The 230686-nt window shown below is 64.4% G+C and carries 221 protein-coding genes, 6 tRNA genes and 1 pseudogene (2 of these 228 cut by a window edge); 83 read left to right on the forward strand and 145 right to left on the reverse strand.

Translation table 11 applies throughout. The features are described from left to right. The 14 genes from murD to C3E77_RS06525 form a co-directional block, all read left to right on the forward strand. On the forward strand, positions 1-235 hold the 3' end of the coding sequence (murD, locus tag C3E77_RS06460) for a UDP-N-acetylmuramoyl-L-alanine--D-glutamate ligase (RefSeq protein ID WP_108390875.1). The gene continues 1283 nt to the left of window position 1, outside the view; the window shows 235 of its 1518 coding nt (coding positions 1284-1518); its start codon lies off the left edge, out of view; it ends in the stop codon at positions 233-235. Continuing rightward, a complete protein-coding gene (gene ftsW / locus C3E77_RS06465; protein WP_108390876.1) occupies positions 204-1418 on the forward strand; it encodes a putative lipid II flippase FtsW in 1215 nt (404 codons plus the stop codon). Before murD ends, ftsW begins: the two co-directional genes overlap by 32 nt. Continuing rightward, the gene (locus tag C3E77_RS06470; protein ID WP_108390877.1) at positions 1415-2491 is read left to right on the forward strand and encodes a UDP-N-acetylglucosamine--N-acetylmuramyl-(pentapeptide) pyrophosphoryl-undecaprenol N-acetylglucosamine transferase; all 1077 of its coding nucleotides are present in this window, start codon (positions 1415-1417) and stop codon (positions 2489-2491) included. The genes ftsW and C3E77_RS06470 overlap by 4 nt, the downstream gene beginning before the upstream one ends. A gap of 69 nt (positions 2492-2560) precedes the next feature. After that, positions 2561-3958: a UDP-N-acetylmuramate--L-alanine ligase gene (murC, locus tag C3E77_RS06475; protein WP_108390878.1), complete on the forward strand. Its 1398-nt coding sequence runs from the start codon at positions 2561-2563 to the stop codon at positions 3956-3958. A gap of 4 nt (positions 3959-3962) precedes the next feature. Beyond that, positions 3963-4970: a cell division protein FtsQ/DivIB gene (locus C3E77_RS06480; protein WP_108390879.1), complete on the forward strand. Its 1008-nt coding sequence runs from the start codon at positions 3963-3965 to the stop codon at positions 4968-4970. Positions 4971-5125: 155 nt separating this feature from the next. Further along, positions 5126-6325 (forward strand): cell division protein FtsZ, encoded by a 1200-nt coding sequence (gene ftsZ, locus C3E77_RS06485; RefSeq protein ID WP_108390880.1) that lies wholly within the window; start codon positions 5126-5128, stop codon positions 6323-6325. A 3-nt stretch (positions 6326-6328) separates the two neighbouring features. After that, positions 6329-7042: a YggS family pyridoxal phosphate-dependent enzyme gene (locus C3E77_RS06490; RefSeq protein ID WP_108390881.1), complete on the forward strand. Its 714-nt coding sequence runs from the start codon at positions 6329-6331 to the stop codon at positions 7040-7042. Positions 7043-7079: 37 nt separating this feature from the next. After that, complete coding sequence (locus C3E77_RS06495) at positions 7080-7586, forward strand: cell division protein SepF (RefSeq protein ID WP_108390882.1); 507 nt, start codon at positions 7080-7082, stop codon at positions 7584-7586. A gap of 7 nt (positions 7587-7593) precedes the next feature. After that, a complete protein-coding gene (locus C3E77_RS06500) occupies positions 7594-7896 on the forward strand; it encodes a YggT family protein (RefSeq protein ID WP_232528763.1) in 303 nt (100 codons plus the stop codon). A gap of 235 nt (positions 7897-8131) precedes the next feature. Then, complete coding sequence (locus C3E77_RS06505; protein ID WP_108390883.1) at positions 8132-8740, forward strand: DivIVA domain-containing protein; 609 nt, start codon at positions 8132-8134, stop codon at positions 8738-8740. A gap of 4 nt (positions 8741-8744) precedes the next feature. Continuing rightward, positions 8745-9371 (forward strand): signal peptidase II, encoded by a 627-nt coding sequence (gene lspA, locus C3E77_RS06510; protein WP_108390884.1) that lies wholly within the window; start codon positions 8745-8747, stop codon positions 9369-9371. Further along, positions 9371-10291: an RluA family pseudouridine synthase gene (locus tag C3E77_RS06515; protein WP_108390885.1), complete on the forward strand. Its 921-nt coding sequence runs from the start codon at positions 9371-9373 to the stop codon at positions 10289-10291. The genes lspA and C3E77_RS06515 overlap by 1 nt, the downstream gene beginning before the upstream one ends. A 36-nt stretch (positions 10292-10327) precedes the next feature. Beyond that, positions 10328-13846, forward strand: coding sequence for a DNA polymerase III subunit alpha (gene dnaE / locus C3E77_RS06520; protein WP_257791025.1), 3519 nt, complete (start codon positions 10328-10330; stop codon positions 13844-13846). Positions 13847-13925: 79 nt separating this feature from the next. Next, positions 13926-16103 (forward strand): hypothetical protein, encoded by a 2178-nt coding sequence (locus C3E77_RS06525; protein WP_108390886.1) that lies wholly within the window; start codon positions 13926-13928, stop codon positions 16101-16103. Here C3E77_RS06525 and C3E77_RS06530 read toward each other — a convergent pair. Next, positions 16100-16585: a flavin reductase family protein gene (locus C3E77_RS06530; RefSeq protein WP_232528764.1), complete on the reverse strand. Its 486-nt coding sequence runs from the start codon at positions 16583-16585 to the stop codon at positions 16100-16102. The two genes, C3E77_RS06525 and C3E77_RS06530, sit on opposite strands and share 4 nt — an antisense overlap. 77 nt (positions 16586-16662) lie before the next feature. Between C3E77_RS06530 and hisD the strand changes: the two genes are divergently transcribed. From hisD to C3E77_RS06545, 3 genes are read left to right on the forward strand one after another with little or no spacing between them, the layout of a single operon-like run. Continuing rightward, positions 16663-17979, forward strand: coding sequence for a histidinol dehydrogenase (gene hisD, locus C3E77_RS06535; RefSeq protein WP_108390888.1), 1317 nt, complete (start codon positions 16663-16665; stop codon positions 17977-17979). A 43-nt stretch (positions 17980-18022) separates the two neighbouring features. Next, on the forward strand, positions 18023-18511 hold the full coding sequence (nrdR, locus tag C3E77_RS06540; RefSeq protein WP_108390889.1) for a transcriptional regulator NrdR: 489 nt from the start codon (positions 18023-18025) through the stop codon (positions 18509-18511). A gap of 11 nt (positions 18512-18522) precedes the next feature. Then, complete coding sequence (locus C3E77_RS06545) at positions 18523-19551, forward strand: quinone-dependent dihydroorotate dehydrogenase (RefSeq protein WP_108393146.1); 1029 nt, start codon at positions 18523-18525, stop codon at positions 19549-19551. Between the two features lie 43 nt (positions 19552-19594). On the opposite strand, the gene C3E77_RS06550 is transcribed toward C3E77_RS06545, so the two are convergent. Then, entirely contained in the window at positions 19595-20188 is a 594-nt protein-coding gene (locus C3E77_RS06550; protein ID WP_108390890.1) for a DUF3043 domain-containing protein, read from the reverse strand. A 39-nt stretch (positions 20189-20227) separates the two neighbouring features. On the opposite strand from C3E77_RS06550, the gene C3E77_RS06555 reads away from it, so the two are divergent. From C3E77_RS06555 to C3E77_RS06575, 5 genes are all read left to right on the forward strand, one after another. Further along, positions 20228-21658, forward strand: a complete 1431-nt coding sequence (locus tag C3E77_RS06555) for a dipeptidase (RefSeq protein ID WP_472428188.1) — start codon at positions 20228-20230, stop codon at positions 21656-21658. A 130-nt stretch (positions 21659-21788) separates the two neighbouring features. Continuing rightward, complete coding sequence (locus C3E77_RS06560; protein WP_108390891.1) at positions 21789-22157, forward strand: HesB/IscA family protein; 369 nt, start codon at positions 21789-21791, stop codon at positions 22155-22157. Positions 22158-22330: 173 nt separating this feature from the next. Next, positions 22331-23233, forward strand: a complete 903-nt coding sequence (ctaC, locus tag C3E77_RS06565) for an aa3-type cytochrome oxidase subunit II (RefSeq protein ID WP_108390892.1) — start codon at positions 22331-22333, stop codon at positions 23231-23233. A gap of 2 nt (positions 23234-23235) precedes the next feature. Next, positions 23236-24966, forward strand: coding sequence for an aa3-type cytochrome oxidase subunit I (gene ctaD, locus C3E77_RS06570; RefSeq protein WP_108390893.1), 1731 nt, complete (start codon positions 23236-23238; stop codon positions 24964-24966). Then, the gene (locus C3E77_RS06575; RefSeq protein ID WP_108390894.1) at positions 24966-25388 is read left to right on the forward strand and encodes a cytochrome c oxidase subunit 4; all 423 of its coding nucleotides are present in this window, start codon (positions 24966-24968) and stop codon (positions 25386-25388) included. Before ctaD ends, C3E77_RS06575 begins: the two co-directional genes overlap by 1 nt. A gap of 196 nt (positions 25389-25584) precedes the next feature. On the opposite strand, the gene C3E77_RS06580 is transcribed toward C3E77_RS06575, so the two are convergent. The 5 genes from C3E77_RS06580 to ctaE are packed head-to-tail and all read right to left on the reverse strand — an operon-like array spanning position 25585 to position 30847. Then, positions 25585-26571: a putative RNA methyltransferase gene (locus tag C3E77_RS06580; protein ID WP_335583240.1), complete on the reverse strand. Its 987-nt coding sequence runs from the start codon at positions 26569-26571 to the stop codon at positions 25585-25587. A 24-nt stretch (positions 26572-26595) separates the two neighbouring features. Then, entirely contained in the window at positions 26596-28221 is a 1626-nt protein-coding gene (gene qcrB / locus C3E77_RS06585; protein ID WP_108390896.1) for a cytochrome bc1 complex cytochrome b subunit, read from the reverse strand. Next, a complete protein-coding gene (qcrA, locus tag C3E77_RS06590) occupies positions 28218-29300 on the reverse strand; it encodes a cytochrome bc1 complex Rieske iron-sulfur subunit (RefSeq protein WP_108390897.1) in 1083 nt (360 codons plus the stop codon). The genes qcrB and qcrA overlap by 4 nt, the downstream gene beginning before the upstream one ends. Before the next feature lie 42 nt (positions 29301-29342). Then, complete coding sequence (gene qcrC / locus C3E77_RS06595) at positions 29343-30158, reverse strand: cytochrome bc1 complex diheme cytochrome c subunit (RefSeq protein WP_108390898.1); 816 nt, start codon at positions 30156-30158, stop codon at positions 29343-29345. Positions 30159-30178: 20 nt separating this feature from the next. Next, the gene (gene ctaE, locus C3E77_RS06600; protein ID WP_108390899.1) at positions 30179-30847 is read right to left on the reverse strand and encodes an aa3-type cytochrome oxidase subunit III; all 669 of its coding nucleotides are present in this window, start codon (positions 30845-30847) and stop codon (positions 30179-30181) included. A 103-nt stretch (positions 30848-30950) separates the two neighbouring features. Between ctaE and trpD the strand changes: the two genes are divergently transcribed. The 5 genes from trpD to C3E77_RS06625 all read left to right on the forward strand — a co-directional run bounded on the left by trpD (position 30951) and on the right by C3E77_RS06625 (position 34928). Continuing rightward, entirely contained in the window at positions 30951-32018 is a 1068-nt protein-coding gene (gene trpD, locus C3E77_RS06605) for an anthranilate phosphoribosyltransferase (protein ID WP_108390900.1), read from the forward strand. Positions 32019-32133: 115 nt separating this feature from the next. Continuing rightward, positions 32134-33135, forward strand: a complete 1002-nt coding sequence (gene dhaK, locus C3E77_RS06610; RefSeq protein ID WP_108390901.1) for a dihydroxyacetone kinase subunit DhaK — start codon at positions 32134-32136, stop codon at positions 33133-33135. 58 nt (positions 33136-33193) lie between these two features. Continuing rightward, complete coding sequence (dhaL, locus tag C3E77_RS06615) at positions 33194-33847, forward strand: dihydroxyacetone kinase subunit DhaL (protein ID WP_108390902.1); 654 nt, start codon at positions 33194-33196, stop codon at positions 33845-33847. Beyond that, on the forward strand, positions 33844-34572 hold the full coding sequence (gene dhaM / locus C3E77_RS06620) for a dihydroxyacetone kinase phosphoryl donor subunit DhaM (protein WP_108390903.1): 729 nt from the start codon (positions 33844-33846) through the stop codon (positions 34570-34572). The genes dhaL and dhaM overlap by 4 nt, the downstream gene beginning before the upstream one ends. A gap of 65 nt (positions 34573-34637) precedes the next feature. Next, positions 34638-34928, forward strand: a complete 291-nt coding sequence (locus C3E77_RS06625) for a hypothetical protein (protein WP_162924931.1) — start codon at positions 34638-34640, stop codon at positions 34926-34928. Between the two features lie 62 nt (positions 34929-34990). On the opposite strand, the gene C3E77_RS06630 is transcribed toward C3E77_RS06625, so the two are convergent. The 3 genes from C3E77_RS06630 to C3E77_RS06640 form a co-directional block, all read right to left on the reverse strand. Then, positions 34991-36592, reverse strand: coding sequence for a thioester domain-containing protein (locus C3E77_RS06630; RefSeq protein ID WP_162924932.1), 1602 nt, complete (start codon positions 36590-36592; stop codon positions 34991-34993). Positions 36593-36814: 222 nt separating this feature from the next. After that, entirely contained in the window at positions 36815-36964 is a 150-nt protein-coding gene (locus C3E77_RS15390) for a hypothetical protein (RefSeq protein ID WP_158270231.1), read from the reverse strand. A gap of 174 nt (positions 36965-37138) precedes the next feature. Beyond that, positions 37139-37588 (reverse strand): Hsp20/alpha crystallin family protein, encoded by a 450-nt coding sequence (locus tag C3E77_RS06640; RefSeq protein ID WP_146188044.1) that lies wholly within the window; start codon positions 37586-37588, stop codon positions 37139-37141. Positions 37589-38140: 552 nt separating this feature from the next. Here C3E77_RS06640 and C3E77_RS06645 point away from each other — a divergent pair. Further along, a complete protein-coding gene (locus C3E77_RS06645) occupies positions 38141-39862 on the forward strand; it encodes a GAF domain-containing sensor histidine kinase (RefSeq protein ID WP_162924933.1) in 1722 nt (573 codons plus the stop codon). 11 nt (positions 39863-39873) lie between these two features. After that, entirely contained in the window at positions 39874-40512 is a 639-nt protein-coding gene (locus tag C3E77_RS06650) for a response regulator (protein ID WP_335583241.1), read from the forward strand. A gap of 32 nt (positions 40513-40544) precedes the next feature. Here the strand turns inward: C3E77_RS06650 and C3E77_RS06655 are convergent, their stop codons facing one another. The 5 genes from C3E77_RS06655 to C3E77_RS06675 form a co-directional block, all read right to left on the reverse strand. Then, positions 40545-41366 carry an ABC transporter ATP-binding protein gene (locus tag C3E77_RS06655; RefSeq protein ID WP_108390910.1) on the reverse strand — a complete coding sequence of 274 codons (822 nt, stop codon included), beginning with the start codon at positions 41364-41366 and terminating at the stop codon, positions 40545-40547. Continuing rightward, positions 41363-42364, reverse strand: coding sequence for an ABC transporter substrate-binding protein (locus C3E77_RS06660; RefSeq protein WP_108390911.1), 1002 nt, complete (start codon positions 42362-42364; stop codon positions 41363-41365). The genes C3E77_RS06655 and C3E77_RS06660 overlap by 4 nt, the downstream gene beginning before the upstream one ends. Before the next feature lie 24 nt (positions 42365-42388). Then, positions 42389-43477, reverse strand: coding sequence for a FecCD family ABC transporter permease (locus C3E77_RS06665; protein ID WP_108390912.1), 1089 nt, complete (start codon positions 43475-43477; stop codon positions 42389-42391). Between the two features lie 71 nt (positions 43478-43548). Further along, on the reverse strand, positions 43549-44028 hold the full coding sequence (locus C3E77_RS06670) for a Fur family transcriptional regulator (protein ID WP_108390913.1): 480 nt from the start codon (positions 44026-44028) through the stop codon (positions 43549-43551). Between the two features lie 68 nt (positions 44029-44096). Then, on the reverse strand, positions 44097-45140 hold the full coding sequence (locus tag C3E77_RS06675) for a LacI family DNA-binding transcriptional regulator (protein ID WP_198412202.1): 1044 nt from the start codon (positions 45138-45140) through the stop codon (positions 44097-44099). Between the two features lie 178 nt (positions 45141-45318). Here C3E77_RS06675 and C3E77_RS06680 point away from each other — a divergent pair, with 178 nt between their 5' ends. From C3E77_RS06680 to C3E77_RS06695, 4 genes are all read left to right on the forward strand, one after another. Further along, the gene (locus C3E77_RS06680; RefSeq protein WP_108390915.1) at positions 45319-46959 is read left to right on the forward strand and encodes a GH39 family glycosyl hydrolase; all 1641 of its coding nucleotides are present in this window, start codon (positions 45319-45321) and stop codon (positions 46957-46959) included. Positions 46960-46996: 37 nt separating this feature from the next. Beyond that, positions 46997-48316 carry an ABC transporter substrate-binding protein gene (locus tag C3E77_RS15630; RefSeq protein ID WP_108390916.1) on the forward strand — a complete coding sequence of 440 codons (1320 nt, stop codon included), beginning with the start codon at positions 46997-46999 and terminating at the stop codon, positions 48314-48316. Between the two features lie 88 nt (positions 48317-48404). Continuing rightward, complete coding sequence (locus C3E77_RS06690) at positions 48405-49484, forward strand: carbohydrate ABC transporter permease (RefSeq protein ID WP_232528766.1); 1080 nt, start codon at positions 48405-48407, stop codon at positions 49482-49484. After that, positions 49481-50410: a carbohydrate ABC transporter permease gene (locus tag C3E77_RS06695; protein ID WP_108390918.1), complete on the forward strand. Its 930-nt coding sequence runs from the start codon at positions 49481-49483 to the stop codon at positions 50408-50410. Before C3E77_RS06690 ends, C3E77_RS06695 begins: the two co-directional genes overlap by 4 nt. Positions 50411-50422: 12 nt before the next feature. On the opposite strand, the gene C3E77_RS06700 is transcribed toward C3E77_RS06695, so the two are convergent. Next, positions 50423-50773, reverse strand: a complete 351-nt coding sequence (locus C3E77_RS06700; RefSeq protein WP_108390919.1) for a MerR family transcriptional regulator — start codon at positions 50771-50773, stop codon at positions 50423-50425. A gap of 57 nt (positions 50774-50830) precedes the next feature. Between C3E77_RS06700 and C3E77_RS06705 the strand changes: the two genes are divergently transcribed. From C3E77_RS06705 to C3E77_RS06715, 3 genes are all read left to right on the forward strand, one after another. Further along, positions 50831-51589, forward strand: a complete 759-nt coding sequence (locus tag C3E77_RS06705; protein WP_108390920.1) for an SDR family oxidoreductase — start codon at positions 50831-50833, stop codon at positions 51587-51589. Between the two features lie 216 nt (positions 51590-51805). Next, entirely contained in the window at positions 51806-52372 is a 567-nt protein-coding gene (locus tag C3E77_RS06710) for an HdeD family acid-resistance protein (protein ID WP_162924934.1), read from the forward strand. Between the two features lie 65 nt (positions 52373-52437). Continuing rightward, the gene (locus tag C3E77_RS06715) at positions 52438-53586 is read left to right on the forward strand and encodes an epoxide hydrolase family protein (RefSeq protein WP_108390922.1); all 1149 of its coding nucleotides are present in this window, start codon (positions 52438-52440) and stop codon (positions 53584-53586) included. 32 nt (positions 53587-53618) lie between these two features. Here the strand turns inward: C3E77_RS06715 and C3E77_RS06720 are convergent, their stop codons facing one another. Then, on the reverse strand, positions 53619-54386 hold the full coding sequence (locus C3E77_RS06720) for an SDR family oxidoreductase (protein ID WP_108390923.1): 768 nt from the start codon (positions 54384-54386) through the stop codon (positions 53619-53621). Between the two features lie 128 nt (positions 54387-54514). On the opposite strand from C3E77_RS06720, the gene C3E77_RS06725 reads away from it, so the two are divergent. From C3E77_RS06725 to C3E77_RS06740, 4 genes are all read left to right on the forward strand, one after another. Then, positions 54515-55027 (forward strand): NfeD family protein, encoded by a 513-nt coding sequence (locus tag C3E77_RS06725; protein WP_234031324.1) that lies wholly within the window; start codon positions 54515-54517, stop codon positions 55025-55027. Then, complete coding sequence (locus C3E77_RS06730; protein WP_108390925.1) at positions 55024-56055, forward strand: SPFH domain-containing protein; 1032 nt, start codon at positions 55024-55026, stop codon at positions 56053-56055. The genes C3E77_RS06725 and C3E77_RS06730 overlap by 4 nt, the downstream gene beginning before the upstream one ends. A gap of 4 nt (positions 56056-56059) precedes the next feature. Next, complete coding sequence (locus C3E77_RS06735; RefSeq protein WP_232528771.1) at positions 56060-56857, forward strand: glycerophosphodiester phosphodiesterase family protein; 798 nt, start codon at positions 56060-56062, stop codon at positions 56855-56857. An 81-nt stretch (positions 56858-56938) separates the two neighbouring features. Next, the gene (locus tag C3E77_RS06740) at positions 56939-57307 is read left to right on the forward strand and encodes an RNA polymerase-binding protein RbpA (RefSeq protein ID WP_108390926.1); all 369 of its coding nucleotides are present in this window, start codon (positions 56939-56941) and stop codon (positions 57305-57307) included. A gap of 101 nt (positions 57308-57408) precedes the next feature. Here C3E77_RS06740 and lnt read toward each other — a convergent pair whose 3' ends face one another. From lnt to C3E77_RS06785, 9 genes are all read right to left on the reverse strand, one after another. Further along, on the reverse strand, positions 57409-58986 hold the full coding sequence (lnt, locus tag C3E77_RS06745) for an apolipoprotein N-acyltransferase (RefSeq protein ID WP_108390927.1): 1578 nt from the start codon (positions 58984-58986) through the stop codon (positions 57409-57411). Between the two features lie 34 nt (positions 58987-59020). Beyond that, positions 59021-61447 carry a DEAD/DEAH box helicase gene (locus C3E77_RS06750; RefSeq protein WP_108390928.1) on the reverse strand — a complete coding sequence of 809 codons (2427 nt, stop codon included), beginning with the start codon at positions 61445-61447 and terminating at the stop codon, positions 59021-59023. Further along, positions 61444-62193, reverse strand: coding sequence for a twin-arginine translocase subunit TatC (gene tatC, locus C3E77_RS06755; RefSeq protein WP_108390929.1), 750 nt, complete (start codon positions 62191-62193; stop codon positions 61444-61446). Before tatC ends, C3E77_RS06750 begins: the two co-directional genes overlap by 4 nt. Positions 62194-62264: 71 nt before the next feature. Further along, complete coding sequence (tatA, locus tag C3E77_RS06760; RefSeq protein WP_108390930.1) at positions 62265-62564, reverse strand: twin-arginine translocase TatA/TatE family subunit; 300 nt, start codon at positions 62562-62564, stop codon at positions 62265-62267. A gap of 51 nt (positions 62565-62615) precedes the next feature. After that, positions 62616-63623: a helix-turn-helix transcriptional regulator gene (locus C3E77_RS06765; RefSeq protein ID WP_108390931.1), complete on the reverse strand. Its 1008-nt coding sequence runs from the start codon at positions 63621-63623 to the stop codon at positions 62616-62618. Then, the gene (locus C3E77_RS06770; protein ID WP_108390932.1) at positions 63616-64647 is read right to left on the reverse strand and encodes a helix-turn-helix transcriptional regulator; all 1032 of its coding nucleotides are present in this window, start codon (positions 64645-64647) and stop codon (positions 63616-63618) included. Before C3E77_RS06770 ends, C3E77_RS06765 begins: the two co-directional genes overlap by 8 nt. An 80-nt stretch (positions 64648-64727) precedes the next feature. Beyond that, a complete protein-coding gene (locus C3E77_RS06775; protein ID WP_108390933.1) occupies positions 64728-65756 on the reverse strand; it encodes an FKBP-type peptidyl-prolyl cis-trans isomerase in 1029 nt (342 codons plus the stop codon). A 1-nt stretch (position 65757) separates the two neighbouring features. Beyond that, a complete protein-coding gene (locus tag C3E77_RS06780; RefSeq protein ID WP_108390934.1) occupies positions 65758-66927 on the reverse strand; it encodes a tRNA (adenine-N1)-methyltransferase in 1170 nt (389 codons plus the stop codon). After that, the gene (locus tag C3E77_RS06785) at positions 66924-67607 is read right to left on the reverse strand and encodes an HAD family hydrolase (protein ID WP_232528772.1); all 684 of its coding nucleotides are present in this window, start codon (positions 67605-67607) and stop codon (positions 66924-66926) included. The genes C3E77_RS06780 and C3E77_RS06785 overlap by 4 nt, the downstream gene beginning before the upstream one ends. A gap of 102 nt (positions 67608-67709) precedes the next feature. On the opposite strand from C3E77_RS06785, the gene C3E77_RS06790 reads away from it, so the two are divergent. Continuing rightward, positions 67710-68627, forward strand: coding sequence for a proteasome assembly chaperone family protein (locus C3E77_RS06790; RefSeq protein ID WP_234031325.1), 918 nt, complete (start codon positions 67710-67712; stop codon positions 68625-68627). A gap of 64 nt (positions 68628-68691) precedes the next feature. On the opposite strand, the gene mshC is transcribed toward C3E77_RS06790, so the two are convergent. Genes mshC through C3E77_RS06805 form a run of 3 tightly spaced genes read right to left on the reverse strand, consistent with a single transcriptional unit; the run spans position 68692 to position 72192 of the window. After that, positions 68692-69957 carry a cysteine--1-D-myo-inosityl 2-amino-2-deoxy-alpha-D-glucopyranoside ligase gene (mshC, locus tag C3E77_RS06795; protein ID WP_108390936.1) on the reverse strand — a complete coding sequence of 422 codons (1266 nt, stop codon included), beginning with the start codon at positions 69955-69957 and terminating at the stop codon, positions 68692-68694. A gap of 22 nt (positions 69958-69979) precedes the next feature. Beyond that, positions 69980-70834 (reverse strand): undecaprenyl-diphosphate phosphatase, encoded by an 855-nt coding sequence (locus C3E77_RS06800; protein WP_108390937.1) that lies wholly within the window; start codon positions 70832-70834, stop codon positions 69980-69982. A 17-nt stretch (positions 70835-70851) separates the two neighbouring features. Continuing rightward, positions 70852-72192 carry a M20/M25/M40 family metallo-hydrolase gene (locus C3E77_RS06805; RefSeq protein WP_108390938.1) on the reverse strand — a complete coding sequence of 447 codons (1341 nt, stop codon included), beginning with the start codon at positions 72190-72192 and terminating at the stop codon, positions 70852-70854. Positions 72193-72311: 119 nt separating this feature from the next. Between C3E77_RS06805 and C3E77_RS06810 the strand changes: the two genes are divergently transcribed. The 4 genes and pseudogenes from C3E77_RS06810 (at position 72312) to C3E77_RS06825 (ending at position 73558) form a co-directional block, all read left to right on the forward strand. Beyond that, positions 72312-72395, forward strand: a tRNA-Leu gene (locus C3E77_RS06810). Between the two features lie 135 nt (positions 72396-72530). Further along, positions 72531-72683 (forward strand): annotated as a pseudogene (locus tag C3E77_RS15635) (RidA family protein); the annotation flags it as partial. Between the two features lie 48 nt (positions 72684-72731). After that, positions 72732-73235, forward strand: coding sequence for a hypothetical protein (locus C3E77_RS06820; protein ID WP_162924936.1), 504 nt, complete (start codon positions 72732-72734; stop codon positions 73233-73235). Beyond that, positions 73232-73558 carry a transcriptional regulator gene (locus C3E77_RS06825; protein WP_108390940.1) on the forward strand — a complete coding sequence of 109 codons (327 nt, stop codon included), beginning with the start codon at positions 73232-73234 and terminating at the stop codon, positions 73556-73558. The genes C3E77_RS06820 and C3E77_RS06825 overlap by 4 nt, the downstream gene beginning before the upstream one ends. A gap of 105 nt (positions 73559-73663) precedes the next feature. On the opposite strand, the gene C3E77_RS06830 is transcribed toward C3E77_RS06825, so the two are convergent. After that, entirely contained in the window at positions 73664-75511 is a 1848-nt protein-coding gene (locus C3E77_RS06830; RefSeq protein WP_418288066.1) for a DEAD/DEAH box helicase, read from the reverse strand. Between the two features lie 75 nt (positions 75512-75586). On the opposite strand from C3E77_RS06830, the gene C3E77_RS06835 reads away from it, so the two are divergent. Continuing rightward, positions 75587-76423: an SGNH/GDSL hydrolase family protein gene (locus tag C3E77_RS06835; RefSeq protein WP_108390941.1), complete on the forward strand. Its 837-nt coding sequence runs from the start codon at positions 75587-75589 to the stop codon at positions 76421-76423. 52 nt (positions 76424-76475) lie between these two features. Here the strand turns inward: C3E77_RS06835 and C3E77_RS06840 are convergent, their stop codons facing one another. Further along, the gene (locus C3E77_RS06840; RefSeq protein WP_162924937.1) at positions 76476-77711 is read right to left on the reverse strand and encodes a D-alanyl-D-alanine carboxypeptidase family protein; all 1236 of its coding nucleotides are present in this window, start codon (positions 77709-77711) and stop codon (positions 76476-76478) included. A gap of 11 nt (positions 77712-77722) precedes the next feature. After that, positions 77723-78562: a TrmH family RNA methyltransferase gene (locus C3E77_RS06845; RefSeq protein ID WP_234031326.1), complete on the reverse strand. Its 840-nt coding sequence runs from the start codon at positions 78560-78562 to the stop codon at positions 77723-77725. 122 nt (positions 78563-78684) lie between these two features. Between C3E77_RS06845 and C3E77_RS06850 the strand changes: the two genes are divergently transcribed. Beyond that, a complete protein-coding gene (locus tag C3E77_RS06850; RefSeq protein WP_108390944.1) occupies positions 78685-79533 on the forward strand; it encodes a Sir2 family NAD-dependent protein deacetylase in 849 nt (282 codons plus the stop codon). A 28-nt stretch (positions 79534-79561) separates the two neighbouring features. Here C3E77_RS06850 and C3E77_RS06855 read toward each other — a convergent pair whose 3' ends face one another. Beyond that, positions 79562-80560: an NAD-dependent epimerase/dehydratase family protein gene (locus tag C3E77_RS06855; protein ID WP_108390945.1), complete on the reverse strand. Its 999-nt coding sequence runs from the start codon at positions 80558-80560 to the stop codon at positions 79562-79564. A 287-nt stretch (positions 80561-80847) separates the two neighbouring features. Here C3E77_RS06855 and C3E77_RS06860 point away from each other — a divergent pair, with 287 nt between their 5' ends. Continuing rightward, the gene (locus C3E77_RS06860) at positions 80848-81288 is read left to right on the forward strand and encodes a DUF2247 family protein (RefSeq protein ID WP_472428189.1); all 441 of its coding nucleotides are present in this window, start codon (positions 80848-80850) and stop codon (positions 81286-81288) included. A gap of 113 nt (positions 81289-81401) precedes the next feature. Continuing rightward, the gene (locus tag C3E77_RS06865; protein ID WP_108390947.1) at positions 81402-82247 is read left to right on the forward strand and encodes an alpha/beta fold hydrolase; all 846 of its coding nucleotides are present in this window, start codon (positions 81402-81404) and stop codon (positions 82245-82247) included. Positions 82248-82306: 59 nt separating this feature from the next. Here the strand turns inward: C3E77_RS06865 and C3E77_RS06870 are convergent, their stop codons facing one another. The 3 genes from C3E77_RS06870 to C3E77_RS06880 form a co-directional block, all read right to left on the reverse strand. Further along, positions 82307-82513: a hypothetical protein gene (locus tag C3E77_RS06870; RefSeq protein WP_108390948.1), complete on the reverse strand. Its 207-nt coding sequence runs from the start codon at positions 82511-82513 to the stop codon at positions 82307-82309. 68 nt (positions 82514-82581) lie between these two features. Then, the gene (locus tag C3E77_RS06875) at positions 82582-83172 is read right to left on the reverse strand and encodes a hypothetical protein (protein ID WP_108390949.1); all 591 of its coding nucleotides are present in this window, start codon (positions 83170-83172) and stop codon (positions 82582-82584) included. Continuing rightward, positions 83169-84104, reverse strand: a complete 936-nt coding sequence (locus C3E77_RS06880) for an alpha/beta fold hydrolase (RefSeq protein WP_108390950.1) — start codon at positions 84102-84104, stop codon at positions 83169-83171. The genes C3E77_RS06875 and C3E77_RS06880 overlap by 4 nt, the downstream gene beginning before the upstream one ends. A 104-nt stretch (positions 84105-84208) precedes the next feature. Between C3E77_RS06880 and treS the strand changes: the two genes are divergently transcribed. Both treS and C3E77_RS06890 read left to right on the forward strand, forming a co-directional pair. Beyond that, positions 84209-85945: a maltose alpha-D-glucosyltransferase gene (gene treS / locus C3E77_RS06885; RefSeq protein WP_108390951.1), complete on the forward strand. Its 1737-nt coding sequence runs from the start codon at positions 84209-84211 to the stop codon at positions 85943-85945. A 36-nt stretch (positions 85946-85981) separates the two neighbouring features. After that, positions 85982-86683, forward strand: coding sequence for an exonuclease domain-containing protein (locus C3E77_RS06890; RefSeq protein WP_108390952.1), 702 nt, complete (start codon positions 85982-85984; stop codon positions 86681-86683). 55 nt (positions 86684-86738) lie between these two features. On the opposite strand, the gene C3E77_RS06895 is transcribed toward C3E77_RS06890, so the two are convergent. The 4 genes from C3E77_RS06895 to glgA form a co-directional block, all read right to left on the reverse strand. Further along, a complete protein-coding gene (locus C3E77_RS06895) occupies positions 86739-88595 on the reverse strand; it encodes an alpha/beta hydrolase family protein (protein WP_234031328.1) in 1857 nt (618 codons plus the stop codon). Between the two features lie 169 nt (positions 88596-88764). Beyond that, positions 88765-89016, reverse strand: a complete 252-nt coding sequence (locus C3E77_RS06900; RefSeq protein WP_108390953.1) for a type B 50S ribosomal protein L31 — start codon at positions 89014-89016, stop codon at positions 88765-88767. 125 nt (positions 89017-89141) lie between these two features. Further along, on the reverse strand, positions 89142-89924 hold the full coding sequence (locus C3E77_RS06905) for an ABC transporter ATP-binding protein (protein WP_108390954.1): 783 nt from the start codon (positions 89922-89924) through the stop codon (positions 89142-89144). A 92-nt stretch (positions 89925-90016) separates the two neighbouring features. After that, on the reverse strand, positions 90017-91207 hold the full coding sequence (glgA, locus tag C3E77_RS06910; protein WP_108390955.1) for a glycogen synthase: 1191 nt from the start codon (positions 91205-91207) through the stop codon (positions 90017-90019). 43 nt (positions 91208-91250) lie between these two features. Between glgA and C3E77_RS06915 the strand changes: the two genes are divergently transcribed. Both C3E77_RS06915 and serB read left to right on the forward strand, forming a co-directional pair. Further along, a complete protein-coding gene (locus tag C3E77_RS06915) occupies positions 91251-92495 on the forward strand; it encodes a glucose-1-phosphate adenylyltransferase (protein ID WP_108390956.1) in 1245 nt (414 codons plus the stop codon). Further along, on the forward strand, positions 92492-93163 hold the full coding sequence (gene serB / locus C3E77_RS06920) for a phosphoserine phosphatase SerB (RefSeq protein ID WP_234031329.1): 672 nt from the start codon (positions 92492-92494) through the stop codon (positions 93161-93163). Before C3E77_RS06915 ends, serB begins: the two co-directional genes overlap by 4 nt. Here serB and C3E77_RS06925 read toward each other — a convergent pair. Further along, on the reverse strand, positions 93126-93914 hold the full coding sequence (locus tag C3E77_RS06925; RefSeq protein ID WP_108390958.1) for an alpha/beta fold hydrolase: 789 nt from the start codon (positions 93912-93914) through the stop codon (positions 93126-93128). The two genes, serB and C3E77_RS06925, sit on opposite strands and share 38 nt — an antisense overlap. Before the next feature lie 73 nt (positions 93915-93987). Here C3E77_RS06925 and C3E77_RS06930 point away from each other — a divergent pair, with 73 nt between their 5' ends. Next, positions 93988-94686 carry a helix-turn-helix transcriptional regulator gene (locus C3E77_RS06930; RefSeq protein WP_108390959.1) on the forward strand — a complete coding sequence of 233 codons (699 nt, stop codon included), beginning with the start codon at positions 93988-93990 and terminating at the stop codon, positions 94684-94686. A gap of 31 nt (positions 94687-94717) precedes the next feature. Here the strand turns inward: C3E77_RS06930 and C3E77_RS06935 are convergent, their stop codons facing one another. Continuing rightward, complete coding sequence (locus C3E77_RS06935; protein WP_108390960.1) at positions 94718-95440, reverse strand: beta-ketoacyl-ACP reductase; 723 nt, start codon at positions 95438-95440, stop codon at positions 94718-94720. A gap of 123 nt (positions 95441-95563) precedes the next feature. On the opposite strand from C3E77_RS06935, the gene C3E77_RS06940 reads away from it, so the two are divergent. The 3 genes from C3E77_RS06940 to C3E77_RS06950 are packed head-to-tail and all read left to right on the forward strand — an operon-like array spanning position 95564 to position 97046. Then, positions 95564-95965, forward strand: a complete 402-nt coding sequence (locus C3E77_RS06940; protein ID WP_108390961.1) for a DUF3099 domain-containing protein — start codon at positions 95564-95566, stop codon at positions 95963-95965. Further along, on the forward strand, positions 95962-96186 hold the full coding sequence (locus tag C3E77_RS06945; protein ID WP_108393158.1) for a hypothetical protein: 225 nt from the start codon (positions 95962-95964) through the stop codon (positions 96184-96186). The genes C3E77_RS06940 and C3E77_RS06945 overlap by 4 nt, the downstream gene beginning before the upstream one ends. Continuing rightward, positions 96183-97046: an SURF1 family cytochrome oxidase biogenesis protein gene (locus tag C3E77_RS06950; RefSeq protein ID WP_108390962.1), complete on the forward strand. Its 864-nt coding sequence runs from the start codon at positions 96183-96185 to the stop codon at positions 97044-97046. The genes C3E77_RS06945 and C3E77_RS06950 overlap by 4 nt, the downstream gene beginning before the upstream one ends. 47 nt (positions 97047-97093) lie before the next feature. Here C3E77_RS06950 and C3E77_RS06955 read toward each other — a convergent pair whose 3' ends face one another. From C3E77_RS06955 to sufB, 7 genes are all read right to left on the reverse strand, one after another. After that, positions 97094-98692: an ABC-F family ATP-binding cassette domain-containing protein gene (locus C3E77_RS06955; RefSeq protein ID WP_108390963.1), complete on the reverse strand. Its 1599-nt coding sequence runs from the start codon at positions 98690-98692 to the stop codon at positions 97094-97096. A 141-nt stretch (positions 98693-98833) separates the two neighbouring features. Then, positions 98834-100018: a MalY/PatB family protein gene (locus C3E77_RS06960; RefSeq protein ID WP_108390964.1), complete on the reverse strand. Its 1185-nt coding sequence runs from the start codon at positions 100016-100018 to the stop codon at positions 98834-98836. Between the two features lie 86 nt (positions 100019-100104). Next, complete coding sequence (locus C3E77_RS06965; RefSeq protein ID WP_108390965.1) at positions 100105-100434, reverse strand: metal-sulfur cluster assembly factor; 330 nt, start codon at positions 100432-100434, stop codon at positions 100105-100107. Between the two features lie 9 nt (positions 100435-100443). After that, entirely contained in the window at positions 100444-101208 is a 765-nt protein-coding gene (gene sufC / locus C3E77_RS06970; protein WP_108390966.1) for a Fe-S cluster assembly ATPase SufC, read from the reverse strand. A gap of 2 nt (positions 101209-101210) precedes the next feature. Then, positions 101211-101537 (reverse strand): non-heme iron oxygenase ferredoxin subunit, encoded by a 327-nt coding sequence (locus tag C3E77_RS06975; RefSeq protein ID WP_108390967.1) that lies wholly within the window; start codon positions 101535-101537, stop codon positions 101211-101213. Between the two features lie 2 nt (positions 101538-101539). Then, positions 101540-102733, reverse strand: a complete 1194-nt coding sequence (sufD, locus tag C3E77_RS06980) for a Fe-S cluster assembly protein SufD (RefSeq protein WP_108393160.1) — start codon at positions 102731-102733, stop codon at positions 101540-101542. 24 nt (positions 102734-102757) lie between these two features. Next, on the reverse strand, positions 102758-104176 hold the full coding sequence (sufB, locus tag C3E77_RS06985) for a Fe-S cluster assembly protein SufB (RefSeq protein WP_108390968.1): 1419 nt from the start codon (positions 104174-104176) through the stop codon (positions 102758-102760). Between the two features lie 355 nt (positions 104177-104531). Between sufB and C3E77_RS06990 the strand changes: the two genes are divergently transcribed. Continuing rightward, positions 104532-105491 (forward strand): COX15/CtaA family protein, encoded by a 960-nt coding sequence (locus C3E77_RS06990; protein WP_234031331.1) that lies wholly within the window; start codon positions 104532-104534, stop codon positions 105489-105491. A 313-nt stretch (positions 105492-105804) separates the two neighbouring features. On the opposite strand, the gene C3E77_RS06995 is transcribed toward C3E77_RS06990, so the two are convergent. After that, positions 105805-106725 carry a heme o synthase gene (locus tag C3E77_RS06995; RefSeq protein WP_108390970.1) on the reverse strand — a complete coding sequence of 307 codons (921 nt, stop codon included), beginning with the start codon at positions 106723-106725 and terminating at the stop codon, positions 105805-105807. 253 nt (positions 106726-106978) lie between these two features. On the opposite strand from C3E77_RS06995, the gene tkt reads away from it, so the two are divergent. Genes tkt through pgl form a run of 6 tightly spaced genes read left to right on the forward strand, consistent with a single transcriptional unit; the run spans position 106979 to position 115144 of the window. Continuing rightward, positions 106979-109069, forward strand: a complete 2091-nt coding sequence (gene tkt, locus C3E77_RS07000; protein ID WP_108390971.1) for a transketolase — start codon at positions 106979-106981, stop codon at positions 109067-109069. A gap of 24 nt (positions 109070-109093) precedes the next feature. Further along, complete coding sequence (gene tal, locus C3E77_RS07005; RefSeq protein WP_108390972.1) at positions 109094-110206, forward strand: transaldolase; 1113 nt, start codon at positions 109094-109096, stop codon at positions 110204-110206. Continuing rightward, positions 110203-111813: a phosphoglucose isomerase-related protein gene (locus C3E77_RS07010; protein ID WP_108390973.1), complete on the forward strand. Its 1611-nt coding sequence runs from the start codon at positions 110203-110205 to the stop codon at positions 111811-111813. The genes tal and C3E77_RS07010 overlap by 4 nt, the downstream gene beginning before the upstream one ends. 50 nt (positions 111814-111863) lie before the next feature. After that, entirely contained in the window at positions 111864-113408 is a 1545-nt protein-coding gene (gene zwf / locus C3E77_RS07015) for a glucose-6-phosphate dehydrogenase (protein WP_108390974.1), read from the forward strand. Beyond that, entirely contained in the window at positions 113405-114373 is a 969-nt protein-coding gene (locus C3E77_RS07020; RefSeq protein WP_108390975.1) for a glucose-6-phosphate dehydrogenase assembly protein OpcA, read from the forward strand. The genes zwf and C3E77_RS07020 overlap by 4 nt, the downstream gene beginning before the upstream one ends. Continuing rightward, positions 114374-115144 (forward strand): 6-phosphogluconolactonase, encoded by a 771-nt coding sequence (gene pgl / locus C3E77_RS07025; RefSeq protein ID WP_108390976.1) that lies wholly within the window; start codon positions 114374-114376, stop codon positions 115142-115144. Between the two features lie 66 nt (positions 115145-115210). Here the strand turns inward: pgl and C3E77_RS07030 are convergent, their stop codons facing one another. The 10 genes from C3E77_RS07030 to uvrA all read right to left on the reverse strand — a co-directional run bounded on the left by C3E77_RS07030 (position 115211) and on the right by uvrA (position 126551). Continuing rightward, a complete protein-coding gene (locus tag C3E77_RS07030) occupies positions 115211-115573 on the reverse strand; it encodes an RNA polymerase-binding protein RbpA (protein WP_108390977.1) in 363 nt (120 codons plus the stop codon). An 8-nt stretch (positions 115574-115581) separates the two neighbouring features. Then, the gene (gene secG / locus C3E77_RS07035) at positions 115582-115833 is read right to left on the reverse strand and encodes a preprotein translocase subunit SecG (RefSeq protein ID WP_108390978.1); all 252 of its coding nucleotides are present in this window, start codon (positions 115831-115833) and stop codon (positions 115582-115584) included. Between the two features lie 69 nt (positions 115834-115902). Then, entirely contained in the window at positions 115903-116691 is a 789-nt protein-coding gene (tpiA, locus tag C3E77_RS07040; protein WP_108390979.1) for a triose-phosphate isomerase, read from the reverse strand. Next, positions 116682-117896: a phosphoglycerate kinase gene (locus C3E77_RS07045; protein WP_108390980.1), complete on the reverse strand. Its 1215-nt coding sequence runs from the start codon at positions 117894-117896 to the stop codon at positions 116682-116684. Before C3E77_RS07045 ends, tpiA begins: the two co-directional genes overlap by 10 nt. Positions 117897-117911: 15 nt before the next feature. Then, on the reverse strand, positions 117912-118916 hold the full coding sequence (gap, locus tag C3E77_RS07050) for a type I glyceraldehyde-3-phosphate dehydrogenase (RefSeq protein WP_108390981.1): 1005 nt from the start codon (positions 118914-118916) through the stop codon (positions 117912-117914). Between the two features lie 108 nt (positions 118917-119024). Next, complete coding sequence (locus tag C3E77_RS07055) at positions 119025-119651, reverse strand: superoxide dismutase (protein WP_108390982.1); 627 nt, start codon at positions 119649-119651, stop codon at positions 119025-119027. Positions 119652-119766: 115 nt separating this feature from the next. Next, positions 119767-120747 (reverse strand): DNA-binding protein WhiA, encoded by a 981-nt coding sequence (whiA, locus tag C3E77_RS07060; RefSeq protein ID WP_108390983.1) that lies wholly within the window; start codon positions 120745-120747, stop codon positions 119767-119769. A 65-nt stretch (positions 120748-120812) separates the two neighbouring features. Further along, complete coding sequence (rapZ, locus tag C3E77_RS07065) at positions 120813-121691, reverse strand: RNase adapter RapZ (RefSeq protein ID WP_257791026.1); 879 nt, start codon at positions 121689-121691, stop codon at positions 120813-120815. 54 nt (positions 121692-121745) lie between these two features. Next, positions 121746-123659 (reverse strand): excinuclease ABC subunit UvrC, encoded by a 1914-nt coding sequence (gene uvrC / locus C3E77_RS07070; RefSeq protein ID WP_108390984.1) that lies wholly within the window; start codon positions 123657-123659, stop codon positions 121746-121748. Continuing rightward, on the reverse strand, positions 123660-126551 hold the full coding sequence (gene uvrA, locus C3E77_RS07075) for an excinuclease ABC subunit UvrA (RefSeq protein WP_108390985.1): 2892 nt from the start codon (positions 126549-126551) through the stop codon (positions 123660-123662). Between the two features lie 58 nt (positions 126552-126609). Between uvrA and C3E77_RS07080 the strand changes: the two genes are divergently transcribed. Continuing rightward, the gene (locus C3E77_RS07080; RefSeq protein WP_108390986.1) at positions 126610-127278 is read left to right on the forward strand and encodes a protein-L-isoaspartate(D-aspartate) O-methyltransferase; all 669 of its coding nucleotides are present in this window, start codon (positions 126610-126612) and stop codon (positions 127276-127278) included. A gap of 44 nt (positions 127279-127322) precedes the next feature. Here C3E77_RS07080 and uvrB read toward each other — a convergent pair whose 3' ends face one another. The 8 genes from uvrB to polA form a co-directional block, all read right to left on the reverse strand. Next, entirely contained in the window at positions 127323-129389 is a 2067-nt protein-coding gene (gene uvrB, locus C3E77_RS07085) for an excinuclease ABC subunit UvrB (RefSeq protein WP_108390987.1), read from the reverse strand. A gap of 9 nt (positions 129390-129398) precedes the next feature. Continuing rightward, positions 129399-130040, reverse strand: coding sequence for a dephospho-CoA kinase (gene coaE, locus C3E77_RS07090; protein ID WP_108390988.1), 642 nt, complete (start codon positions 130038-130040; stop codon positions 129399-129401). 24 nt (positions 130041-130064) lie between these two features. Next, a complete protein-coding gene (locus tag C3E77_RS07095) occupies positions 130065-130724 on the reverse strand; it encodes a TetR/AcrR family transcriptional regulator (protein WP_158270235.1) in 660 nt (219 codons plus the stop codon). Positions 130725-130928: 204 nt separating this feature from the next. After that, a complete protein-coding gene (rpsA, locus tag C3E77_RS07100) occupies positions 130929-132374 on the reverse strand; it encodes a 30S ribosomal protein S1 (protein ID WP_108390990.1) in 1446 nt (481 codons plus the stop codon). A gap of 160 nt (positions 132375-132534) precedes the next feature. Continuing rightward, on the reverse strand, positions 132535-133506 hold the full coding sequence (locus tag C3E77_RS07105; RefSeq protein WP_108390991.1) for an epimerase: 972 nt from the start codon (positions 133504-133506) through the stop codon (positions 132535-132537). Beyond that, a complete protein-coding gene (locus C3E77_RS07110; RefSeq protein ID WP_108390992.1) occupies positions 133499-134161 on the reverse strand; it encodes a DUF4166 domain-containing protein in 663 nt (220 codons plus the stop codon). The genes C3E77_RS07105 and C3E77_RS07110 overlap by 8 nt, the downstream gene beginning before the upstream one ends. 3 nt (positions 134162-134164) lie before the next feature. Further along, complete coding sequence (locus C3E77_RS07115; RefSeq protein ID WP_108390993.1) at positions 134165-135841, reverse strand: DUF885 domain-containing protein; 1677 nt, start codon at positions 135839-135841, stop codon at positions 134165-134167. Between the two features lie 90 nt (positions 135842-135931). Then, on the reverse strand, positions 135932-138595 hold the full coding sequence (gene polA / locus C3E77_RS07120) for a DNA polymerase I (RefSeq protein ID WP_108390994.1): 2664 nt from the start codon (positions 138593-138595) through the stop codon (positions 135932-135934). A 69-nt stretch (positions 138596-138664) separates the two neighbouring features. Between polA and C3E77_RS07125 the strand changes: the two genes are divergently transcribed. Further along, positions 138665-139087, forward strand: a complete 423-nt coding sequence (locus C3E77_RS07125) for a hotdog fold thioesterase (RefSeq protein ID WP_108390995.1) — start codon at positions 138665-138667, stop codon at positions 139085-139087. A gap of 90 nt (positions 139088-139177) precedes the next feature. Here C3E77_RS07125 and C3E77_RS07130 read toward each other — a convergent pair whose 3' ends face one another. Beyond that, positions 139178-139783: an ANTAR domain-containing response regulator gene (locus C3E77_RS07130; protein ID WP_108390996.1), complete on the reverse strand. Its 606-nt coding sequence runs from the start codon at positions 139781-139783 to the stop codon at positions 139178-139180. Positions 139784-139821: 38 nt separating this feature from the next. Here C3E77_RS07130 and C3E77_RS07135 point away from each other — a divergent pair. The 3 genes from C3E77_RS07135 (at position 139822) to C3E77_RS07145 (ending at position 141956) form a co-directional block, all read left to right on the forward strand. Beyond that, positions 139822-139904, forward strand: a tRNA-Leu gene (locus C3E77_RS07135). Between the two features lie 184 nt (positions 139905-140088). Continuing rightward, positions 140089-141501, forward strand: a complete 1413-nt coding sequence (locus C3E77_RS07140; protein ID WP_158270236.1) for a DHA2 family efflux MFS transporter permease subunit — start codon at positions 140089-140091, stop codon at positions 141499-141501. 110 nt (positions 141502-141611) lie between these two features. Continuing rightward, positions 141612-141956 (forward strand): hypothetical protein, encoded by a 345-nt coding sequence (locus C3E77_RS07145; RefSeq protein WP_108390998.1) that lies wholly within the window; start codon positions 141612-141614, stop codon positions 141954-141956. Between the two features lie 3 nt (positions 141957-141959). On the opposite strand, the gene C3E77_RS07150 is transcribed toward C3E77_RS07145, so the two are convergent. Then, complete coding sequence (locus C3E77_RS07150; protein WP_108390999.1) at positions 141960-142850, reverse strand: hypothetical protein; 891 nt, start codon at positions 142848-142850, stop codon at positions 141960-141962. Positions 142851-143052: 202 nt separating this feature from the next. Here C3E77_RS07150 and C3E77_RS07155 point away from each other — a divergent pair, with 202 nt between their 5' ends. After that, entirely contained in the window at positions 143053-143523 is a 471-nt protein-coding gene (locus tag C3E77_RS07155) for a ribosomal maturation YjgA family protein (RefSeq protein WP_162924939.1), read from the forward strand. Here C3E77_RS07155 and C3E77_RS07160 read toward each other — a convergent pair. Genes C3E77_RS07160 through C3E77_RS07190 form a run of 7 tightly spaced genes read right to left on the reverse strand, consistent with a single transcriptional unit; the run spans position 143465 to position 148874 of the window. Continuing rightward, a complete protein-coding gene (locus C3E77_RS07160) occupies positions 143465-143641 on the reverse strand; it encodes a multidrug transporter (protein WP_108391001.1) in 177 nt (58 codons plus the stop codon). The genes C3E77_RS07155 and C3E77_RS07160 overlap by 59 nt on opposite strands. Positions 143642-143692: 51 nt before the next feature. Then, complete coding sequence (locus C3E77_RS07165; RefSeq protein WP_108391002.1) at positions 143693-144556, reverse strand: prenyltransferase; 864 nt, start codon at positions 144554-144556, stop codon at positions 143693-143695. Continuing rightward, positions 144553-144879, reverse strand: a complete 327-nt coding sequence (locus C3E77_RS07170; protein ID WP_108391003.1) for a lycopene cyclase domain-containing protein — start codon at positions 144877-144879, stop codon at positions 144553-144555. Before C3E77_RS07170 ends, C3E77_RS07165 begins: the two co-directional genes overlap by 4 nt. Continuing rightward, positions 144876-145211: a lycopene cyclase domain-containing protein gene (locus C3E77_RS07175; RefSeq protein WP_108391004.1), complete on the reverse strand. Its 336-nt coding sequence runs from the start codon at positions 145209-145211 to the stop codon at positions 144876-144878. The genes C3E77_RS07170 and C3E77_RS07175 overlap by 4 nt, the downstream gene beginning before the upstream one ends. Beyond that, positions 145211-146818 (reverse strand): phytoene desaturase family protein, encoded by a 1608-nt coding sequence (gene crtI, locus C3E77_RS07180; RefSeq protein WP_108391005.1) that lies wholly within the window; start codon positions 146816-146818, stop codon positions 145211-145213. The genes C3E77_RS07175 and crtI overlap by 1 nt, the downstream gene beginning before the upstream one ends. Then, the gene (locus C3E77_RS07185) at positions 146815-147714 is read right to left on the reverse strand and encodes a phytoene/squalene synthase family protein (protein ID WP_234031332.1); all 900 of its coding nucleotides are present in this window, start codon (positions 147712-147714) and stop codon (positions 146815-146817) included. The genes crtI and C3E77_RS07185 overlap by 4 nt, the downstream gene beginning before the upstream one ends. After that, positions 147711-148874, reverse strand: coding sequence for a polyprenyl synthetase family protein (locus C3E77_RS07190; RefSeq protein WP_232528779.1), 1164 nt, complete (start codon positions 148872-148874; stop codon positions 147711-147713). The genes C3E77_RS07185 and C3E77_RS07190 overlap by 4 nt, the downstream gene beginning before the upstream one ends. An 18-nt stretch (positions 148875-148892) precedes the next feature. Here C3E77_RS07190 and idi point away from each other — a divergent pair, with 18 nt between their 5' ends. Further along, on the forward strand, positions 148893-149465 hold the full coding sequence (idi, locus tag C3E77_RS07195; RefSeq protein WP_108391006.1) for an isopentenyl-diphosphate Delta-isomerase: 573 nt from the start codon (positions 148893-148895) through the stop codon (positions 149463-149465). A 31-nt stretch (positions 149466-149496) separates the two neighbouring features. On the opposite strand, the gene C3E77_RS07200 is transcribed toward idi, so the two are convergent. Together C3E77_RS07200 and C3E77_RS07205 are read right to left on the reverse strand one after the other, a co-directional pair. Further along, positions 149497-150474 carry a DNA topoisomerase IB gene (locus C3E77_RS07200; protein ID WP_108391007.1) on the reverse strand — a complete coding sequence of 326 codons (978 nt, stop codon included), beginning with the start codon at positions 150472-150474 and terminating at the stop codon, positions 149497-149499. Next, positions 150471-151358 (reverse strand): SDR family oxidoreductase, encoded by an 888-nt coding sequence (locus tag C3E77_RS07205; protein WP_108391008.1) that lies wholly within the window; start codon positions 151356-151358, stop codon positions 150471-150473. The genes C3E77_RS07200 and C3E77_RS07205 overlap by 4 nt, the downstream gene beginning before the upstream one ends. 227 nt (positions 151359-151585) lie before the next feature. Here C3E77_RS07205 and C3E77_RS07210 point away from each other — a divergent pair, with 227 nt between their 5' ends. Then, entirely contained in the window at positions 151586-153085 is a 1500-nt protein-coding gene (locus C3E77_RS07210) for an FAD-dependent oxidoreductase (protein ID WP_108391009.1), read from the forward strand. A 24-nt stretch (positions 153086-153109) separates the two neighbouring features. On the opposite strand, the gene ku is transcribed toward C3E77_RS07210, so the two are convergent. Next, positions 153110-153946: a non-homologous end joining protein Ku gene (ku, locus tag C3E77_RS07215; RefSeq protein ID WP_108391010.1), complete on the reverse strand. Its 837-nt coding sequence runs from the start codon at positions 153944-153946 to the stop codon at positions 153110-153112. 81 nt (positions 153947-154027) lie between these two features. Beyond that, positions 154028-154555 carry a DUF6328 family protein gene (locus C3E77_RS07220; RefSeq protein WP_108391011.1) on the reverse strand — a complete coding sequence of 176 codons (528 nt, stop codon included), beginning with the start codon at positions 154553-154555 and terminating at the stop codon, positions 154028-154030. A gap of 103 nt (positions 154556-154658) precedes the next feature. On the opposite strand from C3E77_RS07220, the gene C3E77_RS15395 reads away from it, so the two are divergent. After that, the gene (locus C3E77_RS15395) at positions 154659-154835 is read left to right on the forward strand and encodes a hypothetical protein (RefSeq protein ID WP_162924940.1); all 177 of its coding nucleotides are present in this window, start codon (positions 154659-154661) and stop codon (positions 154833-154835) included. 107 nt (positions 154836-154942) lie between these two features. Here the strand turns inward: C3E77_RS15395 and pyk are convergent, their stop codons facing one another. From pyk to C3E77_RS07435, 43 genes are all read right to left on the reverse strand, one after another. After that, positions 154943-156382 (reverse strand): pyruvate kinase, encoded by a 1440-nt coding sequence (pyk, locus tag C3E77_RS07225; protein WP_108391012.1) that lies wholly within the window; start codon positions 156380-156382, stop codon positions 154943-154945. Between the two features lie 90 nt (positions 156383-156472). Then, on the reverse strand, positions 156473-157930 hold the full coding sequence (locus C3E77_RS07230; protein ID WP_108391013.1) for a glutamate synthase subunit beta: 1458 nt from the start codon (positions 157928-157930) through the stop codon (positions 156473-156475). Beyond that, the gene (gltB, locus tag C3E77_RS07235) at positions 157923-162500 is read right to left on the reverse strand and encodes a glutamate synthase large subunit (RefSeq protein ID WP_108391014.1); all 4578 of its coding nucleotides are present in this window, start codon (positions 162498-162500) and stop codon (positions 157923-157925) included. Before gltB ends, C3E77_RS07230 begins: the two co-directional genes overlap by 8 nt. 142 nt (positions 162501-162642) lie before the next feature. Continuing rightward, on the reverse strand, positions 162643-163614 hold the full coding sequence (lgt, locus tag C3E77_RS07240) for a prolipoprotein diacylglyceryl transferase (RefSeq protein WP_232528782.1): 972 nt from the start codon (positions 163612-163614) through the stop codon (positions 162643-162645). 50 nt (positions 163615-163664) lie between these two features. Further along, positions 163665-164444, reverse strand: a complete 780-nt coding sequence (gene trpA / locus C3E77_RS07245; protein ID WP_418288067.1) for a tryptophan synthase subunit alpha — start codon at positions 164442-164444, stop codon at positions 163665-163667. A 5-nt stretch (positions 164445-164449) separates the two neighbouring features. Beyond that, positions 164450-165661, reverse strand: a complete 1212-nt coding sequence (gene trpB / locus C3E77_RS07250) for a tryptophan synthase subunit beta (protein WP_108391017.1) — start codon at positions 165659-165661, stop codon at positions 164450-164452. A gap of 2 nt (positions 165662-165663) precedes the next feature. Next, positions 165664-166434 (reverse strand): indole-3-glycerol phosphate synthase TrpC, encoded by a 771-nt coding sequence (gene trpC, locus C3E77_RS07255; RefSeq protein WP_108391018.1) that lies wholly within the window; start codon positions 166432-166434, stop codon positions 165664-165666. Between the two features lie 4 nt (positions 166435-166438). Then, the gene (locus tag C3E77_RS07260; protein ID WP_108391019.1) at positions 166439-166669 is read right to left on the reverse strand and encodes a DUF6704 family protein; all 231 of its coding nucleotides are present in this window, start codon (positions 166667-166669) and stop codon (positions 166439-166441) included. A 117-nt stretch (positions 166670-166786) separates the two neighbouring features. Next, the gene (locus C3E77_RS07265) at positions 166787-167401 is read right to left on the reverse strand and encodes a Trp biosynthesis-associated membrane protein (RefSeq protein ID WP_234031333.1); all 615 of its coding nucleotides are present in this window, start codon (positions 167399-167401) and stop codon (positions 166787-166789) included. Continuing rightward, entirely contained in the window at positions 167398-168936 is a 1539-nt protein-coding gene (locus tag C3E77_RS07270; RefSeq protein WP_234031334.1) for an anthranilate synthase component I, read from the reverse strand. The genes C3E77_RS07265 and C3E77_RS07270 overlap by 4 nt, the downstream gene beginning before the upstream one ends. After that, positions 168929-169318: a phosphoribosyl-AMP cyclohydrolase gene (gene hisI / locus C3E77_RS07275; protein WP_108391021.1), complete on the reverse strand. Its 390-nt coding sequence runs from the start codon at positions 169316-169318 to the stop codon at positions 168929-168931. Before hisI ends, C3E77_RS07270 begins: the two co-directional genes overlap by 8 nt. Further along, positions 169315-170079 carry an imidazole glycerol phosphate synthase subunit HisF gene (gene hisF / locus C3E77_RS07280; RefSeq protein WP_108391022.1) on the reverse strand — a complete coding sequence of 255 codons (765 nt, stop codon included), beginning with the start codon at positions 170077-170079 and terminating at the stop codon, positions 169315-169317. Before hisF ends, hisI begins: the two co-directional genes overlap by 4 nt. Before the next feature lie 12 nt (positions 170080-170091). Beyond that, positions 170092-170931 (reverse strand): ATP phosphoribosyltransferase, encoded by an 840-nt coding sequence (hisG, locus tag C3E77_RS07285; RefSeq protein ID WP_108391023.1) that lies wholly within the window; start codon positions 170929-170931, stop codon positions 170092-170094. A 60-nt stretch (positions 170932-170991) separates the two neighbouring features. Continuing rightward, the gene (locus tag C3E77_RS07290; protein ID WP_108391024.1) at positions 170992-171255 is read right to left on the reverse strand and encodes a phosphoribosyl-ATP diphosphatase; all 264 of its coding nucleotides are present in this window, start codon (positions 171253-171255) and stop codon (positions 170992-170994) included. A gap of 13 nt (positions 171256-171268) precedes the next feature. Next, entirely contained in the window at positions 171269-171949 is a 681-nt protein-coding gene (rpe, locus tag C3E77_RS07295) for a ribulose-phosphate 3-epimerase (protein WP_108391025.1), read from the reverse strand. 22 nt (positions 171950-171971) lie between these two features. Further along, complete coding sequence (locus tag C3E77_RS07300; RefSeq protein ID WP_108391026.1) at positions 171972-173369, reverse strand: RsmB/NOP family class I SAM-dependent RNA methyltransferase; 1398 nt, start codon at positions 173367-173369, stop codon at positions 171972-171974. 9 nt (positions 173370-173378) lie between these two features. After that, on the reverse strand, positions 173379-174296 hold the full coding sequence (fmt, locus tag C3E77_RS07305) for a methionyl-tRNA formyltransferase (RefSeq protein WP_108391027.1): 918 nt from the start codon (positions 174294-174296) through the stop codon (positions 173379-173381). A gap of 37 nt (positions 174297-174333) precedes the next feature. After that, positions 174334-176502 (reverse strand): primosomal protein N' family DNA-binding protein, encoded by a 2169-nt coding sequence (locus tag C3E77_RS07310; protein ID WP_108391028.1) that lies wholly within the window; start codon positions 176500-176502, stop codon positions 174334-174336. A gap of 2 nt (positions 176503-176504) precedes the next feature. After that, positions 176505-177698 (reverse strand): methionine adenosyltransferase, encoded by a 1194-nt coding sequence (gene metK / locus C3E77_RS07315; RefSeq protein WP_108391029.1) that lies wholly within the window; start codon positions 177696-177698, stop codon positions 176505-176507. Between the two features lie 33 nt (positions 177699-177731). Next, on the reverse strand, positions 177732-178913 hold the full coding sequence (coaBC, locus tag C3E77_RS07320) for a bifunctional phosphopantothenoylcysteine decarboxylase/phosphopantothenate--cysteine ligase CoaBC (RefSeq protein ID WP_108393170.1): 1182 nt from the start codon (positions 178911-178913) through the stop codon (positions 177732-177734). A 27-nt stretch (positions 178914-178940) separates the two neighbouring features. Continuing rightward, complete coding sequence (gene rpoZ / locus C3E77_RS07325; RefSeq protein WP_108391030.1) at positions 178941-179198, reverse strand: DNA-directed RNA polymerase subunit omega; 258 nt, start codon at positions 179196-179198, stop codon at positions 178941-178943. Positions 179199-179318: 120 nt separating this feature from the next. Continuing rightward, the gene (gene gmk / locus C3E77_RS07330) at positions 179319-180248 is read right to left on the reverse strand and encodes a guanylate kinase (RefSeq protein ID WP_108391031.1); all 930 of its coding nucleotides are present in this window, start codon (positions 180246-180248) and stop codon (positions 179319-179321) included. Next, a complete protein-coding gene (gene pyrF / locus C3E77_RS07335; RefSeq protein ID WP_108391032.1) occupies positions 180241-181083 on the reverse strand; it encodes an orotidine-5'-phosphate decarboxylase in 843 nt (280 codons plus the stop codon). The genes gmk and pyrF overlap by 8 nt, the downstream gene beginning before the upstream one ends. Then, positions 181080-184373 (reverse strand): carbamoyl-phosphate synthase large subunit, encoded by a 3294-nt coding sequence (gene carB, locus C3E77_RS07340; protein WP_108391033.1) that lies wholly within the window; start codon positions 184371-184373, stop codon positions 181080-181082. Before carB ends, pyrF begins: the two co-directional genes overlap by 4 nt. Beyond that, complete coding sequence (gene carA / locus C3E77_RS07345; RefSeq protein WP_108391034.1) at positions 184373-185542, reverse strand: glutamine-hydrolyzing carbamoyl-phosphate synthase small subunit; 1170 nt, start codon at positions 185540-185542, stop codon at positions 184373-184375. Before carA ends, carB begins: the two co-directional genes overlap by 1 nt. Continuing rightward, the gene (locus C3E77_RS07350) at positions 185539-186078 is read right to left on the reverse strand and encodes a PH-like domain-containing protein (RefSeq protein WP_162924941.1); all 540 of its coding nucleotides are present in this window, start codon (positions 186076-186078) and stop codon (positions 185539-185541) included. The genes carA and C3E77_RS07350 overlap by 4 nt, the downstream gene beginning before the upstream one ends. Then, positions 186071-187417 carry a dihydroorotase gene (locus tag C3E77_RS07355; protein ID WP_108391036.1) on the reverse strand — a complete coding sequence of 449 codons (1347 nt, stop codon included), beginning with the start codon at positions 187415-187417 and terminating at the stop codon, positions 186071-186073. Before C3E77_RS07355 ends, C3E77_RS07350 begins: the two co-directional genes overlap by 8 nt. Before the next feature lie 2 nt (positions 187418-187419). Further along, complete coding sequence (locus tag C3E77_RS07360; RefSeq protein ID WP_108391037.1) at positions 187420-188370, reverse strand: aspartate carbamoyltransferase catalytic subunit; 951 nt, start codon at positions 188368-188370, stop codon at positions 187420-187422. Further along, positions 188370-188909 (reverse strand): bifunctional pyr operon transcriptional regulator/uracil phosphoribosyltransferase PyrR, encoded by a 540-nt coding sequence (gene pyrR, locus C3E77_RS07365; RefSeq protein ID WP_108391038.1) that lies wholly within the window; start codon positions 188907-188909, stop codon positions 188370-188372. The genes C3E77_RS07360 and pyrR overlap by 1 nt, the downstream gene beginning before the upstream one ends. 319 nt (positions 188910-189228) lie before the next feature. Continuing rightward, on the reverse strand, positions 189229-190791 hold the full coding sequence (locus C3E77_RS07370) for an HNH endonuclease signature motif containing protein (RefSeq protein ID WP_162924942.1): 1563 nt from the start codon (positions 190789-190791) through the stop codon (positions 189229-189231). 579 nt (positions 190792-191370) lie between these two features. Beyond that, the gene (gene nusB / locus C3E77_RS07375; RefSeq protein WP_108391040.1) at positions 191371-191784 is read right to left on the reverse strand and encodes a transcription antitermination factor NusB; all 414 of its coding nucleotides are present in this window, start codon (positions 191782-191784) and stop codon (positions 191371-191373) included. Next, positions 191784-192347 carry an elongation factor P gene (efp, locus tag C3E77_RS07380; RefSeq protein WP_108391041.1) on the reverse strand — a complete coding sequence of 188 codons (564 nt, stop codon included), beginning with the start codon at positions 192345-192347 and terminating at the stop codon, positions 191784-191786. Before efp ends, nusB begins: the two co-directional genes overlap by 1 nt. Positions 192348-192424: 77 nt before the next feature. After that, positions 192425-192877 (reverse strand): type II 3-dehydroquinate dehydratase, encoded by a 453-nt coding sequence (locus C3E77_RS07385; protein WP_108391042.1) that lies wholly within the window; start codon positions 192875-192877, stop codon positions 192425-192427. A gap of 2 nt (positions 192878-192879) precedes the next feature. Then, positions 192880-194004: a 3-dehydroquinate synthase gene (gene aroB / locus C3E77_RS07390; protein ID WP_108391043.1), complete on the reverse strand. Its 1125-nt coding sequence runs from the start codon at positions 194002-194004 to the stop codon at positions 192880-192882. Beyond that, positions 194001-194516, reverse strand: a complete 516-nt coding sequence (locus C3E77_RS07395; protein ID WP_234031336.1) for a shikimate kinase — start codon at positions 194514-194516, stop codon at positions 194001-194003. The genes aroB and C3E77_RS07395 overlap by 4 nt, the downstream gene beginning before the upstream one ends. After that, positions 194513-195727 (reverse strand): chorismate synthase, encoded by a 1215-nt coding sequence (aroC, locus tag C3E77_RS07400; RefSeq protein ID WP_108391044.1) that lies wholly within the window; start codon positions 195725-195727, stop codon positions 194513-194515. The genes C3E77_RS07395 and aroC overlap by 4 nt, the downstream gene beginning before the upstream one ends. A gap of 94 nt (positions 195728-195821) precedes the next feature. After that, the gene (locus C3E77_RS07405) at positions 195822-196688 is read right to left on the reverse strand and encodes a shikimate dehydrogenase family protein (protein WP_108391045.1); all 867 of its coding nucleotides are present in this window, start codon (positions 196686-196688) and stop codon (positions 195822-195824) included. Further along, on the reverse strand, positions 196688-197953 hold the full coding sequence (gene mltG, locus C3E77_RS07410) for an endolytic transglycosylase MltG (protein ID WP_234031337.1): 1266 nt from the start codon (positions 197951-197953) through the stop codon (positions 196688-196690). Before mltG ends, C3E77_RS07405 begins: the two co-directional genes overlap by 1 nt. Positions 197954-197956: 3 nt before the next feature. Then, positions 197957-198427, reverse strand: a complete 471-nt coding sequence (gene ruvX, locus C3E77_RS07415) for a Holliday junction resolvase RuvX (RefSeq protein ID WP_108391046.1) — start codon at positions 198425-198427, stop codon at positions 197957-197959. Between the two features lie 15 nt (positions 198428-198442). Continuing rightward, entirely contained in the window at positions 198443-201100 is a 2658-nt protein-coding gene (gene alaS / locus C3E77_RS07420; RefSeq protein WP_108391047.1) for an alanine--tRNA ligase, read from the reverse strand. Positions 201101-201142: 42 nt separating this feature from the next. Continuing rightward, a complete protein-coding gene (locus C3E77_RS07425) occupies positions 201143-201388 on the reverse strand; it encodes a hypothetical protein (protein ID WP_108391048.1) in 246 nt (81 codons plus the stop codon). A 142-nt stretch (positions 201389-201530) separates the two neighbouring features. Further along, positions 201531-202160 (reverse strand): 30S ribosomal protein S4, encoded by a 630-nt coding sequence (rpsD, locus tag C3E77_RS07430; protein ID WP_108391049.1) that lies wholly within the window; start codon positions 202158-202160, stop codon positions 201531-201533. 176 nt (positions 202161-202336) lie between these two features. Then, on the reverse strand, positions 202337-203842 hold the full coding sequence (locus C3E77_RS07435) for a replication-associated recombination protein A (protein WP_108391050.1): 1506 nt from the start codon (positions 203840-203842) through the stop codon (positions 202337-202339). 219 nt (positions 203843-204061) lie between these two features. Between C3E77_RS07435 and C3E77_RS07440 the strand changes: the two genes are divergently transcribed. The 3 genes from C3E77_RS07440 to C3E77_RS07450 all read left to right on the forward strand — a co-directional run bounded on the left by C3E77_RS07440 (position 204062) and on the right by C3E77_RS07450 (position 206783). Further along, positions 204062-204865, forward strand: a complete 804-nt coding sequence (locus tag C3E77_RS07440) for a peptidylprolyl isomerase (protein ID WP_108391051.1) — start codon at positions 204062-204064, stop codon at positions 204863-204865. 101 nt (positions 204866-204966) lie between these two features. Continuing rightward, positions 204967-206199 carry a DUF349 domain-containing protein gene (locus tag C3E77_RS07445; RefSeq protein WP_108391052.1) on the forward strand — a complete coding sequence of 411 codons (1233 nt, stop codon included), beginning with the start codon at positions 204967-204969 and terminating at the stop codon, positions 206197-206199. 89 nt (positions 206200-206288) lie between these two features. Further along, positions 206289-206783, forward strand: coding sequence for a hypothetical protein (locus C3E77_RS07450; protein ID WP_108391053.1), 495 nt, complete (start codon positions 206289-206291; stop codon positions 206781-206783). Here the strand turns inward: C3E77_RS07450 and C3E77_RS07455 are convergent. The 12 genes from C3E77_RS07455 to thrS all read right to left on the reverse strand — a co-directional run bounded on the left by C3E77_RS07455 (position 206762) and on the right by thrS (position 219547). After that, positions 206762-209008: a RelA/SpoT family protein gene (locus C3E77_RS07455; protein WP_108391054.1), complete on the reverse strand. Its 2247-nt coding sequence runs from the start codon at positions 209006-209008 to the stop codon at positions 206762-206764. The two genes, C3E77_RS07450 and C3E77_RS07455, sit on opposite strands and share 22 nt — an antisense overlap. A gap of 41 nt (positions 209009-209049) precedes the next feature. Further along, positions 209050-210060: a protein translocase subunit SecF gene (gene secF / locus C3E77_RS07460; RefSeq protein WP_108391055.1), complete on the reverse strand. Its 1011-nt coding sequence runs from the start codon at positions 210058-210060 to the stop codon at positions 209050-209052. Continuing rightward, positions 210060-211781 (reverse strand): protein translocase subunit SecD, encoded by a 1722-nt coding sequence (gene secD / locus C3E77_RS07465; RefSeq protein WP_108391056.1) that lies wholly within the window; start codon positions 211779-211781, stop codon positions 210060-210062. Before secD ends, secF begins: the two co-directional genes overlap by 1 nt. Positions 211782-211878: 97 nt before the next feature. Then, positions 211879-212283: a preprotein translocase subunit YajC gene (gene yajC / locus C3E77_RS07470; protein ID WP_108391057.1), complete on the reverse strand. Its 405-nt coding sequence runs from the start codon at positions 212281-212283 to the stop codon at positions 211879-211881. Between the two features lie 68 nt (positions 212284-212351). Then, complete coding sequence (gene ruvB, locus C3E77_RS07475) at positions 212352-213377, reverse strand: Holliday junction branch migration DNA helicase RuvB (protein ID WP_108391058.1); 1026 nt, start codon at positions 213375-213377, stop codon at positions 212352-212354. Continuing rightward, positions 213374-213997, reverse strand: a complete 624-nt coding sequence (gene ruvA, locus C3E77_RS07480) for a Holliday junction branch migration protein RuvA (protein ID WP_108391059.1) — start codon at positions 213995-213997, stop codon at positions 213374-213376. The genes ruvB and ruvA overlap by 4 nt, the downstream gene beginning before the upstream one ends. A 58-nt stretch (positions 213998-214055) precedes the next feature. Next, on the reverse strand, positions 214056-214637 hold the full coding sequence (ruvC, locus tag C3E77_RS07485; protein WP_108391060.1) for a crossover junction endodeoxyribonuclease RuvC: 582 nt from the start codon (positions 214635-214637) through the stop codon (positions 214056-214058). Positions 214638-214643: 6 nt separating this feature from the next. Further along, positions 214644-215405, reverse strand: coding sequence for a YebC/PmpR family DNA-binding transcriptional regulator (locus C3E77_RS07490; protein ID WP_108391061.1), 762 nt, complete (start codon positions 215403-215405; stop codon positions 214644-214646). 67 nt (positions 215406-215472) lie between these two features. Continuing rightward, a complete protein-coding gene (pdxT, locus tag C3E77_RS07495) occupies positions 215473-216072 on the reverse strand; it encodes a pyridoxal 5'-phosphate synthase glutaminase subunit PdxT (protein ID WP_108391062.1) in 600 nt (199 codons plus the stop codon). After that, the gene (gene pdxS / locus C3E77_RS07500) at positions 216062-216964 is read right to left on the reverse strand and encodes a pyridoxal 5'-phosphate synthase lyase subunit PdxS (RefSeq protein WP_108391063.1); all 903 of its coding nucleotides are present in this window, start codon (positions 216962-216964) and stop codon (positions 216062-216064) included. The genes pdxT and pdxS overlap by 11 nt, the downstream gene beginning before the upstream one ends. Before the next feature lie 58 nt (positions 216965-217022). Beyond that, on the reverse strand, positions 217023-217637 hold the full coding sequence (locus C3E77_RS07505; RefSeq protein WP_108391064.1) for an HIT family protein: 615 nt from the start codon (positions 217635-217637) through the stop codon (positions 217023-217025). Beyond that, positions 217625-219547, reverse strand: coding sequence for a threonine--tRNA ligase (thrS, locus tag C3E77_RS07510; protein ID WP_418288074.1), 1923 nt, complete (start codon positions 219545-219547; stop codon positions 217625-217627). The genes C3E77_RS07505 and thrS overlap by 13 nt, the downstream gene beginning before the upstream one ends. A 172-nt stretch (positions 219548-219719) precedes the next feature. Here thrS and C3E77_RS07515 point away from each other — a divergent pair, with 172 nt between their 5' ends. Both C3E77_RS07515 and C3E77_RS07520 read left to right on the forward strand, forming a co-directional pair. After that, positions 219720-220418: a lysoplasmalogenase gene (locus C3E77_RS07515; RefSeq protein ID WP_162924943.1), complete on the forward strand. Its 699-nt coding sequence runs from the start codon at positions 219720-219722 to the stop codon at positions 220416-220418. After that, on the forward strand, positions 220415-221242 hold the full coding sequence (locus C3E77_RS07520; protein ID WP_108391067.1) for an alpha/beta fold hydrolase: 828 nt from the start codon (positions 220415-220417) through the stop codon (positions 221240-221242). Before C3E77_RS07515 ends, C3E77_RS07520 begins: the two co-directional genes overlap by 4 nt. Here C3E77_RS07520 and C3E77_RS07525 read toward each other — a convergent pair. Beyond that, on the reverse strand, positions 221178-222317 hold the full coding sequence (locus C3E77_RS07525; RefSeq protein WP_108391068.1) for an AI-2E family transporter: 1140 nt from the start codon (positions 222315-222317) through the stop codon (positions 221178-221180). The genes C3E77_RS07520 and C3E77_RS07525 overlap by 65 nt on opposite strands. Before the next feature lie 101 nt (positions 222318-222418). On the opposite strand from C3E77_RS07525, the gene C3E77_RS07530 reads away from it, so the two are divergent. Next, on the forward strand, positions 222419-223594 hold the full coding sequence (locus C3E77_RS07530; protein WP_108391069.1) for a zinc-dependent alcohol dehydrogenase: 1176 nt from the start codon (positions 222419-222421) through the stop codon (positions 223592-223594). 131 nt (positions 223595-223725) lie between these two features. Here C3E77_RS07530 and C3E77_RS07535 read toward each other — a convergent pair. The 3 genes from C3E77_RS07535 to C3E77_RS07545 all read right to left on the reverse strand — a co-directional run bounded on the left by C3E77_RS07535 (position 223726) and on the right by C3E77_RS07545 (position 224029). Further along, positions 223726-223797: transfer RNA gene (locus C3E77_RS07535), tRNA-Val, on the reverse strand. Between the two features lie 33 nt (positions 223798-223830). After that, a tRNA-Cys gene (locus C3E77_RS07540) sits at positions 223831-223901 on the reverse strand. A gap of 56 nt (positions 223902-223957) precedes the next feature. Beyond that, a tRNA-Gly gene (locus tag C3E77_RS07545) sits at positions 223958-224029 on the reverse strand. Positions 224030-224234: 205 nt separating this feature from the next. Between C3E77_RS07545 and C3E77_RS07550 the strand changes: the two genes are divergently transcribed. From C3E77_RS07550 to C3E77_RS07560, 3 genes are all read left to right on the forward strand, one after another. Beyond that, a tRNA-Val gene (locus tag C3E77_RS07550) sits at positions 224235-224307 on the forward strand. 168 nt (positions 224308-224475) lie between these two features. After that, a complete protein-coding gene (locus C3E77_RS07555) occupies positions 224476-224775 on the forward strand; it encodes a hypothetical protein (RefSeq protein ID WP_108391070.1) in 300 nt (99 codons plus the stop codon). A gap of 69 nt (positions 224776-224844) precedes the next feature. Next, positions 224845-225723 (forward strand): aminoglycoside phosphotransferase family protein, encoded by an 879-nt coding sequence (locus tag C3E77_RS07560; protein ID WP_108391071.1) that lies wholly within the window; start codon positions 224845-224847, stop codon positions 225721-225723. On the opposite strand, the gene C3E77_RS07565 is transcribed toward C3E77_RS07560, so the two are convergent. The 5 genes from C3E77_RS07565 to zapE form a co-directional block, all read right to left on the reverse strand. Further along, positions 225720-226133 (reverse strand): PPOX class F420-dependent oxidoreductase, encoded by a 414-nt coding sequence (locus C3E77_RS07565; protein ID WP_108391072.1) that lies wholly within the window; start codon positions 226131-226133, stop codon positions 225720-225722. The genes C3E77_RS07560 and C3E77_RS07565 overlap by 4 nt on opposite strands. Next, complete coding sequence (locus C3E77_RS07570) at positions 226130-226831, reverse strand: endonuclease/exonuclease/phosphatase family protein (RefSeq protein ID WP_108391073.1); 702 nt, start codon at positions 226829-226831, stop codon at positions 226130-226132. Before C3E77_RS07570 ends, C3E77_RS07565 begins: the two co-directional genes overlap by 4 nt. Before the next feature lie 62 nt (positions 226832-226893). Further along, entirely contained in the window at positions 226894-227436 is a 543-nt protein-coding gene (locus C3E77_RS07575) for a type II toxin-antitoxin system PemK/MazF family toxin (protein WP_108391074.1), read from the reverse strand. A gap of 169 nt (positions 227437-227605) precedes the next feature. Then, positions 227606-228838, reverse strand: coding sequence for an ammonium transporter (locus tag C3E77_RS07580; RefSeq protein WP_108391075.1), 1233 nt, complete (start codon positions 228836-228838; stop codon positions 227606-227608). A gap of 166 nt (positions 228839-229004) precedes the next feature. Next, positions 229005-230045: a cell division protein ZapE gene (gene zapE / locus C3E77_RS07585; protein ID WP_108391076.1), complete on the reverse strand. Its 1041-nt coding sequence runs from the start codon at positions 230043-230045 to the stop codon at positions 229005-229007. Between the two features lie 150 nt (positions 230046-230195). Here zapE and C3E77_RS07590 point away from each other — a divergent pair, with 150 nt between their 5' ends. After that, positions 230196-230686: the 5' portion of a sulfurtransferase gene (locus tag C3E77_RS07590; protein WP_108391077.1), read on the forward strand. It continues 406 nt past the right edge of the window; the window shows 491 of its 897 coding nt (coding positions 1-491); the start codon lies at positions 230196-230198; its stop codon lies beyond the right edge, outside the window.

Consider the following 230686-nt stretch of genomic DNA (forward strand, 5'->3'; position numbering starts at 1 on the left):
GCACGTCCCCCTCCTCGAGGTCGACGCAGACAACACTGAAGATGTCATGCCCCGCGCCGTCGAACTGGCGTCAGAACTTGCCGTCGCGGGCGACGTGGTGCTCCTGGCACCAGCCGCGGCGTCGATGGACCAGTTCACCGATTACGCGGAACGTGGCCGACTGTTTGCGGATGCTGTACGCCAGCGATGGGAAGGTGAGGCTGATGACCGCCCCACCAACCGACCGTCCGCGTAGCGAAGAGACCGGCGCCAGGAGTACTCGGGTTCGGCTGGGCGCGCAAATACGCCCGGAGTCCAGTTCGTACCTCCTGGTCCTGTGCACCACGGTCTTCCTCGTCGGAGTCGGGCTCGTCATGGTCCTCTCCAGTTCGTCCGTCGACTCGTTCCTCGATAACAAGGGCTTCTTCGGGGGATTCTGGAAGCAGGCGACCTACGCGCTCATCGGCATCCCGCTCATGCTCGTCATTTCGCGGATCCCCGTTCGGTTCTGGAAGAAGTGGGCCTGGCTGGCGCTCTTCGGCGCGCTGATCCTTCAGCTCCTGGTCTTCACACCGCTCGGTATCTCCGAGGGTGGAAACCGCAACTGGATCGCCATCGGTCCGATCAACGGCCAGCCATCGGAGTTGCTCAAGCTCGCCCTCGCGGTCTGGCTCGGCTTCATCCTGGGCAAGAAGATCAACCTGCTCTCCGACTGGAAGCACGCGCTCATCCCCGTCGTCCCCGTCTCAGCAATCGCCCTCGGGCTCGTGCTCGGGGGTAAGGACCTCGGAACCGTGGTCATCATGGCCGGCATTGTGATCGGTGCGATGTTCTTCGCCAATCTCAAGCTCCGGTTCGTCCTGGTTCCCGTTCTCGCCGGCATTGCATTGTTCACCGTGATGGCGCTCATCAGCCCCAACCGGATGGCGCGCATCCTCACCTTCCTCGACGAGGAATGCGCCGATTACGAGAACCTGTGCTGGCAGCCGCTTCACGGCACATGGGCGCTGGCGAATGGGGGAGTGTTCGGACTCGGTCTCGGCAACTCCCGAGAGAAGTACTCCTGGCTTCCCGCGGCATCCAACGACTACATCTTCGCGATCATCGGTGAGGAACTCGGTCTCATCGGAGCGACGGTCGTTCTCCTGATGTTCGTGCTGCTCGCTGTGTCGTTCGTGCGCGTGATCCGTGCCAGCACCGACCCGTTCGTCCGCATCACCACCGGCGCGATCCTGGTCTGGATCATCGGCCAGGCATTCGTCAACATCGGGGTCGTTCTCAGGCTGCTGCCCGTCCTCGGTGTCCCTCTTCCATTCATCTCAGCGGGAGGGACGGCACTCCTGACGTCTCTCTGCGCCGTCGGGATCGTGCTGTCATTTGCACGTGAACAGGCGGCGAAACCTCGATTCACCCAGGCAGGGGAGTTCTACACACGATGACTAATTACCTACTCGCGGGCGGAGGAACGGCCGGGCACGTCAATCCGCTCCTCGCCATCGCGGATGCCATTACCGAGCGCGAACCCGACGCAAAGATCCTCGTGCTCGGAACCAAGGAGGGCCTCGAGGCGAGGCTCGTCCCCGAGCGCGGTTATGAACTGCTCACCATCGAGAAGGTTCCGTTCCCCCGCCGCGTGAACAAGGCGGCTACCCGGTTCCCCAAGCGTTTCTCCCACGCCGTATCGAGCGTCGTCGACATGCTCTCGACGCATGAGATCGACGTGGTCGTTGGTTTTGGCGGTTACGCATCGGCTCCGGCGTATATCGCCGCAAAGCGAGCGAGCATCCCCCTCGTCATTCACGAGGCGAACGCGAAGCCCGGCCTCGCCAACCGTCTCGGCGCCAGGTACACCAGGTTCGTCGGTGTCGCCTTCCACGGCACCAGGTTGAGGAACTCCCGATTCGTGGGAATGCCGCTTCGCCGCGAAATCGAACGGCTCGACCGGGATGCTGCCAGAAAGGAGGGCAGGGAGGTCTTCGACCTCGCCGACGACCGCCCCACACTCCTGGCCACCGGCGGTTCGCTCGGTGCGCGCAAGGTGAACCAGACCATCTACGATTCCCGCGACGCCATCATCGCCGCCGGGTACCAGATCCTGCACATCGTCGGTGACAAGTCCGAACTCACCGACCCCGGCACCCGCCATTACCGCATGGCCCAGTACTGCGACCGAATGGACCTCGCCCTCGCGGTTGCAGATTTCGCCGTCTCGCGGGCGGGCGCCGCCACTGTTTCTGAGTTGAGCGCCCTCGGAATTCCTGCCGCGTACGTCCCGTACCCGGTCGGAAACGGAGAGCAGCGCTACAACGCTGCCGATGCGGTCAACGCCGGCGGCGCGGTCATCGTACTCGACTCGAAGTTCACACCGGAGTGGGTGTCCTCCTCGCTCATTCCGCTCATGACCGACCGGATGCGTGTCCAGGACATGGCCGTCCAGTCACGCCTGATGGGAACCCTCGAGGGATCGACCCGGATGCTCGCCCTCATCCGTGAGGCCATCAGCTCCTCCTGACTCCCAGCCCACAGGCTTACACTCGACCTGCCGATACGGGCAGGAACACCACACCAGGAAGCACACACAGTGATCAAACCCGACTTCACCATCGAGATCCCCGAAGAGCTCGGAACCGTCCATTTCGTCGGCATTGGCGGATCCGGAATGAGCGGCATCGCCCGGCTCTTTCTCGCGGCGGGGCACACTGTCACCGGGTCAGACGTGCGTGACTCTGCGAACATCGAGGCGCTTCGCGAACTCGGGGCGACAATCGCGATCGGGCACGATGCTCGGAATGTCGGCGACGCGGACACCCTCGTGGTGACAAGCGCGCTCTGGCCGACCAACCCCGAGTACCTCCTCGCCAAAGAACGAGGGATCCCGGTGCTGCACAGGTCACAGGCACTCGCCTGGATCATCAACGGGAAGCGACTCGTTGCCGTTGCCGGTGCGCATGGCAAGACCACATCCACCGGCATGATCGTCACGGGGCTCCTCGGTCTTTCCGAGAGCCCGAGTTTCGTGAACGGCGGTGTCATCGAATCGCTCGGCGTCTCGAGCGCAGCGGGCAGCGGCGACCTCTTCGTCGTCGAAGCGGATGAATCCGACGGCTCGTTCCTGCTCTACGACACTGCTGTCGCGCTCATCACCAACGTCGATGCCGACCACCTCGACCACTACGGCTCGTATGAAGCGTTTGACGACGCCTTCGTGACGTTTGCGCAGAACGCGTCGGAGTTCGTCGTCATCTCGTCTGACGACCCCGGAGCGGTTCGGGTGACGAAAAAGCTCACAGACAAGCGGATCATCACCTTCGGTGAGAGTCCGGATGCCGACGTCCGCGTTTCTTCGATCAGTACCGAGGGCCCCGTCTCGTTCATCGTGAGCTACGAGGGCCAGGACAACGGCGCAACGCTCCGCGTTCCTGGCAAGCACAACGCCATCAACGCCGCCGGCGCATTCGCCGTTCTTGTCGGTCTCGGCTTCGGTGCATCAGAATCCCTCGCTGCGATCGCTGAATTCGGCGGCACCGAACGTCGCTTTGAGCTGCATGGCGCCGTCGACGGCGTCAGCGTCTATGACGACTACGCCCACCACCCCACCGAGGTCGCAGCGGCACTGTCGGCGGCGAGAACAGTCGTCGGTGACGGGCGGATCATCGCGGTCCACCAGCCGCACCTCTACAGCCGAACCCGGCTCATGGCCGGCGAATTCGCCGAAACCCTCGAGTCACACGCTGACCAGACCGTCGTGCTCGACGTGTACGGCGCACGGGAAGACCCCGAGCCCGGAGTAACCGGTGCCCTGGTGTCGGAGAAGTTCCAGGACCCGGCGAAGGTCAGGTTCATCTCTGACTGGCAGGACGCCGCAGACTACGTCGCGTCGATAGCGCGACCGGGGGACTTTGTCATCACCCTCGGTTGTGGTGACGTCTACCGCATCGTTCCGCAGCTCCTCGGCTCACTGACCGCGTCACGGAGCTAGCTTCATGAAACGCCCATCGGGGTTTACGCCCCAGCGACCGGCGAACCCGCCCGCTGATCCCAGGGCAGACCGAAGTGCTGATGCTGTCGGCCGGGATGGGGCCACCGGGCACTCCGACCGTGCCAGGAACGCGAATCGCCCCGGGAATGGCGGTCGTGTCGAGGACCCTCAGCGCTCCGCCGCTGACCCCATCCCGCTGTTCACCGTCGACGAGGAGAAGGAATCCAGGGCCGGGTCGGCGAGTACGCCGACGGATGCCGGTTCCACCACGCTCCGTCAAGCGCGGAAGCTGCGGAAGCGACTTGAACGCGCAGAGGTCAAGCGCTTCACGGCCGGCTCCCGCCGGTTACGACGCAACTGGCTGATCGGTATCGGCAGCATCGTCGGTCTCGCTCTTGCCGCTGTGCTCGCGGCATACACGCCCCTGCTCTCCGTGCGTGAGATTCAGGTCGAGGGCGCGTTCCTTGTTAATTCCGATGCCGTTGTCGACGACCTGTCGAGCCAGCTGGGTTCGCCGTTTCCCCTTGTCGACGACACGGCCATCAAGGCAGCCCTGGTCACGTACCCGCTCATCGAGTCGTATTCGGTCCAGGCGCGACCACCGTCCACGCTCGTGGTGCGGCTCGTGGAGCGTACACCGGTCGGTGTCCTGCCGAACGCCGACGGTTTCTCCGTTGTCGATGCCGCTGGCGTCGTGATCGCCGACTCGGCGACCAGGCCGCCCAATTACCCGCTGATTGCCGTCGGTGGCGGTTCGGACACCGATGCGTTCACCGCAGCCGCTGCCACCCTGCGGAGTCTCCCCGCGGAGTTCCTCGCGACGGTGGATGAAGTCACTGCGACAACAAAGGACGACGTCACGTTGACCCTCCGCGACAGCGAGTCGACGGTTGTCTGGGGGAGCGCAGACGAGTCGAAACTTAAGGCATACACGCTCACGAAGCTCATGGCGTCGCAGCCCGGATTCGACGTCTATGACGTGAGTTCGCCGTCCGTCGCCGTCGTGCGCTGACGACCAGCGCAGCAAATTTTCCAGCAGGTTCCCCGACACGCGGGGCATGTCCCTGTCAGGGCCGAATCTGGCCCTAACGTCAATCACAAGAAATGCATACTGAGCATAACTTTAAACCTTAACCTGAGGTTGAGGGTTCTCACCGGAGGCCGGACGTGACTACAAACCAGAACTACCTTGCCGTAATCAAGGTCGTCGGCATCGGCGGCGGCGGCGTCAATGCTGTCAATCGAATGATTGAACTCGGCCTTCGCGGCGTCGAGTTCATCGCCATCAACACCGACGCACAGGCGCTGCTCATGAGCGACGCAGACGTGAAGCTCGACGTCGGACGCGAGATCACCCGCGGACTCGGTGCGGGGGCGGACCCGGAAGTCGGACGCCGCGCCGCCGAGGACCACGCTGAGGAGATCGAAGAGGCACTCGCGGGTGCTGACATGGTCTTCGTGACCGCTGGAGAAGGCGGCGGTACCGGTACCGGTGGCGCGCCCGTCGTTGCGAGGATTGCGAAGTCCATCGGTGCGCTGACGATCGGTGTCGTCACGAAGCCATTCGGCTTCGAAGGCCGTCGCCGCCAGGCGCAGGCGGAGCTCGGCGTTGCCAAGCTCAAGGAAGAAGTCGACACACTCATCGTTGTGCCGAATGACCGTTTGCTCGAGATCAGCGACCGCGGCATCAGCATGCTCGAGGCATTCTCCACGGCAGACCAGGTCCTCCTTGCCGGTGTCCAGGGCATCACAGACCTCATCACCACACCCGGCCTGATCAACCTCGACTTCGCCGACGTGAAGAGCGTCATGCAGGGTGCCGGATCCGCCCTCATGGGTATCGGCTCGTCGCGAGGCGCCGACCGCGCCATCAAGGCAGCGGAACTCGCCGTCGCCTCGCCGCTGCTCGAGGCATCGATCGAGGGCGCACACGGTGTACTGCTCTCCATCCAGGGTGGCTCGAACCTCGGAATCTTCGAGATCAACGACGCGGCCCGCCTGGTGCAGGAAGCTGTGCACCCCGAGGCGAACATCATCTTCGGCGCCGTCATCGACGACACCCTCGGTGATGAGGTACGGGTCACGGTCATCGCTGCCGGCTTCGATGGCGGCGAACCGCCGTCGCGTGCAGGCGAGTCCGTTCGTGACGCCGTCATCACGACCGGTGGCGTCATGACAAGTGCACCAGCGGTGGCCGCGGCCGCCTCGACAGGCACCGCTGCAGAGAAGCCTGCTGGTGGCGCTGTGCTCACCGAGACTCCTCAGACCTGGCGCGTCACCGAAGAGTCACTGTCGACCCCGCCAGCGGCCGCTGACCCGGCTTTTGCCGACGAGGACGAACTCGATATCCCCGACTTCCTCAAGTAGGACATGACATCCGAGAACGAACAAACGCTCGGCCAGCTCTCGCTGGCCGAGCGTTTGGCGTCTGTCCAGAGCGGAATCAGCGACGCGCTCGTCAAAAGCGGCCGCACCGGCGCTGACATCACGACCATTGTCGTCACCAAGTTCCACCCGGCGGCGCTTGTCGAGGAGCTTTACGACCTCGGGGTCCGGGATGTCGGTGAGAACCGGCACCAGGAGGCATCGGCGAAGGCTGCTGAGCTCGCACGGCTCACGGACCTCAACTGGCACTTCGTCGGGCAGTTGCAGTCGAAGAAAGCAAGGCAGGTCAGGCAGTACGCGAGCGTGGTGCACTCCGTCGACCGCCCGGCGCTCGTTACCGCACTCGATGCGGCGGGTGAGGGTGTGCCGCCCCTGCCCTGCTTCGTCCAGGTCAACCTCACGGAGGATGCCGCGCGCGGGGGAGTGGAGCCAGCGGCACTTGAACCGCTCGTCGAGCAGGTGCTTGAAGCGCGGAGTCTCGAGCTGCTGGGCGTGATGGCTGTCGCTCCGCTCGGCGAGGACCCTCGCGAGGCGTTCGCGCGCCTCCGCAGTTACTCCGAGCGGGTGGTCGCCCTTCAACCCGCTGCCTCCCGCATCTCGGCGGGTATGTCACACGACTACCGTGAAGCCCTGCTCGAAGGCGCGACACACCTTCGCATTGGCACGGCAATCACGGGTATCAGACCAACTCACGGTTAATGTTCATAGAGAAGTAACCGCACAAACGGAGGTAGCGATGTCCAACCCCCTGAAGAAGACCATGGTCTACCTTGGCCTCGCAGACGACGATCTTGAGTACGAGGCCCGCGATACCGCTGCGCCTCAGGCTGCACCAGCCGCGCAGAGCTCCGGCTCCAGCGCAGCGAGCACGCCGGCAGCGACGCCGACTCCCGTGGCCACTCGTGCGCCCGTGACCCCGCTGCGCCGCCCGACGGCAACGACGCAGGCTGCACCCACTGAGCTCAACGAGATCCTCACTGTGCACCCCAAGCAGTACCGCGACGCCCAGGTCATCGCCGAGACATTCCGTGATGGTATCCCCGTCATCATCAACCTCTCGCAGATGAGCGAGGGTGATGCCAAGCGCCTGATCGACTTCGCGAGTGGGCTTTCCCAGGGCCTCTACGGCAAGATCGAGCGTGTGACCAGCAAGGTGTTCCTGCTCTCGCCGCAGCACGTTGCAGTGCTCGGAGACGCCGGTGGAGCCGCTGCGGCGGAATCTTCCTTCTTCGCTCAGCAATAATTGACGGGTGGACTCCGTTCTTTCTCTGATTCGAAACATCCTGTACTTCGCGCTGCTGCTTTACTTCTTCGTGATGTGGGCGCGATTCGCACTCGACCTCGTGCGCACTTTCAAGCCCCGCTGGCGGCCGGAGAAGTTCGCTCTCGTCGTCGCAGAGGTCGTGTATTCGCTGACTGACCCTCCCATTCGGTTCTTCCGGCGAATCCTCCCGCCGATCCGGATGGGGGCGCTCGCGCTCGATTTCGGCTGGAGCATCACCATGCTCTGCGTGATCATCGCGATGACTCTGGTCAACGTCATACTTCGCTAAGACGCAACGCTGCCGACGGTGCAGGCGGCCAACGCTGCCCATTGCTCGCTCATACCGTGTAAGCGCGAGCGCGCGCCAGCCCGGCGATGGTCCTGCGCCGGAAGCGGTCATAGCGGTATCCTGAAACGCACGTGTCCTTCATCGCTTCGATCCCAGCTGAACCGCCGGGGACTTTGCTAGCGTAGGCACGTCCATTCGAGCCAAACCGAGCCAAACAAGTAAGAGGTGGGAAGCCATGGCGCTAACTCCGGAAGATGTTGTCAACAAGCAGTTCCAGCAGACCAAGTTCCGCGAGGGCTACGACCAGGATGAGGTCGATGACTTCCTCGATGATGTCGTCGTCGAATTGCGACGTCTGATTCAGGAGAACCAGGAACTCCAGGCCAAGCTCGACGCCGCTGGTTCCGATTCTGGCGAACGCCCTGCCCAGGTCGCTGCAGCGGCTCCGGTTCCTGCAGCCGCGCCCGTCGCGCAGGCCGCACCGGCACAGGATGACTCAGAGTCCTCCTCGAGCCTGCTCCAGCTCGCACGTCGTCTTCACGACGAGCACGTCCGTGAGGGTGCTGAGAAGCGCGACGCTCTCATCGCCGAAGGACACGCGACAGCCGCTCGCGTCGTCGCAGAGGCCGAAGCCAAGCAGCGTGCGCAGATGAACATCCTCAACGAGGAGCGCGCAACGCTCGAGAAGAAGATCGACGGGCTCCGCGAGTTCGAGCGCGAGTACCGTCAGAAGCTCCGCGGTTACATCGAGAGCCAGCTCAAGGAACTCGACACCGACGGTGGGCCGAGCGCACAGGGAACCGGTTCCGGTTTCGCGTCAAGCGCCGAGAAGTCCAACGCCTAAGGTTTTGCCGAAAACACAAGCTGGTTCTCCCAGTGTTCGAGCGCTCGTCGTTCTCGCGGTCATCGCGGGAACGGCGCTCGCGCTCGATCAGTTCACCAAATACCTCGTCGTTTCGAACCTGCCGCTCGGTGAGCGGGTCAGCGTTCTCGGCGAGTTTCTGTACTTTCAGTTCGTCAAGAATCCCGGTGCCGCGTTTTCGCTCGCAGCTGGCAGCACCTGGATCTTCTCTATCCTCGCCACAGCGGTCACCATCGCGATCCTGGTCTTCGCGAGGAAGATTCGCTCGATCGGCTGGGCCGTAGTTTTCGGGTTGCTCCTTGGCGGGGTCCTCGGCAACCTCAGTGACCGGTTCTTCCGTGAGCCGTCTTTTGGCCTCGGCCACGTCATTGACTTCATCTCAACGCCGTGGATGATGCCCGCGATCTATAACGTCGCCGATATCTGCATCGTCTCGAGCATGGGACTCTTCGTCATCCTCACCCTCCGGGGCGTCAACCTCGATGGAACCCGCACTGTCGCCGTCAAGGACGACGCGGGTGCCGTACCGACGGACGAGAAGAACGGTTCGTCCGACGAAACCACGCGCGCCGCCCAGACCCCGGTTTCCGGGCCGAACCATACGGCAGCCTGATGGAGAGCCGCAGCCTTCCCATCCCTGATGGCCTTGACGGTTCCCGTGTCGACGCCGGCCTTGCCAAAGTTCTCGGTTTCTCGCGAAGCTTTGCCGCCGAGGTCGCCGAAGCCGGTGGCGTGATGATCGACGGGCGCACCGTCGACAAGTCGGACCGCCTCCGCGCCGGAAGCTGGCTTGAGGTGTCATGGGCTCCCCGGCAGGAGCCTGTCGTCGTCCCACAGATCGTGTCCGATCTGAGCGTCGTGTACGACGATGACGACATCATCGTGGTCGACAAGCCGACCGGCGTTGCCGCCCACCCCTCGGTGGGCTGGACCGGTCCGACGGTTCTCGGCGCCCTCGCCGGCGCTGGGTATTCCGTGTCGACCTCCGGTGCAACCGAGCGCGCAGGCATCGTCCACCGACTGGATGTCGGTACGACGGGACTCATGGTCGTTGCGAAGAGTGAGCGCGCGTACACGGCGCTCAAGCGTGCCTTCCACGACCGTGAGGTCGAGAAGGTCTACCACGCTGTCGTACAGGGGCACCCAGACCCGCTCGCCGGCACCATTGACGCACCCATCGGGCGGCACCCCAGGCACGACTGGAAGTTCGCGATCACCGCAGAGGGCAAGCCGTCTGTGACGCACTACGAGACTCTCGAAGCTTTTCCGAGCGCTTCGCTGCTCGAGGTGCACCTGGAATCCGGCCGCACACACCAGATTCGGGTGCACATGGCCGCCCAGCGGCATCCGTGCGTCGGGGATCCTCTCTACGGCGCAGATCCCACCATTTCCGCGCGACTCGGGCTCACACGACAGTGGCTGCACGCCCGCCAGCTGTCGTTCACACATCCGGGGTCGGGGGAGTGGGTCACCTTTACTTCCGACTACCCGGCGGACCTCCAGCACGCACTCGATGTCCTCCGCGAGGATTAGGCTTGTAGTCCAGCCCACCAGCTTCACGGAGAAGTCTTGACCTCATCAGACGACTCGTTCGTTCACCTGCATGTCCACAGCGAGTACTCGATGCTCGACGGCGCCGCGCGCGTCAAACCACTGATCGACGCCGCCATCGCCGAAAAGATGCCGGCCGTCGCCGTCACCGACCACGGCAACATGTTCGGTTCGTTCGACTTCTGGCGTACCGCAACGGCGGCCGGAATCAAACCCATCATCGGCACCGAGGCGTATGTCACGCCCGGTACCCACCGCAGTGACAAGACCCGCGTGCGCTGGGGCTCGAGCACCCAGGGCCGCGACGACGTCTCCGGTAGTGGTGCGTACACGCACATGACCCTCCTCAGCGAGACCACAGAGGGCATGCACAACCTGTTCCGGATGTCGTCGCTCGCGTCGATCGAGGGCTACTACTTCAAACCGCGCATGGACCGCGAACTGCTCTCCACCTATGCGAAGGGCGTCATCGGAACGACCGGCTGCGCCGGTGGCGAGATCCAGACGCGGCTCCGTCTCGGGCAGTACGACGAGGCGAAGAAAGCCGCAGCGGAGTTCCAGGACATTTTTGGCAAAGACAACTTCTTCTGCGAGGTGATGGACCACGGCATCGACGTCGAGCGACGCACGATGAGTGACCTGTTCAAGCTCGCCAAGGAACTCGACCTGCCGCTGCTCGCCACCAACGACCTGCACTACACCCACGCGCACGACGCCAAGGCACACGCGGCGCTGCTCTGTGTCCAGTCCGGATCCACCCTCGACGACCCCAACCGGTTCAAGTTCGACGCGGACGAGTTCTATCTCAAGTCGGCGGAGCAGATGCGCCAGCTGTTCAGGGATCACCCGGAGGCCTGCGACAACACGCTCGCCATCGCCGAGCGCTGCAACGTCGAGTTCAACACCAGCGCGAGCTACATGCCCCGGTTCCCGGTGCCCGCCGGCGAGACCGAGGAGACCTGGTTCCTCAAGGAGGTCGAGCGCGGCCTCCACGTTCGCTACCCGAACGGCATCCCCGACGACGTTCGCGCCCGCGCCAACTACGAAGCCGGCGTCATCGTGCAGATGGGCTTCCCCGGCTACTTCCTGGTGGTCTCCGACTTCATCAAGTGGTCAAAGGAAAACGGCATCCGCGTCGGACCAGGACGAGGTTCAGGCGCCGGTTCGATGGTGGCGTACGCGATGAAGATCACCGACCTCGACCCGCTCGTGCACGGACTCATTTTCGAGCGGTTCCTCAACCCCGACCGCGTCTCCATGCCCGACTTCGACGTCGACTTCGACGACCGGCGCCGCGGCGAGGTCATCCACTATGTCACCGAGAAGTACGGCGACGAGCGCGTGGCACAGATCGTCACCTACGGAACGATCAAGGCCAAGCAGGCGCTCAAGGACTCCTCGCGCGTCCTCGGCTTCCCGTTCGGCATGGGCGACAAGCTCACCAAGGCGATGCCACCACCCGTCATGGGCAAGGACGTACCGCTCACCGGGATCTTCGACAAGACCCACCCGCGGTACAAGGAAACGGTCGACCTCCGCACCATCGTCGAGACGGATGCCGAGGCGAGGACCGTCTTCGACACAGCGCTCGGGATCGAGAACCTCAAGCGCCAGTGGGGCGTCCACGCTGCAGGCGTGATCATGTCGAGCGACCCGCTCATCGACATCATCCCGATCATGAAGCGCGAGCAGGACGGCCAGATCGTCACGCAGTTCGACTACCCGGCCTGTGAGTCGCTCGGACTGATCAAGATGGACTTCCTCGGGTTGCGCAACCTCACCATCGTGAGTGACGCGCTCGACAACATCGAGTCCAACCGCGGGCACCGGATTGAACTCGAGGAGCTCGCGCTCGACGATCCCGGCGCCTATGAGTTGCTTGCCCGTGGCGACACCCTCGGCGTTTTCCAGCTTGACGGTGGGCCGATGCGGAGCCTCCTCCGGTCGATGAAGCCCGACAACTTCGAAGACATCTCGGCGGTCATCGCGCTCTACCGACCGGGCCCCATGGGTGCGGACTCGCACACCAATTACGCACTGCGTAAAAATGGCCTGCAGGCGATTACGCCCATCCACCCGGAGCTCGAGGAGCCGCTCCAGGAGATCCTCGGTGGAACCTACGGCCTCATCATCTACCAGGAGCAGGTGATGAGTGTCGCGCAGAAGCTCGCGGGCTTCTCGCTCGGCCAGGCAGATATTCTTCGACGCGCCATGGGCAAGAAGAAGAAATCCGAGCTCGACAAGCAGTTCGAGGGATTCTCCGGCGGTATGCACGAGCGCGGATACTCGGATGCCGCGATCAAGGCCGTGTGGGACATCCTGCTCCCGTTCTCCGACTACGCGTTCAACAAGGCGCACTCCGCCGCATACGGCGTCGTGTCCTACTGGACGGCGTACCTCAAGGCGCACTACCCGGCCGAGTACATGGCCGCACTGCTCACGAGCGTCGGCGATGCCCGTGACAAACTCGCCATCTACCTCAACGAGTGCAGGCGGATGGGTATCCAGGTGCTCCCGCCGGACGTCAACCAGTCGATCGGCTTCTTCGCAGCCGTTGGTGAAGACATCCGCTTCGGCCTCGGCGCCGTGCGCAACGTCGGTTTCAATGTGGTCGAGGCGATTCGGGCGACCCGTGAGCGTGAGGGCGAGTTCACCTCCTTCCACGACTTCCTGCGCAAGGTTCCACTCCAGGTCGCCAACAAGCGCACCATGGAGTCGTTGATCAAGGCCGGCGCGTTCGACTCTCTCGGCGCTACGAGGCGCGGGCTCATCGAAATCCACGAGGATGCCGTCGAGAGTGCCGTGAGCCTCAAGCGCAACGAGGCAAACGGGCAGGTCGATCTCTTCGGCGGGATCTTCGAACTTGATGCGACCGCTGAGGCGGTTCCGGACCGACCGGAATGGTCGAAGAAAGACAAGCTCGCCTTCGAGCGCGACATGCTCGGCCTGTACGTTTCGGATCACCCGCTCGCCGGTCTTGAGCTCGAACTGGCCAAGCACGCGACCACCACGATCACCGACCTGCTGACGTCGGATCACACGGAGGATGGCGACACGGTCACCATCGCCGGGCTCACCACAAGCGTGCAGCACCGGGTGGCGAAGACCTCCGGCAACCAGTACGGCATGATCCAGGTCGAGGACTTCGGCGGCGAAATCACCGTGATGTTCATGGGGAAGGCCTATCAGGAGTTCGCTCCCACCCTGGTGAACGACTCGGTCGTCGTGGTCAGGGGACGCGTCAGCATGCGTGATGACGGCATGAACCTGCACGCATACAGCATTTTCTCGCCGGAGATCGGGCAGGGTGGCTCTTCCGGGCCGCTCACGCTGACGATGCCCGATTCGCGGGCGACGACCGAACTCGTCACCCAGCTCGGCGGCATCCTGACCCGGCACTCGGGTGACGCGGAGGTGCGGCTGAAGCTGGTCCGCGGCGACATCGCCCGACTCTTTGAAATCCCGTACCCAGTCAAAGTGACGCCGGATCTCTTCGGCGAGCTGAAGTCGTTGCTCGGCCCGAATTGCCTCGGCTAGTATCGGCTGAACCCGTTCGGGGCACAGTGGTGCTTCGCCGTGACCACCGTGCTCAGCGCGGGATCGAAGGAAAAACGCTATGAATAACCCTGACAACCGGCCAGTTGACCCTGCGCGGGACGAGCCGGTCCTCCCGGCGCAGCCCACAGACGCCTGGCCCGCTGATCCGGAACGGGATCCGCTCGGCGGCCCGGTTCCGGAGCCGCATCCAGCTGCAGACGCCGCTGAGCACAACCCGCAGCACCAGGCTGAGCCGTACCAGGAGTACCAGCAGCCCCGGCACGACGGCGGGGAGTATCAGGAGCAGCCGTATCCGACCGGTGGATACCAGCCAGAGCAGTACCCCGCTGGCCAGTATGGCCAGTACCAGCAGGAGCAGTACCAGCAGGAGCAGTACCAGCAGGAGCAGTACCAGCCGGAGCAGTACCAGCAGGAGCAGTACCAGCAGGAGCAGTACCAGCAGGAGCAGTACCAGCCGGAGCAGTTCCAGCAGGACCAGACCGGGCAGTACCCGGCGGCGCCGCACACCGCTCAGCAGTACGCCGGCTATCCGGAGCAGCAATACCCGGGTCAGCAGTATCCGGAGCAGCAGTTCCAGAGCCAGTCGTTCGAGGGACAGCCCGCATCCGGTCAGACTCCCGCCGGCCAGACCGGCGGACCCGGACCCCGGCCGGAAGCGCTGACCGGTCCCGGAGCCGAGCCTCGGCAGCGGAAGCCTCGCCGCCCGCGTACCGACGAGAATGGTGTCGCATACGGTGTCGGCCCGTTCAGCCTGCGCGAGGCCGTCTTCGTGATTCTCTCTGCCCTCGTTGTCGTCGCCTCATTCTTCCCCCTCATCGGAGGGCTGTACGCCGAATTCTTCGGATACTCGAGCGTGTGGGCGCCTGCTCCGTGGCTCGCCATCCCCGGCGCGCTGCTCCTCGCTGCAGCAGCGGCTCTCATCGTCATCCGTCGGGTGCAGCCGCAACGGCGGCTCAGGGTCGGTTCACTCTCTGTCGACCAGTTCGCCTCGGCAGCCGCGGTTACCACCGCCGGTTTCTATCTCGGGGCGCTACTGACGATGCTTGGCTTCACCGCGTGGTTCCGGCCCGGTGCCTTCGGCGGCAATCCTGGCGGCGACAACTTCGATGGGCTCACCCCGGGAGCCGGTCTTATTCTCGGCTTGATCTTCTCGCTGGCGAGCATTGTCCCCACCGCGTGCGCGAGGTTCGTGCCCGTCTTCGCCGAAGATTTCAGCCGCCGCGCAGAGAGTCCGGCGCACCCCGCCGCCCGTGAGGCCGCTGTTGTCCCCGTTCGGCCCCGCCCCGTGCGTCACACCGCTGAGCCCCAGCCCGAGGTGCACCACTATGGTCTGGAGCACTCGGGGTCTGTGCAGCTCACCCCCGCTGATACCCGCCCCGAAGACTTTGCCGCGTACCGCCGGAGCGGATGGTCGCCGGATTCCGCGTCAGACTCCGATCCTTCGTACGCAGAGTTCCAGGAGGCGCGGGAGAGTAACGCCGGTCTCGGCGATGACGCTCCGGATTCGAACATTCCTCCCGCCACGCAGGCCACAACCGGCATGACGAGCGCGACGATGGACGACTCCCTTCTGGGTGATGAGGTCGATGAATTCCATACGGGCGAAGAGCCTGCGCCGGTGTCTGCAATCCGCCATGTTGCGGAACAGGAGTCCCTGGCTGACGCGTCCGGCCGTGAAAACCCCGAGCCGGAACCGCTTCACCCGTCAGCGCAGGAGCATGGGTCCCGCGCCGAAGTTCTGCCGGAAGTTCTGCCCGACGCTCCACGCCAGACCGAGGCCGAGAGGACGTCGCAGGACGCCGACGAGCTCGCCCCGGAGCTGACGTCAGAGGCAGCAGCAGAACTCGCGCCCGAGCTCGCACCCGAGAAGGATGACGAGCTCGCACCGGAGACCCTACCCGAGACCGGGGAAGAGCCGGAGACCTCGTCAGAGACCGTCTCGGGCTCGCACGGCACGCGTGCCCCTGACGCCGGCCACACGGCATCAGCCTCGCAAGCTGCGGCAAAACAGGGCCCCGGCCAGACGCCGCCGGCGGTTATCTCGACGCAGCCGTTCTGGGTGTACTCACCGGTTCTGATCGCCGTTGTGGATGAGGAGACCGGCGCACCGGTCTTCGAGATCGGGCCGGATGCATGGGCACTGGCTATCGTCGATCGTGGCACCGAACTCGTGATTCGTCACGATGACGGCAGGGTCGGTGTTCTGCGGGAGATCACCGGAATTATGCGCGGTTAGGCGACCTCACCCGGGCGCAAATACTGGCGTTCGTGGTAGAGCAGGGGAGCGTCATCCGCGCCGACCTCGCCGCTCTCGATCTGTACGACGACAATCGCGCTGTTGTGGACCGTGAACCGTTCGATAACCCGGCCGATCATCCACGTCGTGACGTTGTCGAGAATGGGAAGCCCGTGCTCTCCCTCGTGCCAGTGCTCACCGACGAATCTCGACGCGTTGTCTCCGGCCATGATTTGGGCGAGCGACCTGTTGCGTGCGCCGAGCATGTGAATCACGACCCTGTCGGTGTCGGCGATCGCCGGCCAGCTGCTCGCACTGCGTGCCAGGTTGAATGTCGCGAGCGGGGGCACGGCGCTCAACGATGCGAGTGAGGTCGCGGTGAAGCCCACAGGTTTCCCCAGAGCGTCCCTTGCCGTGATCGCTGCGACGCCGGCAGCGTGCCGACGGAACGCCGATTTGAAGGCTTCGAGATCCTGCTGCATGGGGTTCATCCTGTGTGGAATTCCTTTCACTGGGCCGAGTGCCGGGCCAGGGGAGCGGGCGATAGACTGGGACTGCCATGATCAAGACGAAAATTCAGACCATCGACCTGCGCGGTATTCAGCCTACCCGCGCCGAACTGCTGCAGCGGATCCCGCGTCCGATCGTCAACATTGCCGTCGCGAGCGAAGCTGCTGAGCGGTTGATCAGTGAGGTTCGCCTCGAAGGCGAAAGCGCGCTGAAGCGCCACGCTGAAGCATTTGATGGCGTTCGCGACGCCTCAATCGCCGTCGATGCTTCCGAAATCACCGCGGCGATGAACGGACTTGATCCCGCTGTTCGCGCAGCACTCGACGCATCGATCGAGCGCGTGCGAGCGGCAAGCACTGCACAGCTCCCGGTGCCCACGACAACGAGTTTCGGGCCGGGAGCGCAGGTTCACCAGCGCTGGCAGCCGGTTGAGCGCGTCGGGCTGTACGTACCAGGCGGCAAGGCGCCCCTGGCCTCGAGCGTCGTCATGAACGTGGTTCCCGCCCAGGTGGCCGGCGTCCCCTCCATCGCACTCGCCTCTCCAGCCCAGAAGGAATTTGGTGGGCGCGTACACCCGACAATCCTCGCCGCTGCCGGTCTTCTCGGCATTGACGAGGTGTACGCGATGGGCGGCGCGAGCGCTATCGGCGCGCTTGCCCACGGCGTCCCATCGCTCGGCTTGCTCCCCGTCGATGTCGTCACCGGCCCTGGAAACATTTACGTCGCGGCAGCGAAGCGCCTGGTGCGCGGGGTCGTCGGTATCGACTCCGAAGCGGGGACAACAGAGATCCTGATAATCGCGGATGGGGCTGCGAACCCGCGATTCGTCGCGGCCGACCTGATCAGCCAGGCCGAGCACGACGAGGCCGCTGCGTCGGTCCTCGTCACCGACTCTGCCGAGTTTGCGGAGCTGGTTGCGCGCGAACTGGATGAGCTCGCCGCTGTCACAGCGAACTCTGCCCGCGTGACCGAGGCGCTCGGCGGCCAGCAGTCGGCGATCGTCCTCGTCGACGATATGCACGCCGCAGCACGGTTCAGCAACGCGTACGGGCCAGAGCACCTCGAAATCCAAACTGCGGACAACGAGGCTGTGCTCTCACTCATCTCCACGGCTGGCGCGATCTTCCTCGGTCCGTTCTCTCCCGTCAGCCTCGGCGACTATCTCGCCGGGTCAAACCACGTCCTTCCGACCGGGGGACAGGCCCGTTTCTCGTCCGGACTCGGCGCGTACACCTTCCTTCGCCCCCAGCAGGTGGTCGAGTACGGAGAGGCGGCGCTCGGCGACGTGGCTGAGAATGTGGTCGCGCTCAGCGGAGCTGAGGAGCTCCCCGCTCACGGCGAAGCAGTCACCGTTCGATTCTCATAGCGTCGACTCGCGTCGAAGCACCCGTCAAGCCGGAGTAGTCATCATGTTCTGTCCTTTCTGCCGTCACCCTGACTCCCGCGTCATCGACTCCCGCACGAGCGATGATGGCCTCTCCATCCGGCGGAGACGGCAGTGCCCGGAATGCGGCCGTCGTTTCAGCACAACCGAAACAGCGAGCCTTAACGTCATCAAACGCAGCGGGGTCGTTGAGCCCTTCTCGCGCGACAAGGTGGTCTCGGGAGTGCGCAAGGCGTGCCAGGGACGGCCGGTGACCGACTCTGACCTCGCCGTTCTGGCGCAAAAGGTGGAAGAGTCGATTCGGCAGACCGGAACAAGCCAGATCGATGCCAACGAAATCGGCCTCGCCATTCTCACGCCGCTCCGGGAACTCGACGAGGTCGCCTACCTCCGCTTCGCCAGTGTGTACCAGGGGTTCGACTCGCTCGAGGATTTCGATGCGGCGATCGCGTTGCTCCGCGTTGAGCACGCATCCGACACTGCCGACGACGCTCGCGACGCCGTCGAGCGGTGACGGCGCCGGCGATGTATCAGTTCTTCTTCCGTACCGTCCTCTCGAAGCTTGACCCTGAGGTCGCCCACCATCTGGCATTCGACGCGATCCGGTTTCTCGGCAACCGGCGGGTGGCTGCTGCGCTTGGGCGCACGACGGCGCCGAGCGCCGATCTCAGCGTGTCCACGCTCGGACTGACGTTTCCCACACCGTTCGGCGTTGCTGCCGGGTTTGACAAGGACGGTGAGGCAGTCCTCGGGCTCGGTGCACTCGGATTTGGGCACGTCGAGGTCGGGACTCTCACGGCACACTCGCAGCCAGGGAACCCGAAACCGCGCCTGTTCCGACTCGTGCCGGACCGTGCGGTGATCAACCGGATGGGGTTCAACAACGGCGGCGCGGCTGAGGCGGCAGAGCGGCTCGCGCACGTGCGTCGCGCCAGGAACCGCCCGGTCCTCGGGGTGAACATCGGAAAAAGCCGCGTTGTGTCTGTCGACAACGCCGTCGACGACTACCTGACGAGCACCAGGCTTCTTGCTCCGGTCGCGGATTACCTCGTCGTCAACGTCAGCTCTCCGAATACGCCGGGTCTTCGCGGACTTCAGGAGCTCGACAGGCTGGCGCCTCTGCTTGCCGCCGTCAAGACCGCCGCCGGAGACACACCCCTTCTCGTCAAGATCGCTCCAGACCTCAGCGACGACGAGGTGGCCCGGATCGCGGAACTCGTGGTCTCGACCGGCCTCGACGGCATCATTGCGACGAACACCACAATCTCCAGGGAGGGCCTCACGACGGACAGTGCCGTGGTCGAAGCCGCCGGGGCTGGCGGGCTTTCCGGAGCGCCCCTCGCGAAACGTTCGCTCGAGGTGCTCCGTCTGATCAGGCGCGTCGTCCCGGACTCGATGTGCGTGATCTCGGTCGGAGGGGTCTTCACCGCGCGCGACGTCCAGGAGCGCATCGACGCCGGCGCAACCCTCGTCCAGGGCTACACGGCGTTCCTGTACCTCGGACCGTTGTGGGCTCGCCAGATCAACCGGGCTCTTTCCGCGCTTCGGGCCTGACAAAAAACCGCCCCACCGAGAGGGTGAGGCGGTTTCAGGAAGATCAGGCGGGGTAGTCACCGCGTTTGACCTGCGGCTTGGGAAGGCGAAGGACGCGCAGCTGCAGTGCGCGCATCCCGGCGTACCAGCGCACGCCGCGTTCGACGTTGTCCGTACCGAACTTGGCGCGGAGCTTCTTGCGGATGACGGTCCCCATCCAGAAGCAGTCGATGAGCGCGATGAGGAAGAACGCCCAGAGCGCCAGCATTCCGTACACCTGAACCACGGGGGACGGGATGAAGGTGAGGATGATCACGACGAACATCACGGGAATGAGGAATTCACCGATGTTGAAGCGGGCGTCGACATAGTCTCGAACCCATCGCTTCTGCACGCCCCGGTCCCGCTGCGGGAGGTACCGCTCGTCTCCTGCAGCCAGGCCGATTCTGGCCTTCTCGCGGGACTCCGCGAGTTTGGCGCGGGCGGCCAGCTTCGCTTCCTTGCGATCGCCTGGCACGAGGGGACGCTTGTTGAGGGCTTCCCGCTCCTTGCGCGTCGGGGTGGGCCTGCCCTTGCCAGCGGCGGCGATACGTTCCGCGGTCTGGTCGGGGGTTTCGATGATGGGCTCGGCTGTCGAGCGTGGGGTGTGTTTGGTCACTGTGGGTCCTAGCGCTGGATACCTCTTAAGATTACCTGCATGACCTCCGACTCCGAAAACATGTCTACCTCGCTCACAGCAATCGATTCCGATATTCACACAGCCGTCTCCGGGGGGATGCCGTCTGCGATCGCGGACCTTTCCGACCTCGTACGCATTCCGAGTGTGTCCTGGGCGGCATTCGACCCGGCTCATGTGCGGGCGAGCGCTGAGGCGGTCGCTGCGCTGGCGGAGGGGACGGGACTGTTTGACGTTGTCGAGGTCAAGCAGGCGCCGATCGATGAGTCGTCAGAACTTGGCCAGCCGGCGGTGCTCGCCACCAGGAAGGCGCGAAACGGTGCTCCCACCGTCCTGCTCTACGCTCACCACGATGTTCAGCCTCCCGGCAAGGATGACGACTGGGACTCGAAGCCGTTCGAGCCGACGGTGAAGGGCGACAGGATTTATGGTCGCGGTGCCGCCGACGACAAGGCGGGCGTAATGGCACACATCGCATCGCTTCGCGCGCTCAAGGCGGTGCTCGGCTCGGACTTCGACCTCGGCCTCGCACTGTTCATCGAGGGGGAGGAGGAGTTCGGCTCCCGCTCCTTCGCCAATTTCCTCACCCACAATCGTGAGGCGCTCACCGCAGACGCCATCGTCGTCGCCGACTCCAACAACTGGGACGAGGTGACCCCCGCCATCACGGTCGGCCTGCGCGGTAACGTCACGTTCCGTCTGACCGTGCGCACTCTCGAGCACGCCTCTCACTCCGGCATGTACGGGGGAGCGGTGCCCGACGCGATGCTCGCGACCATCAAGCTCCTCGCTTCGTTCTGGGACGAGGCCGGATCGGTCGCCGTCGAGGGCCTCACGAGCTATTCCGGCGAGACCCCGGACTACTCCGAGACGCAATTGCGCGAGGAGACCGGCCTGCTGCCCGGCGTATCGCCCCTCGGAACCGGAACGATTCTCTCGCGCATCTGGAACCAGCCATCGGTGACCGTGACGGGAATCGATGCTCCAAGCGTCGCGAACGCGTCGAACACCCTCTCGCCCGTCGTCTCGGTCAAGGTGAGCGCGAGAATCGCGCCAGGGCAGAATGCGACAGACGCGGAGCGGGCAATTCGCGCCCACATTGCAGCACACACACCGTTCGGCGCTGAGATCGAGATCGACGATCTCGATCTCGGTGACCCATTCCTCGTCGACGGTTCGGGCTCGATATTCGGCGAAGCCAAGCGGGCGATGAAGGATGCGTGGGGCACAGACGCCGTTGAACTCGGTGTCGGCGGCTCGATTCCATTCATCGCGGACCTCGTGCGGGTGTTCCCGGCGGCCGAGATCCTGGTCACCGGTGTCGAAGATCCGCACTCGCGGGCACACAGCCCCAACGAGTCTCTCCACCTTGGTGTCTTCTCGCGGTCCGTGCTCGCGGAGGCTCTCCTGCTTGCCCGCCTGAATGCGGGCTCACACACCGCAGGGCGCTGAGCGTCGCGACCAGGGTTGGCCGGGTCACCCGGAGAACCCGGATGGCCCCTGTCACAGCGATTGCGCGGTTGCGGGGATTACACTGGGGCCAGATGTGTAACGACAGGTCAGTCCACTACCGAGGAGAGTCATGAGCGACACAACGCTGACATCCACCATGCCGCAGCCCGCCACCCACGGGGTAGGCCTCAGCGATACCGCTGCCGCCAAGGTGAGGAGCCTCCTCGAGCAGGAGGGCAGGGACGACCTGCGGTTGAGGGTCGCCGTTCAGCCCGGCGGCTGTTCCGGGCTCATTTACCAGCTTTACTTCGATGAGCGCGTGCTCGACGGCGACGCGACAGCCGATTTCGGTGGCGTCGAAGTTATCGTCGACAAGATGAGCGTTCCCTACCTTGACGGTGCCTCGATCGACTTCGAAGACACCATCCAGAAGCAGGGATTCACCATCGATAACCCGAACGCCGGCGGAAGCTGCGCGTGTGGAGACAGCTTCCACTAAGCGAATATTCAGCAAATCGTGCAGGGGACACGCCACGTGTGGCGGGTCCCCTGCTTCTTTTAACCGGGGTCCACCGGCGGAATTCGCGGTGCCACGGCCCAATTGGTCGAGAGCGGTGGCGTCAATCGGGCTAGACTGAAAGCTGAAATAACACTGTCATCGAAAGGTCCCAGGTGCGCTCGAATCGTCGACTCCGATGGGCTGCTATACCGGTTGCCATCACGCTTGCCGTGGTTCTGGCCGGCTGTACCCAGGCCGAACTTCACGGTTATCTTCCAGGATTCCTGGAGGGTGAACCGCCCGTAACAAACAACACAGAGCGTGTTGCCGGTCTGTGGGTGACCTCATGGATAGTCCTTCTCGGCGTCGGTCTTCTCACCTGGGGACTCACGCTCTGGGCAATCATCGTTTACCGCCGGCGCAAGGGCCAGACCGGCCTGCCCGTCCAGATGCGCTACAACATGCCGATCGAGATCTTCTACACGATCGTGCCGCTGATCCTCGTCCTCGGTTTCTTCGCGTTCACCGCGCGTGACCAGGAGATCATCGAGACTCAGTTCGAAAACCCGGACGTCGAAATCCAGGTCTTCGCGAAGCAGTGGGCGTGGGACTTCATCTACACGGATGCCGTTGACGGCGAAGACGTGTGGTCCGTTGGCATCCAGGCTCAGGAAGAAGAAGGCGCCCCAGCGGGCACCATCGACCAGGAGCAGCTGCCGACCCTGTATCTCCCCGTTGGTGCTGACGTCAAGATCGCGCTCGAGTCGCGCGACGTCATTCACTCGTTCTGGGTCATCGACTTCCTCTACAAGAAGGACATGTTCCCCGGTGCAACCAACTACATGTCGATCACGCCTCAGCGTGAGGGAACCTACGCGGGCAAGTGCGCCGAGCTCTGTGGTGAATACCACTCGCTCATGCTCTTCAACGTCGAGGTCGTTGACCAGGAAACCTACGATGAGTACGTTCGCGGGCTCGCTGAAGAAGGCAACGTCGGCGACTACGGCTCCGAGTACGACAGAAACAGCAATCTGCCAGGCGTAGACGCGCCCGTCCGAGAAGGAGAGGGCGAATAATCATGGCTACTACTATTGAGCTTCCCGCCGGACAGGCTCGGGTTGTCAACAGCACCCGCGTCGAGAAAAAGGGAAACGTCCTGGTCAACTGGATCACATCCACTGACCACAAGACGATCGGGTACATGTACCTGATTGCGTCCTTCGTGTTCTTCTGCATCGGCGGCGTGATGGCACTGATCATCCGCGCACAGCTCTTCGAACCGGGCCTCAACCTGCTCGAGACGAAGGAACAGTACAACCAGCTGTTCACGATGCACGGAACGATCATGCTGCTCATGTTCGCGACGCCGCTCTTCGCAGGCTTTGCCAACGTGTTGATGCCCCTGCAGATCGGTGCACCGGATGTCGCGTTCCCGCGACTGAACGCCTTCGCGTTCTGGCTTTTCCTCTTCGGCAGCCTCCTCGCAATCGGTGGCTTCCTCACCCCTCAGGGTGCGGCATCCTTCGGCTGGTTTGCGTACGCGCCGCTGTCGAGCACGACCTTCTCTCCCGGCGTCGGTGGAAACCTCTGGGTTCTCGGCCTCGCGCTCTCGGGCTTCGGAACGATCCTCGGTGGTGTGAACTTCATCACGACGATCATCACGATGCGTGCCCCCGGCATGACGATGTTCCGGATGCCGATCTTCACGTGGAACACGCTCGTCACCTCACTCCTGGTGCTGATGGCGTTCCCCGTGCTCGCCGCTGCGCTGTTCGGCCTCGGTGCTGACCGCGTCTTCGACGCCCACGTGTACGACCCGGAAAACGGGGGAGTGATCCTCTGGCAGCACCTCTTCTGGTTCTTCGGCCACCCAGAGGTGTACATCATCGCGCTGCCGTTCTTCGGAATCGTCAGCGAGGTCTTCCCGGTCTTCAGCCGCAAGCCGATCTTCGGGTACAAGACCCTTGTCTACGCGACGATCTCGATCGCAGCACTGTCGGTCACGGTGTGGGCTCACCACATGTACGTCACCGGCTCCGTCCTGTTGCCGTTCTTCTCGCTGATGACAATGCTCATCGCTGTTCCCACCGGTGTGAAGATCTTCAACTGGATCGGCACCATGTGGCGCGGATCGGTGACATTCGAGACGCCCATGCTCTGGGCTATCGGCTTCCTCGTGACGTTCACCTTCGGTGGACTCACCGGTGTGATCCTCGCGTCGCCTCCGCTGGACTTCCACGTCTCTGACACCTACTTCGTCGTCGCCCACTTCCACTACGTCGTCTTCGGCACCGTGGTGTTCGCGATGTTCAGTGGGTTCTACTTCTGGTGGCCCAAGTGGACCGGCAAGATGCTCAACGAGAAGCTCGGTTACTGGCACTTCTGGTTGCTGTTCATCGGGTTCCACACCACGTTCCTGATCCAGCACTGGCTCGGAGTGATGGGTATGCCGCGTCGCTACGCGACCTACTCGCCGGAAGACGGCTTCACCTGGATGAACCAGCTGTCGACCGTTGGTGCCATGATTCTGGCGCTCTCGATGCTGCCGTTCTTCCTCAACGTGTACATCACGGCCCGCAAGGCGCCGAAGGTCACGGTCAACGACCCGTGGGGCTACGGCGGATCGCTCGAGTGGGCGACCTCCTGCCCGCCGCCCCGTCACAACTTCACGTCGATCCCGCGGATCCGCTCCGAGCGGCCCGCCTTCGACCTGAACCACCCCGAAGCGGGTATCCCGGTCGGTGTCGGTCCTGCCAAGGACGCACCAGATGCTCCGACCTATGACCGTTCCGAAGGTGAAGTGAAGTAATGAAGGCTAACGTCAACCTCTTCTGGATCCTCGCGGTTTTCTTCGCGTTCATCACGGGCGTCTACGTTTTCTGGAGTCTGACCGATCCGGGATACGGCACCATCGAATGGGCAGGAACCACTGCGCTTGCGCTGTCGGCCATCCTGGCGACGTTCGTCGGCTTCTACCTGAGCCGGGTGCACCGCCACCAGGGTGGAGAACTGCCGGAAGACACCCTGACCGCGAACATCGATGACGGTGACCCTGAACTCGGTCACTTCGCGCCCTGGAGCTGGTGGCCGATCATCATGGCCGCCGGTGGCGCGCTGATGATGCTCGGTCTCTCGATCGGGTTCTGGATCTCGTTCATCGCTGCACCGCTTCTGCTCATCGCGATCGTCGGGTGGACCTACGAGTTCTACCGCGGCTTCCACGCCAGGTAGATACGTCCGCACTGCACTACGCAGAAGGGCCACACACAGAAATGTGTGTGGCCCTTTTGCGTACCCGAGAACGGATGATGCACCGGCACGTGGGCGATGGAGACTCACCGGCCGGCTCCAGCACAAGATCACGCGGCGCGGCACAACGCGGCCGGCACTCAGGGCGCCTCTACGGCACTCAGGAGCGCCGACCAGGTTAGGCGGTATCGGACGCCTCGACGGCCGGCCGTCGACGATACGTGAGCACGGTGACGGATGCCGTCACGCGGCGGGACTCCGCCTGGGCCGCGTCGGGCGTCTCAGAGTCGTGCCGCGCGACGCCTGGCTGTTCCGCTGTGCTGGTCGGGGACTCCGTATGGTGCGCCGAGGGGCCCATCCCGATCAGTGCGTCGAGCTCGACTGACGTGAGCTGCATCTCGAACTCGACGAGGGCCCGGTTCTCCTCGCTGAACCAGGGCGACGCGGCATCCGTCAGCGCCTCTGGCTTGCCGTCGGGGATGCCGATGGCCCGGCCCTCGGCCCTGATCTCCTGCAGGTGCCGCGTTGTCGGCACGACCGCGACCAGGAAACCGCCGGCGTCGAGCACGCGCGCGAACTCCGGCAGGTTGCGCGGCGCGAACACGCTGAGGATACCTGCTACCGATTCGCTGAGAAATGGGAGTGGCTGCCACACGTCGAGCACGACGCCACCGGCCGACCCAACGGCGCGCACGGCCATCCGGACCGCGAAGGGCGAGAGGTCAGCGGCGACGGGAAGGATATCGTTCGATCCGGCGCCCGTAAGGCCGGCTACGGCTCGGGACAGGTAGAAACCCGTGCCACAGCCCAACTCGGCGATCCGGGGCAGCCAGGGGGCGTCAGCGCCCGCAGCAGCTGGGGCTGTGGGATCGGTGGTGCGGGACGCCCACGCGTCGACAGTGGCCGAGGCGACGGCATCCGCGATCGGATCAAACGCACCCGTCTCGAAGAAGCGTGCCCTGGCATCGAGCATCTGCTGGCTGTCGCCGGTGACGCGGGTCGATGCAGGCAGCAAGGAGACGTAGCCCCGCTTGTTGACGTCGAACCGATGCCCGGCGTCACACCCGATCACGAGATGATCGACGGGGGACAGGCGGCGTTCCTCTGCCCGCTGGGAAAAGCAGAACGGGCAACGAAGCCCCTCCGCCAAATGTCGGAGAGTCAACGTTGCCCGTTCGTGAGTAGTGATTTAGTGCTGGTCGCCGTGCGATGACTCGATTTCAGTCCTCGACACTGGCGCGATGCGGTCTTCGAAGAACCAGCGGGAGAACCCGGCGCGGAGCTTCTGTGCTGCCGTGATCTTGCCGCGAGCGTTCGGGCGGATCATGAGCGGCTTGTAGTCGTCGTAGCTCACGAGCTTCCAGCGCTCGTAATCGGACACGGGCTCGTGAACCTCGATGTACTCGCCACCGGGGAGGCGGACGATGCGACCGGACTCAAAGCCGTGCAGCGCGATCTCGCGGTCCTTCTTCTGGAGGCCGAGGCAGATTCGCTTGGCAACGAAGTACGCGATGACCGGACCAAGGAAGAGGAGCACCTGGAGCGTGCGGATGACGCCCTCCATCGTGACGTGGAAGTGCGTCGCGATGATGTCCGAGCTCGCCGCGGCCCAGAGGACCGCGTAGAACGTCACACCCGCTGCACCGATGGCGGTGCGGGTAGCGGCGTTGCGCGGACGGTCGAGGATGTGGTGTTCGCGCTTGTCGCCGGTGATCCACGCTTCGAGGAACGGGTAGAGCATGACGGCGACGATGAAGATGCCGATGACCGCGAGGGGCAGCAGGATCCCGAACGAGAAGGTGTGGTCGAACAACACCAGGTCCATGTTCGACGGGGCGAGGCGCAAGCCACCGTCGGCAAAGCCGATGTACCAGTCAGGCTGGGTACCAGCGGAGACCGGTGACGGGTCATACGGGCCGTAGTTCCAGATCGGGTTGATCGTGAAGAGCGACGCGATGAGCATGACGACACCGAAGACGATGAAGAAGAATCCGCCGGCCTTCGCCGCGTAAACGGGGAGGACGGGGAATCCAACAACGTTCTGCTCGGTGCGACCCGGGCCCGAGTACTGGGTGTGCTTGTGCACAACAACGAACAGCAGGTGGAGGGCGATGAACGCCAGCACCATCGCGGGAAGCAGCAGGATGTGCAGGGAGTACAGACGGCCCACGATGTCGGTTCCGGGGAACTCTCCACCGAAGAGCAGGTATGAGGTCCAGGTTCCGATCAGCGGGATGCCCTTGACCATGCCGTCGATGATCCTGAGACCGTTACCGGACAGCAGGTCATCGGGAAGCGAGTACCCGGTGAATCCTTCGGCCATCGCGAGGATGAAGAGTACGAAGCCGATCACCCAGTTGAGTTCACGCGGCTTGCGGAACGCACCGGTGAAGAAGATGCGCAGCATGTGCAGGCCGATGGACGCCACGAACAGCAGGGCGGCCCAGTGATGTACCTGGCGCATCAGGAGGCCACCGCGGATGTCGAAGGAGAGGTCGAGAGTCGACGCCATTGCGGCGCTCATCTCGACACCCTTCAGCGGGACGTACGAGCCCTCGTAGTGGACCTCGGCCATCGACGCCTGGAAGAAGAAGGTGAGGAAGGTACCGGACAGCAGGATGATGACAAAGCTGTACAGCGCGACTTCACCGAGCAGGAACGACCAGTGGTCCGGGAAGATCTTGCGACCGAGCTCCTTGACCGCTGTCGAGATGCTCGTGCGCTCGTCGAGGTAGTTGGAAGCCGCGGCGGTGAAACCGCCGGACTTCCTGGCTGGTGCCTTTTCAGTGTCGGCCGGGGCCGTGACGGTGTTCAATGACGCTCCCAGAAACTTGGGCCAACAGGTTCGTGGAAGTCGCTCTGTGCGACGAGGTAGCCCTCGTCGTCAACAGCGATCGGAAGCTGCGGAAGGGGACGGGCGGCCGGACCGAAGATCACGGCGCAGTGGTTGGTGACGTCGAACTGCGACTGGTGGCAGGGGCAGAGCAGGTTGTGCGTCTGCTGCTCGTACAGTGCGACGGGGCATCCAACGTGGGTGCAGACCTTCGAGTATGCGACGATGCCGTCGTACGACCAGTCTTTTTTATCGGGAGCCTCGTTGAGGTCCTCAGGCTTGAGGCGCATCAGGAGAACAATGGCTTTCGCCTTCTCCTCGAGGTAGCCCTCGCTGTGTCCGACGCTGGCGAGCGACTCAGGGATGACGTGGAAGACCGAGCCGACGGTGACATCGGATGCCTTGATCGGCAGACCCGACGGGTCACTGGCGAGGCGGTCGCCCTCTTTCCACATCGTGTGCTCGAGGAGGGTGACGGGGTTCTGACCTTCGGGAGCAAGCCCGCGGAACAGAACAACGGCGGGGAGCGGGAACGCGACGAGTGCACCGATGAGGCTGTTCCGGATGAGCGAGCGCCGGCCGAAGCCTGATTCTTCGTTCGCTTCCTGGAAGATCTCGACGGCACGTGCCCGCGTTTCGTCCGAACCGCGTACAGGGTGACGCATATCGACACCCTCGTGGTCGGCCATCAGCGCCTTGCCCCAGTGAACCGCTCCGATACCGAGCGCGAGCAGTGCCAGCGCGAGTCCGAGACCGATGAAGAGGTTGTTCAGTCGAACCGATTCGAGGTTTTCGGGTTCGATGGGGAACATCATGTAGGCGGCAATCGCCCAGATGCTTCCCGCTACCGACAGGTAGAAGAGGGTGTAGACGGTTCGTTCCGCCTGCTTTTCCTTCTTGGGGTCAAGATCCGTTACTCGCGGCCGGTGCGGGGGAAACCCCGGGTTGGCGATCGCGTCCGTGGCCACAACCGCCGTACCGACGGCAGTTTCAGTGCCGTGGCCGTGGTCTGACGAGTCGGCAGCGGCGAGTTCCGTGCCGCTGTTACCGTCCTGTGCCATTGTGCTCCTTCGTAGTTCTGCGCAAAGTCATTGCTGTGTTGCTTAGTTTGAACGCGCCGTGATCCATACGGTCAACGCGACGATTGTCCCGAGACCGAAGATCCAGATGAAGAGTCCTTCAGCAACAGGGCCGAGGCTTCCCAGGGCGTTTCCGCCGACGGTGGAATTCTCCTCGGTGAATTTGAGCGCAGTGATGATGTCGCGCTTGTCCTCCGGGGTGAGGTTCGCGTCATTGAATACCGGCATGTTCTGCGGGCCGGTCACCATGGCTTCGTAAATGTAAACGGGGTCAACACCGGTCAGGGGAGGGGCGTACTTACCCTCGGTCAGCGCTCCACCCGCGCCTGCAACGTTGTGGCACATTGCGCAGTTGATCCGGAAGAGCTCGGCACCATTGGCGGCGTCGCCATCGCCGTGCAGGAGATCTTCGTCGGGAATGCCGGGGCCGGGGCCCGTCGTCGCAACGTACTTCGCGAGGGCGAGGGTCTGCTCTTCGGTGAACTGCGGTGGCTTCTGCGGGGCCTGCGGGCCCTGCTGCTGCAGCGGCATCCGACCGGTTCCGACCTGGAAGTCGACCGATGCTGCGCCGACGCCGATGAGGCTCGGAGCGGCGTCGGTGCCCTCGAGGGCGAGACCGTGGCAGCTGGCGCAGTTGGCGTCGAAGAGTTTCTTTCCTTCTTCGACCGTTGCCGCTGTCGCAGCGTGCGAGGTTTCAGCGCTTGCCGTTGTCGTCGAGAACGCGGCGTACGCGCCCCCGGTGAACAGGAGGCCTGCGGCGATGAGCGCTGTGGTCGCCAGTGGAGAGCGGCGCCCTGTGTTCCGGCCCTTGCGGGGGGAGCTGGTGTGAGTCCTAAACATTCGCGTGAGGTCTTCCGGTTCTATTGCAGTACGTAAATGACGAAGAAGAGGCCGATCCAGACCACGTCGACGAAGTGCCAGTAGTACGAGACCACGATGGCGCTTGTGGCTTCCTTGTGACCGAACGTCTTGACGGCGAATGCGCGACCGATGACGAGCAGGAACGCGATGAGTCCGCCTGTGACGTGCAGACCGTGGAATCCGGTCGTGAGGTAGAACGCCGAGCCATACGCGTTCGACGAGAGCGAGACGCCCTCGCTGACGAGCGTGGCGTACTCGAAGATCTGGCCGGCGACGAAGATCGCACCGAGTGCATAGGTGAGGAAGAACCACTCGACCATGCCCCACTGGGACGGCTTCGGACCGACCGATCGCGGCCGCATCCGCTCAGCGGCGAACACTCCGAACTGGCACGTGAACGATGACGCGACGAGGATGATCGTGTTTGTCGTCGAGAACGGAATATTCAGGAGCGCTGTTTCGCTCTCCCACAGCTCTGGGGAAACAGAACGAAGGGTGAAGTAAATGGCAAACAGGCCGGCGAAGAACATTACTTCGCTGCCGAGCCACACAATGGTGCCAACGGCTACAGGGTTCGGCCTGTTGATCTTTTGGGCTTTCGCCGCGTAGTTCAATGAGGTGCTCGTCACTGTTCCATTATGGCCGATATCCGGGCGGCTGTTTCGCATTCGGAGCCTCTCAGGGGGAAGTGTTTAGTTAGGGAACCCTTACTTTTGGCCGGGAAAGTGCCGTGAATTCGCGTCGCTCGGGGTGCTCGGTAGGCTGGGAGTCATGTCTGATTCCGTCACGTGGCCGCAACTCCTCTCGACATTGCTGAACGGCGATGACCTCAGCGTGGCCGAGGCGACGTGGGCGATGGATGGCGTCATCAGGGGGACAGCGAGCCCCGCGCAAATCGCCGGGTTCCTCGTTGCGCTTCGCGCCAAGGGAGAGTCGGTCAATGAGATCGTCGGATTCCGGGATGCCATCCTCGAGCAGGCGGTTCCGCTCCCGGTCAATTCCATGGCGCTCGACATCGTCGGGACCGGCGGTGACCGCTTCGGTACGGTGAACATCTCAACGATGGCGTGTGTCGTTGTCGCCTCATCGGGAGTGCCGGTCATTAAGCACGGCAACCGCGCGGTCAGCAGCGTGTCCGGTGCGAGCGATGTGCTCTCGGCACTCGGGATCGACCTCACGCGCACCGCCGCCCAGGTGGCGTCTTCACTGCAGGACACGGGGATCACCTTCGCGTTCGCGTCCGCGTTCCACCCGGGTTTCCGTCACGCGGCGCCGGTCAGGGCGGCCCTCGGTATCCCGACGGTGTTCAACATCCTCGGACCGCTGTGCAATCCTGCCCGCCCCGAGGCATCCGCCGTCGGCGTCGCCCAGCTGGATCGGGTGCCCCTGTTTGTCGGCGTATTCCAGACCAGGGGAGCGACAGCGCTCGTCTTCCGCGGCGACGACGGGCTCGATGAGCTCACGACCACCGGTCACTCGCACATCTGGGAAGTCAGTCGTGGACTCGTGACGGAACACGACCTCGACCCGCGTGATCTCGGTATCCCGCTCGTGAAGATGTCGGAACTGGTCGGTGGCGACCCCGAACACAATGCAGGTGTTGTCCGCCGGGTGCTTTCCGGCGAGAAGGGCGCCGTCCGCGACATCGTGCTGCTCAACGCCGCTGCCGGCCTCGTTGCTTACCGTCTCGCCGAGGATCCTTCGCAGATGCAGGTCTCCATTCTCGACAGGTTTGCGGAACAGATGGAGGTGGCGCGGGATGCGCTCGACTCGGGGCGCGCTGCGGCAAAACTCGACGAGTGGGTTGCTGCGACGTCGGCCGACCCTCTCGGGTCCTGATGGCCCCTTACCTCGCTGGCTCTTCGGGGCTAGGTTGAGGTTCGGGCCGGTCTGACCCGCCGTCCGGCCGCGGAAGTAGCTCTTTCCGTCCTATTTGTCACCTGGAGAGATTTCAATGAAGAAGCTCATCAACGACCCGAAGAATGTCGTGACCGAAGCGGTCGCCGGTTTCGCTTCCGCCCACCCGGACATCGTGCGCGCGTCGGAAGACCCCCTATTCGTCGTTCGTGCTGACGCGCCTGTCGCGGGCAAGGTCGGCCTTGTTTCAGGCGGAGGAAGCGGTCATGAGCCGCTCCACGCCGGGTTCGTCGGCTTTGGAATGCTCGACGCCGCTGTCCCTGGTCCCGTGTTTACGTCGCCGACCCCCGATCCCATCGTGGCTGCAACGCACGCGGTGGACGGCGGTGCCGGAGTGCTTCACATCGTGAAGAACTACACGGGCGACGTTCTCAATTTCGAAACTGCCGCTGATCTCGCCGCGGCCGACGGGGTCGAGGTGCGGAGCGTCATCGTCAACGACGACGTTGCTGTACAGGACTCGCTCTATACCGCCGGTCGTCGCGGTGTGGCCGGGACCGTCCTGATCGAGAAGATCGCGGGAGCAGCTGCCCAGCGCGGCGACGCGCTCGATGACGTCGCTGCTGTCGCCGAACGGGTCAACGCCAATGTGAGGTCGATGGGCGTCGCGTTGACGCCGTGCGTGGTGCCACACGCCGGAGAGCCGAGCTTCGAACTGGCCGAAGACGAAATCGAGATCGGGATTGGCATCCACGGCGAGCCCGGCCGGGAGAGGATCACACTCGAACCGGCCGACCGCATTGTGGACCGTTTACTCGGGCCGATTATCGACGACGGTGGTTTCGCCACCGGGGACAGAGTGCTTCTGCTCGTCAACGGAATGGGCGGGACCCCGCTGGTTGAGCTGTATATCGTGTACCGGCACGCCGCTGAGGTGCTCGCGGGCAGGGGGATCGAGATCACGAGGTCGCTCGTCGGCAACTACACGACGTCGTTGGAGATGCAGGGCTGCTCGCTGACGGTGCTCAGGCTCGACGATGAACTCACCGAGCTGTGGGATGCTCCTGTCCAGACCGCTGCGCTCCGCTGGGGACGCTGACCCGCATCACCCGTGTCGCCGCAGCTGCGCCGGCCGGCAACCGACTGAAAGGAACGACATGGCTCTGGGAACCCCGTGGGCGCTTGACTGGATTCGAGCAAGCGCGGCAGTCATCGCCGAGCACCGCGCCGAGCTGATCACGCTGGATCGCGACATCGGCGACGGTGACCACGGCGAGAACATGGACAGGGGCTTCGCCGCCGTCCTCACGAAACTCGACGACCTTCCCGACGAAGCAACCCCGGGAGATGTACTGAAGCTCGTCGCGACGACGCTCATCTCCACGGTGGGCGGAGCCTCAGGGCCGCTGTTCGGAACCGCGTACCTCAAGGCGTCCGGCGCTGTCGGGTCGGCTCGAGAGCTCGATTCCGCTGCCGTCGTCTCGCTCCTGGGCGCTGCGCGTGACGGTATCGTCCTCCGTGGCAAAGCGGAAGTCGGCGACAAGACGATGATCGATGCCTGGACGCCAGCGGTTGATGCCGCAGCGGCCGCGGCGGCCGAGGGACAGGATGAAGCTGGAGTTCTCGCCGCCGCAGCAGAAGCGGCTGAACGCGGAGCAGAAGCGACGGAGCCGCTCGTCGCCCGAAAGGGCAGGGCAAGCTACCTGGGCGAGCGCGCGATCGGCCACCGCGACCCCGGTGCTCAGTCGACCGCCCTCCTGCTTCGGGCAGCCGCAACAACCGCTGCAGCGTCGACGGAGACGCCGTCGTGAGCGTTGGGCTCGTTTTTGTCTCACACAGCGCACTGATTGCCAGTGGCCTCGTGCAACTCGCGGGCCAGATGGCGCCGAACGTGTCCCTCGTTCCCGCCGGCGGCACCGACGATGACGGAATCGGAACCAGCTTCGACAAAGTCACCCGGGCGTTGGCACAGGCGGATTCGGGTGATGGGGTGGTGATTCTCTGTGATCTCGGCTCGGCCATCCTGACCGCGGAGACCGCTCTCGATTTCCTCGACGACGCCCAGCAGGCATCCGTTCGTATCATCGACGCTCCTCTCGTCGAGGGAGGGGTTGCTGCCGCTGTCGCCGCTCAGACCGGGGCTGACCTCGACGGTGTCGAGGCTGCCGCCCGGTCGGCGGTCGACGTTTTCGTGGCCTCTTCTTCCCCGACCAGGAACCGCGACGCTGACCGCGAGAGTGCCGCTCCTGCCGGCCTGACTGATGAGACCGCGACTGAGGGGGGCTACTCCCGGTCTGTGACGATCATCAATCGTGACGGGCTGCACGCCCGCCCTGCGGCGGACTTCGTCAAGCTCGCGAGCACCTTCGACACACCGGTCACGGTCAATGGCAGGGACGCGAAGAGCCTCCTTGCGATCATGGCGCTCGGTCTCCAGAAAGGAAAAGTCGCCGAGATTGCGACAGCGGATCCTCGCGGCCGGGACGCCGTCGATGCTCTCGCTGACCTCGTGGAATCAGGTTTCGGCGAGGCCTGATTGGCCACGCCGGACGTGCCGAATGGCAGCGTGCTTCCCGGCGGATGGGGCGTAGCATGTCAGCCATGACAACGCCGGAGAACGCCGAACAGAGTCCTGAGCGCAATAACGAGTCCGTCACGGAAGACGGGCATGGGTCCGACGCAGTGAGCGATATCGAGGCCGAGCGCGCTGCGGCGCCCTGTCCGGTCTGCGGTCATCCGATGAGTGAGCACGTCATCGACCACAGCACGTCGAACCCCATTCTCATCTGCCCGGCGCCGATCGATCACAACCGTATTCCGGAGACGACATCACCGCTCGATGAACTGGGCATGGAACGGCATCCGGCTCCGCCGCCCGCTCACAAGGACTGATCCTGTCACTGGCTGGTTCACGTGCCGGCCAGTGACAGGATCAGTCCTGTCAACCGCTCAACTCACTCGTGGGCTGCCCGCGTCCGGCGCCGCATCAAAGCCGATGCCAGCACGAGCAGCAACCCGCCGCCGACGGTGCTGCCTGCCAGCAGCAGGGGAAGGGCGGGCTCTGCTCCGGTGGCTGGGAGTCGGTTACCCTGCGACCAGCCGTCCGCTGCCGTCACGGTGTTGGTAAGAACCGCCTCCGCGACTGCGCCGGGGGCGATCGTCACCGTGACGTCTGCGGCGGGTTCCACCTCGATCGCGCTCGACTGCCCTGAGGTGCTCTCTGTGACTGTGCACTCTGTTCCGGCCGGCAGTTCAGCGTAGGCGCGGACATACTCTCCAGCGGGCTGGTTCGCCGGAATCACGAAGGAGTCACTCAGAACCTCCCCGCAGTCGATCAGCAGGACGATCTCGCCCTGGTTACCTGCCGCCGCGCCTGTGATCACCTTGGTGACCTCGAGTCCTCCCGGCTGAAACTCGACGGTGTTGGTGACGATCGCTGATGCGCCAGTCTCAGGCACTCCCACCTCGACCGGAGCGTCAGACGTCACGACCGCCACGGTGTTGGTACCGAGGACAGGTTCGGTCACGGAGCACGTACTCCCTGCCGGAATGTTCTCGAACTCGAACACCTCATCACTCGTTGTGCCACCCGGAATGTCCGCGGTGAATACGTAGCCTGGACCACAGTCGATGAGCAACTGGCTCGGGCCCTGCGTCCCCGCCGCGGCACCGACGAAGGACTTCTGAATGGTGAGCGCGCCGACCGCGAAGAAGGTGGCTGTTGCCTCAGCGGTCGCCTCGAGATCCGTGGTGGACGCGAGGATCAGCCGTTGAGCATCGGTGAAGTCAGGGTTGTTTCCGTCGTACAGGTAGACCTGGCCGGCGGGGACGGTGACGGCCGCCCGGGCAGAGAGCACCGTCTCGCTCGCGGCTCCGGCCGAATTCGTCACCCAGATCGATGTCCCGGATGCCACGGTGCCTGGATTCGCCAGGGGGACTGTTGCGGCGGCGTCGCTGAACATCTCGGAGCCGGCGGGAACCGACACAGTGAGCGAGGCGTCGTCCTGGGCCTCGACAACGAATGGCCCGGCGGGGGTACCGATCGGAGCGGCTGCGCTCGGCGGGGCTACTGTGACCTCCGGCGCAACGGGCTCAGCGGCGGGGCCGTTCGTTTGAGCATCTGCGACGATTGCTGCTGCTGCAGCCCGGATGTCGGCCTCGGCCGAACTCACGACGTATCCGTCGGTGAAATACCAGATCGCGGCCTGGACGGCCGTCGCTCGCTGGTCGTCGGTGAGGCCAGCCGGCAGGCTCGTTGCCGGGTAGTAGGTGTTGAGAATGTAGGTGACGTAACCGATGTTGGGAACGTTTGTCTCTTCCCACGTCCCGCTCTCGTAGCCGATACCGGTCTGGGTGGAGACCCGGAGGTTGATGCAATACATTTCTCCAACGAGGCTGGGGTCATCGATGCTTGCGGTGTTGATAATCCCCGCGAAGGTGCTGAGCGATTCATATCCCGCCGGGTCCGTGGTGGGGTATGGCGCCGCCGGGTCCTGGGTGATCGCCGTCGGTGGCTGAAAACCATCTATCGTGAGTCCCGCACCGGAGCCGGTCATATAGATGTCTGTGTTCGGACCGAACACAGGGTCGGCAATGGGCGACGGTCACTCACCCGCGCCTGGGCGGACGGGCTGGGTGCGAAGAACATGAGCCCCATGCACATTGCGAACGCAAGGGAACACAGCGCCAGCAACTTTGCGCGGAACGCGGCCCTGGGCGACGGGCGGAGTCGAGTGGAGCGCGGCGCATTCATGTGTACCTCGTTGTATGAGAGATTCTCAGGCGGAAGAGGGTCGTCGTCGCTCTTCAGGTGCCTCGGCCGGCCGCTGGGCGTGAACCACTTCGGTCACATCGAGCGGCTGCGTTACGGGGAGTTCCTGATCGTCTGGACCGATGAGAGCCGGACGGTGGATGACTGAATCGTTCATGGTGCTCCTTCGACGGGCCCCGGAATCCGGGGACGTCGGGTGATTCTCTCGTCAGCCATCCGTGCCCCGTAGAGTCGAACGTCATCCGCTGGTCGATACGAACGCCACAGCGCGGCCTCGCGTGAGCGCGGCCGCGCTGTGATTACGGACTGCCTCGTCTGGTGCTCGTTCCGCTCAGCCGTCCTTGTTCTCTCCGGAACCTTTGCTTCCGGAACCGATCGGAACCTGCCGGGGCGACGCGCCCTTTGACAGCGGGACGTTCACCGTGAGCACCCCTTTCTTGAACTCGGCCGAGATGTCCTGCTCCTCGGCCTGCTCAGGAAGAACGATCCTGCGATAGAAGCTGCTGCTGCTTTCCCGGAGGACGTATTTCTTTTTCTTGTCCTCGTCCTTCTCGTGGCGCTCCGCCTGAATCACGAGTGCACCCCTGTCGACATTCACCGTGATGTTGTCTTCGTCGAAGTTGGGCAGGTGCGCTTCCACAACGAGTGTGTCATCCCCTCGTGTGTACACATCCGTCGTTGGCAGCTTTCCGCGGTAGGCGCGCAGGATGCCATCCTCGAAGTCGCGGGTCAGCGCCTCCAGGCCAGCAAACGGATCGAAGCGCTCGAGACTGTTTTTCATGATGTCGCCTTTCAGGATCACCGCCGGCAATCCGATTGTGTGCTTTGTTCACGATGCGGACGAGGAAACCGCCTGGGTCGTCAGTTGCGCGTCCGAGGTGCCGAACGCGCGGCTCACGGTTCCGGCAGGTCGTGCGCACAGAAAACGCTCGCCTACCGAACCACGTGGGGCTAGAGCCGTAGGTCATGCCGGAGCCCGACACGTGCGTGATCCCGGGGGAGTGGGGAGTGAGGCGTGCCCCGGCGGGATATACCGCAACCGCCGGCGAACAACCGCGGCCTGGGTCGATCGCCTCTGGTCCCTCGCGAGTTCGGGACTTTGGACTCTATGGACGCGACCCGGGCAGGGCATCGTGGGCAGAGAATAAAAGATGGCTCGAATAACAGATGGCTCGCGGGGAAACGCGCGCAATCGAACTGCCGACGCGACAGTAGTCGTTCATGAGAATGAACGGAGGGCAACTGTCGCGCTAACAGTGTCCAAATTACGCAGTGTCTTGTGGTGGACGTGCATGTAAAATGCAGGTGCTCCATGAGCAGGGGGAGGGGCACGATGATCGACGAAGTTTTTCAACTGCCGGATGCGAGATTTTCCGATCTCGAGAGAACCGTGGCCCAGCTTGAGCGAACGGTGAGTTCTCTGCGGCGTGAGGCCGAACGAGACCGCGCGACGCAGGGACGACTTCGCAGCCTCCTGGATGCGAGCGTTGCTGTAGCCGGAGATATTGAACTGGACTCCGTGCTCAAACGGATCGCCGAGTCCGCAACCACCCTGGTTAACGCCCGATACGGCGCGCTCGGTGTGCTTCACCCCGACGGTCACATCGAACGCTTGATTCAGACCGGGACGCCAAGCGTCGATGGTGGAATGATGCATATTCAGCCCGGGACCCACGATCTGCTTCAGGCAGTGTCCGAAAGCCATGGTCCCATTCGCCTCGACAATCTCCGCGAGGATCCGCGATCGGTGGGCTTCCCGCCGGGCAACTCGAGCATTCGCAGCTTTCTCGGTGTACCCGTTCGGGTTCGCGGTGAGGTCCTGGGCAACCTGTACCTCGCGGACCGCCGTGACGGCGGTTTCACCAAGCTGGACGAGGAGCTCGTTGTGGAGCTGGCAGAGACAGCGGGAGTGGCGATTGACAACGCACGGCGGTTTGAAGAGACCTGCCGTAAACAACGGCTGGCTGCGGCGCTCTCCGAGGTGGCGTCGACCCTGTTGTCCGCTGGTGCCGAAGATGTGCTCGCCGCGGTGACATCGAAGGTCGCGATGCTTCTTCCGGCGACGTTGGTTGCCGTGGTGGTACCGGGTCCAGGCGAGAACGAAATGAGGGTCGAGGCGGCGGACGGGGTGCAGTCCGAAAAGGCCGTCGGGACCGTATTCCCGGCGCTCGGGTCGCTCTCGTCCCAGGCAGTGGTCTCCGGCACCGTCATGAGTTCGGAGAGCGGACACGAGATTCGCTCGGCAGGCGGGTCTATCGGGTTTGGCCCGGTGACGGCCGTGCCCCTCGTCGTCTCGGGACGCGCCATCGGGGCGCTGTGCGTTGCCCGTGAGCCAGGCGGCCCTGGCCTTACGCGCGGAGAAAAAGACACGATCTCCGAATTTGCCGTTCAGGCGGGACTCGCCGTCGCATTGGCGTGGGCCAGGCTGGATCGACAGCGGCTTGAAGTCATCGAGGACCACGCGCGGATAGCCAGGGACCTGCACGACAACGTCATCCAGCGCCTCTTCGCGACAGGACTCGGCCTTCAGGCTCTTGCTGCCTCCGATCCGACGCATGCTGCGGCGATCGACACACACACCCTGGAGATCGACGCGGCAATTTCAGACATCAGGAGTGCCGTTTTCACCCGGCTATCGGCTCCGCCGTCCGACGCAACCCGCGTGCGCCACCGCGTCCTTGACGTCATTATCCAGCTCACACCGGCGCTGGGCTCGCCACCCCGCGTCGCCTTTTCCGGCTGTCCCAACATGGTGATCCCGCGGCGCCTCGCCGATGACGTTGTGGCGGTGATCAGGGAGTCACTCACAAACGTCGCCAAACATGCACAGGCCGAGACGACGGCGATCGATGTGAAGCTGGGTGACTCAGGTGTGTCGATCACGGTCGACGATGACGGTATCGGTGTCGACTCTCGTGTGGAGCGCGCAAGCGGCACCGGCAACCTGGCGCGTCGCGCCGAGCGGCACGGTGGCACCTTCACTCTCGAACCGCGCGAGCCGAGAGGCACTCGGGCATACTGGAACGTCTCGTTCGGTGAGCAGGGCGACCAGTGATCCGGGTGTTCGTGGTTGACGATCACGAGATCGTCAGGCTCGGTGTGACCAACCTGATCAACGGAGCGCGGGACATGACAGTCGTCGGTGAATCCGATTCGGTCCGCCGCACGCTGCCCCGGGTGGCAGCGACTCACCCGGATGTCGTGATCCTCGATGTCAACCTCCCGGATGGCAACGGGATCGACCTGTGCCGGAGCATCCGTTCGGAGCACGTCGACACGCGGTGCCTCATTCTCACCGCGTACGGGGAAGAGAAGGCAACGAACGCCGCGGTCATGGCCGGGGCATCGGGATACGTGCTCAAGAGCATCCACGGAAGCAGCCTGCTCGACTCGATCCGGCAAGCGGCCCTTGGACGCGTTCTGCTCCCGCCGCGGCAGACGCCGGAGACGCTTGTGGCCAGTACGGCCAACCGCGAAACCGGTGCTGTGGCGCCCCACCTCACCGAGCGCGAGCACCAGGTGCTCGGGCTCATCACCGGCGGGATGACGAACAAGCAAATTGGCGGGAAGCTTGGCCTCACCGAGAAGACCGTAAAGAATTATGTCTCCGGGCTCCTCGCCAAGCTCGGTATGGAGCGGCGCACGCAGGCCGCGGTCTACGGAGCGGCGCACGCCAGTCCAGCCGAGGACCGCCCGGTCGGCTGACGCCGAGAGCCGCCGTCACCCGGGCGGGTCAGCTAGCGCACGCGAGCCTCGACGTGCTCACGGCTGCCGTGCGTGTGTGTCCCCGGGTGCGGCTCCCTGAGCGAGCGGAAGAGAAGCTGGGGACAGCCGTCTTCGGCCACGAGCCGCTGCATCCGGATGCCGTAGACGGGCTCGAGCACTGCGGGTTGAAGGACGTCGTCGATGGTTCCGGATGTCACGACTTCACCTCGGTCGAGCAGCACCAGGCCGTCACAGTACCGCGCCGCGAGATTGAGATCGTGCAGCACGACGACGGTTGTCACGCCGAGCTGACGCACAAGCGCGAGGATTTCGTGCTGGAAGTGGATGTCGAGATGGTTGGTCGGCTCGTCCATCAACAGGTGCGTCGCCTGCTGGGCGAGCGCGCGCGCGATGAGAACACGTTGTTTCTCCCCACCCGAGAGGTCGCCGAAATCCCGATCGACCAGATGCTCCGCGCCGACCTGATCCAGTGCTTCCGCCGCGATGTCGATGTCCCGCTGCGACTGCCGCTGCCACGTCCCGAGGTGGGGGATGCGGCCGAGCATCACGGTGTCTGTCACCGAGAGCGGAAGCTCGCCGGCCGGCTCCTGGACGACGACGGCGAGCGCGCGCGAGAGTTCGCGCGGCCGCACGCTGTCGATCGAGACACCGTCGACGCGGATGGTGCCCCGATCCGGGGTGAGGGCGCGATAGAGAGTGCGAAGGAGCGTGGTCTTGCCGCTGCCGTTGGGGCCGATGAGGCCGATCACTTCGCCGTGTGCCGCGGTCAGCGCTGCGTCGCGCAGAACATCGACGCCCGAGTACGCGTGACTTACGCCGGTAGCCAGGATCACGATCCTGTGCCGAATCGCTCGACGATACGCTCGAGACCCACCACGGAAAGCGGACTCGGAGGTTCCGTGAAGTTGAAGAGCTGCACCAGCACATTGCTCTCGGTGAGTGCTCGGAGGGCGTCGCTGCCTGGCAGGGTTCTGACCTCGTCCTCGACGCCGCCGTCATCGCCCTGATACAGCAGAATGAGCACATCGGGGTCGCGATCGATGAGTTCTTCGATGCTCACCTCGAACACGCGCTCCGGTGTGTCGTCGAAGACGTTGGTGAATCCTGCCGCTTCCAGTTGCGGTTGTGACATGGACGCCCGGCCGTATGCGTAGAGGGGCCCGCCGCCGGCAGAGGGATACAGCACGGCCGCTGTCCGCTCCGGCGCATCCGCCGTCGCCGATTCGACATCTGTAACGCGCGCTTTCAGGTCAGCCACGAGTTCTTGCGCTTCGTCGTTGCGGTCGAAGATCTGGCCGTAGATCTCGATCTGTTCGTAGAGGGAGTCGAACGATGTATCCTCGACCCCGGTCGGGCAGTACACGGGCTGGACCAGGGTGTTTGACCCGCCGTCGAGCAAGCCCGTGCGCGTGAGGCCGTCCGGGAGGCCGAGGACGAGGTCGGGCTCCTGGGCCAGCACCACTTCGGCCGAGATCGTCAGGTGACCGGCAGCATCGATGCGGTCGGAGAGCGTATCGATGGCGTCGATCCGCCCGGCAAGTCCCGAGTCGTAGTACTCGTCGGGAAACGGTCCGGCCAGGGAGACGACACGGTCGAGCACGCCGAGGCCGTCCAGAATCGTCGCCGGCGCACTCTCGAGCAGGACTATGCGTTCGGGTGCCTGGTCGAAGGTCACTGTTTCGCCGCAGTTCTCTATCGTGAGCGGGTAGGTCGTAGTGCCATCACCCGCGCGAGTGGAGTCGTGTGCGGCGGTGACCGGGGCTGCGCAACCGGTCAGGGCCAGGGCAAGTATGCCGAGAATCGGTGCGAGAAATCGGGTGCTGCGGCTCATGGTGATTCCAGTCCTTGGAGGAGGTCAGGGGCGACGGGCGTACATTCTGCGAACAAGGATGAGGAGGAAAGGGGCGCCGACGACGGCGGTCAGGATGCCGATGGGCAGCTCTCGGGGTTGCATGACGGTCCGGGCGAGTGCATCGGCCCAGATCAGGAACATTGCGCCGAGCAGAGCGCTGACCGGCAGCATCCGGCTGTGTACAGAACCGACGAGGCGGCGGGCAAGGTGGGGGATGACGAGGCCAACGAATCCGATCGCGCCGGCCGCGGCAACGACAGCTCCTGTGCAGAGCGCGACGACAACGAGCATCCAGACGCGCGTGCGGGCGGGGGAGACGCCGAGTGTGACCGCCGTCTCGTCGCCGGCGGCTATCGCGTCGAGGCGACGACCGTTAACCATGAGGATCGCGAGGGTGACGGCGACCACAGCGATAACGCTCGCGAGAACGACGTCCCAGCGCGCGAGTCCGAGCGACCCAAGCAGCCAGAACATGACCGAGCGTGACCCCTCAGCAGAGTCAGAGGCGAAGATCAGGAAACTCGTTGCGGCCGAGAGCGCGTAACCAACGGCGACCCCCGACAGCAGAAGGCGGAGTGACGTGACACGTCCTCCCGTTCGGGAGACGAAGAAAACCACGAGGGATGCGGCGAGAGCGCCGAGAAACGCGCTCAGTGGCAGTGCGTACTGTCCCACTCCCGCTCCCAGGCCAAAGAGGATCGCGCCAGCGGCTCCTGTCGACGCTCCACCCGAGATTCCGAGGATGTAGGGGTCGGCGAGGACGTTGCGCACCATGGCCTGGAGTGCCGCACCACACAGCGCGAGACCAGCGCCGACGGCCGCTCCGAGAAGAACACGCGGAATGCGCACGTTCCAGACGATGGTCTCATCGGAGCGGGGGACCGGAGCGCCGATCGGAGCGCCGAAGTGGTGTGATACGACCTGGAGGATGGTGCCGGGGGAGATTGTGACCGGCCCGATGCCGACGGCGAGCACGGCAGAAGCCAGGAGGCCAAACAGGAGGGACACGCCCCACAGGGCGCTCCGTCGACGGTTTGTGCGCACGGATCCCGCGAGAGTCCGGTCACGCGTTCGTTCGCCGGTGTTCGGCATGGCTGCCTCCTTCTGCGACATCGTCGCAGGTGGAGGTCGCGTGGCAACAGGGACTTTTGGCCGTCCGGCGACTAAATGATCGTTTGACAGGCGGTGCACAAACCAACGAAGGCGCTCTGTTCCGGTTCTAGTTTGAAACCGGACGCACTGGCGATCGCTCTCGAGCTGGCGGTGAACGTGTCAGCCGGCAGGACGGTGACCTCTCCGCAGTACCTGCACACGCCATGGAGGTGTTCGTGGCCTGATGGCGTTGTGACCAGGTGATAGGCGACGGCACCGCCCGGTTGCCGCCGCTGGGCGATGATTGCCCGTCGCGCGAGAACCTCGAACGTGCGGTAGACGGTCGCGCGGTGGATGCCCCGCGTGGCGAGAATCACCGACACCTCATCGGCGGTGAGGTGCTCATGGTGACGAGCAAGAACCTCGAGTACCGCGCGGCGCGGCTCCGTCAGCCGTTCACCTGAGTCCTGCAACCGCGCGAGAGCGAGAGCCAGGGCCTGCTCCGGAGCATGATGCAGATCCCGGTGGCGTGCGGGGATACTGGCGTCCATACGTCATGGTGCCACGGTGCACACGGGTTGTGAAAGGGTCGGGACGTCGTCAGTTGTGGACCGTGAGATCAGGTGGCGGGGGAGACAGCGGTGCTTCCGCGCACCGTCAGTGAGGTTGCCAACTCGACATGGCTGGAGGAGGGGCTGCGACCCTCGGCCATGGCAAGGATGGTCTGGACCGCCATCGCGCCCATGCCTTCGAGGTGCTGGTAGACCGTCGTGAGCGGGGGCGTCGTCCAGGCGGCCTGGGGAGTGTCGTCGAAACCGGTGACACTCAACCGCTCAGGCACCGGGATGCCGAGCCCGTGAGCCGAAGCGAGTACGCCAACCGCGATCTCGTCGTCCGCCGCCATGATGGCCGTCGGCGGGTGAGGCGACGTGAGCAGTTCGCGGCCGCGATCGGCCCCGGTCGCGACGGCGAAAGGGCCTGACCGAATGAGGGCGGGATCTATCGGTATGCCAGCGGAATCGAGCGCGGCCTGGTAGCCCAGCCGCCGGTCGCGCGCGGCATCCGACGCTTCCGGGCCGCCGACCCAGGCGATACGACGGTGACCAAGGTCGATGAGGTGTTCTGTGGCCGTTCTCGCGCCCGACCAGTTGCTCGACCCGACGCTCACCATCCGGGGATGTCGCGTGTCGACAGGGTCGACGATGATGAACGGCAGGCTGGCGTCGTTTGCGGCATCGATGAGCCCGTCTGGCTCGGAGAGCGTGAGACCGATGATGCCGATGACGCCGGACGCGCGCTGGTCGGTGATCCACTCCCGCGCCACCGCGCGATGGGCACGCGAGGTGCGCTCGGGGGCGAGACGGACGAGGAGATCGACGCCCGAGTCCGTTGTTTCCGTCAGGGTCCCCTGGAGGACGCCGAGGATGTATGGGGAGGCCGGAAGGTCAAAGACGACGGCAAGCGCACGGCGCTGAGCGGAGGGCGCCGGGAGCGTCGTCGGCCGATACTCCAGTTCTGCGACCGCAGCGAGGACGCGTTCGCGCGTGTCGGGGGAGATGTCGTTACGGCCGTTGAGGGCTTTTGACACCGTCGCTTTCGAGACGCCGACGGCAGCCGCGACGTCCTGAAGGGTCGCCCGGCGTTGGACGAAATCGGATGCCACTCGGTTCTCCTTTCCGAAATTATTTCGGAGATATAGGTTGCTTCGTCGTGTTCTCAGAAAATCCCGCGGGGGAGTTGACAGTCTGCAGCGACGAAACCTACTATGAACGAACGATACACGTTGCGAAATATTTTCGCCAGCGAATCGGCTTACGCCGTTCGTGACCAAGGGAGGTCTCATGTCCGTCGAATCATCGACCATCGTATTGGTTGACGGACACCCTTCCCGGGATAGCCGGCTTCGCCATGTCTGGAGCGAATGCATCGGTGCGGGACGCGCCAACGAGGCACTCCGCGCTGACTGGCAGCGACACTTCAGTGAAGCCGTTCACGTGCTCGGTGCGCGCTACGTACGGTTCCATGGTCTCTTCCACGACGACATGTTCGTGTATCGCGCGTCGAGCGGCGGAGGGTTCGGCCCGCCGACACCACTGGCCGAACCGCTCTACACGTTCGCGTACGTCGACAAGGTGTTCGACAGCATTCTTGACACCGGCGCGCGCCCGTTCGTCGAGCTCGGCTTCATGCCCCGTGAACTTGCAACCCAGACCGAGACGCTGTTCTGGTGGAAGGCCCACTGCAGCCCCCCGAACGACATGGCTGCGTGGGTTGCGCTGGTCACCGCAACCCTGGAGCACTGGATCGAACGCTACGGGATCGAGGAGGTGCGCACCTGGCCGTTCGAGGTCTGGAATGAACCCAATCTGGTGCCGCACTTTTGGACGGGCACCAGGACCGAGTACTTCCAGCTCTACGAGGAAACCGCGAAGGCCATCAAGGCAATCGACTCACAACTCCGCGTTGGTGGACCCTCATCCTCGGTCTTCGTTCCCGATGCCCGCTACGACGGCGAGTACCACGACACCTCGGTCGAGGCGGCTACGGCGGAGGCGCCGGATCCCGAACTGCTGCCGTGGAAACCCGTGTGGATTCACGAGTTCATCTCCTACTGCGCCGAACGCGACGTTCCCATCGACTTTCTCTCGACCCACCTGTATCCCACAGATTTTGCCTTCGACACCCAGGGCGTTGGTCGGCACATCAGTCGGCAGCGAGACTCCACGCGCAACGACCTCGTGGTCATGCGCCAGATCATCGCCGAGTCACCATATCCGAACGCCGAGCTGCACATCACAGAGTGGTCCACGTCGCCGTCGAGCCGCGACCGGATGCACGATACGGTGTTCGCGGCGACGTACATCGCTCGCGCGTTCCTCCAGTCCCACGACCTCGCCGATTCAATTTCCTACTGGACATTCACCGACGTCTTCGAAGAGGGCGGCGGTGGCATCGGGCCATTCCACGGTGGCTTCGGCTTTGTCAATGAGCAGGGAATCCACAAGCCAACGTTCCACGCGATGGCGATGCTCAACCGACTCGGTGACCGGATTGCGTTGCAGACCGAGCACGGGATGATTACACGCACGGCCGAGGGTCACGTCGCCGCGGTGTTCTTCAACTACCCGGATTCCATGGGGGCGAGGTCGGTGGGAAGCGCGAACTCCCACGCCGAGACCCGTCGTCTCGCGACCGAAGGGCCGGCCCGGCGTATCGCGCACACCATCGGCGGACTCACCCCAGGACAGGTTTACGAGGTCGAAGTCCTCGACCAGGAACACGGCAACGTCGCAGCGGAATGGCACCGAATGGGGGAGCCGCTCAACCTTTCACGACAGGAGGTTGCCGAGCTCACGGCGATCGCTGACGATCTGCACCGCGAAACTCGCACCGTCGACGCCGACGGTGTGCTCACGGTCGACATCCTGCTCGCACCGTGGGCAGTGATGTCGATCTTCCCCGCAACACCCCAGCACCGATGAATTTCACATACGACGAAGTATCGAAAGGACCAGCATCATGAAACTGACCAGAAGAACCGCAAAAGTCGCCGCATTCGCGACGATTTCTGCCCTGGCTCTCACCGCATGCACCGGCGGAGGAGGAAGTGGAGGCGGAGGTGGAGAAAAGGCGACGGAGGAGAACAAGCCCGAGCAGCTGACGGTCGCCGCCTGGATGGACTTCCCGCCGGAACTCCTCGCATCCTTTGAGGAGGAATACGGAATCAAGGTCGCCGTGGAGTCTTTCCCCGACGGCGCTTCCGCTCAGACCGTCCTGCGCAACGGCCTCTCCTCCGGAGGCGCCGGCCTCTCGGACGTGCACCTGATCGAACTCGACTGGTGGACCGAAATGATGGCAGCCCCCGAGGATTGGGTAGAGCTCCCCGAGGTTCCCGATCGCTGGGTGGACTGGAAGGTCAAGCAGGGGTCCGTCGACGGCGTCATGACCGGGTATGGAACCGACATCGGCCCTCTCGGTGTCGCCTTCAACCAGGAGATGACATCGGCTGCCGGTGTCGCCACCGACCCGGAAGTATTCGGCGAGTTCATCGGCGGTGACGCCGCCACGTGGGAATCGTTCCTCGATGCGGGCCGCGCGTATGTCGCGACATCCGATAACTACTTCATCGACTCGCTCTCCAGCGCCTTCCAGGCAGCGATCAATCTTCTTCCCGCGGCGTTTGAAGACCCTGAGTCGGGTGACCCGTACAACATCGCCGACAACGCCGAGGTCAAGGAACTGTTCATGACGTTTGCGGATGCCGCCGCTGACGGCGTCTCGGCGGGCATCCCCATCGGTCATGCTGACTGGGGAGCTGGCTTTCAGAACCGCCAGTGGGCCACGGTGGTCACCCCGGCGTGGATGACCGGAATCATCGCAGACAACGCTGACGGCATCGAGGGATGGCGTCTGTCCAGCACCTTCCCGGACGGCGGCGGCAACTGGGGTGGGTCGTTCTTCTCGGTCCCGTCCACCGGTGAAAACACCGGGTGGGCCGTCAAGCTGGCCGACTACCTCACCTCGCCCGAGGCAGCTGTGCAGTGGTTCCACGAGACCGGTCAGTTCCCCTCGCAGGTGGACGCCATCGCCAGCCCTGACATCGCAGAGACAGAGAACGAGTTCTACGGCGGCCAGCGTCTCGGCCAGGTCTATGGCGATCTCGCCTCTGCGGCCGGCGATTCGGCGGCTGGTGGTTTCCGCGGTGAGAACTTCGCCGGCATCCAGTCGCTCGTTACCGACGGTATCTCGCTCGTCGAGTCCGGCGGAGCGACACCGGAGGAGGCTTGGGAGTCGGTCGTCAGTGACTTCGACGCGCTCGGCTTCGAGACCGCGGACTGACCTCACCTCACCCCGACCCGGTCCTCGAAGTCGAGGACCGGGTCGGGGTCTGCCCTTCACCCCACAGAACTCACGAAAGGCTCGAGCCTTGGCTACCGATACATTGGCTACAGCGGCCCCGCGCACAGCGCGCCGCGTCGGCTGGGGGCAGCGCCTGTCGCGCTGGGACATCAAGGTCTCGCCCTACCTCTACATCTCGCCGTTCTTCATCGTCTTCGCGGTCTTCGGTGCCTTCCCGCTCGTCTTCAACGTGGTCGTCGCGCTCCATGACTGGCACCGCCGCTCCGGTATGGGCGATTTCGTCGGCCTCGACAACTTTGCGTGGGTATTACGCCAGCCGCTGTTCTGGCGGTCGCTCGAGAACACGTTCTCCATCTTCCTGTGGGGCGGCATCCCGCAGCTCGTTCTCGCCCTGGTGATCGCGTCGATCCTTGACCAGAATCTCCGTGCCCGGACCTTCTGGCGGATGAGCGTGCTCATTCCGTTCGTCGTGATGCCCGTTGCCACATCAATGATCTTCGGGCAGGTGTACGGCCAGTTCGGCCTTCTCGTGCCGAACCTGCACGACCTCGGTCTCTTCACTGAGTACAGCTCACCGTTCTTCCAGGATCGCCAGTTGTCGCACATCGCGATCGGCTCCATGGTCATCTTCCGCTGGACGGGCTACAACGCCCTGATCTTCCTCGCCGCGATGCAGGCCGTACCGAGAGACCTCTACGAGGCGGCCACTGTTGACGGAGCGGGACGCGTGCGTCAGTTCTTCTCGGTGACCATCCCCGGCATCCGTCCGACGCTCATCTTCGTCATCCTGACCATGACTATCGGAGGGCTCGAGATCTTCGACGAGGCACGGATGTTCGACGGCGGGGGAACGGGCGGCGGCACCGGCGGTGCCGATAACCAGTGGACCACCGTCGTTCTCTACCTCTATAACCTCGGATTCGGCGACTGGCAGGACAGACTTGGTCAGGCAGCAGCGGTTGGCTGGATCTTCGCCGTCATCATCCTGGCGCTGTCACTTCTGAACATCCTGTTCACTCGCGTCATCGCGTCATCGGATTCAGGTACCAAGCGGTTGCCGAGATCACTCCGGAAGGCGTCCACGCTTCGGTCTGAGGCCAAGCAGTCCGCACAGGCCACCGATGCAGTCGAAGGAGATCACCGATGAGCACGGCATACATTGAAAACACGGCGGGCCGCGGCGCCGCCAAGTACGCTCGGAAGCGCGCGGCCAGAGGCAAGTCCGGCGCCAGCCACCACCCGTCGAATCGTCGCCCGGGATGGGTGACGTATGTCATCCTTGCTGCCGTATTCGTCGTCTCGGTCTTCCCGCTCTATGCCGCCGCGATGTACGGCTCGTCGAGCACGACCGAAATCGCTCGATCAGTCGGTACGCTGCCCACCTGGCTGCCGACACTGACCTTGCTTGAGAACTTTGGGCAGGTTTTCGCCGCGGAGCAGTTCAGTATCTGGGTGGCATTCGGGAACTCGCTGCTCGTCGCTGTCTCGGTCAGCGCTTCGACGGTATTCTTCGCGACTCTTGCGGGCTTCACCTTCTCGAAGCTGAGATTCCGAGGTCGACAGGTGCTTTACTTCGCGGTGATCGGCACAATGGTGATCCCCGCCCAGATCGGCACCATCCCGATGTTCGTGATGATGAACGAGTTCGGCTGGATCGACTCGCTCCTTGCGCTCACGGTGCCGGGACTCATTGGCGCTTTCGGCGTGTTCTGGATGACGCAGTACCTCAAGGAAGCCCTCCCGTTCGAACTGATCGAAGCGGCACGCGTCGATGGCGCGTCGATGTTCCGGATCTTCTGGTCGATCGCGTTGCCCGCGGCACGGCCGGGGGCAGCGACGCTAGCCCTGTTCACCTTCATAGGTTCGTGGAACAGCTTCTTCTGGCCGTCGGTGGTGATGCGGTCGCAGTTGACGATGCCGCTTGTGGTGCCTCAGCTTCGCGGAGCCTTCACCTCCGACACCGGGCTCGTGATGGCGGGCGTTTTCCTCGTCGCTGTGCCCCTTCTCCTCGTCCTGGTCGTTGCAGGAAAGCAACTCGTTGCCGGCGTTATGGAGGGTGCAGTCAAGGGCTGAGCGGCTCGTGCCTCAAACGGCCAGTCGGTGGCGGGCGTCGATGATGAGGTCATCGAGTCGATCCCTGGTTGCGAGGAGCTCGCGGGCGCGCCGGTCGATGTCTTCGCGCTGCTGGCGGAGTCGCTCGATCATGGCTGGCGTGGTCGTGCCCGAGTAAATGCATGGCAGGAGCTCGACGATGACGGCGCTGGTGAGGCCTGCTGCCATGAGTTCCTGGATCAGGATGACCCGATCGACGGCGTCGTCGCTGTATTCGCGGTGCCCTCCCGAGGTGCGGGATGACAGGAGTATGCCCTGCGTTTCGTAGTAGCGCAGTGACCTGACGCTGACCCCGCTGTTCGCTGCGAGTTCTCCAATGCGCATGCTTGTGACCTTCCTCGGCTTGAACCTGACACTGATGTCAGGTTTTATCCTGAGCCTATGAATATATCTGATGCAGTGGCACTGGTGACCGGGGCGAACAGGGGCCTGGGGCGTGAGTTCGTCACTCAGCTCGTGGCCGGGGGAGCGAGGAAGGTTTATGCGACGACCCGGCGTCCGGAGGAGCTCGGTGTGCTGGAGGGATTGGGGGCACCCGGTCAGGTCACAGCTCTGCTGGTGGACATCACTGATTCCTCGACCATCGAGGCTGCTGCCGCTGCGGCCGCAGACGTCAACCTGCTGATCAACAACGCCGGTATTGCCACAGCGACAGACCTGCTCACGGGGGAGCTCAGCCGGATCCGTTCCGAAATGGACACCCACTTTTGGGGAACACTGGCAATGAGTCGTGCCTTCGCCCCGATTCTCGGTGCCAACGGGGGAGGAGCCATCGTGAATGTCATGTCGCTGCTGTCCTTCCGGGTCTTCCCGGGCAACGGTGCGTACGCCGCAGCGAAAGCCGCTGAGTGGCAACTCACCAACAGCACCCGCCTCGAGCTTGCGGGGCAGGGCACGCACGTACTCGGTGTGCATCTTTCCTCCACTGACACCGACATGATGAAGGACTGGAACATCCCCAAGAGCGACCCGCGGGTGATGATCTCGGAAATCCTGGACGCATTGGCGAAAGGCGCCCACGAGTTCCTGGACCAGGACACCAGGGCGGTCAAGCAGCGACTGGGCGCGTCACCCGAGGTCCTGTATGACGGCTTCGGACCATTCGCCGTCACGAAGGACGTCGCCCTGGGGTCGCGGTAGGGGGGGGCCAGGTGAGTCAGCCAGGTCGCAATCGGGGCTCTCCGTAATCGCTTTGTTGACATAATGTGCATTATCGGAACGAGGAGACGGGGATATGGTCCCAGTGCCACTGGCGGTGGGCTGGGACCAGGGTGACAATCGTCACAGCAGAATGACGGCGGCCGTCCCTGCGGCGTCAGGACGGCTGGCGAGGCGTTTTGTAGAACGGAGATCACCGTGTCCTATTTTTTTCACACCGAGTCAGTCGGCGTTGGATCGTCGCAATTGAGAACCGTCCGGACGATCATCATCGTGCTGGGTGTCGTGGCTATCGTCACCGGCATCGCGATCTTCGTCTGGCCCGAAGCGACGCTGTCGATCGTCGCGTGGCTTTTTGGGCTCTATTTCGTCGTGAGCGGCCTGACGCGGATCGGCAGGGCGATTGCAGCGAGTGGCCAGCCTGCCTCATACCGGGTGTTTCTTGCCGTGCTCGGGATTCTTCTCGTGATCGGTGGTGTGTTCGTCTTTGCCAATCCGATGTTCGGCGTCGCTGTTGTGGCCGCGGTCATCGGCTTGACCTGGATCGTCGAGGGAATCGGCGTCCTGATGGATGTGCCACGAGGTGGTGCAGCATGGCTCGCCGTCCTGGTTGGTGTCGTGTGTATTCTCGGCGGTCTCGTGCTGTTGTTCGCCCCTGTCGCCGCGACGGTGTTCTGGTTGCAGGTGTCCGCCGCCCTGCTCGTGGTTGTCGGCGTCATGCAGATCGCCCAGGGTGCCACTCTCGGCAGGGCGCCCCGGAGGTAGGTACTTGACATAATCTCCAAGGATTGGGGTCGAGAACTGACCGGCTGGGTCACTATGGTGAGCCGATGGATGACAGGACGATTCGCCCGTTTCGCGTCGAGGTTGCCCAGGCCCAGCTTGACGACTTGAGGCGACGGCTCGAAGTCACGCGCTGGCCGGACGAGCTGCCCGGCGTTGGCTGGTCGTACGGTGTACCCGTCGGCTACCTGCGTGACCTTGCCGAGTACTGGCGGACCTCATTTGACTGGCGGCTCTGGGAATCCACACTCAACGGGTTCCCTCAATTTTCAACGACCATCGATGGCCAGAACGTCCACTTTCTGCACCTCCGCTCCCCCGAGCCCGATGCTCTTCCGCTCATCATCACCCACGGGTGGCCGGGTTCTATTGTGGAATTTCTTCACGTTCTCGGACCGCTCTCCGACCCCCGCTCGCACGGCGGCAATCCGGCGGATGCGTTCCACGTCGTCGCCCCATCGATCCCTGGTTTCGGGTTTTCGGGTCCAACGACAGAGCCAGGCTGGAACATCGAGCGGGTGGCGCGCGCCTGGGCAGAGCTGATGGCTCGCCTCGGTTACGACCGCTACGGTGCGCAGGGCGGAGACAGCGGATCCGTGATCTCTCCGCTCCTGGGGCATCTGGCGCCCGAGCGTGTGGTCGGCATCCACGTCAACGGCAGCCTGGGGTTCCCGACGGGCGACCCCGCCGAACTGAGTGGTTTAAACGACGCCGATCAGGCACGGTTGGCGGCGCTGGAGCACCAGCTCGACGACGGTGCTGGCTATGCCATCCTGCAGTCAACCCGCCCGCAGACCGTCAGCTTCGGCCTGACCGACTCTCCCGTCGGCCAGCTGGCCTGGATCGTCGAAAAATTCAAGGAGTGGACGGACCCTTCGTTCGATCTCCCTGAAGAGGCCGTCGATCGCGATCTGATCCTCGCCAACGTCAGCGTGTACTGGCACACCAAAACTGCGGCGTCATCGGCGCGGTTGTACAAGGAGGGACAATCGGGCTGGGGTCGGCGCGCGCCACGTTCGGAGGTGCCTTCGGGCGTAGCGGTTTTTCCCGGTGACTTCGGGATCCGACGAATCGCGGAGCGGGACAACAACGTCGTGCACTGGTCCGAGTTCGATCGTGGCGGGCACTTCGCCGCCATGGAGGCCCCTGATCTCCTGGTCGGCGACGTACGGACGTTCTTCAGTGGGCTCCGATGACTGGGCCGGGCTGATAACGCCCAGCGAGCAGGTTACCGGGCGGTGTCGAAGTCGCTGGTGTCTCCGACGTACCTGGTGTTGTCCCCGGGAATCGGCTGCACGGCGGCCAGGGCCACTTCGGCGGCGAACTCCCCCACGTTGTAGAGCTTCCCGGCGGAGTCCTTACGCGAACTGATCGCGCCGGGGTTCGCCCGCTCGAGAAGCGTCGCTGTGATTGTGCCCTCGATCATGTCGCCGGATACCACCACGAATCCGATGCCGCGTGCGGAAAGTTCCGGGAGCTTCTCGCGGAGAGCGTCCTCGCCCGCACGCTTCGACAGCGCGACCGGGATGTACTCGGGCATCGTCGGCGTCGTCCGAATGAAATGGGCCTGGTGGCTCGTCACGAAGACCACGCGAGATCCCTCGGAGAGGAGAGGCAGCGCGGCCTCGAGCACGTTGAGCTGGGCGTCGCGGTTGAGTTGCATGGCGTAGTCCTCGGCCATCCCGCTCTCCATTCCGCCTGAGGCGTTCAGCACGAGAACGTCAAGCGAGCCGAGCTCCGTCCTGACGGTCTCCATCATCGCCGAGACGCTGGCGGGATCCGTGAGGTCGGCACCGACGGTGATCGCCGTTCCGCCCGCTGCGCGGATCAAATCGGCGAGCTTTACCGCCCGCGCTTCCTTGTTGCGGTAGTTGATAACCACACGCGCGCCTGCTTCAGCGAAGTAACGGACGGTGTCTGCACCGATGCCACGGGACGAGCCGGTGACGAGGATGTTCTTTCCGGCGAGCGAACCCGGGACGAGAGGATTGGACACAGTTGACTCCTTAGAACACAGCGCGATACGGCCGGACGGCGGCTGATCCCGGCACCCGACACTATCAAGAAGTTTCGGTGCGCCGCGGTGACCGGCTGATAGATTCGGAGTCAGACGCGGAGTCGGGCATGGGCGCCCACCAGGGGCCGCTTCGCCACCGGGAGGTACGCATGGACTGGATCGTCGAGAACATCTGGATTGTTTGGCTGGTCCTCATGCTTCTCTTTGTGACCATCGAGATGCTCAGCCTCGAATTCACCTTCCTGATGCTCGGCATCGGGTCAGCCATTGGTCTCGCGTCCGGGTTCCTCGGCGTGCCGTGGTGGGCGCAGTTCCTCATCGCCGCAGCGGCATCCGTTCTGCTGCTCCTGCTTGTTCGTCCTTCCCTTCTCCGAGCTCTCCGGAAGGGCGCAGATCCCGCAAAGAGCAACGTCGACGCGCTCGTAGGTACGACAGGGCGCGTGATCCAGCCCGTTACCGAGCACAGCGGCCAGGTAAAACTCGCCAACGGTGAAGTCTGGACGGCAAATGTCGCTGACGAGTCGGAGACACTCACCCTGGAACCGGGAACCCCGGTACAGGTACAAGCCATTCGCGGCGCAACAGCCGTGGTGGTCCCCACAGGGAGGAATGCATCATGAACAACGCATCAGACGTCGTCGGCACGGTTATCGCCTGGGTTGTCGGCGTTGTCATTCTCATCTTCATCCTCGTCGTCCTGTTTCGTGCGATCCGGATCATTCCGCAGGCATCCGCCGGCGTCGTCGAACGTCTCGGCCGCTACCACAAGACACTCGAGCCGGGTCTCAACCTCCTTGTACCGTTCATTGACAGGGTCCGCCCGCTCATCGACATGCGCGAGCAGGTGGTGTCGTTCCCGCCGCAGCCGGTCATCACCGAAGACAACCTCGTCGTCTCCATCGACACCGTTGTCTACTTTCAGGTGACGGATGCCCGCGCGGCGACCTACGAGATCGCCAACTATCTCGGTGCTGTCGAGCAGCTCACAACCACGACCCTCCGAAACGTCGTCGGTGGGCTCAACCTCGAAGAGGCGCTGACCAGCCGCGACAACATCAACGGGCAGTTGCGCGTCGTCCTGGACGAGGCGACGGGCAAGTGGGGAATCCGCGTCGGCCGTGTCGAGCTCAAGGCCATCGATCCCCCCGTCTCTATCCAGGACTCGATGGAGAAGCAGATGCGTGCCGAACGTGACCGGCGCGCACTCATCCTCACGGCTGAGGGCACCAAGCAGTCGGCGATCCTCACCGCGGAGGGAGCGCGCCAGGCGGCGATCCTCAGCGCTGAAGGTGACGCTCGCGCCGCTGTGCTGCGAGCCCAGGGTGAGGCAGAGGCCATCACGACGGTTTTCGATGCGATCCACCGTGGCGACGCTGACCCGAAGTTGCTGGCGTACCAGTACCTCCAGACCCTCCCGAAACTCGCGGAGGGCACGGCGAACAAGCTGTGGATCATCCCGTCCGAACTGACCGAAGCGGTCAAGGGCCTTGGGAAGGCGTTCGTCCCCGGCGCCGCAGACGACCTGAAGCAGACTCCCCCGGCTCCCGCCCCCGACGTGCCGTCGAGCGTCTTCCCGACGAGCGTGCCCCCGGCATTCCCTCCCGCCGGGCCCCCCGCTCCCCCGGCGGCGCCGCCTGCCTCGGAATAACTCTGTGCCGACCGAAGGAACCGTCACGGGCTCGCGCTATCTGTCACCCCGGGGACCGCGGGTCTTCGCGCACCGTGGCCTCGCGGTCGGCGTACCGGAGAATACGCTCGCGGCGTTCCAGGCCGCGGTCGACGCAGGCACCGACTACATCGAGACCGACGTTCACGCAACAGCAGACGGCATCGCCGTCCTGGTCCACGACCCCGAGATTCGGGTTGGATCCGTATCGCACGTGGTGCGAGACGTGACCTTTGACGAGCTCTGCCTCCTCGATCTGGGCGATGGCCACCGTGCGCCCACCCTGGCGGAGGCGCTTGCCGCTTTTCCGCTTATCCGCTTCAACATCGATGTGAAAGACGAGCGGGCAGCCCGGCCCGCGGGGCAGGCTATTCGCGCTGCCGGGGCGATTGATCGCGTACTCGTGACGTCATTTGACGAGGCCCGGCGGCTGAAGGCTCTTGAGCTACTGGCTGGCGTCACCAGTTCGGCGTCATCGCGGTTGTTCGCACGAGCACTTGTCGGTGCCAAGATGGGCATTCCGGCGCTCGTCCGACGCTCGCTGACCGGTGTGGCCGTCGTCCAGATCCCTGAGCGTTACAAGAACGTGCAACTGATTACCCCGCGGACGCTCCGAACGCTGCACCGAGCCGGTGTCGAGGTCCACGTTTGGACGATCAACACGGCGGCGGACATGCGCCGCTTACTCGACCTCGGCGTCGACGGAATCATCACGGACCGCGTAGACATCGCTCTCACGGTGGTGCAGGAATGGAGCAGTGCCTCTAGGCAATCTGGAGGTTAGCTGCGAGTATCCGCCCAGCGGGAAGCTTCTGCCCAGTTTGGGGGTCTATAACTGGAGGAGCAAACGAGAGGGGACCACACAATGGCAGATCGCAGTTTGCGCGGAATGCGCCTCGGCGCCCAGAGCTTACAGAGCGAAGAGGGCGTCGTATTTTCAGAACGGACTCGATCCGTGTATCTGTGCCCTGAATGTAACCACGAGAGCGCACTGATGTTCGCTGCCGACGCGGAACCCCCGGAGACCTGGGAGTGCCGTCACTGCGGCCACGAGGCAGTACTCATGGTTGGTTCAGAGCCGATCACTATCGATAAATCAGATCAGAAGCAGGCACGCACCCACTGGGACATGCTGCTTGAACGCCGGTCACGTGAGGAGCTCGAGGAGCTTCTTGAGGACCGGCTCGCCTTCCTCAGGGAACGGCGCGGACTGAACAAGAAGGTCGGAGCCTAAGCTCCACACCGGTTGAATGGGGCGCTCGCTGTGCGGGCGCCCTTTTTGCTGTCCGCGTGAGGCTCAGAGCCATTCGTCCCCGGATCACGCGGGGCGTTACGTCACGCCGGCTGTCGGTTTGCGGTCCGCCTGGGGGTTGGAGTCGGGGTGACTGGCGATCGGTTCTGGCGCGGACGGCTGAGCCCAGCGACGATGAGCGCACCGAGACCGAACAACGAGACGGCAGCCTCGATCTGTGCACCGTACAGCATGGCGGGAGTCCTGGCGTTTGACGTCGGAACCGTCTCGACCATGGCACCGGGCTCATAGGCAGGGATCTCGGCCAGGGTCTTCCCGTCGGGCGCGATCATCTGACTCGTCCCCACCGTGGAGATGTTGACGACGCTTCGTGACGACTCGATCGCACGGAGCCGCGCGATCGCCAGTTGCTGCTGGTTCTCATCGGTCCGCCCGAAGTCCGCGTTGTTGGTTTGCGCGATGATAACCTGGGCGCCCCGGTCCACCGCTTCACGGGTCAGGGCGTCGTCGACGATGTCGAAGCAAATCGAGATACCCGCGATCACGCCGTTCACGTTGAAGATGTTGTCGCGGGTTCCCGGTGTGTACTCCCGGGCAACAAGCCCGATCAGGTCAGGCGCAAACGGCTCCCAGAACTCGCGGTCAGGCACGTACTCGCCGAAGGGTACCGGGTGACGCTTGTCGTAGTAGTCAAGAGCGCCGGTGCCGGCGACCCACAGCAGGGAGGTGTTGAAGTATTCGCCGTCACGTTCGGTAACCGTTCCGGTCAGGATCGGCGCTCCGACCTGTGACGCCAGGTAGTCAAGGACGCCGGCGGCCTGCGGGTCGGTGAGGGGGTTGAGGTCTGACCCGTTCTCCGGCCAGACAACCATGTCCACCTCGGTGCCGACAACATCGAGCGTCGCGGATGCCTGCGCGGCGAGGATATCGCCCGGCTCGCGGTCGTCGAAGTATCCGGCCTTGGCGTTGCCCTGAACGGCGGCTATCGTTGCCTCTCCGCTCTGCACGAACGGGACAGCCGGGACGGCAAGGACCGCGGCGATGGCGGCAGCGGGGACGGCGATCCGTGTGAACGTGGTGAGGGCATCTGGCTCACGGACAACCTGGATCGTGAGAACGATGAGCCAGACCATGAGAAAGCTCAGACCGCTCAGCCCGACCCAGGCGACGAGCGGTGCGAACGGGCTTTCGGACTGGCTCAGTGCCATCCTGCCCCACGCAAAACCGCCGTACGGCCAGGTGCTGACGAGTGCCTCACGGGCGGTCCACAGGCCGGCCACGACGACCGGGAGAAGGGCGAGCCTGCCGAACCTGTTGTTCCAGACCCGAGGGATCCAGCGGAACGCGAGTGTGATGAGGACAGCACCGACGGCGAAGAAAATGGACTCGAGCACCGAGAGAGCGATCCACGGCACCGGTCCGAGGTACAGGGAGACCCACGACACATGCACGAGGTAGAAGGAGACGCTGCCGATGAATCCAACCAGAAGCGCTCCGCCGACGCTGCGGCCGATCAGACAGACGAGAAAAATCGCAGCCCCGACAAACGCGAGCGGCCAGATTCCCTTGTCGGGAAAACCGGCGTCGAGGACCGGGCCGGACGCCGCGGCCAACAGGATGGCGGCGGTGAGGGGCAGGAGCGGTCGGGTCGGGCGGGTCACTCCCCCAGCCTAGGTTGTCGCTGGCCCCGAAAGCTCACACTGAGCTGTATGCGACGATACCGCGCCGAATGGCATCCAGCGCCTTGCGGGCATTGCGGCCCACTCCCCCGTCGGCAACCATCGACAACTGGTCAAGCAGGTCGATCGTCTGCTTGGTCCAGCGGACGAAGTCACCCGCTGCCATATCGGCGTCGAGAAGCACCGAATTGAGCGTCGACCCGCGGGCCCACTTGTGCATGGCGATGGCGAGACCGGTAGCCAGCGGTTCGCTTCCTGGAAGCCTGTGGTCCTGTTCGGCGTCGTCGAGGCGGGCCCAGAGGTCCTGGGTCTTGTCGAGCGCGACGCGGAACGCACCACGCGGGAGGAAGCGTTCGGGCACCTGCCCCTCGTCACGGCGCGGTTCGAACACGATGCAACTGGCCATTGCGGCGAGGCTCGCGGGGTCGAGGTCATTCCAGAGATTGCGGTGCAGGGCCTCGGCGACCAGCAGGTCTCGTTCGCCGTAGATCCGTTTGAGGGTCCGGCCGGCGGCACTCAGTTCGAGCTGACCGCCCTCGCCAGGAACGAGGTATTCGTACTCGACCAGTACGTCGGTGACCCGGTCGAAGATCTTCGCAACAGCGCCGGTGCGCGTCGCGATCTGCCGCGTGAGCTGGTCGGTCTGCTTCTTCAGCTTGAAGTACCGTTCCGCCCACCTGGCGTGCTGCTCCCGATCGGGACAGCTGTGGCACGGGTGAGCCGAGAGCCGCTTGCGCAGCCCGTTGGCCCTGCGCTGGCGCTTCTCCCGCGTCGCGCGCGACCCGTGCTCCGCCTGCGCGGACTCCCGCTCAAGGTCGGTGAGTTCACGTCTCATCGAGGCGTACTCGCGGAAGTCGCCGAGGTGGCAGGTCATCGACTCGGCGTACTTGGCGAGTGATGCTTCCTGCTCACGCACCTTACGTGCGATTCCGACGACGGCCCGGTCGGCCTGGAACTGCGCGAACGACGACTCGAGGATCGCCCTGGTGCGTTCCCGGCCGAACTGGTCGATCAGGTTCACCGCCATGTTGTACGTCGGTTTGAAGCTCGAGTTGAGCGGATAGCTTCGGCGGGATGCAAGGGAGGCGACCGACTGGGGGTGGAGGCCATCCTGCCAGGCGACGACGGCGTGTCCCTCGACGTCGATGCCGCGGCGGCCGGCGCGGCCGGTGAGCTGGGTGTACTCCCCCGGAGTGATCGGCACTCTCGCCTCGCCGTTGAACTTCTCCAGCTTCTCGAGCACAACGGTCCGCGCGGGCATGTTGATCCCGAGCGCGAGTGTCTCTGTGGCGAAGACCGCCTTGACGAGCTTCTTCCGAAAGAGCTCTTCGACGACCTCCTTGAAGGCGGGCAGCATGCCGGCGTGGTGGGCAGCGACGCCACGCTCGAGTCCTTCGAGCCACTCCCAGTAGCCGAGAACCGCGAGGTCTTCATCCGGGAGCTGGGAGCAGCGCTCCTCGACGATTGCCCGGATCTCGTCACGCTCGTGGACTTCCGTGAGCCGGATGCCCGACCGCAGGACCTGTGCGACGGCCTGGTCGCACCCGACCCGGCTGAAGATGAAGAAGATGGCGGGCAACAGGTGGTGCTCGTCGAGCAGGCGGATGACGTCACCCCGGTCGACGCGCTGGGCCGGGCGGCGTCCGCCCTTGGCGTTGTACCTGGAAACGTCGTTGTGCTGCCTGGTGCCGGGGTTGCGTCCGCCGAACTGCGCCATGCGGACGAGTTCGGGATTGACCTGGGATGTGTCAGCGAGCGACGGCGCCGCAAACAGGTCGATGAGCTTGCCGCGCATGAGGACGTGCTGGTCGAGTGGGACCGGCCGCTCCTCTGACACGATCACCTCGGTGTGGCCGCGCACAGCCTGGAGCCAGTCGCCGAATTCCTCGGCATTGGACACCGTCGCGCTCAGGGACACCATCCGGACCTCTTCGGGAAGGTGGATGATGACCTCTTCCCACACTGCCCCGCGGAACCTGTCGGCGAGATAGTGCACCTCGTCCATGACGACGTAGGCAAGGTCGGTGAGGAGATCGGAGTTTGCGTAGAGCATGTTCCTGAGCACCTCGGTCGTCATGACGACGACCCGCGCGTGCGCGTTGATATTCGTGTCACCGGTGAGGAGGCCGACCGAATCGGCACCGTACTCGGCGACCAGTTCGCCGAACTTCTGGTTGCTCAGCGCTTTCATCGGCGCCGTGTAGAACACTTTCCGCCGTGGGCTCTGCATTGCAGCGTAGATCGCGAACTCGGCGATGATCGTTTTGCCGGCTCCGGTTGGCGCCGCGACGAGAACGCTGTTGCCCGCCTCGATACTCGCGCAGGCCTCGATCTGGAACGGGTCGAGGTCGAAGTGCTGCTTCTCACGGAAGGCATCGAGAAGAGGGGTTTTCCGTCGGGAGGCTGCGTAGCGCTCCGCGGGGCTGAGGTCTGCGGTGGTCACAGGGCCAATTCTGCGTCGAGGACGGCCTGCCGCTTCGCGGCGCGACGGTCGTGCACGTATGCGACTCCATACGCGGCGAAGTACAGGATGATCATGGGGATGGCGAGCAGGAACATCGAGATCACGTCGGCCGCTGGTGTGGAGATCGCACAGAACACGGCGATCACGAGCACCGCAATCCGCCAGGACTTGATGATGGTCGCCGCGCTGAGGACGCCGACGAAGTTGAGCAGGACGAGGAAGACGGGCACGACGAAAGCGATACCGATGGCGAGCAGCAGCTTCAACACGAAGTCGAAGTAGATCCCGGCGTTGAAGAAGTTGGAGGCTTCCGCCGGAGTGAAGCCGACCATCAGCTCAACGATGTGGGGCATGATGAGCCAGCCGGCCGCGCACCCTGCAAGGAACAACGGCACTGCGCTCAGCAGGAACCCGAGCGCGTAGCCGATCTCTTTCCGGGTGAGACCCGGGACCAGGAACGCCCAGATCTGATACAGCCAGATCGGGCTTGAAATCACGATGCCGAGGGTGAGAGCAACCTTCATCCTGAGGTCGAACGCACCGGTGACGGCATCGAAGTTGAGGAGCGCCTGGCCGCGTTCAACGGCAATCTCGGTGATCGGGGCGGCCATCATCCTGATCGCCCATTCGGACAGGACGAACCCGCCGATCATTGCGATCACAACACCGGCGGCGATGATGAAGAGGCGTTTCCGCAGTTCGACCAGATGCTCGCCGAGCGACATCCGGCCTTCGGCGTTCTTTCCCCTGGAGCGCTGAGCGCTTTTTCGCCCGGTGGTTCCCTGAGTCACTGACCTTACGGTTTCGTGTGTGTCTCTGGCGCGCTGGATGTGGCGGTCTCAGTGGGGTATGCCGGCGGGGCCGTCTCTGTCGGGTAGACCGGGGTGGCCGTCGCTGACGTCGTCGTCGGCGCAACGGGAACTGTCGGGTCGACCGGGGTTGTGGTTTCGGGCTTGTCGCTCTTGATCTCGTTCTTGAAGATCTTCATGGACTGTCCGAGGCTCTTGGCGAGGCCAGGGAGCTTCGGTGCGCCAAAGAGGAGGAGCACGAGGAACACAATGATGAGCAGGTGCCAGCCGGTGAGGTTACCTAACATGATCCATCCTTTGATTGGTGCCGTTAGGCAGAAGTTTAGCGTGGTTCAACGCTATCGCGGGCTTTCTGGCAGGCGACTGGACAGATCGCTTTCCGCATATCTGTCGATTGCGGCCTGCGCCCAGTCCGCGACGCGCGCCCGAGCCGAGGCTGGCTCGACCACGGTAACGACGCCCGCGAGGCCCGCTACCAGTCTCTTGAGCCCGTGGGTGTGTGCGAGGTGAAGGGTGACCCTCGTGGGACCTTCACCCTTGGGCTTCCCGGGTTCAGCGGTGAGGTAGTCGGAGATCAGTGGGAGCGCGTTGCTGTCGAGCTCGACGACGACGCTCAGGTCGGTATCGCTCGGTTCGAAGAGCCGGTCACCGAGGGGAACGTCGTCGGCCCTGCGGCTGATCGGCACGCTCGTCGCGACGAGCGTGCTCATCCGGTCGAGACGGAACGTGCGGGCAGCGTCGCGACCGTGGTCCCATCCCCTCAGGTACCAGTCCTGGTCGAGCGACTCGATCCGCAGTGGATCGACCGCTCGTCGTTCAAGTTCGCCACGCGAGTTGAGGTAATCGAACTCGATCCTGACTCCTGCGCTGACGGCATCCCGAATAATGCTGAGGTACTCATCGACCTCGGATGAACCGACAGCGACTTCACTCGGCGTTCCGGATGCACCCCTCGACAGCTTGGCCAGGAGTGAGACCAGGACTCCCCTGTCGGCCTGCTCGGGGAGCGACGACAGGTACTGGAGCCCGGCGATGAGGGCAGCCGCCTCGCGAGCAGAGAAACGCGGAGAGTCGTCGATCGCGACGAGGTGGGTGATGGCGATCTCATCACGCTCGTCGAGCAGGTCCCAGTCGATGTCGAAGAGGTCTTCGTGCTGGTACGAGCTTGTCTCACCCGGTACACCGGAGACCGCGATCAGGTTGACCGAATCACGGATCTGAGTCTCGGACACACCGAACCGTCGGGCTGCCTCCTGGACGGAGACCTGGCCCTTGTCCATGAGGTACGGCACGAACGCGAGCAGGAAGGCGAGCTTGTCCCGCCCGTGTGGTGTGGAACTAGCCATTGTCAAGTCCGTCCGCTGGTGCGTCGAGGTGCCTGTCCCTGGTGGTGATGTGCCGCGCGAGTACCGCGGTGCGGAGGCGTTCCGGACTCAGCACGAGTACTTCGGGCCCGTAACTGGCGAGCTCGTCCGCGAGCACATCGACATCCGTGTAGTGCAACCGGAGTTCAGTGGGGTTCGTGTCGGATGTCGGTTCGGCACGTTTCGAGAGCCGAGTGGCGGCATCCGTTCCCGGTTCAACACTGACAACGGCGACCTGGGACTCCCAGAGGGCGTCGAGGGCGCGAAGGGAGCGTTCCGCATGGCCCGTGGTTTCTGGCGGAAGCCAGGTCTTGCTGGTCGTGATGACCGGCCCGACGATGCGACTCAGCAGGAAGGTTCTACCTTCGTTCACCTCCATGTCCTCTGCGGACAGGTGCCAGCGGCCATGGTGCTGGACCAGGGCGAGAGGGGCGACGGTGCGTGTCCGTGGGCTCGCCTCTCCGGGTTTGAGATAGGGGAAGGTCACAACAGCGTGCTTTTCGAGCGCGAGACGCAGCGGATCAAATGAGCTCTCCCGGATCCGCACCCTCGGCGCGTATCCGATGACCGGCTCGTCCGACTCGATGCCGAGGGAGTTGAGCTTGAGCAGCGCCCGCTGGGACTCGGCCGAGAGCGACCCCTGCTGCCACACGGTCGCGGCGAGAGACAGCATGGCGATCTCGGTCGGCGAGAACGTGATGTCGCTGGGCAGGTCGTACTCCCCCTTGGGGATCCGGTAGCGCAGCGACTGGTTGTTGCCGGGATCGCCCGGCGTCTCGATCGTCTCGAGCGGGATGCCAAGTTCGCGGATGTCGTCTTTGTCGCGTTCGAACTGGCGGTCGAGGCTCGCGTTGTCGCCGAACGCGGAGTATCGCTGCCGGTATCCCTGCACGGTCGACAGGATCTCGGACTTGGTCAGTCCCTGTTCGGTCGCGAGGAGGGCCAGAACGAGGCTGAAGAGCCGTTCCTCGACGGGCACTGGCGCTGCAGCATGGGGTTCTTGCACAGCATCATCATAGTTGCGCGATGAACCGGAATCCGGCGGACCCAGGCCGAGGGGCGCGGGTCCGCCGGCAAAGCGGTCGATCAGTTGACGGTGCCGAGGATGTCGACGACGAAAACGAGCGTCGATCCGGCAGGGATCGTTGCCGAGCCCTGCTCACCATAGGCGAGTTCGGCCGGGATGACGGCGATGATCTGCGAACCGACGGTCTTTCCTTCGAGGGCTGTCGCGAGACCGGGGACGATGCCGTCGAGGCTGAAGACGGCCGGTGTCTCGTCGTCCCATGACGTGTCGAAGATGCTGTTGTCATCCCAGAGCGCGCCGGTGTAGTGAACGACGACGCGGTCATCAGCGGAGACCTTGTCACCGTTTCCGGTCTTCAGCGTCGCGACCTTGAGCTCGGTGGGAGCCTCTGATTTCGGGACAGTGATTCCCGGGGTGCCGTCCGCTGCGGTGACAACACTGGGGAAGCCGGATTCGAACACCGGGGTTGGTGTGCCGTCCGCCTTGGCGAGGAATGCGTCAGTGATGTCCGCGACCATGATGACGGCGTCGTTCGACTCAACTCCGAGCTGGGCGCTGCCTTCCTCGCCGAATGCATCGGCGGGGGTCATGACGGCGGCGATCCGCGAACCGACGGTCGAGCAGGCGATGCTATCGGCCATTCCCGGCAGGAGCTGCGATGGCAGGTAGATGCCGGCCTCGGAGTACGCGCCTTCTTCGACGGGCGCTCCTGTCGTGCCGTTGTAGAAGGCGAAGCTCATCTCGACGAGCTGGTCGTCGGTGATTTGCGCACCGTCACCCTCGATGAGCGTGGAGACCTGGGTGGTGTCCGTCTTCAGCGGAGTGGGGAAATCAACTTCCTTCAGCGAACCGAGTGCTCCGGTCGCATCGACGAGGGTGGACGCGTCACCGGAGGAGACCGGTGAGTCGCAGTCGTTTCCCGTTGCGGGTGCGCACCCCGTGAGGGTGGCCAGGACGACGCCTGCGGTCAGGAGCAATGCGGGTGCCTTCTGCACGGTGCCTCGTTTTCGTACTCGGGAGTTCTCGATGGGAACCACTCGTGTTGGTGTCCCCTGTGTGGCGTCGCTCTCACCTGTCGCCCGGGCCATCTTAGCCACGCGGCGTTTCTCCAGGCTCGGAGTTTGCAGTGTCCGGCGCGTTCGTGTCGGGTGCGATGGCCGTGGCGAAGTCGGCGGAGCCCTCGCTGACGGCGGATTCTCCGGAGTCCCCCACCGGTGCCTCAGCGGCTGGTCCAAGGCCCCTGGCCTTCGAGAGCTCGGCGGAGTTGGCCACGCTTCTGACCCGCTTGCGCAGGATCTTGGCGCTGACGTTCCGCTCGCCGAGAGCGCCCGGCGTCCACTGTTCGACGTCGTCATCGCTGAAGTCGGACTTGCTCGGCCTGCGCTTGAGCTCGGGAAGAATTGTTCCGTCCGCGAGCTTTCTCGCGGTGATGAGGAAGCCGGTGTGGCCGATCATCCTGTGGTCAGGTCGCACGGCGAGTCCCTCGACGTGCCAGCCACGGACGATGGTCTCGCTCGAGTCAGGGTTGGTGAAGCGTCCCGTGGCCCGGATGGCCTCGGCGACACGCGACAGCTGGGTCACGGTCGCGACGTAGCAGAGGATGACTCCACCCGGCTTCATCGCGTCTGCGCACGCGTCGATGCACTCCCACGGCGCGAGCATGTCGAGGACGACGCGGTCGACCGAGTCCGGCTCCATGGTGGTCGGCAGGGTCTCGGTGAGGTCGCCGACGGAGACCCTCCAGTTTTCGGGGTCATAGCCAAAGAAGGTGGCGACGTTGCCGCGCGCGACATCCGCGAATTCATCACGTCGCTCGAACGACTCGAGCCTGCCCGTCGGACCGATGGCCCTGAGGATCCAGAGCGAGAGGGCACCCGAACCCACACCGGCCTCGACGACTGTTGCACCGGGGAAGATGTCTGCGAGCCCGACGATCTGGGCGGCATCCTTCGGGTAGATGATCGCGGCGCCTCGCGGCATCGACATGACGAAGTCGACGAGGAGCGGGCGCAGGGCGAGGTACTCGATGCCGTCAGTGGTCGTGATGACCGATCCGTCCGGCAGCCCGATGATCGTGTCGTGGCTGACGATTCCGCGATGGGTGTGGAACTCCTTGCCCGGTTCGAGCGTGATGGTGTTGCGTTTGCCCTTCGGGCCGGTGAGCTGTACCCGGTCACCGATCCGGAACGGCCCGGAGTTCTGCGGTCGCTCGTCGGTCGTCGGTGTAGCGCCCGGCTGGGTGGCGGATGTATCGGTCATCGGGAAAGTCCTTCGGTAGCGCGAGCGGCAACGAGGGCGGCGAGATCGACGCTTGTCCTGCCTGCGAGTGTCGGCCAGGTGGTGTGAGAGTCGGATGGGGCTATCGAAACGGCGTGCGGGACGGCGACGGCAATGCTGCCGGCGGCGACGGCGGATGCCAGTCCGGCGCGTGAGTCCTCAATGGCAATGCAGTCGGCGATGTCGACGCCGAGCAGCCTGGCAGCGGTGAGGTACGGCTCCGGGTGCGGTTTCGGGTTTTCGACTTCGTCACCGGTGACGAGGACGTCGAACGCGTCGAATGGGATGTGAGTTACAACCTGTTCGGCCATCCTGCGGATTGACATGGTGACGAGTGCCGTTTTGACGCCGAGGGATCTGAGTTCTTCGAGGAGTTCGCGTGCTCCTGGGCGGAACGGAACGCCGTCTTTCTCGAGTCGTTCCTGCACCCGGCTGGTGAGGTGGTTGACGATGTCGTCTGCGGTCATCTCGACCCCGTGGTCCTGGAACACCTTCGCGGATTCCCACAAACCGGCACCGACGAGGGTCATCGCGTCTTCGTAGGTCCAGGTGTGGCCGAACGACTCAACGAGGTCGGTTTCGGCGGAGATCCAGTAAGGCTCGGTGTCGACGATGGTGCCGTCCATGTCCCAGAGGACAGCGGCGGGTAGCTGTGTAGTCACGAGTTTCAATGCTACCTGTTGCCGGAGAGCGCCTATTCTGGAACCAGTGCAGGCGAGAGCCCGCCGATACTGCGTCGGGGAAACCCGTGGAATGGGGAACTAGTGCTGAGTGGTCGGTTGCTCGTCGTCGCCTTTGAGGGCTGGAACGACGCTGGTGAAGCAGCCACGGGCGCTGTCCGTGTGTTGCAGGAGCAGCTCGACGTCTCGGCGATCTTCGAGATTGACCCCGAGCTCTACTACGACTACCAGTTCAACCGGCCCGTGATCGCCGTCGATGACGACGGTAAACGCCGGATCACCTGGCCAACGGCAACTCTCTACGGCCCAAGCGCCCCGGCAGCGGACACCGACGCCCCCGCGCCGCTCGCCGACGATGCGGACCTCAGTGTCAGTGGCTCGAACGGCGGCAACATCTTCCTCCTCGTCGGCAGCGAGCCGTCCCGAAGCTGGAAGGCGTTCACCGCGGAGATCATCGACGCGGCACTCACCCACGACATCTCGACGATCGTCTTTCTCGGCGCCATGCTGGCCGATGTTCCTCACACCCGCCCGATCTCCATTTTCGCCTCGAGCGAGAATGACGAGATGCGCGGTGAGCTTCAGCTGGAACGCAGCAGCTATGAAGGACCAGTCGGGATTCTCAGCGTGCTCGCCGAGGCGGCCGAGCAGGCGGGAATCTCCACCCTCTCGATTTGGGCGTCGGTCCCCCACTATGTGCACAACGCGCCATCGCCGAAGGCGGTGCTCGCCCTGATCGACAAGCTCGAAGAGATCGTCGACGTCGTGATCCCGCGCGGCGACCTGGTCGAGGAATCCGGCGAGTGGGAGAACGGCATCAACGCGCTGGCCGGCGACGACGAGGACATGGCCGCCTACATCGCGCAGCTGGAACAGGCGCGCGACACCGTCGAATCTCCTGAGGCCAGTGGTGAGGCCATCGCCAAGGAGTTCGAACGCTACTTGCGCCGCTCAGGTGACGGCAAGGGCGACGGCCGCAACGAGCCCCCAGCGCGCGGCTGAGCTTCTCCGCCTCACAGCTTCCGCCTCACAGTCTCTCGCTGTGATTCAGCCGTCCCGTTCGAGGTTAGAGTTCGACGCCGAGCAGCGCGTGAACGGCGCGGTGAATGAGCTCGGGGTCGGTCACACCGCTCGTCGCTGCGTCATCGATCACCCGGAGCGCGGCAGGCGTGTCCAGGTCGAGCTGGAGGGCCGAACGAAGCGCCGAGAGCACAGTGTGCGAATCGACGGCGTCCGCGCTCACCGCAGCGCCGCTGTCGCTCGTTGGGGTGAAGGCGCTCTGCCAGAGGCTGAGCCTCTCCGCTGCATCGACGAGCAGGCGGTCGGTCCACTCCCAGTCCGAGCGGTAGTGGTGTGCGAGGATCGCCAGCCGAATGGAGCGCGCGTCGACGCCAGATTCGAGCAGGCGGGAGATGAGCACGAGGTTCCCGAGCGACTTCGACATCTTCTCGCCCTCGAAGGCGACGAGGCCGGCGTGGCTGTAGACCCGGGCCAGCGGATGGCCGCTGAGCGCTGACGCGTGGCCGGCGCTGAGTTCATGGTGCGGAAAGACGAGGTCGCCGCCGCCGCCCTGCACCGTGAAGTCGGTGCCGAGCTCCATCAGCGCAATGACCGAGCACTCGATGTGCCACCCGGGCCGGCCTCGACCGACACTCGACGGCCAGCTCGGCTCTGACTCGCGTGCGGCCCGCCACAGGAGCGGGTCGAGGCTGTCGCGCTTACCCGCGCGGTCCGGATCTCCCCCGCGCTCGGCGAAGTACTTCATCATGGTTTTGGCGTCGTAATTGCTGACGTCGCCGAGCTTCCACGGGCCGAGTTTCGCCGCTGCGGCACTGTCGAAGTAAATGTCGTCACCGACTGTTGAGTCCGGGGTCGGCACGGAGTACGCCGCTCCTGCGGCCACAAGCCGCCTGACCGCCTCCGCTATTTCGTCGAGCACCTCGGTGACGGCGACGTAGTTTTCGGGCGGGAGGATGCTGAGGGCCTGCATATCGCCCCGGAACAGTTCGACCTGGCTTTCGGCGAGGTCTCGCCAATCGACTCCCGTGGCTGCCGCGCGTTCGAGCAGGGGGTCGTCGATGTCGGTGACGTTTTGGGCGTAGTGGACCTCGAGGCCGCCGTCGAGCCAGACCCTCTGCAGAGTGTCGTAGGCAAGGTAGGTCGCAGCGTGTCCCATGTGGGTCGCGTCGTACGGCGTAATTCCGCAGACGTACAACCGCGCGATCTCGCCCGTGTGTGCCTCGATCATGCCGCCGGTGGCTGTGTCGAACAGACACGGCGGAAGCGAGTTGCCGGGGAGAGTCGGGACGAGCGGTCTATTCCATGCCTTCACTTGTCCAGCCTAAGCTGCGCGGCTACGCGGTGAGGACACCGGTGCCGAGCAGGATGAAGATCACGACACCGAGCAGGATGCGGTAGATCACGAAGGGCATGAAGCTGCGCTTCGAGATGTAGCTCATGAAGAACTTGATGACGAAGATGGCGACGATGAACGCGATGACCGTCGCGATCAGGGTCTCGCCCGGGCCGTAAATCTCCGGGATGCAGTCGGTCGCGCCTTCGACGCACGGGTCGGCGATCGACTTGTAGATCTGGAAGAAGCCGCTGCCGAGTACGGCGGGAATGGCGAGGAGGAACGCGTATCTTGCGGCAGCGGCCCGTTCGTAACCGAGGAAGAGCCCCGCGGTGATCGTTCCACCCGAGCGCGACACCCCGGGGATGAGCGCGAGGGCCTGGGCCAGTCCGAAGATGATGCCGTCGCGGTAACCGAGGTTCTCGAGCTTGAGGTTCTTCCGGCCGATCCAGTCGGCGATTCCGAGAAGGATGCCGAAGCCGATGAGCATGGATGCCGTGAACCACAGCGACCGCAGTGTGGTCTCGATCTGATCCTGGAACAGCAGACCGAGAACAACGATCGGTACCGAGCCGATGATGATGAGCCAGCCCATGCGGGCATCAGGATCGTTGCGCGGGATCTTTCCCACCAGCGCACGGCACCAGGCACCGATGATGCGCACGATGTCTTTCCAGAACAGGATGACGACAGCCAGTTCCGTGCCGATCTGGGTGATGGCGGTGAAGCGGGCGCCGGGGTCGCCGCCCGCCCCGAGGAACTCGCCGACGATGCGCAGGTGAGCGCTCGACGACACCGGGAGGAATTCGGTGAGTCCCTGCACGAGACCCAGAATTATGGCGTTGAGAATATCCACGGAATCCTTGCTGTTCGTCAGTAAGTGCGAAGCAGGTCGGTCAAAACCCGCCTGCCAAAGACTAATGCGTCGAGAGGGACGCGCTCGTCAACACCGTGGAACATGGCCGGGAAATCCAGCTCGGGCGGCAGCAGCAGCGGAGCGAAGCCGTATCCGGTGATGCCGAGCATTGACAGCGCCTTATTGTCGGTACCCGCTGGCAGGAGGTAGGGCAGCACCTCAGCGCCGGGGTCGTGGATTCTGAGCGTTTCGATCATGGCGTCGATCAGCGGGCCGGCAAACTCGTTCTCGAGGCCGACATCCCGGTGCATCACCTCGATCTCGATATCGGGTCCGACGAGTTCCTGCACCGCGGCGAGGACAGCGTCTTCCTCACCGGGCAGTGAACGGATGTCGACGAGCGCCTCTGCGGTGTCCGGAACGACGTTGTGCTTGTATCCGGCCGTCAGCACGGTGGGATTCGTGGTGGTGCGGAGGGACGCCTGGATGAAGCCGGATGCCGTTCCGGTCGCGAGGGCAAGTTCGTCCGGGCCGAGCGTTTGCGGGTCGACGCCGAGGATGCGAGCTACTTCGTCGAGGAGTGCCGTGGTTGTGTCGGTGAGCCTGATGGGCCACTCCTGCCTGCCGACGGCAGCGACGGCTTCGGCGAGGCGTGTGATGGCGTTCTCCCGGACGACGCGCGAGCCGTGAGCCGCCGGGCCCCTGGCGATGAGCTTGACCCACAGCAGCGCCTTTTCTCCGGTCTGAACGAGGTATGCCCGCTTGCCGCCGAGCGTGATTGAGTATCCGCCCACTTCGCTGATGGCCTCGGTTGCGCCTTCGAACAGGTCGGGCCGGGTCGAGACGAGGTGGTGTGAGCCGAGCACTCCGCCGTTTTCCTCGTCGGCGAAGAACGCCAGGATGAGGTCACGCGCCGGGCGTTCGCCAGCCCGCAGGATGTCGGCAACCGCGGTGAGGATCATGGCATCCATGTTCTTCATGTCGACCGCTCCCCTGCCCCACAGCATCCCGTCACGGATGACACCGCCGAAGGGGTCGACGCTCCAGTTGCGCGGGTCAGCGGGGACGACGTCGAGGTGGCCGTGAACAACGAGTGCGCCCTTCGAGCTGTCGCGTCCAGCGACCCGGGCGACGACGCTTGTGCGTCCGGGATCTGAGTCGATCAGTTCCGGCTCGAGACCGAGTTCCCGCAGGTACTCCGCGACGTATTCGGCGGCAATCGTCTCTCCATTGGACTTCCCCCCGCCGTAGTTGGTGGTGTCCATGCGAATGAGGTCCCTGGCCAGTCGCACGGTCTCGTCGAGCTCAGCGTCGATGGGAGCCTGTGCAGCGATTGGCGATTGCGCGTCGAAATCCATGCCACAACGCTATCGGTGCAGGCACACACGGTGTGTGTTCATTGCGTCCCGAAAACCGTGCTAAAGTTTTCTCTCGGCAGGGTGCTTCGGTAACCGGCCAGAAACAGAAACAAAACAATGCGCGGGTGGCGGAAATGGCAGACGCGCTAGCTTGAGGTGCTAGTGCCCTTACGGGCGTGGGGGTTCAAGTCCCCCTTCGCGCACATTGTGAAGAACTGTGTTGAGACAGTAGAAAAGCCGGGTCCATTGGATCCGGCTTTTCGCTTTTAAGCGCTCGGAGTGAGCAGCCCGTAATATGCGGGCATTGTCACCGGTCGTTCCCGCTCAACGAGAAGCGGCAGGCCGATCTCGTGGCCGCCTGGAGTGTGGTCCGTGATGCGTTTGGCGATCACGATGCGCCAACCATGCTCTTCGGCGTGACTGTCCTGGGATATGACCAGCAGCTTGTTGAGATCGAGGCCGTCGCGGCCGTCGCGGCCGTCGGCGATTAACGGCTGAAAGTTGCTTTCCATATGCGCAAGTCAGATATAGTTGCCAATATGGAAAATGACTTCTCCGGGATAGATCCCCCTGGCCGTCCAGTCGTCCCTACGTCCGCAGAAGCGCGCGATGTCCTGTCACTCCTCGACGTTGACGGGTCTCGGCTCGCTGAGCGTGTGGTGACGCCCTGGTGGTACCACGTTGCACTCGGAGCGATTGTGGCGCTGTTTGTGGCCTCGCAGGCGATGCCGACAGCCGCAATGAGCGTGGCTATCGTGCTCGGGATTGTCGCACTGCCTGTGCTCACGACGGTTTACAGTCGCCGTTATGGCGTGTCGGTCAGTCAGCCGGCAGGTCCCCGCGGTCGGCGTCTGCTGTTGATGACGCTCGGGGTTCTGGTAGCGGCGATGCTTTCAGGTGTTGCACTCAAGTTGGCCGGTATCGCGCTGTCGTGGGTGATGGTACCGGCTGTACTGGCGTTCATCGTTACGGTCGTTCTTGGGCGACGCTACGACGACGCTCTCCGCCGCGAGATTGCTGCACGGACCCACGCACGCTCATGAGTGAACCCGTAGCCGCTGAGTTCAACGATGTCATCCATTCACCGGTGCGGTTGCGTATCTGCGCGCTGATGCGGCGAACGTCCGAACTGGAGTTCGCCGTGATCCGAGACACCCTCGGGCTGAACGATGCGAATCTGTCGAAGAACCTCAAGGTTCTCAGCGAAGGGCGACTCGTCACTGTGCGGAAGGAGAGCTCAGCGGCTCGAACCGATGCCCGCAGGCTCACCTGGGTAGCTCTCACGGCCGAGGGACGGAGTGCGCTCGAGGGGCACCTCGCTGCGCTCACCCAGATCGCCGACAGTCAGCCCGACGTCCTGCCCTGATACCCGAAGTCCTGCCCTGATAGCGGAAAGTCGTTCTGAGGTGCTACCCGTCCAGTGGGTGGACGATGCGTTCGAGTAGACGATGAACATCGCCGGTCGGCCGGGTCAGCGCTTACCGTTCAACCGCTTGCGCAGGAGCTCGATGCGTGACTGCAGCTGCGTCACGCTGGCCTGTTGGACGGCAGGTCCGCCGCACATCCGCCGAAGCTCGGCGTGAACGAGCCCGTGGCCCTGGTTCGTGGACTTCGCATACAGCCCAACGAGGCTGTTGAGGAGGCTGCGCTGCTCCTTGAGCGTCCGGTAGAGCGGCGGCGGGACATCCGTCGACTTGTCTGCTGCCGTCGCCTGAGGAGCCTCGCTGCGGGTCGAGTGACGCTTCGCCTGCCGAGCCTGACGCTGCGTCAGGAGCTCGTGCACCTGCTCGGGTTCCAGGAGACCGGGAAGGCCGATGAAGTCAAGCTCTTCCTCAGTGCCTGGCTCCGCCCACTGGCCGAATTCGTCCCCGTCGTAAACGACACGGTCGAAGTTCGCCGACGACGACATTGCCTCGTACCGGAACTCCTCACCGAGCGAATCGGAACCCTTGGATTCGCGGTTGGCCTCTGCGACCATCGCGTCTTCCGGGTTCCACATGTCCCCCTCGCCGCTGCCGTCACTCTTCCGGTCGAGCGCGTGGTCGCGCTCGAGTTCGAGAGCGCTCGCGAGGTTCATCAGGTTGGGAACATCGGGGAGAAAAACGGATGCCGTTTCACCACGACGCCGAGCCCGCACGAACCGCCCGATGGCCTGGGCGAAGAACAGGGGTGTCGATGCACTCGTCGCGTACACGCCGACGGCGAGCCGTGGCACGTCGACGCCTTCAGAAACCATGCGGACCGCGACCATCCACCGGCTCGTCCCGGCCGAGAACTCGTCGATACGGTCGGACGCTTCCTTCTCATCGCTCAGAACGACGGTCGGCGGTTCCCCGGTGATGCCGTGCAGAATTTTCGCGTACGCGCGCGCCGCCGTCTGGTCGGTCGCGATGACCAGGCCACCGGCATCCGGAATACCGTGACGCACCTCGCTGAGGCGCCGGTCGGCAGCCTGCAGCACCTGCGGAATCCACTCCCCTGCCGGATCGAGCGCTGTGCGCCAGGCCTGCGAGGTGATGTCCTTGGTGTTGCCCTCGCCGAGCCTGGCTTCCATCTCGTCGCCGGCGTTGGTGCGCCAGCGCATGTGTCCGGCATAGACCATGAACATGACCGGTCGGACGACGCCGTCGGCCAGTGCGCGACCGTAGCCGTAGTTGTAGTCGGTAAGCGAGGTGCGGATGCCGTCTTTGTCCGGCAGGTAGCTGACGAACGGGATCGGCGCGGTGTCTGATCGGAACGGGGTTCCGGTCAGCGAGAGGCGACGGGTGGCCGGTTCGAACGCTTCGCGGATCGCGTCACCCCAGCTGAGCGCGTCACCGCCGTGGTGCACCTCGTCGAGGATCACGAGGGTACGGTGCGACTCGGTGATGTCCTTGTGCAGCGCGGCGCGGACGGCGACCTGTGCGTAAGTGACGGCGACGCCGTGATAGTGGCTTCCGTAGCGACCGTCGGCGTTCGAGAACATCGGGTCGAGCCGGATGCCGGCGCGGTGTGCGGCATCCGCCCACTGCCGTTTGAGATGTTCGGTCGGTGCAACGACGGTGATGCGGTCGACGGTTTTGCGGGCGAGCAACTCGGCGGCGAGTCGGAGCGCGAACGTCGTCTTCCCGGCGCCGGGCGTTGCAGCGGCGAGGAAATCACGGGGTTCGTGAACGAAGTAGGCGGTGAGCGCCTCTTCTTGCCAGGCGCGAAGCTTGGAGACGGTTCCCCATGCTGCACGTTCGGGGAAGGTGGGTGAGAGGTGTTCGGCGGCGCTGGTTCCGACGCGGATTGCTGGTGCCTCGGACTTTGGGGGGACCGGCTCGAACTCTGTACTCACTGGATACCAATCTACCCGACGAGCGGCACGTCACGGACCGTGACCAATGATGCTTCGACGGGTAAACTCGGGTCGATGGACGCATTATCTTCTGACGAGGTTTCTGTTTTTCAGGAGCGACCGCATCCGTGGACGCGTTATGTGGCTCTCGGTGATTCGTTTACCGAGGGCATCGGAGACCCGTACCCGTCGCCGCCGGGAGCCCACAGGGGCTGGGCGGACCGCGTGGCCGAAGTGCTCTCGCAGGGTGTCGACGATTTCGCCTATGCCAACCTCGCTGTCCGCGGAAAACTGATCGCTCAAATCTCCGCGGATCAGATCGATCCGGCCCTTGACCTCCACCCTGACCTGATCACCATCTCAGCCGGGGGCAACGACGTACTTCGGCCGGGAACCGATCCGGACGTCATCGCACAGAAAGTCGACGACGCGGTTGCTCGGCTTTCGCGAGATGGCGCCACCATCGTGCTCTTCACCGGCGTCGACGTCGGTTTCTCGCCGGTGCTGCGTACCCTCCGTGGCAAGGTGGCGATCTACAACGAGAACATTCGGAGCGTCGCGGCGAAGTACGACTGCATCGTGGCCGACCAGTGGGCGCTGACCGAGATCCAGAACGCGCGGATGTGGTCGAGTGACCGGCTGCACCTCAACGCGCTCGGCCACCACACCGTGGCCAGGATGGTGCTTGATTCCCTCGCGGTGCCGAACGACCTGGAGCCGCTCAAGCCTGAGCCGGTACGGCCGGCAACCTGGCGGGAGGCGCGCACCGAGGACTTCGTCTGGGCGCGGCAGTTCTTCGTGCCGTGGGTCCTCCGGCGCCTGCGACACCAGTCCTCCGGAGACTTCATCACCGCAAAGAGGCCGCAGGCGGAGAGATTCCTCCGCGACGGTGAGCTTCCTGCCGGAGACTGAGCGCGAGGCCGGGTGCTGGTGCGGTCGCCCTCGTGTCGTTGTACGTGTGGCGTCAGTCTGACGGATGGGTGATTCGCCAGCCGGTGTCAGCCTCAGCGAGGTCATCCGACAGCTCGAGTGGAACGTCGATGACCGAATCCGCGACGGTGAAGACAGCTTCACCGACATCGAGTCCCGCTGCGCCTGAAATCAGAGGCGACGCGGCAACGTCGACAGCGACCGTTGCGTCCTGCCACACCAGAACGGATGCCGATTCGGTGGCGACGATGTCCGATGTCGATCCCCACGGTGTGGTGTAACTCCCGAATGATTCTCCCTCTGTGACGAGGGGAAGTTCCCTGAAGCCGGCCTCGACGGTCGTGAGGAGACCGAGCACCGACGAGAAGAGTTCCTTATGGTTGGGCGCCCCGAGGATCACTCCGACCACGGTGACCGTCTCTGAACCGACAGCGAGTTCGGCAGCGAACAGCAGGCAGGCACCGGCGACGCGGGTGGTCCCGGTCTTCAGCCCGATGATTCCCCCCTGGCCGAGGATCTTGTTCGTGTTGGTCACAGGTCCGATGACAGGCAGGTCGGCCGACTGCTGCGACACGATCTCGGAAAGAACCGGGTGCGCGAGGACCAGCTCGCCGATTTTGACCAGGTCGGCCGGTGTCGATCTGCTGTCCTGGTTGATGCCGCTGGAGTCCGCGAGATGCGTGCCGGCGAAGCCGTGTGCTCCCAGCCAAGCTGTGGCCGCCGCGAGGAAGGCATCCACCGATCCGTATGCCCAATTGGCCAGGGTGATGCTGTAGTTGTTGGCCGACGGCAGCATCATTGCCTCGAGCAGCTGTCGCTCGGTGAAGACGGACCCGACGGCAACGGGTGCCGCCGATCCGCCCTCGGCGATCACTTCGGTGTAGATGCGCTGGTCGTCTTCGGTGAGGGTAAGTTGCGGTCCGGACTCACCCTCGCCGAGCGGCATCGCCTCGAGCACGACGAGGGCGGTCACCGATTTCGTGATGCTGGCCATCGGCGTCGACTCCTGAGCGCCGTGACTGGAGAGGATGCCGTCGAATCCAACAGCGCCGATCGCACCGTTTCCGTAGGCCGGCCACGCCACCTGGGTGACGGTCTGGGTGATGGTATCCGTCGGTTCGAGCGTCGCGGCCGTGGCCGGGAGCGGGCGGAGGACGGCGAACGCGAGATAACCGATGATCCCGAGGATGAGAACGAGGACACCGAAGACGGTGAGCCTGCGTCGCAGGTACACCCGTCGGTCGGAGAGCGGCTGACGGGACTGGTACACGGACAAGAAGTCTATCGGCGGGCGGTTGGCGCGCCGGGCGAGGCTCGCTGGTCGCGAATCGCCCACAGCGCCACCGCACTTGCCGAGGCGACGTTGAGCGAGTCGACCCCGTGCATCATCGGAATGATCACTGTCGAGTCTGCTGCCTCGAGTGCCTGGGCGCTGAGGCCGTCACCTTCCGCGCCCATCGTGAGGGCGATCTTGGCGGGGAGGTGGGCGGCGAAGTCATCGAGGGTGATCGCGCGATCGTCGAGGGCGAGGGCGGCGACATGGAAGCCAGCCTCGTCGAGGATCCGGCGCGCTTCAGGCCATTCGGGCATCCGCGTCCACGGCACCTGGAGGACGGTTCCCATGCTGACCCTCACGCTGCGGCGGTAGAGCGGGTCGGCACACCGCGGCGTGATGAGAACGGCGTCGGCGCCGAGGCCTGCAACGGCCCGGAAGATCGCACCGACGTTGGTGTGATCGACGATGTCCTCCAGGATGACGATCCGTGTGGCATCGCGGATGACATCTTCCATCGGGTGCAGCGGCGGCCGGTGCATCGCGGCGAGCGCGCCTCGGTGCATGTGGTAACCCGTCAGCGACTCGAGGGTTGCGGCGTCGCCGACGTAGACCGGGACATCGGGGAAATCGGTAAGCAGCGGCGTGACATCCGGGATCCACTGCTCCTGAAGAAGCAGCGAGCGGGGTGTGTGACCCGCGTTGAGCGCCCGGGCGATGACCTTGTGCGACTCGGCGATGTAGAGGCCGCCAGCGGGTTCGCTCACTCGGCGGAGTGCGACGTCGGTGAGGCGGGCGTAGTCGCCGAGCCCGTCGATGTCGAGGCTGTCGATGGGAACGATTCGCACGGGTGGTCCTTCGGGTGGTGGCGTAGGGTTTGAGAGAGACAGGCCGGTGGATGTGCGTCGCGAAACAATCCCGACACGTGAGTTGTTTACCATCGTGACATCTGCGAGGTTCGGAGGTTCACATGACAACGCTCGCAAGCGCAACACCAGCGATAGACACTGATCGGCTGAATGCAGCCTACGCGCTCCTCGATGGGCGGCGGTTTGCCGTCCTCACCGGTGCGGGAATGAGCACCGATTCCGGAATCCCCGACTACCGGGGAGAGGGCGCACCAAAGCGCACGCCGATGACCGTCTCACAATTCCTGCTCAACGACGCGTCACGCAAGCGGTACTGGGCCGGCAGCCACCTGGGCTGGGCCATGTTTGACGCCGCGAGGCCCAATGCTGGGCACAAGGTCCTCGCCACGCTCGAGGAGGCTGGACTCGTCACCGGTATCGTGACCCAGAACGTCGACGGATTACACGTGCGGGCCGGTTCCCAGCGCGTGGTCGACCTCCACGGTTCGATGGACCGGGTCAGTTGCCTCGTCTGCGGCCAGACGTTTGCGCGCGCGAGTATCGCCGCGCGGATCGAAGCGGAGAACCCGTGGCTGTCGAGGCCGGATGCCGTGACGTTGAACCCGGACGGCGACGCAGAGATCGCCGACGTCGACAACTTCGTGGTGCCGGTCTGCTCGGTGTGCGGCGGCGCGTTGAAGCCCGACGTCGTCTTCTTCGGTGAGTTTGTTCCGTCAGACAAGTTCACGGAGGCACGGGATATCGTTTCCGCCGCCGACGTGCTCGTCATCGCGGGCTCATCACTCGTCGTCAACTCCGGCATTCGCCTTCTGGAACACGCGCGCCGGAGCAAGTTGCCGATCATCATCATCAACCGTGGTGAGACCAAGGGCGATGGCCGCGCCGATGTGAAGCTGGATGCCGGGGCGAGCGAGACCCTGACGGCACTGGCCGAGCGACTGCTCACCTAGACCAGGCGCCTGCCTACGGGGTCTGGCGTCAGCCGAGCGCAGCCAGGACTTCGGCTTCCCGCCGGGGATCGATCCCGGCCGGTGGGCGGTCCGCTCTCTGTGGCGGCACTCCCCCAATGCTCTGCAGCCAGGCCCAGGTGTCCGTCACCGTCTCGGATATCGGGCGGATGCTGAGGCCCGTTTCAGAGGCGCGGCTCACGTCGATGCGGTACATGGTGTCGTGCGCTTCGCCGGGCGGCAACCACAACGGAAGCTGCGTCCACGGCTCGATTCCTGCCTCGAGGATTCTCTCGGGGGTCACCCACTCCAGCGAGCCGCTCGAGCCGGTCGCACGCAGGCAGAGTTCGAGGACCTCCCCCATGGTCGTCCGGGAGGGCTTGCTGATGACATTGACGGGTCCGGAAACCCCGTGTTCGGCTGCCGTCAATGCCCAGTCGGCCAGGTCGCGGGCGTCGATGTACTGGATGCCGGCGTCCGGGGTCCCCGGCGCAAGGATGCGTCCGCCACGGGCTGCGCGTAGCAGCCACCACGGCAGTCGACCGATGTTCTCGTGCGGGCCGAGGATGAGCCCCGCGCGGGCCAGGATTGCACGCTCGCCGAAGGCATCCGTCACGGCGCGCTCTGCCCCCGCCTTGGTTCTGGCGTAATCCTCGAACGTGTCGTCGTCGGGCGAGCTGTCGACAACCGGCGAGTTCTCGGTCGAGCCCGGCTGCGCGGGAAACCCGTAGACAGAGCAGCTCGATATGTAGACATAGCGACCGGCACGTGCGGCGAGCGCCCGCGCTGTGTCTCGAACCGTCGACGGGGCCCACGACCAGGTATCCACAACGACGTCCCAGTCGCCGTCGTGGTCGGTGAGGCTCTGGATGCCTTGTTGGGTCGAGCGGTCGCCGGTCACTCCCGTCACGCCCGCTCGTGGCCCGTGGGTGCCGCGATTGAATGTGGTGACATCCCATCCGCGAGCGAGTCCTGCGTCGACGAGGGCGCGGCCCACGAACTCTGTGCCGCCGAGAACGAGAAGCTTCATACGTTCATAGAACTGTGGCTGTTGCGTGTCAGACAAGGCGGTTCACTCGAGGCGTAACTCAGGGAGAAGCTCGGCGGTGGATGTTAAACGGTCGGGTCAACCAATAACATCGACGGAAGTAGGGTAGATGCCGGCGAGTTCATTGCCAACGTTCCCGAGCCGAGGATGACATGTTCTTCACCAAGCGTTCGAGACGGCGCTCCAGGCGGGAACCCGCTCTCCCGCAGGACGAGCCCGCTGTTTTAACGGGCGCACAGGATCTCATCCGTTTCGTCGCGGCCGGGTTCATGGAGCCGGCCGTTCTTCGGTTCGGGGTCGAGGCCGGTTTCCTCACGGCTTCCGACGTCGTGAGCATCGAACTCGCGCGATACGGAGCCGGCGAGATTGAGGAGAATTCCGCCGAAGAAACGATTGCGCTGCTGCTGTCACACGATCTCGAGCGGGTTGCTTCCTTGCTGGACGCGGCTGTGAGGGACAGCACGCCCGTCAGCTCGCCCCTGGATCTGTGGGCTTACGTCGGGCTCGCTCGAATCAACGCTGTGTGGGCCAGCTTCAATGACCCGTGGGATGCCGTCGAGACGCATCTTCGTACCTTGGGCTACCCGGAAAACTACACACACTTCCTTCGATATACAGAGGCTGAGAAAGGCGAGCCAACCGGGTTGCCTCACATGAAGCGGCGGCTCGAAGCATTTCTTACGCGCTGTCAGCTGCAGTGGGGTCCGTAGCTCCCCGCAGCGCACCTTAGATGGCTGTAGCTCGCCGGGAAGCGATCAACCTTGGCTGAACGGTGTAATCGTTAGCGACGAATGCGTGCACCTCCTCCGTGTACGGTCGAGTAATGCCACGCTATCAAGGCTCCGACGGGGCATCTCTTTACTACGATGACGTCGATTCGGAGGGAAGCGGTCGCGATCAGGACCCGATCATCCTCCTCGCCGGAGGGGCCGCGCGTCACCCCAGCTACCTTGGCGACCTGGCCGGGCTCAGCGACCGGCGCCGCTTGATTGTGCCCCACCTCAGGGGCGTCGGGCTCTCACCGTCGCCGCTTTCGGAGGCGAGTGGCTCCTTCTGGGTTCAAGCCGACGACATCGAGCGACTCCGTATTCACCTGGGGCTTCAGCGTGTGGTGCTCGTGTCGCACTCAGCCGGGACACGATTGGCCATCGCTTACGCCGCGCAATTCAGTCCGAGCGTGGGCGGGCTGGTGCTGATCACGCCGCCGACGGCCTATCTCGTTGATGAAGCGTCGGATGCCGACACGGTCAGCGAAAGACGACGCGGAGACAGAGACTTCGAAGCCGCCTACGCCGCGTTGGTTGCTGGGCTGCACACTCACGACGAGGACGCCTATAACGCCTGGCAGCGCGAGTCGGCCCCTGTTGGGTATGCGAGGTGGGGCGCGAAGGAACGGGCCCACGCTCAGATCGGGCGCTGGAGCCTGGCCGCGACCACGGCATACTTCAGTGTCACCCCACCCCGCGATCTTGCGGCTCGGCTCCGTCAGGTCGCGTCACCCGTTCTCGTCATCGGCGGGGCTGAGGATTGCCTTACCGGAGTAGCGCCGGTGACCGCGCTGGCACGCCTTTTCCCGGCGGGGACATCGGTCATGATCGAGAACAGTGGCCACTACCCGTGGATCGAACAGCCGGCAGCCTTCAGAGAAGCGATCGACGCGTTCCTCTAGAGGTCCCTGACAGCGTGGGTGGAGGTCAGGTCAGCGCAATGGCAGACACTCCGTGCGCTCTAGGCGTCGGCGCCTGCCGCTCCGCGTGATCGCCGAACGAGCATGACGTCGATCGGCGCGGCAAGCGCGAACGCGAGCACAAGGGCGATCCAGTAGCCGGTGCTCAGGGCGACCCACAGACCGAGGCCGATGACCACGAGTGTCCACACCAGCGCTACGACCCACAGCCAGCGGGGAGGGGTCGCGTTGTTCGGGGAAGCTGTCATGGAGCCAGCGTATGGGTTGCACTCTCCCTGCGCCAGTGATCGAGCGCCCTGGAAGCCAGCGAACGCTCCTATTTGGCTCGAGCGCTCCGCCGCGAGTTGTCGAGCTCGATCAGCACTTGCTCGAGCTGTTCCGCTGACGCCCGCCATGCGGAAACATCGTCGCTTCCCGTGTCCGTCGCGTGAAGGGTGACAACGGGCTGGCCAGGAGCGCTCCCTGTAATGAGACTGCGTTGCTGGGCCCGCGACACGCCAACGATGACATCCGCCCTGCGTGTCATGACCCCTCTGGTCAACGGGAACCGCCACAACAGCAGCCGCAACCGCTCCGAGAGCGGCGCGTCAGGAGCGGCCTGTGGCACTCCCCCGGCGATCGCGAGGCCATAACGACGACCCCACCCACCCCAGGTCGGAGCGGGTGAAAAGAGCACATCGGCATCGATCGAGTTGAGCCGCCGCCCGGTCAGGGACTCGCGAGGACTCAGCGGATGCGGGAACAGTTCCCACGGGAGATCCGGCAGCAGCGCCAGCCGCGTCTTCGGCCCGACGAGCATCACGAAGCGCCGTCGTTCAGCGAGGGCACGGATCAGCCCGAGACTCATGAGACTCAGGTGGTCATCGGCATCGCCCGTCACCCACCGACAGTCGACGACGAGTTTCACAGTGGCGCCTCGTCCAGGTCCACACCCGATGTTGACCGCGGATCCGGGGTGAGGAACTCCTCGATGAGCGTCGCTGCTCTCTCGGGCACTTCGTAGTGGATGAGATGGCCGACGTCGGGGATGATCTCGAGCGTGGCATCCGGAAACAGTGCGGTCAGCGTGTGCTGCGCGCTTACCGGTGTGATGTCATCCCGGTCGGCGGCGATCAGGAGGGTGCTCGCATCGATCGACTCCGCGAACTCGCTGACATCGTTCGAGACGGATGCCCGAAACGCTTCAAGAACAACGTCGCGATCGCTGAAGGCGCTGAAGTACCTGTCGTGTTCGCTGTGGATCCACTTGCGCAGGGCCCGCTTCTTCGTCTTGGCCATCGTCTCGCTCATCACGCGAACGATGATCCGGTTGCGGAGCAAACCGAAGCCGATGGGCTCGGGCAGAACGGCTCCGAGCTGGTAATAGATGACGGCGAGCCGGGTCAGGATGCCGCGTGGTCCCGACAGCGCGGGAGCCGCGATCGGATTGACGAGGATGAGACGGTCGGTGGACAGGCCGGTGCGCGCCAGTGCCGCGGAGACGACGATCGATCCGAACGAGTGCCCGAGGATGATCGGCTTCGAGTCCAGGTCCAGCGCATCGACGAATCGTTTCAGCCACCCGGCGTAGCCGTCGAGATCGTGTCGGCTGAGTCGCAGCGGTTCAGATTCGCCGAAGCCGGGGAGATCGGGACTGATGATGTGGAAGCCGGGCAGGTGAGCAACCACGGGTTCGAGCCCGTGGTGGTCACCGCGAAACCCGTGCACCATCACGATCGTCGGGCGGTCGGACGGCGTGCCGTACTCCCAATAGGCGGTCCTGCTCCCGCCGATGGAGATGTGCTGCTTCGTCACCGGGATGCGATCGAGAAGGCTGGAGTATGGCGAGGCTGTTGTCATGGCGTTCCCAGTTTAGGCACTGTGGCTCCTGCCGAGCCGAAGGCGGCGACCCTAGACTCAAGCCAAGGACTCATTGGCTCGCACAGTGACGTGATTGGATACCCGTGACCTTCACCGCTCCCATACAGTTGCCAGGGCTCGCGCGGGATCCGCTCTGGTACCGCAGAGCTATCTTTTACGAGGTCATGGTCCGCTCGTACGTCGACAGCAACGGTGACGGTGCCGGTGACCTGCAGGGGCTGGCAACGCGGCTGGACTACCTGCAGTGGCTGGGTGTCGATGCCCTGTGGCTTCCGCCGTTCTACTCCTCCCCGCTGAGGGACGGAGGATATGACGTCTCCGACTACCAGGCCATACTGCCGGAATTCGGCAGCCTCGAGGAGTTCCGCGACCTGGTATCGAAGGCCCACGAGCGCAACATGCGCATCATCATCGATATGCCGCTCAACCACACCTCTGACCAGCACCGCTGGTTCCAGGAGTCCCGTCAGGACCCCGATGGGCCCTACGGTGACTTCTACGTCTGGAGCGACTCCGACCAGAAGTGGCCGGACATCAGGATCATCTTCACCGACACCGAGGACTCCAACTGGGCGTTCGACCCTGTCCGCCGCCAGTTCTTCTTCCACAGGTTCTTCTCGCACCAGCCAGACCTCAACTTCGAGAATCCCGCGGTGCACGACGCGATCTTCGAGGCGATTCGTTACTGGCTCGATATGGGTGTGGACGGCATCCGTCTTGACGCCATCCCTTACCTGTACGAATCAGACGACGGGAACGGCGAGGGCGAGCCGAAGACCCACGACTTCGCGAAGCAACTCAGGGCAATGGTGGACCTCGAGTACCCGGGCCGCATACTCATCGCCGAGGCCAACCAGTGGCCGCGGGAGGTCTCCGAGTACTTCGGTACCGACGAGGAGCCCGAGTGCCACATGGCGTTCGACTTTCCGGTCATGCCCCGCATTTTCTACTCACTGCGGTCGCAGCAGGCCGAGGAACTCGCTCGGGTTCTCTCGGAGACGCAGGAAATTCCCGAGTGGGCAGGCTGGGGCGTTTTCCTTCGCAACCACGACGAACTCACCCTCGAAATGGTCAGTGAGGAGTACCGGCAGGCGATGTACGGCTGGTACGCCTATGACCCACGAATGCGCGCGAACGTCGGAATCCGCCGCCGTCTCGCTCCCCTTCTCGACAACTCGCGCGCGGAACTCGAGCTCGCGCACGCCCTCCTCTTTTCCCTTCCGGGGAGTCCGTTCATTTACTACGGCGACGAGATCGGGATGGGTGACAATATCTGGCTCGCCGACCGGGACTCGTCCCGCACACCGATGCAGTGGACGCCTGACCGCAACGCCGGGTTCTCCTCAGCCGACCCCGGCAAACTCTTCCTGCCGGTCGTCCAGTCGCTCGTCTTCAATTACACGCTCGTCAACGTCGAGTCCCAGCTCGCCCAGTCACGCTCTCTGCTGCACTGGGTACGGAACGTCATTCACGTCAGGAGGGGCCACCCGGCGCTTGGCCTTGGCAGCATTGACGTCCTTGAGGCGAACCACGAGTCAGTGCTTGGCTTTGTCAGAAGCTACAGGGGAACCGGCAGAAAGATCGGCGACGAGGACGAAGACATCCTGTGTGTCTTCAGCTTCTCGCATCACCCGGTGGCCACAACACTCGTCGCCCCTGAACTTGCGGGTTGCCGCCTGTTCGACCTGTTCGGTGGTGGTGAGTTCCCGCCGTTCGATGACACCGGTCGAGTGACGCTGACCATAGCCACGCAGAGCTTCTACTGGCTGCACATCGCCCGCCCGGGTGACTCGCCGTTTGCGCAACACCGGCACGGCTGAACCGGGCTGTCGGTCGTCTCACCTAGAGTGAAAAATGTGGAAACAACAGCGGTCAAACACTGGTCAGACTCTCTCGCCGTCTTCGATCTGGAGACCACCGGCATTGACGTGACGACCAGTCGTATCGTCTCCGCAAACGTCGGCGTTCTCGACAAAGACGGCACCGTGCTGCGGCGCCGCGACTGGATTGCTGACCCTGGCGTCGAGATCCCGAGTGAGGCGACCGCCGTCCACGGCATCACCACTGAGTTTGCGCAGTCCTACGGCCGCTCAGCGCCGATCGTCGTTCGCGAAATCGTTGAGACGCTCCGCGAGCTCTTCGATGAAGGGACCCCGGTCGTCATCTATAACGCCCCATACGACCTCTCCCTGCTCTTCAATGAGGCGATGCGTCACGGCATCCCACCGATCGTCGACCCCCTTCCCGTGATCGACCCGCTCGTCATCGACAAGGCGCTCGACAAATACCGCAAGGGCAAGCGCACACTCGAGGCCGCGGCCGCCTTCTACGGTGTCGAACTCACCGATGCCCATGACGCCGGTGCCGACGCGATCGCCGCCGGCCGCGTCGCACAGGCCATCGCCCGCGCACACTCGCGGGCACTCGACATCGACGCGTTTGAGCTGCACGAACTGCAGGCCGGCTGGTGCAAAGAGCAGTCAGACAGCTTCCAGGACTACATCCGTCGCACCCGGGATGCCACCTACGTCGCGTCCGCCGGCTGGCCGGTGCGCTGAGACGGCAACGCACAAAACTCCGGGCCGCGTGGCCCGGAGTTTCTTCGCGAGTTCTCTAGTAGGTGACCGTGAGGGTGTTGGTCACTGACACGAGAGTGACGGCTGCCGCGTTGATAAATCCGCCGATGTAGGGATTGCCGGTTACCCGGTACAACTTCCGCGAAAGAACCGCGGTCGCGGCGAGGATCAGGATCACCGGGAACAGCCAGATGCTGTAGATCCCGCCGAACTCGGGAATCAGCTCTCCAGTGATGAAGAACGTCGTGTACTGAGCGATCACGAGCACGATTGCCGGGAGCGCATTGAACAGCGCGAGCACGAAGGTGTTCAGCCACTCCTTGCCACGCAGGGTGAAACGGTTGAAGACGTTGATCGCCACCGAGTTCGCGATGAAGTACACGAGGAAGAACGGCAGGTAGAGCAACGCGATCCACAGCTTGTCAGGCTCGAAGTCCTTCACCGCTACGACCCAGAACCGGAAGTCCGTGTTCAGCAGCCAGCTGAAGAAGAAGACAATCCCATACGCGGCGGCCACCGTCAGCGCGCCAAGTCCGATTCCCTGGAAGAACTTCTTCCAGCCGGGCAGCAAGCCGAGTTCACGAACCTGAAGGCCGTTACGGCGCCCGAACAGGAAGTACGAGATCACCATGATGACGATCGCGAATAGACCGTTGATTGCCGCCCAGAAGGCGATGAAGAAGACGGCACCCTGGGTGAAGATGGTCGGAGCCCCGTTGAAGGCAATGCTGTTCATCCACGATGCCTGGCTTAGCGCCACATAGCTCCCGCCGGAGAACAGCGCTGAAACAATCGTGGCGCCCCAGAACCAGATCAGCCCGGTGCGCGAGTTGGCGGTGGCTTCGGGAACGTCTTGGCGTAAGCCCGCAAAGGCCCGGGTCGAGAGCAAAGCGCGAGCGAACGCGAGCAGGAAGATCATGAAACCGATGAGGCCGAGCGCCGTGAACAGTTCCTTCCACTGCCAGATCTGGGCACCGGCACCGATCTCTACCGGAGCGCCGAACGCTTCCTGCCAGAACTCGAGCTGGTCGGATACCGTCTGCTTCGAGATGGTGCCCCACGGGTGAGTCTGAGCCGGGGTGTATACAACCCGGATGGATCCGCCATCGTCATAGATTGTGTTGGCTTCACGCTTTTCGCCTTCCTCGGCGGGGTCCACCCCGTAATTGAGGAATGATTGCGCGTTGGACGTCGTGATGTAATCGCGCGGCGCAGTGACTGCCGTGCCATCCGCGTCATAGCTGCGGAAGAAGAACTCGTCGTATTGATCGGCGACAAGCCCGGTTGGGCGATCTCCATACAGGTTGAAATAGACGTTGTCGTTGGCCTCGTCCCGGTAAACCGGGTCGTTGTCGACGAGGAAAACCGCATCGATCAGCTGGACGTCGGCTTCGTTGTCGATGGCTACGGAGAAATTGGCAGCGCGAGCTCCGTTCGAGTGTCCGGACACGCCGATCTTGTCTGCGTCGACATAGGGCAGTTCTGCCGCAAGCTTCACGGCGTCGTACATCCCGGTGCCGCCGAGCGCGATATCCGAGTTGGTGAGGTAGTCCGAGTCGCCGTGCCCATACATATCAATCGAGATCACGACGTAGCCACGGCGCGCGAGCTCGACGTAGTTGGCGTCCTGCATCTCCTTGTTGTTCCACCAGCCATGTGCCAGCACGATGGCTGGCGCCTTGGAGTCGGTGGACGCAGCGTTGGGCTTGTACAGCAGCGCGCTCAGGGCCTTCCCCGATGCGGTCTCCCACCGCATGTCCTTGACGGTCACGTTGTAGGCGGATGTCTGAACCGCGGATGCACCGATCGCTGACACGATCATGAGCACCAGCGACAATGCCAGCCAGAAACTGTTTCGTCTGGTGACGGGCGGCTTCACCGGTATTGACTTCACTTCACTCCTTTGTGATTGGACAGCGAGTGTATTGCTCCGGGAAAGGGTATGGCGATGCTTGCCGTCTACGTGCACATGTCTGTACGCTTCGCTCCGCCCTGAGCAAAGGTCCCGCCCCAACAAAAAAGACCCGCAACTTTCGTTGCGGGTCTTTTTGTGAGGCTTTTGGCTACGCGCCGAAGCCCTTGAAGCGCTGGTTGAACTTCTCGACACGACCAGCGGAGTCCATGATGCGCTGCTTGCCCGTGTAGAACGGGTGCGACTCCGACGAGATCTCAACGTCGATCACCGGGTAGGTGGTTCCGTCTTCCCACTCCATGGTCTTCGAGCTCGTCACCGTTGAACGGGTGAGGAACGTTGCGCCCGAAGCGAGGTCGCGGAAAACTACAGCCTGGTAGTTGGGGTGGATGTCAGTCTTCATGAGGACTTCCTTGTGAGTCGTGTGGATTGTTTCAGTCTCGCCCTGCACCAGCGCCTGAGGCTCAGGTATGGCAAGAAAGCTTGTGGCCCCTCGGGCCAGCTACCTACTTTATCAGAAAGTCGGAGCTACTCGGCACGAGCCGAGAAACGACCGTTGTTCTCGGTCAGTTCAATGGGCAGGCCGAAGGTTGTGGTGAGGCTTTCGCTGGTCAGGGCCTCGCGAAGTGGCCCTGACGCTACGACGGCGCCGTCCTTGAGGAGAAGCGCGTGAGTGAAGCCGATCGGGATCTCCTCGACGTGGTGAGTGACCATGATGATGGCGGGCGAGTCTTCCGACTGGGCATAACCGCCGAGCAACGCGACCAGCTCTTCACGTGAGCCGAGGTCGAGGCTCGCCGCCGGCTCATCGAGCAGCAGGAGTTCGGGATCGGTCATGACGGCCCTGGCAATCTGCACGCGCTTCTGCTCGCCGTCGCTGAGAGTGCCGAAGCTCCTCTCGGCGAGGTGATCCAGGCGCCATTCGGTCAGCACCCGCTTTGCACGCTTGATGTCGATGTCCTCGTACTCTTCATTCCACCTGCCGGTGACTGAGTACGCCGCGGTCATGACGACATTGAGCACAGTTTCGTCTGCCGGTACGCGTCGAGCCATGGCCGTCGACGCGATTCCGATGCGCGGGCGGAGCTCGAAGACGTCGGTCTTGCCCAGGGTGGAGTCGAGAATCTCAACGGAACCCGTTGTGGGGTAGATGAGCGTCGATGCGATCTGCAGCACCGTCGTCTTCCCCGCACCATTGGGGCCGAGAACGACCCATCGCTGGTCAGGTTCAACCGACCACGACACGGAATCCACGATCGCGCGGCCATTGCGCACGACCGATACATCACTCAACTGCAAAACGCTCGACATGGTCCAAGCCTATCCGTCCAACCAGCCCCGCCACGCCCATTCCGGAGCGTGCGTCGGCCACACCACACTTCTCGTGAGATCGATCAGACGGCTCAGGTGGCCGCGAGGACCGATCGGTAGAGATCGATGGTCTGTCGGCCGATGCGTGCCCAGCCGAACTCGGCTTCGGCGCGGACCCGGCCCGCCTCTCCCATGCGGTTGGCGCGCTCAGGGTCCGAAACAACCTCTGTCAGCGTTGCGGCGAGGTCGGCAACGAAACGATCGGGGTCGACCGGAGTTCCCGTGCCGTCCTCGACCTGCTCGATCGGGACGAGCCGACCGGTCACACCGTCGTTCACGACCTCGGGGATGCCGCCGGTTGCCGTGCCGACAACAGCCGCTCCACACGCCATCGCCTCGAGGTTCACGATTCCGAGCGGTTCGTACACCGACGGGCAGACGAATGTCGTGGCCTGGCTGAGAATCGCGCACAGCTCGTAGCGGGGCAGCAGCCTGTCGATCCACACCACGCCTGAGCGCTGCTTCTGCAGTTCGCGGACACCAGCCTCAACCTCGGCGAGAATCTCAGGGGTGTCCGGCGCGCCGGCACACAGCACAAGCTGCACGTCTTCCGGCAGCAGCGCTGCGGCACGCAACAGGTACGGCAACCCCTTCTGCCGGGTGATCCTGCCGACGAAGACAACGCTCGGACGATCGGGGTCGATGCCGAGCGAACGGACGAGCTCGGGGTCCGCAACGGGTTTCCACTCGGTCAGGTCGATTCCGTTGTAGATGGTGTGAACCCGGGATTCATCCAGTCGCGGATAGCTCTTCAGGATGTCCCGGCGCATTCCGTCGCTGACCGCGACGACGGCATCCGCGTTCTCGAATGCAGTTTTCTCGATCCAGCTCGATACGCGGTACCCGCCACCGAGCTGCTCGGCTTTCCATGGGCGCAACGGTTCGAGGCTGTGGGCAGTCACGATGTGAGGGATGCCGTGAAGCAGCTTGGCCAGGTGGCCGGCGCCGTTGGCGTACCAGGTGTGCGAGTGCACCAGGTCCGCTCCCCCGACATCCTGCGCGATCGCCAGGTCGGTGCCGAGCGTCGTCAGCGCGGGATTTGCCTGCGCGAGTTCGGCCGGAACGCCGTAGGCGAACGTGTTGGGCTCGTCGCGCGGAGCCCCGAAACACCTCACAGTGACGTCAATATCAGACCGCATGGCGGTCACAAGTTCAGCGGCGTGCACTCCGGCACCGCCATATACCTCCGGGGGATATTCCCGGGTCAGAAGATCAACACGCATACCACGAACGCTAGTACAGCTTGGGCTGCAATAGTCTTGGGGAATGGTCGCATCGAAGAAGATATTTGGCATCGTCCTCGCCGGGGGTGAGGGCAAGCGACTGATGCCCCTCACCGCCGACAGGGCGAAGCCCGCAGTCCCGTTTGCCGGTCAGTACAGGCTCATCGACTTTGCTCTGTCGAACCTGATCAACTCAGGACTCACGCAAATCGTCGTACTCACCCAGTACAAGTCGCACAGCCTCGACAGGCACGTGTCGCAGACCTGGCGCCTGTCCGGGCTGTTGAACTCGTACGTGGCATCTGTCCCGGCGCAGCAGCGCCTCGGCAAGCGCTGGTTCTCCGGCTCGGCCGACGCGATCCTGCAGAGCCTCAACCTGATCCGCGACGAAAAGCCGGACATCGTTGTCGTTGTGGGTGCCGATCACGTCTACCGGATGGACTTCCGCGACATGATCCAGGCGCACATCGACTCGGGCCGCGGTGCAACCGTCGCCGCGATCCGCCAGCCGATCGAACTGAGCGACCAGTTCGGCGTGATCCAGCTCGACCAGGACGACCCGACGAAGATTTCTGAGTTCCTCGAGAAGCCGATCAACGCCGAGGGGCTCGCCGATGCGCCGCACGAAGTGCTCGCGTCGATGGGCAACTACGTGTTCACGACCGAGGCCCTCATCGAAGCGGTGACGAAGGACGGCGAGCTGACCGCGTCGAACCACGACATGGGCGGCGACATCATCCCCGCCTTCGTCGCGGCGGGTGATGCGGGCGTCTACGACCTCAAGCGCAACGACGTTCCCGGTTCCACAGATCGCGACAGGTACTACTGGCGGGACGTCGGAACCATCGACTCGTTCTTCGAGGCGCACCAGGATCTCATCTCGACTCTCCCGATCTTCAACCTGTACAACAGCAAGTGGCCGATCTTCAGCCAGCAGCTGAACTCTCCCCCGGCGAAGTTCGTGCGCGACGGCAAGGGCAACCTCGGGACGACAATCGACTCGATCGTCTCGCTCGGCTCCCTCATATCGGGTGCGCATATCGAACGAAGCGTGCTCGGTGCCTGGTCCAAGATCGATTCAGGTGCACGGGTCATCGACTCCGTGCTGTTCGACCGCGTCGAGGTTCGCCCCGATGCTGTCGTGAGGCGCGCGATCCTCGATAAGGACGTCGTCGTCGAATCCGGAGCGTCGATCGGTGTCGATCACGATCGCGATCGCGCCCGCGGCTTCACCGTCACGGACTCAGGACTCACCGTTGTGGGCAAGGGCGTGCGCGTCACTCCATGAGCCACACCGGTATGCCTGGCGTGATCTCGCCGGCTCGTTTCCTCGTCGTGCTCGACGCTGACTCGACCCTCATCGAGAACGAGGCCATCGAGCTGCTTGCCCAGGAGGCCGGCTCGCTCGACCACGTTGCCCGCGTGACTGAGCGGGCGATGCGCGGCGAACTCGACTTCGCCGCGAGCCTTCGTGAGCGGGTGGCGACGCTCGCGGGCCTCAGTGATTCCGTGTTCGACGTCGTCCGTGACCGGATCTCCGTCACTCGTGGGGCAACGGCACTGATCGACGGCCTTCACGGGGCCGGGTCACGCGTCGGAGTGGTGTCGGGCGGGTTCCACGAGCTGCTCGATCCTCTCGGCGATCGGCTCGGGCTGGATCACCTGCGGGCGAATCGTCTCGAGGTCGTGAACGGACGCCTGACCGGTGCCGTTCGCGGGCCGATCATCGACGCGCAGGCAAAAGCTGACGCCCTCGCCGAGTGGGCGGCGGCCGACGGCATCCCGCTCTCTCGCACCGTCGCTGTCGGCGATGGGGCGAACGACCTGCTGATGATGCACACGGCAGGGCTCAGCGTTGCATTTAATGCAAAGCCCGCCGTTCGCGAGGGGGCGAACGTCACGGCGGGTCAGGTCGACCTCAGCGACGTGCTCCCGCTGCTCGGTCTCCGGGGCTGACGCTCGTGGCCTGGTCCGTGTGAGAAGCCGCTGACTGAATCGCCTCGGCGAGGTCGCGGGGACGGCTCCACATGGGCCAATGCCCCGTCGGGAGGTCAATGACGTCGAGGTGCTCGATGTTCGCGACTTCGGCAAACATGGCATGGCCGGCACGGGCCAGTTCCAGCACCTGCGCGCTGGGGATTGAGCAGCACACCAGGGTGGTCCTGACTGTGCGGCGGGCATCGTTCGTGAGCTCGACACGCTGACGAAGCACGGGGCTGGGCTCTGGAACGGCCTTGGCCCGGAAACGTTGGAGGACCTCGGCGCTCAAGCCTTCGAGGCTCGCCTGCCGTGCGAGGACATCGAGGGGCGGCAGCGGAAGCTCCTCCAACCCCTCCGGGAGGTCCGGGGCGAAAATGCTTCCCGTCGCCACTGGGCCGGAGTCGACCCACACGACCCGATGAACAAGCTCCGGGTGGCGGTCAAGGACCAGGCTGACGGGGAAATTCGCGCCACTGTGAGCGACGAGAGTTGCCGGCCGATCCTCGGAGACATCGAGTCGAGTGAAGACGTCCAGGATCGCTGCGGCTTGATCGTCGAGAGTCGTCGACGCACGCTCAGGGTCGTCCGCGTCGAGACCGGGCAGCGTCACCGCGATCGCACGGGAGTGGTCGGTTTTCAGGTGTTGGAGGACGTCATCCCACGCCCACGCGCCAAGCCAGTGGCCGGCGATGAGAATGATGGTCGGGCTGCTCGCAGTTGTTGTCATGTCACCACTCTCGTGGGCGCTCCGGGCAGCTGTATGTCACTATTTGTGTCATGAATTTGATGCGGGCTGAACGGTGAAGAGAGCAGAACGGCTCCATGCCCTGTCGGAGATGCTGCGCCGTCATGGATCGCGGGGGTGTTCCGCGGAGCGCCTGTCGAGAGAGTTCGGTGTGTCGGTGCGCACGGTCAAGAGAGACCTCGCTGCGCTCGAGACGAGCGGCGCGGCCGTATGGTCGCGCCCGGGGCCTGGTGGTGGCTATGGACTGGCCGCAGGCGCGTCCCTGCCGCCGGTCAGCCTGTCCCCGGCGCAGGCCGTGGCGCTCATGGCGGCCGTTGCCGCGGCACCCGACGCCCCCTACGGCGATTTGGCAGCATCCGGGATCCAGAAGATCATGGACGTCCTCGATCCCAGAACCCGAGCACGAGCCGACGAGCTGGCCGGCCGCGTCTGGGTTCACGCGATTCCCGCCTCGTCCCGCGCACTCAGGTCGGCGCTGGAGGAGGCGATGGCCGAGCAGCGCGTTATCCGCATTCGCTACACATCGAGAGAGGGCATCACGACCACCAGGGACGTCGAGCCCGTGCTCTTCGCCTCCACGAACGGCCACTGGTACCTGGTTGGGTGGTGCCGACTGCGCCACGCAATGCGATGGTTCACCGTGTCGCGCATCGAGCGAGCCAGAGTAACCGGGACGGCGTGTAGCGGTCATACCGTCCATGAGGTCGGAGAACCCCCGGCGAACGCGAGGCCGGTGCACGGTCGGGCCGAGTGAGGTCCTCAATCGACCTCTCGGGTCGGTCTGGCTAGTGCCCCATGCCGAGGCCTCCATCGACGGGAATGACAGCGCCGGAAATGTATCCGGCGTCGTCGCTGGCGAGCCACGCGACGGCCTTCGCCACCTCAGATGGCGTCGCAAAGCGGCCGGCAGGAATGCTCTTCTTGTACTCGGCCTGTGTCTCTTCGGGAAGCTCAGCCGTCATATCCGTTTCGATGAAACCGGGCGCAACGACGTTTGCCGTAATGCCGCGGGCACCGAGCTCGCGCGTGATTGACCGCGCCATGCCGACCAGCCCCGCCTTGGAAGCCGAGTAGTTGACCTGCCCAGGCCCGCCATAGAGGCCGACAACGCTCGAGATCAGGATGACCCGGCCGAACCGTGCCTTGAGCATCCCCTTCGACGCTCGCTTGACGACGCGGAACGCCCCGCCGAGGTTCGTGTTCACGACGCTGTCGAAGTCATCCTCGGTCATGCGCATGAGGAGCGTGTCTTTGGTGATCCCGGCGTTCGCGACAACGACTTCCACCGGGCCGAGTTCGCGCTCGATCTCGCTGAAAGCCTGGTCGATGGATGCCGCGTCGGTGACGTCCGCGCGCACGGTGAGGCTCCCGGCGGGGCCAGCGCCCGAGCGAGCGGTTACAGCGACCCTGTGTCCCTGGGCGACAAACTCCTCGGCGATGGCGAATCCGATTCCGCGGTTGCCGCCCGTGATGAGAACCGTGCGTGGGGTGAGGGATGTCTGTACCAAGAAAGGACCTTCCGGATGCTGTGTGTACCGTGCGTGGGATAGTGATCTATCGCCACCGCCGGGGGCTGTGTCTTCGCCTTCACCCAGCTTATGGGGTGACAAAGAAGCGTAGGCTTGGGGCTGATGAAACAGCCCTCAATCACGTCGCTCCCGACGGCTCCTGAAGAGGAGCAGCGGGCGCGAATGATCAAATACACGATTGCCATGAGCATCCGTGTGGTTTGTCTTGTCCTGATGCTGTTTGTCGAGGGCTGGTGGCTCGCTGTCTGTGTTGCCGGCGCGATCATCCTGCCCTATGTCGCTGTCGTTCTGGCCAACGTCGGAACCGGCAGCACGGGCGCCGAGGTCATCCGTCCTGGCGCTGTAGTGCCGATCGGCCGCCCGGCCCCCGGCGCCGGTGAGTATTCCGCTCCCTCCGAAAGCGGCAGCGCCGATGAACGCGCCGGTACGGATGACTCCGCCCGGCCCGACGAGAGTGCACGAGACGCAGACACGCGCCCGGACGAAGATAAGTGGAGCGCATGATCGGTCTCTTCTCCGAGCCCGAACGACTGACCTGTTCGCGCGCCGGATGCACCGTGACCGCGGGATGGCGGATTGAGTGGCGCAACCCCAAAATCCACGCGGCTGACCGGGTCAAGGTGTGGCTGGCGTGCGACGATCACCGTGACTACCTCGAAAACTTTCTCGCATCGCGGGACTTTCCGGTTAAGGCGATAGAACTGAGTCCGGAGGACGCACTGTGAAAAACTGGCGATTCGTGATGAGCCGCCGATGGTTCGGCTACCTCGCGGTTGCAATGGTGTTTGCCCTCGTCTGCGTTCTGCTCGCGAACTGGCAGTTGTCTCGCGTCGACGAGAAGAAGCATGAGATCTCCCTCGTTGAGGGCAACTACAGCAGCCCTCCCGTCGCCCTCGCTGATGCACTCCCGGCCAGGGACTCCTTCGACGAGCGTGACAAGTGGATCCCCGTGGTCGTGACCGGTACGTACCTCGAGGAGGAACAGATCCTGGTCCGTAACCGTCCGCGGAACGGACAACCGGGATTTGAGCAACTGGTGCCCCTGCAGCTCTCCGACGGCTCAGTGTTTATCGTCGACCGCGGCTGGCTTCCCACCGGCAACGCGCAGGACCTGCCCGACGTCATCCCCGCTCCCCCATCGGGCGACGTGACAGTCGTGGCGCGACTCAAGGCAGGTGAGCCCACTCTGCCAGGACGCAGCGCTGCTGACGGGCAGATTGCCACCGTGCATCTCCCCGACCTCGAAGACCGCCTCGGGGTCCCGCTGTACACCGGTGCGTACGGTCTTCTCGACCAGGAGACGCCAGCGCCCGCGGATGCCGCACCCCTGCCAGCCATCAAGCCTGTCCTCGATGAGGGAATCCACCTGTCGTATGCGTTCCAGTGGGTCATCTTTGGCGTGCTGGGATTCGCTTTCCTCGCGTACGCCGTTCGCCAGGAGTACCGTCACCTCAACGCCGAACATCCCGAAGAAAAGAAGCGCGCAGAGGAGCGGGAACGCAAGCGACTCGCGAAGCGTTCGGACGCGGATGTCGAGGACGAACTCCTCGAGCAGACCCTGTCCAGGCCGGAAAAGGTCGGTTAAACCACGAGCGGCGGGCATTCTGCCCGCCGCTCGATGAGTTTCTTGCTCTACGCGAGCTCGATGAGCTCGAGGTAGTCCTTGTTCCAGTGGTCTTCGATACCATCGGGCAGGATGAGCACACGCTCGGGGTTGAGGGCCTGGACGGCTCCCTCATCGTGGCTGACCAGAACGACGGCACCGGTGAAGTGCGCGAGTGCGTCGAGAATCTCGGCGCGGCTCGCCGGGTCCAGGTTGTTGGTCGGTTCGTCGAGGAGCAGCACGTTGGCACCGGAAACCACGATCATGGCGAGTGCCAGTCGCGTCTTCTCGCCACCGGAGAGCACCCCGGCCGGCTTGTGCGAGTCATCACCGGTGAACAGGAACGAACCGAGGACCTTGCGGGCCTCCGTCTCGGTGATGTTCGGAGAGCTCGACACCATGTTCTCGAGAACGCTCCGCTTCACATCGAGCGTCTCGTGCTCCTGGGCGAAGTAACCGATCCGCAATCCGTGGCCAGGCTCGACCTGTCCGGTGTCCGGCTTGTCGACGCCAGCGAGGATACGCAGGAGCGTCGTCTTTCCGGCACCGTTGAGGCCGAGCACGACGACCTTGGAACCGCGGTCGATCGCCAGGTCCACTGCCGTGAAGATTTCGAGCGAACCGTAGCTCCGTGACAGGTTCTTCGCCATGAGTGGAGTCCGGCCACACGGGGCGGGGTCGGGGAAGCGCAGCTTGGCGACACGCTCGACCGACCGGGCTTCCTCAAGCCCCGACAGCATCTTCTCAGCGCGCGCGACCATCTGGTGGGCTGCAGCAGCCTTGGACGCCTTCGCCCCGAACCGGGCAGCCTGAAGCTGCAACGTCGATGCCTTCTTCTCGACGTTGACGCGTTCCTTCTTGCGACGCTCCTCGTCGGATGCCCGCTGGCGCTGGTAGTTCTTCCAGTTCATGTTGTAAACGTCGATGACCTGACGGTTGCCGTCGAGGTAGAACACCTTGTTGACGGTCTCGCCGACGAGCTCGACATCGTGGGTGATGACGATGAAGCCGCCGGAGTATGTCTTGAGGAACTCGCGGAGCCAGACGACCGAGTCGGCGTCGAGGTGGTTGGTCGGCTCGTCGAGGATCATCGTCTTCGCGTCGGAGAACAGGATGCGAGCCAGCTCGATGCGTCGGCGCTGTCCACCCGACAGCGTGCGCAGCGGCTGGTCGAGGATCCGGTCGGGGAGGTTGAGGTTGCTCGCGATCGATGCCGCTTCAGCCTCAGCGGAATAACCGCCGAGCATCTGGAACCGTTCCTCGAGGTTGCCGTACTTCTTCATGGCTGCAGCGCTCACCGCGGCATCGGTCGATGCCATGCCGACCGTTGCTTCCTGCATTTCGAGGACGATGCTTCCGAGGCCTCGAGCGTTGAGGATCCGGGTGCGAGCCAGTTCGTCGGGGTCGCCGCTTCTCGGGTCCTGTGGGAGGTAGCCCAGTTCACCCGATCGTTCGACTTTTCCCTTTGAGGGAAGCAGTTCGCCGGCGAGCACCTTCGTCAGTGTGGTCTTCCCAGCACCGTTCCGGCCGACGAGACCGATCTTGTCTCCGGCCGCTACTCGAAAGTTGACGTCCTCCATGAGGACTCGTGCCCCGACGCGTATTTCGAGGTCGTGCACAGTGAGCAAAGCAAAGTCCGTTTCAAGCTGGCGCGCCAAAGAAGCGCGAAAAGTGGGGGTCAGCCCTCAAGTCTACGGTGTCGAGCCTGAGTAACTCACCAGAACGTCGGCAGCGAAGAACGAGGGCGACCGCTTCGCTCTCGGCGGAGTTCAGTTCGGGCGGGGGTGCGCAATCCGCGCAATCCTGACAATGGCATCCGTCAGCACCTCCGGCGAGCAGGCGAGGTTCATTCGGGCGTGGCCCCGACCGGCGTCGCCGAATTCGACGCCGGAGCTGAGCGCCACCCTGGCCTCGGTCAGAACACGTTCGGCGGGGTCATCGCCCCAGCCGAGGGCCCGGAAGTCGAGCCAGGCAAGGTAACTGGCTCGCGGTCTGCGCCAGGTGACCCCGGGAAGATGCTCGCCAAGCAGGGCGTCGAGCAGGTCGAAGTTGAACGAGAGGGCTCCCAGCACGCCGTCAAGCCAGGGCTCCCCGTCGGTATAGGCGGCAACACTCGCGAGCACCCCGAACTGGCCGGTTCGCCAGGAGACCTCGATCGGAAGGGACTCAAGGACGCCGGCGGTCGCGGTGTCGTGCGCGACGACGATGGCGCACTTGAGACCGGCGAGGTTCCACGCCTTGCTGGCGGAGTGGACGGCGAACCCTGTCGCGCGTGCCTCTGGTGACACGCTCAGGTACGGCGTGAATGTCGCGCTCGGCTGCGTCAGCGGTGCGTGGATCTCGTCGCTGACCACGGTCACCGAGTATCGCGCCGCCAGCCGGGCGACGGCTTCCAGGTCGGCACGCTCGTGCACGAGTCCGAGCGGGTTGTGCGGGTTGCAGAGCAGAAACGCGCGAACTCCGTCTGCGAACGCAGCCTCGAGGGCGTCGAGATCGAGTCGGTGCGCTGATCCGTGTGCAGAGTTGTGCGACCGCTCGACCGTGGCGAGCGGCACGCGTACGACGGATGCTCCCGCTTCGGTGACGAGGTCGTAGAACGGTGCGTAGACGGGGTCGTTGACCACCACCCGGTCGCCGGGCTGGCAGACAGCGCGGAGCACCTCGACGATGCCCATCGAGACGTCAGCGGTCGACAGCAGCGTGGCATCCTCGATGTCCCAAGACCACCGCCGCCGGGCAAATTGCCGGAACGGGGCGAAGACGGGATTGGATGACGACACGTAGCCCGTATCTCCACGATCGATGGCGCTGTGCAGTGCGCGCCTGATCGGGTCAGCGAGCGGGTAGTCCATCTCGGCCACGAACATCGGGAGAACGTCGCTGGGGTACTCCGTCCACTTCTCGCTCGTCCGGGTCCGCAGGACGTCCAGTGGGTCTGCCTGCACTCGTTCCATGCCCCGACACTACGCCGGTCCCTCTCCCCCGGCGCACAAATGCCCCCTTCCGAGGAAGAGGGCATTCGTTATTGCTTCGCGAAGGATCAGATGCTGAATCCGAGCGCACGCATCATGTCGCGACCATCGTCGGTGATCTTGTCAGGCCCCCACGGCGGCATCCAGACCCAGTTGATCCGGAACGCCTCGACGACGCCGTCAAGCGCCTGGGCGGTCTGCTCTTCGAGCACGTCGGTCAGCGGGCAACCGGCACTCGTGAGGGTCATGTGGATGACGAGCGCGTCGTTCTCATCGTCCCAGCCGAGGTCGTAGATGAGCCCGAGGTCGACGACATTGATCCCGAGTTCCGGGTCCATGACGTCTTTGAGCGCCTCTTCGACCTGGTCGAATTTCTGTGGACTGAGGGTTGTGACCATGACTTGACTCTAAACCGCAGCCCCGTCAATGAGGAAGCGGTCGTACCCTTCGTTCTCGAGGCGGTCTGCAAGCTCCGGTCCACCCTGCTCCGCAATGCGTCCGTTCACGAAGACGTGAACGAAGTCGGGGCGGATGTAACGGAGGATGCGGGTGTAGTGGGTGATGAGCAGCACACCGAGGTTGGTGTTCTCCTTGGCACGGTTGACACCCTCAGACACGATCTTGAGCGCGTCGACGTCGAGACCTGAGTCGGTCTCGTCGAGAACCGCGAATGTCGGCTTGAGCAGTTCGAGCTGGAGGATCTCGTGGCGCTTCTTCTCTCCACCCGAGAAGCCCTCGTTGACGTTGCGCTCGGCGAAGGTCGCGTCCATTCGGAGGTCCTTCATGGAGCTCCTGACGTCCTTGATCCAGGAACGGATGGGCGGGGCCTCTCCGTCGATCGCGGTCTTCGCGGTGCGCAGGAAGTTCGTGACGGTGACGCCGGGGATCTCGACCGGGTACTGCATCGCCAGGAAGAGGCCGGCGCGTGCGCGCTCGTCAACGCTCATGGCGAGGACGTCCTGGCCGTCGAGCGTGATCGAGCCTGAATCGACCGTGTACTTCGGGTGACCGGCGATCGTGTACGCGAGTGTCGACTTGCCCGAGCCGTTTGGCCCCATGATGGCGTGGGTCTCACCCTTGTTGATGGTGAGGTCGACGCCACGCAGGATCGGCTTGGTGCCCTGGTCGGTCTCGACGCTGACGTGCAGGTCGCGGATTTCAAGTACAGCCATTGCTAAATCTCTTTCGTTACGGTCGGGTCAATAAAAATGTTGCCGTCGGCCAGCTCGACACCGAAAACCGGGACTGGCTCGTACGCGGGCAGCGTCAGTGGCTTGCCCGTGAGCAGGGAGAACTGGGATCCGTGCGCCCAGCACTCGAGGGTTTCACCCTCGACGAATCCTTCGCTCAACGAGATGTCGCCGTGTGTGCAGGTGTCTCCGATGGCGTGGACGTCACCGGCAGAATCGAGCACGAGCGCGATCGGGGTGCCGTCAACGACGACCCGCTTCGCCTCGTTCAAGGTCAGATCGGCGAGGGCACATACCTGGGTTCGCGCCACGTTCAGCTGCCCTCTGTCGACAAGCGGGTGCGGGTGAGCTCCTGCTCGATGGCATCCTGAAGCTGGTCCTGCAGTTCGGCGTCGCCGATCTGCTGCACGATGTCGGTGAGGAAGCCGCGAACGACGAGTCTCCTCGCCTCTTCTTCGCGGATGCCGCGAGCCTGCAGGTAGAAGAGCTGCTCGTCATCGAAACGGCCGGTGGCGCTTGCGTGCCCGGCGCCGGCGATGTCGCCGGTCTCGATCTCGAGGTTAGGGATGGAATCCGCGCGTGTGCCGTCGGTGAGGACGAGGTTGCGGTTCTGCTCGTAGCTGTCGGTGCCGGCGGCGCTCTGGCGAATCAGCACATCGCCGATCCAGACCGTGCGTGCCCCCGTGCCCTGCAGCGCGCCCTTGTAGTTGACGCGGCTGCGGGTCTGCGGCGCGTCGTGGTCGACGTACACCTGCTGTTCGAAGTGCTGGCCGGCGTCGGCGAAGTACAGCCCGAGTGCGTCAACATCGGCACCCGTTGCGACCAGGTGAGTCGACGGGTTGATCCGAACGATGCTGCCACCGAGGGTGACAACGACGTGCTTGATCTTGGCGTCACGACCGACCGTGGTGAAGTGCGATGCCAGGTGGACGGCGTCGTCGTTCCACTGCTGGACGGTAACAACCGTGAGGTTCGCGGCGTCGCCGACGATGATCTCGACGTTCTCGGTCAGCCGGGCGTCACCGGTGTTCTGCAGAATGATCAGGCCGCGGCTGAGGGGCTTGGCCTCGATCACGATGTGTCCGGCTCGCGGCGCTGAACCGAGGTTCTCGCGTGACAGGCGGAGGGTCTTCGCCTCTTCACCGGTCACGGTGATCGCGAGAACCTTCTCGACCTGGGTCCACGCGTTGGCTGATGCCCGGTCCTCCGGCGTTCCCGCCGTTCCGATGCGGGCGTCGGTGCGCTCGACCCACTCCACGGCGATGCCGGGGACGGCGGCGGCCGTAAGGTCGTAGGCGCTTCCGTCCAGCGGGCCATCGATGAGGTCAGCGATGCGGTCAACCGGAGTGAGCTTCCACGCGGCCTCCCGGCCGGTGACGGCCGGGAAGTCGGTGACGAGCGTCGAGGTGAATCGTTCCGACCGGGTCTGGATCGGGACAACTCCCCATCCGCCGTCGGTGTGCTTCTTGTAACCGAGTGCCCCGGTGTTCTCGAGATTTGTCGACATTGTTTCTGGCGCAGAGATCGTCATTTAGCCGACTGATCCTTCCATGCCCATTTCAATGAGCTTGTTGAGTTCGAGAGCGTATTCCATCGGGAGTTCGCGGGCGATCGGCTCGATGAAGCCGCGGACGATCATCGCCATGGCCTCGTCTTCCGGCATGCCGCGGCTCATCAGGTAGAAGAGCTGTTCCTCGCTGACCTTCGAGACTGTCGCCTCGTGGCCGAGCTGAACATCGTCAACACGGATGTCGATGGCCGGGTAGGTGTCGCTTCGTGAGATCGTGTCCACGAGCAGAGCGTCACAGCGCACCGTGTTTGCCGAGTGGTGGGCGTTGGCGTCAACACGAACCTCTCCGCGGTATCCGGCACGTCCGCCGCCTCGGGCGATCGACTTCGAAACGATCGATGACTGCGTGTGCGGAGCCATGTGGATCATCTTCGCGCCGGCATCCTGGTGCTGGCCGGGGCCGGCGAACGCGACGGAGAGGGTCTCGCCCTTGGCGTGCTCCCCCATCAGGTAGATCGACGGGTACTTCATGGTGACCTTGGAGCCGATGTTTCCATCGATCCATTCCATGGTGGCGCCCTCTGCGGCCGTCGCGCGCTTCGTCACGAGGTTGTAGACGTTGTTCGACCAGTTCTGGATCGTCGTGTAACGAACGCGTGCGTTCTTCTTGACGATGATCTCGACGACTGCTGAGTGCAGCGAGTCAGACTTGTAGATCGGGGCGGTGCAGCCCTCGATGTAGTGAACGTAGCTTCCCTCGTCCGCGATGATCAGCGTCCGCTCGAACTGGCCCATGTTCTCGGTGTTGATCCGGAAGTACGCCTGGAGCGGGATTTCGACGTGCACGCCTGGCGGCACGTAGACGAATGAGCCACCCGACCACACAGCGGTGTTGAGGGCGGCGAACTTGTTGTCTCCGGAGGGAATGACCGTACCGAAGTACTCTTCGAAGAACTCCGGGTGCTCCTTGAGCGCGGTGTCCGTGTCCATGAAGATGACACCCTGGCGCTCGAGGTCCTCGTTGATCTGGTGGTAGACCACCTCGGACTCGTACTGCGCTGCGACGCCGGAAACCAGGCGCTGGCGTTCCGCCTCGGGGATTCCGAGCTTCTCGTAGGTGTTCTTGATGTCGTCGGGAAGGTCGTCCCAGGTCTGCGCCTGCTTCTCCGTCGACCGGACGAAGTACTTGATGTTGTCGAAGTCGATCTCAGAGAGGTCGGCACCCCACATCGGCATCGGCTTGCGCTCGAAAAGTGCGAGTGCCTTCTGGCGGCGTTCGAGCATCCATGCGGGTTCAGCCTTGAGGGCGGAGATGTCCGCAACAACTTCCGGAGAGATTCCACGGCGAGCTGAAGCGCCCGCAGCGTCGGAGTCAGACCAACCGAATTCGTATTGCCCGAGGCTTTCGAGCTCTGGGCGGTCTATCAGTACATCTGACATGTCAACCTCTTTCCTTACAGCTTGCGTAACAGTCTCTCTGCATCACCCATTCCCACGCACGCCGCACCTGGGGCGACATTCGGTCGCCGTGTTGTCGAGAGTGTGCGGGTTGCTGAAATGCATACCTACAATTGTTCAAGGACCAAGCTGCGCTGCCTCACGTCACGATCGGCCAAATGCCGAGACGTATTACCTGAACCCCATAATTCTACAGGGAGGCGGGGTAAATTGCAGTAAACGTGCTGGCAGTCACAGCAACAACACAACAACCCAGCCAACTATTGAAACTGGCGACCCGAGAGGCTTTCGAGCCGGTCCATCCCAGAGAAAACAGCAAGCAAGAGGAACTTTGACAGTGAACGCGATCTCACAGGCAGCACGTCGATTCTGGGACTGGCTCCCGACGGGGGTCGATCGCCGGGTGCGCGTCATCGCGTGGCTCAACCTCGCAGCGCAGACGGCCCTGGTCGGCACGGGCGGCGCCGTGCGGCTGACCGGTTCAGGCCTCGGCTGCCCGACATGGCCGCGGTGCACCGCTGAGTCGTTCGTCAGCACCCCGGAGATGGGAATTCACGGCGTCATCGAGTTCGGCAACCGGACCCTGTTCTTCGTGCTCCAGTTCATCGCGCTCACCGCGCTCTTCTTCGTCCTCAAGTACCGTCGCCAGCGCCGCGACCTCTTCATCCTCACCGTCATTCCCGCGTGCAGCGTCCTGTTCCAGGCCGTCGTCGGTGGCATCACGGTTCTCAGCGGCCTCAACCCGTACGTCGTTGGTCTGCACTTCGTGCTCAGCGTCGTCCTCGTGGTACTCGCATCCGTCCTGGTGTACCGCGTGTACAACGGAAATGGCGAACGTACTCTCGCTGTCCCCCGCTGGTTTGCCATCACCACACACGTCACGACCTTCTTCGTCGCTGTCACGGTGATCATCGGCATCATCACGACGGGCTCAGGCCCGCACGCCGGTGACAAAGGCGCTGCCCGCAATGGGCTCGACTCAGAGTTGCTCCAGCACCTGCACGCATGGCCCGCCTACGTGACGTTCGGGCTCACGATCGTGCTCCTCGTCGCTGCAGTCTCCCTCGGCTTGGAGAAGATTCGGCGTAACCTCACGCTGCTGCTCGCTGTGGAACTCGTGCAGATCGCTGTCGGGTTGGCTCAGGCACGGATGGGGCTGCCCGAGATCCTCGTTGGTATCCACATGGTGCTCGCCTGCGTGCTCGCGGCCGCAATGACGGTGACCGTTCTCAGTATGAAGTCAACCGCGCCGGCACTCGTGGATGCGGAACCGGCGGAGGCCGTGCGCGCCTCGTAGGGCCAGTCGCACAACGAAGCCCGTGTCCGCCCTGTGCGGAGACGGGCTTTCGTGTACCTCCAGTTATGACGCGGGGGCGGTCGTGCGGGCCGGGATCACCGGCGGCTGACGCCACGAACCGCTGCTTCGAAGAGCAGATGCCACCGCGGATCGGACGGCGCAGGGAACGGAGGCACCGCGAACGGATGGCGCAGGGAACGGATGCGAAGCTGTCGCGGAATGCGCGTGTCGGTTGGCCGTCAATGGGCAGTGCGCTGCGCCGACGTGATCGCTGCCCCTTTGGAAACCGGACAGGCGGGCGACCGGGATTGGTCTAGAACGGAAGCAGCGGATCGATGCCGACCGCGAGGAACAGCAGCGTCAGGTAACTGATCGAACCGTGGAACACCCGCATCGGTGACACGTGCTCGTGCCGAATGGCCAGGTTGTAGAGGCGGTGCGTCTCAAAGATGAACCAGCCACCTGAGACGGCAGCGACGACCGTATAGACCACGCCCATCGATGCGACGGGGACGAGAAGGAGCGAGCAGGCGACAGTTGCCCAGGCATAGAGAATGACCTGGAGCCCGACCTGTGCGCGGCCGCGGACGACGGCAAGCATCGGCACTCCCGCTGACTTGTAGTCGTCGCGGTACTTCATCGAGAGCGGCCAGTAGTGTGGCGGGGTCCAGAGGAAGACAACGGCAAACAGGATGAACGGTGCCCAGCTGAGGGAGTTGGCAACGGCGGCCCACCCGATCAAAACCGGGAAGCATCCTGCGATCCCACCCCAGATGATGTTCTGGCTGGTCCAGCGCTTGAGCCACAGCGTGTAGATCACGACGTAGAAGAAGATCGCGCCGACCGAGAGAGCGGCGGTCAGCGGATTGGTCGTGACGTAGAGCCACACGGTGGAGAGAATGGCGAGCGACCATGAAAACACCAGCGCTTCGCGTGGCGACAGGACGCCGGTGACGAGTGGCCGGTTCTTTGTCCGTTTCATCACACGGTCGATGTCGCGGTCGATGTAGCAGTTGAACGCGCCAGCGGCTCCGGCGCTCATCGCACCGCCGATCACCGTGGCGAGAACGAGCCACAGGTTCGGGATGCCGCCTTGAGCGAGGATCATCACAGGTACCGTCGTGACGAGCAAAAGCTCCATCACCCGCGGCTTGGTGAGCGAGATGTAGCCCCTCACCTTGTCGGCACGCGTCACGCTGTGCGGCGCAACGCGGTCTTCTACTGCAATGTTCATTGCTCCTCTAACCGGTGGATTACCACCCAATTCTAGGTCATTGCGCGCGGGGCGTAAGGATCCGCCTGGTGGGCGGGTGCACTACCTATAATGAAGGTGCTCGCCAAACCGTTCGCTGGCTCAGAAAACCCGGATTCTTTTGCAACACGGGTGAAATCTGTCCATCGGCGCCAATGAAGCCAACAGGCGTGGGAACACGCTTCATCGGTGGGTCAGAGATGGCCCCCGATTCGAACGAGAAGGGTCCAATATAGTGGCAGCTTTGCAGTGGAACTCCATTGACGATAAGGCGGTTGACACCGCCAGACTGCTCGCAGCAGATGCGGTGGAGAAGGTTGGAAACGGGCATCCGGGAACGGCGATGAGCCTCGCGCCGGCCGCTTACCTCCTGTTCCAGAAAGTCATGCGCCGCGATCCCAAGGACCAGAACTGGCTCGGCCGCGACCGTTTCGTACTCTCGGTCGGTCACAGCTCACTGACCCAGTACGTCCAGCTCTACCTGGGCGGATACGGCCTCGAACTCGAAGACCTCAAGGCGCTGCGCACGTGGGGTTCACTCACGCCGGGCCACCCTGAGTACGGACACACAGACGGTGTCGAAATCACGACGGGGCCACTCGGCCAGGGCCTCGCATCAGCCGTCGGCTTTGCATACGCCGCCCGCTTCGAGCGCGGACTGTTCGACCCTGACACCGAAGCGGGCAAGAGCCCGTTCGACCACTTCGTCTATGTCATCGCCGGTGACGGCGATCTGCAGGAAGGTGTCACGAGCGAGGCATCGTCCCTCGCCGGCCACCAGGAGCTCGGCAACCTCATCGCGATCTACGACAGCAACCAGATCTCCATCGAGGACGACACGAATATCGCCTTCACCGAGGACGTCGCCAAGCGATACGAGTCGTACCACTGGCACGTGCAAACCGTTGACTGGAAGAAGACCGGCGAGTACGTCGAAGACATCCAGGCCCTCAACGACGCAATCGAAGCCGCAAAGGCCGAGACGGACAAGCCGTCGCTCATCATCCTCAAGACGATCATCGGCTGGCCAAGCCCGAAGAAGCAGAACACCGGAAAGATCCACGGATCCGCACTCGGTGCCGACGAGCTCGCGGCCGTCAAGGAAGTACTCGGCTTCGACCCGGCCGAGAGCTTCGTCGTCTCGGACGAGGTCATTGAGCACACCCGCAAGGCGATCGACCGCGGAGCCGAGCAGCGTGCCGAATGGCAGGCGGGCTTCGACGCGTGGAAGGCGGCCAACCTGGACAAGAGCGCTCTCCTCGACCGCCTTCTCACCGGCGAACTCCCCGAGGGCGTCGAATCGGCGCTCCCGGTCTTCGAACCGGGAAAGGATGTCTCCACACGGGCGGCATCCGGCAAGGTCCTCAACGCGCTTGGTCCCGTTGTCCCCGAACTCTGGGGTGGCTCTGCCGACCTCGCCGAGTCGAACAACACAACGATCGAGAGCGCGGAATCGTTCGTGCCGAGTGAGCACTCCACCCGCGAGTGGACCGGTAACAAGTACGGTCGGGTCCTGCACTTCGGAATCCGCGAACACGCGATGGGTGCGATCCTCAACGGCATCGTTCTTCACGGTCCTACCCGCGCCTACGGTGGAACCTTCCTGATCTTCAGCGACTACATGCGCCCGGCCGTCCGGCTTGCCGCGCTCATGAAGGTGCCGTCGATCTTCGTGTGGACCCACGATTCCGTCGCGCTCGGCGAAGACGGACCGACACACCAGCCGATCGAGCAGCTCGCAACGCTCCGTGCGATTCCGAACCTCGCGGTCGTTCGCCCCGGTGACGCCAACGAGGTCAGCTACGCCTGGCTCGAAATCCTCAAGCGCCGCGGCGGACCCGCCGGTATCGCCCTCACCCGCCAGAACATCCCGGTGTTCGAGCGTGGCGACGGCGAGGCGAGCGGAGACACCTTCGCATCGGCCGCAAATGTCGCGAAGGGCGCATACGTATTGGCCGAAGCACCCAACGGGACGCCGGATGTCATCCTCATCGCGACGGGTTCGGAAGTTCAGCTCGCCGTCGACGCTCGCGAAGCGCTCAAGGCAGACGGCGTGAATGCCCGCGTTGTCTCGGTTCCGTGCCTCGAGTGGTTCGAGGAGCAGGACGAGGCGTATCGCGAGTCGGTCCTCCCGAAGGCTGTCACCGCGCGCGTCTCTGTCGAAGCGGGCCTCGCGCTCACCTGGGCAGGCATCGTCGGCGACGGCGGCCGCTCGGTCTCGATCGAGCACTTCGGTGCATCGGCCGATTACAAGACACTTTTCAACAAATTCGGCATAACCACGGATGCCGTCGTTGTTGCCGCTAAAGAGACACTCGGCAAGTAACCGCCGGCTCAGAAGGAGTACAACATGACGAACTCAACACCAACAGCGCAGCTTTCCGGGGCCGGCGTCAGCATCTGGCTCGATGACCTCTCCCGCGGACGCATCGAAACCGGCAACCTGCAGGAACTCATCGACACCAAGAACGTCGTCGGAGTGACCACGAACCCGACAATCTTCGCCGGTGCGCTCAGCAACGGTGAGGTGTATGCATCGCAGGTCAGCGAACTCGCCGCACAGGGCAAGGACGTGACGGCGGCTGTATTCGAGATCACGACCGACGACGTCGCGCGTGCCGCTGACATCTTCCGACCCGTCTACGACGCGACCCAGGGCTTCGACGGCCGCGTGTCGATCGAGGTTGAGCCAGGTCTCGCCCACGACGCACAGGGCACCATCGAGCAGGCCAAGGCGCTCTGGGCCAAGGTGGACCGGCCCAACGCGATGATCAAGATCCCCGCGACGATCGAGGGCCTCGAAGCGATCACCGAGGCGATTGCGGCCGGGATCAGCGTCAACGTGACACTGATCTTCAGCCTTGACCGCTACCGCGCCGTCATCAATGCCTACCTCACCGGTCTTGAAAAGGCGAAGGCCGCAGGAATCGACCTGTCGACCATCCACTCGGTGGCATCCTTCTTCGTGTCGCGCGTCGACACCGAGATCGATAAGCGACTCACCGCAATCGGAACCGACGAGGCGCTCGCTCTCAAGAGCAAGGCCGGAGTCGCCAACGCGCAGCTCGCGTACGAAGTGTTCGTTCAGTCCTTTGCCACGGAACGCGCCGAGATGCTCCTTGACGCTGGAGCCAACATGCAGCGTCCGCTCTGGGCATCGACCGGTGTCAAGGACCCGAACCTGCCGGACACGCTGTACGTGACGCAGCTCGTCGCGCCCCAGGTCGTCAACACGATGCCGGAGAAGACACTCGAGGCGACGTTCGACCACGGTGTCATCGAGGGCGACACGGTCACCGGATCCTATGCCGCGGCTAACGAGGTACTCGACGCCATCGCTGCTCAGGGAATCTCCTACGACGAGGTGACACTGCTCCTTGAGAAGGAGGGTGTTGAGAAGTTCATCGTGTCGTGGAACGAACTCCTCGACACGGTCACCGCAGCTCTTGAGGCCGCAAAATGAGCTTCAAGATCTCGGTGAGCGGTGCGGCGGCTGACGCTGTCGCCGCCGTCGTTCCGACGCTGGTCGCCGACCTCGTCGCATCGAGCGTCACCGCGCAGGACCCCGCGCTGTGGGGACCAGACGCCGAGGACGAGTCGTCGAAGCGGCTCGGCTGGACCGAAGCATCCAGCGTGTCACGGCCGCTCGTGGCCGAAATCGAGGCGCTGCGCGAAGGGCTTGCTGCCCAGGGCGTAGATCACATTGTGCTCGCGGGCATGGGCGGTTCCTCTCTCGCGCCAGAAGTCATCACGCAGACACTCGGCGGCGACCTGACCGTCCTCGACTCGACGGCGCCGGGGCAGGTGCTCGCGGCCCTCAACGACCGCCTCGCCAGCACCGCCATCGTTGTGTCGTCCAAGTCAGGATCGACCGTCGAAACCGACAGCCAGCGCCGCGCATACGAGGCCGCGTTCACCGAGGCCGGCATCGACCCGCGTGACCGCATCATCGTGGTGACCGACCCGGGCTCCCCGCTCGACGCGTCGGCTCGCGAAGCCGGTTACCGGGTATTCAATGCAGATCCCAACGTCGGTGGCCGGTATTCCGCGCTCACCGCGTTCGGCCTCGTGCCGTCCGGGCTCGCCGGCGTCGACGTCGGCGCACTGCTCGACGAAGCCGACGCCATCGCCGTTGAACTCGCGGTCGATGACGCGCACAACCCCGGGCTCATTCTCGCGGCCGCGATGGCCGGGACCTCGCCGTTGAAAGACAAGCTCGCGATCGTCTCAGACGGAACCCACATTGTTGGCTTCCCCGACTGGGCGGAACAGCTCATCGCGGAGTCAACGGGAAAACAGGGCACCGGCATCCTCCCCGTTGTGGTTGACACTCTCGCGCCGGAGGTCACGGACTCCCCCGCCGACGTCCAGGTCGTTCGACTCGTTGACGATGCGGATGCCCCGCACCTGTTCGCCAAGGATCGTCACGAGGGCGAAATCCTCGTGAGCGGCACGCTCGGCGCTCAGATCCTTGTCTGGGAGTTCGCCACGGCGGTAGCCGGCCGCATCCTCGGGATCAACCCGTTCGACCAGCCCGACGTGGAGTCGGCGAAGATCGCTACGCGTGGTCTGCTCGACGCCCGACCGGAGCAGGCGCCCCCGCTGTTCGTCGAGAACGGCATCGAGGTGCGCGGAGACGCGAACCTGTTCGCCGGTGTCTCTACGGTGCGCGGTGCACTCGATGCGTTGCTTGCGACGCTCGGTTCCGACGGTTACCTCGCCGTACAGGCGTACGTCGATCGGCTCGCCCTCCCCCAGCTCGCCGGCGTGCGTCAGTTGCTCGCGGCCAGCACCGGCCGCCCGGTCACGTTCGGCTGGGGACCGCGGTTCCTGCACTCGACGGGTCAGTTCCACAAGGGCGGCCCCGCTGTCGGTGTATTCCTCCAGATCACGGAGAACGCGCCGGTCGACCTCGCCATCCCCGACCGTCCGTTCACTTTCGGCCAGCTCATCCAGGCGCAGGCCCAGGGCGACGCGACAGTGCTGGCCGAGCATGGGCGACCTGTCCTCGTGCTCAACTTCACCGACCCGGAATCGAACATCGTCTCGCTGTTCGAAGCCGTCAATTAGGTTCATCCGAACCGGATATACCGGCCATAACGGCCGTATCGAGGAGCTGTATGTCCCCCGTGGATATCACCCCGACGTTCAACCCACTTCGGTTGGACTCGGATCGACGCCTGAACCGTATCGCAGGCCCCAGCGGGCTCATCATCTTCGGAGTGACAGGCGACCTGTCACGCAAGAAGCTGATGCCGGCTGTTTATGACCTCGCGAACCGCGGTCTTCTTCCTCCAGGGTTCGCGCTCGTCGGATTCGCGAGGCGGGACTGGGCAGACCAGGACTTCATGCAGGTCGTGCACGAGGCCGTCAAGGCTCACGCACGCACGGAGTACCGGGAGGAAGTCTGGCAGCAGCTCGCCCAGGGCATCCGTTTCGTGCCGGGTGAGTTCGGTGACGATGCCGCGTTCGAGAAACTCAAGGAGACGATCGCGCTCCTCGACGTCGAGCGCGGGACCATGGGCAACCATGCGTTCTATCTCTCGATTCCGCCCAAGGCCTTCCCCGAGGTGACCGAGCAGCTGAGGCGCTCGGGGATGGCTGAGGCCAAAGCCGGTGAGTGGCGTCGTGTCGTCATTGAAAAGCCCTTCGGCTCGGACCTCGAGACCGCTCGTGAACTCAACGCCGTCGTCGAGTCGGTGTTCCCGCCGGACTCCGTGTTCAGGATCGACCACTACCTCGGTAAGGAAACGGTCCAGAACATCCTCGCCCTTCGGTTCGCGAACCAGATGTTCGAACCGATCTGGAACGCGAACTACGTCGACCACGTGCAAATCAGCATGGCCGAGGACATCGGTGTTGGCGGCAGGGCCGGGTACTACGACGGAATAGGCGCTGCCCGCGACGTCATCCAGAACCACATCCTGCAGCTCCTCGCGCTCACCGCAATGGAGGAGCCTTTGTCCTTCAATGCTGCTGACCTCCGTGCCGAGAAGGAGAAGGTGCTTGCCGCGGTGAGCCTGCCCGATGACCTCAGCACGGCGACAGCCCGCGGACAGTATGCCGGCGGCTGGCAGGGCGGTGAGGTGGTCACCGGTTTCCTCGACGAGGAAGGCATGAACCCCGAGTCGACGACGGAGACCTACGCCGCGATGCGCCTCGATATCAACACGAGGCGGTGGGACGGTGTGCCGTTCTACCTTCGCACCGGCAAGCGCCTCGGCCGGCGCGTGACGGAGATCGCCGTCGTCTTCAAGCGGGCACCGCAGTTCCTGTTTGCCGAGAGCCAGACGTCTGAACTCGGCCAGAACGCCCTGGTCATCCGGGTCCAGCCCGACGAGGGCGTCACCATCCGGTTCGGCTCAAAGGTCCCAGGTGCAGGCACCCAGGTCCGCGACGTGACGATGGACTTCGGCTACGGCCACGCCTTCACTGAAGCGAGCCCTGAAGCCTACGAGCGTCTTATCCTCGACGTCCTCCTGGGCGACCCTCCCCTGTTCCCGCGGCACCAGGAGGTCGAACTTTCCTGGAAGATCCTCGACCCGATCGAGGAGTACTGGGCAAGCCAGGGTGGTCCGCTCGAACAGTACCAGCCCGGGTCGTGGGGTCCGGCTTCCGCCGATGAGTTACTTGCCAGAGACGGCCGAGTTTGGAGACGCCCATGATCGTCGATCTGCCCGACACCACAACCAGCAAGGTGTCAAAGAAACTGGTCCAGCTGCGCGAGGACGGCGGCGTCGTCTCCCTCGGACGTGTGCTCACCCTCGTGATCGTGTCGCAACTCGGTGAGGAAGAAGAGGCCATCGAGGCCGCAAACGACGCCTCACGGGAACACCCCATGCGCGTGCTCGTGCTCTCCCGGATTCCCTCAGACGACGAGGGTGGTGCGAAGCCAGCGCGCATCGACGCTGAGATCCGTGTCGGCGGTGACGCCGGCGCGAGCGAAGTGATCATCCTCCGTGCCTATGGGGACGCAGCGGGCAACGAAGACAGCCTCATCAACGGACTGCTCCTTCCCGACACCCCTGTGGTCGCCTGGTGGCCCATCGAAGCCCCCGCCGACGTCGCACACACTGCGATCGGGCGGATCGCACAGCGGAGGATCACGGATGCCTCCGAGCACGAAGACCCGCACGCGGCGCTGGTGGAACTGGCCAGGACGCACACTCCGGGCGACACAGACTTCGCCTGGACCCGCCTGACCCTCTGGCGCGCCCAGCTCGCTGCGGTGCTCGACCAGCCCCCGTACGAACCGGTCACTGCCGTGACGGTCTCCGGCGCTGCCGACTCGCCGTCAACTCTCCTGCTGGCCGCGTGGCTCGGCATGCAGTTGCAGGTTCCCGTCGTGCAGGAGCTGACTCCGCGCGGCTCCGGTGACACGGGTATTCACGGTGTCCGGATGACGAGGGAGAGCGGGGACATCGTGCTGGAGCGCCCGCTCGACAACGTCGCGAAGCTGACCCAGCCCAACCAGCCGATCCATGATCTTTCGCTGCCCCGGCGCAGCATGCGTGACTGTCTCGCAGAGGAGCTGCGCAGGCTGGACCCGGATTCGCTGTACGGTGAAGTGATCACCAAGGGTCTCTCTCAGCTCGAGAGCGAAGCCCTGGCATCGGAAGGTACGAACTGAATGACGAATGAACGACGGGTGCTTGTCTCCGCAGACAGCGATGCACTCGCCGCATCGATAGCGGCACGATTCCTCACCAAGACAGTTGACCTCCTCGATGAAACCGAGTTTGTGAACATCGTCCTCGAGGGAGGACGCGTCGCGATGAAGGTTCTCGAGAGCATCAACTCATCTCCTGCCAGGGACAGCGTTGACTGGTCGCGCGTCCACTTCTGGTGGGGTGACGAGCGATGGGTGCCTGCTGATGACGCCGAACGCAACGACGGCAAGGCCAGGCGCGCGCTGCTCGATCACATCGATATCCCTGCCGAGAACGTGCACAGCTACCCGGCATCCGACTCGGGAATGACCCTCGACGAGGCGGCCCTTGCGTATGCGCAGACGCTCGCGGATCACTCGAACGGCGACGCCGGTCTCCCCCGATTCGACATCACCTTTCTTGGCGTCGGCCCCGACGGCCACACGGCATCGCTGTTCCCCGATCGACAGGAAGTGCTCGAGCGTGAGGCGACAGTCGTCGCTGTTCGGAACTCGCCCAAACCGCCCGCCGAGCGGCTGACCCTCACCCGTCACGCGATCAACTCGTCGCACCGGATCTGGGTCGAGATCTCCGGAGCGGACAAGGCCGCTGTCCTCGGACTCGCGCTTGCCGGAGCCGCATATACTGAGGTGCCCATCGCCGGCATCAAGGGCCGCAAGCGCACAGTGTTCTTCGTCGACCGTGCAGCGGCATCCGAGGTTCCCGAGAACCTCATCGCACCGACCTACTGACCTGCAACATGAAGAAAGCCCCTGTCAACCGACAGGGGCTTTCTTGTGTGTAATGCTGAGCGGCCTTTAGGCGGATGCCGTACCACGACGTGCGCGCAGAGCCTGAAGTGCCTCGTCGAGAAGCGCCTCGGCCTCTTCCTCCGTGCGGCGTTCCTTCACGTAAGCGAGGTGAGTCTTGTACGGCTCAAGCTTGGCGACCTCGGGCGGGTTCGCCTGGTCGCGTCCGGCGGGAAGACCGGACGACGGGCTGTCGATCGTTTCCGGGATCTCTTCGTCGGGAAGACTGGCGGCAAAGTACCGAACAGTCTCGTTTCCCAGTGCATCCCAGTACGAGACAGCAACACGGTCCGCGTGGAATCCGTGATCCTGTTCGCCCATGGGACCAGCACCAACGCGCGATCCCCTGATTGCGCTACCTCCGGCAGCCATATGTCCTCCTACGCACCAGTCGAGAACTTGGTGATGAGACCAAGCGCAACTATTGAACTAAACCAAATAAGACCGAGTACGACGGTAAACCGGTTGAGATTTCGCTCGGCAACCCCGGAGGATCCGAGGTTCGAGCCCATACCGCCACCGAACATGTCGGACAATCCACCACCGCGACCCTTATGCAAGAGGATGAGGAATGTGAGCAGGAGGCTCGTAACACCGAGCACCACCTGCAGTACGACCTGAAGTATCTCCACAAAGGACCTTTCACATGGCGGTCCATGGTTCCATGGACCGCCCCCAATTATAGCCTGAGGCCTGACGCGCTAAACGCCCACGTGCTTCTGGTAGCGAACGATGCTCGAGAACTCGTTGAGGTCAAGGCTCGCGCCACCGACGAGCGCGCCGTCGACGTTCGGCTCACGCATGAACCCGGCAATGTTCGCCGCCTTCACGCTTCCGCCATAGAGAATGCGGGTCTTGGCGGCCACGTCTTCACCCAGCGTCTCGCGAAGTTCGGCGCGCAGCGCGGCTGCAACCTGCTCTGCCTGTTCGGGAGTTGCGGCCTGGCCGGAACCGATGGCCCAGACAGGCTCGTAAGCAACAACGATGTCCGCGGTCGCGGACACTCCGGAAAGCGCGGCCTTCAGCTGGGCAACCGGGACGGCACTCGGACCGTGCTTCTCGAGGTCATCGGACGTCTCGCCGACGCAGATGATCGGAACCACGTTGTGCTTGATCGCCGCAGCGACCTTTCCGGCGACCTGCTCGTCGCTCTCAGCGTGCAACGTCCTGCGCTCGGAATGCCCGATGAGGACGTAGCTGCACTCGAGCGCCTTGAGGAACGCGCCCGAGATTTCGCCGGTGTATGCACCCGAATCGTGCTCGGAGATATCCTGACCGCCGAAAGCGATGGGCAGTTTGTCAGCCGAAACGAGGGTTTGAACGCTGCGCAGATCGGTGAACGGAGGGAACACCGCGACCTCGACACTCGCAGGGTCGTGCTTGGCATCGGCGAGGCACCACGCCAGCTTCTGCACAAACGCGATCGCCTGCAGGTGATCCAGGTTCATCTTCCAGTTGCCCGCAATGAGCGGAACGCGGTTTACTGCCATCCCAATACCTCCAGTCCTGGAAGGCGTTTGCCTTCGAGGAACTCGAGGCTTGCACCGCCTCCGGTTGATATGTGCCCGAACTGCGAGTCCTCGAAACCGAGCGCGCGAACCGCGGCGGCTGAGTCCCCGCCACCGACGACGCTCAGGCCGTCGGTTTCGGTGAGTGCCTGCGCGACGGTCTTCGTGCCGGCGGCAAATGGTGCGAGTTCGAAGACACCCATCGGGCCGTTCCAGAACACGGTTTTGGACGAACGGATGACGCCGGCGAAGCGCTCAGCGGTCTCCGGTCCGATGTCGAGCCCGAGGCCTGTCGCACCGAAGGCTGTGTCTTCGATGGCGTCCGCCGGCTGGACCACGTGTTCCGCATCGGCGCCGAACTTGCTGGCGACGACGACGTCGGTGGGAAGAATGATCTCCACCCCGAGCTTTTCCGCCTCGGCCAGGTAGTTCTTCACCGTGTCGATCTGGTCGGCTTCGAGGAGGCTCGCGCCCACCTTGTGTCCCTGTGCGGCGAGGAACGTAAAGAGCATTCCCCCACCGATGAGGAGCGTGTTCACGCGGGGAAGAAGGTGCCCGATGACACCGAGCTTGTCCGACACCTTCGAACCGCCGAGCACCACCGTGTACGGGCGCTCGGGTGACTCGGTCAGCCTGTCCAGAACGGTGAGTTCTGCGCTGATGAGCTCGCCCGCAGCGCTCGGGAGCAGCTTGGCCAGCTCGTAGACGCTCGCCTGCTTGCGGTGAACGACGCCGAATCCGTCAGAGACGAACGCGTCGCCGAACTGAGCGATCTTCTCGGCAAACTCGGTCCGCTCGGCTTCGACCTTGCTGGTCTCCCCCGGGTTGAACCTGAGGTTCTCGAGAACCACAACCTGTCCGTCGGAAAGGTTGCTGACGGCATCCGTCGCTGCCTGCCCGACGGTGTCTGTCGCGAAGGCGACATCCGTGCCGAGAAGTTCCGACAGTCGTTTGGCAACGGGAGCGAGGCTGTATTTGGCCTCAGGGGCGCCGTCTGGACGGCCCAGGTGAGACACAACGACGACGCGTGCTCCCTGATCGATGAGCGTTTTCAGCGTGGGAACAGACGCACGCACGCGCCCGTCGTCGGTGATGACCCCGTCCTTGAGAGGAACGTTGAGGTCACACCGAACGACGACGCGCTTGCCTGCGAGCGAGCCCAGCGATTCGAGAGTGCGAAGCGGCACGGCTAGCCCTGTGTCCTAGAGACGATCGGCGACGTACTCGGTGAGGTCGACGAGGCGGTTGGAGTAACCCCACTCGTTGTCGTACCAGCCGACGATCTTGACCTGGTTGCCCATGACACGCACGAGTCCGGCATCGAAGATGCAGGAGTGCGGGTCTGTGACGATGTCGCTCGAGACGATCTCGTCCTCGGTGTACAGCAGGATGCCCTTGAGGGGGCCTTCTGCGGCTGCCTTGTATGCGGCCTTGACCTCGTCGACCGTGACCGGGCGCGAGGACTCGATGGTGAGGTCGGTGATCGAGCCGGTCGGAACCGGTACGCGAAGTGCGAAGCCGTCAAGCTTGCCCTTGAGCTCGGGAAGCACGAGGCCGATGGCCTTTGCCGCGCCGGTCGAGGTCGGAACGATGTTGACCGCTGCTGCGCGTGCGCGACGGAGGTCGCTGTGCGGGCCGTCCTGGAGGTTCTGGTCGGCGGTGTACGCGTGGACCGTGGTCATGAGGCCGCGCTCGATGCCGAACTCATCGTTGAAGACCTTGGCGAGCGGCGCGAGGCAGTTCGTGGTGCACGATGCGTTCGAGATGATGTGGTGGTTCTCGGGCTCGTAGAGGCCCTCGTTGACACCCATGACGAACGTTGCGTCTTCACCCTTGGCCGGAGCCGAGATGAGAACCTTCTTGGCGCCAGCGTCGATGTGCTTCTTCGCGTCGGCGGCGTTCGTGAAGAACCCTGTCGACTCGATGACGATGTCGACTCCGAGCTCGCCCCATGGGAGGTTCGCCGGGTCGCGCTCCGAGAAGACCTTGATGGCCTTGCCGTTGACGACGATCTTCTCTTCGTCAAACTCGACAGTTGCGTCGAGGCGACCCGTGATGGAGTCGTACTTCAGCAGGTGGGCGAGCGTCTTGTTGTCGGTGAGGTCGTTGACGGCAACGATCTCGAGGTCGCTGCCCTTGGCAAGCGCTGCGCGGAAGTAGTTGCGGCCGATGCGGCCGAACCCGTTGATACCGATCTTTACGGACACGAATGTCTCCTGTTTCTTGAGCGCCGGAGCGCGTCTTCGGTTGTGCTGATGGAACGATGTGGAACTGACCCGGCGTCGGCATGAGCCCTGGCGCGCGGAAAGTCAGGACTAAGAGAGTAGCAGCAGGCCTTTGGTCTGCTCACGGGCGGCGACGAAACGGCTCTGGACGTTCTCCCAGTTGGTGATGTTCCAGAAGGCCTTGACGTAGTCGGCGCGCACGTTCTTGTAGTCGAGGTAGTAGGCGTGCTCCCAGACGTCGAGCATGAGGAGCGGAACAGTGCCTGCGGCGAAGTTCGACTGCTGGTCGAAGAACTGCTGGATGATGAGTCGCTGGCCGATGGAGTCCCAGGCGAGAACAGACCAGCCGGAGCCCTGCACGCCAAGTGCTGTGGCCGTGAAGTGCGCACGGAACTTGTCGAACGATCCGAAGAACTCGTCGATCGCTGCGGCGAGCTCGCCGGTGGGCTTGTCGCCACCATTCGGCGACATGTTCGTCCAGAAAATCGAGTGGTTGACGTGCCCGCCGAGGTTGAAGGCGAGGTCCTTTTCGAGCTTGTTGACGTAGGCAAGGTTGTCGGAGTCGCGCGCTTCAGCAAGCTGCGCGATGGCGGTGTTTGCGCCGGTGACGTAGGTCTGGTGGTGCTTCGAGTGGTGGAGCTCCATGATGGCGCCCGAGATGCTCGGCTCGAGGGCCGAGTAGTCGTATGGGAGTTCCGGGAGGGTGTATTCAGCCATTTATTTTTCTCCTCTTTGTGTGTCGCCAACTTGTGTGTCGCGAACGCGCCTGGACATTGTCCTGGCGACCTCTTTCAGTCTAGTCAGGTCAGTTCCCGGCGCTACGGGCTTGCGGCTACACCTCGTCGTAGTCAGGCGGGAGGTTTGCGTCTGTGCCTGGGAGCCCCAGGTCCGTTGCTCGCTTGTCTGCCATCGCGAGAAGTCGTCGGATCCGCCCGGCGATCGCGTCCTTGGTCATGGGAGGGTCGGCGTAGTGGCCGAGCTCGTCAAGGCTTGCCTCGCGGTGGCTGAGTCGGAGCTCGCCCGCGTACCTCAGGTGCTCCGGGATGTCATCGGCAAGGATTTCCATTGCCCGTTCGACCCTCGCGCACGCGGCGACAGCCGCCTGGGCTGAGCGCCGGAGGTTCGCGTCGTCGAAGTTGACGAGGCGGTTGGCCGTTGCCCTCACCTCGCGCCGCTGTCGGAGTTCTTCCCACGCCTTGACGGTGCCGTGAGCGCCCATGAGCACGAGCATTGCGCTGATCGCCTCGCCATCGCGAATGACGACGCGATGAACACCGCGTACCTCACGGGCCTTCGCCTGCACGCCGAGGCGTCCGGCGGCGCCGACGAGAGCCATCGCGCTCTCGTTGCCAGGGCAGGTGATCTCGAGTGCGGCCGAGCGCCCGGGGTCGGTCAGTGATCCGGCTGCCAGGAAAGCGCCTCGCCAGACCGCAGCGAGTTCCGCTCGTGACCCTGTCGTGAGCCGGTTCGGAAGACCACGAATGGGGCGGCGACGCGCGTCGAGGAGCCCGGTCTGCCTGGCCAGTGTCTCGCCGCCGTCAACAACGCGCACGAGGTAATACTCACCACGCCGCGATGTCGATGGACTCACCGAGACCACTTCGCTTCGTACACCGTAGAGTTCGGCAAGCGCTTTCCGCACCCGCCTGGCGAGGTGCGGGGTATCGAGTTCGCTCTCAATGGCGATACGGCTGGAGATCAGGTGAAGCCCACCGCTGAAGCGCAGGGTGGATGTCAGCTCAGCGGCGCGTACCGTTGTCTTCTCTTCAACGATGTTGGCCAATTCTTCTTTGACCTCAGCAGTCAGTGCCAAGCGGGATCCTTTTCTCATCAGTGTTTGTCGTGTGTGCGCCTGGCCGTGGCCGTTGACGCTGTGGCTTATTCTTTGCCGAGGTCGCGGTGCTTGACGTTGACGGCGACTCCGGGGAGTTCCTTCAACTTGTCAGCGAGTGCGTTCGCGATCGCGACCGAACGATGTTTGCCGCCGGTGCAGCCGATGGCGAAGGTCGCAAATCGTTTGCTCTCGTGCTGGTAGCCGTTCAGAACTGGCGCGAGGGCCTGTGCATACGCGTCGGTAAACTCCGACGCGCCCGGCTGACCGAGTACGTACTCGCGAACCTCGGGGTCGAGTCCAGTATGCGCCCGCAACTCGGGAACCCAAAACGGGTTGGGCAGGAACCGCGCGTCAGCGATCATGTCAGCGTCGAATGGCGCCCCGTACTTGAAGCCGAAACTCATGATCGTGAGCTTCACGCCTGGGGTCCCCTCGGCGGCGAAGAGCTCGGCAACGCTGTTCGCGAGCTGGTGCACATTGAGGTCAGACGTATCGATCACAATGTCGCTTGACTCGCGGATGGTGGCGAGCCGCGCCCGTTCGGTCGCTATGCCGTCGAGGATCGTGCCTCCACCCTGGAGCGGATGCGGCCGGCGAACGGCGTCGAAGCGTCGCACGAGTGCCGAATCAGTCGCGTCGAGGAAGATCACCCTGAGCTTTGTTCCGTCGCGGAGCGACTGGATCATCTGCTGCAGGTCGGTGAAGAAATCCCGACCGCGGACATCGACGACCGCGGCGATCCGCGGGAGTGCGCCCTCCGCGTGGCCTGCGAGGTCGACGAGGGGGCGCAGCATCTGCGGGGGAAGGTTGTCGACCACGTACCAGTCGAGATCCTCGAGCGCGTTGGCGACCGTGGATCGTCCGGCTCCGGACATCCCCGTCACAATCAGGACTTCCTGGTTCGGACTCGCTTCGTCTGGCACTGTTCACTCTCCGATTGGCCCGATGGGACGTTGCCCTCTGGCTGGACTTCCAGCCTACCGACTGTTGGCGCGCTGGCGGTCCCGGAGGGTGTCTGCGATGGTCTGCGCGAGCGCGGGTCCGACCCCCTTCACAGCGGCAATAGCCTCCGGGGTCGCCTCGCGCATTGCCGCAACCGATCCGAAGTGAACCAGGAGCGCCTTCACGCGAGCGGGCCCGAGGCCGGGAATCTCTGTGAGCACGCTGGTGATGTCGCGCTTGCGTTTGGTGCGCTGGTAGGTGATCGCGAACCTGTGCGCTTCGTCTCTCACCCGCTGCAGGAGGAAGAGCGCCTCGGAGTTGCGCGGGAGGATGACGGGATAGTCGTTGTCGGGGAGCCAGATCTCCTCGAGTCGTTTCGCCATGCCCACCAGCTGGATGTCTGTCCGCCCCGACTCCTGGAGGGCGCGTTGGGCGGCCTGCACCTGGGGCTGGCCGCCGTCGACGATAAGCAGTTGCGGCGGGTACGCGAACTTCTTTCGTTTCACGTCGTCAGCGACGATCCCGTCCGCTGTTGGGTCAGATTCCGGATCAACGGTTTCAGGGGTTGTGAGGTACGCCAGCCGTCGGCTCAGGACCTGGTAGATCGAGTCGGTGTCGTCCGTGGACGACGCGATGCTGAATCGGCGGTACTGGTCCTTCCGCGCGAGGCCGTCTTCGAAGACGACCATCGACGCCACGATGTTGGTTCCCGAGAGATGCGAGACGTCGAAGCACTCGATCCTGAGGGGCGCCTGTTCCATCCCGATCGCTTCCTGGATGTCGGTCAGCGCCTGGGAGCGGGCGACGAAATCGGCCGTCCTCCGCATCTTGTAGAGCTGCAGCGCGTTTTTTGCGTTGAGATTCGCCGTCTGCATCAGCGCGGCCTTCTCTCCGCGCTGGGCGGTCTTGAGCCGGACACGACCTTTGCCACGGATGCCGGCGAGCCAGGTTTCGAGTTCGTCGGCGTCTTCGGGGAGTTCCGGGACCAGAACCTCCCTGGGCACGTCGGTGGCAGAGCCGTCGTACGCGCGTTGAAGGATGCTATCGACGAGTTCCCCGGTCGACAGGTCGAGTTCCTTGTCGACGGTCCACGACCGGACACCGCGGATCCGGCCACCACGAACGATGAACTGCTGGACCGCAGCCGAGAGTTCGTCGTGGACGACGCCGAAGAGGTCAGCGTCCACCGAGTCCTTGAGAACAACGGCGCTCTTCTCGAGCACCGCCTCGAGCGCCTGAAGCCGATCGCGATACCTGGCAGCGTTCTCGTAGTCCTGCCGTGCCGCAGCGTCTTTCATTTTGCGGGTGGCATCCGTGACGAAGCGACGATCGTGACCGGCCATGAAGCTCACGAAGTCATCGACCATCGCCCGGTGCTCTTCGAGCGTCACCTTGCCTGAGCATGGTCCACCGCAGCGTCCGATCTGCCCGGGGAAGCATGGCTTGCCCGACTGCATGGCCCGTTTGTAGCTGGAGTCGGAGCAGGTGCGGATCGGGAACGCCTTGATCATCAGATCGATCGTGTCGTGAACCGCCCAGATCTTCGGATACGGGCCGAAGTACCTGGCGCCCTTGATCCGCGGGTTGCGGGTGACGAGAACGCGCGGAGCCTCGTCGGCGAGGGTGATCGCCATGTATGGGTAGGTCTTGTCATCGCGGAACTTGACGTTGAACGGCGGATCGAACTCCTTGATCCACGTGTACTCGAGCTGGAGTGCCTCAATGTCGCTCCCGACAACGGTCCACTCCACGCTGGACGCGGTCGTGACCATGCGGCGGGTTCGCTCGTGCAACGTGTGCAGCGGCGCGAAATAATTGCTCAGTCGCGCCCGGAGATTCTTCGCCTTGCCGACGTAGAGCACCCGGGATGTCTCGTCTCGAAATCGATACACCCCGGGGCTCGTCGGAATTTCGCCCGGTTTGGGGCGGTAGCTCAGTGGTGGTGCCACCTATCCGGCCTTACGCGCCTGAACCTGTTCGGCCTCGAGTACTTCGTTGAGGTAGAACCCCGTGTGGCTCTTCTTGACCTTCGCGATCTTCTCGGGGGTGCCTGTCGCGAGCACACGCCCGCCGCCGGCGCCACCCTCGGGGCCGATGTCGATGATCCAGTCGGCAGACTTGATCACGTCGAGGTTGTGCTCGATGACGATGACGGTGTTGCCCTTGTCGACGAGGCTGTTCAGTACGAGGAGGAGCTTCCGCACGTCTTCGAAGTGCAAGCCTGTCGTTGGCTCGTCGAGGACGTAGATGCTCCTGCCGTTTGTGCGTTTCTGCAGCTCGGTCGCCAGCTTCACGCGCTGCGCTTCTCCACCGGACAGCGTCGTCGCGCTCTGGCCGAGCCGGACGTAGCCGAGTCCGACCTCGACGAGGGTCTTGAGGAAACGGTGGATCGAGGTGATGGCCTCGAAGAACTCAGCGGCCTCCGCGATCGGCATGTCGAGTACCTCGGCGATGTTCTTGCCCTTGTAGTGCACCGACAGGGTTTCGCGGTTGTACCGCGCTCCCCCGCAGACCTCACAGGCGACGTAAACATCGGGCAGGAAGTTCATCTCGATCTTGATCGTGCCGTCACCGGAGCACGCCTCGCAGCGGCCGCCCTTGACGTTGAAGCTGAACCGGCCGGGCAGGTAGCCGCGCGCCTTCGCCTCGGTGGTTTCGGAGAACAGGGTGCGGATGCGATCGAACACGCCGGTGTAGGTCGCCGGGTTGGACCGCGGTGTGCGACCGATCGGCGCCTGGTCGACGTGGATCACCTTGTCGAGCTGGTCGAGCCCCGTGACGCGCGTGTGCTTCCCGGGTACCTTGCGTGCACCGTTGAGTTTGTTCGCGAGAACCCGGTACAGGATGTCGTTGACGAGGGACGATTTGCCGGAGCCGCTCACGCCGGTGACCGCCGTGAAGGTGCCGAGCGGGAAATCGACGTTGACCTTGCGGAGGTTGTTCGCCTCTGCACCGACGACCGAGATAAGCCGCTCGGGGTCGACCGGGCGCCTCGTCTCGGGAATCGGGATCTCGCGGCGTCCGGCGAGGTAGTCACCGGTCAGCGATTCGGGGTTCTCGAGCAGGTCTTCGTACGACCCGGAGTGGACGACGCGACCGCCGTTGACGCCGGCACCTGGTCCGATGTCGACGACCCAGTCAGCCGTGCGGATCGTGTCTTCGTCGTGTTCGACAACGATGAGCGTGTTTCCGAGGTCGCGGAGGGTGACGAGCGTCTCGATCAGCCGGCGGTTGTCACGCTGGTGCAGACCGATGCTCGGTTCGTCGAGAACGTACAGCACACCGGTGAGGCCGGATCCGATTTGGGTGGCAAGACGGATGCGCTGTGCTTCGCCGCCGGAGAGTGATCCGGCGGTTCGTGACAGGTTGAGGTAGTTGAGGCCGACCTGAATCAAAAAGTCCAGCCGCAGTTTGATCTCGCGCAGCACCTGGGCCGCGATCGCGGACTCGCGGGCGGTCAGTTCCATCTGGTCCATGAAGGCGCGGGCATCGGTGAGGCTGAGCTCGGCGACCTCAGCGATGTTGGTGCCGTGGATGAGGACGGAGAGGACTTCGGGCTTGAGGCGCTGGCCGTTGCACACGGGGCACGGAATCTCCCGGAGGTACTCGCCCCACCTGGCGCGCTGCACATCGGTTTCGGCCTGGGCGTACTGGCGCTCGATGTACGGCATCACCCCTTCGAAGCCCGAGGTGTAACTGACCTCGCGGCCGTAACGGTTCTTCCACTTGACCTTGACCTTGAAGTTCTCGCCGCGGAGGACAGCCTCCTGGACCTTCTTCGGAAGGTCAGCCCATGGCGTCCGCAGGGAGAAATCGAGGTCGCGGGAAAGCCCGTCGAGCAGCTTCTCGTAGTACTGGTAAAGGCCCTTGCCCTGCGTGGTCCACGGGATGATGACACCCTCGTCGATGCTGAGGCTCGGGTCGCCGATGAGGAGGTCGGCGTCGACGGACATCCGAGTGCCGAGGCCGGAGCACTCGGGGCATGCTCCGAACGGAGCGTTGAAGCTGAACGTGCGCGGCTCGATCTCGGTGAGCTGGATCGGGTGGTTGTTCGGGCACGACAGCTTCTCGCTGAAGGTGCGAACCGCGTCTGGTCCTTCTTCGTCGACGAGCTTGATCTCTACGAGCCCGTCGGTGAGGCGCAGCGCGGTCTCGAGCGAATCGGTCAGTCGGCTGAGGGCGTCAGGGCCGGCGACGAGACGGTCGACGACGACCGAGATGTCGTGCTTGTACGACTTCTTGAGTGTTGGGGGCTCCGAGAGCTGAACCTGCTCGCCGTCGACGACGGCGCGGGCGTAGCCGCTCGCTGCCAGTTCCTTGAAGAGGTCGACGAACTCGCCCTTCTTCTGCGAGACCACGGGGCTCATCACCATGTAACGCGTGCCGGTCTCGAGCTCCATGAGCTGGTCGGCGATCTGCTGAACGGTCTGCCGTTGGATCGGCTCGCCACACTGGGGGCAGTGCGGAACTCCGACTCGCGCCCACAGGAGGCGCATGTAGTCGTAGACCTCGGTGATCGTGCCGACGGTCGAGCGCGGGTTGCGGTTCGTAGACTTCTGGTCGATCGACACGGCGGGGCTCAGGCCCTCGATGAAATCGACGTCGGGTCGATCTACCTGGCCGAGGAACTGACGCGCGTACGCCGAGAGCGACTCGACGTATCTCCGCTGGCCCTCGGCAAAGATCGTGTCGAATGCGAGCGACGACTTGCCCGAGCCGGAGAGGCCGGTGAATACCACGAGAGAATCGCGCGGGATGTCAAGATCCACGTTGCGCAGGTTGTGGACGCGTGCGCCTCGCACGCTGAGTTTTGACGTTGAATTTACCTTCGATATCGACACCCCTCGAGTCTACGATGACCCACTGACATGAAGCTGGGCACGGGGGCACAATGAGACAATGGACGACTTTCGTCAGCGCCGCGAACGTATGGTGGCCGAGCAACTTCAGGCTCGGGGTATTCGCGACTCACGGGTGCTCGATGCCATGCGCCGGGTCCCGCGGGAGGCGTTCGTGCGGGAGCGGGCAGAGGCCAGCGCATACGAAGACCACCCACTGCCGATCGATGCCGGGCAGACGATCTCCCAGCCGTACATCGTCGCTCTCACCCTCGAGGCCGCCGAACTCGGTGAGAATGACACGGTGCTCGACGTCGGGACGGGGTCTGGCTACGCCGCAGCCGTCGCCGCCGAGCTGGCGCACAGCGTCGTGTCGATCGAGCGCCACGCGGAACTCGCCGAGTCCGCCGCCGCCGTCCTTGGTCGGTTGGGCTATGACAACGTGACGGTCGTCGTCGGCGACGGGACAAACGGGTATCCGCCTGCCGCTCCGTACGACGCGATCGTCGCCGCTGCCGCTGCTCCGGAGATTCCCTCCCCGTGGGCAGACCAGCTTGCCGATGGCGGACGAATCATCATGCCCATCGGCGAGCCGCGCTTCGGCCAGATGCTTACCAGGGCCATACGGGGGCATGACGGCCGGCTCCAGCTGGAGCAACTCTGTGCGGTCACCTTCGTGCCGCTCATCGGTGATCACGGGGTCCACGAGCATCCCACGGAAGAGGAGTGACCGCTCCCCCGCGGATTCTCGAGCTGACGCCCGCTCTGACAGCCCTAGAGGTGGCCGGCCTTCTCCATCTGGCGGAGGTCGCGCTTGAGATCGGAGAGCTCATCACGGAGCCGCGCCGCGAGCTCGAACTTGAGCTCCGCCGCTGCCGTGAGCATCTGATCGTTGAGATCGGCGATGATCGACTCCAGCTGATCGGCTCCCTCTGCCGCGATCCCCTCGCGCCTGAGGTTGGGCGTCGGGCTCTTTTTCTTCTTCGAGTCGCGACCGGCAAGCATCTGCGCGGTGTCTGCGCCTTCCCTCGCGAGCACCTCAGTGATGTCGGCGATTCGCTTGCGAAGCGGTGTCGGGTCGATGCCGTGTTCGAGGTTGTACGCGACCTGCGTCTCGCGGCGCCTCGTCGTCTCCTCGATCGCGCGCTTCATCGAGTCGGTGAGGACGTCCGCGTACATGTGAACCTCACCGGAGACGTTTCGAGCCGCACGGCCAATGGTCTGGATGAGGGAGGTGGATGACCGCAGGAATCCTTCTTTGTCTGCGTCGAGGATGGCAACGAGCGAGACCTCGGGCAGGTCGAGTCCTTCACGGAGCAGGTTGATGCCGACGAGCACGTCGTAGATGCCCGCTCGCAACTCGCTCAGCAGCTCCACCCGACGCAGCGTGTCGACGTCGGAGTGCAGGTAACGGACCCTGACTCCCGCTTCTGTGAGGAAGTCGGTCAGCTCTTCGGCCATCTTCTTCGTCAGTGTTGTGACGAGGACGCGCTCGTCGCGAGCGGCGCGAATCCGGATCTCTTCGAGGAGGTCGTCGATCTGTCCTTGGGACGGCTTGACGATGATCTGGGGATCGACGAGACCGGTCGGCCTGATGATCTGCTCGACGATTCCGTCGGCGATGCCCATTTCGTATCGCCCGGGGGTTGCCGAGAGGTACACGGTCTGCCCGACTCGGTCTTTGAACTCATTCCACTTCAGCGGGCGGTTGTCGAGGGCGCTCGGCAACCGGAAGCCGTGCTCGACCAGGGTGCGCTTGCGCGACGAGTCACCTTCATACATGGCGCCGATCTGCGGCACCGTCACGTGTGACTCGTCGATCACGACGAGGAAGTCGTCGGGGAAGTAATCGATCAGGCAGTGCGGGGCCTCGCCGGGCGCACGCCCCTCCATGTGCCGTGAGTAGTTCTCGATCCCGGAACAGAACCCGATCTGCTGCATCATTTCAAGGTCGAAGTTGGTGCGCATGCGCAGCCGCTGAGCCTCGAGGAGTTTGCCCTGGCGCTCGAGCTCTGCGAGGCGCACTTCCAGTTCTTCCTGGATGCTGACGATGGCACGCTGCATCACGTCGGTACTCGCGACATAGTGGGAGCCGGGGAAGATCGACACGTTGTCGAGCTTTTTGACCACGTCTCCGGTGAGCGGGTGGAGGGAGTAAAGACCCTCGACCTCGTCTCCGAACATCTCGATCCGGATCGCGAGTTCTTCGTACACGGGGATGATCTCGATGGTGTCGCCGCGGACACGGAAATTGCCGCGCGAGAAGTCGACGTCATTGCGGTTGTACTGCATTGAGATGAATTTGCGAATCAGCCAGTCGCGGTCGACGCGCATGCCGACCTGCAGCGCCATCATGGCGTCAAGGTACTGCTCGGGTGTGCCCAGGCCGTAAATGCACGACACCGTGGAAACCACAATGACGTCCCGCCTGCTCAGGAGTGAGTTCGTCGTCGAGTGCCTCAGCCGCTCGACCTCTGCGTTGACCGATGAGTCTTTTTCGATGAACGTATCGGTCTGCGGAACGTAGGCCTCTGGCTGGTAATAGTCGTAGTACGAGACAAAGTACTCGACGGCGTTGTTGGGCATGAGCTCGCGAAACTCATTGGCGAGCTGCGCGGCGAGGGTCTTGTTGTGAGCGAGGACGAGGGTCGGCCGCTGCACCGCCTCGACGAGCCACGCGGTGGTTGCAGACTTACCGGTTCCTGTCGCACCGAGGAGCACGACATCGGTCTCACCCGCGTTGATCCGAGCGCTCAGTTCGGCTATCGCTTTGGGCTGGTCGCCCGATGGCGTGTACTCACTGACGACTTCGAAGGGGTGAACAGCGCGGGTTTTTGCCATACTTCGAGTCTAGGCACCGCCACTGACATCGGAGGCCCCACGGCCCTCCCGCGATTTTGCCGAGAGCGAAGCCCACAGGTCGTCGACCTGCGCGAGGGTTTCGTCGAGCGCCCCGTCGGTGTCGATCACCACGTCGGCGAGAGCGAGTCTCTCCTCGTCGCTCGCCTGCGCAGCGATCCGCCGCTCGGCTTCCTCCCGAGTCATCCCCCTGAGAGAGATGAGCCGTTCGGTCCTGGTCTCGGCACGTGCCTGGGCAACCACGATGAGGTCGTAGGAATGCGGCAGGTTCGCCTCGGCCAGGAGGGGGACGTCGTAGACGACGATGGCGTCGGGGTTTGCGTTCGCGGCGTGCGAGATACGGTCCTTCGTCAGGCGCCGGACCGCCGGGTGGACGATGCCGTTCAGGGTAGCGAGGGCGGCGGGATCGGAGAACACAATCGCTCCGAGGGCTGCGCGGTCGAGCCGGCCATCATCCGTCAGGACCTCATCGCCGAAGGATGCCGTGATCGCCTCGAGCGCCGGGGTGCCCGGTTCGACGGCTTCTCGCGCGAGCTGGTCAGCGTCGATGTGGACGGCACCGCGTTCGGCGAGACGTCGGGCGATCGTTGACTTTCCGGAGCCGATGCCGCCGGTGAGACCGATGAGATACACGCGCTGCGAGCGAGGCCTGGTCGCCTATACGGCGGGGACCAGGTGGCCTTCGAGGTAGGCGATGGGAACGGCACGTGCTTCCTGGAGCAGCCACTGATCGCCGTCCGGCGACTGGTCGAACGCGAGCCGCTGAAGCGCACGGGACAGCTCGACGGCCACGCTCACGTGGCCGATCCAGCGCTCGTCCTCGGGGAAATCGAACTGGGACAGCAGCTTCACGACGGCGCTTACATACGCGCGCTGGCTGCGGGTGTATTGTTCCTGGCTCTCGTCGTCACCGAGGATCCGGTACTGGGTTGCCTTGAAGCCGGGGATGGTGCGCCGCGCGACGACCGAGGTGTCCATCATGATGCCGAGGGCATCCTGCCAGGTCTCGGGCTCCTCGTCCAGGAGTCGCTCGATGCAGAGCGAAACGAACTGGTCCTGCATGTACTGGTACACGCCGATCATGAGCGCGATGCGGTCGGGGAAGAACCTGTACACCGTTCCGATTGCCATCTCAGCACGCTTCGCAACCTCGGCGGTCGTCACGCCCGCGTGCCCGGCCTCGTCTATGATTTCACCGCAGACCCGGAGAATCGACTGCAGGCTCTGCCTGCTGCGTTCCTGCTGGGGGTTATTGCGCAGTGAGTTCTCGGCGGATGTATCCGTTTCGAGGTACTGCTTCAGGGGATCAACGTCCACGTCGCACCTTCGAATAGTCATGATTGTGGGGGCAGGGCCATTACGGCCACAGCACGCGGCTGCGCGGCAACACTATCAGCCGATTCCGCACGGATGCTGAAGGCGCGGGCCCGGATCGACGGCGTGTTGGGCCGCTCACGCACAACTGGCCGGCCCAGAAGGGCCGGCCAGTTGTGTCAGTACTGCGTGAGCAGTCGCTGCTGCTTAGGAGTTGCTCGAAAGCTTCTCGCGAAGAGCGGCGAGTGACTCGTCGTCAGCAAGCGTTCCCGCACCAGCGGTGTCGCTCGAGAACGATGAGCCGGCGGCCGGTGCCGCTGCTGCTGCCTCTTCGACAGCGGCGGATGCGACAACCTGCTTCTTGTGGGCTTCCCAGCGAGCCTGGGCTGCAGCGTAGTCCTGCTCCCACTTCTCGCGCTGGGACTCGAAGCCCTCTTTCCACTCGTTGGTCTCGGAGTCGAAGCCCTCGGGGTACTTGTAGTTGCCCTGGTCGTCGTACTCGGTGAGCATTCCGTAGAGAGCCGGGTCGAACTCGGTTCCTTCGGGGTCGACACCCTCGTTGGCCTGCTTGAGGCTCAGCGAGATGCGGCGACGCTCGAGGTCGATGTCGATGACCTTGACGAAGACCTCGTCGCCGACCGACACAACCTGCTCTGCGAGCTCAACGTGCTTGCCGCTGAGTTCGGAGATGTGAACGAGGCCCTCGATGCCATCGGCAACGCGAACGAACGCACCGAACGGGACGAGCTTGGTGACCTTACCCGGTGCAACCTGGCCAATGGCGTGGGTGCGGGCAAAGACCTGCCACGGGTCTTCCTGCGTCGCCTTGAGCGACAGGGAGACACGCTCGCGGTCGAGGTCGACCTCGAGAATCTCGACGGTGACTTCCTGGCCAACTTCAACGACCTCGCTGGCGTGCTCGATGTGCTTCCAGCTGAGTTCGGAGACGTGGACGAGACCGTCGACGCCGCCGAGGTCGACGAACGCACCGAAGTTGACGATCGACGAAACGACACCCTTGCGAACCTGGCCCTTTTGGAGGTTGTTCAGGAACGTGGTGCGGCTCTCGGACTGGGTCTGCTCGAGGAGTGCGCGACGCGAAAGCACAACGTTGTTGCGGTTCTTGTCGAGTTCGAGGATCTTGGCCTCGATCTCCTGGCCGAGGTACGGCGTGAGGTCGCGGACACGGCGGAGCTCGATGAGCGATGCCGGCAGGAAGCCACGGAGGCCGATGTCGACGATAAGTCCACCCTTGACGACCTCGATGACCGAACCGGTCACGACGCCATCGGTTTCCTTGATCTTCTCAACGTCGCCCCACGCACGCTCGTACTGTGCGCGCTTCTTGGACAGGATGAGGCGGCCTTCTTTGTCTTCCTTCTGGAGGACGAGGGCTTCAACCGTGTCGCCGACCTGAACTACTTCGCTCGGGTCTACGTCGTGCTTGATCGAAAGCTCGCGAGAGGGGATGACACCCTCGGTCTTGTAACCGACATCGAGGAGAACCTCGTCGCGGTCGATCTTGACGACGGTGCCCTCGATGAGGTCTCCGTCGTTGAAGAACTTCAGTGTTTTTTCGACCGCGGCCAGGAAGTCTTCAGCCGATCCGATGTCGTTGATAGCGACCTGCTTGGCGGTCGTTGTGGTTGTCATGTAGTAGTTGCTCCAGTAAGGACATATTTCGGGCCATGCGCAACCTTCGATAATCGGTGATTATGGGAGGCTGTTGGTTCGCACAGCGAACGGATAGATCGTCACAAATGTGACATCCCAGTTTACCCGGAAATAAGCGACGAGAGCAAATGCCAAACGTTCAGGTTTCCAACTCCGCTCCGGCGCGAACGATGGTCGCGAGTGCCGGTTCGAGATCGGGCTGGCTGAACCGGTATCCGGCCTCCGTGAGCCGCTCAGGGATGACCCAGCGGCTCTTGAGCACGAGCTCGGTTTCGGTGCGGAGAACCGCGGTTCCGATCTCGAGCATCCATCGGGCCGTCGGCAGTCCGAACGGTACGCCCAGAACGCGGCGCAGGGCGGCCATGAGCCCACGGTTGTCTGAGGGATGCGGGGAAGCGGCGTTGATGATCCCGTCGAGGTCGCTCCGTCCCCTGAGGAAAAGGATGATCCGGTCGACGTCGTCAATGTGGATCCAGCTGAACTTCTGCCGCCCTCCCCTCGCTCCGAACTCGTGGAAGGTGCCCGCGGCTCGTCGCTGACGTGTCGCCGGCCAGCGCCCGTCGTGCTGGGTGCCACCGAGCCCGAGCCGGGTCAGCCAGCGAAGCGGAGTGAGTGCACTTCCATCACCGAGAACGATCGCGAGCCGAAGGGCGACCCTGCGCGTCGCCGGCAGGTCCCCAGCGAAGAATTCGTCTTCCCAGGCGCGGGCGATGCCCACGCTGAACCCGGTGCCGAGTTCGCCCGTTGACTCGGTCATCGAGCGGTCGTCCGCGTGGCGATAAATGGTCGCCGTCGACGAGTTCACCCACAGGGCGGGTGGTTCGTCGCACGCACGAACCGCCTCGTTCAGCTCTCGCGTCGTCTCGACGCGTGATCGGAGAATCTCCCGTCGGTTCTCGGGCGTGTATCGGCAGTTGACGCTTTTCCCGGCAAGGTTGATGAGGAGGTCAGCGCCGTCGAGCAACCGGACGATCGCGGCGGTGTCGCCCCACGCGGCATCCGCTTCTCTCCTGCCGATGGTGCTGACCGTCGCCCCGCGGGATCGGTACCCGGACGCCAGGTACTGGCCGATGAACCCGGATGCCCCGGCAATGACGACACGTTCACTCATGATCAGGTTCTTTCGGTTCTGAAGGGCGCGCCGGCGCCGGGGAAGCGACGGTGTAGGCGAAGTTTCCGCCGTACTCGTAGAGCCTGCCGAGTCCCGGCGCATCGATGGTGACCCTGACCCGCTGTGCGTCGGCGTCGTCATCGAATTGCTCGGACAACACGACGACGGGCGACAGGCGGGCGGGAATGGGAAGAGTAAGGCGGCCGAGCCGGACAGCAACATGGGTCGAACGCAGAACAAGCCCGCCGTCAACCACCCTGGCGCTGAACCGGGCCCGAACGAGCCCGCCCGATCCGATGCTGTCGACCAGCTCGCCGTTCCTGGCGCGCATCACGTCGGTCATGACACGGTCGCCGCCGGTGAGATGGAACCGTCGCCGCGCGGTCACCGCTCGGGAGCCCGCGCCATCGCCCCGCGACCGATTCTCCACGGTGAACGGCACGTTGTGCTGCCAGACCGGGAACAGCACCCCGGCCAGGCCGAGCACCCACAGCGCTGGCCACAGCCAGCGCTTCGGCGTTCCCACCACGTCGAAGACTCCGGATCCGGTCCCGACGGCGCCCGCCGGGACCGCCGAGAAGTACGCGTGCAGTCGCGGGTGAAGTGCTGGGAAATCCGGACCGAGTGCCGCCTGATACACCGAGGTTGCTGGCACTGGTCAGTCTGCGAGCAGTGCGTGTTTCAGGGTGTCGAGCCCGACACCGCCGAGATCCAGGGCCCTGCGGTGGAACGCCTTGAGGTCGAACGAGTTTCCTTCGCGGCGTTCGGCGTCCGCGCGGAGCTGCTCCCACAGCCTCTGACCGACCTTGTACGACGGCGCCTGACCCGGCCAGCCGAGGTAGCGGTTGACCTCGAACCGGACGAAGCCCTCGTTCATGTTGACGTTCCTGCCCATGAAGGCGAATGCGTCGTCAGCGGTCCAGACGGTGTCTCCACCCGGCACCTTCTTGCCGAGGTGCACGCCGATGTCGAGCACGACGCGGGCCGCCCGCATCCGTTGCCCATCGAGCATGCCCAGTCGGTCTGCGGGATCGTCGAGGTAACCGAGCTGCTCCATCAGCCGCTCCGCGTAGAGCGCCCAGCCCTCGGCGTGTCCCGACGTACCGGCGAGCTGGCGGCGCCAGGTGTTCAGTTTGGCTCGGTTGTACACAGCCTGACCGATCTGCAGGTGGTGACCGGGGACACCCTCGTGGTACACGGTCGTGAGTTCACGCCAGGTGTCGAACTCGGTGACGCCCTCCGGCACTGACCACCACATCCGACCGGGACGCGAGAAGTCGTCGGTCGGGCCTGTGTAGTAGATCCCGCCCTCCTGCGTCGGTGCAATCATGCACTCGATGGTGCGGATCTCTTCAGGAATGTCGAAGTGGGTCCTGCCAAGCTCAGCGACCGCGCGGTCGCTTGTCTGCTGCATCCACTTCTGCAGCGCGTCGGTTCCGTGGAGTTTGCGGCTCTGGTCGTTTTCGAGAAAAGCTATGGCTTCCTCGACGGTCGCCCCTGGCTTGATCTCCCTGGCGATCGACTCCTGCTCCTCGACCATTGTGCGCAGTTCTTCGATACCCCACTCGTACGTCTCGTCGAGATCGATGGTTGCGCCGAGGAACCTGCGGGACTGCAGTTCGTAGATGTCGCGGCCGACGGCATCCGCGGTTCTCGCGACGGGTTCGAGTTCGTGGGCGAGGAAGTCCGCGAGTTCCTGGTACGCAACCGCCGCCTGTCCGGCATTGTGGTTGAGGTCTGACGCCAGGGACGCCGGAAGCTGGCCGTCGGCGGGGCCGGCGGTGGCCGCGAGGTGGGCAAAGAAGCCGTCCTTGGCGCTGTACCGTTTGGCCTGCTCGAAGACCTCGGCCACCTGCCGTTTCGCGGGCGTTATCCCCCGCTGGATGCCGAGCCTCAGCGTTTCGATGTAGCCGGACATGGCCTCGGGCAGCGCGTGGAGCCGGGACGATACGTTCTCCCAGTCACCGACGGTCGCGGTCGGCATGATGTCGAAGATTTCACGGATGCCCTGGGCAGGCGAGGCGATGACGTTGAGGTCCCGCAGGTGGAGACCGGCGTCAGCACTCTCGACCTCGAGGGCGAGCTCCGCACGGAGGTCGGTTCGGGTCACCGTGTCGACGTCGTCGACGGGTTCTGCCGCGTCGAGAGCGGCGATGACCTTGCGCGCTTCGTCGATGAACCGCTCGTGTCCCCCCGGCGAGAAGTCGCCGAAGCGATCATTGACCTCGTCGCGGCCGATGTAGGTGCCGACGAGCGGGTCGATGTCGACGAGGGTGTCGACCCACGATTCGGCGATGGCGTCGATGGGGGTCGGCGTGCGCTGCTTAGCTGTCATGGATGTGAGCCTACGGCAGCGCGGGGGCAGAGGCACAGACCGCCCTGGCCCGCCGCGTGGCGCGGGCCAGGGTTCGGCGTATACGGAGGGTCAGTGCGCTGCGGCGTCCCAGTTGTGCCCGCGTCCGACGTGCACGTCGAGGGGAACCACGAGGTCGGCTGCTGTTGCCATCCGGTGCCGGACGACGGCCTCGATGGCGTCCCACTCACCGGGGGCGACCTCGAAAATCAACTCATCGTGCACCTGCATGAGCATCCGGCTCGACAGCTGCTTCTCGGCGACATCCTTCTCGATGTTGTTCATCGCGATCTTCATGATGTCCGCAGCCGTGCCCTGGATCGGAGCGTTGAGCGCCGCGCGCTGGGCGTTGTCGCGCAGCACCCGGTTGGAGCTTTTGAGGTCGGGGAACGGGCGGCGCCTGCCGAAGATCGTCGTGGTATACCCGTCTTCGACGGCCTGCTCAACGACGTTGCGGAGGTAATCGCGGACCGCTCCGAACCGCTCGAAGTACCCGGCCATGAGCTTCTTGGCCTCTGAGGAGTCGATCCGCAGCTGCTTCGACAGGCCGAACGCGCTGAGACCGTATGCCAGCCCGTACGACATCGCCTTGACCTTGGTGCGCATTTCGTTGGTGACATCCTCGGGGGCGACCAGGAAGATCTTCGAGCCGACGAACCTGTGGAGGTCTTCTCCGGTGCGGAACGCCTCGATGAGGCCGGGGTCGCCGGAGAGGTGCGCCATGATCCGCATTTCGATCTGCGAGTAGTCCGCGGTCAACAGGGTCTCGTAGCCTTCGCCGGCTTCGAACGCGGCACGGATGCGACGACCCTCTTCGGTGCGGACGGGGATGTTCTGCAGATTGGGGTCGGTCGACGAGATCCGGCCCGTCGTCGTTCCGGTCTGCACGTAGCTCGTGTGGACCCTGCCGTCGGGGCCGATCGCCTTGTCGACGGTCTCAACGATCTGGCGGAGTTTGGTCGCGTCGCGGTGTTCGAGGAGCAGGCCGAGGAACGGATGCGGGTTTGAGGCCTGCAGATCGGCCAGCGCGCCGGCATCCGTCGAATAGCCCGTCTTGTTCGCTCGGGTCTTGGGCATGTCGAGCTCGTTGAACAGCACCTCCTGGAGCTGCTTCGGCGAGCCGAGGTTCACCTCGTGGCCGATGATCGCGTATGCCTGGCTGGCCAGGTCAGCCGCGCGCGTCGCAAGCTGGCCCGATAGTTCTGCAAGCTGATCGTGGTTGACGGTGACGCCGCGCAGTTCGATGTCGACGAGGGTGATGAGCGTCGGCATCTCGATGTCGCTGAGGACCTTGCGCGAACCCGGGTCGAGCGCTTCGGTCAGCGGCGCGAGCAGGCGAAGGGTGAACCACGCCTCGACCGGTGCCGTTGCCGGGTCGTCGAGCGGCACGAGCTGGTTCGGGTCGGAGACGGGCAGTGACTCATTGAGGTAGCGGGAGACGAGGTGCGCGAGGGTCTTCTCGGTGCCGTTCGGGCGCAGGAGCCACCCGGCGATGTGGGTGTCGAAGGCAATGCCGTCGAATGGCACCCCGGCAGTACGGAGCGCCTTGAGCTGCTTCTTCGCGTCGGTCATCACCTTCGGAGCATCGCTGGCGAGCCAGGATTCGAACGGCGCGTAGTCGGCACCTCCCGGCTTCCAGGCGAGGGCGACCGCTTCGGTGAGCGTCGCAATTCCTGCCGCGACGGGCTTGCCGTCGTGCAGTTCGATGGTGAGGCCGAGTCCGTCGGGGTTCGCGGCGACGGCCCGGTTCAGCCACGCACCGAGTTCCTCATCGAGGAGCTGCTGCGGGACGGGGATCGTCTCGGCACCAGTGCGAACCGCCGGCACGCCCGTGGTCTGCTCGTCGAGACCCTCCGCCTTGAGCAGGCGGTCGAGCATCGTGCGGAACTCGAGCTTGTCGAAGATCTCGCGGACGGCAGCTTCGTCGATCGGTTTCTTCTCGAGTGAGTCGAGAGTGACGGGAAGCTCGACATCGGTGAGCAGGTGGTTGAGCCTGCGGTTGCGGATCGCGTTCTCTTTGTGTTCGCGGAGGCTCTCCCCCACCTTGCCGGTGATCTTGTCGGCGTTCTCGAGGATGGCGTCGAGGCTGCCGTACTGGTTGAGCCACTTCACCGCGGTCTTCTCACCGACCTTGGGAACGCCGGGGAGGTTGTCGCTGGTCTCGCCAACGAGAGCGGCGACCTCCGGGTACTGGTGTGGCTGGATGCCGTAGCGTTCCATCACCTTCGCGGCGTCGTAGCGCGTGAGGTCGGAGACGCCCATGCGCGAGGGGTAGAGCAGCGTGACGTCGTCGTTGACGAGCTGGATCGTGTCGCGGTCGCCGGACACGACGAGCACACGGTAGCCCTGCTCCCGCCCCTGAACGCTGAGCGTCGCCAGGATGTCGTCGGCCTCGTAGTCTTCGATCGAGATGGTTGTGATGTTCATCGCGGCAAGAACGTCTTGCAAGAGTGGCACCTGCCCGATGAATTCCGATGGCGTTTCACCGCGCGTGCCCTTGTACTCCGGGTACTCGCGGGTACGGAAGCTGAACCGTGAGATGTCGAACGCGACGGCGATGTGCGTCGGCTTGTGGTCGCGGATGAGGTTGATCAGCATGGCGAGGAAGCCGTGGATCGCGTTCGTGTGCTGACCGTCTTTAGTGGAGAAACTGTCGACCGGGAGCGCGTAAAACGCCCGGAATGCTAGGGAATGACCGTCAATGACGAGGAGGGTAGGCTTTTCGTTGTCAGACACCCTCCCAGCCTACAAGCGACTGCTGACAGCCGATTGCGACGGCGGGTTGGACACCGAGCAAAGGCGACGATGACTGAAACCACAGAGAACGCACTCGACTACGTCCTCGAGCGCGGCGGCGGGGCGCTTGCCGCGAAGATGGGCATCGAGTTCACCGAATTCACGCTCGAGCGTGCCGTTGCCACCATGCCCGTCGACGGTAACACCCAGCCGGCCATGCTGCTCCACGGCGGAGCGTACGTTGTGCTTGGCGAGTCGCTCGGCTCCATGTCGGCCAACCTCTGGGCGGGTCCGGGCAAGCTCGCCGTCGGCGTCGACATCAATGCGACCCACACTCGGTCAGCGACCTCGGGAATCGTCACCGGCGTCTGCACTCCCATTCACCTGGGCCGGTCGATGACCGTGCACGAGATCGCGGTGACCGATGAACAGGGCCGCCGGTGCTCGACCATCCGGATCACGAACATGATCAAGGACGTGCCAGCCGGCTGACGGCATCCGGCCTCTGCATCCTGAAAGCACGATGGTCAAACGAACAAGGCGGGCCGGATAACCGGCCCGCCTTGTTCGTTTGTATCTGTTCTACTTCTTCGCTGTGAGCTGCTCGACGATGGCCTGGGCGACGTCGTGCATGGTGAGGCGACGGTCCATCGACGCCTTCTGGATCCAGCGGAAAGCTTCGGGCTCGGTGAGGCCCATCTTCTCGTTGAGCAGGCCCTTGGCCCGGTCGACGAGCTTGCGGGTCTCGAAGCGCTCGACCATGTCGGCGACTTCGGCCTCGAGGGTGATGATCTGCTGGTAGCGGCTCAGAGCGATCTCGATCGCGGGCAGCAGGTCGTTCGGCGTAAACGGCTTGACGACGTACGCGAGTGCACCGGCCTCGCTCGCACGCTCGACGAGTTCCTTCTGGCTGAACGCGGTGAGCAGGACGACGGGAGCGATCTGGGCCTTGTGCAGGCGCTCAGCGGCGGAGATACCGTCGAGCTGCGGCATCTTGACATCCATGATGACGAGGTCTGGACGCAGTTCCATGGCGAGGGCAACGGCGGTTTCACCGTCGCCGGCTTCACCGACAACCTCGAAGCCGTTGTCACGGAGGATTTCGACAATGTCGAGACGAATCAGCGATTCGTCTTCTGCTACGACGACGCGTCGTGGGGCTGGGGCTGTTGCTTCTTGCTCGGTCACGACTTAATCCTACGGTACTCTTGTCCACGTTGTTGTGCGCCGGTGTGGCGGAATGGCAGACGCGGAGCACTCAAAATGCTTTGTTCGAGAGGACGTGTGGGTTCGAGTCCCACCACCGGCACAGCAGTGTGACCCCTTGATCGCCCCGTTTGACGGGGAGGTGAAGGGGTCTTTTTCGTGCGTGCCGCCTGGCCGGATCCGAGGCCCGGTGCACATGCGTGCGATTCTCTGGACAGTCCGGGCACAGGACCCTGCGCATGGCGCGGGTGGGTAGCTATAGTCGTGGCCTCGACCGAGGGGCGGCCATGACCAGATCATCGAACGTCGCGAGCGGCTGGCTGGTGGTCGTGTGCTGCCTGTCCCAGTTCCTGCACACCGTCTACGGCAGCGTCGCCAACATCGCGCTGCCGGACATCGCCAGGGACCTCGATGCCCGGATTGATTCCCTCCAGTGGGTGGTGAGCGCGTACGTGCTCACACTCGCGAGCATGCTCACGTTCTCGGGAACGCTCGCCGACCGCTTCGGCCGCAAACGTGTCCTGATCGCGGGCAACATCGTGATGACGGCTGGTTCGATTCTCTGCGCCGTGAGTACCTCGGTCACCCTCCTCATCATCGGCAGGGTCGTGCAGGGCCTTGGCAGCGCCCTGATCGCGCCGGCTGGGCTGTCCCTGCTCGCGGCCGCGTTCCCTGAAACCGCGCGCCGCGCCGTTGCCGTGATGTGGTGGACGACCATTGGGACAGCCTCGCTCGCGGCGGGACCCATCCTCGGCGGTCTGCTCGTGCGCGACCTGGGCTGGACGAGTGTGTTCTGGGCGGGGGTACCCATCGGGCTGCTCGCAGCGGTCCTCGCTGCCGTGCTTCTGACAGAGTCGAAGGCCGATCGGCCGCAACCGTTCGACCCCGTCGGGCAGGTGCTGCTCACGGTGTTCCTCGCCAGCCTTGCGTTCGCGCTCATCGAGGGCGTGCATCTGGGCTGGACCTCGCCCGCCATCGTGCTGGCTGTGCTGATAGGAGTGGTCGCTCTCATCGCCCTCGTTCCTTTTGAACTGCGCCACAAGCATCCGCTCATCCCGGTGCGCCTGTTCACGCATCGCTCTTTCGTGACAGCGCTGGTGATGGCCATTGCCGGATACCTCGCTCTCGCGGGGCTGTTGTTCCTCAACACGTTCTACCTGCAGTCCGAGCGCGGACTCGATGCGACGAGCGCAGGATTCATGACCATCCCGCTGGCCGCCGGTGCCACCCTGACGGCGCTGCTCGCCGCCGGTCTGGTCGCCCGCGGACGCTCGCGCGCCGTTCTCATCACGAGCGGCATACTGCTCGCCCTTGGGTCGGGCGGGCTCTGGGCAACGGAGACCCTCCCGCTCTGGACTGTGGTTCTGCCGTACTTTGTGTTCGGGCTTGGCTTTGGCCTGATTGCAGACCCCGTCAGCGTGACGGCGCTCTCGTCGCTTCCGACCTCGGAGTCTGGACTGGCCTCGAGTCTCGTATCGACGTCAAAGCAGGCCGGGCAACTTCTCGGCATCGCCGGTATCGGCACCATTCTCGCCGCGGCGGGGACCACCTCGGAGGTTATCGAGTTCGAGGAGATGGGCGGGTGGGTGTGGGCGGTGCTGACGGCTGCAGGCTTACTGATCACTCTGCTTGCGCTGAGCTCGCCGCGATCGTCGCGCCACGTACACGGGCATGGCGCACGGGCGGCGAACGGCTCTTGAGACGGATGCCGCTGACAGCGTCGTTGACGCACCAGCGGCCCCTATAGCCCATAACCGCCGATTTGTTCAGGGGTTGAACGAGCCGGTATCGACGGGGTTAGCTGCAGGGTATGGAACGCATACACTACGCGACAGGATCGATCCTCACCGGCTCGGAGATCGCCAGGGCTCTCGTCGGTTACGCCGAAGCTCTCGCGAAGGTGGGCTCGTCCGCTTCGGTCGATATCCCCTCGCTGCATGAGGACGGCACACTCGGTCGCGCGAACTTCCTGGTCGGACCCGCCAGCCAGCTGGTGTCCGAGACGGAAGACAGTACGTTCCCCGAGGTCACCGATGCTGATTTGGTGGCCGAATTGCAGGCGGCAACAGCGCGCCTCGGCGACGCGCACCCCCAGACGTCAGACATCGAACGCGTGCCTGGCGACGACATTCTGGAGTACCCCGAGCAGAACTGACCCTCAGTCGTTCGACGCGCCACCCGAGAGCCGCTCCGCACGTTCCCTGGCGCGGGAGAGCGCCCGGGCGGCGACATCTGCTTCATGCCGTGCCCCTGCCACGTTTTTTCGCAGCGACTCATGCTCCGCCGTGCGGTTGGCCAGTTCTGAGTCGATCTCAGCCAGGCGGGAGCGGAGATGGCGGCGTTCGCCGGTGAGAGCGTCGATCTCGGGGGCAAGAGTGCTGATCCGGGACTGAATGCCCTCGAGCGCCTCGTCCGCATCGTCCGCACGTTGCTCTGCATCCTCGAGTTTGCGACGAGCCTCGGCGAGGTCACGCTGGGCCGCTGTGGTGTCGACCGCCCGAAGCCGCGGCGGGTCGTCACGGGAGGACGACGGTGCCGCCGTCACCGAGTCGACAGCGAGGGCACCGGAGAGGTCTACGGGTTCGACCCCGTTTGACGTCAGGCTCCGTACGAGCACCGCTGTGAGCACTGCGTCTGCGGCGGCGGAATCGGCCAGCGACGCCTGAAGCGTCTGTTCGAGTTCCCGCACCGCACTCGGGCTGGCTTTCGTGCCGACTTTTGCGCCGGTCTCGACACCGAGCCTGGACACCGCGCGGATCAGGTGCTGCCGCTCGCGGCCCAGCCTCCTGAGGTCACCGGTTTCGCGCGCCTGCTCGGCAGCGCGCAGGTCTTTTCCCAGCGCGATCAGTTTGTCGATTTCGTCCCTGTGCGTTGTGACCAGAAGATTGGCGAGCCAGGCGGCGACGGATGGCTTCGGCAGCTTTCCGATCCGCCGCGCGAGTTCTTTGTCGCCCGCGTCCTTCGCCGCAGTAACCGCAGCGGCCCTGGTTCGGATGAATTCGCTGAGCGGCGCTCTGTACAGCTCGGTCGCGACGGATTCCAGGTTCATGGGCCCAGATTATCGGCCGATGCCAGTAACGGATGCCACCCAGCGGCGTCTGAGGTTGCCGCGTTTCGCCCTCACGGAACCGGCAAAGCCCCGGCGCGGGGAGTCGGCATGAGCCGGGCGCCGAGGGCAGCCATGATGGACGGGTGTCCTCTACACCTCTCCCCCGCACCGTCTCGATGCACGCAGCACGAGGAAGAGAATCGTGAGCAATGACGGTGGCCAGGCACAACCAAAAGTCGGCGGCACCCCCGCTCCGCGGTCAGGTGAGCGCCGTCTCGCTCTCGCCGTCGGTGCGGTTGCGACGATCATCGCCGGGCTGACGATAGCAACAGTCTTCTCCGGGTTCGCGGCGGACGCCACCGCTGACGGGCTCTATGCGGCGCTCGTCTACCTGCTCGTTGGAGTGGTCTTCCCGAGGCTCTACGCGATCGTGACCGCGGTCGTGGCGTTCAGCGTCTCAGCGATCATCGAGTTCTCGCAACTGACGGGGCTTCCCGCAGCGCTTGCCGGAGTCTTTCCGCCGGCGCGGTTGGTGTTCGGCACGACGTTCGTCGCCACCGACCTCATCTTCTACGCGCTCGGCGCTGCGCTGATCGCCGCCGGCGACGTGCTGGTTACTCGGCTGGTACGTCGGCTTCGGGATCGCTCGGGCGATACTTCGCGTCGTCCCTGATGTCGATCCTGGTGACTCCGTCTGGCTTCTCGGTCACATCGATGCGCGGTGCGGCGTCTGACTCGTCGGCCTGAGGTGCTGTCGTCAGCTGGTCGTGGCGTTTCTCTTCAGCGTCCATGGTTGCTCCCCTGCTCGATGTGTCGGTACGTCCACGTTACAGCCACCGGTGTCAGCCCAGCGCAACCCAGATCAGCAGCATCGTCACGCAGAACCCCGACACGAAGTTGAGGGCGAGAAAGTGTTTCCAGCCCCGGTTCGCAGATTCGGCAGTGGCGTCGGTGATGTTCCAGTACGGAAGGGCGTTGACGATGTACGGCAGGGCCAGCACTCCGGCGAGGGGCCCAGGCCACGGTGTGGCGAGAAGAAGAAGCCCGGCGAGCAGGTACGCGAGAACCGAGAACCGTACCGTCGCTCGGGCGCCGATCTCCGTCGCTATCGAACGGATGCCGCCCTCGCGGTCGGCGAGGACGTCCTGAACGGCACCGAACGCGTGACTCCCGATCCCCCAGAGGAAGAACCCGGCGAGAAGTGCGATGAGCCCGACGTCAGCGAAGGACGCTCCAGCGAGGGCGAGCCCGAAGACGGCCGGACTGACGAAGTGGGTGGACGACGTCAGGGAGTCGAGGAAGGGGATCTCTTTGAACCGGAGACCACGCGCACTGTACGCGATGACGGCGAAGATGCTCACCGCGAGGACCACGGTGGACAACGCGGATCCGACGGCGACGAGGTAGACCAGGAAAGGCAGGTTGGTGATCACGACTGCGATGAGGATCGGCCGGTGGAGGGACCGGTCGAGCACGGCCCCCTCGACGCCGCCCTTGCGCGGGTTCCGCAGGTCGGATTCGTAGTCGAAGACGTCGTTGATGCCATACATGGCCAGGTTGTACGGCACGAGGAAGTAGACGGTGCCGATCCAGAAAACGAGGTCGAGTTCTCGAGTCGACATGAAATACGCGGCGGCGAACGGAAAGGCCGTGTTCACCCAGCTCAGCGGCCGCGATGACAACAGAATGGCTCCGAGGGTCTTCATCGCACCGCCTCCGGCTTCTTGCCAGGGAGCAGCAGCCACAACCCCGGGAGCAGTACGGCAGCCGCTATCGCGTACGCGAAGTCTTCAAGCGGTGCGCGCCCGAGGAAAGCGCCGCTGATGACATCCGGGTTATAACCGAACAGTCCGACGGCGATCATGATGTTGTCGAAAACCGCGGTCAGGATCAGCACGACGACCAGTGTGACAGCCATCCGGGCGAACGGGCGGGAGCCGGGCTTTCGACGTGCTGCGCGGGTGGCAGCGAGAGCACCGATCCCGAGCGCCGGCACGAGGAACACGAGATTGAGCAGCCAGTAGGTCACGAGCGTCCCTCCCGGCGTACCGTGCTGTTGAGCAGCAGAGCCGCTCCAGCGAAGAGGTTCATGGCGAGATAGCACAGCAGGGCCAGGAAAAAGACCTCTTCGAGCGGAAGCTCGGGCGCGAGCAGGATGCCGGTCATGAAGTCCGTCTCGCCGCGGTAGAAGATCGACAGCCCGATTCCCGCGAGATCCCAGGTGAGGAAAAACGCGAGACCGAGGACGAGCACGATACTCGCGCGCCTGGCGTCAGCCCAGAAGAACAGGGTGAAGCGCCGGTCGAGCAGCGCCATGCAGCCGAGTGAGACGAGAAGCGCGCCGATGTAGAGGAACGCCATCAGCGTCGAGCACCGGCGTCACGAGCGCGGTTCACCGCTGGTGATCGCGTGAGCGGTGTCGGCATTGCTTCGGTGCTGGTGTCGCCGCGGAGGCGTTTGATCACGAGCTCGGCGCTGATCAGGCACATCGGCAGGCCGATGCCGGGGATGCTCGAACCACCCGCGTAGAGCAGGCCGTCGACCTTCTTGCTGACGTTGCCCGCGCGGAAGAATGCGCTCTGGGTCAGGATGTGGGCTGGACCAAGCGCCGTTCCCTTCCAGGTGTTGAGATCCGAGGCGAAGTCAGCGGGACCGGTGACCTCGCGGACGAGAACACGGTCGGCCAGGTCGGGCACGCCCGCCCACTCCGCCACCTGCGCAATCGCGTCGTCGGCGATCCGCTGCACAGCGGCATCCGCTCGCCCGCCAATCGTCGGATCGGCTGGGACCGGCACCAGGATGAAGAGGTTCTCGGAGCCCTCTGGCGCGACCGACGGATCTGACGCGCTTGGTTTGCAGACGTACAGGGAGGCCGGTGAGGGAACACTCGTCGGTTCGGTGAAGATCTGCGAGAAGTTGTGTTTCCAGTCGCTCGTGAAGAACAAGCTGTGGTGGTCGAGCTCGGGGAGCGACCCGCTCACGCCGAGGGACACCAGCACTGCGCTCGGCCCCGCAGTCTTCTTCTTCCAGTAGCTCTCGGGGTAGGTCTGGAGCGCCTCAGGCAACAGCCGGGTCTCGCTGTGGTGCAGGTCAGCGGTCGAGACGACGAGGTCAGCGGCGAGCGAGTGGGATTCGCCGGCACTGTCGGTCCAGGTGACTCCCCTTACTGAGGGCTTTCTGCCGGATGCTGCCGCACGCGTGTCGATCGACGTCACCGTCGCATCGGTTCGAATGTCGACCCCCTCGCCGCGGGCAAGGGCCGCGATCGTGTCGATCACCGTGGCGAAGCCCCCGCGCGGGTAGTACACACCGTCCTCGAGGTCGAGGTGGCTCATCAGGTGGTACATGCTCGGCGTCGAGAACGGGCTCGATCCGAGGAAGACCGCCGGGTAACCGAGGATCTGCCGCAGCCTGTCATCGCGGAAGTACCTGGCGGTGAATTTGTCGAGGGACTCGGTGAGCAAACGGACGAGTAGCCGTGTCCGGCGGAGGACGTCACGCCGGAACAGCGGAAGGAACGACTCGAACGTCGAGTAGAGGAAGCGTTTCTTCGCCATCTCGTAGGTGAGCGCCGCGGAATCGAGATAGCGCTCCAGTTCTGCGCCTGCCCCGCTCTCGATGCTCTCGAACAGCGCGACGTTCTCCGCCTTCGACGCCGCGACGGTGACCGGTTCATTCCGGCCCTCGAAGAAGACGCGATAGCCGGGGTCGAGCCGCACGAGGTCGAGTTGCTCGGCTGCGGAGGTGCCGAGCAGCCGGTAGAAGTGGTCGAAGACCTCCGGCATGAGATACCAGCTCGGCCCCGTATCGAAGCGGAAGCCGTCGCGTTCCTGGAGACCCGCCCTGCCGCCGACGTCTCCGCGCTTTTCTAGGAGGGTCACCGCGTAGCCGTCCCGCGCGAGGAGCGCTGACGTGGCCAGGCCCGAGATTCCGCCGCCGATGACGACGGCTGTCTTCGCGCCGGTCACGGGAGCTTTCCAGCGGCAGCACCGGCGGCGAGGCGCAGCTTGACCGGGGTGGGAACCCGGACCCTGGTGTGGCTTAGCGCGCTTGCCGGGGTCTGACGGATCCGTTCGGTGAGCTCGCCGAAGAGCAGCTGCGCGAGCGCGACGGCGCGCCGCGACGATGATGGGAGCTCGCGCAGTGTCGCTGAGGAAATCGCGAGGTCTTCGTCGATGTCTGCAAGAAGCCTGCGCTTGTCGTCCTCCCCGAACGAGGTGAGCTCGACGCCGGGAAAGTAGCTGCGCCCGAGCCCGTCGAAGTCTGCGGAGAGGTCACGCAGGAAATTGACCTTCTGAAACGCGGCGCCGAGGTGGCGCGCTCCGTTGATGAGTCGTGCTTCCTGGTCGTCTGGCACCGTGTGGCCGTGGAGAAATGCGCGGAGGCACATCAGGCCGATGACCTCAGCAGAGCCGTAGACGTACGTCTGGAAGCTCTCCGGGGTATGAGCCGTCCTGGTGCAGTCTGCCCGCATCGACGCGAAGAACGGGCCAGTCAGATCGCGGGAAATCCCGACGGTACGGGCGGTGATGGCGAAGGCGTGGACGACGAGATTGGTGCTGTATCCGGTGGAAACGGCCAGATCGGTTTCCGTTTCGAAAGCATCGAGTCTCGCGGCGACCTCGTCAGGGCTGAGCCCGGCATCCCGTGCCACCCCGTCGACGATCTCGTCGGCCACCCGCACCAGGGCGTAGATGTTTCTCACGTGAACCCTGACATCCGGACCGAGCAGCCGGGATGCCATGCCGAACGACGTCGAGTACCGCTCGATCACGCGGGCGGAGGTCTCAACGGCGACGTCGTCGTAGAGTGCACCTCCGGTAGTAGCCCCGGTGGCCCGGGCGCGTAACGAGGGACGGTTCAACGTACACGCTCCAGAACTCTTCGGACGACGGGCTGAAGCTCGGTTCTCAGAGCGACCGGAATCGCGTCAGACGCCAGGTGCTCCCAGGCGCGGTTGGTGTAATCGGCTGCGAGGCTCTCGGCAAAGCTTCTGGACCCCGAGTCTACGAGGACGTTGCGGATTTGGGTCGCTTCCTCTTCATCGAGGTCCGGTTTGCCGAAGAGGCCGGAGACGGGCTGCCACAGGTCATGGGTGGATGCCCGCGCCGTGATCACGGTCCGCTTGCCTTCCCGCAGGTCGCCGAGCGTGCTTTTGCCCGTCACATCTTCGCGTCCGAACACGCCGAGAATATCGTCCACGATCTGGTAGGCGATCCCGATGTTTCGCCCGAATGCCCCGAGTTGCTCGATCGTCTCGTCAAATGCGCCAGCGAGCACCGCCCCCGACTGCAGCGGAGCTTCGAACGAGTACACGGCCGTCTTCTGGCGCTCCATCTCGACGACGTCGTCGACGCTCGGTTGTTCCGCGAGCAGAGAGAAATCCACATCGGCAAGTTCACCGGCAGCGGATGCCGTGATCGCGTCGTCGAGAAGATCCCTGAGCCTGAGCCTCACGTCATCGGCGGCACCCGTGCGATCCACCAGCCGGTATGCGGCGGAGATGGCCAGGTCGCCCGCGATCACCGCCGCGGACATTCCACGGTGCTCTGCCGACGGAAGCGGCATCCCGGCCGTCGTCGCGATGTCGCGGTAACTGCCGGAGATATTGGCCTGGCCGCGCCTCACGAAGTCCCTGTCGATGACGTCGTCATGGATGATGAGCGCGGTGTGGAGCATTTCGTACGCTGCGGCGAGCTGTGCCACCGCTTCGAGGTCGTTACCGCCGAGAGAGGTGTATGCCACCATGACCATTCGCGGCCGGAACCGTTTGCCACCCGTCGTGTTTCGCTCGATGACGTCCCAGAGCCGTTCGAACCGCTTGCCGTGTTTTCCAGCCTGGCTTCTCGCGAGGCTGAAGTAGCGCTCGAGCGCGACATCGACCTGCCGCGCTCCTCGCCATGGCGCGTCGATGAGCTGGTGCTGGTCCATTCGTCCAACGTACTTGACGGTCTGAATGATCGTCACATACTTTCGGTTGATTTCGGCCAGCCCCCACACTCCCGGCTTGGTCGACCGCGCCACGAGGCACAGAATGGAGCCATGAGTACAACGGTTGAACAGGTTGTCCTGCTTGCTGACGACGGCTCAGCGGCTGGTGTCGCCGATAAGTCGACGGTGCACACCGAAGCGACACCGCTCCACCTCGCGTTCTCCTGCCATGTCTTCGACCAGGCCGGCCGCATCCTGGTGACGCGGCGAGCGCTGACCAAGGTGGCCTGGCCCGGCGTGTGGACAAACTCGTTCTGCGGGCACCCGGCGCCGGAAGAAGACATCAATCGGGCCGTACACCGACGTGCGAGTTACGAACTCGGCGTACGTCTCGACTCCGTCGAACTGGTTCTGCCCGATTTTCGGTACCGTGCCGTCGACGCTTCTGGCATCGTGGAGAACGAGGTATGCCCGGTCTACCGCGCCACGGTCAGCGACGTGGTCGACCCACGGCCCGACGAGGTTGCTGAGTGGATGTGGGTAGACCCTGAACGCCTGGCCACTGCCGTCGAGGCAACCCCGTGGGCCTTCAGCCCGTGGCTTACGCTCCAGCTTCCGCTGCTGGCCGAAGCCGGGTCATGGGCGAGAGGCGTTGACGTCACGCCGACAGCAACCCGATCCTGAACCCGGGAGAAACGCCAACGATCTGGCCCGTTCAGGAGCCGAGAATCAGGCGGCGAAGCGCCGGTTCCGGCTGGCCGTTACGGTCAAGCACTTCGCCGTGCCGATACCGGTCGATCACACGGGGATCGATGTAGCTCGATCGCGCGACGGTCGGCGTGTTACCGAGGGCATCGGCGGTTTCAGCGACGGCAGCGGTGATGATCTTCGCCTGCTGCCGTGCTGATGTGACAACGCCGAAGTCGCGGAGAGCGCGTGCAGCGATGATGCTGCCGTGGAGCGTCCGGAAGTCCTTGGCCGTGAAATCGCCGTTCGTCCGTAACCGGACATAGTCATTCATGTCCTGGGCGCTCAGCGGGCGCCAGTCGCGTCCGTTCTTCCACGCGAGAAGTCGCGCATCCCCGCCCCGGCTCTTCAGCGAACGAATCACCTTCGCCAGGTCGTCATCCGTTGTGTCACTCGACCAGGCTTGCCCGCTCTTGCCCGGGAACTCCAGAGACACCGTTGAGCCGGAGACGGTCGCATGCTCGCACAGCAGAGTTGTGAGGCCGTGGCTGCCATGCTCGAGTGCGAATCGCTCGCTGCCGACGCGCAATCGAGCCGAATCGAGGAGCCTGAAGCCCGTTGCGAGCGCCCGGTCACGGGATCCGGTTGGCCCCCTCAGGTCTTTCGTCACGCTCCTCCGGGCCGACGGCAGTGCTACTGCCAGGTCGAGTGCCCTGTCGAACTTCTGCTTGTCCTGTTTTTGCCGCCAGGCCTCGTGGTACAGATACTGTCGCCTGCCGGCCTGGTCGATGCCGATCGCCTGGATATGGCCATGCGCCTGGGGTGAAATCCACACGTCCGTCCACGCGGGCGGAATCACGAGCGCGGCGATCCGCTCGATGGTCTCGGGATCGTGAACCGGCCGGCCGCTCTCGTCGATGTACCGGAAGCCCGACCTCGTCCGTCGCCGTCCGAGGCCGGGGCCCGAGGTTTGACTCCTGCGAAGGCGCGGTGCCCTGACGCTCAAAGTCCCTTGCCACCGGTGACGGGCAGCACGGCTCCTGACACGTATGAGGCGTCATCAGAGGCGAGGTAGACGTACGCCCCCGCGAGCTCGGCGGGCTGACCGGCGCGACCGATCGGAGTATCCGCGCCAAAGCTCTCCACCTTGTCCGGCCATGAGGTCGCGGGGATGAGGGGGGTCCAGATCGGCCCGGGGGCGACGGCGTTGACCCGGACGCCCTTATCGCCGAGCTGCTGCGCGAGGGCCTTGGTGAACGCCACCTGTGCCGCCTTGGTCATCGCGTAGTCGATGAGTTCCGGTGACGGGTCGAACGCCTGGATCGACGATGTCGTGATGATCGAAGACCCCGGCTTGAGGTGTGGGATAGCCGCGCGCGCCGTCCACATCACCGCGTAGAGGTTCGTCTTGAAGACCCGATCGAACTCCGCAGTTGGCAGGTTCTCAAGCCCTTCGCGGTTCTCCTGGTACGCCGCGTTGAGTACGAGGACATCGAGGCGCCCGAACTCAGCCACGGTGAGTTCGACCATTTCGGTGCAGTACTGTTCATCGCGAGCGTCGCCCGGCAGCAGGAGCGCTCGACGGCCGGCCTTCTCGACCCACTCAGCGGTGTCCTCAGCGTCGTCCTGTTCCTCGGGGAGGTATGAGATGACAACATCGGCACCCTCCCTGGCGAACGCTATGGCGACAGCACGACCGATCCCCGAGTCTCCCCCGGTGATGAGAGCGACGCGGCCGGTCAGCTTTCCCGAACCCGTGTAGGTGTCTTCACCGTGGTCGGGTGCCGGGTCGGTTTTGGAGAGGAGGCCGGGCTGGTCCTGTTCCTGTCGGGGGAAGCCTCCGACGTGGTACTTGGTCCTGGGGTCCGGTGTTGTCGCGTCTGCAGCCACGGCTGACTCTCCTCGATGTGTCGTTGGGTCTCTGTCTGTAGTTGACCCGTCCGGCGACCTGTGCAAATGGGCCGTCGGGCGAGAACTGGCACAAACGATACGCGCGGCGCAATTACAGGCTCAAGGGGTGGCGAAAGCGCCCGCGCCCCGCTACGGTCGGGACGTGCCGCCCCTGGACCTGCGGGCCACGGCGCACAAACCCCGCGGCTCACACGAGGAGAACAACGATGCCCACATCACTGCCGCCCCAGGGACCTTCGCTGTGGCTTGACCGGCGCCACGGCATCGATACAGACCCCTGGCGCGATGGCCTCGAGGCAGACGTCGTCGTGGTTGGAGCCGGGCTCTCCGGCCTCGCCACTGCCCTCGCGGTCGCTGAGCAGGGGCAATCGGTGATCGTGCTCGAGGCGCGATACGTCGGGGCGGTGTCGACCGGAAATACGACCGGGAAGGTGTCGCTGCTGCAGGGATCCCAGCTGTCGAGCCTCGACCGGTCACTTCCGCGCGAGTTGCTCGACGCTTATCTCGCCGCTAACCGTGCCGGACAGGACTGGATCAGGCGCTTCGCCGACGCCGAGGGCGTGCGGCTGGAGTTCAGGGATGCCGTGACGTACGCGTCGACCGACGAGGGCGCGCCCACCATCGAAGCCGAGCTGGACACCGCGTCGTCGCTCGGTCTTGACGTGACGGCGCTTTCGGCACTCGAACTGCCGATCGACATCGCCGCGGCGGTGAGCCTTGGCGGACAGTTCCAGCTGGACGCGGTCGAACTCCTGGCGGCTCTCACCCGCGCGGTTCGGCGGAACGGCGGCATTGTGATCGAGGGTGTCCGCGCCCTCGACGTGGACTCGGGCGGCCCATGCGTGGTGCCGACGGACCGCGGGGAGGTTCGGGGCGACCGGGTTGTACTGGCGACCGGCATGCCGTTCCTCAAGCGGGGAGCACAGTTCGCCACCATTCAGGCGCACAGGTCATATGCCCTCGCCTATCGGTGGGAACAGCCCGAGCTCGGCGGAATGTACCTGTCCGTCGACGAGCCGTCCCGATCCATTCGGGACTGGACACGGCCGGACGGCCGGTACCTGATCGTCGGAGGTAACGACCACAGGGTGGGCACAGGCCAGCCGACGACCGCCAGGGTTGAGGACCTCGCCGGGTGGACGACGGCGACCTTTGGCGGGCTCACCGAAACGCACTCCTGGTCTGCCCAGGATTATCGGGTGTCAGATGGGCTGCCACACTTCGGGCCGATCAGTCCAGGCGAGGACCGGGTCTTCGTCGCCACCGGCTACAACAAATGGGGAATGGCCAACGGTGCTGCCGCCGGGATATCGCTCGCCGCCCAGTTTGCCGGCACCTCCCCCGACTGGGCCACCGCGCTTCGCGGTCGTGTGCCGACGTCGAGCGCAATCCGTACCACTCTCGCCGCCGGTGCAACGGTGGCGAGCGACCTCGCGAAGGGCTGGGTCGGCGCGGAACTGTCGAGCCTTCCCGAAGACGGGCCGGCGGAGGGCGAAGGGGTTGTCGTACGAGACGGGGTCAAACCCGTCGCGGTCTGCCGGGTCGACGGCGTCGTCTCGCGTACCTCAGCCGTTTGTCCTCACCTGGGAGGCATCGTGGCCTGGAACGACGTCGAGAGGTCGTGGGACTGCCCGCTGCACGGGTCGCGGTTCACCGCGACGGGTGACGTGCTCGAGGGCCCATCTGTCACCGGGCTTGCGAGCTGAGTTCGCGGGCTGACGCGGCAGCCGTTATGCGGGCTTCTTCCTGGAAGTCTTCGCCGGCGCTTTCTTTTTCTTGGCGTCGCGCGATTTCTCCACGCTGCGGCGAAGGGCTTCCATCAGGTCGATGACCTCGCCGGTCTCCTCTTCCTTCTCGCTCTCGCCGAAGGTGGCATCCGTATCGAGCGCCTCGCCCTGTTCGAGCTTGGCATCGATGAGCGTTCGCAACTCTCCCTGGTACTCGTCAGAGAATTGCTCGGGTTTGAAGTCATCGGCAAAGCTGTCGACGAGCGCACTCGAGAGTTCGAGTTCCTTCGCTGAGATGCGCACGCGCTCCTTGAGGCTGTCGAAATCCGCCGCGCGGATCTCGTCTCCCCAGAGCAACGTCTGCACCACGAGGACCCCATCGCGGGCACGGAGGGCAGCAAGCCGGGTCTTCTGCCGAAGAGCGAACCGGACGATCGCGGTTCGGTCGGTCGACTCGAGCGTCTTCCTGAGCAGAACGTAGGCCTTCGACGACGTGGAGTCAGGCTCGAGGTAATAGCTGCGGTCAAACATCATCGGATCCACCTGCTCGGTGGGGACGAACTCGACGACCTCGATCTCGCGGCTCTTCTCCTGCGGCAGCGACGCCATGTCCTCTGCGGTGAGGACGACGGTGCGTTCCCCGTCGTCATAGGCCTTGTCGATGTTCTCGTACTTGACGATCTTGCCGCATACCTCACACCGGCGCTGATAGCGGATGCGACCGCCGTCCTTATCGTGGACCTGGTGCAGGGGGATGTCGTGGTCTTCCGTGGCGCTGTAGACCTTCACCGGCACGTTGACGAGGCCAAAGGTGATGGCACCCTTCCAGATTGCTCTCATGCTTTCAGTGAACACCGTTTCCCGGGCGTTCGCCACCGCTTGACCAGCGCTTGACACCGCAGCGGCGGGTGAGGCAGCGCCTCAGGTGGCCGCGCCTGTGTCCGGGGCTGGCGTCGAGACGTGCCTCACAACGAGCGGAAGGAAAAGCCCGAAGACGACGAGTATCACCGTGAGGATGCCAGCCGCGACCAGGCCGGCCGTCCGGCCGACGACGAAGTCGAAGATCAGCATGGCGGTGCCGACGGTCGCGACCGAAACTCCGAAGATGACGGCGCGGACCATGGCATGCCCTATTGACACCGTGAAGCTCTTGAGCCTCTGCCGGAAGAGTACCCGGTGGAGGCTCACCGGCAGCAGGCACAGCACCGTGGTGAGGATCGACGCCGAGACCAGTGCCAGGTAAAGGATGCGCTGGAACTCGTCGAGTTCGGTGAACCGCGGCTGGAAGGCGATGGCCAGCAGGAATGCGGTCAGGATTTGAGTGCCCGCCTGGAGGACCCGGAGCTCCTGGAGCAGGTCAAGCCAGTTGCGGTCAGCGCGCTCCTCGTCACTTTCGTCGCGCCCGTTGCCGCCGGCATCCCGCCGGGCTTCGCTGTGTTCGTCAGTCATCGCCGTCGATTCCTTTCGTCGGGCTCTTGTTCCGACGTTGCACCAAGCCTAGGGTTTCACTCAAGCGGCAGTTCGGTCGCAAACCCCACGGAAGGAGCAGCCCATGGCGAACCTGACAGACAACGACGGTGACATCATCGTTCCGGATGACGAAGAGCTCGCTGTACTCCCCGACGAGGATGATGACCCGTTTGAGGAGTTCGATGGCCTCGATGAAGAGCGCCCGATTGATGACACCGACCCGGATCTGGATGGCGTAGTGCGGCCTGAAGACCTGTAGGGCGGAGCCGAGCACTCGGCCACCGATGGAATACCACCGACGAAACCCCAACGACGAAACGCGGACCCGAAAGGGTCCGCGTTTCGCGTGTGTGACAGGGTGCTTGGCTACTGGTACGCCGGAACGACTCCGTGGCGGGCGTCGCCCACCTTGTGGACCCGCAGGTCGTTCGTCGATCCGGGGATTCCGGGAGGGGAACCCGAGATGACGACGACCTTGTCACCGACCTTGGCCTTGTTGAGGCCCAGGAGGATGTCGTCGACCTGGCTGAACATGGCATCCGTGTGGGTCACGCGGTCGACCAGGAATGCTTCGACACCCCAGTTCAGCTGCATGCGGCGGCGGATGCCTTCATCCGGCGTCATTCCGAGCACGGGGATCTGCGTACGAAGGCGTGCCATCCGGCGTACCGAGTCGCCGGACTCCGTGAACACGACGAGGAACTTGGCCTCGACGAAGTCAGCGACCTCGCTCGCGGCGAGCGTGATCGCACCGCCCTGGGTGCGCGGCTTGGTACCGAGCGGAGCAATGCGCTCGAGGCCGTGCTCCTCGGTCGACTCGATGATGCGCGCCATGGTCTGGACGGTGATCACCGGGTACTGGCCGACGCTTGTCTCACCGCTGAGCATGACGGCGTCTGCACCGTCGAGAACGGCGTTCGCGACGTCGGAGGTTTCCGCGCGGGTCGGGATCGGGCTTGAGATCATCGACTCGAGCATCTGCGTCGCGACGATGACCGGCTTTGCCATCCGCCGGCAGAGTTCAACGGCGCGCTTCTGCACGATCGGCACAGCTTCGAGGGGAAGCTCGACACCGAGGTCGCCTCGCGCGACCATGATGCCGTCGAAGGCTTCGATGATCTCTTCGAGGTGATCGACCGCCTGAGGCTTCTCGATCTTGGCAATGACCGGAAGGCGCTTGCCCTCCTCATCCATGATTTCGTGGACGCGTGTGATGTCTTCGGCGTTGCGCACGAACGAGAGCGCGATGAAGTCTGCGCCGAGCTTGAGGCCCCAGCGGAGATCCGCCTCGTCCTTCTCGCTCAGGGCGGGAACGTTGACAGCAACACCGGGGAGGTTGATGCCCTTGTTGTTGGAGACAGCGCCGGCGACGACGACCTCGGTTGTGACGACGACGCCGTCGGTCTCGAGGACCTTCACCTTGACCTTGCCGTCGTCGATGAGAAGGAAGTCACCTGGCTTCACGTCGTCCGGCAGACCCTTGAACGTCGTTCCGCACAGATCCTTGGTTCCGAGAACGTCCTCGGTGGTGATCTTGAAGATGTCGCCCTTGGCGAGGTGGTGCGGTCCGCTCTCGAACTTGCCGAGCCGGATCTTCGGCCCCTGCAGGTCGACGAGCACGGCCACGGGCTCGCCCGCGTCCGCTGCGGCCCTGCGCACGTTCGCGTAAACACCCTCGTGGACGTCGTAGGTGCCGTGGCTGAGGTTCATCCTCGCAACGTTGACGCCTGCGTCGATGATTGCCCGAATATCCTCATAGCTGGCGGTTGCCGGCCCGAGGGTAGCGACGATTTTAGCTCGTCTCATACTTGTCGTTCTCCGTGCTTCTGCGCATGCGCGCTGTTGCGGGGTTGTCTTGGCGGGAAAAAAGATGCGGACCGGACACGCGGTCCAAGTCTAGAGCGCTATGGCTCGATCGGTAGGGCGTACCGGTGCGGGGAGGTCGCTCTCCCCTTCGAGGTACTTGTCTACGGCAGCGGCAGCGGCGCGGCCCTCGGCGATTGCCCAGACAATGAGCGACTGGCCGCGGCCGGCATCACCGGCAACGAAGACACCCGGCTCACTCGTTGCGTACTCGCTGCTGCGCTCCACGTTGCCGCGACCGTCAAAAGGAACGCCGAGCTGGGCGGTGAGGTCGTGCGACTCGGGCCCGGTGAAGCCCAGTGCGAGGAGCACGAGGTCGGCGGGGATCTCCCGTTCGGTGCCGCTCTTCGGCACCCGGCGCCCGTCGACGAATTCCGTCTCAGCGACGCGGATGGCACGAACCTCGCCGGACTCGTTGCCGAGGAACTCGACGGTGGACACCAGGTACTGGCGTTCGCCGCCCTCTTCGTGTGCGCTCGACACTTCGAACAGGGTCGGCGTCATCGGCCACGGCTGGGCGTCGGTGCGCGCGGTCGGTGGCTGGGTACCGATCGCGAGGTTTGTCACGCTTGCCGCGCCCTGGCGGTGGGCTGTTCCGATGCAGTCAGCGCCGGTGTCGCCACCACCGAGGACGACGACGTGCTTGTCTTCCGCGACGATCTGGCCTGGGACGTCGTCGCCGGCGCCAGCCTTGTTCTGCTGCACGAGGTAGTCCATGGCGAAGTGAACGCCGTTGAGGTCTCTACCAGGGATGGGAAGATCGCGCGGAACCATGGCACCGGTCGCGATCACGACGGCGTCATACCGCGAACGCAGCGCGTCCCAGCTGATGTCGACACCGATGTTGACCCCGGCCCTGAACCGGGTTCCCTCGTCGGCCATCTGCTTGAGGCGAGCGTCGATGTGCCTCTTCTCCATTTTGAAGTCGGGGATGCCGTAACGAAGCAGTCCACCGATCCTGTCATCGCGCTCGTAGACGGCCACCGTGTGCCCGGCGCGCGTGAGCTGCTGCGCAGCCGCAAGACCGGCCGGTCCCGATCCGACCACCGCTACTGTTTTGCCGGTGAGGCTCTCCGGCGGGTGAGAGTCGACCCAGCCGTTGGCGAAGGCCTGGTCGATGATCGACACCTCGACCTGCTTGATCGTCACCGCGGGCTGGTTGATACCGAGCACGCAGGCGCTCTCGCACGGTGCAGGGCAGAGCCGGCCCGTGAATTCGGGGAAGTTGTTTGTGGCGTGCAGACGTTCGATGGCCTGCCTGCCGTCTCCACGCCAGGCGAGGTCGTTCCACTCGGGGATCAGGTTGCCGAGCGGGCATCCCTGGTGGCAGAACGGCACGCCACAGTCCATGCAACGACCGGCCTGCCGGCGAAGCTGTGTCGGATCGCCCTCCTCGTAGACCTCTTTCCAATCCATCAACCGGATCGGGACGGGCCTGCGCTTGGGGAGTTCGCGCTCTGTGACCTTCAGGAAGCCTTTCGGATCAGCCACCGGTAACCTCCAGGATTCGGCCCCAGACGACGTCGCCGTCGGGATCGAGTCCCTCGGCAACGGCGTCCTGGCGCGTGCGCAGGACAGCTGCGTAGTCGCGGGGCAATACTTTGACAAATTCCGAGAGACCCGATTCGCCGTCGGCGAGGAGCTGGGCCGCACGGGGTGAACCGGTTTCGGCGAGGTGGCGTTCGAGCAGGTCGCGGACGATCTCGATGTCTGCGCTGCCGAGCGGAGACAGAGTCAGCTCGCCGGCAGCCAGGGCTTCACGGTTCACCTTCTCCGGGGTGAGGCGGTGAACGTATGCTGTACCGCCGGACATGCCGGCGCCCAGGTTCCGCCCCGTCTCGCCGAGAATTACCGCGAGCCCGCCCGTCATGTACTCAAGCGCGTGATCGCCAGCACCTTCGACGACGGCAGTGGCCCCGGAGTTCCGTACGAGGAATCGTTCACCGACGATGCCGGACAGGAACATCGTGCCCTGCGTGGCCCCGTAACCGATGACGTTCCCGGCGATGACATTTTCCTCTGACGGGAACGTGCTTCCCTTCGGCGGGAAGATCACGATCTCGCCGCCGGAGAGGCCCTTGCCGACGTAGTCGTTGGACTCCCCCTCGAGACGCAGGGTGATGCCGCTCGGCAGGAAAGCGCCGAACGACTGGCCGGCCGAGCCCCGCAGCCTGACCTGGATCGAGCCGGACGGGAGTCCGTTCTCTCCGTGTCGGACGGTGACCTCGTGGCCGAGCATTGTTCCGACTGCCCGCTCGGTGTTGCGGATGGTCCGCTCGATCGAGACGGTTCCACCGTGCTCGAGCACGTTGCGGCTCTCCGCGATGAGCGAGACGTCGAAGTGCTTGTCGAGTTCGTGCTCCTGGTTGCGGGCGTGTGTCCGCGGCTCGGAAGCGTCGAACGCGGGGCCGACGAGGATCGGCTCCAGGTTGAGACCCGACGCCTTCCAGTGCTGGATCGCCGTGTTGGTGTCGATGAGCTCGTTGTGCCCGATCGCCTCCTGCAGGGTCCTGAAACCAAGCGCGGCGAGGTACTCGCGCACTTCCTCCGCGATGAACTGGAAGAAGTTGACGACGAACTCCGGCTTGCCCGTGAACCGGTCGCGCAGAACGGGGTTCTGGGTTGCAACGCCGACGGGGCAGGTGTCGAGGTGGCAGACGCGCATCATGACGCAGCCCGAAACGACGAGCGGGGCCGTGGCGAAACCGAACTCTTCAGCACCGAGCAGCGCGCCGATGATGACGTCGCGGCCGGTCTTCAGCTGGCCGTCGACCTGAACCACAACGCGGTCGCGCATGCCGTTGAGCATGAGCGTCTGCTGGGTTTCGGCGAGGCCGAGTTCCCACGGGGTTCCGGCGTGCTTGAGCGAGTTCAGCGGACTCGCGCCGGTACCCCCGTCATGCCCAGACACCAGGATGACGTCGGAGAGCGCCTTGGCGACACCGGCGGCTACGGCGCCGATGCCCGACTGGCTCACGAGCTTGGTGTGGATCCGTGCCGACGGGTTGGCCCGCTTGAGGTCGAAGATGAGCTGCTTGAGGTCTTCGATCGAGTAGATGTCGTGGTGCGGCGGCGGTGAGATCAGTCCGACGCCAGCCGTGGCGTGGCGGGTACGGGCGACCCACGGGTAGACCTTCGTCGGCGGCAGCTGCCCGCCCTCTCCCGGCTTTGCACCCTGGGCGAGCTTGATCTGGATGTCATCGGCGTGGGTGAGGTACATGCTCGTGACACCGAACCGACCCGAAGCGACCTGCTTGATGGCGCTGCGGCGCTCGGGGTCGAGCAGCCGGTCGGTGTCCTCGCCGCCCTCACCGGTGTTGCTCTTGGCGCCGAGGCGGTTCATCGCGATCGCGAGTGTCTCGTGCGCCTCAGCGGAGATCGAGCCATAGCTCATCGCTCCCGTCGAGAACCGCTTGACGATCGACTCGACAGATTCCACCTCGTCGAGAGGGATGGGGTGACGTGCTTCCGTCTTGAGCCGGAACAGGCCGCGAAGCGTCATCAGGCTCTCGGCCTGGTCGTCGACGAGTTTGGTGTAGTCGCGGAAGATGTCGTAACGCCTCGTGCGCGTTGAGTGCTGGAGGCGGAAGATCGTGTCCGGGTTGAACAGGTGGGGAGAACCGTCACGACGCCAGGCGTACTCGCCACCGGTCTCCAGCCGCTCGTGCGAAATCTTGGCGGTGTTGAGGGGGTACGCCGCCTCGTGTCGCTTGAGGTTCTCGGTCTGGATCACGTCGATGCCGACGCCACCCAGTGTCGATTCTGTTCCGGTGAAGTACCGGTCGACGAATTCCTGGCTGAGGCCGACCGCTTCGAAGCACTGGGCACCAGCGTACGACGACACCGTTGAGATCCCCATCTTCGACATGATCTTGAGCACGCCCTTGCCGAGCGCATAGATGACGTTGCGCACTGCCTGTTCGGCGGTGATTCCGGTGATCGTGCCGCTGCGGACGAGGTCCTCGCAGGTCTCCATCGCGAGGTAGGGGTTGACGGCGGACGCGCCATAACCGATGAGAGTCGCGACGTGGTGCACCTCGCGGACGTCACCCGCCTCGACGACGATCCCGACCTTGAGCCGGTTTTGCGCGCGGATGAGGTGGTGGTGGACCGCGGCGACGAGCAGAAGTGACGGGATCGGTGCGAGGTCTTTGTTGGAATCGCGGTCGCTCAGCACGATGAAGTAGGCACCGGCGGCGATGGCCTCATCGACCTCAGCGCAAATGGCGTCGATGCGGTCGCGAAGCGCGTCGGGGCCCTCGTCGAAGCGGTAGAGGCCCCTGATCGTCGTGGTGGTGCGCGAACCATGGCGCGGGTCGATGTGCTGGATCTTGGCCAGCTCATCGTTGTCGATCACCGGGAAGTCGAGAACGACCTGTTTGGCGTGCTCGGGGCCAGCGCTCAGCAGGTTCCGCTCCGGGCCGAGCCCGAGCTTGAGAGAGGTGACGACCTCTTCACGGATGGAGTCGAGCGGCGGGTTGGTCACCTGCGCGAACTGCTGGGTGAAGTAGTCGAAGAGCAGCCTCGGGCGAGCGGACAGAGCGGCAATCGGTGTGTCCGAACCCATGGCACCGAGCGGCTCTGCACCGTTCTGGCCCATCGGTTTCAGCAGGATGCGCACTTCTTCCTCCGTGTAACCGAAGGTGCGCTGGCGGCGGGTCACCGACGCCGGAGTGTGCACGATGTGCTCGCGCTCCGGCAGGTCGCTGAGGTTGATGCGCCCCGCGTCGAGCCACGTGCCCCACGGCTGTGACGCCGCGAGTGTCGCCTTGATCTCTTCGTCCTCGATGAGGCGCTGCGCCTCGGTGTCGACGAGGAACATCTTGCCGGGGCGGAGCCTGCCCTTGCGCTTGACCCGCTCCGGTGCGATGTCGAGCACGCCGATCTCACTGCCGAGCACGATGAGTCCGTCTGTGGTCTCGAGCCAGCGCCCCGGGCGAAGCCCATTGCGGTCGAGGGTTGCGCCGACGAGGGTCCCGTCGGTGAATGTGAGCGCGGCTGGTCCGTCCCACGGCTCCATCTGCATCGAGTTGAACTCGTAGAAGTCCCTGAGATCCTGTGGCAGCCCGGTCTGCTTCTCCCAGGCCTCCGGCACCATCATCATCATGGCGTGCGGGAGTGTCCGGCCGGTGAGCGTGAGCAGCTCGAGCACCTCGTCAAAGGATGCGGAGTCGCTCGCGCCGGGCGTGATGATGGGAAGCAGGGGTCGGATGTCGCCGAGCAGTTCGCTCTCGAGCTGCGACTGGCGCGCACGCATCCAGTTGCGGTTGCCCTCGACGGTGTTGATCTCGCCGTTGTGCGCCATCATCCGCAACGGCTGCGCGAGCGGCCACGACGGGAACGTGTTGGTGGAATAGCGGGAGTGGACGATGGCCAGCTTCGATGCGAAGCGCTCGTCGCTGAGGTCGGGGTAGAACGGTTCGAGCTGGAGCGTCGTGACCATTCCCTTGTAGACCATCGTGCGGCAGGACAGGGAGATGAAGTATGCGTTGAGCTCCCGCTCGGCACGCTTGCGAAGCCGGAACGCCTGGCGATCGAGCGCGATCCCACTGACCGGGTCACCGGCATCCGTTGTCGCTGTACTCGACACGAAGAGCTGCTCGAATGCGGGCATGGCTGCAAGAGCGAGCTTGCCGAGGTGCGTGGAGTCGACGGGCACCTGGCGCCAGCCGAGAACCCTGAGGCTCTCGCTCGACGCGATCTCCTCGATGCTCGCCTTCAGCGCGGCGCGCTCGGCCTCGTCACGCGGCAGGAACGCCATTCCGACCGCGTACTCACCTGCTTCGGGGAGTTCGAACTCGGCCACCGCGCGCAGGAAATCGTCGGGGATCTGCGTCAGGATGCCTGCGCCGTCTCCGGTGCCCGCATCGGAGCCAATGGCACCACGGTGCTCGAGGTTACGCAGCGCATCGAGGGCCGACACGATGATGTCGTGGCCGGCGGTTCCTCGAAGCGTTGCGACCATGGCGAGGCCACAGGCGTCCTTCTCGCGACGCGGGTTATAGAGTCCCTGCGCCTCTGGCACGAGGCTGAACTGTGAAAAGGTGGGCCGTGGCTCCATCGATTACCGTCCTAAAGATTGCGCGGGACACCGGTGGCCCTGAATATCTGAGCGCGTCGCCGCCCGACATTGGGCTGAGTGCCTATCGAGCACTCGCGGGCGATCGCGTGGGGGTTTAGAAGCTTTCCGGGTAACGGCAATCCTAGGAGCGAGAACCGGTCTCGCTTGTGGCGGCGGTCTCTCGGGATTCGACGGCTGGGAGGTCAGGCTCGCTGACGTCCACGTAGTCCGAATCCGTGTGTGTCGATTGTACACCGGCGTCGGTACCGGACCACTCACGGCCGGGAACGTACGGGCTCGGCTCGAGGCCCGTGTGGCGCCTGGACTGAACGACGACGATGAGGATGCCGACAACGATGGCGAGCAGTGCCGCCCAGACGTTGACGCGGAGACCGAGGATTACCTCGCTCGGGTCGACACGGATCGATTCCCATACCGTGCGGCCGAGGCCGTACCAGATCAGGTAGAGGCCGAGAACCTTGCCCCACTGCAGCCGGAACCGGCGCTCGAGGATGAGCAGGACCGCGACACCGGCCAGGTTCCAGATGACCTCGTAGAGGAACGTCGGGTGGAAGAGGGTTCCCGCCGGGAGGCCCTGGGGCCAGGCCGCGTTGGATTCATCGATCTCGAGTCCCCACGGGAGCGTGGTCGGTGTGCCGAAGAGTTCCTGGTTGAACCAGTTGCCGAACCGCCCGAACGCCTGAGCCAGAAGCAGGGCAGGTGCAACGGCATCCGCGAAAGTCCAGAACCTGATGCCGGTCATCCTGCAGCCCAGCCACGCACCGATCGCGCCACCGATGAGCGCGCCAAAGATGGCGATCCCGCCCTCCCAGATGTAGAGGGTACGCAGCAGGTCGGCGCCGGGGTAGAAGTAGTCGTTGGGGTGCGTCAGGACGTGGAAGACCCGCGCTCCGACGATGCCGAGCGGCACCGCCCAGAGAATGATGTCGAGGACGACCCACGGCTCAGCTCCGCGGCGGGTGAGGCGCGCGTTGGTCAGAAATGCAGCGGCGACGATGCCGGCGAGAATGCACAGGGCGTAGAAGTGGATGGTGAAGTTGCCCAGCTGGATATAGCTGACATCTGGACTGGGGATGCTGAGGTGGAAGGACACTGAGCTCCACGCCTTTCTCGGTATGACTCTTCGGACGTGCGCGTATAACTCTAGTTCTCGACGGCGCGGCCCTGTGACAGCTCACGCGCAACGGCAGCGACGCTCGAGATCCCGCCGGTGGCGAGGGCGTTCACCAGTGCGGAACCGACGATGGCTCCGTCCGCGTACTCGAGGACTTCCCGCACCTGGCTTGCCGTGGAGATACCGACGCCGACGCAGGCGTTCTCGGCGCCGACCTCACGGAGACGCGCGATCAGGCCCCTGGCCGCGGAGTCGACGTCGCTCCGGGCCCCGGTGATTCCCATTGTGGATACCGCGTAGACAAACCCGCGGCTCGCCTCGACGACTTGCCTGAGCCGTTCGTTCGTCGATGACGGTGCAGCGAGGAAGACCCGGTCGAGGCCCGCGCGCTCCGATGCGCTCAGCCACGGTTCGGCCTCATCGGGGATGAGGTCTGGCGTGATGAGCCCTGCTCCCCCGGCGGCCGCGAGGTCGTCGGCAAACCTGTCGACGCCGTACTGAACAACAGGGTTCCAGTAGGTCATGATCAGCACTGGCACGTTCACCTGCGACGTGATCCGGCTGACCGCCTCGAACCCGTGCCTCAGCCGGAAGCCGTTGGCCAGTGCCTGCTGTGTCGCCTGCTGGATGACCGGGCCATCCATGACGGGGTCGGAGTACGGCAAACCGAGCTCGATGATGTCGACGCCGCTCTCGGCGATGGCGACCGCGGCGTCGACACTCTCGTCAAGCGTGGGGAAACCGGCGGGCAGGTACCCGATCAGGGCTCCTGTACCTTCGTCGCGGCGAGCCTGAAGAACGGATGCCACGCTGGTCACGATTGTTCTGCTCCCGAATCGATGAGGTCGAAGTAGCGGCCGGCTGTTTCCATGTCTTTGTCGCCGCGGCCGGACAGGTTGATCAGGATCGTGGCGTCAGGTCCGAGTTCCTTGCCGAGTTCGAGCGCGCCGGCGAGGGCGTGTGCGCTCTCGATCGCCGGGATGATTCCCTCGGTGCGGCTGAGCAGCCGGAGGGCGCTCATCGCCGCAGCGTCTGTGACCGGTCGGTAGGTTGCCCGGCCGAGGTCTGACAGCCACGCGTGCTCAGGTCCGACGCCCGGGTAGTCGAGCCCGGCCGAAATCGAGTGCGATTCGATGGTCTGTCCGTCTTCGTCCTGCAGCAGGTAGCTGCGCGCGCCGTGGAGAACACCCGGACGCCCCTTGGTGATGGTGGCGGCGTGCCTGAGCGTTTCTGCGCCCTCGCCGGCGGCCTCGAACCCGTAGAGGGCGACGTCGGTGTCGTCGAGGAACGCGTGGAAGATGCCTATCGCGTTCGATCCGCCGCCGACGCACGCGGCGACGGCATCCGGGAGCTTGCCGGTGAGCTCGAGGACCTGCGCCCTGGCTTCCTCACCGATGATCTTCTGCAGGTCGCGGACCATCGCGGGGAACGGGTGAGGGCCGGCAACGGTACCGAAGATGTAGTTGGTTGATTCGACGTTGGTCACCCAGTCGCGCATGGCGTCGTTGATGGCGTCCTTGAGGGTGCGGGACCCGGTCTTGACAGCGACAACTTCCGCGCCGAGCAGGCGCATTCGAGCGACGTTGAGGGCCTGACGTTCGGTATCGACCTCGCCCATGTAGATGACGCAATCGAGTCCGAACAGCGCAGCGGCGGTCGCGGTTGCGACGCCGTGCTGACCGGCTCCGGTCTCGGCGATCACACGGGTCTTGCCGATGCGCCTCGTGAGAAGCGCCTGGCCGAGAACGTTGTTGATCTTGTGCGAACCCGTGTGGTTCAAGTCCTCCCGCTTGAGGATCATCCGAGCCCCGCCGCCGTGGGCTGCGAACCTGGGCACCTCGGTGATGATCGATGGGCGCCCGGTGTAGCTCCGGTGAAGCTCGGTCAGCTCAGCGGCGAACGCCGGGTCGAGTTTGGCGAGCTCCCACGCCTCCGACAGTTCGTCGAGGGCGGCGATGAGTGACTCGGGAACGAAACGTCCACCGAACTCGCCGAAGTATGGACCAGTTTCGTCCCGTAAAGCCATGTTTATACCGCCAGGAATTCGCCGAGTGTGAGGATGGGATCGTTTGTCACGAGCGCTTCGCCGATGAGCACGACGTCGGCACCTGCCGCGCGGTAGTGAGCCACGTCTGCCGGTGCGAGTACCGCGGACTCAGCGACCCTGATGACCCCCGATGGGATCTGGGAAGCGAGAGTGCCGAAGAGATCGCGATCGAGTTCGAATGTGGAGAGGTCGCGGGCGTTGACGCCGATGAGTTCTGCGCCGAGGTCGAGAGCCTGCTCGAGTTCTTCCGCGCTGTGGGTCTCGACGAGTGCGGTCATTCCGAGTTCGCGGATGAGCGTGTACAGCTCGCTGAGGGTCTTCGTGTCGAGGCCGGCAACGATGAGCAGTGCGAGATCTGCTCCAGCGGCGCGCGCTTCGAACACCTGGTACGGGGTCGAGATGAAGTCCTTGCGCAGGACGGGAATCGACACAGCACCGCGGACCTCTTCAAGGTCGGCGAGCGATCCCTTGAACTTGCGTCCCTCGGTGAGCACGCTGATGGCACTCGCTCCCCCGGCCTCGTATGAGACCGCGAGCTGGGCCGGGTCAGGGATATCGGCGAGCTGCCCGCGGGATGGGCTCGCCCGCTTGACCTCGGCGATGATCTTGACACGATCGGCCGGCGCGAGCGCAGACAGGGCGTCGAGAGGGGCTGGTGCGGCAAGCGCAGCGGCTTCCACCTGCGACAGCGAGCGCTGAAGTTCACGCTCGCGAGCGTCGGAGAGGGCGCCGGCCATCAGATCGGCCAGCACGGTACTAGTGCTCCTTGGGGGCGGACTTCGGGCCGTTGACGCCGTAACCGGCCTTCTTCATGATCCAGCCGACAATGGCGCCGACGACGACGAGTCCTGCGGATGACCACACGAGCCACGGCGTGTCGAACCAGAAGGCGATGGTGCCGACGGCGAAGCCGATCAGCATGATGGTGATGGCCGTCCAGGCGGCAGGTGAGTGGCCGTGTCCCGGTTCGTTTGACTCGTCGCTCATGGGTCTCCTTCAGTCTTGGTGCAGTTTCATTCTATCGGGTGGCGGTGAGGCCAGTCGCGTCACATCGGTCCGCGTCTCGTTGCCCGCCAACGGCGGGAAGCACACCCCCGGTGGGCTTTACTTCGTGGGGTCGTCGCCCCGTGTGAGGTCGTCCCAGCTGTCGACAGCATCCGGCATCTCGGCGGTCGCCACAGGCTCGAGCCGTACCGCTGAGTATTTCTTCGACGAGCGCGGCCACGAACGAGCCGTGACCACGATGCCGATGCCGGTGATGGCCGTGGCGATGCCGAGAACAAGGGTGATGGCAGGCCACGGGGTCACGGCAGCAGAGTCGACGACGGCCGCTATCGATTCGGTGCCGGCGATGCCTGTGGCATCCGTCACGGCGGCTCCGGCCGCGCCGACCGGGTCGGTGAAGACGAGCACCGCCGAGAGCGCAACGCTGGCCCCGAGTACCACCTCGAGGATGCCGAGGAGGTAGCGGAAACCGATGCCCGCTATGGCGAGAGCGGCGCCGAGGGCGAGGGATGCCAGAGCGAGGGCTGCGAGGGCGGGAGCAGCGACAGCACCGTCGACGGCGAGTTCGTCGCGCGCCGGTGCCGCCAGGGCGACCGTGAGCCACTGCTGCGTCCACGCGATGAGGGTGAGACCGGCGAGAGCGAGCGCGAGCAGCATGAGCGTGTACTTGACCCGCTTGCCGCTCCGGGCGTCATCCGGCGTCACCTCACTCACATGACCCTCGTCATGGCGTTCGCGACGGCGACGGCCCGAAGTGGCGCCGCTGCCTTGTTCTGCGATTCCAGGAACTCGCTGTCCGGGTCGGAGTCGGCGACCAGGCCGCCTCCGGCCTGAACATGGGCGACACCGTTCATGATCGTGGCAGTGCGGATGGCGATCGCCAGGTCGATGTCACCGGTGAAGGCAAAGTAGCCCACCACTCCCCCGTAGACACCACGCTGAGCCGGCTCGAGTTCGTCGATGATTTCGAGCGCGCGAGGCTTTGGGGCTCCTGACAGCGTGCCGGCCGGGAAGGTCGCCCGGAACACGTCGATACCCGACGCGCCCGCCGTGAGGTTTCCCTCGACGCTCGACACGAGGTGCATGATGTGGCTGAACCGCTCGATCCGCATGAACTCGGTGACCTCAACCGTGCCTGCGGTGCAGACCTTCAGCAGGTCATTCCGAGCGAGATCGACGAGCATGAGGTGTTCAGCGCGTTCCTTCTCGTCTGAGGCCAGCTCTGCGGCAAGTTCGGCGTCACGCTCAGGGGTTTCGCCCCTAGGCTTGGAACCGGCGATCGGGTGGGTGAAGACCCGGCCCTTCTGCACCTTGACGAGCGCCTCAGGCGACGAGCCCACGATCGAATACGGCGTGCCATCGACGGTGTGGAGGTTGATCAGGTACATGTACGGGCTCGGGTTGAGACTCCGCAGGATCCGGTATACGTCGATCGGGTCTGCAACGCACTCCTGATCGAAGCGCTGCGAGACGACGACCTGGAAGATGTCGCCGTTGCGGATGTGTTCCTTGGCGGTGACGACCGAGTCGAGGAAGTCCTCTCTGCGTGTGCGATGCTTCGGGTCAGCCGCTGTGCCGAGGTCAACGTGGGCGAGCCACGCCTGGCTGGGTTCTGCCAGCCTGGACTGCATCGAGTCGAGCCGCTCCTGGGCGTTCCGCCACAGGGCCTCTGCGTCGTCGAGCCCGTCGTTGAGCACGTTGGCGATCAGCTGGACGGTACCGGTGCGGTGGTCGATGACGACGAGGTCGGCGACGAAGGAGAGCGCCTGGTCCGGCACGCCCACCTCACGGACCGGCTGGTTGGGCAGGCGTTCGATCTGCCGAATCGCCTCCCAGCCGATGAAGCCGACGAGGCCGCCGGTGAGCGGCGGGTGCCCGTCGACGGGTGGAGTTTCCCATCGGCTGTGCAGTTGGGCGATCGCCTCGAGCGGGGTCAGCCCGTCGATGGAACCGAGCGCGCGCTTGGCACTCATGCCGTAATCCAGCCAGGCGGTCGCGTCGTTGTTCTGCGTCAGAACGCCGAAGCTCGACACCCCGACAAAGGAAAACCGCGACCAGATCCCGCCCTGCTCCGCAGATTCGAGCAGGAAGCTGCCCGGGCGGCCGATGGCGAGCTTGCGGTAGATGCCGACCGGAGTCTCACCGTCGGCGAAGAGTTCACGGATGACGGGAATCACCCTGTGCTCGCCGGTGAGTTCACGGAACCCGGCGTGCGTCGTCGTTCCCGGCTGTGCGTGGTGCTTAGTCATCGTCGCCTCCGCTGTCGGTGTCACCGTCATCGGGGATGTCGCCGATCACGGGGCTGAGGTCGCGCGAGTCGAAACAGGTTCTCGTGCCGGTGTGGCAGGCGACCCCCACCTGCTCGACCTGGATCAGCAGCGTGTCGTTGTCGCAGTCGAGCGACGCTCCGCGGACGTACTGCGCGTTGCCGGAGGTGTCACCCTTCCGCCAGTATTCGGAGCGCGACCGTGACCAGAAGGTCACCCGGCCCTCGGTGAGGGTCCGGCGAACCGCCTCGTCGTTCATGTAGCCGAGCATGAGCACCTCGCCGGTGTCCCACTGCTGGATGATCGCAGGCACGAGTCCGTCCGCGTTGAACTGGATGGATTCGATCGTGGATGAGACGCTCATGAGCGCACCAGTATCCCTTCGCTGCGGAGTTCGCGCTTGACGTCGTCGATGGTGAGCTGTCCCGAGTGGAACACGCTCGCGGCGAGAACCGCGTCGGCACCGGCCTTAATGGCCGGCGGGAAGTCCTCTACTCGGCCTGCGCCGCCCGACGCGATGACGGGAACCGTGCTGATCTCGCGCATGAGCGTGAGCAGTTCGAGGTCGAAGCCTTCTTTTGTGCCGTCGGCATCGATGGAGTTGACGAGGAGCTCGCCCGCTCCGCGTTCGATGGCTTCACGCGCCCACTGGAGTGCATCGAGTGTCGTCTCGGTCCGTCCGCCGTGTGTCGTGACGACGAACCCCGATTCGGTGGTTTGTGACCTCTTGACGTCGAGCGAGAGGACGAGGACCTGTGCACCGAACCTGTCGGCGATCTCGCCGAGCAATGCCGGCCTCGCGATGGCAGCGCTGTTCACGCCGACTTTGTCAGCACCGCTGCCCTGAAGGCGTGCAACGTCTTCCGTACTCCGGATGCCGCCACCGACGGTGAGAGGGATGAACACCTGTTCCGCGGTCCTCGTCACCACGTCGTACGTTGTCGCCCGGTTGTCGACGGTTGCTGTGACGTCGAGGAACGTCAGTTCGTCCGCGCCCTGTTCGTAGTACCGTCGCGCGAGGGCGACCGGGTCGCCGGCGTCGCGCAGGTTCTGGAAGTTGACACCCTTGACCACCCGGCCGTCAGCGACGTCGAGGCAGGGAATGACACGTCGCGCCAGGCTCATCGTCGTCCTGACCTAGAGCCGCGCCGCGTGGATGGCGCTCACCAGGATGGCGCGCGCGCCGATCTCGTAGAGAGCGTCCATGATCTGGTTGGTGCGTTCGCGAGGAACCATGACCCGGACGGCCACCCAGTCCTTGTCACGAAGCGGAGAGACCGTCGGCGATTCGATACCGCCGGCAATAGCCGTGGCCTGGTCGAGGAGGCGTTCAGGCAGGTCGTAATCCATGATCACGTACTTGCGTGCGACGAGAACTCCCTGCAGTCGGCGCAGCAGGGTCGTGAGTCCCGGCTTCTCCTCAGGCGCACCGATGAGTACGGCAGTGGATTCGAGGATGACCGGCCCGAAGATGTCGAGTTCAGCCTTGCGCAGTGTGGTGCCTGTCGACACGACGTCGGCGACGGCATCCGCGACGCCAAGCCGAACCGCTGACTCAACAGCCCCGTCGAGCGGGACGAGCTTGACCGTGACGTTGTGCTCGGCGAGAAATGCGCCGACGAGGCCGGGGTAGCTTGTCGCAACCCGCAGGCCGGAGAGGTCTGACAGTTCGCTGAAGCGGCCGATCGGGCCCGCGAAACGGAACGTGGAGTCGGCGAAGCCGAGGCGTTCGATCTCGATCGCCTCTGACCCTGAGTCGAGGAGCAGGTCGCGGCCGGTGATGCCGACGTCGAGCGCGCCCGAGCCGACATAGGTGGCGATGTCGCGGGGGCGCAGGAAGAAGAACTCGACACCGTTGCGTGCGTCGATGAGGTGGAGTTCCTTTGGATCCCTGCGGCCGGCATATCCGGCTTCTGACAGCATCTGGGCTGCGGTGTCGGCGAGTGAGCCCTTATTGGGCACTGCAATTCTCAACATCTGGTTTTCTCTCGTTCGGAGCGGTTCTGATCGACTGTGTGACTGGGGATTACCCCGGCATCACAGATGTCGATAGACGTCCTCCGGGGAGAGGCCCTTGGCGATCATGAGCACCTGGAGGTGGTAGATCAGCTGGGAGATCTCTTCGGCGGTCTCGGCGTCGCTCTGGTATTCAGCGGCCATCCAGACCTCGGCGGCTTCCTCGACGATCTTCTTGCCGATGGCGTGCACGCCCGCGTCGAGCTCACGAACGGTGCCGCTGCCCTCTGGCCTGGTTTCGGCCTTTGAGCTGAGTTCCGCGAACAGGTCGTCGAATGTTTTCACAGTACTCAGGGTACTAGCGTTTCGGGCCCCGGGCGTGCGAGTGCGCTGAGGCGGCCCTGCGAAGCAGATCGATCTGCAGGCCGGGATTGTCGGCAGCGAACACGCTCGAGCCGGCAACGAAGGTGTCTGCACCGGCTTCGGCCGCGATCCCTATGGTGTCCTCGCTGATTCCGCCGTCGACCTGCAGCCAGATATCCGAGCCGACCCTGCCCGCTGCCTCGCTGAGCATCCTCAGCTTCGGCATCGTCTCCGGCATGAACTTCTGCCCTCCGAAGCCGGGCTCGACAGTCATGACGAGAACGAGGTCGAACTCGTCGAGGATGTCGAGGTATGGCTCGATCGCGGTGCCGGGTTTCACGGCGATCCCCGCGCGTGCGCCGATGTCACGCAGCCGCCTGGCGACGGCGACGGGGCTGTCCGTCGCCTCCGCGTGGAAGGTGACCGAGTACGCGCCGAGCTCGGCGTAGCCGGGTGCCCAGCGCTCGGGGTCGTCGATCATGAGGTGCACGTCGAGAGGAACAGGCGAGACCTGCTGGATTCGTTCGACCATCTGCGGACCGAAGGTGAGGTTCGGGACGAAGTGGTTGTCCATGACGTCGACGTGGACGAGGTCGGCTGAGCTGATCGAGCTGAGCGCACTCTCGATGTTCACAAAGTCAGCGGCGAGGATGCTCGGGTTGATCCGGATCGACATGGGGAGAGCCTAACCGAGCCCGTCAGGCTTTGCTGATGAGGGTGATGAACATGGCGTCGGTGCCGTGACGGTGCGGCCAGAGCTGGACTGTCGTACCGTCGCGGTCGGGCTGCTGGTCGCCGAGTTCAACAGGTTCGAGCACGAACGAGTTCACGACGGACGCTGTGTCGAGGAGCGTCGCCCTGTCCCCGAGGCGCCTGAGCGCGTCGAGAACGACGCCACGCGACTCTGCGAGGTGGGGCGAGCAGGTGACGTACGCCAGCACTCCACCCGGCTTCAGGGCTTCGAACGCCGAGAGGAACAGCGACTGTTGCAGTTTGGTCAGGTCGCCGACGTCCCTGGCCGTCTTGCGCCAGCGGGCCTCCGGCCGTCGCCGCAGGGCGCCGAGACCGGTGCACGGTGCGTCGACGAGGATCCTGTCGTAGGTGGCGGGGTGCAGGTCGCCGATCGTGGTCCCGTCAATTTCCGTCACCTCGATGTCGCCAGGCACCGGCGCTACGGCGCGGCGAACCAGTTCCGCACGCGCCGGAACGACCTCGTTCGCCGTCAGGCGTGCTCCGCCGATGGCGGCTTCGGCACCGAGCAGGGCGGTCTTGCCGCCCGGCCCCGCACAGAGGTCGAGCCACAGCTCCCCCTCGCTGACCGGCATCGCCCTGCTGAGCGCGAGCGCGGCAATTTGCGAACCTTCGTCCTGCACCCGAAGCCGACCGGCTTCGGAGCGGATGGCGGTATCCGGGTCGCCGCCGTCGAGGACAAACCCGAACGGCGAGAACGTGTCTGGCTCTGCGCCGTCGGGAATCTGGGCGAGTCCGGGAAGCGCAATGAGGTTCACCCTGGGCGCCACGTTGTCTGCTGCGAGCAACTGTTCGAGCTCGTCGCTCCTGCCCTCGGCGGCGAGTGCCTGGCGGAACGCGCGCACGATCCAGGCCGGGTGGGCGAACTCGGCGGCGAGCCTCTCATCGTTGGTCTTCGTGGTCGCGAGCACCCTCTCGCGCCACTCGTCGGCGGATGACCGGGAGATGGTGCGGAGCACTCCGTTCGTGAACCCGACCGCAGAGCGCGACCCGACGCTCCTCGCGAGTGCGACCGACTCGTTCACCGCGGCGTGCGGCGCCACACGGGTGGCGAGCAGCTGGTGGGCGCCGAGCCTGAGCACATCGAGGATGTCCTCGTCGATCTGCGCGACCGGACGGTTGGCGGCAAGCTCGATCACGCGATCGTAGTATCCGCGCATCCGGAGCGTGCCGTACGTCAGCTCGGTGGCCAGTCCGGCATCCGCTGTGCCGAGAGCCTGTCGTTTGATGAGGGTCGGCAGCAGGAGGTTGGCGTACGCGTCGTCGCGGCTGACCGCGTTGATGACGTCGAACGCGACGCGGCGTGCTGGCTGGATGGAGGCTGGGGATTCGGGTGCGGCATTCATTGTGTGGTTCTACTCTGCCACGATCTGAGGATCCGGCCCGAGCCCCCGCCACCAGTCAGCCGCGCGCATCGCCGGTTTACCGGCCGGCTGGACCGTGTCGAGCTGGAGAGCCGTCGAGGCGGTGCCGATGAGCACCTCCCGCTCGGAGAGGGCGAGCACGCCGGGTGGAAGGGTGACGTCAGGGCGCGGCCTCATGCCGAGGATCTTGAACCGGGCACCGCCGATCGTCGTGTGCGCGCCGGGTTCGGGCGTGACGCCCCTGAATCGGTTGTAGAGAGTTTCGGCGTCGTTGGTCCAGTCGAGTCGGCCATCCTCGATCCTCAGTTTGGGCGCGATGGTCACCGAACCGGACTGCGGAACCGCGCTGGCGCGTCCACCGGCGATGTCGTCGACGACCCGGACGAGCAGTTCGCTTCCGGTGACGGCCAGCTCGCCGAGGAGGTCTGCCGCCGTGGCGTCAGGAGCTATCGGGTGCTCGACGGTGCCGAAGATGTCGCCGGCGTCGAGCTCAGGCACGAGCTGGAAAACACTTGCTCCAGTCACGGTGTCACCGGCGATGAGCGAGCGCTGCACCGGTGCTGCTCCACGCCACGCAGGCAGCAGAGAGAAGTGCAGGTTGATCCAGCCGAGCCGGGGCGTCGAGAGCAGCGGCTCCCGCAGCAGTCCCCCGTACGCGACGATCACACCGAGGTCGACGTCAAGAGCCCGGACGCGGTCGGTCACGGCATCGGTGAGGCGGTTGGCCTTGAGAACGGGAATCGAGTGCTCCTCGGCCACCAGGGCAACGGGCGACGGGGTGAGAACGCGCTTGCGGCCGAGCGGAGCATCCTCCCGCGTCAACACGGCGACGACGTCGTGGTCGCTGTCGATCAGGGCGGTGAGGCTGGAAACAGCGACAGCCGGTGTTCCGGCGAAGATCAGCCTCATACGGAGAACTGCGTGGGGGCGGAGGGGTGGGACAGGCTCATGACAGGATCTCCGGGTCGTCGAATCGTACTCTCAGTGTAGGCACCTGCCGGTACGCGGCCTTGCCCGCCGGCGGCTTGCGCCTCGTGGTCGCGTTCTTCACCACGGCCGCCCTGAGTTCGCGAGCGGCGGCCTGCGCCTTGCCGTAGTCGAGCCGCAGAATGGTGCGCACGCCGTCTGAGGTCGGCACTGGGCCGAGCACGTCAGCCGGGACAAGCGATGTGACGGCCGCGACGGCATCCCGAACCGCCGTGTCATCTCCGGTCACGGATGCCACACGCACCGCCGGCGGGAATCGGAGGGTTCGCCTGTCGGCGAGTTCAGCGGACGCGAACGCCGGCTGGTTCCAGGTCGCCACGGCCGTGGCGAGAGTGCCGGCGACCCCGGTGAGGATGACAGGCGCACCCGGTGCAGAGAGGGCAGCGGCGTTGGACCACCAGCGCAGGCAGTCCTCCGCGATGCGGAGCGATTCGGCAGCGAGCATCCGATCGCCGTCGAGAAGCAGTACTGCGGCATAGCCACCGTCGGCGACAGGCTCCGCTCCCCTCGTTGCGACGACGAGGGCTGGTGACCCGGAAACCCCGGTGACCTGGCGTTCGCCGTCCGAGACCACAACGCGGACGCCGGGGAACGCGCGACCGAGTTCCTCTGCGGTCCGTCCCGTCCCGCGGGTGACGAGCCTGAGCTTCGTTCCCTCACAGTTGTCGCACGCCCAGTTGCCCGCGATGGCACCGCACAGTGTGCACGCGGGCTGTGCGCCGGCGCGAGGAATCCCGAGCGGCCCGTGGCACGCGGTGCAGCGCGCGGCCTGTGAACACCTGGCGCACGCGATCACCGGCGCGTAGCCCGGCCGAGCTACCTGGACGAGCACGGGGCCGGTCTGGATTGCCTCCTTGGCCTGCCGCCACGCCATCGAGGGGATGCGCGCGGTTACGGCCCCTGACTCCGCTTCGTTCGAGGTCGCTGTGAGCATGACCCTCGGCGTGTACACGCGGCTTGGGCCGACCGGGGTGACAAACCCGATCTCCACCAGCCGCTGCACGTCCGTGCTCCGAGTGTGGCCGGCAAAGACGAGTGCGGCCCCTGATTCCTCCTGGCGCACGAGTGCGGCGTCGCGAGCGTGTACGTACGGCGCCAGTGGCTCCGCGTGCAGGGGATCTCCGTCGTCCCACACCACGATGAGCCCCAGACGGGCAGCAGGTGCGTACACGGCCGACCGGTTGCCGATGATCACGCGCGGCTGAGTGGTAAGGCAATCGAGGAACGAACGGTATCGCTCGGCGTTGGACTGCCTGGCGTCGACCCTCGTCAGCTGTTCCGGCGGGACGATCCGTTCGAGCGCGGCCTGGAGCTGGTCCTGGTCGCGGTAGTCAGGGAGCGCGACAATGACCGAAGAGCCGCTGGCGACGACCCGTGCGCTGAGTTCGGCGATGGTCAGGGCCCATCGGCCCACCCAGGCGGTCCCGAGGTCGGTCACCGTCGGGATCGCAGCAAGCGCGATCCGGCTCCCCGCGTCGATGGCGTCGCCGAGGGACTCCGGGTAACCGTGAATCGGCAGCGGGTGTTGTCCGGGCTCGGAGTCTGGCCCGTTCGCCGGAGCATCAGCCGCCGGTGCATCAGTGGCCGAAACATCGCTGGCCGGAGCATCCGTGGCCGGAGCATGGTTGGCCGGAGCTTCGGGCACCGGGGCGTCGTGCGCCGGAGCATCCGTTGTCACATCAGCGTCGTGATCAGCAGTGGCGTCCGTCGCCGCCTGTTCCGCCTGTTCCGCGACCCAGGTCTTCTCCACGCGAACCTGGCGCGGCGGGATAGCGAGTCGCAGGATGTCTGTCGCTGAACCCGCCGCCCTGTCGGCGAGCCGGCGCGCCAGGCTCCACAGTTCCGGCGTGAGCACCGGGACGGCCGAGACGACGGAATCGAGCGGGCTGAGCGTTCCGTCGAAGCCCTCTGCCTTCGCCACGACGTCGACGATGTACCCCCGCGACAGTCGCCCAGCCGAGCGGAACGGGACCATGACCCTGACACCGGGTACGGCCGTTTCGGCGAGCTCAGGCGGGATGCTGTAGTCGAAAAGGTGATCCAGTTGCGGGAGCGGTGAGTCGATGGCGACCCTCGCGACGTGACCTGGTGCGGGGTTCACCGGCGCGCTGTCGGCCGGTGCGGTCATGGTTACAGCCCGGCCGCGCTCTGCAGCTCGGTGACCCGGTCGAGACGCTCCCAGGTGAAGTCCGGGAGTTCGCGGCCGAAGTGCCCGTATGCCGCAGTCGCAGCGTAGATCGGACGAAGGAGGTCGAGCGATGACACGATGGCGGCCGGCCGGAGGTCGAATACCTCGCGGATGGCGTCGACAATGGTCTCTTCGGAGACCTTCGCCGTGCCAAAAGTCTCGACGTAGAGACCGACGGGAGCAGCCTTGCCGATCGCATACGCCACCTGCACCTCGAGCTTGTCGGCGAACCCGGCAGCGACGGCGTTCTTCGCCACCCAGCGCATCGCGTACGCAGCGGAGCGGTCGACCTTCGACGGGTCTTTTCCGCTGAACGCTCCCCCGCCGTGCCGTGCGGCTCCGCCGTAGGTGTCGATGATGATCTTGCGGCCGGTGAGGCCTGCGTCGCCCTGCGGGCCACCGATGACGAAGCGGCCGGTCGGGTTGATGAGGAACTTCACGTCCGACGTGTCGAGGTCTACGGAGTCGAGGACGGGCTTGATGACGAGTTCTTCAACGTCTGCTCGAAGCTGCCCGACCTCGATGCCGTCGCGGTGCTGGGTCGAGAGGACGATGGTCTCGACCGTCCGCGGCGTGATCCCGTCGTACCCGATGGTCGCCTGGGTCTTGCCGTCTGGGCGCAGGTAATCGAGTTCGCCGGACTTGCGGACCTCGGCGAGGCGCTCAGCGAGGCGGTGCGCGATCCAGCCGGGGACGGGCATGAGCTGCGGCGTCTCTGTCGTCGCGTAGCCGAACATGATGCCCTGGTCGCCAGCGCCCTGAGCGTCGAGAGCGTCGGAGCTGGACTCCTCGCGTGCCTCGAACGCCGCGTCGACGCCCTGGGCGATGTCGGGCGACTGCTGGCCGATCGACACGGACACGCCGCAGGACTTGCCGTCGAAGCCGACGTCGGAGTGGTCGTAGCCGATGTTGGTGACGAGCTCGCGGATCAGGGCGGGAATCTCGACGTAGGCCTCGGTCGTGACCTCACCGGCGACGTGGACGAGTCCGGTGGTGACGAGGGTCTCAACGGCGACCCGGCTCTGCGGGTCTTGTTCGAGCATCGCATCGAGGATGCTGTCTGAGATTTGGTCGCATACTTTGTCTGGATGCCCTTCGGTGACAGATTCCGAGGTAAACAGGCGCAGTTGCGTCATACCAACTCCAAGTGGGACAGGGTGATTGAGGGGCTAAACGAGCGAGTTCAGGATGCTGTGAGCAACGTCGAGTTTCTCGCCTGAGGCCTTCATCACTATATCTCCGCCCTGTGACAGCATCACGACACTGTTACGGTCGGTGGAGAATCCTTCGGACCAGCTGACCCGGTTGAGGACGAGGAAATCGCAGCCCTTTCGGGCGAGCTTGGCGCGTCCGAGGTCGATCAGTTCGTCCTCGGATTTCGCGGTTTCAGCCGCAAAGCCGACGACGGTGCCCCTGGGCCTGGACGCGGCGAGGCCGGCGAGGATGTCGGGGTTCTTGACGAGGGTGAGCGTGAGTTCGTCACCCGTCGATTCTTTCTTGATCTTCTCGTGCCTGACCTCGGCTGAACGGTAGTCGGCGATAGCGGCAGCCATGATCGTGATGTCAGCTGTCTCTGCGGCATCCGTGACGGCGCGCGCGACGTCGGCCGCAGTCGGCGCCTCGATGACGTCGACACCGGCCGGCACCGGCACGTCGAGGTGCGCTGCAATGAGAGTCACTGACGCGCCGCGGCTCACCGCGGCCTCGGCGAGGGCAATGCCCTGCTTTCCGCTCGATCGGTTGCCGATGTAACGAACGGGATCGAGGGGCTCGCGGGTACCGCCGGCGGTGATGACGACGCGTTTTCCCGCGAGGTCGCGCACGCGAGGAGAGACCACCTCGAGTGCCGCAGCGACGATCGTCTCCGGCTCCTCCATCCGGCCTGGGCCGGAGTCGGTGCCCGTGAGCTGGCCGGATGCCGGACCGACGACCGTCACGCCACGGGAGCGCAGCGTGTGGATGTTGGCGACCGTCGCCGGGTTCTGCCACATCTCGGTGTGCATGGCCGGAGCGATGACGAGGGGTGCCGTGCTCGCAAGCACCGTATTGCCGAGCAGATCGTCCGCAAGGCCGGCCGCGAGCTTGGCGATGGTGTTCGCGGTCGCCGGGGCGATCACGATCAGATCGGCGGCCTGGCCGATGGCGACGTGCCGCACCTCGGCGACGCCCTCGTAGAGCTCGGTGTGCACCGGGTTGCGTGAGATGGCCTCGAGCGTCGGGCGCCCGACGAACTTCAGGGCACCGGCGGTGGCGACGACCTGGACGCTGTGGCCCTGTTTAACGAGTAAACGGATGACACCGACCGCTTTGTATGCGGCGATGCCACCCGTTATGCCGACAACAACGTTCAATGAGCCTGTCATCGGGTACTGCAGAGACTATTCGGCGATGGGACGCAGAACGAGCTTGTCTTCGTTGATCTCGTGGAGTGCAACGGAGAGCGGCTTGTCCTCGACCTGCGAGTCGACGAGCGGACCCACGTTGTCGAACAGGCTGCCTTCATGAAGGTCAGCGTAGTAGTCGTTGATCTGGCGGGCGCGCTTCGACGCGAAAATGACGAGAGCGTATTTCGAGTCGACCTTGCTGAGCAGGTCGTCGATGGGCGGGTCAATAATTCCCTTGGGTTTTTCAGCCATAACTGAAGTTCACACTCCTCGTGCGTCGCGGATTTTGCGGAAGAAAGGTCTTTTGGCGGCTGCATCGCTACAGTGAGTGCACAGCCTGATGCTGTGCATTCGCCCGGTTCGGCGCTGTTTTTACACAGCGCGTCGGGGTCGTGCGCCGCGAGTCTTAATCAAGTCTACGACCTCCTGGGCTGCGTCAGCCACTGTGCCGTTGACGACGCGGTAATCGAACTCGTCCTGGGCGGCCAATTCGTGCCGCGCGGTCTCGAGTCTGCGCTCGCGTTCCTCGGCATCCTCCGTGCCTCGTCCGACCAGCCGTCGGACGAGTTCGTCCCAGCTCGGCGGAAGCAAAAACACCAGGGTGGCCTCGGGCATTGCGGCCCGAACCTGGCGTGCGCCCTGGATGTCGATCTCGAGCAGGACACTGTCTCCGCGGGCGAGAGCCTCGTCGATCGGCCCGCGCGGGGTGCCATACCTGGAGGCGTTGTGCACCGTGGCGTGCTCGAGCAGTTCGTTGTTCTCGATGAGCCGGTCGAACTCCGCGTCATCGACGAAGAAGTAGTTGACGCCTTCGACCTCCCCCGGTCGCGGCTTCCTGGTCGTCGCGGAGACCGAGAGGAGAACATCCGGGTAATTTTCCCGGATGTAGCTGGCGACGGTTCCCTTGCCGACCGCGGTGGGCCCTGCGAGCACGATCAGTCGTGAACGCTTGTGCTGGCGGTTCTTGGATTCCCGGTCTGCGATGAAGTCGTGGAGCCGGGTTCGCTGGTTGGGGCCGAGGCCGCCGAGCCGCTTGGCCGGTGAAATCTTCAGGTCTTCGAGGATGCGAGTGAGCTTGGTGCGACCGATCGCCGGCACGCTCAGCAGGAAATCGGTCGCGCGCATCCGCCCTGCAACGCCATCGGGGTCGGCGAAGGCGTCGTCGAGGACGGTCAGGGCCGAAATGGCGCCAGAGGACACCCGGTTCTTGAGTTCCGCTCGTGCGCGTCGCGCCTCGACAGCGGCGCGGGAAGCCGCAACGCGGTCTACCTCCGGTGGGGTTCGGACTGTCTGCTCAGGCACTGGCCTGCCTCACTATTTCTGCTCGGGTGGTGACGGCGCGGCGGATCCCATCCGGACCCGCGCCGAGCACGCTTCGTGATTCGGAAACGATGACACCGCTGGAGAGGGCACCGTAGGTTTTCTGCATCGACTCGGCCTCCGCGCCCTGGTGGCCGAAGCCGGGAGCGAGCACCGGCGGCGTCGGTTGCGGCGCGAGTTCCAGGTCGAACTCGGCGAGTCGGAGTGTCGCCCCGATGACGACGCCAATGGATCCGAGGGCGCCGGTGGCGTGCTCGGCGTTCCAGGCGTTGACCTCGTCGACGATCGATCGCGCGACCGTCGTGCCCGCCGACATCCGTGCCTGCTGCAACGCCATTCCTTCGGGGTTTGAGGTCGCAGCCAGCACGAACAAGCCCTTGCCCGTTGATTCGGCGAGGGTACTCGGCGCGGCGAGCGAGCCGACGCCCTGGTACGCGCTCACCGTGAGCGCGTCTGCCTCGAGGGGTGAACCGGGTGTGAGCCAGGCCTGCCCGTATGCTTCGACGCTCGAACCGACGTCCCCCCGCTTGGCATCGGCAATGACCAGGATGCCGCGTGAACGGGCGGCGGCGAGGATCTCCTCCAGCGCGGCATATCCGGCGGAGCCGAACCGCTCGAAGAACGCCACCTGCGGTTTTACGATTCCGGCGTTGCCATCGACAGCGTCAATGACCCGGAGTCCGAACTCACGCGCACCCGCTGCCGTGTCGGCGAGTCCCCAGTCCCTGAGGAGCCAGGCGTGGGGGTCGATACCGACACAGAGCCGACCACGCTCGTTGAAGACGCGCTCAAGTCGTTCCCCGAAGGACACTGTCATGCGCGAGACGCCCTGTCCTGGGCGTACTCCTGGAGTGAGCGGACGTCGAAGCCGTTGCGGACAGCCTCGATCGAGGCAACCGCGGCGGTCAGCTCCGCAATCGTCGTGAAGAGAGGCTTGTCTTCGGCGACGGCGGCAGCACGGATCTCGTAGCCGTCAGCACGACCGCTGCGGCCTGACGGCGTGTTGATGACAATGTCGACCTCGTGGCGGTTGATCAGCTCGACAATCGACGGTTCGCCGAGTGTCGACTCGTCGCCCTCGGAGTACTTGCGAACGGTGCGTGCCGAGATGCCGTTGCGGTTGAGGATCTCAGCGGTTCCCTCGGTCGCGAGGATCTCGTAGCCGAGCTCCTGGAACCGGAGGATCGGGAGCACGATCGAGCGCTTGTCGCGGTCGGACACCGAGACGAACACTGTGCCGGACAGCGGGATGCCGCCGTAGGCCGCGGTCTGGCTCTTGGCAAACGCGCGGGGGAAGTCCTTGTCGATGCCCATGACTTCACCGGTCGATCGCATCTCAGGGCCGAGGATCGAGTCGACGATGCGACCGTCAGCGGTGCGGAACCGCTTGAACGGGAGCACCGCCTCCTTGACCGAGACCGGCGAGTCGATCGGGATGCGCGAACCGTCGACGGGAGGGAGGAGTCCCGAGCCCTTGAGGTCTGCAATCGTCGCTCCTGTCATGACGAGGGACGCCGCCTTGGCGAGCGGGATGCCGAGTGCCTTCGACACGAACGGAACCGTGCGCGATGCGCGAGGGTTTGCCTCGAGGACGTAGAGGATGCCTGCGCCGATCGCGAACTGCACGTTGATCAGTCCCTGAACGCCGATCCCCTGCGCGATGGCCAGGGTCGCATCGCGCACCCTGTCGATCTGCGCCCGACCGAGCGAGATGGGAGGCAGGGTGCAGCTCGAGTCACCCGAGTGGATCCCGGCCTCTTCGATGTGCTCCATGACGCCGCCGATGTACAGCTCGGTACCGTCGTAGATCGCGTCGACATCGATCTCGATGGCGTCGTCGAGGAATCGGTCCACGAGCAGCGGGTGCTGCGGTCCGATGATGCCCTGGTCGGCCATCCGCAGGAAGTAGTCCTCGAGGGATGCCGTGTCGTAGACGATCTCCATGCCGCGGCCGCCGAGAACGAAGCTCGGTCGAACCAGGACCGGGTAACCGATCTCCTCAGCGATGGTGATCGCGCCGGTGATCTCGGTCGCTGTGCCGTTCTTCGGAGCGAGCAGTCCGGCATCCGCGAGGATCTGTGAGAACGCGCCGCGTTCCTCGGCCAGATCGATTGCTTCGGGTGTGGTTCCGAGGATCGGCACGCCAGCGGCCTTGAGGCCGGTGGCGAGGCCGAGGGCTGTCTGTCCGCCGAGCTGGACGACGACGCCGACGAGTTCGCCAGACTTGCTCTCGGCGTCGATGACCTCGAGGACGTCCTCGAGGGTCAGCGGTTCGAAGTACAACCGGTCGCTCGTGTCGTAGTCGGTCGACACGGTCTCCGGGTTGCAGTTGATCATGATCGTCTCGAAGCCCGCTTCACTGAGCGCGAACGACGCGTGGACGCAGGAGTAGTCGAACTCGACCCCCTGGCCGATCCGGTTGGGGCCCGAACCAAGGATGACGACCTTCCGGCGGTCAGACGGAGCGACCTCGGTCTCGGTGTCGTAGCTTGAGTAGTGGTACGGCGTCAGCGCGGGGAACTCCCCGGCACAGGTGTCGACGGTTTTGTAGACGGGGCGAACGTCGAGGATGTGACGGACCTCACGGACCTGGTCCTCACCGAACCCGCGCAGCTGGCCGATCTGAACGTCGGAGAAGCCGTGGTTCTTCGCCGTGACGAGAACCTCGGTGTCGAGCACAGAAGCGTCACGGATGTAATCAGCCACCTCGTTGATCAGGGAGATCTGGTCGAGGAACCACGGGTCGATCTTGGTGGCCTCGAAGAGCTGCTCTGGCGTCGCGCCGAGGCGGAGCGCCTGCTGCACGACGACGATGCGTCCGTCTGTCGGCACCTTGGCGATCTCGATGAGCTCGTCGACCGAACGGAGCTCCTCGCCCCAGTGGAAGCTCGATCCGCGCTTCTCGAGCGAACGCAGTGCCTTCTGCAGCGCCGTCGAGAAGTTCCGACCGATTGCCATGGCCTCACCGACGGACTTCATGGTTGTCGTGAGGGTGGCATCCGCTGCCGGGAACTTCTCGAATGCGAACCGGGGAACCTTGACGACGACATAGTCGAGGGTGGGCTCGAAGCTCGCGGGCGTCACCTTGGTGATGTCGTTCGGAATCTCGTCGAGGCGGTAGCCGATGGCGAGCTTCGCGGCGATCTTGGCGATGGGGAATCCCGTTGCCTTCGAGGCGAGGGCACTCGACCGGGAGACGCGGGGGTTCATCTCGATGACGATGATGCGGCCGTCAGCCGGGTCGATGGCGAACTGGATGTTGCAGCCACCGGTGTCGACGCCGACGGCGCGGATGATGTCGATGCCGATGTCACGGAGCTTCTGGTACTCACGGTCGGTCAGGGTGAGCGCCGGGGCGACGGTGATCGAGTCGCCGGTGTGGACGCCGACGGGGTCGACGTTCTCGATCGAGCAGACGACGACCGTGTTGTCCGCGGTGTCGCGCATGAGCTCAAGCTCGTACTCCTTCCAGCCGAGGATGGATTCCTCGAGGAGGACCTCGGTGGTGGGGCTCTGGTGCAGGCCGTCGCCGACGATGCGGCGGAGCTCGGTCTCGTTGTAGGCAAAACCAGATCCGAGTCCGCCCATGGTGAACGAGGGCCGGACGACGAGCGGGTAGCCAAGGTCGTCGGCGAATCCGACAGCCTCTTCGACGGTGTGCGCGATGTGCGACCGTGCAACGTCCGCACCGGCGTCGAGCACGAGCTGCTTGAAGATCTGGCGATCCTCGCCCTTGTTGATCGCCTCGAAGTTCGCGCCGATCAGCTCGACGTCGTACTTCTCCAGGATGCCGTTCTCGTGCAGCTGGATGGCCGCGTTGAGCGCCGTCTGGCCGCCGAGTGTCGGGAGGATGGCATCGGGGCGTTCCTTGGCGATGATGGTCTCGATGACCTGCCAGGTGATCGGCTCGATGTACGTCGCGTCGGCGAAGTCCGGGTCGGTCATGATGGTCGCCGGGTTGGAGTTCACGAGGATGACGCGGACGCCCTCTTCGCGGAGCACGCGGCAGGCCTGGGTTCCTGAGTAATCGAACTCGACGGCCTGGCCGATGACAATCGGGCCCGAACCGATGACGAGGACGCTCTGGATGTCGTCGCGTTTTGGCATTAGTTGTCGTCTCCTGCTGAGGTGTGGTTGTTCGCGATCACGAGGTCGCGGAAGCGATCGAAGAGGTGGTTGGCGTCGTGCGGGCCTGCAGCCGATTCCGGGTGGTACTGGACGCTGAATGCGGGGATGTCGAGGCAGGCAAGTCCCTCGACCACCTGGTCATTGAGGCTGTAGTGGCTCACTTCGACGCGCCCGAATCCCTCTGGCGACTGGTGGTCGCCCTCGATCGGCAGGTCGACGGCGAAGCCGTGGTTCTGCGAGGTGATCTCGACCCGGCCCGTCGACTTGTCGAGCACAGGCTGGTTGATGCCGCGGTGGCCGAACGGGAGCTTGTAGGTGTCGAAGCCGAGGGCGCGACCAAGCAGCTGGTTACCGAAGCAGATGCCGAAGTACGGCACGTTCTCCCGGAGGACCTCGCGGAGCAGGGTGACGTGTGCGTCACTCGCGGCGGGGTCGCCGGGGCCGTTGGAGAAGAACAGGGCGTCGGGCTTGAGGCTCAGAACGTGGTCTGCCGTGACGTTCTGTGGGAGCACCATGACGTCGAAGCCGCGCTCGGAGAGGTAGTTGACCGTCGACTTCTTGATGCCGAGGTCGAGGACAGCAACCCGGCCGATGCGCTCGCCCTGAGCGGGAACCTCGTACGGGTCGATCGTCGAGACGTCGCCGGAGAGGTTGCGTCCCTTCATCTCGGGACCCTGGCGGACCTGGTCGAGCTGGTCCCCCTCTGAGAGGTTGAAGTCGGCGCCGGAGAAGATGCCGGCACGCATCGAGCCGCTCGACCTGATCCGCCTGGTGACGGCGCGGGTGTCGATGTCACTGATGCCGACGATCCCGTCCTGGGAAAGCTCGCTGTCGAGGCTGTGCTCTGACCTGAAGTTCGACACCATGCGGGATGGGTCGCGCACGACGTATCCGGCGACCCAGACGCGCGACGACTCCATGTCCTCGGCGTTCATTCCGGTGTTGCCGATGTGCGGGGCCGTCATGAGCACAATCTGGCCCGCGTACGACGGGTCGGTGAGTGTCTCCTGGTAGCCGGTCATGCCCGTTGAGAAGACAACCTCACCCAGTGTCTTGCCCGTCGCGCCGTATGCGCGACCGACGTAGCGGGAGCCGTCTTCCAGAACGAGGACGGCGGGTTCTGCTGAGCCAAATCGTGAATTGCTCATGGTTTCTCACTCTCGGTTGACGGTGTGGGACCGGACGATGCCGGACCCGTCGAGTTCAATGACGCCAGCGCGTCGAGTACGGGGGCGTGTTTGGTCGGATCGATCACGCGAACGTAGCTGTCGGCATCCGTGTCGCCAGTGCGCCAGGTGATGCTGACGAGTCCGTCGGATTCGACGACGCGATCGATGGTCCACGTGGCTGGCTGGGCCGAGCGGATGCTGTCGGCCGGCAGGAAGATCGGGTCCTGTCCTGGGACGGACAGCACGACTCCCTCCTCGGCCACGATGAGTTCGGCGCGGGCCCTGAAGGCCAGGCCTCGGATCGCCAGTCGTTCGAGCGGCTGGCCGGCCCTGGTGGTCGCGACGTAGAGGACGTCTGTCGTCAGCAGGGGGTGGACACCGCCGGCGGGAAGCGGTGCCCCCGCGGAGACGCCGCTGTCGCGTCGGGCCCTGGCGCGCCACGCGAACCACATGCCGGCGAGCAGGATCGCAAGGAGCCCGAGAACGAGGGCTGCGGGAAGGAGCCGGTCAGGCATTCGCAGCCGCCCGTCCTGCACGCGCCTGTTGTGCGATCTCGTCGACCGGGCGCAGAGCCCCGTCGAGAACCGTTGGGTATCCGTCGTGGAAGGTCGCAACGACGCGACCGGGCAGGGTCAGGTCGAGGTAGGGCGAATTCATGCCCTTGCCGCGGAGGTCGCCGGTGCTGAAGGTGCGCGACGCCTGGGGGTCGTAGAGCAGCACCTGCGCCGGTGCGCCGACGGCGATGCCCTGACCGTGCCGCGTGATGCGTCCGATCCGGGCAGGAGCCGATGACAGGACCCGCGCGACGTCCGACCAGTTCAGCAGGCCGGTGTCGACAACGGATGCCTGCACAACGCTGAGAGCGGACTCGAGGCCGACCATGCCGTTCGCTGCGGCATCCCACTCGCAGTCCTTGTGCTCGGTCGGGTGCGGTGCGTGGTCCGTTGCGACGATGTCGATGGTGCCGTCAGCGAGGGCCTCGCGGAGCGCGAGGACGTCTTCCTGACGGCGAAGCGGCGGGTTGACCTTGTACCTGGCGTCGTAGCTGCGGACGAGCTCTTCGGTGAGGAGGAGGTGGTGCGGGGTGACTTCAGCCGTCACCGAAATGCCGCGCGCTTTGGCCCAGCGGATGACGTCGACGCTTCCCGCGGTCGACACGTGGCAGATGTGGAGCCGGGACCCGACGTGTTCGGCCAACAGGACGTCACGGGCGATGATCGACTCTTCGGCAACCGCCGGCCAGCCCTGCAATCCCAGTTCGCCCGACACAGCGCCCTCGTTCATCTGGGCACCGACGGTGAGCCTGGGGTCCTGGGCGTGTTGCGCGATGACGCCGTCGAACGACTTGACGTACTCGAGGGCGCGGCGCATCAGCAGCGGATCGGAGACGCAGAAGCCGTCGTCGGAGAACACCCGCACCTGGGCGCGGGATGCTGCCATCGCGCCGAGTTCGGCGAGCTGTTCGCCCGCCAGCCCGACGGTGACGGCGCCGATAGGCTGGACCGTCGCGTAGCCGGCTTCCTGACCGAGGGCGAGTTCTTGTTCGACGACACCGGCGGTGTCTGCGACGGGCGAGGTGTTCGCCATGGCGAAGACGGCGGTGAATCCACCGGCGGCAGCGGCCTGCGTACCGGTCAGCACGGTTTCGCTCTGCTCGTAGCCGGGCTCACGGAGGTGGGTGTGCAGGTCGACGAGGCCCGGGAGTGCGAGCAGTCCGTCTGCGTCGACAACGGAGGCGCCGTCGGCGGAGAGGGACCCACCGAGTTCGGCGATGATGCCGTCGGCGATGCGGATGTCTGTGGTGCTGCCATCTGCGAGGGTCGCCTGGCGGAGGAGGTAGGTCTCTGTAGTCATGGTTATGCGTCCTCCCGATCGCCCGACAGCAGCAGGTAAAGTGCGGCCATCCGCACGGAAACTCCGTTGGCCACCTGTTCGCGGACCGTGGATTGGGGCGAGTCAGCTGCTGCAGCGGAGATTTCCAGACCCCGGTTCATCGGTCCGGGGTGCATGACAATGGTAGTCGCCCGAAGCTGGTGCAATCGTCCATCGTCGAGGCCCCAGCGCCTCGAATACTCCCGGCTGTTGGGGAAAAACGCGTTTCGCATCCGCTCGGCCTGGATACGGAGCATGATGATCACGTCGGGCTCTGAGGCGATGGCCTCGTCGAGGTCGTAGCCAACGGTTACCGGCCAGCCCGAGGTGTTCACCGGCACGAGGGTGGGCGGTGACACGATGCTGACGGTGGCGCCGAGTGTGGTGAGCAGCCAGACATTCGACCGCGCAACGCGGGAGTGGAGCACATCGCCGACAATCGTGACCGCGAGTCCGTCGAGGTCTTTCCCTCGCGAGGCTGCGCCGTGGACGCGCTTCCGGATCGTATACGCGTCGAGGAGCGCCTGCGTCGGGTGTTCGTGTGTTCCATCTCCCGCGTTCAGGATTCCGGCGTCGATCCATCCGCTGGTCGCCAGGGTTTGCGGTGCGCCGGATGCGGGGTGACGGATGACGACGGCATCCGCGCCCATCGCCTGAAGCGTCTGTGCTGTGTCTTTGAGGCTTTCACCCTTCGAGACGCTCGACCCTTTGGCACTGAAGTTGATGACGTCCGCGCTCAGGCGCTTGGCCGCAGCCTCGAATGAGATGCGGGTTCGGGTCGAGTCTTCAAAGAAGAGGTTCACGACGGTTTTGCCGCGGAGGGTCGGGAGCTTCTTGACCTCGCGCAGCTGGGTGTCAGCCATGTCTTCGGCGACGTCGAGGAGACCGATGGCGGTGTCACGGCTGAGATCGCGCGTCGACAGGAGGTGGCGCATCAGGACTCCATCCCATCGATCGAGACGAGGTCAGCGCCGTCGAGTTCCGTGAGACGCACGTTGATGCGTTCGGTTTGCGCGCTGGGCAGGTTCTTGCCGACGAAGTCAGGCCGGATGGGCAGCTCGCGGTGCCCACGGTCGATGAGGGTGGCCAGGCGGACGGCGCGTGGCCTGCCGATGTCACCGATGGCGTCGAGAGCGGCGCGGATGGTGCGACCCGAGTACAGGACGTCATCGACGAGGACCACGGTCTTGCCATCGATACCGGATGCCGGGATGTGCGTTGGCGCCGGAGTGCGGGTGGGGTGCTTGGCGAGGTCGTCGCGATACATGGTCACGTCGAGGGACCCCGCGTCGATCGGCGTGCCGGTGATCTCCGAGATCAGAGCGGCGATGCGGTCGGCGAGAATGACCCCGCGGGTCGGAATGCCGAGGAGGACGAGGTCATCTGCGCCTCGATTGGACTCAAGGATCTCGTGGGATATCCGGGTCAACGCTCGGGCGATGTCAGCCTGCTGAAGTACGACGCGCGCACTCATGCCGACTCCCTTCTCCGTCTCTCTGGACGGCGTTAAAGGTTGTCAATTGTTTTTCACTCTAGCAGTTGGCGCGGCGCTCCCCCGGTGGCGCGTGCCATTCAGTGCGGAACCCTGCCCGGTCGGTACGACCTCTCGCGCTGCCGGGCGCTGGTGCATGTGGCGGTTGCCACACGCACGCCGCTGCGGCGCGGTGTGCCGGTATCGCCTTCGGCACTCTCGCTGCCCATCAATGTTTGCCACTCTCTCCTCCTTCGCGAGACTGGGCTGCGCTCGGATTTCTAACGGAGCATGCAACTCAGCGGAAGTACGTTCTACGAGCTCACCGGAAGTATGGTTTGCGGCGGATCCATTCGGCGATGGTGACCTGGGGTTTGCCGTTCACCATCGAGACGGTGAACACTCCGGTGTCGACCATCCGGTGGTGGAACCAGCAGAACAACACACCGTTATCGATGTGGGTCGGCCCGCCCTCCGCGTGGGGAGTGATGTGGTGCGCTTCGCAGCCGGTGGCCGGGATCTGACAGTCGGGCATGCCGCAGGTTGGTCCGTCGCGGGCGATCATGCCCATCCGTTGGGTCCGGTTGAACCCGCGTTGGTCGTTGCCGAGGGCGACGACGGTGCCGTCGGGGTCGATGAACACGGGGATGATGCTCGCGTCACAGAGAATCTGGGTGATCGTTGATGCCGCGACCGGGGTGTTCACTCCCACGATCTGCCCGGTACCGGTCTTCGAGTCAATGACGTCCGCGTTCACGGTGACAACCACGGTGGGTGCGGCGCCGGTGACGCTGGGTGTGTCGGCGGAGCGGGCGAGGGCGTCGATCATCGCGGCGAACACATCAGCGCGTTGCTGACCCGCGGTCCGCCGGGCCCGGATCGGTTCATCCGCCGCGTGGTCCGGCGCCCGACCGCTCCCACCGGTCGCTGCCAACCCTTCATCTGCCAGGGTTCCGGTTGGGGCGTCGCCACCGATGGACCCGAAGATGCCGCTCGTGGGCGCGCTGTCGGGCGCACCAGCGTCGTTCGGGCCGCGGGGCGCACCGGTGGCCGGTGCGGCATTGGGTGCACCGTCGGCGGAGGGATCTGTCATCTCGTATCGGTTCGCGGTCTTCGGACTCAACACCGCATCCAACAGGGCATGAAGTTTCGCACCTACATCGACGGTGACCTGGCCACCGAACTTCACCAACCCCTCCTTCGCGGCACGGGCGATCCAAAAGTCGCGTTTCTGGAACGCTTTGTCGGTGTTGGGCTCGATGCCGTCTTCATCCAACCGGTCCCGCCACTGTCGAGCCTGAATACCGACCAGATCCGCTGACATCGGTAAGCCGTCACGCCAGCCCGCACCGACCGCCTCACTGACCAAAGTGCGTTCCGCAATGGTCAGGTGCTCCACCTCAGCGCGAGGTGCAGCCAACGACAGTTCACGGGTGATCGCCTCGGCTGTTTCCACCCCGATCAAACCCTGCCGGAATGCGTCCCCTACCACCGGGAACAACGGCGGCAACGGGAACCCGGCATCCGTCAGCCTCCGGCAGGTGCGCTGGCCGACCCGGATCAACCGTGATGCCGCCGCGGACGACACCCCGGTGATCACCTCGATCAGATGCGACGGACGCTGGTAGTTGTGCTTCACCGCCAAACCCTCGTTCCCGCGCGCGGGATCTGACCGGTCGGCGACCTCGGCGCTGAACGCCGCAAGGACCGCCTCCCCGGCTCGCACCACCCCGGCGACCTGACCCAGCTGCGTCAGCAGTTGTTCGCCGGTCAACTGGTCGAGATGATCCAGGTCGAGAACATCGACCACCTGCCCCAGATGTGTGAGCAACCCGGTGAGCGCACTCTCACCCTCCGGCTCCGATGCCGGCGGAAAGTCGCTCACCGCGAGGCTCATGACACCCGCACACCCCCACCGGCCGAGCCATCCGAGCCAAGGGCACAAGGCACGGCCACACCCGACTTCGCCACACCAGAACGGTGGCGGATCGGACTGCTGACCGGGATGTTCATGACTTCAGTACACACCCAACCACTGACATTGAACCCGGGCCCCCGGGCACCGCGCACGGGCCTTTGCAGGCACCCGAACGCCACACCAGAACGGTGGCGAATCGAGCTGCTGACCGGGATGTTCATGACTTAACTACACACCCAACCACTGACATTGGACCCCAGCACCACTGGCCCCGCCCGCGTTTGTGCAGGCACCCGAACCCCACACCAGAACGGTGGCGAATCGGACTGCTGACCGGGAGCCTCATGACTTCAGTACACACCCAACCACTGACATTGACCCGGCCCGAGGGACATTGCGTCCACGCCTTTGCAGGCATCCGTCGACCACACCGGAAACGGCGACGATACGAGCTACCGACCCGTCCAACCCACCTCGAGCCACACAGCGCACGCAAAACGCCCGCCACCGCGTGAGCGATGACGGGCGTTTCGACGAGATAAACCCCTAGCCGTTGGCTTGGGCGATCTTTCCGAGCAATCCGTTGACGAATCCTGGTGAATCGTCGGTCGACAGCGTCTTGGCCGATTCGACAGCCTCGTCGATGGCAACCGCGGCAGGCACCTCGGAGTTGAACATGATCTCCCACACACCGATGCGCAGGATCGCACGATCAACAGCGGGCATCCGCGCGAGGGACCAGCCCTGGGCGTACGTCTCGATCTGCTCGTCGATCTCCTCGGCGTTGTCGGCGATACCGTCGACGATGTCGCGCGCGTAGAGCCAGCTGGCTTCACGGTCGGGCTCGCTCGCGGCACGCTGCGCTTCAACGGTGAGCGCCTCGCTCAGCGCCATGTCCCGAAGGTCTGCGCCGTACAGGATGTCGATGGCCCGCTTACGGGCCTTGCTACGGGCGCTCACTAGTCGTTGACGCGTCCCATGTAGTCGCCCGTGCGGGTGTCGACCTTGACCTTGGTGCCCTGCTCGAGGAACAACGGCACCTGGATCTCGTAGCCGGTCTCAACGGTTGCGGGCTTCGTGCCACCGGTCGAGCGGTCGCCCTGGAGGCCTGGCTCGGTGTAGGTGATCTCGAGGACGACGGATGCCGGCAGCTCGACGTACAGCGGGTTGCCGTTGTTGAGCGCAACGGTGACGGCCTGGTTCTCGAGCATGAAGTTGGCGGCGTCTCCGACGACGGATGCCGGCACAGTCAGCTGGTCGTAGTCAGCGGTGTCCATGAACACGAACGCTTCACCGTCGTTGTAGAGGTAGGTGAAGTCGCGACGGTCGACGTTCTCGATGTCGATCTTCGCACCGGCGTTGTACGTGCGGTCGACGGTCTTGCCTGACACGACGTTCTTCAGCTTGGTGCGCACGAACGCGCCACCCTTGCCGGGCTTGACGTGCTGGAACTCGATGACGTTCCAGAGCTGTCCGTCGATGTTGAGGACAATTCCGTTCTTGATGTCGGCGGTAGATGCCATGAAGAGGGGGTTCCGTTCAGTGGGAGAAAAATGTGGTCTGAGGCGACCGATGTGACGAGTTTACCGCAGGAGGCTGTTTACTCGGTTCCAGCCGGTCTCAGGCGGAGTACTGCATCGAGTGCCAGGCGGTACGAATCAAAGCCGAAACCGGCGATCACACCGGTCGCAACACCCGAGATCACGCTCGAGTGTCGGAAGGTCTCCCGCGCGTGCGGGTTCGAGATGTGAACCTCGACCAGCGGAATGCCCGCCTTTGTGACGAGCGCGGCGGCATCCCGAAGCGCGTAGCTGTAATGGGTGAACGCTGCCGGATTGAGGACCACGGGAGTGGACCCGTCAGTTGCCTCGTAGAGCCAGCCGATGAGCTCGCCCTCGTCGTTGGTCTGGCGGAGGTCGATCGAGACGCCTTCGGGAGCGGATGCCTGAAGCATCACCCGCAGGTCGTCGAGGTTGCCGCTGCCGTAGACATCCGGCTCACGCGAACCGAGCCTGCCGAGGTTGGGGCCATTGAGCACGAGCACACGAGTCATGGCTATGAACCTATCTCCTGGTACGCCGCGAAGAGCAGCGCGGTCTCTGGCCCTGCGAGCACCGTCGGCTTGGCGATGTCATCGAGGACGATGAACCGGAGCATGCCGGCTCGGGCCTTCTTGTCGCGCTGCATCGTGGCAAGGAGCGTGCTCCATCGCCCGACCGGGTATTCGGTGGGCAGCGACAGCGAGTCGAGGATGCTGCGGTGCCTGTCGGCGACCGCATCCGGCAGCCGTCCGGCCAGTCGTGAGAGTTCAGCGGCGAACATCATCCCGACGGCAACGGCGGCACCGTGGCGCCACTGGTACCGCTCGGCATGTTCGATCGCATGGCCGAGAGTGTGTCCGTAGTTGAGGATCTCGCGGACCCCGCCCTCCTTGAAGTCCTCACTGACGACACGGGCCTTGAGCGCGATGGACAGCTCGACGACCCGACGGAATTCCGCGGTGGTCGGGTCGGTCACCCGATCGACGTCGGCCTCGATGATGTCGAGAATCTCCGGTTCCGCGATGAAACCGCACTTCACGATCTCCGCGAAGCCGGCGAGGATCTCGTTCTTCGGCAGCGTGTCGACCAGGTTGAAATCGACGATCACTCCTGCGGGCGCGTAAAACGCCCCAACGAGGTTCTTGCCCTCGTTGGTGTTGATCCCGGTCTTACCGCCGATGGCGGCATCCACCATTCCGGCAACGGTCGTCGGCACCTGCACGAGTCGAACGCCGCGCAGCCAGGTAGCGGCCACGAACCCGGCGAGGTCGGTGGTCGCTCCCCCGCCGAAACCAATCACCGCATCGGACCGCGTGAAATCAGCCTGTCCCATGATCTGCCAGCAGAAGGCCGCGACCTCGACGCGTTTGCCGGTTTCGGCATCCGGAATCTCGGCGAGCAGCACCTGGTACCTGCCAGCCAGCGACTCACGCAGCTGCTCGGCCTTGGCGGCCAGGGTCGGTGGGTGCACGAGCAGGACCTTCTGCACGCCGTCACCGAGGGCGACAGCGATGCGGTCGAGGATGCCGCGGCCGACGTGGATCGCGTAGCCGTCTGTTCCCGTGACCTCGATCGTGGTGACCCCGTGGTCATCCCCAGTTGCGCGCGGATTGCCCGTCGTACCGATGTGGTCTGTCATGCTCGTCCTTTCGCCCACGTGGCGATATCTGCAGCGATTCTCTCGATCGGCTGGGTGGAGGTGTCGAAGGTGATCGTGGCGAGTTCGTCGTAGATCGCACGGCGTTCGTCGTAAATGCGCTGCCAGTCGACGGTCCCGTTTGCCAGCAGCGGCCGCTTGTCCGTCTTGATGCGTGCGGCGACGGCATCCGCTGACACGGTCAGCAGGACGACTGTCTTGTCGGCAAGCGCTGCCCGCGTCTCCGGATCCAGAACGGCGCCGCCCCCGAGGGACACAACGGCGCGTTCGACCAGCGCGTCAGCGACGGCATCCTTCTCCAGTGCGCGGAAGGCGGCTTCGCCTCTGGATTCAAAGATGCCAGCGATCGGTCCGTGCTCGGCAACGATGATCTTGTCAGTGTCTAGAAAAGGCACCTCGAGTGCTTTTGCCACCCGGCGACCGATGCGGGTCTTGCCCGCTCCCATTGGCCCAATGAAGACGAGCGGGTACAGGGGGCGGCGGTCGTCGCTCACGCCAGGTGATCCTGGGTGGACGCGGTGGCGGTGCGGAGCCCGGCTGGAATCGCAGCGAGGTAGGACTGGAGGTTGCGACGTGTCTCTTCGACCGAGTCTCCCCCGAACTTCTCGAGGACGCTGTTGGCCAGCACGAGGGCGACCATTGCCTCAGCGACGACGCCAGCGGCGGGAACCGCGCAGACATCCGAGCGCTGGTGGTGTGCACCGGCTGCTTCACCTGTCGCCACGTCGACCGTCCGAAGCGAGTGCGGGACTGTGGCGATGGGCTTCATTCCGGCACGGACGCGGAGAACGGTTCCGGTGCTCATGCCGCCCTCGGTGCCGCCGGCCTTGTCACTCGAGCGCACGATCTGGTCGTCGATCGAGAAGAGCTCGTCGTGCGCCTCTGAGCCGCGGCGCGTCGTGGTGAGGAAGCCGTCGCCGACCTCGACGCCCTTGATGGCCTGGATTCCCATGAGGGCCTGCGCGAGCTGACCGTCGAGGCGACGGTCCCAGTGCACGTGAGATCCGAGTCCGGGCGGCAGGCCGTATGCGAGGACCTCGACGACTCCGCCGAGGGTGTCGCCGTCCTTCTTCGCTGCGTCTACCTCGGCGACCATGAGTTCGGATGTCGCCGCGTCGAAGCAGCGCAGTGGATCGGCATCGAGCGCGTCCACGTCAGCCGGCGTGGGAAGTACGGCGTTCTCGGGTACGCGCACCGGTCCGATCGACAGCGTGTGGCTGACCAGGGTGATGCCGAGTTCGGCGAGGAAGCCCCGTGCGACCGCACCGAGGGCAACCCGTGCGGCGGTTTCCCTCGCGCTGGCGCGTTCAAGAATGGGCCGTGCTTCGTCGAAGTTGTACTTCTGCATGCCGACGAGATCCGCGTGCCCTGGGCGCGGCCTGGTGAGCGGGGCGCTCCTGCCGCGGGACTTCTCGGTCTCCGGCACGGGCTCGGGGTTCATCACCTCGACCCACTTGGGCCATTCCGTGTTGCCGATGCGCAGGGCGACGGGGCTGCCGAGGCTGAACCCGTGGCGAACGCCACCGGAGATGTTGAGTTCGTCCTGTTCGAACTTCATCCGGGAACCGCGGCCGTAGCCGAGTTTGCGGCGGGCAAGGTCAGCGCGAATTGAGTCGAGCGAGACGGGGACGCCGGCGGGAAGACCCTCGACGATTGCAATGAGTTCCGGGCCGTGAGACTCTCCGGCAGTGAGCCAACGAAGCATGGCTCTATCCTTCCACAGCGCCTGAGGTCAGCCTGACCCTGTGACGACCGGCCCGTGCGATTCGCTGGCTCCGCGTGTTCGTCGGGTGCGCTGGTCAGGCAGCGAGCGGAATGCCGCGTGCGTCGAGACCGACGGATGCGAGCATCGCGGTGAGAACAGCATCCTCGTCGTCCAGCGGCTGGAACGGGTCGTTGGAGACGAAGATCCGCACCTGGATGAGCGCCTGGTGCGCGAGCATGGACAATCCGTTCGCGACGACACCACCGGCGTCCGTCCAGCGGGCGGCGAGTTCGCTCGGCCACGGATCGTAGGCGACATCGAGCAGCGCCGACGATGAGAGCACGTTGGACGGGTAGCTGACGGGCAGAGGAGTCCGCCCGGGCAGGGTGCTCACGACGAGCTCAGGACGGGGCACGTCGTCGAACGTGTCGAACGTGCGAATGTCGACGGCGAGGCCAGCCCGCTTGCCCAGGTCGATCAGCGGCCGAGATTTGGCCGGGTTCCTGGCCAGAACGATCACCGAGAGTGCTCCAAGCTCGGCGGCGGCAACAACAGCACTGGCCGCGGTGGCACCTCCACCCAGAATGTGCACGTGGGGCGCCTCAGTGATGCCAACGGATGCCAGTGCCCGTGTGATGCCCGAAACATCGGTGTTGTACCCGAAGGAGGTTCTCGCCCCGTCGTCGCCAACGAACCGGAGTGTGTTGACAGCGCCTGTCAGCGTGGCCATCGCGTCTCGAGTGTCGGCAAGTTCGAACGCCGCCTGCTTGAGCGGCATCGTCAGCGAGAGTCCGCGCCATCCGTTGTCGAGACCGGCGACAGTCGTGGCGAGATCGGTCACCGACACGTTGCGCGAGCTGTACTCCCAGTCGAGGCCGAGAAGCTCATATGCCGTACGGTGCAGCGACGGCGACTTCGAATGCGCGATGGGCGACCCGAACACCGCGAGCCGTTCCCGCATCAGCAGCCCTTGTCCGGGTTCTCCGCGCACCAGGCGCGGAGTTGCTTGACGGCGGTGCCGTGCTCATCGACGGTATTCGTGAACACCGTCTCGCCTGTGTCCAGGTTGACGGTGACGAAGAAGAGCCAGGAGCCCTCGGCCGGTGCCATCGCAGCGGCGATTGCGGTGTCGCCAGGGCTCGCGATCGGCCCGATCGGCAGGCCCGTCTTCTGGTACGTGTTCCACGGATTCTGCGACTCGAGGGCCTCCTGCGTCGACCAGACCGAGTCGGTCTTCGTGGTGTCGCCGTATTGCGCGGTCGAGTCCATCTCGAGCTTCATGTCGACGGCAAGGCGGTTCTGGATTACCCGGCTGACTTTGTAGAAGTCCTCCTCCAGCCGCGCTTCCCGCTGGACGACCGACGCGATGGTCAGGATGCGCTCCCGCTCCTCGACCGGGACGCCAGCGGCGTCGAGCGCGGTGATCGTGCGGTCAACGAGTACCTGGACCACCTGCTGGGCGGACAGCCCCGGATCGAAGGTGTACATGGCGGGAAAGAGCCAGCCCTCGATTGACGGCGCGGTCGCTGGGATTCCGAAGACCGTGGGGTCGGCCACGGCAGCCTCGAATTCAGCGAGGGGAATCTCCGTGCTCGCCGACAACTCCTCGAGAATGGTGGCTCCGGTTTCGCCTTCGCGAACCAGAACGGTCCGCTCGATCTTATTGGCCGGGTCGAGGAGGGCATCGAGCGCAGCCTTCGCGCTCATCTGCTTCTTCAGCTGGTACACACCGGGGTGGAAGACGGGCTCAGGCTTCTCCTCGATCAGTGTCTCGTAGAACGCGTCGACGGTCTTGGTCACGCCACGCGTCTTGAGGGTCTTCGCGATGTCCTGACCGGTGTCGCCCTCCGCGATGGAGACCATCACCTCGCCGCTGCCGACACCCTCGAAGTCAATGGGCTCTTCCCATCCCATGACCGAGCGGATCTGCGGTTCGAAGGTGTTCCAGACGTACAGGCCACCACCGGCGACACCGGCGAGCAGCACGAGCGTCACGATTGCCGCGATGAGTCCCTTGCGGCTGCGCTTCTCTCGCGGCGGGTACGTCGACTCGGTTGTCGATGCGGACCGGCGCTCCGAGCGGGTCGACGTTGTCGCGGCGCGCTCAGCCTGTTCCCTTGCCTCGCGTCGTGACGACGGCGGGTTAGTCGAAGCCGAAGCTTCCGGTGCTTGTGACGCGAGAATGGCGTCGAAATCGCTGGTGCCTTCGGGGCGCTCGGATGTCACGGCCTACGATCCTTCACTCGGGTTGACGAGGGAACCAGGAGGGTGTGAACTGCCGCGCTCCGCGTCGAGGGCATGCTGCAGAATGATGACCGCAGCAACTTGATCGACAATATTACGGGATCTGCTCGACTTCTTGCCCGAGGTGCGCAGCGCTGAGTGCGCGGAGACCGTTGACAGGCGCTCATCGACCAGTCGGACGGGAACAGCGGATGCCGTCGCGAGCTTGCCAGCGAACGCGACAGCATCGTTCGTTGACGCCGTGTGCGATCCGGAGAGCGCCAACGGCAGACCGACCACGAGTTCGATCGGGTTGAGCTCGTCGGCGATCGCGATGATCCTCTTCACGTCTTCCCCGCTGTCGGTCGACCGCTGGACCGTCTCGATCGGTGTCGCCAGCATTCCGTGGAAATCGGAACGGGCGACACCGATGCGGACTTTCCCGACATCGATACCGAGGCGGACTCCCGTGCGCATGGCATCCGTCACCGGCTACCTCGTCGCAGCGTCTGTTATCGCGGCGAGTGCGCCGGGGATCATTGATGCGTCGGTACCGCCACCCTGTGCCATGTCGTCCTTACCGCCTCCGCCTCCACCGAGGACGCCTGCGGCTGTCCTGGCGAGCACGCCGGCCTTTGCGCCGGCAGCGCGTGCCTCGGGGTTGGTCGCGACGATGACGATCGGTCGATCCTTCACGGTCGCGGCGAGAGCGGTGATGCTTGGCACAGACCCGAGCCGCTCGCGCACTGTCGTGACGAGAAGACGCAGGTCGTCGGCGGAGTTCAACACTCCGACGTTCTCAGCGACCAGGGTGTACGCACCAGCGGTGTGCTTCGTGGCGACGAGTGCTGGCACCCGCTCGGTGAGCGCGCGGGCTTCAAACGCCTGGATTTTCTTCTCGGCCTGTTTGAGGTTCGCAACCAGATCGGCGATGCGCTCGGGGAGCTGCTCGCGTGGCGTCTTGAGCGACGATGTCAGTTCGTTCACGATCGCACGTTCGGCGGCGAGGTCCCGGAACGCCTCGAGGCCGACGAGCGACTCGACACGGCGGTTCGTCGAGCCGACGCTCGATTCACTGACGAGGTTGATCATGCCGATCTCCGCACTGGTCGACACGTGAGTGCCTGCACAGAGTTCGCGCGACCAGGGGCCGCCGATGTCGACGACGCGAACGACGTTGCCGTACTTCTCACCGAACAGGGCCATGGCGCCGAGCGCTTTGGCTTCGTCGAGCGGCAGCTCACGCGTGACGACCTCGAGGTTGTCACGGATCGCGTTGTTCGAGACTTCCTCGATCTCGCTCCGGGTCTCAGCCGAGAGGCCTGCGTTCCAGGAGAAGTCGAGACGGAGGTAACCGGCCTTGTTGTACGAGCCGGACTGGTGGGCGTTCGGGCCGAGGACCTGGCGAAGCGCGGCGTGGATGATGTGGGTACCGGAGTGTGCCTGCCTGGCTCCCCTGCGGTACTCGCGGTCGACGACGCTTGTTGCGCTGTCACCGACGCCCACTTCACCCTTGGCGACCTGCACCTTGTGGCTGATGAGTCCCTTGATCGGCTTCTGAACGTCGAGCACTTCGAGTTCGTAGCCCGGTCCGACGATGAGCCCCTGGTCGGCTTCCTGTCCGCCGGACTCTGCGTACAGCGAGGTCTCGGCGAGGATCACTTCGGCGATGTCGCCCGCCGACGCCTTCGAGACGGACTGGCCGTTCACGATGAGGCCGAGGATCTTCGACTCGGTGGTGAGATCGGTGTACCCGGTGAAGGTCGTCTCGCCGAAAGCCCTGAACGCGCTGTAGACGCTGAGGTCAGCCAGTGCTGTCTTCTTGGCCTTGGCATCCGCTTTTGCGAGTGCGCGCTGGTTGGCCATGAGGGCATCAAACGCCGTGCGGTCGACACTCAGGCCGGCTTCCTCAGCGATCTCGAGCGTGAGGTCGATCGGGAACCCGTAGGTGTCGTGCAGCAGGAATGCGGTGTCGCCAGGAAGCTTCTCGGCGTTGGTCTGCTTCGACTTCTCGACGGCAAGGTCGAGGATCGTCGTTCCGCCGGCGAGCGTGCGCAGGAAGGTTTCTTCCTCGCCGTACGCCGACTGGGAGATGCGGCTGTAGTCGTGCTCGACCTCGGGGTATGCAGCCTTCATCGCGTCGCGTGACGCGGCGAACAGCTCAGGGAAGGTCGCGGTATCCACGCCGAGCAGCCGCATCGAACGGACGGTCCTCCGCATGAGCCGGCGCAGGATGTAGCCCCTGCCCTCGTTGGACGGCGTGACGCCGTCGCTGAGGAGCATGAGCGATGAGCGAACGTGGTCGGCGATGATCCGCATGCGAACGTCGTCGGTGTGGTCTGCACCGTAGCGGCGCCCAGACAGTTCGGCCGCGCGGTCGAGTACAGGGCGGACCTGGTCGATCTCGTACATGTTCTCGACGCCCTGCTTGAGGAAGGCGACGCGCTCGAGGCCCATGCCGGTGTCGATGTTCTTCTTCGGCAGGTCGCCGAGGATCTCGAAGTCGTTCTTGCCCCGGCCCTCGCCGCGGAGGTACTGCATGAAGACGAGGTTCCAAATCTCCACGTACCGGTCATCGTCGGTCTCCGGACCGCCGTCCCGACCGTAGGCGGGCCCTCGGTCAAAGAAGATCTCGGAGCAGGGGCCGGCCGGACCCGGCTGGCCCGTCGACCAGTAGTTCGTGTCCATGTCGAGTCGCTGGATGCGCTCATCGGGAAGTCCGGCGATGGACTTCCAGAGACGGATGGCCTCGTCGTCGTCCTTGTAGACCGTGACCCAGAGGTCCTTCTCATCGAAACCGTAACCGCCGGTGCTTTCAGACGACGTCAGGAGCTCCCAGGCGTAGCTGATCGCCCCTTCCTTGAAGTAGTCGCCGAACGAGAAGTTGCCGTTCATCTGGAAGAACGTCCCGTGGCGCGGCGTCTTGCCGACCTCTTCGATGTCGTTGGTCCGAATGCACTTCTGCACGCTCGTCGCGCGCGGGTATGGTGCGGGGACGAGTCCGCTCAGGTACGGCACGAACGGCACCATTCCCGCGACGGTGAACAGCAGGGAAGGATCGTCGGATACCAGCGATGCGGATGGAACTACGGTGTGGCCGCGCTCGGCGAAAAAATCGAGCCAGCGCGAGCGGATGTCAGCGGTCTTCATGGGTCCGTTCGGAGAGGGGTCTCTGCGGGGGCAGAGGGAGTCTTATTTCTGAGAAGAGCCGGCGCCAAGGTCGCCGATTGCGTCCTCGGCGTCCTTCGCGAGTTCGTCGATCTTCTCCCGCAGTTCAGCTTCACGTTCTCTGTACGCGTCGGCGACTGTGTCGCTGAACTCGCGGAGCTTTCCGTCGAGGTCCGAGAAGAACTCCTTGCCCTTCTGGGTCTTGTTGATCTCGTGCGCGACGAAAAAACCGGCGGCAATGCCGGTAAGTAGCCAGAAAATATTCTTCACAGGGGCTCCTCCTGGGGTGTGGGACGGATGCTTCCAACCAGAATTTCATCCTACCGGTTATGCCTGACTGGCCGCTTTGTGGCCCGGTCATATGAAAAAAACGGGGCCGCGGCGTAAGCCGCGACCCCGTCGGTAAAGCTGTTTAGCGTGCTGCGTAGTACTCAACGACGAGCTGGACTTCACAGGTCACGGGGACCTCTGCACGCTGCGGGGCGCGAACGAGGCGTGCCTGCAGCTTGTCGAGCTCGACCTCGAGGTACGGCGGAAGCTTCGGGAGGACATCAACGTGTCCGCCTGCTGCTGCAACCTGGAAAGGCTCGGTGCCTTCGCTGCGTGCCTTGACGTGGATGAGCTGTCCCGGCTTCACGCGGAAGGAGGGACGGTCGACGATCTGGCCGTCGACGAGGATGTGACGGTGCACAACCATCTGACGTGCCTGAGCCGTGGTGCGGGCGATAGCCGAGCGCACGAGAAGAGCGTCGAGGCGGGTCTCGAGGATCTCGACCAGGTTTTCACCGGTCAGGCCCTTGACGCGACGAGCTTCTTCGAAGGCAATCTTCAGCTGCTTCTCGCGGATGCCGTACTGGGCGCGCAGACGCTGCTTCTCGCGAAGACGCACAGCGTAGTCGGAGTCGGTCTTGCGCTTGGTGCGGCCGTGCTCACCCGGAGCGTACGGACGCTTCTCGAGGTACTTTGCTGCCTTCGGGGTGAGGGCGATGCCCAATGACCGCGACAGGCGGGTCTTGCTACGGGTACGTGACTTGGTAGACACGGGTTCCTTTCGATGGAATCTCTGACAATGTGATGCCGGCGCACAACAGCGCGACCGGAAAGTAAGAGGGGTGAGCCGGAACAGTTCGGCTAAAGAACATGTCCGTCAACCCGATTCAGTGCAGCCATACATTCAAACCGGGCCTAGGCCAGCAACAAGCCTAACATGCCACCGGGTCAGCCGCGCCCGCCGCGCACGATGCGCAGGAGCTTGGCGAGCCGAGAGGAAACGTCGCGCTCGTTGCCGTGCTGTGTTGGCTGGTAGTACCGCACCCCGCGAAGCTCGTCGGGAAGATATTGCTGCTCAACGACCCCGACGTCGGCGTCGTGCGGGTACTTGTAGCCCTTGCCGTGACCGAGGCGTTTCGCGCCGGCGTAGTGCGCGTCGCGCATGGGCTTGGGGACCCTGCCGAAGTTGCCGGCGCGCACGTCGGCGATGGCGCTGTTGATGGCGTTGTACGACGCGTTCGACTTCGCGGCGGTCGCGAGGTAGACAACGGCCTCGGCGAGAGGAATGCGGCCCTCTGGCATCCCGATGAACTGAACGGCGTCCGCTGCAGCCACGGCGATCACCAGGGCGTTGGGATCCGCGAGCCCGATGTCTTCCGATGCGCTCACGATGATTCGGCGGGAGATGAACCGGGGGTCCTCCCCCGCTTCGATCATCCTGGCCAGGTAGTGCAGGGCCGCGTCGACGTCTGATCCGCGGATCGACTTGATGAACGCGCTGATGACGTCGTAGTGCTCGTCGCCGTTTCTGTCGTAGCGCAGCAGCGCACGGTCGACCGCGTTGGCAACGACGTCAGCGGTGATAACCGGTCGCTGCCGGTCCGCCTCAGCGGCGGGAGCGTCGGGAGCGTCGCCCGCACCTTCGTCAACGCCGTCGTCATCGTCATCGTCAGCGTCTTTGGTTGAAGCACGATCGACGGTGCCGTCCTCGGTGTCGGTGCCGCCAGCATCCGTTTCGGTCGACAGCGAATCAGCGCTGAGCGAATCGGCACTGAGCGAATCGGCACTGACGGATGCCGCTTCAAGCGCGGTCAGCGCGCGGCGAGCATCCCCTGAGGCGAGCCGAATGATGGTGTCACGGGCATCGGCTGTGACGTCGAACCGACCACCGAGTCCGCGCTTGTCTTCGATCGCCCGGTCGAGAACAACACGGAGGTCGTCGTCACTCAGCTGCTCGAGGGTGAGCAGGAGCGAGCGGGAGAGCAGCGGCGAGATCACCGAGAACGACGGGTTCTCCGTTGTCGCGGCGACGAGGATCACCCAGCCGTTCTCGACACCGGGGAGGAGAGCGTCTTGCTGCGCTTTGCTGAAGCGGTGGATCTCGTCGAGGAAGAGCACTGTGGACAGCCCGTAGAGATCGCGACTTGTCATCGCTTCGTCCATAACCAGGCGGACGTCACGAACTCCGGCCGAAACAGCGGAGAGCTCGACGAAACGACGGCCCGAACTGTGCGCAATGGACTGGGCGATCGTTGTCTTGCCGGTGCCGGGCGGGCCCCAGAGGATCACCGAAACGCTGCCCTTGTCACCGGATTTGCCGTGCGCGAGGCTCACGAGCGGCGACCCCGGCTTCAACAGGTGCCGTTGCCCGGCAACCTCGTCGAGGCTCTTGGGTCGCATGCGCACCGCGAGCGGGACACTGCCAGAGTGCAGTGCCGCTGTCGTGTTTGCCATGATGCAAGGCTAGCCGCACCCGCTGACAAGTTCCGCGGCGGGTGCGGCTCAGGGGTCGGCTGCTGCAAGCTCGGGGACGTCTGTGGAGTGCACGTGGAGACTCGACTCCACGTGCATTTGGTCAGTGGAAGTCGATAACCGTAAAGTTCATCGAAGACGGCACCCGGGGTGCTGGCCTTGAGTACCGGCGCACGAGCGCCCATCCGATGGAGGATCCACGTGGCACCCAGCAAGACCGAAGAGCGCCTGGCACGCGAGAATCGTGAACGGCTCAAGGCTTACAAAGCCCGTCGGACCATGCACGAGTATCGCGCCAAGCGCCGGGTGCGCGACAACTGGATCGCCGTCATCGCACTCGTCGTCGTTGCCGCCGCGGTGACTGCCGGCCAGCTCGTGTACTTCTCCACCGGTCCAGGCGCGCCGAGCGCGACCTCGACGCCTGCACCGACCGAAACGGCTCCGTCGGAAACCGCTCCAGCCGGTGCGAACACCGGGGACGTGCCGGACGCAGGTCTCGCCGAAGGCAGGGTCTGGAACGGAACGATGACCATCAACGGCATCCCGCTGGGTATCGAGGTCGACGGAGCAGCGGCACCGCAGGCCGTCTCGTCATTCGTCTCGCTGTCGCAGGGCGGCTTCTACGACGGTGTCAGCTGCCACCGGCTCACGAACGAAGGCCTCTACGTGCTCCAGTGCGGAGACCCGGATGGCACCGGGTCTGGCGGGCCCGGTTTCAGCTACGGACCCGTCGAGAACGCCCCGGCAGACAACGTCTACCCGGCCGGAACGCTCGCCATGGCGCGTCAGCAGGACAACGGCTACAGCATGGGAAGCCAGTTCTTCATCGTGTACGAAGACACCACGCTCGGCGCGGACTCGGCAGGTGGGTACACAGTGCTTGGCAAGGTGACCAGCGGCCTCGAAGAGCTCAAGGCACAGGTCGTCGACGCCGGTATCACTGACGGTGCGACCGACGGGCCTCCTGCCATCCCCGTAGCCATCGAGAACATCACCGTTCAGTAGGCGGAGTATGGTGGCCTTCCCCGCCGGGAGGGGTCAACGTAATAGGCTGGACCAGAGTTTCCGGTCGCGCAGTCGCGCGACAACCAAGCAAGGTGAGGCACGTGTCTAATTCTGAGCAGCAACCATGGGGTCGCGTAGACGAGTCCGGCGCCGTTTTCGTGCGCGAGGGCGACGACAACTGGCGTGAGGTTGGGCAATTCCCCGATGGCACTCCGGAAGAGGCACTTGCCTACTTCACCCGCAAATTCACCGAGCTCGCCGGCCAGGTGACGCTCCTCGAACAGCGCGTTAAGCGTGGAGCGCCGGCCGCGGACGTGTCCAAGGCGGTCTCGCACCTCGCTGCCAACCTGGAGAATGCCAACGCTGTCGGCGACCTGGCGAGCCTCAAGGCCCGTGTCGCTGCCCTTGACTCGACGGTGGGCGAACTCACCGAGCAGCAGAGCGAAGAAGCGCGCGCGGCCGTTGCCGAGGCGATTGCCGTGCGGACGACCATCGTCGTCGAGGCGGAAAAACTCGCGGCGCAGGACCCCGCCAAGGCACAGTGGAAGCAGACGACGGAGCAGATCACCGCCCTCTTCACCCAGTGGCAGACGCACCAGCAGGAAGGCCCCAAGCTTCCGAAGGGCGAGGCGAACGAACTCTGGAAGCGATTCCGCACCGCGAAGTCCACGATCGAGCAGAACCGCAGGGCGTTCTTCGCAGAACTCGACTCGGTGCACCGCGACGCGAAGTCCCGCAAACAGGAGCTCATCGAGCAGGCTGAAGCGTTGATCCCCAAGGGTGCAGACGGCATCCCCGGGTACCGCGCGCTCCTCGACGAGTGGAAGAAGTCGGGACGAGCGGGTAAGCGCCACGACGACGCGCTCTGGGCTCGATTCAAGGCCGCTGGCGACGCAATCTACGCCGCGAAGTCCGAGGTCGATGCCATTGACAACGCCCAGTTCTCCGAAAACCTGGATGCCAAGCTCGCGCTCCTCGAGGAGGCAGAACCGCTGCTCGCCGAGACCAACCGCGACAAGCTTCGGTCGGCTCTTGCGTCAATCCAACGCCGCTGGGACGAGATCGGGAAAGTTCCCCGCGATCAGGTTCGCACGGTCGAAGACAGGCTCCGCAAGGTCGAGAACCACCTGAAAAAGCTCGACGAGGACCACTGGACGAAGAACAACCCGGAGACCAAGGCCCGCACCGAGGGACTTGCCGGGCAGCTCAACGCAGCGATCGCCAAGCTCGAAGCCGAACTCGACGAGGCGAAGGCCACGGGCGACACGGCGAAGATCGAGGCAGCGACAGAGGCACTCGAGGCACGTAAGGTCTGGCTCAACGCCCTGTCCTGACCGTCATCCACACCCCGACGGCGGGAGCGAATTCTTCACAGATTCGCTCCCGCCGTTTCTCGTCGCTCGGCCGGGCTCACGCTTGGACGATGCCCCGATTTCTGCCCTCGGTTCTCAGCACTGGGTTCCTGCCCGTTGCCGAGCTTTACGCTGCAGCGCGCGATGGCGACCTGGTGAAGCTCGACGACGTTTTCATCTGCGTCGACGAGCCCGATCGCCGAGAGTTGCGTGCGAGCACGCTCGCGAGTGAACTGCCGCGTCTTCCTGCTGCCAGGCACCTCGTGACAATGGGCTGGAGCGCAGCCTGGGTATACGGCGCCATCGACGACCCTCCCTGGCAGCACGAGGTGTGCGTTCGGGCAGACGAGCGCGCAACCCTCCGACTGCCGCCCCGATTCCACCAACGGGAGCTGCGCCTGGCCGACTCCGACGAGGCCCGCATAGCGGGACTCAGGGTCACGACGCCGGCGCGCACCGTCCGCGACCTGGAGCTCAAACGCACAGACTCCCCCTGGGCGCGTGACGCTATCGCCCGGCTCGCTGGAATGTCAGGTGGCGAGAATCAACCGCCGTTGACGCGGTAGACGTCGTACACCGCGTCGATGCGTCTCACCGCGTTGAGCACCCGCTCAAGGTGGGTCGTGTCGCCCATTTCAAAGACGAAACGCGAGATGGCAAGACGGTTGTTCGACGTCGATACGGTTGCAGAGAGGATGTTGACGTGGTGCTCACTGAGTACCCGCGTGACATCGCTCAGCAGTCCGGCGCGGTCAAGCGCTTCAACCTGAATGTGGACGAGGAACAGGCTCTTCGAACTCGGCGCCCACTCGACGTCGATCATTCTCTCCGGCTCCTTGAGCAACTCCTGCACGTTGTGGCAGTCACTCCTGTGTACCGAAACACCCGAACCGCGCGTCACGAAACCAACGATGTCGTCGCCGGGAACGGGCGTGCAGCACTTCGACATCTTGACGAGAATGTCGGGTGCGCCCCGAACCAGCACGCCTGAGTCACTGTGCGTCACCGAGCGGGTACGACCCCGCACCGGGAAGTCGATGGCACCCTGTTCAGCCTCGGTGTCTCCCTGAAGGAGTGCGGCCACCTTCTCGAGCACTGACTGGGTCGACACGTGACCCTCGCCAACGGCCGCGTACAGCGCGGAGACATCCTCGTACCGCATCTGGGCAGACACCTCGGCGAAGGTGTCCTGGCTCATCAGCTTCTGCAGCGGAAGGTTCTGTTTGCGCATCGCACGGGCGATGGCATCCTTGCCCTGCTCGATGGCCTCATCGCGTCGCTCTTTAGTGAACCACTGACGAATCTTGTTACGCGCGCGGGTGCTCTTGACGAAACTCAGCCAGTCCTGGCTCGGACCGGAGTCGGGGTTCTTCGAGGTGAACACCTCGACCACGTCGCCGCTGTTGAGCTCGGATTCGAGGGGAACAAGTCTGCCGTTCACCTTCGCACCCATCGTGCGGTGCCCGATCTCGGTGTGAACGGCGTAGGCGAAGTCGACCGGCGTGGCACCGGCGGGAAGGCCGATGACCCGGCCCTTCGGCGTGAAGACGTAAACCTCTTTGGCGCCGATCTCGAAGCGGAGCGAGTCGAGGAACTCGCCGGGGTCGCTCGTCTCGGCCTGCCAGTCGGAGATGTGGGCAAGCCACACCATGTCGTTCTCCGTCGTCTTCGACGCACCCTTGCCGCCGTTGACGTTCTCCTTGTACTTCCAGTGCGCGGCAACACCGTATTCGGCGTGCTGGTGCATCTCGTGCGTCCGGATCTGGATCTCGACGCTCTTGCCCTGCGGGCCGATCACCGTCGTGTGCAGTGACTGGTAGAGGTTGTACTTCGGGGTTGCGATATAGTCCTTGAATCGCCCGGGGATCGGAGTCCATCGCGCGTGGATCGCGCCGAGAACCGCATAACAGTCACGCACCGAATTGACGAGAACACGGATGCCGACGAGGTCGTAAATTTCGTCGAAGTCACGACCGCGCACGATCATCTTCTGGTAGATCGAGTAGTACTGCTTGGGTCTGCCGACGACCTTGCCGCGGATCTTGGCGGACTTGAGGTCCTCGTTGACCGAGTCGATGACCGTCTGGACGAGTTCTTCCCGCTGCGGGGTGCGCTGCCTGACCAGGCTTTCGATCTCGGCGTACAGCTTCGGGTAGAGCACGGCGAACGAGAGGTCTTCCAGTTCCCACTTGATGGTCTGGATACCGAGCCTGTGCGCGAGCGGCGCGTAGATCTCGAGCGTCTCGGTCGCCTTCCTGGCGGCCTTCTCGGCGGGAACGAAGCCCCAGGTGCGGGCGTTGTGCAGTCGGTCAGCAAGCTTGATGACGAGAACCCGGATGTCTTTCGACATCGCAACGATCATCTTGCGGACGGTCTCGGCCTGGGCGCTTTCTCCGTATTTGACCTTGTCGAGCTTGGTGACGCCGTCGACGAGCATGGCGACTTCATCACCGAACTCTGCGCGAAGCTCGTCGAGGCCGTAGTCCGTGTCCTCAACCGTGTCGTGCAGGAGAGCCGCTGCGAGGGTCTTAGGTCCGATCCCCAGGTCGGCGAGAATCTGGGCGACCGCGACAGGGTGGGTGATGTATGGCTCACCACTCTGGCGCTTCTGCCCGCGGTGGGCACGCTCGGCGACCGTGTACGCCCGCTCGATGACCGTGATGTCGGCCTTGGGGTGGTGAAGTCGCGCCGTGCGCACAAGACGATCGACAGCGCCGGCCGGCTGGGCCTTCGAAAAGATCCGAGGGACGAGGCGGCGCAGGGACGCGCTTGACGACTGGGTCTCTGTCATGGCGTCACCTCCGAACCTCTATTATCGCGTACCGCGGCGGTCTAACGCGCCGTGGCGACGGCCGGCTCGGCCACCGCGCGGGAGCGACCGGCGAGCACGCGAGCGTCGCGCTTCTTGATCTCGGGCTCGTTCTGGCGGAACAGTGCGTACAGCGGTGCCGCGACGAAAATCGTGGAATAGGTGGCCACGAGGATGCCGACAAACAGCGACAGCGAGATGTCGCGGAGCGTCTCAGCGCCGAGCAGGAAGTCACCGATGAGCAGGATCGAGCCAACGGGCAGGGCTGCAACGACCGACGTGTTGATCGAACGCACGAGTGTCTGGTTCACCGCGAGGTTCACCGACTCCGCGAAGGTTCGGGGCGCATTCTCGCCGTCTTCCGTGGTGTTCTCACGGATCTTGTCGAAGACCACGACAGTGTCATAGAGCGAATACCCGAGGATCGTGAGGAAGCCGATCACGGCGGCCGGGCTGATCTCGAAACCGCTGAGCGCGTACACGCCGAGAGTGATCACGAGAACATCGAGAAGTGCGATCATCGCCGCAGCTGACATCTTCCAGGTGCGGAAGTAGATCGCCATGGTGATGAAGGCAAGCGCGAGGAAGATCACGAGTCCGGTGATGGCCTGTCGCGTGACGTCCTGTCCCCACGACGCACCGATGAAGGATGTCGTGACTTCGGATTCAGGCACGTCGAACGCTGTTGCGAGAGCCGTCGTCACATCGTTGGTCTCTGCGGAGGTCAGCTGGTTCGTCTGCACCCGGATGGCAGAGTCTCCAACGGTCGTGACCTTCGACGCTGCATCGGGAACAACGCTCTCGACGGCATCCGTCGCCTTGTTCTGGTCCGTGTCCTGGACCGAGTTGATGGTGAACTGTGATCCGCCGGTGAACTCGATGCTGAGGTTGAACCCGCCCTTGACGATCGGGACGAGTATCGACGCGAGGACAAGGACGATGGCGACGCTGAACCAGACCTTGCGGTTACCGACGAAGTTAAACGAACGCTTCCCCGTGAACAGGTCGTTGCCGAATGTGGTGAGGCTTGGCATTAGGACTTCTTCTCCTCAGACTTCTTGCCGGCGCCCGCGGCGACGAGCTCAGCCTGCTTGCGTTCTGCGATGGTTTGCCGTTTCGCTGCCTCACGGCTTGACTTCGTTGACTTGCCTGCGACGCCCGGTTGCGGCGCACGGAACTGTGCCCGGCCCCGGTACACAGCGCCGAGCGCGTTCGGGTCGAGTCCGGAGAGCGGATGACCGCTCGAGAAGAATCGTGTCTGCGCCAGGACCTGGAGGGCCGGGTGTGTGAAGAGCAGCACGACGAGGACGTCGATGATCGTCGTGATGCCGAGCGTGAACGCGAATCCCTTCACGTTTCCGACGGCGACCGCGTAGAGCACAACTGCGGCAAGGAGGTTGACACCCTTCGACGCGTAGATGGTGCGCTTGGCGCGCTTCCAGCCGGCCTCGACCGCGGACTCGAGCCCGCGCCCGTCGCGAAGCTCATCGCGGATTCTCTCGAAGTAGACGATGAACGAGTCGGCGGTGAACCCGATGGCCACGATAAGCCCGGCGACACCGGCGAGTGAGAGTCGGTAACCGTTGCGCCACGACAGAATCGCGATCACCAGGTAGGTGAGGACACCGGCAACGATCAGAGACGCGATAGTGACGAAGCCGAGCAGCCGGTACTGGAACAGCGTGTAGATGGCGACCAGGATGAGGCCGATAAGGCCGGCGATGATTCCGATCTGCAGCTGCGCAGCACCGAGAGTCGCCGAGATAGCCTCTGAGCTCAACACCGTAAAGCTGATGGGAAGAGCACCGTATTTAAGCTGGTCGGCGAGCGACTTTGACGACTCCTGGGTGAAGTTACCCGAGATCTCCGCGTTGCCGTCAGTGATGACGCTGTTGGTCTGCGGCGCCGAGATGACCTGGTTGTCGAGCACGATGGCGAACTGGTTCTGCGGGCTCTGCAGGGCTGTGAGCCGCTGAGTCACGTCGGCGAACTCCTCGGTGCCCTCGCCGTCGAATTCCAGGTTGACGACCCACTGGCCGGTGGTCGCACCGGTCTGCGTGGTCTGCATGCCGTTGGTGGCGTCCTCGATCGTCGATCCCTCGACCTCGACGGGACCGAGGATGTACTTGACGCTGCCGTCGACCTCACACGCGATGATGGGCTTGTCAGCCGGCTGGACAACCCCGGCTTCGACGGGTTGCGCGCAGTCGAAGGCCTGGAACTCGGCCTGCAGCTTTTCGGTGATCTGCGCGAGGTCGCTCGCGTTGGTCGGTTCGGTCGCCGGGGTGTCGGGAAGCGCAGGATCGGGTGTCGGGTACGGCGTCTCAACGCCGTCTTCGCCGACGAAAGTGTTTGTGGGACCGCTCGCGACGAGGACCGGGCGGAATTCGAGCTTCGCCGATGCCTCGATCCGGTTGCGGGTCTCCTCGTCAGCTTCACCGGGGATGGAAACGACGACGTTGTTTCCCTCGGTGTTGATCTCGGCCTCGGAGACACCAGACGCGTCGACGCGCTGCCTGATGATCGAAACCGCCTGGTTGAGCTGCTCAGCGGAGACCGACTCGCCCTCCTCCACGTTGGGCTGCAGAATGATCTGCGTTCCACCTTCGAGGTCAAGCGCAAGCTTGGGTCCCCATGTGGCGTTACCCCAGACGACGCCACCGGCAAGGATGCCGAAGAGTGCAAGGGTGATAACGCCAAGCCAGATCAGTGAGCGACTCGCTCTACGGATGGGCGTCGACTTCGACTGTGCCAACTACGTACTCAGCTTTCTCTGGCCGTCTCGCACCGCCACTGATGGCGGCGCGAGACGCTTCTGGTTTACCTGTGCGGTGACTACCTGCTCAGTGAGACTACTGGTCAGCCTTCTTATCACGTGAATCGGTGACGTCTGTCGACGCATCGAATTCCGTGCGCTGGCCGACTTCGGTGTCGATGGCGGGCGCGACCGCTGTGGTTTCTGTCTCAGCATCGAGAGTGTCATCTGCGATAACGGGCTCGTCTTCGACGACCTTCGCGATAGCCTGGCGGTGAACCGTGAGGACGGTTCCCGGGGTGGATTCGAGGAGCACCTTGTTGGTGTCTTCATCCATTTCGAGGATGGTTCCGAAGAGCCCGAACGTGGTCATGACTTCGGCACCCGGCACAACCTTCGAGAGCAATGCTTCCTGGTCCTGCTTGCGCTTCTGTCCGTTGCGGAACATGAAGAAGATGAGGACGGCCAGGATGACCAGCATTCCGATGGTTAATGGATCCATAAGAGGTAAAGACCTTTCGCAGCGTCACGGCCGCATGGGAGGGAAAATGGCCGACAGGCCAGCTTGAATTATAGAACACCGGGCAGTAAAGAACCCTGAGGGTGCTGAATCCCGAAGTGTTCGAAGGCCTGCGGTGTGGCGACGCGGCCGCGCGGTGTCCGTGTGATGAGACCGATCCGCACGAGGAACGGCTCAACGACGCTCTCGATGGTCTCCGCCTCCTCGCCAACGGACACGGCGAGGGTGTTGAGTCCGACCGGACCGCCACCGAAGCGGGTGAGCATGATCTCCATCACAGCGCGGTCGAGACGGTCGAGACCGAGCTCGTCGACGTCATAGAGGGCGAGGGCTGCCCTGACCGCGGCGAGGTCGGCATCACCGCCGTGCACGAGGACATAGTCGCGTACCCGCCGAAGAAGTCGATTCGCGATACGCGGGGTTCCCCTGCACCGCCCGGCGATCTCAGCGAGTCCCCTGCGGTCGATACTGAAGTCGAGCATGTGCGCGGCGCGGAACAAGACCTGCTCGAGCTCAGGCTCGTCATAGAACTCAAGGTGAGCGGTGAATCCGAACCTGTCACGCAGGGGGTTCGGCAGCATCCCCGACCGCGTGGTTGCGCCGACGAGCGTGAACGGAGCCAGGTCGAGCGGAACACTGGTTGCTCCTGCGCCCTTGCCGACCATGATGTCGATCCGGAAGTCCTCCATCGCGAGGTAGAGCATTTCTTCGGCCGAACGCGCCATGCGGTGGATTTCGTCGATGAACAAGACCTCACCGGGAACAAGGCTCGAGAGGACCGCGGCGAGGTCGCCGGCGTGCTGGATGGCCGGGCCGCTCGACATGCGGAGCGGCTTGTTGCTCTCGTGGGCCACGATCATGGCGAGCGTCGTCTTGCCGAGCCCAGGCGGACCTGCCAGGAGGATGTGGTCGGCGGTGCGTCCCTGGATCGCCGCCGCCTGGAGCAGAAGCTGCAACTGGCCACGGACCTTCGTCTGGCCGACGAATTCATCGAGGCTCTTCGGGCGCAGCGCGCCCTCGAAGACGAGCTCGGCCTCAGAGATTGGCTCTGGCGCGGTGACGTCGGCGTTACTCATGCGTTGCCCCGTGCCGACGCGCTGTGCTTGGCCGGGCCCAGCTGGGCGAGGGCGAGCCTCAGGATGGTCTGGACAGGGGCGGATTCGGCGTCGGGGTTACGTGCCAGGACATCGGCCACCACCTGCACAGCAGTCTTTTCGTTCCAGCCGAGTCCGACGAGGGCGACGACGACACTGTCTCCCGATGCCGGAACAGCCATCGGTGCCTCCGGCGGCGTTGTGACGATGAGCTTGCCGGCGAGGGAAAGAACGATGAGCTTCGCGGTCTTGGGCCCGATGCCGGAGACTTTGCGGAACGCGGCGTCGTCTTCGGCGGCGACGGCCGCCGCGATCTGTCCTGGCCCGAGAGCAGACAGCACGCCGAGCGCGGACTTGGGCCCAACGCCGGTGACGCCGGTGAGCAGCTCAAAGACGTGGAGCTGTTCAGCGGTCTCGAAGCCGAAAAGCGACAGTGAGTCCTCGCGGACGATGAGGCTCGTGTGGATGAGTGCCTGGTCTCCGGCGCGAAGGGCGAGCGAGTGTTCGGGCGTAACCTGCACGGCATAGCCGATGCCCCCGACGTCGATGATGACACTGCTGCCGACGGCAGACAGCACGGTTCCGCGCAGACTTGAGATCACGCGACAAGCCTACGGTGGGCGTCCGACACAGCGGGCACCGCCACGCACCTCGCTGGGTTTACGAGCGACCCCTGGCGGTCTTCTCAGCACGTGCCCACGCCGCCTGGGCCGGCGTAAGAGTGGCAGCACCCGCCGCACCCGCCGCGGTCGACGGAGCACGAAGACCACCCCGCCAGGCGTGGCAAATTGCCAGGGCGAGCGCATCGGCGGCGTCAGCGGGCTGGGGCGGCTCAGCGAGGCTCAGCACGCGGGCAACCATGGTCTGCACCTGCTTCTTGTCAGCGTTGCCGTACCCGGTGATCGCGGCCTTCACTTCTGACGGCGTGTGCAGCCCGACCTGAAGCCCACGCCGCGCAGCGGCGTGTAATGCCAGGCCGGAGACCTGAGCCGTCCCCATCACTGTGCGCAGGTTGTGCTGCGCGAACACCCGCTCGACAGCGACGGCGTTCGGCGTGAACTCGTCGAGTGCGGCATCGATACCCCGCCCGATCACGAGCAGTCGCTGGTCGATTTCGGCGAGGATATCGCTGCGAACCACGGAATAGTGCACGAGCACAGCCTTGCGGTTGGGCTCGACATCGACCACACCGATTCCGCAGCGGGTGAGGCCGGGATCGATGCCGAGCACCCGAAGGGTCATCGCTGCCTAGTCGTCTTCTGACTGGAGCTCAGCCTGTACCTCTGGAGTGAGGTCATAGTTGCTGTAGATGTTCTGCACGTCATCAGAGTCTTCAAGCGCGTCGATCAGTTTGAAGATCTTCCGAGCGGTTTCAGCATCGACCTCGACCTTGAGATTCGGCACGAAGGCGGCATCCGCCGAGTCGTAGTCGATCCCGGCTTCCTGCAGGGCCGTGCGCGTGGCGACCAGATCGGACGGGTCGGTGATGATCTCGAAGGTCTCGCCCTCGTTGACGACCTCTTCAGCACCCGCGTCGAGAACCGCCGCGAGAATGTCATCCTCCGTGGTGTTTGCGGCAGGAACGACGATGATGCCCTTGCGGGCGAAGTTGTATGCGACGCTTCCCGGGTCACCCATCGTGCCGCCATTACGGCTCATCAGGGTGCGGACGTCGGCAGCCGCGCGGTTCTTGTTGTCGGTGAGACACTCGATCAGGAGTGCGACTCCGTTCTGCGCGTAGCCCTCGTACATGATCGTCGTGTAATCGACGGAGTCTCCGGAGAGCCCGGCACCGCGCTTGACGGCGCGGTCGATGTTGTCGTTGGGGACCGAGGTCTTCTTGGCCTTCTGAATCGCGTCGACCAGGGTCGGGTTACCGGAGAGATCCGCGCCGCCCATCTTCGCGGCGACTTCAATGTTCTTGATGAGCTTTGCGAACGCTTTGGCACGGCGCGAGTCGGTGATCGCCTTCTTGTGCTTCGTCGTTGCCCACTTGGAGTGACCGGACATGTGCTCCCTTACTGGTTCTGTAACCGCACCATTCTAAATCACCGGGGCGGTTGGCGCTGGATTTCGATTATGCGGCGTGGATCTTGGCGAGAAAGTACTCGTGAAAGCGCATGTCCCCCGTCACTTCGGGGTGGAACGAGGTGCCAAGCAGGTTGCCCTGCTCGACGGCGACGACCCGTCCGTCGGTGAGGGCGGCAAGAGGGGTAGCCAGCGGCCCGACCGACTCGACGACAGGTGCGCGGATGAAAACGGCGTGAAGCGGATGTTCGCCGATGGCGGGAATGTCGAGATCGGTCTCGAACGACTCGGTCTGTGATCCGAACGCGTTCCGGCGCACGGCAACGTCGAGTCCGCCGAGCGATTGCTGGCCACGGATGCCATCGACGATGGAATCCGCGAGCATGATGAGGCCGGCGCACGTGCCATAGACCGGCAGCCCGGCGTGTATGGCTTCTTTCAGAGGCTCAGCAAGCCCGAATGCGCGCGCCAGCTTGTCCATGACGCTGGACTCCCCGCCGGGGATAACGAGCCCGTCGACAGCACTGAGTTCCTCGGGCCTCCGGACGAGTGAGACCTCGGCGCCGAGACCGCGGAGAACGTTCGCGTGTTCGCGGAAATCGCCCTGGAGGGCGAGGACGCCTACCTTGGGGGCTGGACTACCAGCCACGCTCAGCGAGGCGGTGAGGTGCCGCGAGGTCGGACACGTTGATGCCAACCATGGCCTCGCCGAGTCCACGCGAAACCTCTGCGATGACGGCAGGGTCGTCGTAGAAGGTGGTTGCCTTCACAACGGCTGCAGCACGCTTCTCGGGGTTGCCCGACTTGAAGATTCCCGAGCCGACGAAGACTCCGTCCGCTCCGAGCTGCATCATCATCGCGGCGTCGGCGGGCGTCGCCACTCCGCCGGCAGTGAAGAGAACAACGGGCAGTTTTCCGGTCTCAGCGATCTCGGCGACGAGTTCGTACGGAGCCTGCAGTTCCTTCGCTGCAACGTACAGTTCGTCCTTCGACATCGACGTCAACCGGGCGATCTCACTCTTGATCGTGCGGATGTGCCTGGTCGCCTCCGAAACGTCTCCGGTTCCGGCCTCGCCCTTCGAGCGAATCATCGCCGCACCCTCGTTGATGCGACGCAGCGCCTCACCGAGGTTGGTTGCACCGCACACGAACGGAACGTTGAAGTCCCACTTGTCGATGTGGTTGACGTAATCGGCCGGGCTGAGCACCTCGGACTCATCGATGTAGTCGACGTTGAGCGCCTGGAGAACCTGCGCCTCGACGAAGTGACCGATGCGCGCCTTCGCCATCACGGGAATGGACACCTCAGCGATGATCGCCTCGATGAGGTCGGGGTCGCTCATGCGGGCGACGCCGCCCTGTGAACGGATGTCGGCGGGGACTCGCTCGAGCGCCATCACGGCGACCGCGCCGGCGTCTTCAGCGATGCGTGCCTGTTCCGGCGTGACGACGTCCATGATGACGCCACCCTTCAGCATCTCTGCGAGGCCGCGCTTGACGCGATTGGAGCCCTGTTCGCCGGTGGTGGAGCTGTTCGTCATAGTGCTCAATCCTAGTTCGCTCTGGTGCGGGGAAACCGGGTTGCCTGTTCCGGCAGTGTCAGCCTGTCGTTGTTGCCGGCCAGGCGCTGGCGATGGCCTGGCGCACGTCGCCGAGCAACTGCGGAAGGGCCTTCGTCTTCGCAATGATGGGCAGGAAATTGGCGTCCTGTGCCCACCGCGGGACGACGTGCTGATGCAGGTGACCGGCAATGCCTGCGCCAGCCACAACACCCTGATTCATCCCGATATTGAAGCCGTCGTTGCGAGAAACAGTCCTGACTACCCGCATCGCTGTCTGTGTCAGCTCACCAATCTCAGCGACTTCCTCCGGCGTAGCCAAATCGTACGTCGAAATGTGACGGTATGGACAGACAAGCAGATGCCCGCTGTTGTACGGAAACAGGTTCAGGAGGACGAACGCGTGTGTGCCCCTCGCGACGATGAGGCCATCTTCATCCGACAGCGTCGGCGCGTGGCAAAACGGGCAGTCGTTTTCGTCAGGCTGCTGACCGTTCTGGATGTAGACCAGGCGGTGCGGCGTCCACAGGCGCTGGAACTCGTCGGGCACCCCGGCGAGGTGCGCAGCGGACTCCACTGTCGCGCCAGGTCCGATCAACGGGTTTCCCGCTGTCGGCTCCTGATCGGCGTAGTCATCGAGACCTAGTCGAGCCATGCCGTCGAGACCTGCTCGTGTGACGCGATCGCTGAGACGATCTTCTCGATTGCGTCATCGACGGGGATGCCGTTCTGCTGCGTTCCGTCACGGAACCTGAAGCTCACGGCACCGGCTGCACGGTCGTCCTCGCCAGCGATGAGCTGGAACGGGATCTTCGCCTTGGTGTGAGTGCGGATCTTCTTCGGCATGCGGTCGTCGCTGTGGTCGACCTGCACCCGGACGCCACGCTTCTTGAGCCTGGCGGCGATCTCATCGAGGTACGGTGCGTACTCTTCCGCCACAGGGATGCCGATGACCTGGATCGGGCTCAGCCACACCGGGAATGCGCCGGCGTAGTGCTCGAGCAGGATGGCGAAGAACCGCTCGACCGAGCCGAGGAGCGCGCGGTGGATCATCGCCGGTCGCTGGCGTGTTCCGTCTGCGGCTGTGTACTCGAGTTCGAAGAGCTCAGGCTGGTTGAAGTCGAGCTGCACCGTCGAGAGCTGCCAGGTGCGGCCGATGGCGTCGCGTGCCTGTACGGAGATTTTCGGGCCGTAGAACGCCGCTCCGCCCGGGTCACTCACGAGTTCGAGGCCTGAGTCGATGGCGACTTCCCGAAGCGTCTGGGTTGCGGTTTCCCACACCTCGTCCGAGCCGACGAACTTTTCCGGATCCTTCGTGGAGAGCTCGAGGTAGAAGTCGTCGAGACCGTAGCCGCGGAGCGTCTCGAGAACGAACTGCAGCTGGCGGCCGACCTCGTCCTTGATCTGGTCCTGGGTCACGTAGATGTGGGCATCGTCCTGGGTGAGGCCGCGCACGCGGGTGAGGCCAGACAGCGTTCCGCTCTTCTCGTAGCGGTACACGGTCCCGAACTCCGCGAGGCGCAACGGAAGTTCGCGATAGCTGCGGCCGCGCGCACGGAAGATCAGGTTGTGCATCGGGCAGTTCATGGGCTTCAGGTAGTAGTCCTGGCCCTGCCTCGTCACGTTGCCGTCGGCATCCGTCTCTTCATCGAGGTGCATCGGAGGGAACATGCCGTCGCGATACCAGTTGAGGTGCTGGCTCGTTTCGAAGAGGTGCCCCTTGGTGATGTGCGGGGTGTTGACCAGTTCGTAGTCGTTCTGGATCAGCTGCTCGCGCAGGTAGTTCTCGATCTCAGACCGAATGATCCCGCCCTTGGGGTGGAACACGGCGAGGCCGGAACCGATCTCATCGGGGAAGCTGAACAGGTCGAGTTCGGCGCCGAGCTTGCGGTGGTCGCGCTTGGCCGCCTCTTCGAGTCGCGACTGGTACGCGCGGAGTTCGTCCTTGGTCGGCCAGGCGGTGCCGTAGATGCGCTGCAGCTGCGGGTTCTTCTCCGAGCCGCGCCAGTAAGCGGCGGCGACCCGGGTCAGCGCGTAGCCGTTACCGATCATTCGGGTGTTCGGCAGGTGCGGGCCGCGGCAGAGGTCTTTCCACTCGGTCTCGCCCGTCTTCGGGTTGACGTTGTCGTAGATGGTGAGCTCTGCTCCCCCGACCTCGACGTTCTCGTCGTTCTGATCGTCACCTGCTCCACCCTTGAGGCCGATCAGCTCGAGCTTGTACGGCTCGTTGGCCAGCTCTTCGCGGGCCTCAGCGTCGGTCACGACCCGGCGAACGAAACGCTGCCCCTGGCGGATGATGCGATCCATCTCCTTGGAGAGCGCCTTCAGGTCTTCGGGCGTGAACGAGTCGCGCACATCGAAGTCGTAGTAGAAGCCGTCGGTCACAGGCGGGCCAATACCCAGCCTGGCGTCGGGGTTCACCTTCTGAACCGCCTGCGCGAGAACGTGCGCGGCGGAGTGCCGGAGGATACTGAGGCCGTCGGGCGAGTCGATGGTCACCGCTTCAACCTCGTCGGTGTCGGTGATCGTGGTCGCGAGATCCTTCAGCTCGCCGTTGACGCGCATGGCGACAACAGACCGATCGGTGAATCTCTCGAATCCGTCAGACACGTGGTTTGCTCCTCTGAGTAGTAAGACCCTTCAACTTTAGCGCCGCAGAGACCGCGTCCCGCGCGCGGCGGACGCTCATGATTCGCTCTAGAGTGAAGCCATCCAACCCGAATCGAAGTGAATGCCAGTGCCTGCCACGCCAACCCGCCGGACGATTGCAGCGGTCGCCGTGTTCGTCGCCCTCAGCGTCGTTCACCTCGGAGCGCTGATCGGTGGCCTGCAGCCGCTCGCGGATGGAACCAAGCCGTTCCTCATGCCCCTGCTCGCCGTCGCCGTTCTCTGCGCGGGCGTACTCAGGTTCGGCCGCAGGGCCTGGCTGCTCCTCGCGGCTCTCGCGCTGAGCTGCGTCGGCGACGTCGCACTGTTATCGGATTCCAACACGGCGTTCGTCATCGGCCTCTCCTCGTTCCTCCTGGTGCACCTGGCGTACATCGTGCTCTTCGCGGGCGCCAGCGGCGCCGGTCGGCCGCGGTTCTGGGGCCTCTTTTACGTCGCCTGGCTGGTGGTCCTGCTGCTCGTGCTGGTCCCCCATCTCGACGCACTACTCGTTCCCGTCATCGGCTACGGCTTTGTCATCGCGGGCATGGCCATCGCGGCGACACGATGCGCGCCGAAGGTCACCGTTGGCGCGACACTCTTCCTGCTGTCCGACTCGCTACTGGCCATCAATCGATTTGTCCCAGACGCGAACCTCTGGCAACCCGGCTTCCTGATCATGCTCACGTACATCGCGGGGCAGGCACTGATCGCCTGGGGACTCGTCGAATCCTGGCGGGCGCACGCATCCCAGCTCCCGACCCCTAACTTTGGAAAGGTATCCCCATGACACGCGACGATGAGGCCGTTGAGCACTTCACGCGAGACGACCTGACGATGCGCGTTCGGCGTCGCGAGGCGAAATCCGCCGCGGCCGCAGACAATGTGGTTGTCCTCGTACACGGCATCGGGGTGTCGTCGAGATACTTCACCCGTCTCGCCGGGGAGCTCTCGACGTCAGCGACCGTGATCTCGGTCGACCTGCCCGGGTTCGGCCCGAATCGCCGACCGCGCAGACAACTGGCTGTGGAAGACTTCGGCACGCTGCTCGCCGACTACTTCACCCACGCCGGCGTGGCGTCTCCGGTGCTCGTTGGACACTCGATGGGCGCGGAGATCGTCGTTGACGCCGCACTGCGCCACCCGGTTTCCGGCGTGACGCTGATCGGGCCGGTTGTCGACGAGCGCGCCAGGAGCGCGTGGCGGCAGGGCATGCGTCTTTTTCGTGACACCTTCCACGAGAGCCCTGGGGCCAACTGGATTGTGTTCACTGACTACCTGCGGAGCGGCATCCGCTGGTTCTTCACCGAGCTGCCGGCCATGCTCGCGTATCGCACCGAGGAGCACCTGCCGCTCGTTCAGGCTCCGGTGCTGATCATTCGCGGAGACAAGGATCCTGTCGCGCCCCAGGGCTGGGTCGAGTTCCTGGGGCGCCAGGGGCGCTCCACGCGCGTGGTTTCCATACCCGGAGGAGGGCACGTTGTGCAGCACACTCAGTCCGCAGCGGTTGCCGCGGAGATCCGCCTGTTGATCTCGGGTGACTCCCTGCTCACTCAGCCGGAAGTGCGGCCTGCTTACCCCAGCGCTTTCGAGGGCGAGGCAGCGGAGCGATAGGCACCGGGCGAGGGTCCCGCCACACCTTGATGATCGCCCACGTCACCGCGGCGATCGGAACAGCGAGAACCGCTCCGATGATTCCGGCCACGATGGTGCCGGCGGTCAGGGCGACGAGGATGACCAGTGGGTGCAGTTTGAGCGACTGCGCCATCACGACGGGCTGCAGGAAGTTGCCCTCGAGCTGGTTCACGCCGACCGCGATGGCGATCACGATGAGGGCGACCACGGGGCCGTTGTCGGTTCCGACAAGTGCGACGAGAGCGGCGAGCACGCTGGCAACAGTCGCTCCGACGAGCGGCACGAAACTCGCCACGAAGACGATCACGGCGAGCGGGAGCGCGAGCGGCACTTGGAGGATGAAGAGCCCAAGGCCGATGAAGAACGCGTCAACGAATGCGATGATCGCTGTCCCACGAACGTATCCGCCGAGCACGCGAACCGCAGTGTGACCGATGCGGTGTCCACGGTCGAGCGCCGCGCCCTTGAAGGGGCGGAGGAAGAACTCCCAGATCGTGTCGCCGTCCTTGAGGAAGAAGAACAGGATCACGAGCACGAGGACCGCACCGGTGATGATGTTCGCCGCGGCGGAAACCCCAGCGAGTGCTCCGGAGCCGAACTGGGCGCTCGTGACGAAGTCGATGACGGCATCCCGCGCCTCTTCGATCTGCTTCTCGTCGATGGGGAGCGGGCCGGTGAGCAGATAGTCGTAGAGCTGGTCGATGCCCTTGACCGCCGAGTCGGCGAGCTCGCCCCACTGATTCCTTACGGCGAGGACGATGAGCGTCACGACGCCGCCGAAAATCAGGATGCCGCTGAGCAGCGCAACCCACGCGGCGAGGATGGGCGGCATAAAGCGACGCAACCAGCTGATCACGGGCGCTGCGGCCGCGGCAATGACGATCGCGATCAGCACGGGGATCACCACGAGCTTGAGCTGCATCATTCCGAGGACGACGACGGCGGCGAGAGCAATGATCGCGAGGATCTGGATGCTCCTGACCCCAACCGTCCCCAGCCGGTCGGTCCACAGCGTGCGGAGGGAGGGTCGTTCGCCATCGATGTCTGTGCTCATGGCCCCAGCCTAGTTAGTGCACACACCCGCGCACGGTACTTGCGGTGGGACCTGTCGTCAAGGTATGGACTCGGCTGCCCGCGGTCCCGTACAAAGGAGGAATGAAGGCACTTACCTGGCAAGCAAAACGTTCAGTTTCCGTTGAAGAAGTCCCAGACCCCGTAATTCAGGATCCGACGGATGTCATCATCCGCGTCACGTCTGCCGCGATTTGCGGTTCGGATCTGCACCTCTACGAGACGTTCGGTCCGTTTCTTAACAAGGGCGATGTCCTCGGGCACGAGACGATGGGCATCGTCGAAGAAGTGGGTTCCGCCGTCACCCGCCTCTCCGCCGGCGACCGCGTGGTGATCCCGTTCGTCATCGCTTGTGGACATTGCTACATGTGCACCCGCGGCCTGTACTCGCAGTGCGAGACGACCCAGAACACCGACCAGGGCACCGGCGCATCGCTCTACGGCTTCACGGAACTCTACGGCTCCATTCCCGGAGGCCAGGCCGAGCGCCTGCGCGTGCCGCTGGCCGACTTCAACGCCACCAAAGTCGGGCACGATCTCCCAGACGAGCGCTACCTCTTCCTGAGCGACATCCTGCCAACCGCCTGGCAGGGAGTGAAGTACGCCAACCTGCCCGACGACGGCATCCTCGCGGTCATGGGCCTCGGGCCGGTCGGCCAGTTCGCCGCACGAATCGGCAAGCACCTCGGACACCGAGTGCTCGCTGTAGACCCGGTCCCCGAGCGGCGCGCGATGGCTGAGCGCTACGGCGTCGAGACCTTCGACCTCACCGATGACGTCGTCGAGCGCCTTCGTGACGCAACGGACGGCCGCGGAGCCGACGGGGTGGTTGAGGCCGTCGGGTTGGAAGCGCACGGAAGCCCCGGCGCTGCGTTCGCACAGGGGGCCGTCGGCCTTCTGCCTGACGGAATTGCCAAGAAGCTGATGGATACCGTTGGCGTCGACCGGATGGCCGCACTGTACGCAGCGTTCGATTCGGTCAGGCGCGGCGGGACTGTGTCGATCAGCGGCGTATACGCGGGCGAGGCTGACCCATTCCCGATGAAGGATCTCTTCGATAAGCAGATCACTATCCGGATGGGCCAGTGCAACGTGCAGCACTGGCGCGACGAGTTGATGCCGCTCGTCGAGGACCCCTCCGACCCACTCGGTGTCGAAGACCTCGTGACGCACCGGGTTCCGCTCGACAAGGCACCGGAGATGTACGAGATGTTCCAGAAGAAGGAGAACGGCTGCATCAAGGTCGTGCTCAAGCCGTAGAGACACCGAATCCATCACTTCCGGTCGAGGGCATCAGTTCTGCCTGGTGTTCTCGACCGGAACTGATGCTCTCGCCGCAGTAGGCGCGTTAACGACAGAAGCCCGGACATTTCTGTCCGGGCTTCTTCTTGTGAGCGATACTGGGATCGAACCAGCGACCTCTTCCGTGTCAGGGAAGCGCGCTACCGCTGCGCCAATCGCTCAAGGTCATTCAATTTTACTTCATTCGAGTGGTGAGGTGGCGACGGGATTCGAACCCGTGTGGACGGCTTTGCAGGCCGCTGCCTCGCCTCTCGGCCACGCCACCGCGTGTGGGGTTGCCCACATGCCGTGGTCAGTCGAAAGACTGACCCCAAACACTCGAGCGGATGACGAGATTCGAACTCGCGACCCTCACCTTGGCAAGGTGATGCGCTACCACTGCGCCACATCCGCATTGCCAGTATCTCTCCGGCTTTGCTACTCGCATTTCTGCGTGCGTTGAAGACTCTACTTGATGTTTCCCCGAGAAACCAAATCGAGTCACTCGGGTGTTCTTCGTGTCGTTTTCAGAACGGATGCCATGGCCAAATGGTCCGCGGGACGCCTCTCAGTCGGCTAACATAAGACGTCGTTATGAACTTTTTCTTCAGTTCACTACGGGCGATTGGCGCAGTTGGTAGCGCGCTTCCTTCACACGGAAGAGGTCATCGGTTCGAGTCCGGTATCGCCCACAGATAAGGCCCGCGGATTCCGCGGGCCTTTTGTTTTTCTGCGTCGGAAATGTCCGGAAGCCGGCTGCTCGGAACGAGGTGGCGCCGGCTCTCGGGTGATTCGCCGCCCTCCCGCTCTCTCGCACGACGGTGCTACTTTGAGCCGCACGGACCTGCGGGAGAGCAACAATGACAAAGCCAATCGCTGAAATGACGAGGAACGACGTGAGCCGGGCGACATCCGTCACCGCTGTCAGAGCGGCTCGCGACGGCGACATGGAGAGCTGGGACCTCGTGGTGCGCTCGCTTGGCCAGGACGCCCCTCTCGCCGTCGATACGTTCACCTGGGACGGGCCGGTAGACCGCGGCGTCATCCTCCGCCAGCTCGAAGTAGTACTTGGCCGTGTAGACCTGATGATTGACCCGGATGCGACACACCTCTCAGAAGGTCACGCCATTTTTCGGGTCCATGCGAATCGGGAAGTTTGAGAACGGCACTCGCTGCTATCGTCACGGGGACCAGCCCGACCAGGTATCCGGACGGAGGGACACAGGCGCATGGCAATGCACCCCGACGAGATTCCCATCACCGCGCGGCTGGTGCAACAACTCCTCGCCGATCAGTTTCCCGAGGTCGCTCACCTGCCCGTACGGGAGTTCCGCTCGACCGGCACCGTGAACGCGGTATTCAGGATCGGAGATGGCCTGCTGGCCCGATTACCGCGCCTGACGCGCTGGGCCGCCGACCTTGACCGGGAAGCGCGCTGGCTCCCCTCTCTCGCCTCTCATGTGCCCCTGAGCATTCCTGTGCCGGTCTTCCTGGGAAAGCCCACCGGGCACTACCGGTCGATCTGGGCGGTATACGAGTGGATCGACGGTTCGCCATACACCGACGATGCCGTTGACGACGAGGTTGCCGTCGCGCGGGCCCTCGCGGACTTTCTCACCCACCTGCATCGCATCGACATCGCTGACGCTCCCGGCGCAGGACGAAGGCCCCTCGCCGAGCTCGACGCGATGACGCGGGAGGCCCTGACCGCAGCACGTGACCTCATCGATGCAGAAAAGGCACTGGCGGCGTGGAATAAGGCGCTGACGGCGCCGGTGTGGGACGGCACTCCGGTGTGGATCCACACCGACCTGTTGCGGCCCAACCTGCTCGTACGCGGCGGGCGGCTTGCGGCAGTCATCGACTGGGGTGGCACAGGTGTCGGTGATCCGGCAGCCGATGTGATTGCCGCGTGGAGCGTCTTTGGCTCGCCCGGCCGCGCGGCGTTCCTGGCGGCTCTCGATGTCGACGAACAAACCCGGGACCGCGCGCTCGGATACGCCCTCCACCAGGCGGCGATGATCATTCCCTACTACCGAACCTCGAACCCGGCGTTCGTCTCCAGTGCGGTCCGCACAGTCGAGCAGGTCATCGCTGACACCGCTTAGTTGCCAGGGCGCTCTGCGGTCGGGATGATGCGCAGAACCACCGACTTGGTCGCCACGGATCGTCGGAGCTTTCCAGCCGCCCTGATCGCCTTGTATCGCACGCCGTACTTCTGCTCGAGCGCCGCATCAATCGCCGAGCGGCTCTCAGCGTCATCGAGCACGGTTGCGGTGCCGTCAACCGCTGTCGCACCCGGGCTGACGTTCCCCCGCACATCGCACGGCAGAAGCTGCACAGCAGGGTTCTTCCGAATTCGTTTGACTTTCCCGGACTCACCGGAGGTGGTCACGAGCAGCCCGTCGAGCCCTTTCGCGACCCACACCGGCGTGGAAACGGGCGCCCCGGACGAGCGGAAGGTCGTCAGCAGCACGTAGGGCTCAGCGGCAAGGTCACTGCCCGTCGCGGCACTCACGATGAGACCTGTCCAGATTCGGCCTCGGCCGAAACGTAACTGGTCGTCACGAGAATGGGGCGGTGGTCTGAAGCGCCACGCGGCAGCGTCTTCACATCATCGATGCCCATGTTGACCGACGTCACGAAGTCGAAGTGCCCACGGAAGATCTTGTACCTGGAGTAGGTCCTCGCGTTGCTGAGCGACAGTTCGTAGCCCATCTCCTGGATCCGGCGACGCAGGTTGTTCTTAAAGATCGGGTAGTTGAAATCCCCCACCATCACGGTGGGGATGCCAGCGGCCAGCGATCCCAGTTCCCTGTGTGCCGTGGAGATCTGCTTGCGCCGCAGCGAGTTGGGGGCGGTCAGCGGTGCCGCGTGGAAAGAAGCAACCAGAATCTCGCGCTCGGCCTCACGGTCGTAGAGGCGCGACGCGATCAGTCGTTCGTTCGCCGGCGAGAACAGCCGGTCGTGCATCGACTTCTTGAGCTCGAACGCCGTCGTGTCCCCGATGGTGAATCGGTCTTCGTTCGCGTAGATGGCGAGACCGAGCCGGTTTGCCTTTGTCGCATCGGCGAGACGCAAGTGCCCAACCTTCTCGGGCAGAAGAACAGCATCCGCTTCCTGAAGGCAAAGCACGTCGACGTCATAGAGGCGTTCGATGTCGACGAGCTCTGCGCTGGCCGCGTGCTTGCGAAGGTTATAACTGACGATTCTGATGAGCTGTCCCCTGGTATGGCGAAAGTGCTAACGCACAAATTGTAGTGAGGCAGGATGTGGATTCAGTGCCAGCCGTAACGGTCCCTGAGGGCGGCTGCAACGCCGACATAGGAGCTCTTATCGATGGCGGATGCCTCACGACGCATTCCGAGCGGATGCACGCGGAACACCCGTCCGACGTTGACCCAGCTGGGTCGGCCCTGCTGGTCCCACGGCCCGCTCCCGATGGATACGAAGTCACGCGAATCGTCATGGGGTTTGGAGGTGAGCTGCACAGCGAGGCGAGTGCCGGCTGGCTCTTCGGCCACGATCAGCACCGGGCGGTCCTTCCCCCTGCCGTCGCGTTCCTCGTATGGCACCCACGTCCACACGATCTCACCGGGGTCCGGATCCCCGTCCGTTGACGGCACATACGTCATACGCACCCGTCCGATGGATGCGGGGTCCACCTCAACCGTGGCGAACTCGGCGGGCCTGCCGTGGTCGTCCGAGGCGCGCTGATCCCGCTCGACAGGGGCGGATCGAGCATCGGTCCCTCTCAACGTCGCGGTTTGCCGTCGCACACTGGCGACCAGCGAGCGAAGAACGCTCCCGAATGAACTCATACCGCCCTCTTCCCGATGCCTTCGAGCGCCTGCCAGCGCCACCGACCGACCATCCTAATCATCCGCACGTCAATGCATCCGCACATTCGAGGCAGCACGATGACGCAGCACAGCAGAACGGGATGCCGCCAGCCGGCGACACCCCGTTCTGTTGTCAGTGCTGAGAGAGTCAGACTACTTCGAGGGCGTAGCCCTCTTCGCCGTGGACGCTCGTGTCGACGCCGGCGATCTCGTCTTCGTTCTTCACCCGGAAGCCCAGTGTCTTCTGGATCGCGAAGCCGATCGCGAGTGCAACGATGAACGAGTAGGCGAGGACCGCGAATGCTGCGATCGCCTGGACGATCAGCTGCTCAAAGCCGCCGCCGAGGAACAGGCCGGTGTCTGTCGCGAAGAAACCGAGGTACAGGGTTCCTACGAGACCACCGACGAGGTGGATGCCGACAACATCGAGCGAGTCATCAAACCCGAACTTGAACTTCAGTTCGATGGCGAGGGCGCACACGGCACCGGTGACGACACCGAGCAGAAGTGCCCAGCCAGGGGTCAGGTTGGCGCAGGCCGGAGTGATCGCAACAAGACCTGCGACGGCACCAGACGCTGCTCCGACGCTCGTTGCCTTGCCGTCCTTGAACTTCTCGACGATGAGCCAGCCGATGATGGCCGCTGCCGTCGCACCGAGCGTGTTGATCACGATGAGTCCGACGTTCTCGAGACCGTTCAGCCACTCTGCGCCGGCGTTGAACCCGAACCAGCCGAACCACAGGATCGATGCACCGAGGAGGGTGAGGGGAACGTTGTGGGGCTTCTGGATTCCCTTCTGGAATCCGACACGCTTGCCGAGCACGAGTGCGAGGGCGAGCGCTGCAGCGCCGGCGTTGATGTGGACCGCCGTACCACCCGCGTAGTCGATGACCCCAATACCGGCGTCTTCACCGAAGAGCGTCGTTCCAAGGTTCATGATCCAGCCGCCGCCCCATACCCACGCGGCGATCGGGAAGTACCCGACGGTCGCGAAGATCCCGGCGAAGATCATCCAGGCACCGAATTTCGCGCGGTCTGCAATGGCCCCGGAGATGAGCGCGATGGTGATGATCGCAAAGGTCGCACCGTACGCGGCGCCGACCAGGTCAGTGTTGCCCGACTCGCCCTGTGCAAGGGCGGTGAGTCCGAAGTCGGCGAAGGGGTTGCCGGCAAAATCGGTGGGGTTCGCCACAGCGCTCATGTTGAATCCGTAGAGGATCCACAGCACGCTGATCAGGCCGAGCGCCCCGAAGCTCATCATCATCATGCTGATGACGCTCTTCGCTTTGACGAGGCCGCCGTAGAAGAATGCGACGCCGGGGGTCATCACCAATACAAGTGCTGTCGCGGTGATCCCCCAGGCAATGCTGCCGGTGTCCATATCGTGTCCTTAGTTCTCTCGAGTGCATCGGGCTGACCGAGACTGACGCGCTTGGCGCTTGTCGGTGTGGGTTCAGCTTGCGCTTCGGAGATTTCGGACGCGGTGCATTCGATGTTTCGGGACTGTTACGGAGGTCCTGCCTGTGTAAAACCCGTGTTACGCGGCTCTAGGAACCTCTCGTCAGGGCGATCATCCGCGACATCGAACGCAGGTACTTCTTGCGGTAGCCTCCGGAGAGCATGTCTCCCCCGAATACCTCGTCGAGGGGAACGCCCGTCGCGTGGATCGGGATCTGTGCGTCATAGACCCTGTCGATGAAGGCGACAAGGCGGAGCGCCTCCGTCTGCGACTGGAGTTCGTGGACGTCCCGCAACCCGATCTCGTTGAGACCGGCGATGAGCTTGATGTAGCGCGACGGGTGCACACCGGCGAGATGACCGATGACCGTGTCGAAGCTGTCGTCTGAGACAGTCTTTCCGGACTCAAGCGCTGCGGTCAGTCGCGCCTCATATTCGTCGCTGCCGACGGCTTCCGCGTGACCCTCGATGGAACGCCTGCGGTAGTCCTCGCCGTCGATCCTGAGGGTAGTGAAGTGACCGGACATCGCGTGGATCTCGCGCAGGAAGTCAGCCGCGGCGAAGCGCCCCTCACCAAGCGCATTAGGCGGAGTGTTCGACGTGGCGGCGATCCGCGTTCCGGATGCGACGAGTTCGGTGAGCAGTCGCGTCATCATCATCGTGTCGCCCGGGTCGTCGAGTTCGAACTCGTCGATGCAGATGAGGGTCGAGCCTCGAAGCGATTCCACAGCATTGGCGTAGCCAAGGGCACCGACAAGCGCCGTGTACTCGATGAACGTGCCGAAATACTTGCGCGGGCCGGGAGCCGCGTGCCAGAGCGCAGCAAGGAGGTGCGTCTTACCGACGCCGAACCCACCGTCGAGGTACACGCCGGGCTTGACGTCCTCAGTCTTCTTCTTTCGGCTGAAGAACCCGCCGGACGATTTGGCCGCACCCCAACTGCCGGCGAACGCGCCGAGCAGGTCGACCGCTTCCTGCTGCGATGCGAACGCGGGATCCGGGCGGTAGCTCTCGAAGCTGGCATCCGCGAACTGGGGCGGCGGCGTCAGACTCGCCGCGATCTCAGCCCCAGTGGTCTCGGGATTGCGATCCGCGATGCTGACGCGAACAGAGGACGAAAGGTTTGTCATGGGAGAATACCTCGTGTGTCGAAGTCTTACGGCGGGGTATGACTTCAGCCGCAATCGTGCGTGATTCCGCTCATCAAGCGGAGTTTCCAGCCTAATCCCCCGCGTGCCGCCCACGGAACGCTCGCGGCATCCAACCTCCGGAGGTAGCCCATGTCTGTCGAACGCGACTCATCGAGCGAGAAGTTCGCCGAATACGCGCACCCGGAACGCCTGGTCTCGACCGAGTGGCTCCAGGAACGCCTCGGCCAGCCAGGACTTGTCGTCGTCGAATCAGATGAAGACGTGCTTCTGTACGAGACCGGCCACATTCCCGGCTCGGTCAAGATCGACTGGCACACAGACCTCAACGACCCCGTGCAGCGCGACTACATCAACGGCGAAGCGTTCGCCGAACTGATGTCTGCCAAGGGCATCGCCAGGGATGACACGGTGGTCATCTACGGCGACAAAAACAACTGGTGGGCGGCCTACACACTGTGGGTGTTCACCCTGTTCGGGCACGATGACGTTCGCCTCCTCGACGGCGGGCGCGATAAATGGATCGCTGAGGGGCGTGAATTCACGACGGATGCCACGACAAGGGAGCCCGTCGAATACCCGATCGTCGAGCGTGACGATTCGGTGATCCGCGCGTACAAGGA

Source organism: Mycetocola zhujimingii, assembly GCF_003065425.1.
Taxonomy (GTDB): Bacteria; Actinomycetota; Actinomycetes; order Actinomycetales; family Microbacteriaceae; genus Mycetocola_A; species Mycetocola_A zhujimingii.

Excerpts from the sequence above, each read along its gene's own strand:
- ftsW (WP_108390876.1), top strand. The coding sequence starts at position 204 with ATGACCGCCCCACCAACCGACCGTCCGCGTAGCGAAGAGACCGGCGCC.
- C3E77_RS06470 (WP_108390877.1), top strand. The coding sequence starts at position 1,415 with ATGACTAATTACCTACTCGCGGGCGGAGGAACGGCCGGGCACGTCAAT.
- C3E77_RS06480 (WP_108390879.1), top strand. The coding sequence starts at position 3,963 with ATGAAACGCCCATCGGGGTTTACGCCCCAGCGACCGGCGAACCCGCCC.
- C3E77_RS06490 (WP_108390881.1), top strand. The coding sequence starts at position 6,329 with ATGACATCCGAGAACGAACAAACGCTCGGCCAGCTCTCGCTGGCCGAG.
- C3E77_RS06495 (WP_108390882.1), top strand. The coding sequence starts at position 7,080 with ATGTCCAACCCCCTGAAGAAGACCATGGTCTACCTTGGCCTCGCAGAC.
- C3E77_RS06505 (WP_108390883.1), top strand. The coding sequence starts at position 8,132 with ATGGCGCTAACTCCGGAAGATGTTGTCAACAAGCAGTTCCAGCAGACC.
- C3E77_RS06515 (WP_108390885.1), top strand. The coding sequence starts at position 9,371 with ATGGAGAGCCGCAGCCTTCCCATCCCTGATGGCCTTGACGGTTCCCGT.
- C3E77_RS06525 (WP_108390886.1), top strand. The coding sequence starts at position 13,926 with ATGAATAACCCTGACAACCGGCCAGTTGACCCTGCGCGGGACGAGCCG.
- C3E77_RS06530 (WP_232528764.1), bottom strand. The coding sequence starts at position 16,585 with ATGCAGCAGGATCTCGAAGCCTTCAAATCGGCGTTCCGTCGGCACGCT.
- hisD (WP_108390888.1), top strand. The coding sequence starts at position 16,663 with ATGATCAAGACGAAAATTCAGACCATCGACCTGCGCGGTATTCAGCCT.
- nrdR (WP_108390889.1), top strand. The coding sequence starts at position 18,023 with ATGTTCTGTCCTTTCTGCCGTCACCCTGACTCCCGCGTCATCGACTCC.
- C3E77_RS06545 (WP_108393146.1), top strand. The coding sequence starts at position 18,523 with ATGTATCAGTTCTTCTTCCGTACCGTCCTCTCGAAGCTTGACCCTGAG.
- C3E77_RS06555 (WP_472428188.1), top strand. The coding sequence starts at position 20,228 with ATGACCTCCGACTCCGAAAACATGTCTACCTCGCTCACAGCAATCGAT.
- C3E77_RS06560 (WP_108390891.1), top strand. The coding sequence starts at position 21,789 with ATGAGCGACACAACGCTGACATCCACCATGCCGCAGCCCGCCACCCAC.
- ctaD (WP_108390893.1), top strand. The coding sequence starts at position 23,236 with ATGGCTACTACTATTGAGCTTCCCGCCGGACAGGCTCGGGTTGTCAAC.
- C3E77_RS06575 (WP_108390894.1), top strand. The coding sequence starts at position 24,966 with ATGAAGGCTAACGTCAACCTCTTCTGGATCCTCGCGGTTTTCTTCGCG.
- qcrA (WP_108390897.1), bottom strand. The coding sequence starts at position 29,300 with ATGGCACAGGACGGTAACAGCGGCACGGAACTCGCCGCTGCCGACTCG.
- qcrC (WP_108390898.1), bottom strand. The coding sequence starts at position 30,158 with ATGTTTAGGACTCACACCAGCTCCCCCCGCAAGGGCCGGAACACAGGG.
- ctaE (WP_108390899.1), bottom strand. The coding sequence starts at position 30,847 with ATGCGAAACAGCCGCCCGGATATCGGCCATAATGGAACAGTGACGAGC.
- trpD (WP_108390900.1), top strand. The coding sequence starts at position 30,951 with ATGTCTGATTCCGTCACGTGGCCGCAACTCCTCTCGACATTGCTGAAC.
- dhaK (WP_108390901.1), top strand. The coding sequence starts at position 32,134 with ATGAAGAAGCTCATCAACGACCCGAAGAATGTCGTGACCGAAGCGGTC.
- dhaL (WP_108390902.1), top strand. The coding sequence starts at position 33,194 with ATGGCTCTGGGAACCCCGTGGGCGCTTGACTGGATTCGAGCAAGCGCG.
- C3E77_RS06625 (WP_162924931.1), top strand. The coding sequence starts at position 34,638 with ATGACAACGCCGGAGAACGCCGAACAGAGTCCTGAGCGCAATAACGAG.
- C3E77_RS06630 (WP_162924932.1), bottom strand. The coding sequence starts at position 36,592 with ATGACCGGCTCCGGTGCGGGACTCACGATAGATGGTTTTCAGCCACCG.
- C3E77_RS15390 (WP_158270231.1), bottom strand. The coding sequence starts at position 36,964 with ATGAACGATTCAGTCATCCACCGTCCGGCTCTCATCGGTCCAGACGAT.
- C3E77_RS06640 (WP_146188044.1), bottom strand. The coding sequence starts at position 37,588 with ATGAAAAACAGTCTCGAGCGCTTCGATCCGTTTGCTGGCCTGGAGGCG.
- C3E77_RS06645 (WP_162924933.1), top strand. The coding sequence starts at position 38,141 with ATGATCGACGAAGTTTTTCAACTGCCGGATGCGAGATTTTCCGATCTC.
- C3E77_RS06660 (WP_108390911.1), bottom strand. The coding sequence starts at position 42,364 with ATGAGCCGCAGCACCCGATTTCTCGCACCGATTCTCGGCATACTTGCC.
- C3E77_RS06665 (WP_108390912.1), bottom strand. The coding sequence starts at position 43,477 with ATGCCGAACACCGGCGAACGAACGCGTGACCGGACTCTCGCGGGATCC.
- C3E77_RS06670 (WP_108390913.1), bottom strand. The coding sequence starts at position 44,028 with ATGGACGCCAGTATCCCCGCACGCCACCGGGATCTGCATCATGCTCCG.
- C3E77_RS06680 (WP_108390915.1), top strand. The coding sequence starts at position 45,319 with ATGTCCGTCGAATCATCGACCATCGTATTGGTTGACGGACACCCTTCC.
- C3E77_RS15630 (WP_108390916.1), top strand. The coding sequence starts at position 46,997 with ATGAAACTGACCAGAAGAACCGCAAAAGTCGCCGCATTCGCGACGATT.
- C3E77_RS06695 (WP_108390918.1), top strand. The coding sequence starts at position 49,481 with ATGAGCACGGCATACATTGAAAACACGGCGGGCCGCGGCGCCGCCAAG.
- C3E77_RS06700 (WP_108390919.1), bottom strand. The coding sequence starts at position 50,773 with ATGCGCATTGGAGAACTCGCAGCGAACAGCGGGGTCAGCGTCAGGTCA.
- C3E77_RS06705 (WP_108390920.1), top strand. The coding sequence starts at position 50,831 with ATGAATATATCTGATGCAGTGGCACTGGTGACCGGGGCGAACAGGGGC.
- C3E77_RS06715 (WP_108390922.1), top strand. The coding sequence starts at position 52,438 with ATGGATGACAGGACGATTCGCCCGTTTCGCGTCGAGGTTGCCCAGGCC.
- C3E77_RS06725 (WP_234031324.1), top strand. The coding sequence starts at position 54,515 with ATGGGCGCCCACCAGGGGCCGCTTCGCCACCGGGAGGTACGCATGGAC.
- C3E77_RS06730 (WP_108390925.1), top strand. The coding sequence starts at position 55,024 with ATGAACAACGCATCAGACGTCGTCGGCACGGTTATCGCCTGGGTTGTC.
- C3E77_RS06740 (WP_108390926.1), top strand. The coding sequence starts at position 56,939 with ATGGCAGATCGCAGTTTGCGCGGAATGCGCCTCGGCGCCCAGAGCTTA.
- tatC (WP_108390929.1), bottom strand. The coding sequence starts at position 62,193 with ATGTCGCTCGGCGAGCATCTGGTCGAACTGCGGAAACGCCTCTTCATC.
- tatA (WP_108390930.1), bottom strand. The coding sequence starts at position 62,564 with ATGTTAGGTAACCTCACCGGCTGGCACCTGCTCATCATTGTGTTCCTC.
- C3E77_RS06765 (WP_108390931.1), bottom strand. The coding sequence starts at position 63,623 with ATGGCTAGTTCCACACCACACGGGCGGGACAAGCTCGCCTTCCTGCTC.
- C3E77_RS06775 (WP_108390933.1), bottom strand. The coding sequence starts at position 65,756 with ATGGCCCGGGCGACAGGTGAGAGCGACGCCACACAGGGGACACCAACA.
- C3E77_RS06780 (WP_108390934.1), bottom strand. The coding sequence starts at position 66,927 with ATGACCGATACATCCGCCACCCAGCCGGGCGCTACACCGACGACCGAC.
- C3E77_RS06805 (WP_108390938.1), bottom strand. The coding sequence starts at position 72,192 with ATGGATTTCGACGCGCAATCGCCAATCGCTGCACAGGCTCCCATCGAC.
- C3E77_RS06820 (WP_162924936.1), top strand. The coding sequence starts at position 72,732 with ATGGAAAATGACTTCTCCGGGATAGATCCCCCTGGCCGTCCAGTCGTC.
- C3E77_RS06825 (WP_108390940.1), top strand. The coding sequence starts at position 73,232 with ATGAGTGAACCCGTAGCCGCTGAGTTCAACGATGTCATCCATTCACCG.
- C3E77_RS06835 (WP_108390941.1), top strand. The coding sequence starts at position 75,587 with ATGGACGCATTATCTTCTGACGAGGTTTCTGTTTTTCAGGAGCGACCG.
- C3E77_RS06850 (WP_108390944.1), top strand. The coding sequence starts at position 78,685 with ATGACAACGCTCGCAAGCGCAACACCAGCGATAGACACTGATCGGCTG.
- C3E77_RS06855 (WP_108390945.1), bottom strand. The coding sequence starts at position 80,560 with ATGAAGCTTCTCGTTCTCGGCGGCACAGAGTTCGTGGGCCGCGCCCTC.
- C3E77_RS06860 (WP_472428189.1), top strand. The coding sequence starts at position 80,848 with ATGGAGCCGGCCGTTCTTCGGTTCGGGGTCGAGGCCGGTTTCCTCACG.
- C3E77_RS06865 (WP_108390947.1), top strand. The coding sequence starts at position 81,402 with ATGCCACGCTATCAAGGCTCCGACGGGGCATCTCTTTACTACGATGAC.
- C3E77_RS06870 (WP_108390948.1), bottom strand. The coding sequence starts at position 82,513 with ATGACAGCTTCCCCGAACAACGCGACCCCTCCCCGCTGGCTGTGGGTC.
- C3E77_RS06880 (WP_108390950.1), bottom strand. The coding sequence starts at position 84,104 with ATGACAACAGCCTCGCCATACTCCAGCCTTCTCGATCGCATCCCGGTG.
- C3E77_RS06900 (WP_108390953.1), bottom strand. The coding sequence starts at position 89,016 with ATGAAGACTGACATCCACCCCAACTACCAGGCTGTAGTTTTCCGCGAC.
- C3E77_RS06905 (WP_108390954.1), bottom strand. The coding sequence starts at position 89,924 with ATGTCGAGCGTTTTGCAGTTGAGTGATGTATCGGTCGTGCGCAATGGC.
- glgA (WP_108390955.1), bottom strand. The coding sequence starts at position 91,207 with ATGCGTGTTGATCTTCTGACCCGGGAATATCCCCCGGAGGTATATGGC.
- C3E77_RS06915 (WP_108390956.1), top strand. The coding sequence starts at position 91,251 with ATGGTCGCATCGAAGAAGATATTTGGCATCGTCCTCGCCGGGGGTGAG.
- serB (WP_234031329.1), top strand. The coding sequence starts at position 92,492 with ATGAGCCACACCGGTATGCCTGGCGTGATCTCGCCGGCTCGTTTCCTC.
- C3E77_RS06925 (WP_108390958.1), bottom strand. The coding sequence starts at position 93,914 with ATGACAACAACTGCGAGCAGCCCGACCATCATTCTCATCGCCGGCCAC.
- C3E77_RS06940 (WP_108390961.1), top strand. The coding sequence starts at position 95,564 with ATGAAACAGCCCTCAATCACGTCGCTCCCGACGGCTCCTGAAGAGGAG.
- C3E77_RS06945 (WP_108393158.1), top strand. The coding sequence starts at position 95,962 with ATGATCGGTCTCTTCTCCGAGCCCGAACGACTGACCTGTTCGCGCGCC.
- C3E77_RS06960 (WP_108390964.1), bottom strand. The coding sequence starts at position 100,018 with ATGGAACGAGTGCAGGCAGACCCACTGGACGTCCTGCGGACCCGGACG.
- C3E77_RS06965 (WP_108390965.1), bottom strand. The coding sequence starts at position 100,434 with ATGGTCACAACCCTCAGTCCACAGAAATTCGACCAGGTCGAAGAGGCG.
- sufC (WP_108390966.1), bottom strand. The coding sequence starts at position 101,208 with ATGGCTGTACTTGAAATCCGCGACCTGCACGTCAGCGTCGAGACCGAC.
- sufD (WP_108393160.1), bottom strand. The coding sequence starts at position 102,733 with ATGTCGACAAATCTCGAGAACACCGGGGCACTCGGTTACAAGAAGCAC.
- sufB (WP_108390968.1), bottom strand. The coding sequence starts at position 104,176 with ATGTCAGATGTACTGATAGACCGCCCAGAGCTCGAAAGCCTCGGGCAA.
- C3E77_RS06995 (WP_108390970.1), bottom strand. The coding sequence starts at position 106,725 with ATGAACATTGCAGTAGAAGACCGCGTTGCGCCGCACAGCGTGACGCGT.
- tal (WP_108390972.1), top strand. The coding sequence starts at position 109,094 with ATGACGAACTCAACACCAACAGCGCAGCTTTCCGGGGCCGGCGTCAGC.
- C3E77_RS07010 (WP_108390973.1), top strand. The coding sequence starts at position 110,203 with ATGAGCTTCAAGATCTCGGTGAGCGGTGCGGCGGCTGACGCTGTCGCC.
- zwf (WP_108390974.1), top strand. The coding sequence starts at position 111,864 with ATGTCCCCCGTGGATATCACCCCGACGTTCAACCCACTTCGGTTGGAC.
- C3E77_RS07020 (WP_108390975.1), top strand. The coding sequence starts at position 113,405 with ATGATCGTCGATCTGCCCGACACCACAACCAGCAAGGTGTCAAAGAAA.
- pgl (WP_108390976.1), top strand. The coding sequence starts at position 114,374 with ATGACGAATGAACGACGGGTGCTTGTCTCCGCAGACAGCGATGCACTC.
- C3E77_RS07030 (WP_108390977.1), bottom strand. The coding sequence starts at position 115,573 with ATGGCTGCCGGAGGTAGCGCAATCAGGGGATCGCGCGTTGGTGCTGGT.
- tpiA (WP_108390979.1), bottom strand. The coding sequence starts at position 116,691 with ATGGCAGTAAACCGCGTTCCGCTCATTGCGGGCAACTGGAAGATGAAC.
- C3E77_RS07055 (WP_108390982.1), bottom strand. The coding sequence starts at position 119,651 with ATGGCTGAATACACCCTCCCGGAACTCCCATACGACTACTCGGCCCTC.
- C3E77_RS07080 (WP_108390986.1), top strand. The coding sequence starts at position 126,610 with ATGGACGACTTTCGTCAGCGCCGCGAACGTATGGTGGCCGAGCAACTT.
- uvrB (WP_108390987.1), bottom strand. The coding sequence starts at position 129,389 with ATGGCAAAAACCCGCGCTGTTCACCCCTTCGAAGTCGTCAGTGAGTAC.
- rpsA (WP_108390990.1), bottom strand. The coding sequence starts at position 132,374 with ATGACAACCACAACGACCGCCAAGCAGGTCGCTATCAACGACATCGGA.
- C3E77_RS07105 (WP_108390991.1), bottom strand. The coding sequence starts at position 133,506 with ATGAGTGAACGTGTCGTCATTGCCGGGGCATCCGGGTTCATCGGCCAG.
- C3E77_RS07115 (WP_108390993.1), bottom strand. The coding sequence starts at position 135,841 with ATGACAGCTAAGCAGCGCACGCCGACCCCCATCGACGCCATCGCCGAA.
- C3E77_RS07125 (WP_108390995.1), top strand. The coding sequence starts at position 138,665 with ATGACTGAAACCACAGAGAACGCACTCGACTACGTCCTCGAGCGCGGC.
- C3E77_RS07140 (WP_158270236.1), top strand. The coding sequence starts at position 140,089 with ATGACCAGATCATCGAACGTCGCGAGCGGCTGGCTGGTGGTCGTGTGC.
- C3E77_RS07145 (WP_108390998.1), top strand. The coding sequence starts at position 141,612 with ATGGAACGCATACACTACGCGACAGGATCGATCCTCACCGGCTCGGAG.
- C3E77_RS07150 (WP_108390999.1), bottom strand. The coding sequence starts at position 142,850 with ATGAACCTGGAATCCGTCGCGACCGAGCTGTACAGAGCGCCGCTCAGC.
- C3E77_RS07160 (WP_108391001.1), bottom strand. The coding sequence starts at position 143,641 with ATGGACGCTGAAGAGAAACGCCACGACCAGCTGACGACAGCACCTCAG.
- C3E77_RS07165 (WP_108391002.1), bottom strand. The coding sequence starts at position 144,556 with ATGAAGACCCTCGGAGCCATTCTGTTGTCATCGCGGCCGCTGAGCTGG.
- C3E77_RS07175 (WP_108391004.1), bottom strand. The coding sequence starts at position 145,211 with ATGGCGTTCCTCTACATCGGCGCGCTTCTCGTCTCACTCGGCTGCATG.
- idi (WP_108391006.1), top strand. The coding sequence starts at position 148,893 with ATGAGTACAACGGTTGAACAGGTTGTCCTGCTTGCTGACGACGGCTCA.
- C3E77_RS07210 (WP_108391009.1), top strand. The coding sequence starts at position 151,586 with ATGCCCACATCACTGCCGCCCCAGGGACCTTCGCTGTGGCTTGACCGG.
- ku (WP_108391010.1), bottom strand. The coding sequence starts at position 153,946 with ATGAGAGCAATCTGGAAGGGTGCCATCACCTTTGGCCTCGTCAACGTG.
- C3E77_RS07220 (WP_108391011.1), bottom strand. The coding sequence starts at position 154,555 with ATGACTGACGAACACAGCGAAGCCCGGCGGGATGCCGGCGGCAACGGG.
- C3E77_RS15395 (WP_162924940.1), top strand. The coding sequence starts at position 154,659 with ATGGCGAACCTGACAGACAACGACGGTGACATCATCGTTCCGGATGAC.
- pyk (WP_108391012.1), bottom strand. The coding sequence starts at position 156,382 with ATGAGACGAGCTAAAATCGTCGCTACCCTCGGGCCGGCAACCGCCAGC.
- gltB (WP_108391014.1), bottom strand. The coding sequence starts at position 162,500 with ATGGAGCCACGGCCCACCTTTTCACAGTTCAGCCTCGTGCCAGAGGCG.
- trpB (WP_108391017.1), bottom strand. The coding sequence starts at position 165,661 with ATGGCTTTACGGGACGAAACTGGTCCATACTTCGGCGAGTTCGGTGGA.
- C3E77_RS07260 (WP_108391019.1), bottom strand. The coding sequence starts at position 166,669 with ATGAGCGACGAGTCAAACGAACCGGGACACGGCCACTCACCTGCCGCC.
- C3E77_RS07270 (WP_234031334.1), bottom strand. The coding sequence starts at position 168,936 with ATGACTAAGCACCACGCACAGCCGGGAACGACGACGCACGCCGGGTTC.
- hisI (WP_108391021.1), bottom strand. The coding sequence starts at position 169,318 with ATGAGCGTCTCATCCACGATCGAATCCATCCAGTTCAACGCGGACGGA.
- hisF (WP_108391022.1), bottom strand. The coding sequence starts at position 170,079 with ATGAGCCTGGCGCGACGTGTCATTCCCTGCCTCGACGTCGCTGACGGC.
- hisG (WP_108391023.1), bottom strand. The coding sequence starts at position 170,931 with ATGTTGAGAATTGCAGTGCCCAATAAGGGCTCACTCGCCGACACCGCA.
- rpe (WP_108391025.1), bottom strand. The coding sequence starts at position 171,949 with ATGTCGATCCGGATCAACCCGAGCATCCTCGCCGCTGACTTTGTGAAC.
- C3E77_RS07300 (WP_108391026.1), bottom strand. The coding sequence starts at position 173,369 with ATGAATGCCGCACCCGAATCCCCAGCCTCCATCCAGCCAGCACGCCGC.
- fmt (WP_108391027.1), bottom strand. The coding sequence starts at position 174,296 with ATGAGGCTGATCTTCGCCGGAACACCGGCTGTCGCTGTTTCCAGCCTC.
- C3E77_RS07310 (WP_108391028.1), bottom strand. The coding sequence starts at position 176,502 with ATGACCGCACCGGCCGACAGCGCGCCGGTGAACCCCGCACCAGGTCAC.
- metK (WP_108391029.1), bottom strand. The coding sequence starts at position 177,698 with ATGACGCAACTGCGCCTGTTTACCTCGGAATCTGTCACCGAAGGGCAT.
- rpoZ (WP_108391030.1), bottom strand. The coding sequence starts at position 179,198 with ATGGCTGAAAAACCCAAGGGAATTATTGACCCGCCCATCGACGACCTG.
- pyrF (WP_108391032.1), bottom strand. The coding sequence starts at position 181,083 with ATGACAGTGTCCTTCGGGGAACGACTTGAGCGCGTCTTCAACGAGCGT.
- carB (WP_108391033.1), bottom strand. The coding sequence starts at position 184,373 with ATGCCAAAACGCGACGACATCCAGAGCGTCCTCGTCATCGGTTCGGGC.
- carA (WP_108391034.1), bottom strand. The coding sequence starts at position 185,542 with ATGAGCAATTCACGATTTGGCTCAGCAGAACCCGCCGTCCTCGTTCTG.
- C3E77_RS07350 (WP_162924941.1), bottom strand. The coding sequence starts at position 186,078 with ATGCCTGACCGGCTCCTTCCCGCAGCCCTCGTTCTCGGGCTCCTTGCG.
- C3E77_RS07355 (WP_108391036.1), bottom strand. The coding sequence starts at position 187,417 with ATGACTACAGAGACCTACCTCCTCCGCCAGGCGACCCTCGCAGATGGC.
- C3E77_RS07360 (WP_108391037.1), bottom strand. The coding sequence starts at position 188,370 with ATGCGCCACCTCCTGTCGACGCGCGATCTCAGCCGTGACACCGCCATC.
- pyrR (WP_108391038.1), bottom strand. The coding sequence starts at position 188,909 with ATGAGTGCGCGCGTCGTACTTCAGCAGGCTGACATCGCCCGAGCGTTG.
- efp (WP_108391041.1), bottom strand. The coding sequence starts at position 192,347 with ATGGCATCTACCGCCGACATCAAGAACGGAATTGTCCTCAACATCGAC.
- C3E77_RS07385 (WP_108391042.1), bottom strand. The coding sequence starts at position 192,877 with ATGACTCGTGTGCTCGTGCTCAATGGCCCCAACCTCGGCAGGCTCGGT.
- aroB (WP_108391043.1), bottom strand. The coding sequence starts at position 194,004 with ATGACAGACCACATCGGTACGACGGGCAATCCGCGCGCAACTGGGGAT.
- aroC (WP_108391044.1), bottom strand. The coding sequence starts at position 195,727 with ATGCTTCGTTGGCTCACTGCCGGAGAGTCTCACGGCCCGGAACTCATT.
- C3E77_RS07405 (WP_108391045.1), bottom strand. The coding sequence starts at position 196,688 with ATGCGGGAACGGCTCGCGGTGTTCGGGTCGCCCATCGCGCATTCGAAG.
- ruvX (WP_108391046.1), bottom strand. The coding sequence starts at position 198,427 with ATGCGCACGGGAGTCCGCCTCGGTATCGATGTCGGGAAAGTCCGCATC.
- alaS (WP_108391047.1), bottom strand. The coding sequence starts at position 201,100 with ATGAAGACCGCTGACATCCGCTCGCGCTGGCTCGATTTTTTCGCCGAG.
- C3E77_RS07435 (WP_108391050.1), bottom strand. The coding sequence starts at position 203,842 with ATGGCAAACACGACAGCGGCACTGCACTCTGGCAGTGTCCCGCTCGCG.
- C3E77_RS07450 (WP_108391053.1), top strand. The coding sequence starts at position 206,289 with ATGCCCCGATTTCTGCCCTCGGTTCTCAGCACTGGGTTCCTGCCCGTT.
- C3E77_RS07455 (WP_108391054.1), bottom strand. The coding sequence starts at position 209,008 with ATGACAGAGACCCAGTCGTCAAGCGCGTCCCTGCGCCGCCTCGTCCCT.
- secF (WP_108391055.1), bottom strand. The coding sequence starts at position 210,060 with ATGCCAAGCCTCACCACATTCGGCAACGACCTGTTCACGGGGAAGCGT.
- yajC (WP_108391057.1), bottom strand. The coding sequence starts at position 212,283 with ATGGATCCATTAACCATCGGAATGCTGGTCATCCTGGCCGTCCTCATC.
- ruvB (WP_108391058.1), bottom strand. The coding sequence starts at position 213,377 with ATGAGTAACGCCGACGTCACCGCGCCAGAGCCAATCTCTGAGGCCGAG.
- ruvC (WP_108391060.1), bottom strand. The coding sequence starts at position 214,637 with ATGACCCTTCGGGTGCTCGGCATCGATCCCGGCCTCACCCGCTGCGGA.
- C3E77_RS07490 (WP_108391061.1), bottom strand. The coding sequence starts at position 215,405 with ATGTCCGGTCACTCCAAGTGGGCAACGACGAAGCACAAGAAGGCGATC.
- pdxS (WP_108391063.1), bottom strand. The coding sequence starts at position 216,964 with ATGACGAACAGCTCCACCACCGGCGAACAGGGCTCCAATCGCGTCAAG.
- C3E77_RS07505 (WP_108391064.1), bottom strand. The coding sequence starts at position 217,637 with ATGGCTCGACTAGGTCTCGATGACTACGCCGATCAGGAGCCGACAGCG.
- thrS (WP_418288074.1), bottom strand. The coding sequence starts at position 219,547 with ATGCGCGTCAACGGCGAGCTGAAGGATCTCGCGACCACGATCACCGAC.
- C3E77_RS07520 (WP_108391067.1), top strand. The coding sequence starts at position 220,415 with ATGACACGCGACGATGAGGCCGTTGAGCACTTCACGCGAGACGACCTG.
- C3E77_RS07525 (WP_108391068.1), bottom strand. The coding sequence starts at position 222,317 with ATGAGCACAGACATCGATGGCGAACGACCCTCCCTCCGCACGCTGTGG.
- C3E77_RS07530 (WP_108391069.1), top strand. The coding sequence starts at position 222,419 with ATGAAGGCACTTACCTGGCAAGCAAAACGTTCAGTTTCCGTTGAAGAA.
- C3E77_RS07555 (WP_108391070.1), top strand. The coding sequence starts at position 224,476 with ATGACAAAGCCAATCGCTGAAATGACGAGGAACGACGTGAGCCGGGCG.
- C3E77_RS07560 (WP_108391071.1), top strand. The coding sequence starts at position 224,845 with ATGGCAATGCACCCCGACGAGATTCCCATCACCGCGCGGCTGGTGCAA.
- C3E77_RS07575 (WP_108391074.1), bottom strand. The coding sequence starts at position 227,436 with ATGAGTTCATTCGGGAGCGTTCTTCGCTCGCTGGTCGCCAGTGTGCGA.
- C3E77_RS07580 (WP_108391075.1), bottom strand. The coding sequence starts at position 228,838 with ATGGACACCGGCAGCATTGCCTGGGGGATCACCGCGACAGCACTTGTA.
- zapE (WP_108391076.1), bottom strand. The coding sequence starts at position 230,045 with ATGACAAACCTTTCGTCCTCTGTTCGCGTCAGCATCGCGGATCGCAAT.